The 229,099-nt window shown below is 62.5% G+C and carries 209 protein-coding genes, 6 tRNA genes and 3 pseudogenes (2 of these 218 cut by a window edge); 124 read left to right on the forward strand and 94 right to left on the reverse strand.

The window, feature by feature from the left end:
* The 5 genes from pepN to B0G81_RS20990 all read left to right on the forward strand — a co-directional run.
* Nucleotides 1-514 carry the final stretch of an aminopeptidase N gene (gene pepN, locus B0G81_RS20970; RefSeq protein WP_134138208.1) on the forward strand. 2,183 nt of this gene lie to the left of the window's left edge, so the window shows 514 of its 2,697 coding nt (coding positions 2,184-2,697); its start codon lies beyond the left edge, outside the window; the stop codon is at nt 512-514.
* A gap of 203 nt (nt 515-717) precedes the next feature.
* Nucleotides 718-999, forward strand: coding sequence for a type II toxin-antitoxin system RelE/ParE family toxin (locus B0G81_RS20975; RefSeq protein WP_134138209.1), 282 nt, complete (start codon nt 718-720; stop codon nt 997-999).
* A 16-nt stretch (nt 1,000-1,015) separates the two neighbouring features.
* Complete coding sequence (locus B0G81_RS20980) at nt 1,016-1,471, forward strand: HigA family addiction module antitoxin (protein WP_134138210.1); 456 nt, start codon at nt 1,016-1,018, stop codon at nt 1,469-1,471.
* 121 nt (nt 1,472-1,592) lie between these two features.
* The gene (locus tag B0G81_RS20985; RefSeq protein WP_106283319.1) at nt 1,593-2,609 is read left to right on the forward strand and encodes a class 1 fructose-bisphosphatase; all 1,017 of its coding nucleotides are present in this window, start codon (nt 1,593-1,595) and stop codon (nt 2,607-2,609) included.
* A 55-nt stretch (nt 2,610-2,664) separates the two neighbouring features.
* A tRNA-Thr gene (locus B0G81_RS20990) sits at nt 2,665-2,740 on the forward strand.
* Nucleotides 2,741-2,848: 108 nt separating this feature from the next.
* On the opposite strand, the gene B0G81_RS20995 is transcribed toward B0G81_RS20990, so the two are convergent.
* Nucleotides 2,849-3,049: a hypothetical protein gene (locus B0G81_RS20995; protein WP_134138211.1), complete on the reverse strand. Its 201-nt coding sequence runs from the start codon at nt 3,047-3,049 to the stop codon at nt 2,849-2,851.
* 238 nt (nt 3,050-3,287) lie between these two features.
* Here B0G81_RS20995 and B0G81_RS21000 point away from each other — a divergent pair, with 238 nt between their 5' ends.
* Nucleotides 3,288-5,975: an excinuclease ABC subunit UvrA gene (locus B0G81_RS21000; protein ID WP_134143182.1), complete on the forward strand. Its 2,688-nt coding sequence runs from the start codon at nt 3,288-3,290 to the stop codon at nt 5,973-5,975.
* Between the two features lie 18 nt (nt 5,976-5,993).
* On the opposite strand, the gene B0G81_RS21005 is transcribed toward B0G81_RS21000, so the two are convergent.
* Nucleotides 5,994-6,905 carry a LysR family transcriptional regulator gene (locus tag B0G81_RS21005; RefSeq protein WP_208328547.1) on the reverse strand — a complete coding sequence of 304 codons (912 nt, stop codon included), beginning with the start codon at nt 6,903-6,905 and terminating at the stop codon, nt 5,994-5,996.
* A 128-nt stretch (nt 6,906-7,033) separates the two neighbouring features.
* Here B0G81_RS21005 and B0G81_RS21010 point away from each other — a divergent pair, with 128 nt between their 5' ends.
* The 3 genes from B0G81_RS21010 to B0G81_RS21015 all read left to right on the forward strand — a co-directional run bounded on the left by B0G81_RS21010 (nt 7,034) and on the right by B0G81_RS21015 (nt 9,681).
* On the forward strand, nt 7,034-8,149 hold the full coding sequence (locus B0G81_RS21010; RefSeq protein ID WP_134138213.1) for an aldo/keto reductase: 1,116 nt from the start codon (nt 7,034-7,036) through the stop codon (nt 8,147-8,149).
* 516 nt (nt 8,150-8,665) lie between these two features.
* Nucleotides 8,666-8,815: a hypothetical protein gene (locus tag B0G81_RS43765; RefSeq protein ID WP_007180815.1), complete on the forward strand. Its 150-nt coding sequence runs from the start codon at nt 8,666-8,668 to the stop codon at nt 8,813-8,815.
* A 269-nt stretch (nt 8,816-9,084) separates the two neighbouring features.
* Nucleotides 9,085-9,681, forward strand: coding sequence for a chorismate mutase (locus B0G81_RS21015; protein ID WP_116118073.1), 597 nt, complete (start codon nt 9,085-9,087; stop codon nt 9,679-9,681).
* 129 nt (nt 9,682-9,810) lie between these two features.
* On the opposite strand, the gene B0G81_RS21020 is transcribed toward B0G81_RS21015, so the two are convergent.
* Nucleotides 9,811-10,962, reverse strand: a complete 1,152-nt coding sequence (locus B0G81_RS21020; protein ID WP_134138214.1) for an exonuclease domain-containing protein — start codon at nt 10,960-10,962, stop codon at nt 9,811-9,813.
* 593 nt (nt 10,963-11,555) lie between these two features.
* Here B0G81_RS21020 and B0G81_RS21025 point away from each other — a divergent pair.
* On the forward strand, nt 11,556-11,804 hold the full coding sequence (locus tag B0G81_RS21025; RefSeq protein ID WP_116118074.1) for a hypothetical protein: 249 nt from the start codon (nt 11,556-11,558) through the stop codon (nt 11,802-11,804).
* Between the two features lie 528 nt (nt 11,805-12,332).
* Nucleotides 12,333-13,478 carry a porin gene (locus B0G81_RS21030; RefSeq protein WP_134138215.1) on the forward strand — a complete coding sequence of 382 codons (1,146 nt, stop codon included), beginning with the start codon at nt 12,333-12,335 and terminating at the stop codon, nt 13,476-13,478.
* A gap of 114 nt (nt 13,479-13,592) precedes the next feature.
* Here the strand turns inward: B0G81_RS21030 and greB are convergent, their stop codons facing one another.
* Nucleotides 13,593-14,162 carry a transcription elongation factor GreB gene (gene greB, locus B0G81_RS21035; RefSeq protein ID WP_106283328.1) on the reverse strand — a complete coding sequence of 190 codons (570 nt, stop codon included), beginning with the start codon at nt 14,160-14,162 and terminating at the stop codon, nt 13,593-13,595.
* A gap of 120 nt (nt 14,163-14,282) precedes the next feature.
* Between greB and B0G81_RS21040 the strand changes: the two genes are divergently transcribed.
* Both B0G81_RS21040 and B0G81_RS21045 read left to right on the forward strand, forming a co-directional pair.
* A tRNA-Arg gene (locus B0G81_RS21040) sits at nt 14,283-14,359 on the forward strand.
* Between the two features lie 79 nt (nt 14,360-14,438).
* Nucleotides 14,439-14,515, forward strand: a tRNA-Arg gene (locus tag B0G81_RS21045).
* 112 nt (nt 14,516-14,627) lie between these two features.
* Here B0G81_RS21045 and B0G81_RS21050 read toward each other — a convergent pair.
* From B0G81_RS21050 to B0G81_RS21070, 5 genes are all read right to left on the reverse strand, one after another.
* The gene (locus B0G81_RS21050; RefSeq protein ID WP_134138216.1) at nt 14,628-15,116 is read right to left on the reverse strand and encodes a phage protein NinX family protein; all 489 of its coding nucleotides are present in this window, start codon (nt 15,114-15,116) and stop codon (nt 14,628-14,630) included.
* A 107-nt stretch (nt 15,117-15,223) separates the two neighbouring features.
* Nucleotides 15,224-17,581 carry a bifunctional (p)ppGpp synthetase/guanosine-3',5'-bis(diphosphate) 3'-pyrophosphohydrolase gene (locus B0G81_RS21055; RefSeq protein ID WP_116139488.1) on the reverse strand — a complete coding sequence of 786 codons (2,358 nt, stop codon included), beginning with the start codon at nt 17,579-17,581 and terminating at the stop codon, nt 15,224-15,226.
* 142 nt (nt 17,582-17,723) lie between these two features.
* Nucleotides 17,724-17,927: a DNA-directed RNA polymerase subunit omega gene (gene rpoZ, locus B0G81_RS21060; protein WP_006025620.1), complete on the reverse strand. Its 204-nt coding sequence runs from the start codon at nt 17,925-17,927 to the stop codon at nt 17,724-17,726.
* Between the two features lie 60 nt (nt 17,928-17,987).
* Nucleotides 17,988-18,668: a guanylate kinase gene (gene gmk, locus B0G81_RS21065; RefSeq protein WP_106313868.1), complete on the reverse strand. Its 681-nt coding sequence runs from the start codon at nt 18,666-18,668 to the stop codon at nt 17,988-17,990.
* An 18-nt stretch (nt 18,669-18,686) separates the two neighbouring features.
* Nucleotides 18,687-19,610: a YicC/YloC family endoribonuclease gene (locus B0G81_RS21070; protein WP_106283332.1), complete on the reverse strand. Its 924-nt coding sequence runs from the start codon at nt 19,608-19,610 to the stop codon at nt 18,687-18,689.
* A gap of 210 nt (nt 19,611-19,820) precedes the next feature.
* On the opposite strand from B0G81_RS21070, the gene rph reads away from it, so the two are divergent.
* The 22 genes from rph (at nt 19,821) to B0G81_RS21180 (ending at nt 37,467) form a co-directional block, all read left to right on the forward strand.
* Nucleotides 19,821-20,561: a ribonuclease PH gene (gene rph / locus B0G81_RS21075; RefSeq protein ID WP_134138217.1), complete on the forward strand. Its 741-nt coding sequence runs from the start codon at nt 19,821-19,823 to the stop codon at nt 20,559-20,561.
* The gene (rdgB, locus tag B0G81_RS21080; RefSeq protein WP_134138218.1) at nt 20,554-21,201 is read left to right on the forward strand and encodes an RdgB/HAM1 family non-canonical purine NTP pyrophosphatase; all 648 of its coding nucleotides are present in this window, start codon (nt 20,554-20,556) and stop codon (nt 21,199-21,201) included. Before rph ends, rdgB begins: the two co-directional genes overlap by 8 nt.
* Entirely contained in the window at nt 21,198-22,427 is a 1,230-nt protein-coding gene (hemW, locus tag B0G81_RS21085) for a radical SAM family heme chaperone HemW (protein ID WP_134138219.1), read from the forward strand. Before rdgB ends, hemW begins: the two co-directional genes overlap by 4 nt.
* Nucleotides 22,428-22,482: 55 nt before the next feature.
* Nucleotides 22,483-22,572, forward strand: a tRNA-Ser gene (locus tag B0G81_RS21090).
* Between the two features lie 208 nt (nt 22,573-22,780).
* Nucleotides 22,781-24,025 carry a site-specific integrase gene (locus B0G81_RS21095; RefSeq protein ID WP_134138220.1) on the forward strand — a complete coding sequence of 415 codons (1,245 nt, stop codon included), beginning with the start codon at nt 22,781-22,783 and terminating at the stop codon, nt 24,023-24,025.
* Nucleotides 24,026-24,028: 3 nt separating this feature from the next.
* Nucleotides 24,029-24,661: a hypothetical protein gene (locus B0G81_RS21100; protein ID WP_134138221.1), complete on the forward strand. Its 633-nt coding sequence runs from the start codon at nt 24,029-24,031 to the stop codon at nt 24,659-24,661.
* Between the two features lie 92 nt (nt 24,662-24,753).
* Nucleotides 24,754-24,966: a transcriptional regulator gene (locus B0G81_RS21105; protein ID WP_134138222.1), complete on the forward strand. Its 213-nt coding sequence runs from the start codon at nt 24,754-24,756 to the stop codon at nt 24,964-24,966.
* Nucleotides 24,967-25,269 (forward strand): transcriptional coactivator p15/PC4 family protein, encoded by a 303-nt coding sequence (locus tag B0G81_RS21110; protein WP_134138223.1) that lies wholly within the window; start codon nt 24,967-24,969, stop codon nt 25,267-25,269.
* A 165-nt stretch (nt 25,270-25,434) separates the two neighbouring features.
* Complete coding sequence (locus tag B0G81_RS21115; RefSeq protein ID WP_134138224.1) at nt 25,435-25,722, forward strand: XRE family transcriptional regulator; 288 nt, start codon at nt 25,435-25,437, stop codon at nt 25,720-25,722.
* A 119-nt stretch (nt 25,723-25,841) separates the two neighbouring features.
* Nucleotides 25,842-26,048 (forward strand): hypothetical protein, encoded by a 207-nt coding sequence (locus B0G81_RS21120; RefSeq protein WP_134138225.1) that lies wholly within the window; start codon nt 25,842-25,844, stop codon nt 26,046-26,048.
* Nucleotides 26,045-26,377 (forward strand): hypothetical protein, encoded by a 333-nt coding sequence (locus B0G81_RS21125; RefSeq protein WP_134138226.1) that lies wholly within the window; start codon nt 26,045-26,047, stop codon nt 26,375-26,377. The genes B0G81_RS21120 and B0G81_RS21125 overlap by 4 nt, the downstream gene beginning before the upstream one ends.
* Nucleotides 26,374-29,160 (forward strand): DUF927 domain-containing protein, encoded by a 2,787-nt coding sequence (locus tag B0G81_RS21130; RefSeq protein ID WP_134138227.1) that lies wholly within the window; start codon nt 26,374-26,376, stop codon nt 29,158-29,160. The genes B0G81_RS21125 and B0G81_RS21130 overlap by 4 nt, the downstream gene beginning before the upstream one ends.
* Nucleotides 29,161-29,485: 325 nt before the next feature.
* On the forward strand, nt 29,486-29,956 hold the full coding sequence (locus B0G81_RS21135) for a hypothetical protein (protein ID WP_134138228.1): 471 nt from the start codon (nt 29,486-29,488) through the stop codon (nt 29,954-29,956).
* An 80-nt stretch (nt 29,957-30,036) separates the two neighbouring features.
* Entirely contained in the window at nt 30,037-30,831 is a 795-nt protein-coding gene (locus tag B0G81_RS21140; protein ID WP_134138229.1) for a hypothetical protein, read from the forward strand.
* A 30-nt stretch (nt 30,832-30,861) separates the two neighbouring features.
* Complete coding sequence (locus tag B0G81_RS21145) at nt 30,862-31,143, forward strand: hypothetical protein (RefSeq protein WP_134138230.1); 282 nt, start codon at nt 30,862-30,864, stop codon at nt 31,141-31,143.
* 11 nt (nt 31,144-31,154) lie between these two features.
* A complete protein-coding gene (locus B0G81_RS21150) occupies nt 31,155-31,949 on the forward strand; it encodes a S49 family peptidase (protein ID WP_134138231.1) in 795 nt (264 codons plus the stop codon).
* Nucleotides 31,950-32,028: 79 nt separating this feature from the next.
* The gene (locus tag B0G81_RS21155) at nt 32,029-32,343 is read left to right on the forward strand and encodes a hypothetical protein (protein WP_134138232.1); all 315 of its coding nucleotides are present in this window, start codon (nt 32,029-32,031) and stop codon (nt 32,341-32,343) included.
* Between the two features lie 105 nt (nt 32,344-32,448).
* The gene (locus tag B0G81_RS21160) at nt 32,449-32,862 is read left to right on the forward strand and encodes a hypothetical protein (protein WP_134138233.1); all 414 of its coding nucleotides are present in this window, start codon (nt 32,449-32,451) and stop codon (nt 32,860-32,862) included.
* Nucleotides 32,853-33,179 (forward strand): hypothetical protein, encoded by a 327-nt coding sequence (locus B0G81_RS21165; RefSeq protein WP_134138234.1) that lies wholly within the window; start codon nt 32,853-32,855, stop codon nt 33,177-33,179. Before B0G81_RS21160 ends, B0G81_RS21165 begins: the two co-directional genes overlap by 10 nt.
* A 55-nt stretch (nt 33,180-33,234) precedes the next feature.
* Nucleotides 33,235-34,071 carry a hypothetical protein gene (locus tag B0G81_RS21170; RefSeq protein ID WP_134138235.1) on the forward strand — a complete coding sequence of 279 codons (837 nt, stop codon included), beginning with the start codon at nt 33,235-33,237 and terminating at the stop codon, nt 34,069-34,071.
* Nucleotides 34,072-34,232: 161 nt separating this feature from the next.
* Nucleotides 34,233-34,667, forward strand: coding sequence for an HK97-gp10 family putative phage morphogenesis protein (locus B0G81_RS21175; protein ID WP_134138236.1), 435 nt, complete (start codon nt 34,233-34,235; stop codon nt 34,665-34,667).
* Complete coding sequence (locus tag B0G81_RS21180; protein WP_134138237.1) at nt 34,660-37,467, forward strand: phage tail tape measure protein; 2,808 nt, start codon at nt 34,660-34,662, stop codon at nt 37,465-37,467. Before B0G81_RS21175 ends, B0G81_RS21180 begins: the two co-directional genes overlap by 8 nt.
* A 6-nt stretch (nt 37,468-37,473) precedes the next feature.
* Here B0G81_RS21180 and B0G81_RS21185 read toward each other — a convergent pair whose 3' ends face one another.
* Both B0G81_RS21185 and B0G81_RS45605 read right to left on the reverse strand, forming a co-directional pair.
* A complete protein-coding gene (locus B0G81_RS21185; protein ID WP_134138238.1) occupies nt 37,474-37,887 on the reverse strand; it encodes a hypothetical protein in 414 nt (137 codons plus the stop codon).
* Nucleotides 37,888-38,220: 333 nt separating this feature from the next.
* Nucleotides 38,221-38,877 carry a DUF4224 domain-containing protein gene (locus B0G81_RS45605; protein WP_347877466.1) on the reverse strand — a complete coding sequence of 219 codons (657 nt, stop codon included), beginning with the start codon at nt 38,875-38,877 and terminating at the stop codon, nt 38,221-38,223.
* 120 nt (nt 38,878-38,997) lie between these two features.
* On the opposite strand from B0G81_RS45605, the gene B0G81_RS45415 reads away from it, so the two are divergent.
* Nucleotides 38,998-39,120, forward strand: coding sequence for a hypothetical protein (locus B0G81_RS45415; RefSeq protein WP_279590489.1), 123 nt, complete (start codon nt 38,998-39,000; stop codon nt 39,118-39,120).
* Nucleotides 39,121-39,204: 84 nt separating this feature from the next.
* Here the strand turns inward: B0G81_RS45415 and B0G81_RS21195 are convergent, their stop codons facing one another.
* The 3 genes from B0G81_RS21195 to B0G81_RS21205 form a co-directional block, all read right to left on the reverse strand.
* Nucleotides 39,205-39,609 carry a RidA family protein gene (locus tag B0G81_RS21195; RefSeq protein ID WP_134138240.1) on the reverse strand — a complete coding sequence of 135 codons (405 nt, stop codon included), beginning with the start codon at nt 39,607-39,609 and terminating at the stop codon, nt 39,205-39,207.
* A 180-nt stretch (nt 39,610-39,789) separates the two neighbouring features.
* Entirely contained in the window at nt 39,790-40,020 is a 231-nt protein-coding gene (locus B0G81_RS21200) for a hypothetical protein (protein WP_106283456.1), read from the reverse strand.
* Between the two features lie 119 nt (nt 40,021-40,139).
* Entirely contained in the window at nt 40,140-41,360 is a 1,221-nt protein-coding gene (locus tag B0G81_RS21205; protein ID WP_134138241.1) for a Bcr/CflA family multidrug efflux MFS transporter, read from the reverse strand.
* 258 nt (nt 41,361-41,618) lie between these two features.
* Here B0G81_RS21205 and B0G81_RS21210 point away from each other — a divergent pair, with 258 nt between their 5' ends.
* The 8 genes from B0G81_RS21210 to B0G81_RS21245 all read left to right on the forward strand — a co-directional run bounded on the left by B0G81_RS21210 (nt 41,619) and on the right by B0G81_RS21245 (nt 49,067).
* Complete coding sequence (locus tag B0G81_RS21210) at nt 41,619-42,107, forward strand: hypothetical protein (protein WP_134138242.1); 489 nt, start codon at nt 41,619-41,621, stop codon at nt 42,105-42,107.
* A gap of 135 nt (nt 42,108-42,242) precedes the next feature.
* On the forward strand, nt 42,243-43,526 hold the full coding sequence (hemL, locus tag B0G81_RS21215; protein WP_134138243.1) for a glutamate-1-semialdehyde 2,1-aminomutase: 1,284 nt from the start codon (nt 42,243-42,245) through the stop codon (nt 43,524-43,526).
* 71 nt (nt 43,527-43,597) lie between these two features.
* Complete coding sequence (gene ribD, locus B0G81_RS21220) at nt 43,598-44,767, forward strand: bifunctional diaminohydroxyphosphoribosylaminopyrimidine deaminase/5-amino-6-(5-phosphoribosylamino)uracil reductase RibD (protein WP_134138244.1); 1,170 nt, start codon at nt 43,598-43,600, stop codon at nt 44,765-44,767.
* A gap of 15 nt (nt 44,768-44,782) precedes the next feature.
* Nucleotides 44,783-45,397: a riboflavin synthase gene (locus tag B0G81_RS21225; RefSeq protein WP_106283367.1), complete on the forward strand. Its 615-nt coding sequence runs from the start codon at nt 44,783-44,785 to the stop codon at nt 45,395-45,397.
* Between the two features lie 199 nt (nt 45,398-45,596).
* Nucleotides 45,597-46,733: a bifunctional 3,4-dihydroxy-2-butanone-4-phosphate synthase/GTP cyclohydrolase II gene (gene ribBA / locus B0G81_RS21230; RefSeq protein ID WP_106283368.1), complete on the forward strand. Its 1,137-nt coding sequence runs from the start codon at nt 45,597-45,599 to the stop codon at nt 46,731-46,733.
* A 49-nt stretch (nt 46,734-46,782) separates the two neighbouring features.
* Nucleotides 46,783-47,289, forward strand: a complete 507-nt coding sequence (ribH, locus tag B0G81_RS21235; RefSeq protein ID WP_006050161.1) for a 6,7-dimethyl-8-ribityllumazine synthase — start codon at nt 46,783-46,785, stop codon at nt 47,287-47,289.
* On the forward strand, nt 47,286-47,720 hold the full coding sequence (gene nusB, locus B0G81_RS21240) for a transcription antitermination factor NusB (RefSeq protein WP_106283369.1): 435 nt from the start codon (nt 47,286-47,288) through the stop codon (nt 47,718-47,720). The genes ribH and nusB overlap by 4 nt, the downstream gene beginning before the upstream one ends.
* 150 nt (nt 47,721-47,870) lie before the next feature.
* Nucleotides 47,871-49,067, forward strand: a complete 1,197-nt coding sequence (locus tag B0G81_RS21245; RefSeq protein ID WP_134138245.1) for a pyridoxal phosphate-dependent aminotransferase — start codon at nt 47,871-47,873, stop codon at nt 49,065-49,067.
* A 107-nt stretch (nt 49,068-49,174) separates the two neighbouring features.
* Here B0G81_RS21245 and B0G81_RS21250 read toward each other — a convergent pair whose 3' ends face one another.
* The gene (locus B0G81_RS21250) at nt 49,175-50,359 is read right to left on the reverse strand and encodes a transglycosylase SLT domain-containing protein (RefSeq protein WP_134138246.1); all 1,185 of its coding nucleotides are present in this window, start codon (nt 50,357-50,359) and stop codon (nt 49,175-49,177) included.
* Between the two features lie 606 nt (nt 50,360-50,965).
* Between B0G81_RS21250 and B0G81_RS21255 the strand changes: the two genes are divergently transcribed.
* Nucleotides 50,966-52,534, forward strand: a complete 1,569-nt coding sequence (locus B0G81_RS21255) for a UbiD family decarboxylase (RefSeq protein WP_134138247.1) — start codon at nt 50,966-50,968, stop codon at nt 52,532-52,534.
* Between the two features lie 52 nt (nt 52,535-52,586).
* A complete protein-coding gene (locus tag B0G81_RS21260; protein WP_106283373.1) occupies nt 52,587-53,264 on the forward strand; it encodes a LysE family transporter in 678 nt (225 codons plus the stop codon).
* 78 nt (nt 53,265-53,342) lie between these two features.
* Here B0G81_RS21260 and B0G81_RS21265 read toward each other — a convergent pair whose 3' ends face one another.
* The 3 genes from B0G81_RS21265 to B0G81_RS43770 all read right to left on the reverse strand — a co-directional run bounded on the left by B0G81_RS21265 (nt 53,343) and on the right by B0G81_RS43770 (nt 55,392).
* Complete coding sequence (locus tag B0G81_RS21265; RefSeq protein WP_134138248.1) at nt 53,343-54,308, reverse strand: threo-3-hydroxy-L-aspartate ammonia-lyase; 966 nt, start codon at nt 54,306-54,308, stop codon at nt 53,343-53,345.
* Between the two features lie 254 nt (nt 54,309-54,562).
* Complete coding sequence (locus tag B0G81_RS21270) at nt 54,563-54,856, reverse strand: hypothetical protein (protein ID WP_134138249.1); 294 nt, start codon at nt 54,854-54,856, stop codon at nt 54,563-54,565.
* Nucleotides 54,857-55,230: 374 nt separating this feature from the next.
* Complete coding sequence (locus B0G81_RS43770) at nt 55,231-55,392, reverse strand: hypothetical protein (protein WP_007180743.1); 162 nt, start codon at nt 55,390-55,392, stop codon at nt 55,231-55,233.
* 235 nt (nt 55,393-55,627) lie between these two features.
* Here B0G81_RS43770 and B0G81_RS21275 point away from each other — a divergent pair, with 235 nt between their 5' ends.
* From B0G81_RS21275 to B0G81_RS21285, 3 genes are all read left to right on the forward strand, one after another.
* Nucleotides 55,628-56,566 carry a DUF2520 domain-containing protein gene (locus tag B0G81_RS21275; protein WP_134138250.1) on the forward strand — a complete coding sequence of 313 codons (939 nt, stop codon included), beginning with the start codon at nt 55,628-55,630 and terminating at the stop codon, nt 56,564-56,566.
* A gap of 77 nt (nt 56,567-56,643) precedes the next feature.
* Entirely contained in the window at nt 56,644-56,964 is a 321-nt protein-coding gene (locus B0G81_RS21280; RefSeq protein ID WP_134138251.1) for an EthD family reductase, read from the forward strand.
* Nucleotides 56,965-57,194: 230 nt separating this feature from the next.
* The gene (locus tag B0G81_RS21285) at nt 57,195-57,758 is read left to right on the forward strand and encodes a YggT family protein (RefSeq protein WP_106313896.1); all 564 of its coding nucleotides are present in this window, start codon (nt 57,195-57,197) and stop codon (nt 57,756-57,758) included.
* Between the two features lie 95 nt (nt 57,759-57,853).
* On the opposite strand, the gene B0G81_RS21290 is transcribed toward B0G81_RS21285, so the two are convergent.
* Nucleotides 57,854-58,747, reverse strand: coding sequence for a hypothetical protein (locus tag B0G81_RS21290; protein ID WP_134138252.1), 894 nt, complete (start codon nt 58,745-58,747; stop codon nt 57,854-57,856).
* Between the two features lie 665 nt (nt 58,748-59,412).
* Here B0G81_RS21290 and B0G81_RS21295 point away from each other — a divergent pair.
* A tRNA-Gly gene (locus B0G81_RS21295) sits at nt 59,413-59,486 on the forward strand.
* A 652-nt stretch (nt 59,487-60,138) separates the two neighbouring features.
* Nucleotides 60,139-60,921 carry a tRNA (guanosine(46)-N7)-methyltransferase TrmB gene (gene trmB, locus B0G81_RS21300; RefSeq protein WP_134138253.1) on the forward strand — a complete coding sequence of 261 codons (783 nt, stop codon included), beginning with the start codon at nt 60,139-60,141 and terminating at the stop codon, nt 60,919-60,921.
* An 81-nt stretch (nt 60,922-61,002) separates the two neighbouring features.
* On the opposite strand, the gene B0G81_RS21305 is transcribed toward trmB, so the two are convergent.
* The 3 genes from B0G81_RS21305 to B0G81_RS21315 form a co-directional block, all read right to left on the reverse strand.
* Nucleotides 61,003-61,839 carry an undecaprenyl-diphosphate phosphatase gene (locus B0G81_RS21305; protein WP_134138254.1) on the reverse strand — a complete coding sequence of 279 codons (837 nt, stop codon included), beginning with the start codon at nt 61,837-61,839 and terminating at the stop codon, nt 61,003-61,005.
* An 81-nt stretch (nt 61,840-61,920) separates the two neighbouring features.
* On the reverse strand, nt 61,921-62,514 hold the full coding sequence (locus B0G81_RS21310) for a DUF1439 domain-containing protein (RefSeq protein WP_134138255.1): 594 nt from the start codon (nt 62,512-62,514) through the stop codon (nt 61,921-61,923).
* A 106-nt stretch (nt 62,515-62,620) separates the two neighbouring features.
* Nucleotides 62,621-62,956, reverse strand: a complete 336-nt coding sequence (locus B0G81_RS21315; protein WP_134138256.1) for a YkgJ family cysteine cluster protein — start codon at nt 62,954-62,956, stop codon at nt 62,621-62,623.
* A gap of 224 nt (nt 62,957-63,180) precedes the next feature.
* Between B0G81_RS21315 and hemN the strand changes: the two genes are divergently transcribed.
* A complete protein-coding gene (hemN, locus tag B0G81_RS21320; RefSeq protein ID WP_134138257.1) occupies nt 63,181-64,566 on the forward strand; it encodes an oxygen-independent coproporphyrinogen III oxidase in 1,386 nt (461 codons plus the stop codon).
* Nucleotides 64,567-64,672: 106 nt separating this feature from the next.
* Nucleotides 64,673-64,757, forward strand: a tRNA-Leu gene (locus B0G81_RS21325).
* A gap of 150 nt (nt 64,758-64,907) precedes the next feature.
* Here the strand turns inward: B0G81_RS21325 and B0G81_RS21330 are convergent.
* Nucleotides 64,908-66,293, reverse strand: coding sequence for an amino acid permease (locus B0G81_RS21330; RefSeq protein WP_106283389.1), 1,386 nt, complete (start codon nt 66,291-66,293; stop codon nt 64,908-64,910).
* A 214-nt stretch (nt 66,294-66,507) separates the two neighbouring features.
* Between B0G81_RS21330 and B0G81_RS21335 the strand changes: the two genes are divergently transcribed.
* Nucleotides 66,508-67,476, forward strand: a complete 969-nt coding sequence (locus B0G81_RS21335; protein WP_134138258.1) for an alpha/beta hydrolase — start codon at nt 66,508-66,510, stop codon at nt 67,474-67,476.
* Between the two features lie 63 nt (nt 67,477-67,539).
* Here the strand turns inward: B0G81_RS21335 and poxB are convergent, their stop codons facing one another.
* The 10 genes from poxB to B0G81_RS21385 all read right to left on the reverse strand — a co-directional run bounded on the left by poxB (nt 67,540) and on the right by B0G81_RS21385 (nt 80,277).
* Entirely contained in the window at nt 67,540-69,264 is a 1,725-nt protein-coding gene (gene poxB / locus B0G81_RS21340) for a ubiquinone-dependent pyruvate dehydrogenase (protein WP_106283391.1), read from the reverse strand.
* Nucleotides 69,265-69,400: 136 nt separating this feature from the next.
* Nucleotides 69,401-70,234 carry a M55 family metallopeptidase gene (locus B0G81_RS21345; protein WP_134138259.1) on the reverse strand — a complete coding sequence of 278 codons (834 nt, stop codon included), beginning with the start codon at nt 70,232-70,234 and terminating at the stop codon, nt 69,401-69,403.
* Complete coding sequence (locus B0G81_RS21350; protein ID WP_134138260.1) at nt 70,234-71,298, reverse strand: P1 family peptidase; 1,065 nt, start codon at nt 71,296-71,298, stop codon at nt 70,234-70,236. Before B0G81_RS21350 ends, B0G81_RS21345 begins: the two co-directional genes overlap by 1 nt.
* Entirely contained in the window at nt 71,295-72,200 is a 906-nt protein-coding gene (gene gsiD / locus B0G81_RS21355) for a glutathione ABC transporter permease GsiD (RefSeq protein WP_134138261.1), read from the reverse strand. Before gsiD ends, B0G81_RS21350 begins: the two co-directional genes overlap by 4 nt.
* Nucleotides 72,201-72,207: 7 nt before the next feature.
* Nucleotides 72,208-73,128: a glutathione ABC transporter permease GsiC gene (gsiC, locus tag B0G81_RS21360; protein WP_012434094.1), complete on the reverse strand. Its 921-nt coding sequence runs from the start codon at nt 73,126-73,128 to the stop codon at nt 72,208-72,210.
* A gap of 124 nt (nt 73,129-73,252) precedes the next feature.
* Nucleotides 73,253-74,815, reverse strand: a complete 1,563-nt coding sequence (gene gsiB, locus B0G81_RS21365; protein WP_134138262.1) for a glutathione ABC transporter substrate-binding protein GsiB — start codon at nt 74,813-74,815, stop codon at nt 73,253-73,255.
* A gap of 82 nt (nt 74,816-74,897) precedes the next feature.
* Entirely contained in the window at nt 74,898-76,820 is a 1,923-nt protein-coding gene (locus B0G81_RS21370) for a dipeptide ABC transporter ATP-binding protein (protein WP_134138263.1), read from the reverse strand.
* 61 nt (nt 76,821-76,881) lie between these two features.
* Nucleotides 76,882-77,874 carry an isoaspartyl peptidase/L-asparaginase gene (locus tag B0G81_RS21375; RefSeq protein ID WP_134138264.1) on the reverse strand — a complete coding sequence of 331 codons (993 nt, stop codon included), beginning with the start codon at nt 77,872-77,874 and terminating at the stop codon, nt 76,882-76,884.
* Nucleotides 77,871-78,854, reverse strand: coding sequence for a MurR/RpiR family transcriptional regulator (locus B0G81_RS21380; RefSeq protein ID WP_134138265.1), 984 nt, complete (start codon nt 78,852-78,854; stop codon nt 77,871-77,873). Before B0G81_RS21380 ends, B0G81_RS21375 begins: the two co-directional genes overlap by 4 nt.
* A 169-nt stretch (nt 78,855-79,023) precedes the next feature.
* Nucleotides 79,024-80,277 (reverse strand): MFS transporter, encoded by a 1,254-nt coding sequence (locus B0G81_RS21385; protein ID WP_134138266.1) that lies wholly within the window; start codon nt 80,275-80,277, stop codon nt 79,024-79,026.
* A 95-nt stretch (nt 80,278-80,372) separates the two neighbouring features.
* Here B0G81_RS21385 and B0G81_RS21390 point away from each other — a divergent pair, with 95 nt between their 5' ends.
* Entirely contained in the window at nt 80,373-81,083 is a 711-nt protein-coding gene (locus B0G81_RS21390) for a 16S rRNA pseudouridine(516) synthase (RefSeq protein WP_116119632.1), read from the forward strand.
* Between the two features lie 167 nt (nt 81,084-81,250).
* Nucleotides 81,251-81,439, forward strand: coding sequence for a hypothetical protein (locus B0G81_RS21395; protein ID WP_106283401.1), 189 nt, complete (start codon nt 81,251-81,253; stop codon nt 81,437-81,439).
* Nucleotides 81,440-81,583: 144 nt separating this feature from the next.
* On the opposite strand, the gene B0G81_RS21400 is transcribed toward B0G81_RS21395, so the two are convergent.
* On the reverse strand, nt 81,584-82,609 hold the full coding sequence (locus B0G81_RS21400; protein ID WP_134138267.1) for an NAD-dependent epimerase/dehydratase family protein: 1,026 nt from the start codon (nt 82,607-82,609) through the stop codon (nt 81,584-81,586).
* A 109-nt stretch (nt 82,610-82,718) separates the two neighbouring features.
* Here B0G81_RS21400 and B0G81_RS21405 point away from each other — a divergent pair, with 109 nt between their 5' ends.
* The 3 genes from B0G81_RS21405 to B0G81_RS21415 all read left to right on the forward strand — a co-directional run bounded on the left by B0G81_RS21405 (nt 82,719) and on the right by B0G81_RS21415 (nt 85,784).
* The gene (locus tag B0G81_RS21405) at nt 82,719-83,750 is read left to right on the forward strand and encodes a CDP-6-deoxy-delta-3,4-glucoseen reductase (RefSeq protein WP_106283403.1); all 1,032 of its coding nucleotides are present in this window, start codon (nt 82,719-82,721) and stop codon (nt 83,748-83,750) included.
* 360 nt (nt 83,751-84,110) lie between these two features.
* On the forward strand, nt 84,111-85,295 hold the full coding sequence (locus B0G81_RS21410) for an acetylornithine transaminase (protein ID WP_134138268.1): 1,185 nt from the start codon (nt 84,111-84,113) through the stop codon (nt 85,293-85,295).
* An 18-nt stretch (nt 85,296-85,313) separates the two neighbouring features.
* Complete coding sequence (locus tag B0G81_RS21415; protein WP_134138269.1) at nt 85,314-85,784, forward strand: GNAT family acetyltransferase; 471 nt, start codon at nt 85,314-85,316, stop codon at nt 85,782-85,784.
* A gap of 95 nt (nt 85,785-85,879) precedes the next feature.
* Here the strand turns inward: B0G81_RS21415 and B0G81_RS21420 are convergent, their stop codons facing one another.
* From B0G81_RS21420 to B0G81_RS21450, 7 genes are all read right to left on the reverse strand, one after another.
* Entirely contained in the window at nt 85,880-86,596 is a 717-nt protein-coding gene (locus B0G81_RS21420; protein WP_012434106.1) for an ABC transporter ATP-binding protein, read from the reverse strand.
* Entirely contained in the window at nt 86,596-87,369 is a 774-nt protein-coding gene (locus B0G81_RS21425) for an ABC transporter ATP-binding protein (protein ID WP_095418433.1), read from the reverse strand. The genes B0G81_RS21420 and B0G81_RS21425 overlap by 1 nt, the downstream gene beginning before the upstream one ends.
* Before the next feature lie 19 nt (nt 87,370-87,388).
* Nucleotides 87,389-88,558: an ABC transporter ATP-binding protein gene (locus B0G81_RS21430; protein ID WP_106283407.1), complete on the reverse strand. Its 1,170-nt coding sequence runs from the start codon at nt 88,556-88,558 to the stop codon at nt 87,389-87,391.
* Between the two features lie 18 nt (nt 88,559-88,576).
* Nucleotides 88,577-89,527: a branched-chain amino acid ABC transporter permease gene (locus B0G81_RS21435; RefSeq protein WP_012434109.1), complete on the reverse strand. Its 951-nt coding sequence runs from the start codon at nt 89,525-89,527 to the stop codon at nt 88,577-88,579.
* Nucleotides 89,528-89,757: 230 nt separating this feature from the next.
* Nucleotides 89,758-90,957 carry a branched-chain amino acid ABC transporter substrate-binding protein gene (locus B0G81_RS21440; RefSeq protein WP_134138270.1) on the reverse strand — a complete coding sequence of 400 codons (1,200 nt, stop codon included), beginning with the start codon at nt 90,955-90,957 and terminating at the stop codon, nt 89,758-89,760.
* Nucleotides 90,958-91,496: 539 nt separating this feature from the next.
* Entirely contained in the window at nt 91,497-92,456 is a 960-nt protein-coding gene (gene ispH / locus B0G81_RS21445; RefSeq protein ID WP_134138271.1) for a 4-hydroxy-3-methylbut-2-enyl diphosphate reductase, read from the reverse strand.
* 2 nt (nt 92,457-92,458) lie between these two features.
* On the reverse strand, nt 92,459-92,914 hold the full coding sequence (locus B0G81_RS21450; protein WP_106283410.1) for a peptidylprolyl isomerase: 456 nt from the start codon (nt 92,912-92,914) through the stop codon (nt 92,459-92,461).
* Nucleotides 92,915-93,079: 165 nt separating this feature from the next.
* On the opposite strand from B0G81_RS21450, the gene radC reads away from it, so the two are divergent.
* The 4 genes from radC to nadB all read left to right on the forward strand — a co-directional run bounded on the left by radC (nt 93,080) and on the right by nadB (nt 96,357).
* Nucleotides 93,080-93,859 (forward strand): DNA repair protein RadC, encoded by a 780-nt coding sequence (radC, locus tag B0G81_RS21455; protein ID WP_134138272.1) that lies wholly within the window; start codon nt 93,080-93,082, stop codon nt 93,857-93,859.
* Between the two features lie 242 nt (nt 93,860-94,101).
* A complete protein-coding gene (gene rpmB / locus B0G81_RS21460; RefSeq protein WP_012434114.1) occupies nt 94,102-94,335 on the forward strand; it encodes a 50S ribosomal protein L28 in 234 nt (77 codons plus the stop codon).
* A gap of 10 nt (nt 94,336-94,345) precedes the next feature.
* Nucleotides 94,346-94,513: a 50S ribosomal protein L33 gene (gene rpmG / locus B0G81_RS21465; RefSeq protein WP_007180630.1), complete on the forward strand. Its 168-nt coding sequence runs from the start codon at nt 94,346-94,348 to the stop codon at nt 94,511-94,513.
* Between the two features lie 245 nt (nt 94,514-94,758).
* Entirely contained in the window at nt 94,759-96,357 is a 1,599-nt protein-coding gene (nadB, locus tag B0G81_RS21470) for an L-aspartate oxidase (RefSeq protein WP_134138273.1), read from the forward strand.
* Nucleotides 96,358-96,448: 91 nt separating this feature from the next.
* Here nadB and nadC read toward each other — a convergent pair whose 3' ends face one another.
* The 6 genes from nadC to purN all read right to left on the reverse strand — a co-directional run bounded on the left by nadC (nt 96,449) and on the right by purN (nt 103,357).
* Entirely contained in the window at nt 96,449-97,348 is a 900-nt protein-coding gene (gene nadC / locus B0G81_RS21475; protein WP_134138274.1) for a carboxylating nicotinate-nucleotide diphosphorylase, read from the reverse strand.
* Nucleotides 97,348-98,487 carry a quinolinate synthase NadA gene (gene nadA, locus B0G81_RS21480; RefSeq protein ID WP_134138275.1) on the reverse strand — a complete coding sequence of 380 codons (1,140 nt, stop codon included), beginning with the start codon at nt 98,485-98,487 and terminating at the stop codon, nt 97,348-97,350. Before nadA ends, nadC begins: the two co-directional genes overlap by 1 nt.
* A gap of 130 nt (nt 98,488-98,617) precedes the next feature.
* Nucleotides 98,618-99,814, reverse strand: a complete 1,197-nt coding sequence (locus B0G81_RS21485; protein WP_106314174.1) for a fatty acid desaturase — start codon at nt 99,812-99,814, stop codon at nt 98,618-98,620.
* A 202-nt stretch (nt 99,815-100,016) separates the two neighbouring features.
* On the reverse strand, nt 100,017-101,372 hold the full coding sequence (locus tag B0G81_RS21490; protein ID WP_134138276.1) for a mechanosensitive ion channel domain-containing protein: 1,356 nt from the start codon (nt 101,370-101,372) through the stop codon (nt 100,017-100,019).
* A gap of 75 nt (nt 101,373-101,447) precedes the next feature.
* Complete coding sequence (locus tag B0G81_RS21495) at nt 101,448-102,707, reverse strand: RsmB/NOP family class I SAM-dependent RNA methyltransferase (protein ID WP_134138277.1); 1,260 nt, start codon at nt 102,705-102,707, stop codon at nt 101,448-101,450.
* Complete coding sequence (purN, locus tag B0G81_RS21500) at nt 102,704-103,357, reverse strand: phosphoribosylglycinamide formyltransferase (protein ID WP_106283417.1); 654 nt, start codon at nt 103,355-103,357, stop codon at nt 102,704-102,706. Before purN ends, B0G81_RS21495 begins: the two co-directional genes overlap by 4 nt.
* Before the next feature lie 117 nt (nt 103,358-103,474).
* Between purN and B0G81_RS21510 the strand changes: the two genes are divergently transcribed.
* The 7 genes from B0G81_RS21510 to B0G81_RS21540 all read left to right on the forward strand — a co-directional run bounded on the left by B0G81_RS21510 (nt 103,475) and on the right by B0G81_RS21540 (nt 113,794).
* On the forward strand, nt 103,475-104,470 hold the full coding sequence (locus B0G81_RS21510; RefSeq protein ID WP_106283418.1) for a bifunctional riboflavin kinase/FAD synthetase: 996 nt from the start codon (nt 103,475-103,477) through the stop codon (nt 104,468-104,470).
* 171 nt (nt 104,471-104,641) lie between these two features.
* Complete coding sequence (ileS, locus tag B0G81_RS21515) at nt 104,642-107,479, forward strand: isoleucine--tRNA ligase (protein WP_134138278.1); 2,838 nt, start codon at nt 104,642-104,644, stop codon at nt 107,477-107,479.
* An 11-nt stretch (nt 107,480-107,490) separates the two neighbouring features.
* The gene (gene lspA / locus B0G81_RS21520; RefSeq protein ID WP_106283460.1) at nt 107,491-107,997 is read left to right on the forward strand and encodes a signal peptidase II; all 507 of its coding nucleotides are present in this window, start codon (nt 107,491-107,493) and stop codon (nt 107,995-107,997) included.
* A 113-nt stretch (nt 107,998-108,110) separates the two neighbouring features.
* A complete protein-coding gene (coaBC, locus tag B0G81_RS21525; RefSeq protein WP_134138279.1) occupies nt 108,111-109,325 on the forward strand; it encodes a bifunctional phosphopantothenoylcysteine decarboxylase/phosphopantothenate--cysteine ligase CoaBC in 1,215 nt (404 codons plus the stop codon).
* Between the two features lie 75 nt (nt 109,326-109,400).
* Complete coding sequence (locus B0G81_RS21530; protein ID WP_134138280.1) at nt 109,401-110,420, forward strand: LLM class flavin-dependent oxidoreductase; 1,020 nt, start codon at nt 109,401-109,403, stop codon at nt 110,418-110,420.
* Between the two features lie 13 nt (nt 110,421-110,433).
* Nucleotides 110,434-110,880 (forward strand): dUTP diphosphatase, encoded by a 447-nt coding sequence (gene dut / locus B0G81_RS21535; protein WP_106283422.1) that lies wholly within the window; start codon nt 110,434-110,436, stop codon nt 110,878-110,880.
* 403 nt (nt 110,881-111,283) lie between these two features.
* Nucleotides 111,284-113,794 (forward strand): hypothetical protein, encoded by a 2,511-nt coding sequence (locus B0G81_RS21540; RefSeq protein ID WP_134138281.1) that lies wholly within the window; start codon nt 111,284-111,286, stop codon nt 113,792-113,794.
* 66 nt (nt 113,795-113,860) lie between these two features.
* On the opposite strand, the gene clpA is transcribed toward B0G81_RS21540, so the two are convergent.
* A complete protein-coding gene (gene clpA, locus B0G81_RS21545; protein WP_074765373.1) occupies nt 113,861-116,158 on the reverse strand; it encodes an ATP-dependent Clp protease ATP-binding subunit ClpA in 2,298 nt (765 codons plus the stop codon).
* Nucleotides 116,155-116,469, reverse strand: coding sequence for an ATP-dependent Clp protease adapter ClpS (gene clpS / locus B0G81_RS21550; protein WP_012434130.1), 315 nt, complete (start codon nt 116,467-116,469; stop codon nt 116,155-116,157). The genes clpA and clpS overlap by 4 nt, the downstream gene beginning before the upstream one ends.
* Before the next feature lie 551 nt (nt 116,470-117,020).
* On the opposite strand from clpS, the gene B0G81_RS21555 reads away from it, so the two are divergent.
* Complete coding sequence (locus B0G81_RS21555; RefSeq protein ID WP_007180614.1) at nt 117,021-117,227, forward strand: cold-shock protein; 207 nt, start codon at nt 117,021-117,023, stop codon at nt 117,225-117,227.
* Nucleotides 117,228-117,428: 201 nt separating this feature from the next.
* Here B0G81_RS21555 and B0G81_RS21560 read toward each other — a convergent pair whose 3' ends face one another.
* Both B0G81_RS21560 and icd read right to left on the reverse strand, forming a co-directional pair.
* Complete coding sequence (locus B0G81_RS21560; RefSeq protein ID WP_116118145.1) at nt 117,429-118,244, reverse strand: hypothetical protein; 816 nt, start codon at nt 118,242-118,244, stop codon at nt 117,429-117,431.
* 304 nt (nt 118,245-118,548) lie between these two features.
* Nucleotides 118,549-119,805, reverse strand: a complete 1,257-nt coding sequence (icd, locus tag B0G81_RS21565; protein WP_106314184.1) for an NADP-dependent isocitrate dehydrogenase — start codon at nt 119,803-119,805, stop codon at nt 118,549-118,551.
* 322 nt (nt 119,806-120,127) lie between these two features.
* Here icd and B0G81_RS21570 point away from each other — a divergent pair, with 322 nt between their 5' ends.
* The 11 genes from B0G81_RS21570 (at nt 120,128) to B0G81_RS21620 (ending at nt 132,902) form a co-directional block, all read left to right on the forward strand.
* A complete protein-coding gene (locus tag B0G81_RS21570; RefSeq protein ID WP_134138282.1) occupies nt 120,128-120,697 on the forward strand; it encodes a pseudouridine synthase in 570 nt (189 codons plus the stop codon).
* A gap of 433 nt (nt 120,698-121,130) precedes the next feature.
* On the forward strand, nt 121,131-121,325 hold the full coding sequence (locus tag B0G81_RS21575) for a hypothetical protein (protein WP_041758551.1): 195 nt from the start codon (nt 121,131-121,133) through the stop codon (nt 121,323-121,325).
* Nucleotides 121,326-121,471: 146 nt separating this feature from the next.
* Nucleotides 121,472-121,978 (forward strand): DUF192 domain-containing protein, encoded by a 507-nt coding sequence (locus B0G81_RS21580; RefSeq protein ID WP_134138283.1) that lies wholly within the window; start codon nt 121,472-121,474, stop codon nt 121,976-121,978.
* Between the two features lie 327 nt (nt 121,979-122,305).
* Nucleotides 122,306-124,411 carry an elongation factor G gene (gene fusA, locus B0G81_RS21585; RefSeq protein WP_134138284.1) on the forward strand — a complete coding sequence of 702 codons (2,106 nt, stop codon included), beginning with the start codon at nt 122,306-122,308 and terminating at the stop codon, nt 124,409-124,411.
* A gap of 186 nt (nt 124,412-124,597) precedes the next feature.
* Nucleotides 124,598-125,113: a cupin domain-containing protein gene (locus tag B0G81_RS21590; RefSeq protein WP_134138285.1), complete on the forward strand. Its 516-nt coding sequence runs from the start codon at nt 124,598-124,600 to the stop codon at nt 125,111-125,113.
* A gap of 18 nt (nt 125,114-125,131) precedes the next feature.
* Nucleotides 125,132-126,151 (forward strand): HoxN/HupN/NixA family nickel/cobalt transporter, encoded by a 1,020-nt coding sequence (locus tag B0G81_RS21595; protein ID WP_134143183.1) that lies wholly within the window; start codon nt 125,132-125,134, stop codon nt 126,149-126,151.
* A gap of 313 nt (nt 126,152-126,464) precedes the next feature.
* Nucleotides 126,465-128,129: an ABC transporter substrate-binding protein gene (locus B0G81_RS21600; RefSeq protein WP_134138286.1), complete on the forward strand. Its 1,665-nt coding sequence runs from the start codon at nt 126,465-126,467 to the stop codon at nt 128,127-128,129.
* 44 nt (nt 128,130-128,173) lie between these two features.
* Nucleotides 128,174-129,184, forward strand: a complete 1,011-nt coding sequence (locus tag B0G81_RS21605) for an ABC transporter permease (RefSeq protein WP_121307273.1) — start codon at nt 128,174-128,176, stop codon at nt 129,182-129,184.
* Complete coding sequence (locus B0G81_RS21610) at nt 129,181-130,047, forward strand: ABC transporter permease (protein ID WP_134138287.1); 867 nt, start codon at nt 129,181-129,183, stop codon at nt 130,045-130,047. The genes B0G81_RS21605 and B0G81_RS21610 overlap by 4 nt, the downstream gene beginning before the upstream one ends.
* The gene (locus B0G81_RS21615) at nt 130,044-132,227 is read left to right on the forward strand and encodes an ABC transporter ATP-binding protein (protein WP_134138288.1); all 2,184 of its coding nucleotides are present in this window, start codon (nt 130,044-130,046) and stop codon (nt 132,225-132,227) included. Before B0G81_RS21610 ends, B0G81_RS21615 begins: the two co-directional genes overlap by 4 nt.
* Before the next feature lie 177 nt (nt 132,228-132,404).
* Nucleotides 132,405-132,902, forward strand: a complete 498-nt coding sequence (locus B0G81_RS21620) for a Rap1a/Tai family immunity protein (RefSeq protein WP_134138289.1) — start codon at nt 132,405-132,407, stop codon at nt 132,900-132,902.
* Between the two features lie 15 nt (nt 132,903-132,917).
* On the opposite strand, the gene B0G81_RS21625 is transcribed toward B0G81_RS21620, so the two are convergent.
* Entirely contained in the window at nt 132,918-133,763 is an 846-nt protein-coding gene (locus tag B0G81_RS21625; protein WP_134138290.1) for an aldo/keto reductase, read from the reverse strand.
* A gap of 191 nt (nt 133,764-133,954) precedes the next feature.
* Here B0G81_RS21625 and B0G81_RS21630 point away from each other — a divergent pair, with 191 nt between their 5' ends.
* Nucleotides 133,955-134,701, forward strand: a complete 747-nt coding sequence (locus B0G81_RS21630; protein ID WP_116118157.1) for a GntR family transcriptional regulator — start codon at nt 133,955-133,957, stop codon at nt 134,699-134,701.
* Nucleotides 134,702-134,783: 82 nt separating this feature from the next.
* Here B0G81_RS21630 and B0G81_RS21635 read toward each other — a convergent pair whose 3' ends face one another.
* The gene (locus tag B0G81_RS21635) at nt 134,784-136,175 is read right to left on the reverse strand and encodes a CoA transferase (RefSeq protein WP_134138291.1); all 1,392 of its coding nucleotides are present in this window, start codon (nt 136,173-136,175) and stop codon (nt 134,784-134,786) included.
* Between the two features lie 135 nt (nt 136,176-136,310).
* On the opposite strand from B0G81_RS21635, the gene B0G81_RS21640 reads away from it, so the two are divergent.
* On the forward strand, nt 136,311-137,552 hold the full coding sequence (locus tag B0G81_RS21640; protein WP_208328548.1) for a citrate/2-methylcitrate synthase: 1,242 nt from the start codon (nt 136,311-136,313) through the stop codon (nt 137,550-137,552).
* Nucleotides 137,553-137,589: 37 nt separating this feature from the next.
* On the opposite strand, the gene B0G81_RS21645 is transcribed toward B0G81_RS21640, so the two are convergent.
* Nucleotides 137,590-137,895 (reverse strand): DUF2917 domain-containing protein, encoded by a 306-nt coding sequence (locus B0G81_RS21645; protein ID WP_116118160.1) that lies wholly within the window; start codon nt 137,893-137,895, stop codon nt 137,590-137,592.
* 196 nt (nt 137,896-138,091) lie between these two features.
* Here B0G81_RS21645 and B0G81_RS21650 point away from each other — a divergent pair, with 196 nt between their 5' ends.
* From B0G81_RS21650 to B0G81_RS21660, 3 genes are all read left to right on the forward strand, one after another.
* A complete protein-coding gene (locus B0G81_RS21650; RefSeq protein WP_134138293.1) occupies nt 138,092-139,510 on the forward strand; it encodes a PLP-dependent aminotransferase family protein in 1,419 nt (472 codons plus the stop codon).
* Between the two features lie 80 nt (nt 139,511-139,590).
* Nucleotides 139,591-141,048, forward strand: a complete 1,458-nt coding sequence (gene mdtD / locus B0G81_RS21655) for a multidrug transporter subunit MdtD (protein ID WP_134138294.1) — start codon at nt 139,591-139,593, stop codon at nt 141,046-141,048.
* Nucleotides 141,049-141,300: 252 nt separating this feature from the next.
* Nucleotides 141,301-142,575, forward strand: a complete 1,275-nt coding sequence (locus tag B0G81_RS21660) for an EAL domain-containing protein (protein WP_116119633.1) — start codon at nt 141,301-141,303, stop codon at nt 142,573-142,575.
* Here the strand turns inward: B0G81_RS21660 and B0G81_RS21665 are convergent.
* Entirely contained in the window at nt 142,531-143,517 is a 987-nt protein-coding gene (locus B0G81_RS21665; protein WP_134138295.1) for a sigma-70 family RNA polymerase sigma factor, read from the reverse strand. The two genes, B0G81_RS21660 and B0G81_RS21665, sit on opposite strands and share 45 nt — an antisense overlap.
* Before the next feature lie 297 nt (nt 143,518-143,814).
* Between B0G81_RS21665 and clpP the strand changes: the two genes are divergently transcribed.
* Nucleotides 143,815-144,462 carry an ATP-dependent Clp endopeptidase proteolytic subunit ClpP gene (gene clpP / locus B0G81_RS21670; protein WP_116118163.1) on the forward strand — a complete coding sequence of 216 codons (648 nt, stop codon included), beginning with the start codon at nt 143,815-143,817 and terminating at the stop codon, nt 144,460-144,462.
* A 245-nt stretch (nt 144,463-144,707) separates the two neighbouring features.
* Complete coding sequence (locus tag B0G81_RS21675) at nt 144,708-146,165, forward strand: NYN domain-containing protein (protein WP_134138296.1); 1,458 nt, start codon at nt 144,708-144,710, stop codon at nt 146,163-146,165.
* 94 nt (nt 146,166-146,259) lie between these two features.
* Here the strand turns inward: B0G81_RS21675 and B0G81_RS21680 are convergent, their stop codons facing one another.
* The 4 genes from B0G81_RS21680 to xseA form a co-directional block, all read right to left on the reverse strand.
* Nucleotides 146,260-148,062, reverse strand: a complete 1,803-nt coding sequence (locus B0G81_RS21680; RefSeq protein ID WP_134138297.1) for a pyrrolo-quinoline quinone — start codon at nt 148,060-148,062, stop codon at nt 146,260-146,262.
* Between the two features lie 259 nt (nt 148,063-148,321).
* Nucleotides 148,322-148,897 carry a YMGG-like glycine zipper-containing protein gene (locus tag B0G81_RS21685; protein WP_106283445.1) on the reverse strand — a complete coding sequence of 192 codons (576 nt, stop codon included), beginning with the start codon at nt 148,895-148,897 and terminating at the stop codon, nt 148,322-148,324.
* A 379-nt stretch (nt 148,898-149,276) separates the two neighbouring features.
* Nucleotides 149,277-149,855, reverse strand: a complete 579-nt coding sequence (gene sodB / locus B0G81_RS21690; protein ID WP_106283446.1) for a superoxide dismutase [Fe] — start codon at nt 149,853-149,855, stop codon at nt 149,277-149,279.
* A 218-nt stretch (nt 149,856-150,073) separates the two neighbouring features.
* The gene (gene xseA, locus B0G81_RS21695) at nt 150,074-151,453 is read right to left on the reverse strand and encodes an exodeoxyribonuclease VII large subunit (protein ID WP_106283447.1); all 1,380 of its coding nucleotides are present in this window, start codon (nt 151,451-151,453) and stop codon (nt 150,074-150,076) included.
* Between the two features lie 567 nt (nt 151,454-152,020).
* Here xseA and lpxK point away from each other — a divergent pair.
* The 5 genes from lpxK to B0G81_RS21720 all read left to right on the forward strand — a co-directional run bounded on the left by lpxK (nt 152,021) and on the right by B0G81_RS21720 (nt 156,078).
* Nucleotides 152,021-153,037: a tetraacyldisaccharide 4'-kinase gene (lpxK, locus tag B0G81_RS21700; RefSeq protein ID WP_134138298.1), complete on the forward strand. Its 1,017-nt coding sequence runs from the start codon at nt 152,021-152,023 to the stop codon at nt 153,035-153,037.
* Entirely contained in the window at nt 153,018-153,221 is a 204-nt protein-coding gene (locus tag B0G81_RS21705; RefSeq protein WP_007180583.1) for a Trm112 family protein, read from the forward strand. Before lpxK ends, B0G81_RS21705 begins: the two co-directional genes overlap by 20 nt.
* A 149-nt stretch (nt 153,222-153,370) precedes the next feature.
* Complete coding sequence (gene kdsB / locus B0G81_RS21710; protein WP_134138299.1) at nt 153,371-154,171, forward strand: 3-deoxy-manno-octulosonate cytidylyltransferase; 801 nt, start codon at nt 153,371-153,373, stop codon at nt 154,169-154,171.
* Between the two features lie 208 nt (nt 154,172-154,379).
* On the forward strand, nt 154,380-155,045 hold the full coding sequence (adk, locus tag B0G81_RS21715; protein WP_134138300.1) for an adenylate kinase: 666 nt from the start codon (nt 154,380-154,382) through the stop codon (nt 155,043-155,045).
* 274 nt (nt 155,046-155,319) lie between these two features.
* Complete coding sequence (locus B0G81_RS21720) at nt 155,320-156,078, forward strand: 3-hydroxyacyl-CoA dehydrogenase (RefSeq protein WP_116118170.1); 759 nt, start codon at nt 155,320-155,322, stop codon at nt 156,076-156,078.
* A gap of 125 nt (nt 156,079-156,203) precedes the next feature.
* Here B0G81_RS21720 and B0G81_RS21725 read toward each other — a convergent pair whose 3' ends face one another.
* Both B0G81_RS21725 and murJ read right to left on the reverse strand, forming a co-directional pair.
* Entirely contained in the window at nt 156,204-157,046 is an 843-nt protein-coding gene (locus tag B0G81_RS21725) for a SirB1 family protein (protein WP_134138301.1), read from the reverse strand.
* A 5-nt stretch (nt 157,047-157,051) separates the two neighbouring features.
* Entirely contained in the window at nt 157,052-158,602 is a 1,551-nt protein-coding gene (gene murJ / locus B0G81_RS21730) for a murein biosynthesis integral membrane protein MurJ (protein WP_134138302.1), read from the reverse strand.
* 536 nt (nt 158,603-159,138) lie between these two features.
* Here murJ and rpsT point away from each other — a divergent pair.
* Nucleotides 159,139-159,417 carry a 30S ribosomal protein S20 gene (gene rpsT, locus B0G81_RS21735; RefSeq protein ID WP_012434165.1) on the forward strand — a complete coding sequence of 93 codons (279 nt, stop codon included), beginning with the start codon at nt 159,139-159,141 and terminating at the stop codon, nt 159,415-159,417.
* 198 nt (nt 159,418-159,615) lie between these two features.
* Here rpsT and B0G81_RS21740 read toward each other — a convergent pair whose 3' ends face one another.
* Nucleotides 159,616-159,960: a DUF3579 domain-containing protein gene (locus tag B0G81_RS21740; protein ID WP_106286295.1), complete on the reverse strand. Its 345-nt coding sequence runs from the start codon at nt 159,958-159,960 to the stop codon at nt 159,616-159,618.
* A gap of 472 nt (nt 159,961-160,432) precedes the next feature.
* On the opposite strand from B0G81_RS21740, the gene argF reads away from it, so the two are divergent.
* Both argF and B0G81_RS21750 read left to right on the forward strand, forming a co-directional pair.
* Nucleotides 160,433-161,362 (forward strand): ornithine carbamoyltransferase, encoded by a 930-nt coding sequence (gene argF / locus B0G81_RS21745; RefSeq protein ID WP_106286296.1) that lies wholly within the window; start codon nt 160,433-160,435, stop codon nt 161,360-161,362.
* Between the two features lie 251 nt (nt 161,363-161,613).
* Nucleotides 161,614-162,840, forward strand: a complete 1,227-nt coding sequence (locus B0G81_RS21750; protein WP_106286297.1) for an argininosuccinate synthase — start codon at nt 161,614-161,616, stop codon at nt 162,838-162,840.
* Between the two features lie 139 nt (nt 162,841-162,979).
* On the opposite strand, the gene murB is transcribed toward B0G81_RS21750, so the two are convergent.
* Nucleotides 162,980-164,020 (reverse strand): UDP-N-acetylmuramate dehydrogenase, encoded by a 1,041-nt coding sequence (murB, locus tag B0G81_RS21755; protein WP_134138303.1) that lies wholly within the window; start codon nt 164,018-164,020, stop codon nt 162,980-162,982.
* Nucleotides 164,021-164,217: 197 nt separating this feature from the next.
* Between murB and B0G81_RS21760 the strand changes: the two genes are divergently transcribed.
* On the forward strand, nt 164,218-164,703 hold the full coding sequence (locus B0G81_RS21760; protein WP_012434170.1) for a YajQ family cyclic di-GMP-binding protein: 486 nt from the start codon (nt 164,218-164,220) through the stop codon (nt 164,701-164,703).
* Nucleotides 164,704-164,982: 279 nt separating this feature from the next.
* On the opposite strand, the gene plsY is transcribed toward B0G81_RS21760, so the two are convergent.
* Both plsY and ybaK read right to left on the reverse strand, forming a co-directional pair.
* Nucleotides 164,983-165,627, reverse strand: coding sequence for a glycerol-3-phosphate 1-O-acyltransferase PlsY (plsY, locus tag B0G81_RS21765; RefSeq protein WP_106314214.1), 645 nt, complete (start codon nt 165,625-165,627; stop codon nt 164,983-164,985).
* Nucleotides 165,628-165,752: 125 nt separating this feature from the next.
* On the reverse strand, nt 165,753-166,244 hold the full coding sequence (gene ybaK, locus B0G81_RS21770) for a Cys-tRNA(Pro) deacylase (protein ID WP_134138304.1): 492 nt from the start codon (nt 166,242-166,244) through the stop codon (nt 165,753-165,755).
* 140 nt (nt 166,245-166,384) lie between these two features.
* Between ybaK and B0G81_RS21775 the strand changes: the two genes are divergently transcribed.
* Complete coding sequence (locus B0G81_RS21775) at nt 166,385-167,947, forward strand: AMP-binding protein (RefSeq protein WP_134138305.1); 1,563 nt, start codon at nt 166,385-166,387, stop codon at nt 167,945-167,947.
* 29 nt (nt 167,948-167,976) lie between these two features.
* Here B0G81_RS21775 and xerD read toward each other — a convergent pair whose 3' ends face one another.
* The 3 genes from xerD to queG form a co-directional block, all read right to left on the reverse strand.
* Nucleotides 167,977-168,912: a site-specific tyrosine recombinase XerD gene (gene xerD / locus B0G81_RS21780; RefSeq protein ID WP_134138306.1), complete on the reverse strand. Its 936-nt coding sequence runs from the start codon at nt 168,910-168,912 to the stop codon at nt 167,977-167,979.
* Entirely contained in the window at nt 168,909-169,379 is a 471-nt protein-coding gene (locus tag B0G81_RS21785; protein WP_106286302.1) for a methylated-DNA--[protein]-cysteine S-methyltransferase, read from the reverse strand. The genes xerD and B0G81_RS21785 overlap by 4 nt, the downstream gene beginning before the upstream one ends.
* 106 nt (nt 169,380-169,485) lie before the next feature.
* Nucleotides 169,486-170,724 (reverse strand): tRNA epoxyqueuosine(34) reductase QueG, encoded by a 1,239-nt coding sequence (gene queG, locus B0G81_RS21790; protein ID WP_134138307.1) that lies wholly within the window; start codon nt 170,722-170,724, stop codon nt 169,486-169,488.
* Nucleotides 170,725-170,741: 17 nt separating this feature from the next.
* Here queG and tsaE point away from each other — a divergent pair, with 17 nt between their 5' ends.
* Nucleotides 170,742-171,326, forward strand: coding sequence for a tRNA (adenosine(37)-N6)-threonylcarbamoyltransferase complex ATPase subunit type 1 TsaE (gene tsaE, locus B0G81_RS21795; RefSeq protein ID WP_134138308.1), 585 nt, complete (start codon nt 170,742-170,744; stop codon nt 171,324-171,326).
* Nucleotides 171,308-172,894: an N-acetylmuramoyl-L-alanine amidase gene (locus B0G81_RS21800; RefSeq protein ID WP_134138309.1), complete on the forward strand. Its 1,587-nt coding sequence runs from the start codon at nt 171,308-171,310 to the stop codon at nt 172,892-172,894. Before tsaE ends, B0G81_RS21800 begins: the two co-directional genes overlap by 19 nt.
* Nucleotides 172,895-172,976: 82 nt before the next feature.
* Here B0G81_RS21800 and B0G81_RS21805 read toward each other — a convergent pair whose 3' ends face one another.
* From B0G81_RS21805 to vapB, 3 genes are all read right to left on the reverse strand, one after another.
* Nucleotides 172,977-173,858, reverse strand: coding sequence for an EamA family transporter (locus B0G81_RS21805; RefSeq protein WP_134138310.1), 882 nt, complete (start codon nt 173,856-173,858; stop codon nt 172,977-172,979).
* Between the two features lie 73 nt (nt 173,859-173,931).
* Nucleotides 173,932-174,333, reverse strand: a complete 402-nt coding sequence (locus B0G81_RS21810; RefSeq protein WP_134138311.1) for a type II toxin-antitoxin system VapC family toxin — start codon at nt 174,331-174,333, stop codon at nt 173,932-173,934.
* On the reverse strand, nt 174,333-174,566 hold the full coding sequence (gene vapB, locus B0G81_RS21815) for a type II toxin-antitoxin system VapB family antitoxin (RefSeq protein WP_134138312.1): 234 nt from the start codon (nt 174,564-174,566) through the stop codon (nt 174,333-174,335). Before vapB ends, B0G81_RS21810 begins: the two co-directional genes overlap by 1 nt.
* 173 nt (nt 174,567-174,739) lie before the next feature.
* On the opposite strand from vapB, the gene B0G81_RS21820 reads away from it, so the two are divergent.
* A complete protein-coding gene (locus B0G81_RS21820; RefSeq protein ID WP_134138313.1) occupies nt 174,740-175,615 on the forward strand; it encodes a pirin family protein in 876 nt (291 codons plus the stop codon).
* A gap of 132 nt (nt 175,616-175,747) precedes the next feature.
* Nucleotides 175,748-176,596: a thioredoxin gene (gene trxA / locus B0G81_RS21825; protein ID WP_116139332.1), complete on the forward strand. Its 849-nt coding sequence runs from the start codon at nt 175,748-175,750 to the stop codon at nt 176,594-176,596.
* An 84-nt stretch (nt 176,597-176,680) separates the two neighbouring features.
* Here the strand turns inward: trxA and tcdA are convergent, their stop codons facing one another.
* Entirely contained in the window at nt 176,681-177,538 is an 858-nt protein-coding gene (gene tcdA / locus B0G81_RS21830; protein WP_106286311.1) for a tRNA cyclic N6-threonylcarbamoyladenosine(37) synthase TcdA, read from the reverse strand.
* Nucleotides 177,539-177,765: 227 nt separating this feature from the next.
* On the opposite strand from tcdA, the gene pdxH reads away from it, so the two are divergent.
* The 3 genes and pseudogenes from pdxH (at nt 177,766) to B0G81_RS21845 (ending at nt 181,239) form a co-directional block, all read left to right on the forward strand.
* On the forward strand, nt 177,766-178,407 hold the full coding sequence (gene pdxH, locus B0G81_RS21835; RefSeq protein ID WP_134138314.1) for a pyridoxamine 5'-phosphate oxidase: 642 nt from the start codon (nt 177,766-177,768) through the stop codon (nt 178,405-178,407).
* A gap of 141 nt (nt 178,408-178,548) precedes the next feature.
* On the forward strand, nt 178,549-179,763 hold the full coding sequence (locus tag B0G81_RS21840) for a cyclopropane-fatty-acyl-phospholipid synthase family protein (RefSeq protein ID WP_134138315.1): 1,215 nt from the start codon (nt 178,549-178,551) through the stop codon (nt 179,761-179,763).
* 72 nt (nt 179,764-179,835) lie between these two features.
* A pseudogene (locus B0G81_RS21845) lies at nt 179,836-181,239 on the forward strand (DUF72 domain-containing protein).
* 27 nt (nt 181,240-181,266) lie between these two features.
* Here the strand turns inward: B0G81_RS21845 and msrA are convergent.
* Complete coding sequence (gene msrA, locus B0G81_RS21850; protein ID WP_134138316.1) at nt 181,267-181,815, reverse strand: peptide-methionine (S)-S-oxide reductase MsrA; 549 nt, start codon at nt 181,813-181,815, stop codon at nt 181,267-181,269.
* Nucleotides 181,816-182,071: 256 nt separating this feature from the next.
* Here msrA and B0G81_RS21855 point away from each other — a divergent pair, with 256 nt between their 5' ends.
* Nucleotides 182,072-182,581, forward strand: coding sequence for a flavin reductase family protein (locus B0G81_RS21855; protein ID WP_121307249.1), 510 nt, complete (start codon nt 182,072-182,074; stop codon nt 182,579-182,581).
* A gap of 131 nt (nt 182,582-182,712) precedes the next feature.
* Here the strand turns inward: B0G81_RS21855 and B0G81_RS21860 are convergent, their stop codons facing one another.
* Nucleotides 182,713-183,228 (reverse strand): Lrp/AsnC family transcriptional regulator, encoded by a 516-nt coding sequence (locus tag B0G81_RS21860; protein ID WP_012434188.1) that lies wholly within the window; start codon nt 183,226-183,228, stop codon nt 182,713-182,715.
* A gap of 130 nt (nt 183,229-183,358) precedes the next feature.
* Between B0G81_RS21860 and kynB the strand changes: the two genes are divergently transcribed.
* Genes kynB through kynA form a run of 3 tightly spaced genes read left to right on the forward strand, consistent with a single transcriptional unit; the run spans nt 183,359 to nt 186,248 of the window.
* On the forward strand, nt 183,359-184,021 hold the full coding sequence (gene kynB, locus B0G81_RS21865; RefSeq protein WP_134138317.1) for an arylformamidase: 663 nt from the start codon (nt 183,359-183,361) through the stop codon (nt 184,019-184,021).
* 33 nt (nt 184,022-184,054) lie between these two features.
* Nucleotides 184,055-185,305, forward strand: a complete 1,251-nt coding sequence (gene kynU, locus B0G81_RS21870; protein ID WP_134138318.1) for a kynureninase — start codon at nt 184,055-184,057, stop codon at nt 185,303-185,305.
* Between the two features lie 10 nt (nt 185,306-185,315).
* Entirely contained in the window at nt 185,316-186,248 is a 933-nt protein-coding gene (kynA, locus tag B0G81_RS21875; RefSeq protein WP_134138319.1) for a tryptophan 2,3-dioxygenase, read from the forward strand.
* A gap of 691 nt (nt 186,249-186,939) precedes the next feature.
* On the opposite strand, the pseudogene B0G81_RS45610 reads toward kynA, so the two are convergent.
* Nucleotides 186,940-187,030: pseudogene (locus B0G81_RS45610) on the reverse strand (peptide transporter); the annotation flags it as partial.
* Nucleotides 187,031-187,300: 270 nt separating this feature from the next.
* Between B0G81_RS45610 and tssG the strand changes: the two are divergent.
* The 6 genes and pseudogenes from tssG to B0G81_RS21905 form a co-directional block, all read left to right on the forward strand.
* Nucleotides 187,301-188,326, forward strand: a pseudogene (gene tssG / locus B0G81_RS44170) (type VI secretion system baseplate subunit TssG); the annotation flags it as partial.
* 63 nt (nt 188,327-188,389) lie between these two features.
* On the forward strand, nt 188,390-190,258 hold the full coding sequence (gene tssF / locus B0G81_RS21885) for a type VI secretion system baseplate subunit TssF (RefSeq protein WP_243856786.1): 1,869 nt from the start codon (nt 188,390-188,392) through the stop codon (nt 190,256-190,258).
* A 177-nt stretch (nt 190,259-190,435) separates the two neighbouring features.
* Nucleotides 190,436-192,592, forward strand: a complete 2,157-nt coding sequence (tssI, locus tag B0G81_RS21890) for a type VI secretion system tip protein TssI/VgrG (RefSeq protein WP_134138320.1) — start codon at nt 190,436-190,438, stop codon at nt 192,590-192,592.
* 42 nt (nt 192,593-192,634) lie between these two features.
* Nucleotides 192,635-194,986 carry a peptidoglycan DD-metalloendopeptidase family protein gene (locus B0G81_RS21895; protein WP_134138321.1) on the forward strand — a complete coding sequence of 784 codons (2,352 nt, stop codon included), beginning with the start codon at nt 192,635-192,637 and terminating at the stop codon, nt 194,984-194,986.
* 773 nt (nt 194,987-195,759) lie between these two features.
* Nucleotides 195,760-196,749, forward strand: coding sequence for a hypothetical protein (locus B0G81_RS21900; RefSeq protein WP_134138322.1), 990 nt, complete (start codon nt 195,760-195,762; stop codon nt 196,747-196,749).
* A 29-nt stretch (nt 196,750-196,778) separates the two neighbouring features.
* Nucleotides 196,779-197,033, forward strand: coding sequence for a PAAR domain-containing protein (locus B0G81_RS21905; protein ID WP_134138323.1), 255 nt, complete (start codon nt 196,779-196,781; stop codon nt 197,031-197,033).
* Between the two features lie 158 nt (nt 197,034-197,191).
* Here the strand turns inward: B0G81_RS21905 and B0G81_RS21910 are convergent, their stop codons facing one another.
* From B0G81_RS21910 to B0G81_RS21940, 7 genes are all read right to left on the reverse strand, one after another.
* Nucleotides 197,192-197,929, reverse strand: a complete 738-nt coding sequence (locus B0G81_RS21910) for an SDR family oxidoreductase (RefSeq protein WP_134138324.1) — start codon at nt 197,927-197,929, stop codon at nt 197,192-197,194.
* Entirely contained in the window at nt 197,926-199,470 is a 1,545-nt protein-coding gene (locus tag B0G81_RS21915; protein ID WP_134138325.1) for an FGGY-family carbohydrate kinase, read from the reverse strand. The genes B0G81_RS21910 and B0G81_RS21915 overlap by 4 nt, the downstream gene beginning before the upstream one ends.
* A gap of 46 nt (nt 199,471-199,516) precedes the next feature.
* Entirely contained in the window at nt 199,517-200,614 is a 1,098-nt protein-coding gene (locus B0G81_RS21920; RefSeq protein ID WP_106284122.1) for an alcohol dehydrogenase catalytic domain-containing protein, read from the reverse strand.
* Nucleotides 200,615-200,651: 37 nt separating this feature from the next.
* Complete coding sequence (locus B0G81_RS21925; protein WP_116139307.1) at nt 200,652-201,659, reverse strand: ABC transporter permease; 1,008 nt, start codon at nt 201,657-201,659, stop codon at nt 200,652-200,654.
* On the reverse strand, nt 201,646-203,166 hold the full coding sequence (locus B0G81_RS21930) for a sugar ABC transporter ATP-binding protein (RefSeq protein WP_134138326.1): 1,521 nt from the start codon (nt 203,164-203,166) through the stop codon (nt 201,646-201,648). The genes B0G81_RS21925 and B0G81_RS21930 overlap by 14 nt, the downstream gene beginning before the upstream one ends.
* A 61-nt stretch (nt 203,167-203,227) precedes the next feature.
* Entirely contained in the window at nt 203,228-204,181 is a 954-nt protein-coding gene (locus B0G81_RS21935; protein ID WP_116118198.1) for an ABC transporter substrate-binding protein, read from the reverse strand.
* A 113-nt stretch (nt 204,182-204,294) separates the two neighbouring features.
* Nucleotides 204,295-205,275, reverse strand: coding sequence for an AraC family transcriptional regulator (locus B0G81_RS21940; RefSeq protein ID WP_134138327.1), 981 nt, complete (start codon nt 205,273-205,275; stop codon nt 204,295-204,297).
* 384 nt (nt 205,276-205,659) lie between these two features.
* On the opposite strand from B0G81_RS21940, the gene dalD reads away from it, so the two are divergent.
* The 3 genes from dalD (at nt 205,660) to B0G81_RS21955 (ending at nt 209,748) form a co-directional block, all read left to right on the forward strand.
* The gene (dalD, locus tag B0G81_RS21945; protein WP_116118200.1) at nt 205,660-207,072 is read left to right on the forward strand and encodes a D-arabinitol 4-dehydrogenase; all 1,413 of its coding nucleotides are present in this window, start codon (nt 205,660-205,662) and stop codon (nt 207,070-207,072) included.
* A gap of 156 nt (nt 207,073-207,228) precedes the next feature.
* Nucleotides 207,229-208,710 (forward strand): xylulokinase, encoded by a 1,482-nt coding sequence (gene xylB, locus B0G81_RS21950; RefSeq protein WP_134138328.1) that lies wholly within the window; start codon nt 207,229-207,231, stop codon nt 208,708-208,710.
* Nucleotides 208,711-208,800: 90 nt separating this feature from the next.
* Nucleotides 208,801-209,748, forward strand: coding sequence for a sugar-binding transcriptional regulator (locus tag B0G81_RS21955; RefSeq protein ID WP_134138329.1), 948 nt, complete (start codon nt 208,801-208,803; stop codon nt 209,746-209,748).
* Nucleotides 209,749-209,773: 25 nt separating this feature from the next.
* Here the strand turns inward: B0G81_RS21955 and B0G81_RS21960 are convergent, their stop codons facing one another.
* From B0G81_RS21960 to B0G81_RS21990, 7 genes are all read right to left on the reverse strand, one after another.
* Complete coding sequence (locus B0G81_RS21960; protein WP_106284114.1) at nt 209,774-210,070, reverse strand: DUF1330 domain-containing protein; 297 nt, start codon at nt 210,068-210,070, stop codon at nt 209,774-209,776.
* 57 nt (nt 210,071-210,127) lie between these two features.
* On the reverse strand, nt 210,128-211,237 hold the full coding sequence (gene ugpC, locus B0G81_RS21965) for a sn-glycerol-3-phosphate ABC transporter ATP-binding protein UgpC (RefSeq protein ID WP_116118202.1): 1,110 nt from the start codon (nt 211,235-211,237) through the stop codon (nt 210,128-210,130).
* Nucleotides 211,238-211,343: 106 nt separating this feature from the next.
* Nucleotides 211,344-212,057, reverse strand: coding sequence for an HAD family phosphatase (locus tag B0G81_RS21970; protein ID WP_116118203.1), 714 nt, complete (start codon nt 212,055-212,057; stop codon nt 211,344-211,346).
* Complete coding sequence (locus B0G81_RS21975; protein ID WP_085966707.1) at nt 212,054-212,887, reverse strand: carbohydrate ABC transporter permease; 834 nt, start codon at nt 212,885-212,887, stop codon at nt 212,054-212,056. The genes B0G81_RS21970 and B0G81_RS21975 overlap by 4 nt, the downstream gene beginning before the upstream one ends.
* A gap of 41 nt (nt 212,888-212,928) precedes the next feature.
* The gene (locus B0G81_RS21980; RefSeq protein ID WP_106284110.1) at nt 212,929-213,864 is read right to left on the reverse strand and encodes a sugar ABC transporter permease; all 936 of its coding nucleotides are present in this window, start codon (nt 213,862-213,864) and stop codon (nt 212,929-212,931) included.
* Nucleotides 213,865-214,014: 150 nt separating this feature from the next.
* Nucleotides 214,015-215,337: a sugar ABC transporter substrate-binding protein gene (locus tag B0G81_RS21985; protein ID WP_106284109.1), complete on the reverse strand. Its 1,323-nt coding sequence runs from the start codon at nt 215,335-215,337 to the stop codon at nt 214,015-214,017.
* A gap of 72 nt (nt 215,338-215,409) precedes the next feature.
* Nucleotides 215,410-216,192, reverse strand: a complete 783-nt coding sequence (locus tag B0G81_RS21990) for an L-iditol 2-dehydrogenase (protein ID WP_134138330.1) — start codon at nt 216,190-216,192, stop codon at nt 215,410-215,412.
* A gap of 331 nt (nt 216,193-216,523) precedes the next feature.
* Here B0G81_RS21990 and B0G81_RS21995 point away from each other — a divergent pair, with 331 nt between their 5' ends.
* The 4 genes from B0G81_RS21995 to B0G81_RS22010 all read left to right on the forward strand — a co-directional run bounded on the left by B0G81_RS21995 (nt 216,524) and on the right by B0G81_RS22010 (nt 219,761).
* Entirely contained in the window at nt 216,524-217,018 is a 495-nt protein-coding gene (locus B0G81_RS21995; protein ID WP_134138331.1) for a Fur family transcriptional regulator, read from the forward strand.
* A 61-nt stretch (nt 217,019-217,079) separates the two neighbouring features.
* On the forward strand, nt 217,080-218,048 hold the full coding sequence (locus B0G81_RS22000) for a metal ABC transporter solute-binding protein (protein ID WP_134138332.1): 969 nt from the start codon (nt 217,080-217,082) through the stop codon (nt 218,046-218,048).
* The gene (locus B0G81_RS22005) at nt 218,045-218,986 is read left to right on the forward strand and encodes an ABC transporter ATP-binding protein (protein WP_134138333.1); all 942 of its coding nucleotides are present in this window, start codon (nt 218,045-218,047) and stop codon (nt 218,984-218,986) included. The genes B0G81_RS22000 and B0G81_RS22005 overlap by 4 nt, the downstream gene beginning before the upstream one ends.
* Complete coding sequence (locus B0G81_RS22010; RefSeq protein ID WP_134138334.1) at nt 218,979-219,761, forward strand: metal ABC transporter permease; 783 nt, start codon at nt 218,979-218,981, stop codon at nt 219,759-219,761. Before B0G81_RS22005 ends, B0G81_RS22010 begins: the two co-directional genes overlap by 8 nt.
* A 58-nt stretch (nt 219,762-219,819) precedes the next feature.
* Here the strand turns inward: B0G81_RS22010 and fghA are convergent, their stop codons facing one another.
* The 3 genes from fghA to B0G81_RS22025 form a co-directional block, all read right to left on the reverse strand.
* Complete coding sequence (fghA, locus tag B0G81_RS22015; RefSeq protein ID WP_134138335.1) at nt 219,820-220,671, reverse strand: S-formylglutathione hydrolase; 852 nt, start codon at nt 220,669-220,671, stop codon at nt 219,820-219,822.
* A 15-nt stretch (nt 220,672-220,686) separates the two neighbouring features.
* On the reverse strand, nt 220,687-221,793 hold the full coding sequence (locus B0G81_RS22020) for an S-(hydroxymethyl)glutathione dehydrogenase/class III alcohol dehydrogenase (protein ID WP_020069206.1): 1,107 nt from the start codon (nt 221,791-221,793) through the stop codon (nt 220,687-220,689).
* Nucleotides 221,794-222,017: 224 nt separating this feature from the next.
* Nucleotides 222,018-223,508: an FGGY family carbohydrate kinase gene (locus B0G81_RS22025; protein WP_134138336.1), complete on the reverse strand. Its 1,491-nt coding sequence runs from the start codon at nt 223,506-223,508 to the stop codon at nt 222,018-222,020.
* A 426-nt stretch (nt 223,509-223,934) separates the two neighbouring features.
* On the opposite strand from B0G81_RS22025, the gene B0G81_RS22035 reads away from it, so the two are divergent.
* Nucleotides 223,935-225,344, forward strand: a complete 1,410-nt coding sequence (locus tag B0G81_RS22035) for a nucleobase:cation symporter-2 family protein (RefSeq protein WP_106284101.1) — start codon at nt 223,935-223,937, stop codon at nt 225,342-225,344.
* Nucleotides 225,345-225,506: 162 nt separating this feature from the next.
* On the opposite strand, the gene B0G81_RS22040 is transcribed toward B0G81_RS22035, so the two are convergent.
* Both B0G81_RS22040 and B0G81_RS22045 read right to left on the reverse strand, forming a co-directional pair.
* On the reverse strand, nt 225,507-227,084 hold the full coding sequence (locus tag B0G81_RS22040; RefSeq protein ID WP_134138337.1) for an efflux transporter outer membrane subunit: 1,578 nt from the start codon (nt 227,082-227,084) through the stop codon (nt 225,507-225,509).
* 1 nt (nt 227,085) lies between these two features.
* Nucleotides 227,086-229,099 carry the 3' portion of an efflux RND transporter permease subunit gene (locus B0G81_RS22045; RefSeq protein ID WP_134138338.1) on the reverse strand. Its footprint extends 1,205 nt past the window's final position, so the window shows 2,014 of its 3,219 coding nt (coding positions 1,206-3,219); the start codon falls outside the window, past its right edge; its stop codon occupies nt 227,086-227,088.

Consider the following 229,099-nt stretch of genomic DNA (forward strand, 5'->3'; position numbering starts at 1 on the left):
GAACAACATGACCGACCGCTCGGCGGCGCTCTCCGCGTTGCTCAATGCGTCGGCGGCGAATGGCGGCAGCGCCGAGGCGCAGCAGGCGCTGGACGACTTCTACCGGCGCTTCGAAAAGGAGCCGCTCGTCATCGACAAATGGTTCGCCTTGCAAGCCACGCAGCGCGGCAGCGCGCAACGTCCGGTGATCGGGATCGTGCGTAAGCTGATGACTCATCCGGCCTTCAATCTGAAAAACCCGAACCGCGCGCGCTCGCTGATTTTCAGCTTCTGCGCGGCGAATCCCGCCCAGTTCCATGCCGAAGACGGCTCGGGCTATGCGTTCTGGGCCGATCAGGTAATCGCACTCGACGCCATCAATCCGCAGGTGGCCGCCCGCCTCGCCCGCTCGCTGGAATTGTGGCGCCGCTTCACGCCAACGCTGCGCGACGGCATGCGCGCGGCGCTGGAGAAAGTGGCGGCTCAGGTGAAATCGCGCGACGTGCGCGAGATCGTGGAGAAAGCGTTGGCATAACGCTCGCCTGAGCGCTGTGGTCGCATCGAAAAGCCGGCACGCGTTGCCGGCTTTTTTTCGTCCTGCATTTTTTGGAAGCACGCCGCCGCCGCGCGCGGCGATAACGTTAGCCATCAGGACGACTGTTCGACTTGTGCCGACGGGGTGAAAGTAAACGTATTCATTTAACGGTTTACGTTTAACGCATTGCGTTATATCATCCCATGATCACGACATTCGGCGACAAAGCTACGGCGGGAATCTTTCAGGGCAAGTTCGTGTACTCATTGCCGCTTCACATGCAGGCGCTCGCGCGTCGCAAGCTGTTCATGATCGATGCCGCGGAATCCGTCCGCGACCTGCATGCGCCGCCGGGCAACCGGCTGGAAGCATTGCAGGGCCAGCGCAGCGGGCAATGGAGTATCCGGATCAATGCGCAATGGCGCATCTGCTTTCATTTCGTCGAAGGGGAGGCGCTGAATGTCGAAATTGTCGACTATCACTGATTATTGGGAGACCGGCATGGTCATCAAACGCTCCGATCTGGGCAGCATCGATTTCTCGGACATCGGCACCGGCGACAGCATCCCGGAAAGCCATCCGGGCGAAATTCTGCGCGGCGAGTTCCTCGAACCGCTCGGCATGTCGGTCAACGCGCTCGCGCTTGCGCTGCGGGTACCGGCGCCGCGCATCAACGACGTAGTGCGTGGCAAGCGCGCCATCTCGGCCGACACGGCGCTGCGGCTCGAGCGCTACTTCGGCGCGAGCGCGCAGTTCTGGCTCAATCTGCAAATCGCCTACGACCTGCGCGTCGCCACCGCGGCGGCCGGCGAGCAGATCGAGCGGGAAATCGAACCCATGCCGAAGGCCCAACGCCCGAAAATGCCGAAGATATCGGCCGGACACGCCCGCGCCGCCGCGCTCGCAGCCGGTGTGAGCGGCAAGGTCACAGCCGGCAAGGCGCGCCGCAAAGCCTGAATTTCGCCACGCACCGGCATGTCCGGCGCGATCGCTGTGCAAGGTTCCCGCGCAAAAGCGCGGAAGCGACACAACGAACGGTTAAAATCGGAATATTCCTCAAGCCTTCCCGGAGTACAGCATGGCTTTGCAACGTCGTACCACTCTCACGAAGTACCTGATCGAGCAGCAGCGCGAAACCAACAATCTGCCGGCCGATCTGCGCCTTTTGATCGAAGTCGTCGCGCGGGCGTGCAAGGCAATCAGCTACCACGTCAGCAAGGGCGCGCTGGGCGATGCGCTCGGCACAGCGGGCAGCGAGAACGTTCAAGGCGAAGTGCAGAAAAAGCTCGACATCCTGTCGAACGAAATCCTGCTCGAAGCGAACGAATGGGGCGGCAATCTCGCCGGCATGGCTTCCGAGGAAATGGAACAGTTCTTCCCGATCCCGGCGAACTATCCGAAGGGCGAATACCTGCTCGTGTTCGATCCGCTGGACGGCTCGTCGAACATCGACGTCAATGTGTCGATCGGCACGATCTTCTCCGTGTTGCGCTGCCCGGACGGTCAACAACCCACGGAACAGTCGTTCCTTCAACCGGGCACGCAGCAGGTCGCCGCAGGCTATGCGGTCTACGGTCCGCAAACCGTATTGGTGTTGACCACCGGCAATGGCGTGAACTGCTTCACGCTCGACCGCGAACTCGGCTCGTGGGTGCTCACGCAAAGCGATATGCGCATTCCGGTCGAAACGCGTGAATATGCGATCAACGCTTCGAACGAGCGCCACTGGTATCCGCCGGTCGAGCAGTACATCGGCGAATTGAAGGCTGGCAAGGACGGTTCGCGCCAAAGCGACTTCAACATGCGCTGGATCGCCTCCATGGTGGCGGACGTGCACCGTATCCTGAATCGCGGCGGCATTTTCATGTATCCGGCCGACAAGCGCACGCCAGACAAGCCGGGCAAGCTGCGCCTGATGTACGAGGCGAATCCCATGGCCTTCATCGTCGAGCAGGCGGGCGGCGCCGCGACCAACGGCGAGAAGCGCATTCTGGACATTCAGCCGAAAAGCCTCCATGAACGCGTCGCAGTGTTCCTCGGCTCGAAGAACGAGGTGGACCGGGTTACACGCTACCATCTCGAAACAAAAAAGTGAGTTCAGGGGCTTGCCAAGCTGATTAAGAAGTCCCTATAATCTCGTTTCTCCTGATGCCGGAATAGCTCAGACGGTAGAGCAGCGCATTCGTAATGCGAAGGTCGGGGGTTCGATTCCTCTTTCCGGCACCATCAAGATGCAAGCAAAAAGCCCAGTCCTCGCGACTGGGCTTTTTGCTTTTCTGAGCATGCTTTGGCCGCGTCCGCGCAAAAGCCGCCTCATGCAAACCGCGCTACGGCTCATTCACGAAAACCTGGCCGATCGAATTGCGCTGTCACGCCGAGGTTGCGTGCCACCACGGAATTTTCCGCGCGGGCCGGCTCTGGCTGCTGAGTGCCATAGGCGGCGACCGCTTCCTGCGGTGCCGACGAGAACCACAAAATCCGGCCGTCACACTCGATTCCGACCTGACGACCTTTCCAGTACACGGCGTTTTCCATGGCGAACTCTCTGAGGGGCGAAGACTGCCATCTTCCGCGCCCGCCGTGGCGCGTCCGTTACCCACCGCACTCTGGGCGCGGATAATCGCTATCAACGATAGGCGACGATTTCGGGGTTGACGGAGTGCGCGTGCTCCGCCTTCACTGGCATCATCGCCGTTTCATCGTCGGGCATGCTCCGTGCAACTTCACCAATATTCGCCTGAAGCGTCGGGCGATGCTCACACCTACCATCGATATGGACACTAGCCGCAACAAAGCCCGCTCGACGTCGCCGCCGCCCGACGCACCCGCCTTCACCGGCTTCGTGCGTGTGCGCGGCGCTCGCGAACACAATCTGAAAAACATCGACGTGCAGATTCCGCGTGATGCGCTGGTCGTCTTTACCGGCGTATCCGGCTCGGGCAAATCGTCGCTGGCATTCGGCACGTTGTACGCCGAAGCGCAGCGGCGCTATTTCGAATCGGTCGCACCATATGCGCGGCGCCTGATCGAACAGGTCGGCGTGCCCGAAGTGGACGCCATCGAGGGCCTGCCGCCCGCGGTCGCGTTGCAGCAACAGCGCGGCACGCCGAGCGCGCGCTCGTCGGTCGGCAGCGTGACCACGCTGTCGAGTCTCGTGCGGATGCTCTATTCACGCACTGGCGACTATCCACCGAAGCAACCCATGCTGTTCGCCGAGGATTTCTCGCCGAACACGGTGCAAGGTGCCTGTCCGACTTGCCATGGACTCGGCCGCGTGTACGAGGTCACGGAAAAATCGATGGTGCCGGACGAATCGCTGACCATTCGCGAGCGCGCAATCGCTGCATGGCCGCCCGCCTGGCACGGACAAAATCTGCGCGACATTCTGGTGACGCTCGGCTACGACGTCGATAAACCGTGGCGCGATTTACCGAAGAAAGACCGCGACTGGATTCTCTTCACCGACGAACAGCCGACCGTGCCCGTCTACGCCGGCCTCACGCCGAAGGAAACCCGCGCCGCGCTCAAGCGCCAGGACGAGCCGAGCTATCAAGGCACCTTCACAGGTGCGCGCCGCTACGTGCTGCATACGTTCGCCAACACCCAAAGCGAGTTGATGAAAAAACGCGTGTCGCGGTTCATGATCGGCAGCGTCTGTCCGACCTGTCATGGCAAGCGGCTCAAGAAGGAAGCGCTGTCGGTGAAGTTCGCCGGGCTCGATATCGGCGAGTTCGCCCAGTTGCCGCTAGCCAGACTCGCCGAGATGCTCGAACCGATCGCGCGCGGCGAGTGGCCCGAGCCGGATATCGCACATGCGGGCAAAGACGCGGCCAAAGGCAGCGTGCTCAGCAAGAATGCTATGCGCGATGCCGTCGACAAACGGGTCGCCTCCGGCGGTTCCGCGCATAAAGCCGCGCCTGACGTACGGCGCACGCCCAACCTGTCCGCGGAAAAACGCGTTGCCGCGCAACGCATCGCAGCCGAGTTGCTCGAGCGCATAACGACACTGGTCGATCTAGGTCTGGGCTATCTCGCGCTAGAGCGCAGCACGCCCACGCTGTCATCCGGTGAATTGCAGCGCTTGCGACTCGCCACGCAGTTGTCGTCGCAGCTGTTCGGCGTCGTATATGTGCTCGACGAACCATCAGCCGGACTGCATCCCGCGGATGGCGAAGCACTCTTCAGCGCGCTGCAGAGCCTGAAGGCCGCGGGCAATTCGCTGTTCGTCGTCGAACACGATTTGCAGATGATGCGGCGCGCCGACTGGCTCGTCGATGTCGGTCCCGCAGCCGGGGAAGCAGGCGGCCATGTGGTTTATAGCGGGCCGCCCGCCGGCCTCGCGAAGGTCGAAGCGTCGCATACGCGCCGGCATCTATTCGCGCCGCCTGCGCCGGTCGCACGCGCGACGCGCAAACCGGCCGGCTGGTTGAGGCTCGCCGGCATCACGCGCAACAATCTGCACGGGCTGGACGCCGCGTTTCCACTCGGCTGCCTGACCGCCGTCACGGGCGTGTCGGGTTCGGGCAAATCGAGCCTCGTGAGCCAGGCGCTGCCGGAACTGGTCGCCAGCCACCTCGGACGCGTCTTCGAAAATCCCGACGACGACGAGCAGGATCCGTTGCTTGCCGCCGCGAGCGCGCCGACCGGCGGCCGCATCGTCGAAGGCATGGACGCGCTGCGGCGGCTCGTGCGCGTCGATCAGAAACCGATCGGCCGCACGCCGCGCTCCAACCTGGCCACCTACACGGGCCTCTTCGACCACGTGCGCAAGCTGTTCGCCGACACGCCGCTCGCCCGCAAGCGCCGCTACAGCGCGGGCCGCTTCTCGTTCAACGTGGCGCAAGGCCGTTGCCCGACGTGCGAAGGCGAAGGCTTCGTCAGCGTCGAACTGCTATTTCTGCCGAGCGTCTATGCGCCCTGCTCGACCTGTCACGGCACGCGCTACAACACGCAGACGCTGGAAGTCACATGGCGCGATAAGAACATCGCCGAGGTGCTCGGCCTGACCGTCGACGCCGCATGCGATTTCTTCGCCGACGATGCCAGCGTGATGCGCGCGCTGAAAGTGCTGCGCGACATCGGCCTCGGCTACCTGCGGCTCGGTCAGCCGGCCACCGAATTGTCCGGCGGTGAAGCTCAGCGCATCAAGCTCGCCACGGAACTGCAACGCGCACAACGGGGCGACACGCTGTATATCCTCGACGAACCGACCACCGGCCTGCATCCCGCCGACGTCGACCGGCTGATGGTGCAACTTCAGGGACTCGTGGATGCCGGCAATACTGTCGTCGTGGTCGAGCACGACATGCGGGTGGCCTCGCAAAGCGACTGGGTCGTCGACGTCGGCCCGGGCGCCGGCGACGCAGGCGGCAAGATCGTGGCGAGCGGCACGCCGTCTGAGATCGTGCGCGCGAAGGAAAGCCGCACCGCCGAGTATCTGCGCCAGCTCCTCGTAGTGTGAAAGAAGGAAGCGGGTGCGCTAGCGAACGCTGCGCTTTTCTTTCAGGAAGTCGATAAACGCGCGCAGTTTGAGCGGCATTTGCGCGCGGCTCGCCGTGTAGAGATAGAAACCGGGAAAGCTGGGACACCATGCGTCGAGTACGCGCGCGAGGCGGCCATCGTCCAGTTGCTCGCGTATGTAGTCCTCGATTACGTGCAGCAGACCCACGCCCTGCTCCGCGGCTTGCACCATCGTGCGCAGGTCGTTGGTGACGAGCGCGCCGCGCGTCTCGACCTCGAACACACGCGCCGGATCGTCGGGTGGCGCGAACTCCCATCGATAGATGCCGCCGCTCGACGTGAAGCGGTAGCGCAGGCAGTCATGCGCGGCGAGATCGGCTGGCGTCGCGGGCGGCGCATAGCGCTCGAAATAGGCCGGCGCGCCCGCCACTGCAATGCGCATCTCGCCGCCCAATGGCACCGCCACCATGTCCCGCGCAACCCGTTCGCCGAGCCGGATGCCGGCGTCGAAGCCTTCGCCTACGACGTCGGCCAGGCCGTCATCGAGCGTCAGGTCGAGGCGGATCTGCGGATAACGGCGCGTGAATTCCGCGAGATGCGGCTGCACCAGCAACTCGCTCGCGATCCGTGGCAAGTTGATACGCAAATTGCCGGCGGGCTGGTCGCGGGTTTCGTCGAGCGCCTCGAAGGCGGCTTCGAGTTCGCCCAGCGCCGGCCGCACGCGAGCGAGAAACTGCGCGCCGGCTTCGGTCAGCGCCACGCGCCGCGTGGTCCGGTTGAACAAACGCACATTCAACTGGGTCTCGAGCGAGCGGATGTTTTGCGACAGCGCCGAAGCCGTCACGCCGGTCTCGGCGGCCGCGTGCGTGAAGCTGCCGTGACGCGCCACGCTCACGAACCCCATCAATGCCGGCAGTTGCGCAGAATCCATCGCGGCCCCCATTATTAAGTCCGACTTCACAATCCTTGCAGACAACCGGCATTTTTCCACGAAAAGAATAGGCGCACGATAGGGCCGTCGATTCAATTTTTCGTAGCGCACCGCTCAAGGAGACTGACATGACGATGAACCGCTATACCCTGCTCGGCCGCTCAGGCTTGCGCGTCAGCCCGATCGCGCTCGGCACGATGACCTTCGGTACGGAATGGGGCTGGGGCGCCGAGGAAAAGTCCGCACAACGGCTGTTCGATCTGTACGGGGATGCCGGCGGCAATTTCGTCGATACCGCCGACCTCTATACGGAAGGCACCAGCGAAAAATGGCTGGGCAAGTTCGTCGCGGCGCGCGGCCTGCGCGAGCGGCTCGTGATCGCGACCAAATACGGCTACAACGCCGAGACCGGCAACCCGAACGCAGGCGGCAACCATCGCAAGAATTTAGTGCGCGCGCTCGACGGTTCGCTCAAGCGGCTCGGCACCGACTATATCGACCTGTACTACCTGCACACGTGGGACCGCGTCACGCCGGTGGAAGAAGTGATGCGCGCCATGGACGACGCCGTGCGCGCCGGCAAAATCCGTTATGTCGGTTTGTCGGATACTCCCGCCTGGTTCGCCGGGCGCGCGCAGACGCTCGCCGACTGGCGCGGCTTCGAGCCGGTCGCTGCCATGCAACTCGAGTACTCGCTGATCGAACGCAACGCGGAGAATGAGTTCGCCGATCTCGCCGCCAATCTCGGCATGGGACTCGTGCCGTGGAGCCCGCTCGGCATGGGCGTGCTGTCCGGCAAATACCGGCCTTCGCAAAGCGGCGCGGCAGGCGGCTTTTCCGGCGACGGACGTCTCGCGAGCATGGCCGGCGCGCCGCCGCCGGGATTCGACAAACTGACCGAGCGCAACTTCCGCATCGTGGCGGAACTGGAGTCGGTCGCCCATCTCGCCGGCCGGCCGATGGCGCAAGTTGCGCTGAACTGGCTGCATCAGAAGCGCGGCGTGTCGAGCATCATCGTCGGCGCGACGCGGCCGGAGCAGTTGCAGGAGTCGCTCGGCTCGCTCGACTTCACGCTGGCGCCGGAACTGATCGCGCGGCTCGACGCCGCGTCCGAACCGGCCCGTCCATTCCCCTACTACATGTTCGCGGACGGTCATCAGGCGCGGATTCACGGACAAGTCGAAGTGACTGACAAACCGGCCGGATATTCCGCGTCAGTGAAAATCCCTGCACCGACGGCGTAAAAAATATGCGTCTGACGAAAGCCCAGCGTTCGCTGCCGAACGTTGGAATTTCTTATTCAGGCGAAAGATCTTAAAAAGTGTTTTTAGTCGTCAACGAAACTTGAGAATCGTTCGTTTACAAAACATTAGAGGGCCGAATGGCGCCTGCTGAACGGAGTGGTAATTAACGAACGTTCGGCCTCTTAAGCAGAAAATGCTGCGGATGCGGCGGCGCACAAAAATCCGCGACGATTCGCTTGATATCAGCCAATACAAGTGTGGAGTGTGCGAAAACGCGGGGCTCGATGCTGAACGGCCTGCGGCATAAGGCCAGGAGGGAAACGGCTGGAATATTGGACTGGCTGGAAGGGTGACCGCGATATCGATTTATTAGCAGCCAACTGATAAATTCTATTCAAATATTCCGTCCCGTTGTTGACCTGTGCCGTTAAAGCAACAAAGAACATGTGACCGGCATCAGCCGCTGGTGCAAAACGGGGACCGAGGCCGATAATCGGTTTGTAAAGGAGAGAGATCATGGATGCCAAACCACCGAAAGTTCCGACCCCGGATAAAGTCTTTTGCCCGGATCCGGAACCGGCTGGCGTTGAGTTTTTGGGTGCTGAACTGCCGGAGCATGTTCGCGCGTTTTTCGACGAGCAACGCAAGTCGTGCGACTCGAAGTAGCTGTGCAGTGGCGCAATGCAGCATGGACGTGCGTGCGGCTGGGGCACAGCGGTTGCATGCACACGTCTAACCGATCGTTTTCTGCTCGATTCGTGACGCGGGGCCAGTCCGTCTGATTCAGGTGACGCCCGGCCGTGCGGCTTGGCGTCGGCATTTGAATGCCGCGACAAATATGCCGGGGTGTCTCGGTCGCGAGCAAGACGCGGGCTCGATGCATCGTCTATTCTTCTGATTTTTCCTCCGTGGCCGCTCGGCTACTGCCATCTTCCATGAATCGTTCTTATCGCTTCGGCGCGTCATGCGCGCTCGCGCTGCTGACCGCTCTCGCATTCGCGCCCGCTCCCGCCATCGCGGATGGGGACGACACCGCGCTCACCAGTCTGATCGCGCTTGCCTCGCAACGCCTCGCACTCGCGGAACCCGTAGCGCGCTGGAAATGGGCCAATCACCAGGACATCACCGACACGCCGCGCGAGAACGCTCTCCTTGCCGATGTCGAGAAGCGCGCTGCCGCGGCGAACGTCGACCCGGCGTTCGCCCGTGCTTTCTTTCAGGATCAGATAGACGCCAGCAAAGACGTCCAAAATGCGCTGTTCGCCACGTGGCGCGGCACTCAGGCGCCGCAAGGACCCGCGCCAGATCTGGCAACCAGTACGAGACCGCAGTTGGACCGGCTGACGCAATCGCTTGTCGCCGGCCTTGCGCGAGTTCAGCCGTTGCGGGCGGCACCGGATTGTCCGTCGCGCGTCGCGCAGTCGCTGGCCAACTGGAAGTCGCTGACGCGCTATGACTCGGCTCATTCGAGCGCGTTGACGCGCGCCCTCGGGCACGTGTGCGAAACCGGTGGCGTGGGCGCAACCGGTTAGGTCGGCTGAGATAAGCGCGCGGTTTGAGGCCGGCTAATGGCCGCGGAGACCGCGCGCGCTCAAATCCACCTTGAATAGCGCGCGATCGGTTGAAAACGAATTCGTTGAACGCCGAACTGGCGAACGTCTTCAGGCGAGACTCGCCACCGCCGCTCCACTCGACACGCTCAACGGCATCACACGCAAACCTCGGGCGAGATGGCTCTGCAAGATGCGATACGTCGACAGTTCGAACCGTCCCGCCGCACTCGACGCATGCAATTCCGCCGCCAGCGCGAGCGACGCCGCGTGGCCGACGTAACACCAACGGTCGACGACATGAAACGCGCGCGCTTGCGACGCCTCCTCGCGCTCTTCGAAGACGATCGGCCCGTCGAACGGCCAGGGCGCGTCAGCGGGATCGCTCTTCGCGATACGCGGCACACGGTTATGGCCGGGACGCAGCGTCGCGATCCACTGCGCCTCCGCGAGCATGGCGCCCAATTCCCCGCCGGTCGCGCGCCACTCGACGCGCCGCACCTGTTGCGCGAGCCGGATATCTTTCGACGAGCGCCGCTCGCCGGTCAAATGTGAGCGCACGCGCTGGCGCACGCGCACGCTTCGCCCGACATACAGCGGCACATCCTCTTCCCCATAGAACGCGTAGACGCCGCAACCGGCCGGCGCGGTATCGAGCAGATCTTCCGTGATGTCGCCTGCAAGCCGGTAGCGCCGCGTGGTGCGCTCGATCTGCGTACGCAATACGTCGAGCGGCACAAGGCCGTGCAGCCGTTGCCAGAACTGCCAGATCAGATCGGCGTCGGCGAGCGCGCGGTGGCGATCGGAAGGCACGAGTGCATGGCGCTCGACCAAGGCGTCGAGACCGTGACGCTTTTCCGCCGGGAACAGCGCTCGCGACAGGCGCACGGTGCACAGCACGTCCGGATCGAACGCCAGGCCCACCCGGCGAAACTCGCCGCGCAGAAATCCGCGATCGAAACTGGCGTTATGCGCGACGAACAGCTTGCCGTTCAGACGCTCGAAGAGTGCCGGCGCGATCGCATCGAAGGTCGGCGCGCCCCGCACCATCGCATTCGTGATGCCGGTGAGTTGCTGGATGAATGAGGGAATCGGCTGCTGAGGGTCGACCAGACTGCTCCAGCGCGACACGCCGGTAGGTCCGATTTCGACGACACCGACCTCGGTGATGCGATGCTCGGCGGTTGAGCCGCCGGTGGTTTCAAGGTCGACGAAGACGATCGGCCCATCCAGGGCCGGTTCCGGCAAAAACTGTTCAGACATGGAAAAGGAGACTTTGGACGCGTGGCTTTGCGGCAAGTATGCACCAGTTGGCGGTCGAGTACCCGGATAGCATCGCGTTACGTCAAGTGACTGCGGCGCAACGGTCCTGTTTCCGCGTAAGCGACAAGTCTCTCGCAGTACCTGAAATCACCATATTTCACGGCCGCCACAGCGGAATGACGGCGAAGCTGATATTTCGTTTCAGGGCAGTTCCCGATTTTGTTAAATCAATCTAGGGAGCCCCCGCATCGCGCCCGATCTGGCGAGTGAAATCAGCTTTGTCGTTATACGGAGGAACGAAGAAATGCCGTCAAGCGAATTCTCGATATGCGTTTATCACGCGGCTCGCTAAGCCCGCGTTTATTGGCTTATATAAATCCCAAGCGCATATATGTACTTCTGTCTAGATAATCAGACCAAGTCAATATTACTCAATCGATTGTGGGGACGCGTTATAACGGGAAAATTTTCGACAGCCTGCCGAAAAATGTAACGAAAGAGTCCCAGTAAGTGTTTGTCCGACTTGCTGCACCGCATGCATAGCCGGATGATCGGATTCAGTAGTTGTAGTAACGCGCATCAGGGAGATTGCCATGCTGTTCAACCAAATCCGCCGCCTCTTTACCTGGCTGACCCACTCACACGACAACACGGCCTCCGAACAATCTGCACCCGCCGCGGACACGCCGTCGATCTTCGAAATCGATCCCATGTGGCACGGCGATCATTGGCAAAACCTGCTGTCCTCCCCCATGGACGCACGCCACTACGTCATGGAAGACTGGAGCGTGTCGATCGCGGACGACTGGAACGAAGTGGACGGCGCGGCGCCCGCCCACTGACCACGTCGTCAATCGGCGCCACGCAGGCAAAAAAAAGCGCGACTGGAAAGTCGCGCCGACAAAGGTTTGGAGATCTTTTTCGTCAACGAAAAAGTCTGCTTCGGAAAGCAGAAACTTCAGTATAGCGGTTCAGTTCCATTTCGATTATTCACATAAATAACAATCATCTGTTGCGGCAATAACAACAATCTCCCTTTACGTTTTATTCCGTTGTTTTTTAGCATCGATTCTTGTCGCGAATCAGCAACGCAACGCCGTCCACGCCAGGCTCACGACTCTTGAAAATCGCTGGAGGCCTTTATTGATAAGGCTTCAGCGGCTTTCGCATATCGTTTCTTAACGCGTAATACTTTATTGCGTAAATCGGAACGTCCATTACGCGGAGTGTCTCTCTACACTCTGCGTAACCGGAAACCAGCGCGATTTTGCTCAACGCGCATCTCACTCGGATTACGCCTCTCGCAGCGCCCGCGTGAAGGTCTCCTTAAGCCTGGGTTCAACGCCCGCTCTCGCTCTCGGAGTTACAAGATGAAAAAGACACTCATGGTCGCCGCCCTCACGGGCGTTTGCGCAACCGCCGCGCATGCACAAAGCAGCGTCACGCTGTACGGTTTGATCGACGCCGGCATCACTTACACGAACAACCAGCACGGTCATAGCAACTGGCAGGAAACTAGCGGCTCGGTGAACGGCAGCCGTTGGGGCCTGCGTGGATCGGAAGATCTGGGCGGCGGTCTCAAGGCGATCTTCACGTTGGAAAACGGCTTCGGTATCAATGACGGCACACTTAAGCAAGGTGGGCGCGAATTCGGCCGTCAAGCATTCGTCGGTTTGACGAGCGACCAGTTCGGCGCCGTCACCCTCGGCCGTCAATACGACAGCATGGTCGACTATGTCGGTCCGCTGGCGCTGACCGGCACCCAATACGGCGGCACGCAGTTCGCGCATCCGTTCGACAACGACAACCTGAACAACTCGTTCCGCATCAACAACTCGGTCAAGTACCAGAGCGCCAATTACGGCGGCTTCAAGTTCGGCGCGTTGTATGGCTTCTCGAACCAGGCCGACGGCTTCGCGAACAACCGCGCTTATAGCGCGGGTGCGTCGTACAGCTGGGGCGGCCTGAACGTCGCCGCCGCGTACCTGCAACTGAACAGCAACGGCGCGACCGGTGCGGCTGCGGCGTTCAATTCGGGTGGCGCAGTTTCGAGCGACAACACGTTCTTCGCAGGCCGCCAGCAAACGTGGGGCGCGGGTGCCAACTACGCGTTCGGCCCGGCAACCGTCGGCCTCGTGTACTCGCAAACCAACCTGTCGAGCCTCGCCGGTATCGGCGCTAGCGCCTCGGGTCAAAGCGGAGGCATCGCCTTCGGCAACGATAGTGCGCATTTCCAGAACTTCGAAGCGAACGCTCGCTATGCGCTGACGCCGGCGGTCAGCATTGCCGGTTCGTACACTTACACCCGCGCAAGCCTCGCTGGGACGCGTCCGCACTGGAATCAATTCAACCTGCAAACCGCGTACGCACTGTCCAAGCGTACTGACGTGTATCTGCAAGGCGAGTATCAGCAAGTCAACGAAAACGCTATCGTGGATGCCGACATCAACGGCCTGGCCGCTTCGAGCAACAATAAGCAAATCGCTGTGACCGCAGGTCTGCGTCACCGCTTCTAAAACCGCGGGTAACAGCCGTGGTCTCGAAGGCGCCGTTCGCGGCGCCTTTTTTTATGCCTCGTCAGCGCCCGAGTTGAACGGTGGGACGAGACAGCACGGTCCGCCAGCGGTGATTCAACCGCCGGTATCTGGCGGCGGATATTTGACGTCGAGGATGTCGATCGGCTGCGGACCGGCCGGGGTGTACAAGGTGACGGTATCGCCGACTTTCGCCTTGAGCAGCGCGCGCGCGATCGGCGAGATCCAGCTCACGTAGCCGATATCCAGATCGACCTCATCAATGCCGACAATCGTCACGATATGCGCCTCGCCGTCCTCCGTCGCATACTCGACAGTCGCGCCGAAGAAAACCTGGTCGACGTTCTCCTGCTTGCTGCTGTCGACGACTTCAGCGAGATCCAGGCGTTTGGTCAGAAAACGGATGCGCCGGTCGATTTCGCGCAACCGGCGTTTGCCGTAGATGTAATCGCCATTCTCGGAGCGATCGCCGTTCGAGGCCGCCCACGACACCAGTTTGACCACTTCCGGCCGATCCTCGTCGATCAGATGCAGCAGTTCATCGCGCATGCGCCGGTAGCCGGCGGGCGTGATGTAGTTTTTCGTGCCGGCGGGAACGTCCGGCGGGGCGACGTCGAGGTCGTCGTCATTCTCTTCGCTCGACTCTTTGACAAAGGCCTTGTTCATGATGATCCGGTAACTGCAGCATGCGACTGCCTATCAAGGTTACACGATCGCGACCATGAGACAAATCGCAGTTACATGCTTCCCTTTTTCAAAACCTTTGCTATAATCTCGTTTCTGCGTGCGGCTGTAGCTCAGTTGGATAGAGTACTTGGCTACGAACCAAGGGGTCGTGGGTTCGAATCCTGCCAGCCGCACCACTTATTCGAGGGCCTTCCTCCGGGAAGGCCCTTACGTTTTACCCAAGTTTCAGCGCAGTAAGCATTACCCGTTTAGCGTGCGGCTGTAGCTCAGTTGGATAGAGTACTTGGCTACGAACCAAGGGGTCGTGGGTTCGAATCCTGCCAGCCGCACCACTTATAGAGGGCCTTCCGATCGGAAGGCCCTTTGTTTTTTTGCCCGTCGAGTTGAGTTTCATTGAGCCTTGCCCCCGCCGGAGGCCTTGGCGGCGGCAACAAAACACGCCCCTTATCTCGGCGGCGACTGAATATCCCCAATCTGCCCGTCCGGACTCGGTAAGTCCACGAACGAACTGCCTGCCGTCTGCTCGCCGATCGGTTGCGCGTGTTCACCGCTCACGACCTGCGCCTCGCGCAACACATCTCCGACCGTATCGCCAAAACGGCTTTCGACGAACGCCCTCAGCAAGGCAACCCGTAACGAGTCACCCCGCCCTTCGACGGTTCGGTGCCCGCCTTCGAATTCCGCGACGCAGTGCGCGGCGCCAAGCGCGGTCCGCTCGCGCACTTCCAGCCGCTGCGCGCGCTCCAGCACCGCCGCTGCCGCCTCCCACGAGGTGGACGGCGTAAAACGGCCGTCCCACGGACGACCGCGGTCATTGCCGCGAATCGAGACGGTTTCGCCGCTATCGGTAAAGTGGATTTCGCGCACGAAGTCGTGCAGGCTGCGGGCGACCCAATAATCGAGCGCCAGGCCGTTGAGGTCAGCTACGTTCACAAGCGTTCTCCCTGAGTTTCAGATGAGACTCGCGCGTAGCCGGTGCGTTCAGATTCGAATGAGGGAGATGGACTCGCCCGGGACCTGCTCCGCGCAACTGCCGGTGATCAGTAATCCGCTCGCTCGCGATCGATTCGCATCCCGCCGTCGTGACGGTGATGGCCCTCCTCGCTAGGCCGTTCACGTGCAATGCGCATGACGTCCGGATTCGTGCGCACCCGGCGCATGACGTTGGCCAGATGGACGCGGTCGCTGACCTGGATCACGAAGCGCAACACCGTGGATTCCTGCGACAGGTCTTCGTCCATTGCAATGTGAACGATGTTGGCATCCGCGGAGGTGATATCCGCCGCCACGCGGGCAAACACGCCCTTGGTATTCTTGACCAGCACCTTCACGGCGACGTCGAACAGACGCCCCGGCTGCGGTGCCCAAGCGACGTCGATCCAGCGGCCCGGATCGCGACGGTGGATGCGTTGCGCGACGCGGCAATCCGTGGTGTGGATCGCCATACCGAGACCGATGCCGATATAGCCCATGATGTCGTCGCCCGGAATCGGACGGCAGCACGCGGACAGTTGCACCGACATGCCCTCGGTCCCGGTGATAACCACCGGCGGCGCATGCGGCATATCGGAGTGGGAGCGTGAGCCGTCGTCGTCGGCGTCGCGGCCGCTCATCAGCACTTCGATACGCTTGGCCATGACCGCCGCGACACGCCGGCCAAGGCCGATGTCCGCGAAAATTTCCTGACGGTTCTTGTTGCCCGTCCACTGCACGAGCTTTTCCCACGCTTCCGGCGTCACGTCGGAGAGCGCCAGCCCGTAGCCCTTCAACGCCTGGTCGACCAGACGCTCGCCGAGTTGAACGGATTCGTTCAGACGCATCGTCTTCAGATAATGGCGGATCGCCGAGCGCGCCTTGCCGGTACGCACGAAACCGAGCCACGCCGGATTCGGTTTCGAATACGGCGCAGTGATGACTTCGACGATGTCGCCGCTCTTCAACTCGGTACGCAACGGCAGCAATTCGTTGTTGATCTTCACCGCGACGCACTGGTTGCCCAGGTCGCTGTGGATCGAATACGCGAAGTCGAGCGCCGTGGCGCCGCGCGGCAGCGCCATGATCTTCGACTTCGGCGTAAACACGTAGACCGCGTCCGGGAACAGGTCGATCTTGACGTGTTCGAGGAATTCGCTCGAATCGCCCGCTTCGCTCTGAATGTCGAGCAGCGATTTCAGCCACTGATGCGCCCGCTTCTGGACGTCGTTCAGGTCCGCGCCGCCGTTCTTGTACAGCCAGTGCGCGGCCACGCCCGCTTCGGCGATCTCGTGCATCTTGCGCGTGCGCACCTGAAACTCGATCGGCGCGCCGAACGGGCCGACCAGCGTGGTGTGCAGCGACTGATAGCCGTTCACCTTCGGGATCGCGATGTAATCCTTGAACTTGCCCGGCACGGGCTTGTACAGCGCATGCAGCGCACCGATGCAGGTGTAGCACTCCAGCGCGCTCTCCACGACCACACGGAAGCCGTACACGTCGAGCACCTGCGAGAACGACAACTGCTTGTCGCGCATCTTCTTGTAGATACTGAAGATGGTTTTCTCGCGGCCGGTGACTTCGGCGTCGAGCTTCGCGTCGGCAATGGCGCGCTGCACCGATTCGAGAATCTTGCCGACCACTTCGCGCCGGTTGCCGCGCGCCGCCTTGACGGCTTTTTCGAGCGTGGCGTAGCGGTGCGGATTGAAGTTCGCGAAGCTCAGGTCCTGCAACTCGCGATATGTATTGTTCAAGCCGAGCCGGTGAGCGATCGGCGCATAGATGTCCAGTGTTTCGCGCGCCACGCGGCGGCGCTTCTCGGGCGGCACCGCGCCCAGCGTGCGCATGTTGTGCAGCCGGTCGGCGAGCTTCACCAGAATCACACGGACGTCGCGCGCCATCGCGAGCAGCATCTTGCGGAAGTTTTCCGCTTGCGCTTCTTCGCGATTACGAAACTCCATCTTGTCCAACTTCGACAGGCCGTCGACCAGTTCCGCGACCTTCGGGCCGAAACGCTCGGCGAGTTCGGCCTTGGTCACGCCCTGGTCTTCCATCACGTCATGCAGCAGCGCCGCCATGAGCGCCTGGGCGTCGAGATTCCAGCCGGCGCAGATTTCCGCGACGGCAACCGGATGCGTGATGTACGGCTCGCCGCTCTGCCGATACTGGCCGAGGTGGGCTTCGTCGCTGAAATGGAAGGCCGACTTGATGTCCTTGATCTCTTCCGGCTGCAGATAGCCGGACAAGGCGGACGTCAGTTTGGCGATTGAGACGACGTCATGCCGGCGCGGTTGCTCCGGCGTGGCGGTCGGCCCGAACAGATGGCGAAACGACTGTTCGAGGACCGCGTCGATGTACTTCCGTGCAGACGAGGGCGAGTCAGCGTCGTGTTCCACTTCCGTGGCGGTGGGCGGGGTAGCACTCAATTTCGCCTCCGTATCGGTTGGGGTTGGACGCCGGTCTGCACGTTGATGCAATTACGTGTGGCAAATAGGTATAGCAGGTGTAGCAAGCGCGTGTGGCAAAAAAGCTTCGACAAACGCGCAATCGAAAACGGAACAGTGCGCCTTAAACAGGCACCTTCTTCAGCATTTCGACGCCGACCTGGCCGGCTGCGATTTCGCGCAGCGCGACGACCGTGGGCTTGTCGCGGCTCTCGATCTTCGGCGTGTGGCCTTGAGCGAGTTGTCGCGCGCGATAGGTTGCGGCAAGCGCGAGTTCGAAACGGTTCGGGATCTGTTTGAGACAGTCTTCGACGGTAATGCGGGCCATGTTGGGTTCCTTCTCAGTATGTTGCTTATTCTACCTTATGTGCTCGATACACCGCCGCGTTCACGCGTGTGGCAAGTGAATGCCGAGCTGCACGAAAAGCTGCGTGTGGCGTGCGTATTGCGAGGCGAAGCGCGAACGCGTCGCGGCCACCAGACATTGCAGTTCGCTGAGCGCGCGCTCGAACTTCTCGTTGATCACCACGTACTCCGCTTCCGCCGCATGCGCCATCTCGCTGCCGGCTGCCAGCAGACGACGCGTGATCACGTTCGGCTCGTCCTGACCGCGCTTTCTCAGCCGCTCTTCCAAGGCTTCGAGCGAAGGCGGCAAGATGAAGATTTCGACTGCGTTGTGAAACTGCTTTTTCACCTGCTGCGCGCCCTGCCAGTCGATTTCGAGCAGCACGTCATGGCCGTTCTTCATCTGATCCTCGATCCACACGCGCGAGGTGCCGTAGTAGTTGCCGTGCACTTCCGCGCTTTCCAGAAACTCACCGGCATCGTGACGCTTCATGAAATCGTCGACGGTAGTGAAGTGATAGTGCTCGCCGTCCTGCTCTTTCGGACGCGGCGGGCGCGTCGTGTACGAGATCGACAGACGGATCGCGTCGTCGCCGGCGAGCAAGGCGTTCACGAGCGTCGACTTGCCGGCGCCCGACGGCGCGACGACCATGAACAGGTTGCCGGGGTAAGCACCGGCGTACGGATTGCGCGGCGTTTCGCGTGTGTGATGGTGGTCGGTCATGGTGGTGGTGCTCCAGCCTTATTCCAGATTCTGTACTTGCTCGCGCATCTGTTCGATGAGCAGCTTCAGGGTCATCGACGAATCCGCCAGTTCCTTCGCGGCCGCCTTCGAACCGAGCGTGTTCGCTTCGCGATTGAGCTCCTGCATCATGAAGTCGAGGCGCTTGCCGACCTTGCCGCCCTTCTGGATCACGTGACGCGTTTCGTTCAGGTGAGCCGTGAGGCGCGACAGTTCTTCGGCGATGTCGATACGGATGCCGTACATCGTCACTTCCTGGCGAATCCGCTCGTTGATCTCTTCACGCGAGACGATCGTCGCGGCGGTATCCGGCGCGGCGATGCCGAGCGCTTCCTGCAAGCGTTCGACAATCTTCTGCTGATGCTTGGCGATCAACTCCGGCACGAGCGGCGTGATCTTCGTGACGATCGCTTCCATTTCGGTGACGTTGGCGAGCAGCATGGTCGCCAGTTGCGCGCCTTCGCGGGCGCGCACGTCGATCAGGTCGGTGATGGCCTGCTTGCCGCAGGCGAGCACGGCGTCGCGCAGCACTTCGGGCGCCACACCGCTTTCGGCCAGAATGCCGGGCCAGCGCAGAATCTCGCCGGTGCGCAGCCGCTCCGCTTCCGGAAACGTCGAGAGCACCGTGCGCTCCAGCACCGCGAGTTGCGTGAGCGCGTCGTGATTGATCGAACCCGCGTTGGCCGACTGTTCGCTGCGTTGCAGGTTGATACGGATATCGACCTTGCCGCGCGACAGCTTGTTCATCAGCATCTCGCGCAGCGTGGGTTCGCACACGCGCACGTCTTCCGGCATGCGGAAGTTCAGATCGAGAAAGCGCGAGTTAACGGTGCGCAGTTCGACCGATACGCTCACGCCGCCTGTGCCCGAGTCCGCGACGAGTTCGCGCGTGGCGCTCGCATAGCCAGTCATGCTGTAGATCATCGTATTTCTCGCGATTGTGGCCATGCGTTCAACGATGGCCGGAGAGTCGAATCGCCCGGCGTGTACGAGACGCGGGGCGGGGAAACGGCATTATCCCATTTTTGGCGATGGGTCCCCTTGGAGAGTCCCGGCACATGCGGGCGGCCGCCCTGCCCGATCGGCTGTAAAATCGCGCTTTCCCTCCCGCTTTTCTTCCTGACCGATCCCAACATGACCAACGACACCCAACGCCCCAGCGGCCGCCTGGCCAATCAGCTGCGCGACGTGCGCATCACGCGCCACTACACGAAGCACGCGGAAGGCTCGGTGCTGGTCGAATTCGGCGATACGAAAGTGATCTGCACGGCGAGCATTGCCGAGAGCGTGCCGTCGTTTCTGCGCGACCGCGGCCAGGGCTGGCTCACCGCCGAATACGGCATGTTGCCGCGCGCGACGCATACGCGCAGCGACCGCGAAGCCGCGCGCGGCAAACAGACCGGCCGCACCCAGGAAATCCAGCGGCTGATCGGCCGCGCGCTGCGCTCGGTGTTCGATCTGGAGAAGCTCGGCGCGCGCACGCTGCATATCGATTGCGACGTGATCCAGGCCGACGGCGGCACGCGCACGGCCAGCATTACCGGCGCGTTCGTGGCAGCGCACGACGCGGTGGCCAGGTTGCTGGCCACGGGCCGCATCGAAAGCTCGCCGATCACGGATTACGTCGCGGCAATTTCGGTGGGCGTGTACGACGGCCTGCCGGTGCTGGACCTCGACTACGACGAAGACTCGCAATGCGACACCGACATGAACGTCGTGATGACGGGCGCGGGCGGCTTCGTCGAAATTCAGGGCACCGCCGAAGGCGTGCCATTTTCGCGCGACGAAATGAATGCGCTGCTGGATCTGGCGAGCGACGGCATCAATACGCTGATCGCGAAGCAGAAGGCGGCGTTGGAGCAAAAGAGTGAGTGAGGTTTTTCAACGCAATGGCGCAGCCGGTTCCGGTGCGCCATTGAAAAAAGTCGTGTTGGCGTCGAACAACGCGGGCAAGCTGCGCGAGTTCGCGGCGTTGTTCGGTGCGGCCGGTATCGAACTGATTCCGCAAGGCGAGTTGAACGTGCCGGAAGCCGAAGAGCCGCATCCGACCTTCGTCGAAAACGCGCTAACGAAGGCGCGCCACGCGTCCAAGCTGACCGGCCTGCCCGCGCTCGCCGACGACTCGGGCCTGTGCGTGCGCGCGTTGCGCGGCGCACCGGGCGTCCATTCGGCGCGCTACGCGCAACTTGCCGGCGGCGAAAAGAGCGACGCGGCGAATAACGCACGCCTCGTCTCGGCGTTGCAAGGCGAAACAGACCGGCGCGCGTATTACTTCTGCGTGCTGGCCCTGGTGCGTCACGCGGACGATCCCGAGCCGCTGATCGCCGAAGGCCGCTGGCATGGCGAAATGCTGGACAAGCCGCGCGGCGCGAATGGATTCGGCTACGATCCGTACTTCTTTTTGCCGTCGCTGAACACGAGCGCCGCCGAACTCGAACCGGCGGTGAAGAACGCCAGCAGCCATCGCGCGATTGCGTTGCGCCAACTGCTCGCGCGTCTGACGGAGGAAGCGTGATTCCGATCAAACCGGCGCCCGCCGATATCGGCAACGGCGTCATCAAGGCCTTCACGTCGCCGGGCAGCATCCGGCTGACGTCGCTGCCGCCGCTGGCGTTGTACGTGCATTTCCCGTGGTGTGTGCGCAAGTGTCCGTATTGCGATTTCAACTCGCACGAATGGAAAGGCGACACGTTCCCGGAGAACGAATATCTCGACGCCTTGCGCGCCGATCTCGAGATGGCGCTGCCGCTGGTCTGGGGGCGGCAAGTGCATACGGTGTTTATCGGCGGCGGCACGCCCAGCCTGCTTTCGGCGGCCGGGCTCGATCGCATGCTGTCGGATGTGCGAGCGCTGCTGCCGCTCGACGCCGACGCGGAAATCACGCTCGAAGCGAATCCCGGCACCTTCGAAGCCGCCAAATTCGCGCAGTTTCGCGCGAGCGGCGTGAATCGGCTCTCGGTGGGCATTCAGAGTTTCAACGAAGCGCATCTGAAGGCGCTAGGCCGCATTCACGACTCGGCGCAGGCGCGCCATGCCGTCGAAGTCGCCGCGACCACCTTCGATAACTTCAATCTCGATCTGATGTTCGCGCTGCCGGGGCAGACGCTCGCCGAATGCCAGGCCGATGTCGAGACGGCGTTGTCGTTCGCGCCGCCGCATTTGTCGCTGTACCACCTGACGCTCGAACCGAACACGTTATTCGCGAAGTTCCCGCCCGCTCTGCCCGACGACGATGCATCGGCCGACATGCAGGACTGGATTCACGAGCGCACCTCCGCTGCGGGCTACGAGCGTTATGAGGTGTCGGCGTATGCGCAGCCGCATCGGCAGAGCAAGCACAATCTGAACTACTGGCGTTTCGGCGACTATCTCGGCATCGGGGCGGGCGCGCATACGAAGCTGTCGTTTCCGAATCGCGTGCTGCGGCAGGCGCGCTATAAGCATCCGACCACCTTCATCGAGCAGGCGAAGGCCGGCACGGCGGTGCAGGAAGAGCACGAGGTCGGGACGCGCGATCTGCCTTTCGAGTTCATGCTGAACGCGCTGCGGCTGGTGGAAGGGTTTCCGGTGCATCGGTTTATCGAGCGCACGGGTATGTCGATGACGTCGATCGAACCGGCCTTGCAGGAAGCCGAACGGCGCAAGCTGATTACGCGCGACCACGAAAAGATTGCGCCGACGCCGCTCGGCCAGGCGTTCCTGAATGATCTGCAGGAGCTGTTTCTGAAAGATCCGCAATGATTGCGGATCGACCGGGCGCCGCAGCGAGGTTTTTTCAGGTTACAATTTAGGGCTTGGAGGTGTGGCCGAGTGGTTTAAGGCACCGGTCTTGAAAACCGGCGAAGGAGCAATCTTTCCGTGAGTTCGAATCTCACCGCCTCCGCCAGATAATCTGTCCCCGTTTGTCCGAATCAGTCCGATTCAATCGCGCAAAGCCTTACCAGCTAAGGCTCTCAGCGCAAAACCCCAAAATGTAGTTGTCCGGTTTCGTTGCAATTAATCGCGTTCAGTCGTAAATTTGATGGTGGACTGGATGGTGGACTAGCGTTGGTGGACCAGATGGTGGGCTGCCGGCGCGTCGACAACGAGCAACGATGCCCAAGAAAGCCAAGGAACTCGGCCCGCTGGCCGTGAAGCGATTAACGACGCCGGGAAAGCATCCCGTGGGCGGCGTGGACGGCCTGTATCTCAAGGTCGCGAGCGAGAGCGCGCGGTCATGGGTCCTGCGCGTCGTCGTGGCCGGAAAGCGGCGCGAGATTGGCTTGGGCGCCTACGCTGAGTCTGGCATGGGCGTCGCGGCGGCGCGATCGAAGGCGCTGGCAGTGCGCGAAGACATCGCCCGCGGCGTTGATCCGGTCATGCAGAAGAAAGAGGCCGCGAGCCGTCTGCGCGCGAGCCAAGCGCTCGAAATGACGTTCGAGCAAGCGGCGAAGCGTTTCATCACGGCCAAAGAGCCGGAATGGCGCAACTCCAAGCATGGCGCCCAGTGGACGTACACACTCGAGGAGTATGCATACCCGCTCATCGGCAAGATGATGGTCCGGCACGTCACGAGAGCGCACGTGACGGAAATCCTTGAGCCAATCTGGACGACGAAGACGGAGACCGCCTCGCGCCTGCGCGGTCGCATCGAGGCGATTCTCGACTGGGCGCGCGTGAAAGGCTTCCGCGATGAAGGCGTGAACCCGGCCGCGTGGCGCGGCAATCTCGACAAGTTGCTGTCCGCTCCGAAGAAAACCAAGCGCGTGCGCAATCACCCCGCCCTGCCGATCGTCCAGATGGGCACGTTCATGGTGACGCTACGCGCGACCGAAGGGGTTAGCGCCCGCTGCCTTGAGTTCTCGATATTGACCGCTGCACGATCCGGTGAGGCGCGGTTTGCCGAGTGGCCGGAAATCGACCTGGAGAAAAAGGTCTGGTCCGTGCCCGCCGAGAAAATGAAGGCGAAGAAAGAGCACCGCGTCCCGCTCTCGCCGGCGGCCGTGCGCCTGCTGGAGTCGATCGAGCGGAAGAAAGACGTTGATCTCATATTCCCGAGCCCTCGATCGGGCCGCGCGCTGTCCGACATGTCACTGCTGGAGTTGATGCGCCGACAGAACCTGGAGGCGACGCCGCACGGTTTCCGTTCGACGTTCAGGGATTGGGCGGGCGAGTACACGAACTATCCGCGCGAGTTGGCCGAAGTGGCGCTAGCGCACATCAAAGGCGATGCGACCGAGGCCGCTTACTGGCGCGGCGACGTGCTGGAGAAGCGCCGGCGGATGATGGTCGACTGGGCCGCATTCATATCTAAGCCGCATGAAAGCGGCGACGTAATTCCGATCAACAAAAAGGCCTGATGCATGAGACCGGGACAAAAGCAAAAGCTGCTTCCATTAGCAATCCGCCTGTACGGCGTGCTTGACGCGGTCTACGACGATCCACCCAGTGGTTTCCCGCTGTTGAGCCCAAAGGAATTTAAGGCCAAATATGTGCTGCCGTGGCGCGACGTCAAATACACCTCTTCCGACGAAGCGCTCGCGCGTCTGGAGAGGATGCTGGCAGAAGCCGACGATGGACAATTACCGGAGGCGCAGCACGACGGCGTGATTGTCGAATCCATTTGCGCCGTTATCGGTATAGCTTTGCATTACCTTCGAAGGGGTGACCGAGAGGAAGCGTGGAGCATGTTCGCACTTGCCCAGCACGGTCTAGGCATGCGGGACAGTGCCGACGTAGCGTCGTCCGGAAGTGCGCTTTCTCTGTTCGGGAGCAAGGGAGGATTCGCTAAAGCAGCCAAAGATCCGAGACAGCGTGAGAAAGCGTTCGTGAAGGATTGCTGGAAGGCGTGGCAGGACGATCCAAGCCGCTATCCATCAAAGGCTGAGTTTGCGCGAGACATGCTCAAGAAATGCGAGCACTTGGTCAGCGCTCAAAAGATCGAGAAGTGGTGCAAGACTTGGGAAGACAACCCACATACCGTGCCGGCAGAGTAGGTACCGTACCGGCATAGGCGTTTCGCGCGCCAATAGCTGTGCATAAAGTTCGTATCGACCCGTCCAATTCCGGACGCTTCCGAGTCGATACGATGAAAAACGCGAATGCCCTCAAGAACTTCGACAGCCTACCGAACGCGGCGGGCGTAGACGTACGCACCGTGGCCGCCCTCTGCGGCTGCAGCACTTCGACGGTATGGGAACGCGCCAAGCGCGGCGACCTGCCTGAGCCCATCAAGATCGGCGGCTCGGCCCGCTGGAATGTCGGTCAGCTTCGCAAGCATCTGATGCCGGAGGCCGCATAAATGACGGACAAAAAAAAGGCCGACCCGAAGGCCAGCCGGAACGACACCAACAATTCTAGCAGCGACGGCGGGCACCTTATCCGTTTTTTAGATGCGGTGAAGAACGCCAGCGAGCGCGTGCGCATCGACGTGAAGACATATCGCGGCAACACGTACATCGACATCCGCGTGTGGTACGTGGACGCCGCCGGCGAGTATCACCCGTCTAGCAAGGGCGTCATGGTTAAGCCGACCCTCGCGCCCGAGCTGCTGCGCGGCATCGCCCTGGCGGCTCAATCCTTCGATCCGAAGGAGGCCGCTTGATGCTGCCGCCTATGTCTCACGCCTGCTCGAATTGTCGCTTGACGCATAGGACCGATGGGCCTATGATCGAAATTAGCGGTTGCGTAAGTGCGCGACCCATCACAGCCGAGAGGATTCTGATCATGAAGCACCCACTCCGTGCGGCGCAAGGCCGCCCTATTTCCAATGCGATATACACCCCCGACTCCCAACGATCTGGAGACCCTGAAGCAGGAATTGAAACTGAGCAGCGCTCAAATGGCCGACCTGTTCGGCGTACAAGGCGGCCGTCAGTGGCGCAAGTACACGGGCGGGGAGAATCCGCGCGAGATAAGCCCGCACCTACTGTTCTTCGCGATGGCGAGACTGGAACTCGACCCTTCGACGCTGGGACGCGTGCTCGATCGGATGCGCTCGGTCGGCGCGACAATAGAACTCGACCAACCGTCGGCGAGGCAGGAAGCGGGCAATTAGAGTCAACCCGGTATTTTGGTTTCACCGAGGGCAATCTCGCCGTGCTCTTCTGTGAGCATTGCGGATCTGATTCCCTGTACTGGGTCTTTTCGCCTGAGGGCATGTGCTACGCGTGGGACATGACGTTCCCCCAAGCGTTCGAACTCTACCAGCAGCGCCGCAGCAGCGAGCGCGAGCGCGGATGGCTCATTGTTGGTGTCGACGTGATCGGCGCGAATGGAGGCGCCGATTGCGCGTATCGCAATCTGATGCGCATGGCTTTGAAGAGCGACGACGCTTCTCTGCGTCTGAGTAGCGCTCAGTACTCCTCACAGGGAGGCGCATGAAGCATCCGAGCGATTTTGGCGTGCCGGTGGGTGACGGCGAGTACGCAAGCCCCGCGAAGTTCCTGCTGATGTCCGGCTTTCTGGTCTACGAGGCAAAGAAAGCCGAAAGCGATGTCCGCCAGGCCGCGCGAAACATCCTCGACGAGGTTTTCCAGTCAGCAAAGGCTGGCGGTTTCATGAAAGGAGATCTGCTCGAAACGCTGATGTCGAGGCGTGAGAAGTCGCCGCGCATCTGGGCGCTTGCCGTTGAGGCAACGGAAGCCATCGGCAATACCGATGCCTTCATTTCCGTCTTGCGTCGCGCTGGCATTCGCACGGAGGGTCAATGAGCGCAGTTTTCGACGACCACCAGCGCTTCAGGGAAGCCCTTTCATTTATCCCGCCAACGATCGAGCGCGAAAAATGGTTTCGCGTGGGAGCGGCGATCAAGCACGAGCTGGGAGACGATGGATTCGAGCTGTTCGACACATGGAGCCGCGGCGATCCGGCGTATATCGAGACGGATGCTCGAGACACCTGGCGATCGATCAAGGCCGGCCGTGGCATTACTGGAGCCACTTTGTTTGCGATGGCCAAGGAATACGGTTTCGATCCTCGCTCACAGACAGCGACGGTCATCGACCCCGCCGAGGTAGAGCGACGTCGCGCTGAACGCGATGCGCGAGCCAAAAGCGAGGAAGAGAAGCGCGTGAAAGAGCGCAAGCGTGCAGCAACGCTCGCGGCCGTCATTGTCGAGAAAGCAAAGCCGGCACGTGATGACCATCCCTACCTGAAGCGCAAAGGGTTGACATCGATCGACATGCTGCACGAGCTCGACGCGCTCAGATTGCGCGCCTCGATCGATACCTTGCGCGAGCTCGATGCCGGCCGACTGAGCGCGCTGATTGGCTACAAGCCGCAGTCCAGCGGAGAGGAGCTCAAGGGGCGAATCCTGATTGTGCCGGTAAATATCGGATCGGCTCTCACGACCGTGGAAATGATCGACGAGAGTGGCCGCAAGTCGGCGCTTGCGGGCGGCGAGAAGGCGGGCGGCAGCTGGGCGGCGTCCGCTCCGGAGACGGCATGCAAATGCCTCCTGGTCGGCGAAGGTATGGCGACGATGCTGTCCGGTCACGTATGTACCGGAAATGCATCGGTTGCGGCACTGTCGGCGGGCAATCTGATGAAAGTGGCGCTGGCGATGCGTGCGGCGCATCCGGACGCCCAGATCACCATCCTGGGCGATCTCGGCAACGGTCAGCAGAAAGCGCTCGATGCCGCCAAAGCCGTCGGCGGCAAGCTCGCTCTGCCCGACTTCGGCGCTGATCGACAGGATCATCAAACGGACTTCAACGACATGCATCTGAAATACGGCGTAGATGCCGTGCGGCAGCGCATCGCCGCGGCGGCCGCGCCGACGGATGACGGCCAGGCTCAGAAAGCAGATCCGCACGTCGCCGACTATTACGCGCCGTCCGGATTCAAGGTGACCGAGCGTGGAGTGTTCTACGAGGAGGACGACGGTACACCGCACTGGATCAGCTCGCCGCTCCATGTGCGCGCGCTTGTTCGCGATCGCGCGTCAGAGAACTGGGGCCGGCTGCTGGAATGGAACGACGCCGACGGTCATCCTCACGTGTGGGCGATGCCGATGGAAATGCTCCGCTCCGACGGCGCGGACATGCGCGGCGAACTCGCGCGCCTCGGGCTCGACATCGCGCCGGGCAATAAAGCCCGGATCAAACTGAGCGAGTACGTGACGACGGCGAAGCCGATAGCGCGGGGGCGATGCGTTACCCGTACCGGGTGGCACGCCGGCGCATTCGTGTTTCCAGACCGGACGATCGGCGAGTCGAAAGAACGCGTCATCTTCCAGGCGGAGGCCGTGATGCGCGCCTACTCTCAGGCAGGCACGCTCGACGACTGGAAACAGAATGTCGCGCGCCTGTGCTCCGGTAACTCAAGGCTGTTGCTGGCCGTGTCGACGGCGTTCGCCGGCATGATGCTTAGTCATTCGGGTCAGGAATCCGGCGGCTTGAACTTCGTCGGCAATTCGTCCACCGGCAAGACAACTGCGCTTCGCGCAGCCTGCAGCGTCTTCGGACCGCCCGAATACATGCAGCGGTGGCGAGCCACATCGAACGGCCTCGAAGGGCTCGCGGCACTGCACAACGATACCCTGCTGGTGCTCGACGAGCTCGCGCAGGTCGATCCGCGTGAGGCTGGCGAGATTGCCTACATGCTCGCAAATGGCAGCGGCAAAGCACGTGCTGGCCGCACCGGCGCGGCGCGCGCTCGGCAGACGTGGCGCCTGCTGTTCCTGTCTGCCGGCGAGATCGGCCTTGCACAGCATATGCAGGCCGGCGGAAAGACTGCGAAAGCCGGCCAGGAGGTCCGACTGGTGGAGATCCCCGCTGATGCCGGCGCGGGTCTCGGGCTTTTCGAAGCGCTTCACGGCATGAATGGTGGCGCTGAGCTCTCGTCGACCATCAACGATGCATGCACGCGCAGTTACGGCACGCCCGCGATCGAGTTTCTGACCGCGATGACCGCGGAGCCCGACATCATCGAGCAATGGCTCAAGACGCAGACCGCCGACTTTCTCGCGGCGAATCTGCCGGCTGATGCGACTGGTCAAGCGCACCGTGTCTGCCAACGCCTTGCCCTGATCGGGCTTGCTGGCGAGTATGCGACCAATTGCGGAATCACCGGCTGGACCGAGGGAGAGGCATTGCAGGCGGCGGCCAAATGCTTTTCGGTGTGGCTGGAAAACCGAGGCGGCGGGGGCAATCAGGAGCGCGGGAACGTGCTGGCAGGCGTGAAAGCATTCTTCGAGTCGCATGAGGAATCCCGCTTCACCGATCTTGCGGCCGTGACGGATCGACCAACAATCAATCGGGCCGGTTACAAGCGCTCCACCGATGGGGCCGTGGAGTATCTCGTATTTCCCGAGGTGTTCAAGCGCGAGGTATGCGCCGGACACGACCCTAAAGCGGCAGCGAAAATGCTGATCGAATCCGGATGGTTGAAGCCAGCATCCAATGGCTGGGCCCAGCGAGCAGAGCGCCTGCCAGGCAAAGGACCGACGAAGGTGTACGTCTTTACCTCGTCCATCTGGGAGGCAGTGCAATGATCTATTCCGTAACACTCCAAAAAACACGGTTACAGCGGTTACGCGGTTACGGACAACGACAGCTCCATGCTGCACAAGGGTTTCAGCGTAACCACAAATCCGTAACCGTGGCTCAGCGTAACCGCAGCATGACAGGTGGCGACCATCTGCGTAACCGCGCTCGCGGTTACACCGCTTGCCGGTTACAGAAGCGCGGTTACGGCCAAACCCTTACCACACAAGGGTTTAGCGGTGGCGTAACCGCAGTAACCGCAGTAACCGCGAAAAAACGCAATGCTGGCGATGCGCGATCAAGGCAGGATGCACGGGCATGGAAATTCGACCGATGAGCGATGCCAACCTATTCGGTAGAGTCGAGGAGCTACGCGAAGCGATGTTGCGCCTTGAGCGCGGATGTGATGCGACTGCAATGGATTTGAGAAGCCGGATCGCTGCGCAGGAGCGGGCCGTTCCCGAACTTGGCAAGTTCGCCGCCGGCATCCAGTCTCGGCATTACGTGTCCGCCCGTGAGCTGGTCGTCGCGGTGGTGGCGCGCTCGATGACCGCCGACCGCCTTGAGGTGCTGCTGTTGCGACTCGAATGCTCGTACGTCAAAGCGAAGGTGCGGGCGAACCGGTCGAGATCCAATGTCCGGTTTGCGCCATTCTGGGCAGAGTTCGACGCGATCGTCCGGCGGCATGTTTGCAGCACTGCTGATGAGGCGCACAAGCGCGCGGCAACCGGGACACCGCAGCCGCATCCAAAGTTGAGCGTTGCGCAAAAACGGTATCGACGACTGATGAACGGCACCTGTTAGACGGTCCATACAGGGACATTGATGAGGGCGGCAGTCATAGCATGTGACTGCCGCCCTTACTCTTTTCTGGAGTGCAATCAATGCGTCTCAACCTGTTCAACCAAGCCAAATTCACCGCGGAGGACGAGAAGAAAGTCCGCGACCTCCTCAGCTCTCCCGAACTGGAGAAGATCCTCGATCGCGTCGAGCAGTCGCATATCGAGGAGCGCGTATCGCTGCGCAAACAGCTTGACAGCATCGATAAGCGGCACGACCCGGCAATCAATGACGCGGCGGCGGCGCGCCTCGACGCCGGCAGAAAGCTTGACGCAGCCCGTGCCCAATTTGAGGCCGCCAAAGAGGCCGAAAAGAACGCCACGCAGGCCGTCGATGTTCTCGAACGCGGAAAGCAGGCCGAGGACTACAACTTGCGCAAGCAGCTCATCGAAACGCGCGATACCCGCCTCGACGATTTCCGCCTCCATGTTGACAACGCATGGCAGCAGGCGCGCCATATGGGCTCAATAACCGCCGTAAAACACAAGAGCTGGACCGGACACGAGAGCATCGAGTACGTGAGCAACACCGACAAGGTGAATGCTTGCATGGCTTTGCTGACGGACGCTCGCGCCGACATCGAGGCAATGACCCTGTTGCCGCTGACCCGCGCTGAAGTCAGCGAGCGCCTGACCGCCTGGACGCACAAGCTGGAACCGTCGCTCGACGCTTTCGGCATTGCATGCCCGCGCCTCGACGAAAAGGGCGAAGTGACCACGCACCGGCCACCGCGCAAGCTTCATGAAGTTTTGCAGGATAACGGCGTCGCCGAAAAGGCCGACATTCCGCCCGAGCATCCGAAGCTCGAGCGAGCCCGCTCGAAGATCATCAACGTTTAACCCTTTTCCACAATCTGAAGGAGCGACAACATGGCAGCAACAACGCCCATCACATGGAACGACCCTGCATCGGCATACGCGAATCTCGCAGGCCTGGTGGCAGGCGCCGATGCCGCCGGCGCTGGCGGCATTGTGGTGCTCGTCCAGGTGGACATGAACAATCCCCATGCGCGCGGCACCGGCTCGAAGTATCGGCAGGCAAAGTATGCAATCTTGGCCGATGGAGATCCGGCCGGCCGCAATGTCTGGATTGACGCTGCGAGTGGCAACAATCTCCACAACGCCGTAACCGGCTGGATCTTGCCGGAATAAGGAGGCATTCGATGACCGACGAGGTGTTGGCAATCATGCCTGAGCACATCGGCTCGTACGCTGGCCTGATCGATCCACCCGAACTGCTGGCGCTCGCGCCGTCGGCGCGTCGGGGTGGTGGAGATGCCTTGGCCGCATCTGCCGGCGGCGTCGCCGTCATGGGGTTGGTCGGCATCATCCGTCAGCATCCGGCGACGGGCCTTTTCGGTGGGGGCGCCGGTCTCACGCAATTCCAGCAGGCATTCAAAGCCGCGCTCGCGGACGATTCATGCGCGTCGATCCTAATCGATGTCGATTCGCCGGGTGGCAGCGTCTACGGCGTCGAGGAGCTGGCAAACGAGATCTACGCCGCGCGCGGCAAGAAGCGCATTGCCGCCGTGGCGAATTCGCTGGCAGCGAGCGCGGCTTACTGGATTGCCAGTGCGGCCGGCGAGTTGTACGTGACGCCCGGGGGCGAGGTCGGATCAATCGGCGTCTACGCGGCGCACATGGACCGGTCGAAGCAACTACGCAAGGCAGGCATCGACACAAAGCTCGTGTCCGCCGGCAAGTTCAAGGTTGAGGGCAATCCTTACCAGCCGCTCGACGAAGAGGCGCGAGCATTCATGCAGTCCCGCGTTGACGACTACTACTCGAAGTTCACTCGCACCGTGGCTCGAAACCGTGGCGTCAGCGGTCTGAGCGTGCGCAGCGGCATGGGTCAAGGCCGCGTGCTGGGCGCTGAGGCAGCGAAGACGGCCGGCATGGTCGATGGAATCGCAACGTTCGATGACGTGGTGCGGCGGCTTCTGTCTTCGCGCCGATAGTGCAGGAAGGAACCTTGTTTTACGGCGCGAGCTGAAGATTCAGCGATCGGCCTCATCAATCTTTAACCAGGAGAAATTCATGCCGCTCAAGAAAGACTATCAAACGCCCGCTTCAGGTGGGATGGCGAGCTATCACGTCGCCAAGCAGGTGACGCTAGATAAAGACGGCAACAACACGTCGATTTCCCTCGCTTCATATGTGAGCGCCGAAATGCAGGCCGCAGGCAAAACGCCCTTGTACACGCAGCAGATTGTTGTCGACGGCCTGCCAGCGGACGGAGAGAACGCTTTCGCGTACGCGGAGGCGCAGTTGGCCGCGCCGGCACCGACCGACGGTAGCATCCCCACCTACACGAATCGTTACCTATTCACCGCCGCGGAGATTGTCAGCTAGGCAACAATTCACTGCATTCAGTTCGCGCCGCGCGGGCCTCGTCAGATAGAACTGGCGGCGCCGGCGGCCACGCGTTCCTCAACGTAACCGATAGGAGGCACCAAGATGCTGACCAAAGAAAACATCCTTGCGGCGCGGAACCGCAAGACCGAATACGTTGCAATCGCCGGCCTTGGCGACATGCTTGGCTTGCGCGCAATGTCCGGTGCGGAGCGCGACAGCTATCTCGATCTGGTGCGCGCCGCGCCGGCGGCTGATAGCTACGCCGACGCGGCTCTCATCGCCCGCACGGCGGTAGACCTTTCCGGCAGCCTCATTTTTTCGGACGCCGACATCGCGCCGCTGCTCGAGCTCGACGCAACCTTGCTGGCCGATCTCGCCAGCGAAGCCGCGCGTGTCAATCGAATTGACAGGGATTCGAGCAGCAACGGCGTGCCCACATTGAGCGGCGCGGCGACTCTCGTCCCTGACAGCGCTGGAACGCTCGGCACGCGGTCGGAGGTAGGTAAATGCCAATAGGCTTCCAGTGCTTCGATGCCAACGGGAACATCATTCTCGATGCAACGTACCGCGTGATGCGGATTGTCGACTCCGTGTATCTGGACGGGTCAGTTCCTAACGGCAGCCTGCCGCCCAATGACATCCTGAAGCAAGGCGGCTGGGTGTCTTTTCAGCCGGATAACACTTGCGGCGACGGCTATCTATCCGGGGGCGTCATTACCCCGAGATTCTCCATTGACCAGAACACCGGCATCTTGAGTTGGTCGTATGCCGCGAAAAATAGCGCGCAATACGACATCTACCAAAAGGGCATGCTCTTCTACGGGGCGAGCTGATGCCGTGTAAACTTTTGAAAGCCAATCAGGCAAGAAAACAAATTCGAGGGTAAAAATGAAAAAAACGGCGGCGATAATCCTCTTCACGGCGGCGTTGTTATCGGCCTGCGGCGGCGGTGGCGGCGACAGCGGCCAGCCGACGAGCAAGGCACTCACAATCTCAATGTATGGGAAACCGCTCGTGTCGGCATCGTCCGGCGCGACTGCCCATGCACAATTGGCCGCAGTGGCGCGTGCCGCATCCACGCCGGCCGCCGGCGCATCGGATGCGCAAGCCACGGTGCAAACGCTTCAGGACGCACTCGCTGCGCGCGGCGTGACCGCCAACGTGACCGCACAAGTGATGGACGGCACGACGCTGCACCAGATCGTGATGGGACAAAACAACGGCTTGCCTCCGACGCCGGACCAGTTCAAAACTGATCCGAGCGAGTGGATGGTCGTCAATTTTCAGCTCGACGACATGGTTACGCCGGCAAGCGACCCGGCGCAACAAGCAGCTCTTAAGCAGTTCATCCAAGACTTGACGGTGTTCGCGCAGCGCGCGGCTGTCTCTGGCAAGGCGGTATTCGCCGTGAATCCAATCCCCACCTGCGACACACAATACTCGGCGGCAATGGGTCTTAGTAGCGCAATGACCGAAGCGTCAAACAACGGCGCACCACTGCGTTTTATTGGCGAGTATGGGGTGGCATTTTTGTTCGGCGGCCCCAAAGTTGTGGCCATCGCCAGTTCGCCCGGAATCGAGCATTTTGGTGCGGATTGCCGCACACCCGATGCTTACATCCAGAACATACAAATCCAGTCAATTGCCGACTCGATCGCCGCAGGTTACAAAGAGGCGGCGGCAACTTCCAGTGCTGCAAGCGGCGCATCGTCGACCGGGATGTAACAACGGTCAACAAACCATCAAAGCCAGCCTTCGAGCTGGCTTTTTCATTTGCTTCGGCGCATACGTTCAACTATTTGTGACCACAAGCACATAAGCATATAAAATGTCAATAGTAGTGCGAATCATATTCTGGTGATGGTGAACGCATATGGAGATGGCTGATGGCCGTGAAGCTAACGATTGAAAACGCGGCCGCGCTGACCTCGGCCATCGACGCCCTTGAGCAGGTGGCAAGTGAATCGGTTCTGCGTCAGGCGACGGTCGCCGGCGCGCGCGTCATCCTGGCGGAGGCAAAGTTGCGTGCGCCTGTAGGCGATGCGACATATGAGCATAAGGGTGGCACCTACGCGCCTGGTACGCTTCGCGATTCGCTCCTGATCGCTTACGACAAAGAGCAATCTGTCGCCGGATTGCGCGCCACCTATCTTGTGACATGGAGCAAAGACGCCTTCTATGGGCGCTTCTTGGAATTCGGTACATCGAAGATGGCGGCGCAACCGTTCCTTCGACCAGCATACGACGCGACGAAGCAGGCGGCGGCCGCCGCATTCAGCACTGTCATTGACCAAAAAGTAAAGGAGTTGACGCATGTCTAACGAAACAGTAGTGCGCCTTACCGGCGACTCATCTGGCTTCACCGCCTCAATGGATCGCGCTCGCAAAAGCGCGGAAAGTTTCACGGCGAGCATAGAGACGCAGCGGCAGCGCGTTACGAATTCCGTAACCGCTACCGAAAATTCCCGCAAGGCGCTCCAAGACCAAGGTCAGGCGGCGGTGGATGCGTTCAACAAGTCCGCCGCGTCTGCTGAGCGCTGGCTGACGACGCTGCAGAAGCAGGCCGACCAGGCTGGCAAGACGCAGGCCGAAATGATGCGTCTGCGCGCTGCAGAGCTGGGTGTGGCCGGAGATGCCGAGCAGTACATCGCGAAGATCGAGGCGGCGAGCGCTGCGACGGCCGGCGCTGGCCATAGCGCATCTGGAGCACGCCGCGAAATGATCGTGCTGGCGCACGAAATGTCTCAGGGGAACTGGTCACGCTTCGGCGGCTCCATGATGGTGATGGGCGAGCGGCTCGACGCCATCAAATACCTCACGAACCCGGTCGCGCTGGGTTTTGTCGCAATCGCAGCAGCTGGCACCTTGATGTACAAGGCGATCGAGGAAGCGAACAGCCGCACTGAAGCGTTTCACAACGCGATGAACACGACGATGGGTTACGCCGCCCAAACGCGCGAATCCATCCAAGCGCTTGCCGAGACGCTCTCGGGCCGGTTCGGCGTCGGCGTTGGCACTGCCACCGACGACATGAACCTGATGGTCGCAAGCGGAAAAATCTCGGCGGACGTTTTCCCGCAGGTCGCGACAGTCGCCGAGGCCATGGCCAAGACGACCGGCGATTCATTCGACAAGGTGCTGGAGGGTGTCGTCAAACAGCAGGAGGACGTGCAGAAAGCGGCGGAGGCATACCAGGCTGCGCACCATACGATGACCGACGCGCAGATGTCGCTCATCGACTCGCTGAACAAAACCGGCCAGAAGCACGAGGCGTTCACCATCCTGATTAATCAGGAAATGGCGGACATCGCCAACAACACGAAGATCCATGCATCGGCAATGGTCGGTTTCTGGGACAACGTTACTGCGGCGTGGCAGCGCTACACGCGGTCGCTGTCCGGAAACTCGACGGACCTTGACAAGCTGAACGACCTCAAGGCGAAGCAGGCAGCGCAGCAGAGCGGCAAGACCGCGAATTACGATTACACCGACTATGCGCCGCTGATCGCCGCCCAGCAAAAGATCGTCGACGCAAACAACGCCGACCAGACGGCCGCGGACAAAAACAACCGGATGAAGGTGCTGCTCGCGGAGTCTCAAAAGGAAGTTGCCGCACAGATCGAGCGGACGCTGAGCCCACAGCAGAAGCTTACGGAAGCGCTCAAGCGCGATAACGACATCATCGATAACCGGATCAAGCTGCTGAAGGATTCTGGAGCGTACACGCCCGGCGCCGGTGCGCAGCTCGAGGCGCAACGTCGGCAGATGATCGCTTTCGATACGCAGGCAATCACGCCAGCGCGGAAGGCGCGGACGACCGACAACGGAATCAATGCCAGCATCGCCGATCTGACCGCACAGCAGAAGATGATCGAAGATGCGACCCGCGCGTCGATCGAGCACATCAAGGCGCTGCGCATGGATGGCGTTATCAACGAGCAGGATGCATTGGCTCAAAGCTACGTGGCCGAGCAGTCCGCATTGCAGAAGCGCATCGACATCGACAAGCAGCAGGAGGAACTGGCGAAGGGCAAGAAAAACACCGAGGCATACCGGAAGTACGCCGACGACATCGCCCGCCTGCAACAGCAGATGACGGCCAACTACCAGAAGTTCACGGACGACATCCAGGCAGCATCGGAGCGGGAAAACCGGGCTGTGAAGGCATACACGGACGGACTGACCGAGCAACTCAGCACGCAGCAGGCGGCGGCGAGCATGAAACTCGCTGGCATGTCGATGGGCGGCGTCGCCAATGCCGACTATGCGACGCAGATCAAGCTGATGGAAGACTTCGATAAAAAGAAGGCGGCTCTCGACAAATCGCTGACCGAAAAACGGATTGACCCCAGCCAATACGCGCGTGAGCTCGCGGCTACGCAGACCTACTATAGTGACTCCGTCGACATCGCTCGTAAGTCGTCGGCCGACATCCTTGCCGCTAATCAGGACTGGACGACCGGTGCATCGCGGGCGATCCAGAACTACGCCGACAGCGCGAACAACGTTGCATCGCAGGTTGATTCGATGTTCACCGGCATGGCAAAAAGCATGGAGGATTCGCTGGCCACGTTCGCGACGACTGGCAAGCTGAACTTCCGGAGCCTAGTCGACAGCATGATTCAGGACATGGTGCGAATGCAGGCGCGGGCCGAACTCTCGGGCCTGTTCAACATGGCGGCCAGCTGGATCAGCGGTGGCAGCTTCGCCAACAGCTTCGGCACGGGAGTGAGTACATCAATCGCGTCTGGCGCGGCATCCGGCGTATCGGGTTCTGGATACTCCTCGACGCTGATGGGGCTGACCAGCCTGCTTCCGGCGCGCGCCACGGGCGGCCCGGTCGATGCCGGCACGACGTATCTCGTTGGCGAGAAAGGGCCGGAACTGTTCAATCCCGGAACCTCGGGGACCATCATCCCGAATCACGCCATCTCTTCGTCGAGCGGTGGCGGCGACCTCAATGTGACCGTGCCCGTCACGATCGAGGGAAGCGGTTCAGCGACGGACCAGAAAAACGCCGGTGATCTTGGCATGAAGATCAAGCAGGCCGTTCAGGCCGTACTGCAAAGCGAGCGCAAGCAGGGCGGCGTGCTCTGGAAAGCGCAAAACGGGATCGCGTAACGCCGGTCAGTGCCTGGTTGAACTGGTAGGCGCGGCGGCCAGTGCGCGGCGCAGGACTTTATCCAGCCCTGCCCGCACCGTGCCGCCGACCTTGTCGACGGAATCCTTCATGACCTGTTCGCCGCGCGGGAGCGTGTTCATCAGCGTGGTGAATTGTTCGCAAGTGAGTTCGTCGCTAGTCGGCAGAAGTTCGAACCCGCCGTAAGGGCCGTCTTTACCCATGACAAGGTAGGCCCATTCGCCCTGTTCCGTATTACCCAAGTAACCGGCATACAAGGTCCGCTCAGGATGCGCCTCAAAGAAACGCTCGGCATCCGCCGTCACGCGGGCAATCATTTGTGCGTTGCGCGGGGTATCGTTATCTGACATCTTGACCTCCTGAAAACCTGCATCGTACACACGCCCAAACGTCAGCGCCATGCGTGACACGCGGTCTAGCGAGGCGCGCGGGCGATCGGGTGCAGACGTCCTGTAGCAGGCAACACTGCAACGGGTTCGATGTGCACTGGCCGCAGCGCGGCAGCCCGCCACAGGCGCCCTTGGGGCGCCGCAACAGCGTCGGGGGGGTGGGGGTATCAAATCTCTAGCGTTTCGCATGACGGGAAACCGACCGTTCTCTCACGCAGAGAAAAAATCGTCCGTGGAGCTTTTTGTTAAAGCGCTTTAACAACCTTGAACACGCCGCAAAGCCTTTTCAGGCAAGGCAAAGGCCGGATTTTGGGCTGTGAGCGGCTTGTTAATGTTGTTAATGGTCTACGCCGCATCCCAATTGATCAACGAGTCAACTTCACTTGCAGAGTTAGGCGCGGACTTAACGCCGAACAACTCCTCAACATGGCGCCTCAGGACAAGCACCCGACCGTCCGGCCGAATCTTGTGTTCGACGCCAATCGCGCGGAGCACTTCCGCCTGGCTGCGGCCGCGCTGCTTGCCGGTGAGATCAACAAGTTCATCGCGGGTTAGGAACATTGCGTCGGTCGCTATCGTTACCATTCTTGATCTGCTTGTGGGCTTGCATGGTCGGAGCGAAATGGGACGCGACACTCCGACCGGATATGTTAGACCAAACACCTGATTGGCCTGCAGCAATGCGTATGAAAGCATTGTAATTTGCGGCTGATCCCGCGAGCGCGTGTGTCCTGAGCCGCGGCCATGGCCGTGGCTTCTTTTTGCTGGCGCTGTATGGTGGTCTGGATGGTGGACTGAAAGTAACGGCTGCCCTGCAACCCTCATCAAGCTTAGATACTCGGCGGACACCGCCTCCGCCAGATCAGATCGGCGCCGAGTCCTCGGCGCCTTGCAGAAAAGACGGTCCGAGCGCCGCAATCGTTGAGCATTGCATGACCTTTCTCTTGAGCCCGCCGCGAGCGGGCTTTCGCACATTTGGCTTCTGAAACAGAGATGCGACATGGAAGGTATTGTTCGGCACCGACGGCACCGGGCGCGACTCAGGCGTAAGCGCCACAACAGGTGGTTTTCCCGCGGTAAATCAGATACGCAACTCAGGCGACCGATGCGCTAATCGCGAAAATGGCACGAAGCGCCACCGCCGAACTCGGCACGACCGCATTGACGCACATGAGCGGTAATGTCGGCGTGAATATCGCGGCCGGCGCGAGCAATGCCCAGCTCAATGGGCTCGCGATTTATTGAGCTACGGCATGCACGCGGTTCGTTGAAATCACCCCACTGCTGAGCACGTGCCAACGCTCGACACAACAGGTCAGTAACTAAAAGCTAAACCAGCGCGGTCGCCTCGACCTCGATCTTGAAACCGTAGTGCAACTGCGGAACAGGCACGACGGCGCGCGCAGGCCGTGCTTCACCGGCCCACCGAGCGTAGATCTGATTGAAGCTCATCCAGTGTTCGACATCGACAATGTAGACGCGCACCTGCACCAGTTGCGCGACGCTGCTGCCGGCGCTTTCGAGCGCGGCTTGCACATTGACCAACACCTGTTCGGCCTGAACCTCGAACGAGGCCTCGGCTAGCTTGTCGCCTTGCGCCGTGATCGGCAATTGCCCCGAGACGAACACGAAACCATTTGCGACCGCGACATGACTGTAATGACCGCCCGGCTGCGAAAGCGTGGCGGGATTGTCCGTATGCGGCAGATGCGGGTCGTGCTGGCTACCAGCCATGAATATCACTCCAGACTTGACGACGGCACATGACACCGCGTGTGCTTCATCCGCACGACAGCATCCCGTTTTTGCAAAAGCGATGAGCGATCACACGAGCAATCATGCAACGCGCTAGCGCTGTCCGCCCCCAGGCACAGCGTCTCGCATCAACACGCTTCTGCAAACGTGCCGCGCTCATCACACGCCAAGCATTTCCAGCTTCTCGCGCGCATCCGCGCAACGGCGGTTCAGATCGCGATGCATCAACTGACTGTCGAGCAACGCTGATACATCAGACAAACCGAAATCAAAGCGCAGTACATATTCGATGTCGGTGTAGTCGTGATAGGCGCCGCTGTCCGCCAGCTTCTGCGCTTCAGCGAAAGCAGCTTGTTGCCGTTCGCCGTTCATCAAATCTCTGATCGCCATGAATGCCGCTCCGAGGAACAGTGGACCCATCATAGCAACGGAAATTCAAACGCACGGTCGCGCGCACGCAACACCTGGTGTTTTCCGTAGACGCGACGCGGCTTGCGCTTCATTGGTCCTCAGACGGCAGCGACCGGCACCTTGGTCGCGTGCCACCTGACAACCAGAATCCGGCCGAGATAACACAGCAAGCCCGCCACGCCCACCGTCACGCCCATGCCCTTGGGCGAACCGTCCTGCCAGAGTCCGACCGCAAGGCTCGACAGCGCGCCGAGCGCCAGCTGCACGGCGCCGAACACGGCGGCCGCGGCGCCGGCATTCAGCGGATAGCGATGCATCAGATCGGTCGTGCAATTGGCGGACAGAAGACCGACCACACCGACCACGAAGAACAGGCCGAACACGATCGACCACAAACCGCCCCAACCGGTCAGCGACACGAGACAGACAAACAGCGATGCGATGCAGCTCACGGTCGCGGCGAAAGAAATGATCGGCAGCGAACCGAGCCGGCCGACCAGCCGCGTGTTCATGAAGTTGCCGAACATGATGCCGACGATATTGAGCGCGAACAGAAAGCCGTAATGCTGCGCCGACACATGGAAATATTCGATGTAGACGAACGGCGTCGCGGTGATGTACGCGAACATCGACGCGAACGCCATGCCGCCGCACAGCATGTGCCCCCACGCAACCGGATCGCGCAGCAACTTGCCGTACGCGCCGAACGACTTCAGCAACGCGGAGTGCGCACGCTTCTCACGCGGCCACGTTTCCGGCACCTTGAGAAACGCGGTGATCGCGCACACCGTGCCGAACAACGTCAGCACGATAAACACCACGCGCCAGCCGCCGAGCAGCAGCAACTGCCCGCCGATGAGCGGCGCGAGCAATGGTCCGATCGACGTGACGATGGCGAGCATCGACAGCACGCGAGCGGCATCGGTCGGGCCGTGGGCGTCGCGTGCGATGGCGCGCGCCAGCACCGAGGCCGCGCCCGCGCCCAGCGCCTGGACGAAACGGAACGTCACCAGCGAGCCGATCGAAAACGACATCGCACAGGCGACGCTAGCCAGCGCATACATGACAATGCCGCCGAGCAACACGGGCCGGCGGCCATAGGTATCCGACAGCGGACCATAGAGCAGCATGCCGATCGAAAAGCCGCACATGAAGCTGGTGAGCGTCGTCTGCGCGGCGCCAGTGCTGATGGCGAACGCCTGCGCGATGGTCGGCAAGCTCGGCAGGTACATGTCGATGGAAATCGGCCCGCATGCGGCAAGCGCACCGAGCAACAGAATCAGCCGGCCATCGGGCCGGCTTCTGGTGACGTGAGACATGGGAATCCAGATGAAGCACCGCGCCGTCATCGGCAGCGGAACAGGTGAAACGGGGAAAACAGCAACTTGACAGCATCAATTGTACGCGACGGTTAACACGACAGCGGGGCCTCGGACCTGGTCGCGAAGACGCCTGTGCGGCATCGACGATTCGCGGCAGCCACGTTGTCGATCGGTTAAGCTGCCGCCTGAACGCTGCGGGCGACGCGCGAACCTACGCGCCGCGCCCTTCCCGACTATTCTGTACACGACCATGCGATGACCGCATTCCTGCTGATCTGGAGCCCGAGGAAATGGCCGTGGCCCGAGCTGCCCGACGTGGCCAAACGCGTGACCACGGGCGTCGCGGTGGCCGACGCATGGGGCTGCGGATTTGCGCGCGGCATCCTGCCGGGAGACCGCGTGTTCCTGCATCGCGTGGCACAGGAACCGAAGGGTATCTTCGGCTCTGGTTATGTCACGCGCGCGCCGTACGAGGTCCCCGATCCGGCGACGAAGCGCGGCTACCGTTTGTGCATCGACTTCGTGTACGACTGGCTCGTCGATGCACACCAAGACGTGGTGATTCCGCGTGAGATGTTGCGCACGCATCCTTTCTCCGTGCAGACGTGGGACGCGCAGAGTTCGGGCACCGTGATCAAGCCAATGGCCGAAGGCGCGTTGGAAAAGCGCTGGGCGGAACTGACCGGCAAGCGCAAGCCGCCAAAGTTCGATACCCCGACTAAGCCCACGCACAAAAGTGAGTGAGCAGCCCGCTGCGTAGGCGCATCCGGAAAACCTGTTCACGCTGACTCCGGTACAATTTCCCCACCCATCCCAGCGCCACGCGACTCGCCCACAGGCGACCCGCGCCGCTGCGCAACCCCAATTCCAGTCATCGCCATGTCCAGAAACGAAACCCTTTTTGAACGCGCGCAACGCACCATTCCCGGCGGCGTGAACTCGCCAGTGCGAGCCTTCCGCTCGGTCGGCGGCACGCCGCGCTTCATCGAACGCGCACAGGGCCCCTACTTCTGGGATGCGGACGGTCAGCGTTATATCGACTACATCGGCTCATGGGGCCCGATGATCCTCGGCCACGTCCATCCGGAAGTGATCGAGGCCGTGCAGCGCGTGCTGGGCAACGGCTTCTCGTTCGGCGCGCCGACTGAATCGGAAGTGGAAATCGCCGAAGAAATCTGCAAGCTGGTGCCCTCCATCGAACAGGTCCGCATGGTGTCGAGCGGCACCGAGGCGACCATGAGCGCGCTGCGTCTCGCGCGCGGCTTTACGAACCGCAGCCGTATCGTGAAGTTCGAAGGCTGCTATCACGGCCACGCGGACAGCCTGCTGGTCAAAGCCGGCTCGGGCCTGCTGACCTTCGGCAATCCGACTTCGGCGGGCGTGCCGGCGGATATCGCCAAGCACACCACCGTGCTCGAGTACAACAACGTGGCTGAACTCGAAGAAGCGTTCAAGGCGTTCGGCAACGAGATCGCCTCGGTCATCGTCGAGCCGGTGGCCGGCAACATGAACCTGGTGCGCGCCACGCCCGAATTCCTGCAAGCCTTGCGGCGCCTGTGCACCGAGTACGGCTCGGTGCTGATTTTCGACGAAGTGATGTGCGGCTTTCGCGTCGCCCTGGGTGGCGCGCAAGAGGTCTACGGCATCACGCCGGATCTCACGTGTCTCGGCAAGGTGATCGGCGGCGGCATGCCGGCAGCGGCGTTCGGCGGCCGGCGCGACATCATGGCTCACCTTGCGCCGCTCGGCGGCGTCTATCAGGCGGGCACGCTGTCGGGTAACCCGATCGCGGTCGCGGCCGGCCTGAAAACGCTACAACTGATCCAGGCACCGGGCTTCTACGACACGCTGGCCGCGCGCACGATGCGCCTCGCGCAGGGTCTTGCCAACGTGGCGCGCGAAGCCAAGGTGCCGTTCGCGGCCGATTCTCTCGGCGGCATGTTCGGCCTCTACTTCACGGACTCGATCCCGACCAGCTTCGCCGAAGTCACGCAGAGCGACGTGCCGCGTTTCAACGCGTTCTTCCACAAGATGCTCGACGCAGGTGTGTATTTCGCGCCATCGGCGTATGAAGCAGGCTTTGTGTCGATCGTTCACGACGACGCGATTGTCGACGCCACGATCGACGCCGCGCGTGGCGCATTCGCCTCGCTCGCGGCCTGAAGCGGGCAAGACAACACACTGCTAAAACCACAACCCATTACAGCCTAGCCACCGTACCCGACTGGACCCCGATGTTTTCGCAAACCGATTTCGTCCATATGGAACGCGCGCTCGCGTTGGCCAAGCGCGGCATGTACAGCACCGACCCGAATCCGCGCGTCGGCTGCGTGCTCGTCAAGAATGGCGAGGTGATCGGCGAAGGCTTCACGCAACCGGCCGGTCAGGATCATGCCGAGATCCGCGCGCTGAAAGACGCGCGCTCGCGCGGTCACGACTTGCGCGGCGCCACGGCCTACGTGACGCTGGAGCCATGCAGCCACTTCGGCCGTACGCCGCCGTGCGCGAACGCATTGATCGAAGCTCAGGTCGCGCGCGTAGTCGCGGCGATGGAAGATCCCAATCCGCAGGTATCCGGACGCGGTCTCGCCATGTTGCGCGACGCCGGTATCGAAGTGCGCTGCGGGCTGCTCGCCCACGAAGCGCACGAACTCAATATCGGCTTTGTCTCGCGCATGACGCGCGGCCGCCCGTGGGTCCGCATGAAAGTGGCGGCCTCGCTGGACGGCCGCACCGGCTTGCCTTCCGGCGTCAGCCAATGGATCACCGGTGAAGCGGCACGCGCCGACGGCCACGCCTGGCGCGCTCGCGCGTCGGCGATTTTGACGGGCATCGGCACGGTCAGGGAAGACAATCCGCGCATGACGGTGCGCGCCGTCGACACGCCGCGCCAGCCGCAACGCGTACTGATCGACAGCCAGCTCGACGTGCCGCCGGAGGCGCTAATTCTGGCCGGCGCACCCACGCTGATCTTCTGCGGCAATCTGGATGGGCGACATACCGATCGCGCCAACGCATTGCGCGATCGCGGCGCCGAGATCGTCCAGCTGGCGAACCCGGCGGGCAAGGTCGATCTGCCCGCGGTGCTGAAAGTGCTGGGCGAGCGCAACGTCAACGAATTGCATGTCGAGGCGGGCTACAAGCTGAACGGCTCGCTGCTGCGCGAAGGCTGCGTCGACGAATTGCTCGTGTATCTCGCGCCGAGCCTGCTCGGCATGGATTCGATGTGCATGTTCAATCTGAGCGCGCCCGACACGCTCGAGGGCCGCGTCAAACTGAACTTCCACGCGGTCGACCGGATCGGCGAAGATGTGCGGATTCTCGCCCGCTTCATGCCTCAACCCGCCCCCGAGGCCACGCCCGGACCCGGCAGCGATCCCGCGTCCCCACCCGTTTCGAAATGATCGAGGATTAGTACGATGTTCACAGGAATCGTCGCGGCCGTGGGCCGCATTGAATCAGTCAAGCCGCTCGGCACGGACGGCGACGCGGGCGTGCGCCTGAACGTCGAGGCCGGCGGTCTCGATCTCGGCGACGTGCAGCTCGGCGACAGCATCACCATTCAGGGCGCCTGCATGACCGTGGTCGCGAAAACCGCCCACTCGTTCGAAGTCGACGTCTCGCGCGAAAGCCTGAACTGCACGGCGGGCCTCGGTGAGACCGGCGAAGTCAATCTCGAGAAAGCGCTGCGCGCGCACGACCGGCTTGGCGGCCATATCGTTTCCGGCCATGTGGACGGCCTCGGCACGGTGACGCACTTCGCGCCGGTCGGCGAATCGCACGAACTGCGCGTGCTGGCGCCGCGCGAGATTGGCCGCTACCTGGCGTACAAGGGCTCTATCACTGTCAACGGCGTGAGCTTGACCGTCAACTCGGTTAAAGATCGCGACGATGGCTGCGAATTCTCGATCAACCTGATTCCGCACACGGTCGAAGTGACGGCGCTCAAGCGTCTGCGTGAAGGCACGCAGGTGAATCTCGAGATCGATCTGATCGCGCGCTACGTCGAGCGCATGCTGAACGCGCCTAAATAACAGGCCGCAAGCCGGTCACGCATGGGCCGGCGGCGGCGCCCCGCCGCATTCCGCCGGTTCATGCATCCATCGTTTCAACGAGCTTAGCAACGGCGGACGGCTCATCGCCAGTCGGCCAAATGGCCTATGCCGTTCGGCGGAGGCGACTTGGGCTCGCGCGTGGCGTAAAATACGCGCTTTCTTCGAAACTCTCGCCAACATGACGCTCGCCTCCACTCCAGAGATCATCGCCGAACTGAAAGCAGGCCGGATGGTGATCCTCGTCGACGAAGAAGACCGCGAAAACGAGGGCGACCTCGTGATCGCCGCCGAATTCGTCACGCCGGAAGCGATCAACTTCATGGCACGCTACGGTCGCGGCCTGATCTGCCTGACGCTCACGCAGGAACGCTGCAAGCTGCTGAACCTGCCGCTCATGACCTACCGCAACGGCACGCAGTACGGCACCGCGTTCACGGTCAGCATCGAAGCGGCCGAGGGCGTTACCACCGGCATCTCGGCGGCGGACCGTGCCCGCACCATTGCCGCCGCGGTCGCGCCGGAAGCCAAGGCCGAGCACATCGTGCAGCCGGGCCACGTGTTCCCGATCATGGCTCAGCCTGGCGGCGTGCTGGTGCGCGCCGGACACACCGAGGCGGGCTGCGACTTCACCCAGCTGGCCGGGCTCACGCCGGCCGCGGTAATCTGCGAAGTCATCAAGGACGACGGCACGATGGCGCGCTTGCCGGACCTGATGGAATTCGCCAAAGAGCACGATCTGAAAATCGGCACGATCGCGGATCTGATCCACTATCGCAGCCGCACCGAGTCGATCGTCGAGCGGATTTGCGAACGCACCATGCAGACCGCGCACGGCGCGTTTCGCGCGGTCATGTATCTCGACCAGCCGAGCGGCCAGCCGCATATTGCGCTGGTGCGCGGCACGCCGTGCACGGATCAGGACACGCTGGTGCGCGTGCATGAGCCGCTGTCGGTGCTGGACCTGCTCGAAGTCGGCGAATCCACCCATTCATGGACGCTGGACGCGGCCATGAAAGAAATCGCCGCACGCGATTGCGGCGTGATCGTGCTGCTGAACTGCGGCGACTCGAAGGACCATCTGATCGACGTTTTCAAGGCGTTCGACTCGAAGGAAAGAGCCGACGCACTGAAACGCCGCCCCGTCGACTTCAAGACGTACGGCATCGGCGCGCAGATTCTGCGTGAGCTCGGTGTCGGCAAGATGCAGGTGCTGTCGAACCCGCGCAAGCTGGGCAGCATGTCGGGCTACGGTCTCGAAGTCACGGGCTTCGTGCCGATGCCGGGCGGCAAGGCACAAGCTCCGCAACAAGGCTGATCCGATCATTCACGCGCTTCGCGCCCACTCAAAACACTACGGAATTCACATGGAAATCGGACAATACCAACCGAATCTCGACGGCGACGGACTGCGTATCGGCATCGTGCAGGCGCGCTTTAACGAGCCTGTTTGCAATGGCCTCGCAGACTCCTGCATCGAAGAACTCGAACGCCTCGGCGTGACTGGCGAAGACGTGCTGCTCGTCACCGTGCCGGGCGCACTGGAAATCCCGCTGGCGTTGCAAAAGCTCGCCGAAAGCGCGCAATTCGACGCACTGATCGCGCTCGGCGCGGTGATTCGCGGCGAAACGTACCACTTCGAACTGGTATCGAACGAAAGCGGCGCGGGCATCACGCGTATCGGCCTCGACTTCGGCATTCCGGTCGCGAACGCGGTACTGACCACCGAAAACGACGAACAAGCCGTTGCGCGCATGACCGAGAAGGGTCGTGACGCGGCGCGCGTGGCCGTCGAAATGGCGAACCTTGCCGTCGCGCTCGAACAACTCGGCGGCGACGACGAGGAAGAAGACGAAGAAGAGGAAGAGGCATGAAGAGCGCACGCCGACGCTCCCGCGAACTGGCCACGCAGGGGCTTTACCAGTGGCTGCTGTCGGGTTCGCCCGGCGGTGAAATCGACGCGCAGCTGCGCGGCGCGCAAGGCTTCGACAAGGCCGACCACGAACATCTGGACGCCATTCTGCACGGCGTGATCCGCGATTCGGAAACACTGTCCGCGGCAATCGCTCCGTGTCTCGACCGTCCGATCGAGCAGCTCTCGCCGGTCGAACGCGCCGTGCTGCTGGTGGCCGCGTTTGAACTGAAGAACCACATCGATATTCCTTATCGCGTGGTCATCAACGAAGCGGTCGAACTCGCCAAAACGTTCGGCGGCGCGGACGGCTACAAGTACGTGAACGGCGTGCTGGACAAGCTGTCGGCGCAACTGCGCGTGGATGAGACGCAGGCGGCTCGCAAGCGTTGAGCGCACGGCGCATGGCCGGCGGCATGGTCGTTGGCGTGCGCTACGCTGAACGATCTGGCGTAACCGAACCGTTCATAAGGACGCCGTTTCGCGCACAAGCACTCGCGCCGAACGTCGTCCCGCTTTTGCTTCTGAACTGGATTTGATCGTATGAACTCCGTGACCGAACCCTTGGTGCGGCTTGCTGCACGTGTGGACGCCATCCAGCCTTTCTATGTGATGGAACTGGCCAAGGAGGCCGCGCTTCTCGAGCGCGACGGCCGCGACATCATTCATATGGGAATCGGCGAACCCGATTTCACCGCGCCCGAGCCGGTTATCGAGGCGGCCGCGAGCGCACTGCGCCGTGGCGTCACGCAATACACCAGCGCGCTTGGCCTGCACGCGCTGCGTGAAGCGATCTCAGCGCATTACGCCGACTTCTACGGCGTTAGCGTGGATCCGGCGCGGATCGTCGTTACCGCCGGCGCATCGGCCGCATTGCTGCTGGCGTGCGCGGCGCTGGTCGACCGCGACGACGAAGTGCTCATGCCCGACCCGTGCTATCCGTGCAACCGCCATTTCGTGATCGCCGCCGAAGGCAAACCGGTGATGGTGCCTAGCGGCCCGGCCGAACGTTTCCAACTCACCGCCGCCGACGTCGAGCGTCTCTGGAACGAGCACACCCGTGGCGTGCTGCTGGCGTCGCCGTCGAACCCGACCGGCACGTCGATCGAACCGGCTGAACTGGAGCGCATCGTCAAGGCGGTGCGCGCGCGTGGCGGCTTTACTATCGTCGACGAGATCTATCAGGGGCTGAGCTACGACGCGAAGCCCGTGTCGGCGCTCTCGTTCGGCGACGACGTGATCACCGTCAACAGCTTCTCGAAGTACTTCAACATGACGGGTTGGCGTCTGGGCTGGCTGGTGGTGCCGCCCGGCATGGTCGGCGCGTTTGAAAAACTCGCACAAAACTTGTTCATCTGCGCTTCCGCGCTCGCCCAGCACGCGGCGCTCGCCTGCTTCGAGCCTGAAACGATCGCGATTTACGAAGCGCGGCGCCAGGAATTCAAGCGTCGCCGCGACTTCATCGCGCCGGCGTTGGAATCGCTCGGCTTTTCCGTGCCGGTAATGCCCGACGGCGCTTTCTATGTATATGCCGATTGCCGCACGGTCGCGCACGCCGCGGCCGGCGACAGCGCGGCACTCACCAAGGCCATGCTGCACGATGCGGGCGTGGTGCTGGTGCCCGGCATGGATTTCGGTACGCACGCGCCGAAGGAGTACATCCGGCTGTCGTACGCCACTGCCTATCCGAAACTGGAAGAGGCCGTCGACCGACTGGCGAAATTCTTCGGCAAGGGTTGAGCAGAGCGACTCGCTTTCAATCGCCAGACGAAAAAAAGGACACGCCAGATGAGTGTCCTTTTTTGCTGCCACTCCCGCGCGGAGTCGCCCGTTCTAAGCTGCCAACCTCAAGCGCCCAATTCCGATGCCGATGCCACGTGCTTCGTCGCGTTGGCGCTCGCATCGTCCTGCTCGGAGGAAGCCGGCGCCTTCACCGGTGTCGCCGCGCTCAACGGATGACTGCCCTCGAGCGTCACCTGCACGCGCTTGCCATTGCTGGCCGACGCGGCCGTAGCCGTGTTGGTCGACGCCGTCAAAACCGGCGCCTGCGGTGCGTTGATCGGCACCTTGCGGCCACGCGCCACGTCCCGCAGACGGGCACGCTCGGCCATGACCTTGGCACCGTAGCCGCCGTCGTCCGGCGAGGTCGAGCCGACGTACAGACGCAAGCCGCCCGGAAGCGAACCGCCGCGTGCGATGCAATCCTTCAGCACCAGCGCGCCCACCTTGATGTTCGCGACCGGTTCGAGCGCCGCGCTCTGGCCGCCGAAATACTGGAATTTATCCGAGTGCACCTTGGACATCACCTGCATCAGGCCTTGTGCGCCGACGCCGCTCTCGGCGTACGGGTTGAAGCCCGACTCGATTGCCATCACTGAAAGCAGCAGCAGCGGATCGAGACCGACTTCGCGGCCGGTGTCGAACGCCGCCTTCACGAGCTCGCTGACGGGCTCCTGAGCAACGCGATAGCGCCGTGCGAGAAAGGACGCAACCAGGTCCTGCTCGCGGGTCGAGATCAGGACGCGGTCGTCGCGCGCGTCGGCGGATACGCGTTGCGACGGGATCAGGCTTGCCAGCGCGGTAACACTTTGCATGGTGCGCGGATCGAGGCCGTTCAGCGCCGCGACACCCATGCCGGTTGACCCGGCCGCGTCGAATGCGTTGTCAAAGCTGCTGTTGCTCGCGGTGACAGTGTTGCCGTTGTTCGTGCCGCTCACGGCATCGGGGCCGTTCGAGCTGGCGGTCAGCGAGTCGTCGGAGGACGCGCGCGCGGGCGGTCCGAAAGCCGGCAGCGGGTTGCCCTGCAGCAGGCGGGCGGGACCGGCTTGCACAGCGGCGGAGATGACCGGCATCGCCTTGGCGGCTAGCGTGCCGCGCAGGGCCGGCATCAGCCACAGTGCGACTGTCAGCACCACCGCGATACCGCCGACGATGCTGAACAGGTGATGACTCATTCGCGTCCCGCAGCGCACCACACCGCGCACAACTTGCGCGATACGCTCATCGGGACGCCACGATAACCAGGCGTTCATTCAGATCTCCCATGTTGCATGATCCGCGAACCCCGCCATATGAATAGGCGGTGAAGCACGTTCGCAGAATCAAGACATCGCGCGCTCTGTCTGGTTAGGGCAGCAGCGACGTCGGGAAAACGGTAAATACCGTTTGTGGGGAGCCATCCTGGAAAAGGACCGCGGCATGTCAAAAAAGCATGCGGGCGGTGGCTCCCACGCGAAAAACCAGCGTCAGTTAACGCTGGCGAGGACATCAATAAGACCGTCTAATACCGTGCAGGAATCGGTAAGCGGTGACGCGTTGCGTCTGATGGGACCGGGGGCAGTGGTAAAAAGGTTCACGCCCTGCAACCAATGTGGACGGATTTTATGCAGGGTTTTATAGATCGTCAACACTATAGATAGGCAAATGTATAACTAATTGTAATAACGAACCCTGTTCAGACAGCCCAAAACCGCGCGGCGCGCGCCTTTTGACCTGTTTCGGCTCCTCCGTCCCGCCTACGTCATTTGGCCGAGCTACGTGCGCTCGCCAACACAGGTAAAATCGACAATCGTTCTGGCGCCGTTAAACCGTGCTGCGCCTCCCTTCTTCGCCGCTTGCGCGGCACTGAACCGCACCAGATGAAATACAAAGACCTGCGCGATTTCGTCGGCCGTCTCGAGACCATCGGCGAACTGCGCCGCATCTCACAAAGCGTCTCGCCTGTCCTGGAAATGACCGAGTTGTGCGACCGCGTGCTGCGCGCCGGCGGCCCGGCTTTGCTGTTCGAGAGCAAGACACAGCATGCGTTCCCGGTGCTCGGCAACCTGTTCGGCACGCCTCGGCGGGTCGCGCTCGGCATGGGAGTGGACGCGCAAGCCGGCGAAGGCGACGGCGCCGCGCTCGAATCGCTGCGGGACGTGGGCCGGCTGCTCTCCGCATTGAAGGAACCCGAGCCGCCGAAGGGGCTCAAGGACGCCGGCAAGCTGTTCTCGCTCGCAAAGGCAGTGTGGGACATGGCGCCCAAGACGGTGGGCGCGCCGCCCTGCCAGGAAATTGTCTGGGAAGGCAACGACGTGGACCTCGCGAAGCTGCCGATTCAAACGTGCTGGCCCGGCGACGCCGGCCCGCTGATTACATGGGGCCTGACCGTCACAAAAGGCCCAAATAAGAGCCGACAAAATTTAGGTATATATCGCCAGCAATTGATCGGACGTAACAAACTGATCATGCGATGGCTCGCGCATCGCGGCGGCGCGCTCGATTTCCGCGAGTTCGCCCTGCAGAACCCGGGCAAGCCGTATCCGGTGGCAGTCGTGCTGGGCGCCGATCCAGCCACGATCCTCGGCGCGGTCACGCCGGTGCCCGACACGCTGTCTGAATACCAATTCGCCGGCCTGTTGCGCGGCGGCCGCACGGAACTGGCGAAGTGCATCACGCCGGGCGTCGACGGCTTGCAGGTGCCAGCGCGCGCCGAGATCGTGCTCGAAGGCTTCATCTATCCGCAGGAAGGCGCGCCTTCGCCCGCTCCCGCAGGCGCGCCGCCGCGTCCGGTCAAGGGCGCGTCGGCGGGCTATGAACATGCGCTGGAAGGCCCGTACGGCGACCACACCGGCTACTACAACGAGCAGGAGTGGTTCCCTGTCTTCACGGTCGAGCGCATCACCATGCGGCGCGATGCGATCTATCACTCCACGTACACCGGCAAACCACCCGACGAACCCGCCGTGCTCGGCGTCGCGCTCAACGAGGTGTTCGTGCCGCTGCTGCAAAAGCAGTTCAGCGAGATCACCGACTTCTATTTGCCGCCCGAAGGCTGCAGCTACCGCATGGCCATCGTGCAGATGAAGAAGAGCTACCCCGGCCACGCCAAACGCGTGATGTTCGGCGTGTGGAGCTTCCTGCGGCAGTTCATGTATACGAAGTTCATCGTCGTGGTCGACGAGGACGTGAATATCCGCGACTGGAAGGAAGTGATCTGGGCGATCACCACGCGCATCGATCCGGCGCGCGATACGGTGCTGGTGGATCGCACGCCGATCGACTATCTGGATTTCGCCTCGCCGGTGGCCGGACTCGGATCGAAGATGGGCCTCGACGCGACCAACAAGTGGCCCGGGGAAACCGATCGGGAATGGGGCCGCCCCATCGTGATGGACGACGCGATCAAACAGCGCATCGACTCCTTGTGGAACGAGTTGGGCCTCTGAGGCAAGCCGTACGACAAGACTGAATAACAAAGCTAACGGAGCCGTTGCGCAGATGCATGCTTTTTCAATGATGTCGGATGGGTTTTTTCTGTCGCTGTCGCTGTGTCTGGATATCGGTCTCGTGAACGTCGCCATGATTTCCCTGACGCTCTCGCATGGCTTCAAACCGGGCTTCTGGCTCGGCCTCGGTTCGTGCATCGGCGATCTGATTTATGCGGCGCTCGCGCTCGCGGGCATGGCCGCCTTGCTGCAGTTCCAATCCGTGCGCTGGGTGGTGTGGATCGGCGGCGCGGCGATCCTGCTCTTCCTGACCTGGAAGATGGCGCGTGAAGCAATGTTCCCGGCGACGGCGCCGGCGGTGGCCGGCGAGGCGGACGCGAATGCGCCGCATCTGTCCGCGTGGCGCGGTTTCTTGCGCGGCGTCCTGCTGGCGGTGTCGTCGCCGTCGGCGATTTTGTGGTTCGCCGCGGTCGGCGGCGCGCTGATCGCGAAAGCCGGCGCCACGAGCGTGACGACCGCGCCGGTCTTTCTCGGCGGATTCTTTCTTGGCGGTCTGTGCTGGACGATCTTTATCTGCGGACTCGGCAGCCACGGGCGCAAACGCGCCGGCACCGGCTTGCTGCGCGCCTGTCACGTGCTGTCTGCGCTGCTGTTTGCCTACTTCTCGTACAGCGTGATCGTCAACGGGTATCGTGATCTGATCGTGCAAACCGCGCACGTGGCGAGCTGATATGAAAACGGCCCGCGTTGGCGAGCCGTTTTCGATCGAGCAGCGGGCGAGTGCAACAGCGCCTGCCCGCGCAATCTATCAGGCAAGATACTGCGCAAGCTTTTCCAGGTCGACGTTGCCACCGCTCACCACCACGCCGACACGCTTTCCCTTCACCGGCACGATGCCGTTGAGCACCGCGGCCGCGGCGAGACAGCCTGTCGGCTCGACCACGATCTTCATGCGCTGCGCGAAAAAGCGCATCGTCTCGATCAACTGCGCGTCGCTGACCGTTTCGATCCGCGCGACCAGTCTCCGGATGATGGCAAACGTGTAGTTGCCCAGATGCGTGGAAGCAGCGCCGTCGGCGATCGTGCGCGGCGTGTCGATATGCACGATCTCGCCGCGTGCCAGCGATTGCTGGCCGTCATTGCCAGCTTCCGGTTCAATGCCGATCACCGTGCACGCCGGGCTCAGTGCCGCCGCGGACAACGCGCTGCCGCTGATCAATCCGCCGCCGCCGAGGCACACGAACAGCATGTCGAGCGGCCCGGTTTCCTCGATCAACTCCTTCACCGCCGTGCCTTGCCCGGCGATCACATGCGGATGGTCGTAAGGCGGAATCAGCGTCATGCCGCGCTCTTCGGCGAGCCGCCGGCCGATTTCTTCGCGATTTTCCGTGTAGCGATCGTAGGTGATTACTTCGCCGCCGTAGCCCTTGGTTGCCGCGACTTTGGCCGCGGGTGCGTCCTGCGGCATGACGATCGTGGCGTGGATGCCGGCAAGGCGTGCCGACAAGGCAATCGCCTGGGCATGGTTGCCCGACGAATAGGTCAGCACACCGGCTTTGCGCTGCTCCGCGTCGAAATGCGAGATCGCGTTGTAGGCGCCGCGAAATTTGAAGGCGCCCATGCGCTGAAAATTCTCGCACTTGAAGAACACCGACGCCCCAGCGCGCTCATTGAAAGTGCTAGAGGTCAGAACGGGAGTACGGTGGGCGACGCCCTCAAGACGCGCTGCGGCGTCGAGTACGTCGTCGAAAGTGGGAGCGGGAAGCGCTTGCATCGGCGAAACTCTCCAGAGCGGTGGCGAAACAACCATTCTCCCAGCTTCGACCGAGCTTTGGAACGTCAGGCGTGAAGTGAGCGCGTGAACTTCTCTGGCAACTCTTTGCACCGACCGGCCGACGCGAATTCAAACCGTCATTCGGACAATAGGCCCGCCATTGACTGCATGAAAAGCCGCCAACAAAAATACAAACGGCGTAACCCGGCGATCAAGCCGGCGTTACGCCGTCAATCAAAATCGACCCACTATATTTAGCGGCGATAGTAGCCGTGACCGTAGTAACCGCGGTAATAGCCGTGATGATAGTAAGGACGCCCGTAGCCGCCGTAATACCCGCCTACCACGACTGGCGGCGGTGCATAAACGACCGGCGGCGCATAAACCGGCTGCGGTGCGTAGTAAACCGGCGGCGGCGCGGCATAAACCGGGTAAGCCGGCGCAATCGGAATTCCGATACCGATACCAACGGAAACGTGTGCCTGAGCGGCACCGGCAAGCCCCAATCCGAGTGCTGCGGCAACGACAAACGGAACGATCTTTTTCACTTTTATTCTCCTAGCGCGGCCCACCAGGGTCGCCGACTTCGCATGCCCTGCATGCTATGAAATCAATGTATCGAAAAAGACCGCACCCATCTGTTCGCATTTGTTGCAAATTGCAATCGGCGACAAAAGCGCGCAATTCCAGCGGACGCCGCAAGCGCTCAATCACCTTCGTAATGCGCTGAAAACTCAGGGATTGCCCGTGTTTGGAGACGCCGCAATCAGTCGCAATGGCCGCCTTACGGCCTGCGGCATTTGCTTCACAGTAATCTTTGATTACAAATTAGCTTCGATCCTGACGGCGTCCAATTGCACCCCAGAATGAAAAATGCCCGACTGATGAGGCCGGGCATTCCTTACCTGCAAGGGTCGCTAAGTCAACCGACCTTCACATACGCGAATTCGCGAGACACGCTGGGCGGGACATAGGCGCCGCTGATCCGCACGCGCGGCGTCAGGCGCTTTTTCTGATCCCACCAGCGACGGCGCTGCGCGTGCGTCAGGAACCGCAAGTGCTTTCGGTAAGAAAAAATATTCATCGTGAACCTCCCGAATCTGACTGCGAGACGAAATACCCAGAACAGCAACTGCCAAACCGGCTCTGAAGAATTATGAGCAGTTTTTAAACCCGCGGGCGACAGCAGCCGGATGGTCAGCCGGGGGCGTCATATCGCAGGCGCACTGATCGAGCGAAAGCCAGTGCCCAGCCGCGCCGCGAGCGTGGCGGATGCGCGATACTTCTGCTTTCCCAACGTTCGTCTGGAGCAGGCACCCATGTCCCAGTCCTCTCTGCCGCGCCTCGGCTTTATCGGTGCGGGCCGGCTCGCACGCTGTCTCGCGCTGAGCTTTTCACGCTCCGGTTATCCGGTCACCGCGGTAGCCAGTCGCTCGGCAACTTCCGCCGGCCGGCTTGCCAGTCAAATCGAGCATTGCGCGGCATTCGAGAACCCACAACAGGTTGTCGACGCCGCCGATATCGTCTTTTTAGCTGTTCCCGATGACAGCATCGGTACGTCAGCGCACACACTCCGGTTCACTCCCGACACCGCCGCCAGCGCGCACGGCAAGGCGCTCGTGCACTGCAGCGGGGCTTCGCCGGTCGAATTGCTCGCCCCGGCACGCGACCAGGGCGCCTCGATCGGCGGTTTTCACCCACTGTACCTCTTTAGCGGCGAACCCGCCGATCTGGAGCGCATCGCCGGTTGTTCGGTGACGATCGAAGCCGACGGTGCACTGAGAGACACGCTGACAGCGCTAGCCGTCGCGCTGCGCTGCCATCCGCTGTCGATTCCGGCGGGCGGTCGTATGCTCTATCACGCCGCCGCGCACTACGCCGCCAGCTTCGCGCTGTGCAGCCTCGCGGAATGCGTCGCGCTGTGGCGCACGCTCGGCTTTGCCGAAGACGATGCGCTGCGGGCGCTGCTGCCGATGCTTTCCGGCACCATTGAAACCGCCCGCGACAGGGGTTTGCCCAACGCCCTCGCGGGCCCGGTATCGCGCGGCGACACCGGCGTGGTTCAGAAACAACTGGCGCTGCTGGAAGGCCTCGGCGGCGACCACGCCGCGCTGTACGGGCTAATGTCGCGGCGCGCGGTCGGCCTGGCCGAACGCCGCGCCACGCCGCCCGCCGCGATCGACGCCATCGCCGAGGTGGTGGAAGAATCGCTCAACCGGTCGCTGAATCAGGCTGCAGCAGGTGCAAGCGTCAAGTAAGCCGTGATAATGTGACGTCCGGCGCCGCGCGCAATCCGCCAGCGCCGCGCATCGGGACCAACAGACGAGAACGCACAATGATCAAGGTCAGCATCCTCTATCCGTATCGGGAAAACGGCCACTTCGACGTGGACTATTACTGCGTCACGCATATGCCGCTCGCGGCGAAGCTGTTCGGGCCGTCGCTGAAGGGCTGGTCGGTCGACGTCGGCATCAACGCAGGGCCGCCGGGAACGCCGCCACCGTACGTCGCAGCGGGCCACTTCCTGTTCGACAGCGCGGACGACTTCTACAAAGTATTCAAACCGGCTTCCGAGCAATTGATGGCCGACATTCCCAACTACACGGACGGCGGCAACGGCTCGATTCTGATCAGCGAGATCAAGATTTCCGTGTGATGCCCCGCGGAACGCGGACGAATCGCGGCCTTTAATATAGTGAGCCGTTGATCGTGACCCGCGAACCGTGACATTGCAGCACCACGCGGCCGCTTCAAACGGCGCGTAACGCGCCCCGAGTGCGGGAAAGGCGCGGGAAATTCAAATGAACCCGCCGGCGCGCCGTTTGGAGAGCGCCGGCACCCTGCGGCCGCTCGGCGGCCGTAATATTCGAAGGATAAGGACACGAGATGTTTGGCGATATCGCCCGTTTTCTGCTCAATACCGTCTTCACGCTGTTCGGCGCGGCGCTGTTGCTGCGCGCATGGCTGCAAGTCGTGCGCATGCCACCCTACAACCCCGTCACGAATGCCGTACTGCAAGTCACCAACTGGATCGTGCTGCCCTTGAGGCATATTTTGCCGAGCACGCGCAAGATCGATTGGGCGAGCCTTGTCGCGGCCCTCCTCGCTGCCATCGTGTATGTCGTGCTGATGGTGGTGTTGACGGGCGCCGATCCGCTCACGCTGTTGCCGACGCTGTTGATCGTCGCGGTGCTGACTCTGATCAAGTGGGCGCTGAATCTGATCATCTGGCTGACGATTCTGATGGCGCTGCTGTCATGGCTCAATCCGCGTTCGCCGGCCATGCCGATTCTGTACCAGCTCACGGCGCCGTTTCTGAATCCGCTGCGCCGCGTGGTGCCGCAACTCGGGGGCATCGACCTTTCGCCGATCCTGCTGTTCGTGATCGTGCAGGTGCTGCTGATGGTGGTCACCCGCGCCGCCGTTCAACTGACTTATTTCGTGATCTGAACGCGCAGGTAGCGAATATTCAGAAGCCGCCGCCCATCAGAAAGGCGGCGGCTTTGTTTCATGCGTCGCTTATTGCTTCAGCTGATTGCTTCCGCTTATTGCTTCGTCAACTGACCGTAGGCAATCGTGTTGTTGGCCGCTGTCCTGATCATGAAGAGAATCGTGCGGACGTACAGGGTGCTGCCCGTGATCGGCAGGAACGTAATCGCGGCATTGCCCGAATACGTCGCGCCCGATTTCAACGTGCAGGACGCGGTCGTGCCGGTCACGCTCAACGTGTAGAGATTCTTGCTGGACGACGGCGTGGCGAGCAGCAACGTTCCGGAGACCGGGCAGCCGCTCAATGTGCCGCTGAGCGTGCCGTCGTTTGCAATAGTCAGTGACGAACCGGTTTGCGCCCACGTGCCCGCGACGCTCGACTGGGTAACCGCGAGCGCATTCGCCGCGTCGTAGTTCCAGGACAGGTCCACCGTGGTGCCGTTCTCGACGTAGCTGCCCGTGAACGTCTGTTTATTCACGAAGGTGCCCGAGCCGGAGGTCGTCGGATAATAGAAGCCGCCGATGAATGCCACACCCGAGGTGAGCGTCCAGTTCGGCGCGCTGGGCGCGATGACGCCGAAGAATTCCGACATGCCGAAGCCGCCTACCGTATTCAGGTAAGAGATGTTGCCTTGCGGATCGACGAAGGCCGTGGTCTTGTCGATGCCGGACTGGCTTGTCCACACCCCTTCTACGCCGTTGCCCGTGGCCGCGGCCGAACCGCTCTGCGGACTGGTCAGACTCGGCAGCTGCTCGCCGCTCAGGGCGGGCGAAGAAGCCGGAACCGGCGCGCTTGCGGGAACGGGAGCACTTGCCACGGCCGGCGCCGAAGCGCTGCCGGTCGCAGGCGCTGCCGCCGAATTGCCCCCGTCGCCGCCACCGCCACACGCGGCCAGCGCGAGCGAAGCGAGCAGGGATAACGTCAATTTAGCTTTAATTTTCATATCCATTTTGTATTTGGGTGAGTGCACAGCCAATCAGATCGGCTATGGCACACCGTTGGTCATTTTGATCTCGATGATTGCCGCCAGCGCCGATTCGTTGAAATATTCCAGAAAGTCACTTGACAGAATCAAATCGAATGAATTCTTGTAACATTTGGAAATGGCGCTAAAGAAGTAAACGGCGGGATTCCGGTAAGCTTTAATATTTATTCGAATGTCTTGAGCGACCACTCAGTCGGCAGCGATGAAAAGTCATGCATAACGAATCAAGAAATCGAAGCATGCGGTGCGTAACTATTTGATTGGCCTTGTATTTATATGGGCTTCTAGCTGCATTCGATTTCCGCGATCTGGTTGGCAGTCGGAGCGTTAATCGGCTAGTTCCGCGTTGTGCGCGGTGGCGGACGGCAGCGCCTCGGTGTACTTAGTTGCGGCGCCTGACGAAGACGATGCCGAGTTAGTCGCGTTAGGTAGAACTCGCGAGGGAGATAGCGGAGCGAATGCGCAGGAGCACGCGACGAATCGCTGAGTACGGCTCGGCGGATACGACGAGCCGGTGCAAAGTGGCGCGGAACATCACACGCGCTCCCCGCAGTCAGCACACCACCTGACGCGCCGCAAACGTCCACGTTTGCCAAGTCGCGTGAAACCCGCGTAGAATGGCGTGCTCTGCGGGCGTCGTATAATGGTAATACCCTAGCTTCCCAAGCTAGAGCCGTGGGTTCGATTCCCATCGCCCGCTCCAGATTCTTTCTAGTCGGCTCGTGGGCAATCGGGCAGATTCGCGAAAGGATCTGACTCGACCTCTCTTCTCGCCTTTACCCGAAAAAAGCCTTTCCTGATCGTCGAATCCGGCAATCCATCCGCCTACGCAGATCGGCCAAGAAGATTCTCGAGTAGCGACGTCGCCCCAAAAGGCATCTCATCACGAAGCGCGAATCACCGGAAGTGGGAAGGCAGTAAGACTATGGGCATCGATGCGCATACTTGCTGATGATCATTTACTCCGTCAGATAATCGCCCGAAGAAATAGCTTACAAAAAGATTAAATCACCTGTGCAGATGCCCGCGTTATTGGAATGTAATATTCCCCCTCACATCCCTACTCCCGCCATCTCCGGTCAGTCTGGACGCGCCCTTTTGGGTTGTGCTACCTTACGCGCACTTGCAACGCCCGCTCCACTTTCCTGCTGACACCTTCAGCAGAATCCAGCACGAGCCGCCTCCATGAAGGCGGCTTTTTTGTCATAGCGGCGGCCTGGCGCAGCGACCCGTCAACCTCGCGCTCACTCGCCGTGCCGGTCGGACTCGCGCCTCATACCGCGCAAGCTCGGACAGGCACCGTGCAGCACGCCGGGCGAGCCGCGAAGCCCTTTACCCTTGTAGCAGCATCGACAATGATCCACGATCCAAACGACGCCGGCCCGCCGGACGACTTCCCGACGCCCTCCAGCGAAACCGGACACCAACCGAACGCCGACGACAACGCCCCGCAAGAAGCCCTGCATCGGCGCCGCATCCGCAGCTTCGTCACGCGCGCCGGCCGCGTCTCGACCGGCCAGCGCCGCGCCATGGACGAACTCGGGCCGCGCTTCGTGGTGCCCTTTGCGCCGCAGCAGCCTGACTGGAACGCCGTATTCGGCCGCGAGGCGCCACGCGTGCTGGAAATCGGCTTCGGCATGGGGGCGACCACCGCCGAAATCGCCTCACACCGTCCCGGCGACGATTTTCTCGGCGTCGAAGTACACGAGCCGGGCGTCGGCGCGCTGCTGAAACTGATGGGTGAACAGAACCTGTCCAACATCCGCATCGTTCAGCACGACGCGGTCGAGGTACTCGAACAGATGATCGCGCCGGCCAGCCTCGACGGCGTGCACATCTTCTTTCCGGACCCGTGGCACAAGGCGCGCCACCACAAGCGCCGGCTGATCCAGCCGAAGTTTGTCGCGCTGCTGGCATCGCGCCTGAAGCCCGGCGCGTATCTGCATTGCGCGACGGACTGGCAGAACTACGCCGAACAAATGCTCGAAGTACTGAGCGCCGATCCGGCGCTGGAAAATACCGCCGACAGCTATGCGCCGCGTCCGGAGTACCGTCCGGTGACGAAGTTCGAGCGCCGCGGCTTGCGGCTCGGACATGGCGTGTGGGATCTCGTCTTCCGCAAACGCGGCGTTGCATAAACGCGCAGCACGATTCGGCACGCAACGAAAAAGGTCCGCAAACGCGGACCTTTTCTCATGGCTCAAGCAAACGGCAAGCGCTCAATCCGTCCAGCTCAACGCGCCGCTATAGCCGACCAGCAGGATCAGCAGTCCGAAGCCGATGCGATACCACGCAAACGCGGTGAAATCGTGCGCGGCGATGTAGCGCAGCAGCCAGCGCACGCAGGCAAAAGCGCTGACGAACGCCGCCACGAACCCGACCGCGAAGGTGCCGAGCGCATCGACCGAAAGCAGGTGCCAGTCTTTGTACAGCTCGTAAGCGGTCGCGCCGAAAATGATCGGAATCGCAAGGAAGAACGAAAACTCCGTGGCAACGCGCCGGTCGAGGCCGAACAGCATCCCGCCGATGATCGTCGAACCCGAGCGCGACATGCCCGGAATCAGCGCGAAACATTGTGCGAGGCCGACTTTCAGCGCGTCCAGCGCGCTCAGGTCGTCCACGTTTTGCACGCGCGCTTCCCTCTCGCCTTGCGCGCGCTGACGCGCCTCCGCCCACAGGATCACGACGCCGCCTGCCACCAGTGCGAACGCGACCGGCACCGGCGAGAACAACGCTGCCTTGATGGATTTCTCGAACAGCAAGCCGAGCACGATCGCCGGAATCGTGGCGATGATCACATTCAGCGTGAAGCGCCGCGCATCCGGCCGGCTCGGCAAACCGGACACCACACTGCCGATGCGGCGGCGGAATTCCCAGCACACGGCGATAATCGCGCCGAGCTGGATCACGACGTCGAAGGTTTTCGCATGCTCATCGGTAAAGTTCAGCAGGCTGCCCGCGACGATCAAATGCCCGGTGCTCGACACGGGCAAAAACTCCGTCAATCCCTCGACGACGCCCAGAATCAGCGCCTTGCAAGCCAATAGCCAGTCCATCCGTGCCCCTAATCGCTGTAGTCAGTCGGAACGAACAGGGCCGGCACGGAAAGCGCGCGGCCCTGCCGGCCGCGCGCCGCGTCATTTTTCGACGATCTGCACGCGTATGCCGTTTGTAAGGATGGTGATTGTACCGGGTTCGTAATTCACTCCGGCAAATTGCAGTTGTTCGGGCTTGAAGGTGTAGATCGGATAGTTGGTCAGCAACTGCGTGGCGAGCACCGCCGCGGCCGCATTGATCTGCTGGGTATAGGCCTGCGCCTGCCCGCTCACGCTGACGTTATCGACGTTCGGCGACTTGAGCACGACCGATTTGCTGGCGGCGTCGTAGGCCAGTTCGCTCGACAGCGTGAACACGCCGTCGACCGGCTGCGGCATGAAGGGACTCACGAGACGCGCATCGAGCTTCACTGAGACGCGGTTCGCGTCGGGCAACAGACCGACCACCGGGTGGGTCAGCGCGACATCGAACACTTGCGAAACCGTGCGCTGATAGGGGAATTTGCGCTGCACCGCGTCCTGCACCTGCTGCTGCGAGAACGTGTAATGCGACGGAATGAACGGAAAAGTCGAGGTTGCGCAGGCCGAAAGCGAAACGGTGATGCTGAGCGCGCTGCAGCCTGTCAGCGCGGCAAGCAGGAAGCGGCGCCGGGCCGGCGCGGCGGGTCGAGTCATGCGAAATCTCCTGTGGAAACCTGTTCTGGCATGCGATTGCGGTGTTCGTTTTCGGCTGGTGGTTTGCCGTTTGCAGTTTGCTGTTCGCGGCGATCGCTTGCGCGCATTAGCGCTGAGCCACCGGCTGCGCGTTCGGTTGAGTTTGCATCTCCAGTTGCGCGAGCCACGCGAGCGCCTCGCCGCGATTCGTGCCGCACATTTCCATCTGCGGCTGCAGACCTGAACAGCACGCCGGCCGTTCAGGCTGACCGAAGATCGCGCAGCGCAGATCGTCGCCGAGTTGCGCGCAGCGTACGCCCGCCGGCTTGCCATTCGGCATACCCGGAATCGGACTCGAAATCGACGGCGCTATACAGCACGCGCCGCAATCAGGGCGGCACGCGTGACCGGCCACGCGGAACGGAGACTCGCGCTTCACGGCGCTGTTCGACACATCACTCACGACATTTTTCCTGAACCCAAAAACGGGCTATGCACTATCAGACCCGCATTGTGCCACCGCATTCCGTGCGACCTTTTTACGCAATCGGGCGAATGGTCACTCGCGTAAACTCGAAAGATCCTAAAGGCCATGCGCAAGAGGCGTCTGCGCGGATCGATCTGGTCGCGCGAATCGCGGCGGTCCGCCTCTTACTCGATGGCCGCCAGCCAGCCCTCGAGTCCCTCATGTCCATCGCCAGTACGCTGTTTCGCCCTGACCTGCTCGCCAAATACAGCGCGAACGGCCCACGGTATACGTCCTATCCGACTGCCCTGCAGTTCCGCGACGACTTCGATCGCACTGACTATCTACGCGCCGCCGCCGACCCCGGCGCGTCGTCCACGGATCTCTCGCTGTACTTCCACATTCCGTTTTGCGACACCGTGTGTTTCTACTGCGGCTGCAACAAGGTCGCCACCAAAAATCGCGCCCACGCGCGTCCGTACCTCGATCAGTTGAAACGCGAAATGGCGTTGCAGGCCGCCTGTTTCGACACGCGGCGTCCGGTATCGCAATTGCATTGGGGCGGCGGCACGCCGACCTTCCTGTCGCACGAGGAAACGGCCGAACTGATGGCCGCCACGCGCGAGCACTTCACACTGCTGCCCGACGCCGAAACCGAGTATTCGATCGAAGTCGATCCGCGCGAAGCATCGCCCGATACGATCGCGCATCTGCGCAAACTCGGTTTCAACCGGCTGAGCCTCGGCGTGCAAGACTTCGATCCGGTCGTGCAGCAGGCGATCAACCGCATTCAGCCGCTCGAGATGACCGCCTCGGTGATGCAGGCCGCGCGCGCCACCGGCTTTCACTCGATCGGCGTCGATCTGATTTACGGACTGCCGCATCAGACGGTCGAGAGCTTCGGCCGCACGCTCGACACGATGCTCGCGCTTGCGCCCGATCGTCTCTCCGTCTTCGCTTATGCGCACATGCCGCAGCTCTTCAAGATGCAACGCCAGATGGACCCCGCCACGCTGCCTTCATCCGACGTGAGACTCGCGATCCTGCAGCATGTGGTCGAACGTCTGACAGGTGCGGGCTATGTGTACATCGGCATGGATCACTTCGCGCTGCCCACCGACGAACTCGCGCGCGCGCAAGCGCAGCGCACGTTGCATCGCAATTTTCAGGGCTACAGCACGCGGGCGGAATGCGATCTGATCGGCTTCGGCGCATCGTCGATCGGCAAGGTCGGCGACGTGTACGCGCAGAACGTCAAGGATCTGCCGGGCTATGCCGCGGCGATCGATGCGGGCACGCTCGCTATCGCACGCGGCGTGCGCCTCACCGCCGACGACCGTCTGCGCCGCGACGTGATCACGCAGCTGATGTGCAACCTGGAATTGCGCTTCGACGAATTCGAAGCGGCCTATGGCATCCGCTTCGCCGGGACATTCGAGCCGGAGTTAAAGCGCTTGCGCGGCTTCGAGCAGGACGGTCTGGTGTCGCTCGAAGCAGGCAAGCTCGAAGTGCGGATGGCCGGCCGCATGCTCGTGCGCAACATCGCGATGGTGTTCGACCGCTATCTCGGCCAGCAGACACTCGAGCGATTTTCCCGCACGGTTTGAAGGCCTTGCAGCGGAAGAAAGCAACTGGCTTGCCCGGCGCCGAATTTTCGGCCATAATCTGCGTCTTCGCCGCGCGCCAGCTTCTGACGCGTGCGCTGCAAGACCTGCCCAGGTGGTGAAATTGGTAGACGCAGGGGACTCAAAATCCCCCGCCGCAAGGCGTGCCGGTTCGATTCCGGCCCTGGGCACCAAAGAATTCGAAAGACCGCTGTTTCAGTATTTCCTCGAACCCCGCCAGCACATGCTGCTCGCGGGGTTTGTCGTTTCTGGCCGGTCTGAAAACCTCAAGGAATTCAAACGGCGTGAGCGCGAACGTCGCCCCTCACGCCATTCGAGACACCTTACCGCCCCACTACCCGCGCCCCACCCTGCACAGCCGCGCGCCGGCGCTTGAACACATATCCGGCCCACATCACCACCAGCCACGCCGGCACCAGCCACACGGACACCGACAAGCCCGGCGTCATCGCCAGAATCACGAGGATCAGCGCCATGAACGCGAGGCAGATCCAGTTGCTGACCGGGAACCAGAACGACTTGAACACGAGTGTCTCGCCGGCAGCAACCATTGCCTTGCGCGACTTGAGATGCGTCAGGCTGATCAGCGCCCAGTTCAGCACGAGCGCGGCGACCACCAGCGCCATCAGCAGGCCGAGCGCTTCGGCGGGAATCAGATAGTTGACGATCACGCACGTGAACGTGGCGAGCGCCGACAACCCGATCGCCATATACGGCACGCCGCGCCGGTCGACCTTCATCAGCGCGCGCGGCGCATTGCCCTGCTCCGCGAGGCCGTACAGCATGCGGCTATTCGCATACACGCCGCTGTTGTACACCGACAGCGCGGCAGTCAACACCACCACGTTGAGGACGTTCGCGGTCAGCGTCGAACCGATCTGCGAGAAGATCATCACGAACGGACTGCCGCCCGCCGCTACTTCATTCCACGGATACAACGACAGCAATATCGCCAGCGAGCAGATGTAGAAAATCAGGATCCGATAGATCACCTGATTCACGGCCTTCGGAATGCTCTTCTGCGGCTGGTCGGCTTCCGCCGCCGTAATGCCGATCAGCTCCAGCCCGCCGAATGAAAACATGATGACCGCGAGCATCATGAACAGGCCATGAAAGCCGTGCGGGAAAAAGCCGCCGTGAGCCCAAAGGTTGGTGATCGAGGCTTGCGGACCACCATGGCCGCTGATCAGCAGATAGCCGCCGAACACGATCATGCCGATCACCGCCACGACCTTGATGATCGCGAACCAGAACTCGGTTTCACCGTAGGCTTTGACGTTGGCGAGATTGATCGCGTTGATCAAAGCGAAACACACCAGCGCCGACACCCACGTCGGCACGCCCGGCCACCAGTAGTGAACGTAAGTGCCGACGGCGGTCAGCTCGGCCATGCTGACGAGCACATAAAGCACCCAGTAGTTCCAGCCGGACAGAAAGCCGGGAAAGTCGCCCCAATACTTGTACGCGAAGTGGCTGAACGAACCCGCCACCGGCTCCTGCGCCACCATTTCGCCCAATTGCCGCATGATCATGAAGGCGATGATGCCGCCGATCGCGTAGCCGAGAATCATCGACGGTCCGGCTGCCTGCAATACGCTGGCGGAGCCGAGAAACAGGCCGGTGCCGATCGCACCGCCCAGCGCGATGAGCTGGATGTGGCGATTCTTGAGCCCGCGCTTCAGGCCGTCTTGCTGCTGTGCACTATTCAACGTTGCGCCCCAGTGTATGGATATCGATCGCCCGGACGGACTTATGGCCCGGCCTGGCAGAACCTGAAATTTTACCGTGGCCGATATTAGCTAAATACTGGGAGCGACCCGGGTTTGGTTCTGCGCCGCACTTAACGGCGAGGATAGTGATTGTCACTGGCGCAGGGCTTCTGTATGTTGCCCTAGTCGAGCTGTCAGCCTCTGGAGATTCAACATGTTGCCCAAACATTTGCTTTGCGCCGCTGCTTTGTGTCTCTGCTTCACAGGGGTCGCCGCGCTCGCCCAGACCACCGTGCCCAACGCGGCGCCGGCACCCGCCGCGCCCACCATGGCACCGGGCATGGCGCCTGCGGCCGAGCCGGTCGACGAACCGCCCACGGAGGCAAGCGCGCCCGAAGCGCCGGCGCCCATAGCGCCTGACATGGCACCCGCCGCACCATCCTCCAAAGTTGGCGCCACACCGCCTCCCGCCGCGCCCATGACCGGCCCGGTCCGCAACGTCGTGCTGGTACATGGCGCGTTCGTCGACGGCTCGAGCTGGAACGGCGTGGTCGCGAAATTGCAGCAGAAGGGCTATCACGTGAGTTCGGTGCAAAATCCGCTCACCTCCCTCGCCGACGATGTCGCCGCGACGCGTCGCGTCCTCGCGCGTCAGAATGGCCCGACCATTCTGGTGGGACATTCGTGGGGCGGCGTCGTAATCACCGAAGCAGGTGCGAACGCGCCGAACGTCGCGGGTCTCGTCTATGTCGCGGCCATTGCGCCGGATCTGCACGAGTCGGCCATGGATCTGTTGAAGCGCGCCGCACCGGCGCCGGCGGGCGAGGGCATCATGAAGGATTCGAGCGGCTTCCTCTGGCTCGATCGCACGAAATATCACGCCGACTTCGCCGCGGACGTTCCCGAGAATCTGACGCGCGTGCTGGCCACCGCACAGGTGCCGATCGCCGCGAGCGCCTTCAATGAGACAGTCAGCCAGGTCGCCTGGAAGGAAAAACCGTCGTGGTACGTGCTCACGACGCGGGACCGGGCCGTGTCGCCGGAAGTGGAAAAATTCATGGCCGACCGGATGGGCGCCAAGATCGTGCCGATGGCGTCGAGCCACCTGGCACCGGTGTCGCACGCGGGCGCGATCGCCGACGTGATCGATCGCGCGGCGCGTGAATTGAGCCGGCAGCAGTAGTCCGGTTCAGGCGTATGCGCGAAGGCGATCGCGCATACGCCAGTCAAAACAACCCACTCCAACTCAGCGCAGATTCGTCGTCGCCAGCTCGACGACCTCATCCCCGCGACCGTTCAGCACCGCCTTCAGCATATACAGGCTGAAGCCCTTGGCCTGCGCCCACTGGATCTTCGGCGGCATGGCGAGTTCGTGCTTCGCCGTCACCACGTCGATCACCGCCGGACCCGGATGCGCGAACGCCTCGCGCAATGCCGGTTCGATGTTCTCCGACAGTTCGATTCGGACACCGTATATTCCCGCGCCGCGCGCAATCGCCGCGAAGTCGGTGGTGGCCAGATCGGTGCCGGCCTCCAGATAACCGCCTGCTTTCATCTCCATCGCGACGAAGCCGAGCACGCTGTTGTTGAACACCACGACCTTGATCGGCAAATCCAGCTGACGTGCAGTGAGCAGATCGCCGAGCAGCATCGACAGGCCGCCGTCGCCCGACAGCGAGATCACCTGGCGGCCCGGGTTCGCGGCCTGCGCGCCCAGGGCTTGCGGCATCGCGTTCGCCATCGAGCCGTGATTGAACGAACCGTGCAGCGAGCGCTTGCCGTTCATGGTCAGATAGCGCGCGGCCCAGAGCGTCGGCGTGCCGACGTCGGCGGAGAACACCGCGTCCTCGTTGGCGACCTTGTCGACGATGCTGGTGAGATATTGCGGATGAATCGCGCGCCCCGGGGCGGATGGCCGCGCGAGGTCGTCGAGATCCTTGCGCGTGTCCGCATAGTGCTTGCGCGCGTTCTCCAGGAAACGCCGGTCGCTCTTGTGCTTGAGCCGCGGCATCAGCGCCTGCAAGGTCGCCTTCACGTCGCCGACCAGACCGAGCTTCAACGGCGCTCGCTTGCCGAGCGCGGAACCGCGCCGGTCGATCTGCACCACGTTGCCATGCGACGGGTAGAAGTTGCGATACGGGAAATCGGTGCCGAGCATCACGAGCGTGTCGCACGACATCATCGCGTGGTAGCCGGAGCTGAAGCCGATCAGCCCGGTCATGCCGACATCGAAGGGGTTGTCCCACTCCACGTATTGCTTGCCGCGCAGCGCATGCACGGTCGGTGCGCCGAGCTGGTCGGCGAAGGCGACCACTTCGTCGTGCGCGCCGGCGCAGCCGCTGCCGCACAGCAGCGTCACGCCGCCCGCCTGGTTGAGCAGATCGGCAAGCCGGTCGAGATCCGCGTCGGACGGCACCACGGTGGAACGCTCCAGCGTGCCGGCCCATGCCGGCGTTTCCTCGGGTGCGTCGCCCAGCGCGACATCGCCCGGCAGCACGATCACGGCAACGCCGCGCTCCTCGATCGCGGTGCGCATGGCGCGCGCCAGCACGCGCGGGAACTGCGACGGGTTCGTCACCAGTTCGACGTAGTGGCTGCACTCCTTGAACAGCTCTTGCGGATGGGTTTCCTGAAAGTAGCCGAGGCCGATTTCCGACGATGGAATATGCGCGGCAATCGCGAGCACAGGCTGATGATTGCGATGACAGTCGTACAGGCCGTTGATGAGGTGCAGATTGCCCGGACCGCAACTGCCCGCGCAGACCGCGAGCTTGCCGGTCGCGGCGGCATCGGCGCCGGCGGCGAAGGCGGCCACTTCTTCATGGCGCGTGTGCATCCAGCGAATCGAACCAAGGCGTTGCAAGCTATCCGACAGGCCGTTCAGGCTGTCGCCCGTCACGCCCCAGATTCGCTCGACGTCCGCCGCCGCCAGTGTTTTGGCCAGATAATCCGCGATAGTCTGCTTACCCATGCTGTACTCCGCTCAGTGAGAAAGATGCTGCCTCCGGAATGCACGAGAGTAACGCTTCCTCACGAAACGTGCCGCCACCGTGCCGCTGTAAGCGCGGTGAAATGATCGCGTTTGAGAACGGCCCGTTACCGCGCGCTCAGCGCAACATGAACGACATCGCCGACAGGCAATTCAGCATACGCACCACATGTTCCGCCGAAGCCGCGCTGAAGCGCAGCGTGACCGCATCCACGCGCATAACCGTCGGCCATTGGCAGAACAGATCGGCGAGCGCGCTGGTTTGCACGCGCAGTTCGCATGCCACAGGCTTCGCTTCGCTGCGGGTGGATTCGCGCCCATGCCCCTTCGCGAGATGCTGCTGAACCACTTCGCGCGCGGCGGTTTCGATTGCGGCACGAGCGCTCGCCGGCGATTGCGTCACGCCGCTCGCATGTCCCGTCGCGCTCTTGGTGACGACAAAACGCGCGCCTGGAAAACGCGGCGCGGTTTCTTCGGCGAAGACGTCATCGCCGGATAAAAGCGCGACCTGTGCGCCATATTCTTCCGCCAGCGCGCCATACACGCCCGCTTCGCCGACCTCGACGCCGTTCAGCGAAACGCGTGCGAAAGCAAAACTGTTGATGGTGTGCGCGAGGATGCCGCGCGTTTGCGACATGGCGTGATAGCCGATCATGAAGACGAGCGCCGCGCCGTATTCGAGCCCGGCCATCATGCCCAACGTGCGCGGTTTGCCGAGCACCACCTGGGCGCGCGCGTCGAGCAGGTCGGGCAGCAGATTGCGAAAGCCGCCGTGCGAATCGTTGACCCACACTTGCGTCGCGCCACCGGCGAAGGCGCCTTCGATGGCGGCGTTGGCTTCAAGCGTCATCCAGCGGCGCGCGGCTTCGTATTCGCCGTTGCCCGCGCGCGTCTGTTCAGGATGAAACACGCCGGCAATGCCTTCGATGTCGGTGGAAATGAGGACTTTCATCAGCGGGTGCGTTCGAATAGTTGGGCAAGATCGGGCACTGAGTCACGCAGCGATAGACGCTGGTGAGCGTCGCGCCCGGTTACGGATACGGCACTCCACAAGGCGTCGAGAATCGCCTGCTCGACGCTGTCAGCGCACGCGCGAAAGAGCGGGTCGAGACGTTCGTCGGCGAGGAGCGGTGGGAGCGTGATGAAGTCGGCGCCGTGCGGCACGGTATAGGCCGTTGAAAACGCCAGCGCGATATCGCCGCTGCCGTGGCCGTAGACCGAACCGGTGCGTGCGAGCCCCGCCGCTGCGCGCAATGAAAGACGCTTGAGCTGGCGCGCGTCGAGCGGCGCGTCGGTGGCGACGATCATGATGATCGAGCCTTGTTCGGGCTTCGTTGACTCCTTGTTCGCACGCTCGGCGAGCACACGGCCGAGCGGCGTGCCGTCGATGGTCAACATGGGCAGCCGGCCGAAGTTCGCCAGCACCAGAGCGCCGACGGTATAGCTGCGCCCCGCTGCGTTCACCACGCGTGACGCGTTGCCAATGCCGCCCTTCAGATCGAAGCACGACATGCCCCGGCCGGCACCGACCGATCCGCTCGCTACACCCGCACTGGCCGCAGCATAAGCATCATCGAAATGCTGCTCGGTGACGGCCAACGCCTGGATATCGTTCAGATACCCGTCATTGCATTCGAACACCAGGGGATTGACCGTCGACCACTCGCGCCCAATCTGCGGATTCGCGCGAATGGCCGCACGAATCTGCGCCTGCGCGACAGCGGCGACGCCGAACGTGTTGGTCAACGCAATCGGCGTTTCCAGCGTGCCGAGTTCTTCGACCTGCACGAGCCCGATGCTTTTGCCGAACCCGTTGATCACCGACGCCGCCGCCGGCACCTTGTCGAGAAACGGATCGCCGTCATGCGGACGAATTACGGTCACGCCGGTTTGCACGGCACCTTGGTCGAGCGTGCAATGTCCGACAGTCACGCCCTGCACATCGGCAATCGTGCCGAGCGGACCGCTTGGCAATCCGCCGATATGCGGCGCACCACGAAGCGCAGTCGAATTCATGGCCGGTCGAGCTTCGGATCGAGCGCATCGCGCAAACCGTCGCCGAGCAGATTGAACGCCAGCACGGTCAGGAAAATCGCGAGACTGGGGAACAGCGCGATATGCGGCGCCGTAACCATGTCGGCGCGCGCTTCATTGAGCATCGCGCCCCACTCCGGCGTCGGCGGTTGCGCGCCGAGGCCGAGGAACGACAGACTCGCCGCGGTGATGATCGAGGTGCCGATACGCATCGTGAAGTACACGACCACCGAGGAAATCGTCCCTGGCAGAATGTGCCGCACGATGATCGTCCAATCCGACGCGCCGATGCTGCGCGCCGCTTCGATATACGTGAGCTGTTTGAGCATCAGCGTATTGCCGCGCACGAGCCGCGCGAACGCCGGAATGCTGAAGATTGCGACCGCGCAGATCACGTTGATCATGCCGTTGCCGAGAATCGCCACCACGCCGATCGCCAGCAGAATGCCGGGAAAGGCGAACAGCACGTCGGCCACGCGCATGGTGATGCGATCCCACCAGCCTTCGTAGTAGCCGGCGAGCAAGCCGAAGAACGTGCCGATCACCGCGCCGATCGCAACGGACAGAAAGCCCGCTTCGAGCGAGATGCGTGAGCCCGCGAGAATACGGCTGAAAATATCGCGCCCCAGCGAATCCACGCCGAACCAGTGCGCCGCGGAGGGCCCCGCGTTCAACGCGTCGTAGTCGAAAAAATTCTCCGGATCGTACGGCACGATATGCGGCGCGACGATCGCGACCGCAATCAATAGCAGCACGAAGATGCCGGCGCCGAGCGCCACGTGCTGCTTACGGAATTTGCGCCAGAACTCGCTCCATGGCGTGCGGATGGCGGCTTGTGCTTTCGCGGTGCTGGCCGCAGTCGGCTCGGTGGCGGTCGTGCTCATGCGGGCCTCACTTGAAACGGATGGTCGGATTGATCACGGCGTACAGCACGTCCACGACCAGATTGATGATGATGAATTCCAGCGAGAACAACAGCACTTCGGCCTGAATCACCGGATAGTCGCGCATCGACACCGCGTCCACCAGCAGGCGCCCGAGGCCCGGCCAGTTGAACACCACTTCGACCACGATCGAGCCGCCCAGCAGGAAGCCGAATTGCAAACCCATCATCGTGATGACGGGAATCATCGCGTTACGCAGGCAGTGTTTGACGATCACGAGACGCTCGGGCACGCCCTTGGCGCGCGCGGTGCGTACGAAGTCTTCGTTCATCACTTCGACGAACGACGCGCGCGTGAAGCGCGCCATCACTGCCGCGACGGCCGCGCCGAGCGTGAGCGACGGCAGCACGTAGCTCTGCCACGAACCATCACCGACAATCGGCAGCCAGCCGAGCTTCACCGAAAAGATCTCCATCAGCAGCATGCCGAGCGCGAATGCGGGAAACGATATACCCGACACCGCGAGCGTCATGCCGAGCCGGTCCGGCCAGCGGTTGCGCCACACCGCCGAAACGATGCCGATGCCCATGCCCAGCACGACCGCCCACACCATGCTGGCGAGCGTGAGCAGCAGCGTCGGCATGAAACGCTCGCCGATTTCCTGGCTGACCGGGCGCTTGCTGCGCGTCGAAATGCCGAAGTCGCCGTGCGCGATCTTCACGAAGAAGCTGGCAAACTGCTGCGGCATCGGCTTGTTCAGGCCGAGGTCGGCGCGCACCAGCGCGACCGTCGCCTCGTCCGCGTCGGGACCGGCGGCAAGCCGCGCCGGATCGCCCGGCAGCATATGCACGAACAGGAACACCAGCACGGCGACGATGAAAAGCGTCGGCAGCAGGCCAAAGAGACGTTTGACGAGGAAATTCAGCATGACATCCAATCCGGCAATGATGCGGGCAACGAAAGATCTTGTGCGGCGCGTAGTGAAGCAAAGCAGCCAGCGTGCAGCGCGGGCGCGCTGATGAAACGACACGCCCGCGCTCACGGTCAACTCATCACTTGATCGCGATCTCGTCGAAATTGAACGAGCCGTCCGGCGCGACATAAGCACCCGACAGACGCTTGCTGCGCGCATACACCACCTTCTCCTTGACGAGGAAGATCCACGGCGCGTCGGCCCAGATGCGTTTTTGCGCGTCGGTATAGAGTTCGGCTTTCTTCGCGCGGTCGGTGGTTTCGAGCGCCTGCTTCAGATCGCTGTCGACGGTGTCGTTCTTGTAGTACGCCGTGTTGACCATCTTCGGCGGAAACGAGACCGACGCCAGCAGCGGCGTGATCGCCCAATCCGCTTCACCCGTCGACGACGACCAGCCCGCGTAGTACATGCGCACCGGCGCCGTCGCGGCGTCCTGCGCGCTTTCCACCTTGGCGACGCGTTGGCCTGCTTCGAGCGCTTCGACCTGCGCCTTGATGCCCACTTGCGCGAGTTGCTGCTGCACGAACTGGATCACCTTCTGCGCGGTCGAGTAGTTATACGCGGACCACAGTGTGGTTTCGAAACCGTTCGGATAGCCCGCTTCCTTCAGCAACGCGCGCGCCTTGGCCGGATCGTACGGCCACGGGCCCTGCTTCACCGCGTAGTCGACGCCTTGCGGCACCACGCCGTCGGCCGGCGTCGCGTAACCGGCGAACACGACCTTGGTGAGCGCGTCCTTGTTGACCGCATAGTTCAGCGCTTCACGCACCTTCGGATTATCGAACGGCTTCTGGTTCACGTTCAGGCTGATATAGCGCTGGATGATCGACGGCGACGCGATCAGATCGACCTTCGGGCTCGACTGCAATTGCGCGGCCTGTTCGAACGGCACCTGGAAGGCGAAATCCGCTTCGCCGGTGCGCATCAACGCGGCGCGCGTGTTGTTGTCGACCACCGGCTTCCAGTCGATCGCGTCGACCTTGGGGTAGCCCTTCTTCCAGTAGCCGGCAAACTTCTTCACCGTCAGATCGCCCGCCGGATCCCACTTCACCAGTTCGAACGGACCCGTGCCGACCGGATGAAATGCGATGTCCTTGCCGTACTTCTTCAGCGCGTCCGGCGAAATCATCACCGCCGAAGGATGCGCCAGCACGTTGATGAACGCCGAGAACGGCGCCTTCAGCGTGATCTTCACCGTGTACGGATCGACCACTTCGGTCTTCTCGATGCGGTTGAACATGTTGTAGCGCTTGAGCTTGTTCGCCGGATCCGTCACACGGTCGAAGTTCGCTTTCACCGCGGCAGCGTTGAAGTCGGTGCCGTCCTGGAACTTCACGCCGTGGCGCAGCTTGAACGTGTAGACCTTCGCGTCCGGACTGGCTTCGTAGCTGTCGGCCAGCACGTTGACCAGCTTCATGTCCTTGTCGAAGCCGAACAGCCCCTGATAAAACGACTTGGCGACAGCTTGCGAGAGCGTGTCGTTGGCATCGTACGGATCGAGCGTCGTGAAGGTCGAGGCGACGGCCATTACTGCCGTCGTGTCGGCGTGCGCCGCATTGCCCGCGAGCATCGCGAACACCACTGCGCCGCCGCTAATCAGCGCGCGCAAACGAAACGGAGAAGACGGGACCAGCAGGTTCATGAGGTTGGCTCCAGGCTGCGAAATGAAACAGGTTGTGATGCTGCGAGAACAAGCGTGTGGCTAGAGGTTCTAGTACGGGGTTTTAGTACGCGCCGCCGACGTGATGCTGGGCGACGAAATGATCCGGTCCGACCGCGACGAGCGGCGCTACGATCGGTTCATCGTTGAGCGCGCGAATCGGGCTCGGAATCTCATCGGCGGCGAGCATGCGTTTGGCGTGACGGCGCGCCGGATCGGCGACCGGCACCGCGCCCATCAGCTTGCGCGTGTACGGATGCTGCGGCGCTTCGAACACCGCGCGCCGCGGGCCGATCTCGACGATCTGGCCGAGATACATCACCGCGACGCGATGACTGACGCGCTCGACCACGGCCATGTCGTGTGAAATGAACAGATACGCGACGCCGAGTTCACGCTGTAAATCGAGCATCAGGTTGACGATCTGCGCTTGCACGGAGACATCGAGTGCGGACACGGATTCGTCGGCGATCACGACTTTGGGGTTCAACGCCAACGCGCGCGCAATCGCTATGCGTTGCCGCTGACCACCGGAGAATTCGTGCGGATAGCGCCGCGCGGCTTCGGGCGGCAAGCCCACTTTGTCGAGCAGCCACGCCACGCGCGCCTGTGCTTCGGCGCCTTGCGCCACGCCGTGCACGAGCAGCGGCTCCATGATCGAGAAGCCGACCGTCAAACGCGGGTTCAGCGACGCGAACGGGTCCTGGAAAATAAACTGGATATCGCGGCGCAGCGCCTGCAACGCGGGGCCCGTCAGCGAACTGATTTCGCGGCCGTTGAATTCGATCGACCCGCTTTGACTTTCGACGAGGCGCAGCAGCGAGCGGCCGGTTGTCGATTTGCCGCAACCCGATTCACCGACCAGCGCGAGCGTTTCGCCGGGCCGCAAATCGAAGCTGACTTTTTCCACCGCATGCACGCGACCCGTCACGCGGCCGAACACTCCGCTCTTGACCGGAAAGCGCGTGACCAGATCGCGGACTCGCAGAATCGGCGGCGTGGTTTCCTGCACCAGCGGCTGCGTTTCTTCGGCGACTGCAGCTGCGGGACGCACGGCTTGATCCGTGCCGCTCAGGCTCGCCTGCTCGACGGTCAGGATCGGAAACTTGGCCGGCTGATTCGTGCCTTGCATCGCGCCGAGACGCGGCACCGCGGCGAGCAACGCCTTCGTATAAGGATGCGACGGCGCGGCGAACAACGCGTCGGACGCGCCCTCTTCCACCTTCTCGCCGCGATACATCACCAGCACGCGATCGGCCACTTCGGCGACCACGCCCATGTCGTGCGTGATGAAGATCACGCCCATGTTCATCTCGTCCTGCAAGCCGCGGATCAATTGCAGGATCTGCGCCTGGATCGTCACGTCGAGCGCGGTGGTCGGTTCGTCGGCGATCAGCAGCGCCGGCTTGCACGACAGCGCCATCGCGATCATCACGCGTTGGCGCATGCCGCCCGACAGTTGATGCGGAAAGCGCGCCGCCACGCGCCGCGCTTCCGGAATGCGCACGAGTTCGAGCAGGCGCAGCGTTTCAGCGTGCGCGGCGGAGCGACTCTTGCCCTGATGCAACGCGATCGCCTCGCTGATCTGATCGCCCACCGTGAAGACCGGATTGAGCGAGGTCATCGGCTCCTGGAAAATCATCGCGATGTCGGCGCCGCGAATCGAACGCATCGTGCCGGACGACGCTTTCGCGAGGTCGAGCACGCTGCCGTCGCGGCGCCGAAAAGCGATGCTGCCGCCGGCAAGGCGCCCACCGCCATGCTCGATCAGCCGCATCAACGCGAGCGAGGTTACTGATTTGCCCGAACCCGATTCGCCGACGATCGCCAGCGTCTCGCCGCGCTCGACCGTCAGCGACAAATTGCGCACCGCGTTGAAGGTGGTGTCGCCGCTACGGAAGGCGACCGATAGATCGTCGACCGCCAGCACGCGTTGCGGCGGCAAGGTTTCGATAAGCGGACGGGCGGTGTGCGATGAAGTCGGCACGGTAGATCCTTTGAGTTCGAACGCGGCTAACGGGGGTGCATGCTGTGAGCGGGCAGACTGACTAGCGGTAAATCGCCGTCACCGGCGCTTCGCCGAGCCGCGCGAAACCGCGATACATGCCTTCAGTGTTGAACGGCAGCGTGACGTTGCCGCGCGCATCGACGGCGATCAGGCCGCCGCGTCCGTCGATCTTCGGCAGACGGTTCATCACCACGTCGTCGGCCGCTTCCTGCAACGACACGTTGCGGTAGGCCATTTGCGCGGCGACGTCGTAGGCCGCGACCATGCGCATGAACATTTCGCCGGAGCCGGTGGTCGAGACCGCGCAGGTGGCGTCGTCCGCGTAGCAGCCCGCGCCGATCAGCGGCGTGTCGCCGACCCGGCCGACCTGCTTGTTGGTGACGCCGCCCGTCGACGTCGCCGCCGCCACATGACCGTGCTGATCGAGCGCAACCGCGCCGACCGTGCCGAACTTGCGGTTCGGATCGATCGGTTCGTGCGGCGTGGGATTGTCGTCATTCGGAGACGAAGTGGCGGCCAGTGTCGCGCCATCGTGATCTAGCATGGCGCGTTGCTGACCGCGTGCGATCAGCCATTGACGATGACGCGCCTCAGTATGGAAATACGCCGGCTCGACGAATTCGAGTCCTTGCGCGGCGGCGAACGCTTCCGCGCCTTCGCCGGTAAACAGCACGTGCTCGCTGTGTTCGAGCACGCGGCGCGCCGCCAGAATCGGATTGCGCACGCGCTTTACGCAGCAGATCGCGCCGGCTTCGAGCGTGCTGCCGTCCATGATCGCCGCGTCGAGTTCATGCGTGCCGGCCGCCGTATAAACCGCGCCGTGGCCCGCGTTGAAAAGCGGGCAATCTTCGAGCAGACGCACGGCCTCGCTGACGGCATCGAGCGCGCTGCCGCCGTCGGCGAGCACGCGCTGGCCGGCGCTCAGCACCGCGTGCAAGGCGGCGTGATATTCGGCTTCGGCGCTGGCTGACATCGACGTGCGCAGGATCGTCCCTGCTCCGCCATGAATGGCAATGACTGCGTTGGAGTTCATCGTTTGGCTTTGGTAGTGCGAGGAGTACGGGGAGTGCGGGTGGCTCGGACCGCGCCTCGCGCGGGTCGCGCGTTCGTGCCGGTAGCCTCGGTTTGCGGATCGACGAGCCACGGCAACAGGAATTCGCTGACCTCTGCGGCCGCCTTCACCGAGCGCTTGGCGCGATACGCCACCGCGTCGCACAGCGCTTCGATCACGGCGAGCACGGCCGAATCGGCATTCGCCGCGAGCCGCCGATCCGCGCAGACATAGAGCGAGATGTCGGCGAATTGCGCGAGCGGCGAACGCGGACTGTCGGTGAGCGCGAGCACGCGAGCGCCACGGCCCGCCGCGCGATGCGCAAGCTCGATCGTGTCTTCGACGTAACGCGGGAAAGCGATGCCGATGACGAGATCGCCCTCGTTCGAAGCAAACAGACGCCGCGCGGCGTGCGACGGTCCGCCCATCAGCGCGAGTGACTGGACGTTGTCGTGATACGGCATCAAGCCGTGTTCCATCAGACCCGCGAGAAACGCACTGGCGCCGAAGCCGAGCACGAAAACGCGGCGCGCGGCGATGATCGCTTCGACGGCAGCTTCGGCGGCCGCGCCGTCGATTGCCGTGCGGGTGGCTTGCAGATTTGTGACGGCCTGTTCGAGCGAGGCGTCGACCACATCGTCGCCGGCTGCGAGCGACTCCTGCGCACTGCGCAAGCGCTCGACCGGTGCGAGCGTCGCCTCGAAGCCGCGCACCAGCGCCTCACGGAATTGCGGATAGCCGTCGAAACCGAGCGCGCGGGCGAAGCGATTCGCCGTCGCCACCGAGGCGCCGACCACGCTGGCCAGTTCGTCGATGCGCATGGTCGCCGCGCGAAACAGATTGGCCAGCACGTAGTCGCCCATGCGCCGATGGATCGGCGTGAGGGTCGGCATGGCCGCGGCGATGCGCGCGGCGATGGCCTGCTCGGCGGAATCGGATGCAACGAATGGTTGACGGATCATGCGAACGAGGCGGCCTGGCGCTTGGCGTAATGAAAATGAATGAAAGTATATTTACATGGAAATCTCGCAGAAAAAAATTCATTTTCATTTTTGAGGGTTTTCACCGACGCGCTGCGAACAAAAGACGCATTTCAAGCGCGCACCGACGCGGCCGCGTGAAAATCCATTTTCAGCACGCCGCTGCGCTTTGCTCCGGAATGCGAGCCAGCCGCGCCGCCGGCGACATGACGATGATCAACGCCTGCACGAGGAAGGCCACCGCCGCCGCGACGAGACACGCGTCCATACCCCAGCGCGCGCTGATCGCGGCACCGAGCAATGCGCCGAGCGGCCGCGCGCCGTAGGTGGCGGTGCTGTTGAGCGCGGAGACGCGGCCCATCATCCGTTCGGGTGTGATCGCCTGGCGCAGCGTGGTCGAGCCGACCACCCACAGAATCGGTCCGGCGCCGAGCAGGAAGAAGCTCAGCAATGCCAACCAGAACGACGGCGCAACGAGCGTTGTCACCATCACGAGCGACGCGAGCAATCCGCACGACGGCCCGATGATCAGCACGCGGCCGAATGCGAGACGTCGCGCGATGGCGGGCGCGGCCAGCGCGCCGCACACCATGCCGACACCGTAGGCGCCGAGCGTCACGCCGACCGCCGACGCGCTCAGGCCCAGCCGATGCACCGCATACGGCACATACACCGCTTGCAGCACGAAGAAGCCTAGGTTGAAGAACACCGCGGTCGCGAGCATGGGACGCAGCAACGCATCGCGCAGCACGAAACGCGTACCGTCGCGCAGTTCCAGCATGAAGTGACGTGGCGGCAGTGCACGGCGCGGCGGTTCGCGCAAGCCCGCCAGCAACGCGACAGCCAGCGCCGAGAGCGCGGCCGCGCAGCCATACGCCCAACCCGCGCCGATCCAGCCGACCAGCAGGCCGCCGAGCGCCGGCCCCGCGGAATAGGCCACGCTGCGCGCCAGTTCCAGCCGGCCGTTCGCGCTGGCATATGCTTCGCGCGGCACGAGTGCTGGCACCAGCGAAGGCGCCGCGACGTTGTAGGCCACCGTGCCGGTCGCGGCGATGAAGCCGAGCGCGGCGAGAAGCGGCAAGCTCAACGCATGGCTCATGACGAGCAGCAGCACGCACAGCATGGCGATCACGCGCACGCTTTCAGCGAGCGTCATCAACGTACGGCGCGAGCGGCGGTCAGCCCAGACGCCGAGCGGGATCGACAGCAACAGGAACGGCAGCGTCTGCGCGGTTTGCAGCAGACCCGTGTCGCGCGCGTCGGCACCGAGTGCGAAGACCGCGACAAGTGGCGCGGCGGCGAGGCTGATCTGTTCGGCGGATTGTGCGACCAGGTTCGACCACGCGAGCCGTTGAAAAGCGGCCGGCAGTGGGTGTATGGATGAAGCGGCGGATGTGGCGTGCATCGATGAACTCCGGCGACGGGACATTGGAGCGTTCATCGTCGTCCGACTCGCGGCACCGGGCGCTCCGCTTCTTGCGGTGTTATTCTTCGCTCGCCATGAATCTCGAAAGCATTCTCTTCACTCAGGGTTTCGGCTCGCGCCGCCAATGCCGCGCGCTGATCGCCGACGCGCGCGTGAGCATCGGCGGCGCTGTTTGCACCGACGCCGACGCCGACTTCCCCATCGGCGACACTACCTTCTCCTTCAGCGTGGACGGCGTCGTCTGGCCGTATCGCGAGCACGCCTATCTGCTGCTGAACAAGCCGGCGGGCTATGAGTGTTCGCGTGATCCGCAGCATCATCTGAGCGTGTTCAGCCTGTTGCCGCCGCAGTTCGCCGAGCGCGGCGTGCAATGCGTGGGCCGGCTCGATCAGGACACCACCGGCCTGCTGCTCCTCTCCGACGACGGCAAGTTCGTGCACCTCTTCACGTCGCCGAAACGCAAAGTGCCGAAGGTGTATGTCGCGACCACGCGTCATCCGATCGACGACGCGCAATTGAGCGCGTTACGCGACGGCGTGCTGCTGCACGGCGAGCCCAAACCAATCGCCGCAGTCGACGCAGCGGCGCGCGGCGCTCACACGCTCGCGCTCACCGTAATGGAAGGCAAGTATCACCAGGTCAAGCGGATGATCGCCGCCGCCGGCAACCGATGCGAAGCGCTGCATCGCGAGCGGATCGGCGGACTTGCCTTGCCCGCAACGCTTGCGCCGGGCGCGTGGCAATGGCTCGACGAAACCGACCTCGGATCTTTACGGAGCGGGTAAACCGGTAGCGCCCCTTTAAACTCTTGATGCCGCAGGAAAACGCGTGAGCGGCTGCCCACATAACGCGCGCAGCGCCTGTGTGTGCGCTGCGTCGCAGCATGATCTTCCTTACACCTCGCTCTATACTCGTTTAAACAAAGACTACAAAGAGTTCAAGGAGGGGCGCCATGGTCATCCACGATGGTTTGCAGATTTCGTCCGTGATGATTGCTTTCGTGTGCGTCGGACTGGTCCTGATCGGCGGATTGCTGGTCATGATGCGGCTGCGGCATAAATATCATCCGAACCTGATCGGCGCATTGATCGGCGCGATGCTGTGTTTCCTGTTGCTGGAAGCATTGCCCGCGCTGACGTAGGTCGCGCGAGGCCGCGCCGCGCTGATACGGCGAAGCGCGGCGCGGGCGGGATTTTCCGGGCGATGCCTGGAGAGGTGGCTTTTTGCCACGCTTTTTCGTGGCTTTCTGGGGTTCGTGGGGCGGCTTGCAACAACGCGGTTCACGCTACCCTTTCACGCCTTCACGCAGAAAATCTTCCACGCTCGGATACCGCAGACGCACGCGCAATTCCTCTTTGAGACGCCGGTTTATCAACCGCCTCGATTCACGCATGAACGACAGCAAGGTCGGCTCGACCTGCGACTCCGCTTCGGCTCGCGTGATGCGCGGCGCGCGCGCGAGGCCGAACGCGTCGGCGACCTCGTCGAAGTACTCGCCCATTTTCAGCGACGTGTCGTCGGATGCGTGCACCACGCGCCCCGGCCGCCCGTGGGTGAGGAGGCGCACGAGGATCGCGGCCAGATCGTCGGCGTGAATATGATTGGTGTAGACGTCGTCGGCATCGATCAGGGCCGGCGTGCGCTTTTCGAGCCGCGCGAACGGCAGGCGGTTGCCCGCATAAATGCCCGGAATCCGCGCGATGCTCGCCGCGACGCTGCCGCGCGCGTTCGCGCGCCGCAATTGCCGCTCGGCCGAGACGCGCCGCCTGGCGCGCGGGTTGGCGGCCTTCGTCGCGTGGGTTTCGTCGATCCACGCGCCGCCGCAGTCGCCATAGACGCCCGTCGTGCTCGCGTACACAAGGCGCACGGGTGCACGCGAACCGGCGGTCCGGCGCACCCCGTCGGGTACAATATTGGCTGTTCCAGATTCCGCCCACGAGGCACGAAGTTGGCGCAACCGCCCTACCGGCGAGACTTTAGGCGCCACGGCGGCCCGCGCTGAAGCGCGGCGCGTGCTTAAAGTAGCGAGCAACGCACGGGTACGGCGGTCGTCGTCGCCAGTTTTCTGCGGCGGGGCGAGATGCAGCACCGTCGGTGCGAGGCCCGCCACCCGTTTCAAGCTGCCGCGTACGTCGAGATCGCCGACCAGCGGCGTGACGCCCGCGGCGCGCAATTCGGCGCACCGCCCGGCGTGGCTGGTCAGCGCGAAGACATGCGCGCGTGGCCGTAGCAAGGGCACGCAGCGCATGCCGACATCGCCGCAACCTACGATTAACACGCGCGGCCGGCGGAAGTTTCGTGTCGCTTTCATGGTGGACGCATTGTAGCCGTCAAGCGCGGCACGTACCGCGCGCTTGACACGCCGGGTCCGATCACGCGGGTCCGATAACGATTACCGACTTTTCGATTTCGAACACTTTATGGCATTTAACGTCACGCTCCGGCAAAGCGGCCGGCAGTTTCAGGTAGAACAGGACGAACCGGTGCTCAGCGCCGCCTTGCGTCAGGGCATCGGCCTGCCATACGGCTGCAAGAACGGCGCTTGCGGTTCGTGCAAGGGCACCGTGATCAGTGGAGAAATCGAGCAGCGTCCGCATTCGTCGTCGGCTTTGTCGAACGACGAAAAGACGCGCGGCATGGCGCTCTTTTGCTGCGCGACCGCTTGCACCGATCTCGAGGTGGACATCCGCGAAGTGGCGGGCGTCGGCGACGTGCAGGTCAAGAAGCTGCCCTGCCGCGTGAACGCGATCGAGCGCAAGGCCGACGACGTCGTCGTGCTGAAGCTGCAACTGCCCGCCAATGAGCGTCTGCAGTATCTCGCCGGTCAGTACCTCGAATTCATTCTGAAAGACGGCAAGCGCCGCAGCTATTCGATGGCGAATGCGCCCCACGCGGAAGGCCCGATCGAATTGCACATTCGTCACATGCCCGGCGGCGCTTTCACCGATCACGTGTTCAACACCATGAAGGAGCGCGACATCCTGCGCTTCGAAGCGCCGCTCGGCACGTTCTTCCTGCGCGAAGATTCGGACAAGCCGATCGTGCTGCTTGCGTCGGGCACGGGCTTCGCGCCGCTAAAGGCGATCGTCGAGCACGCGGTGTTCAAGAACCTGAACCGGCCGATGACGCTCTACTGGGGCGCACGTCGCAAGAAGGATCTGTATCTGCTCGAACTGGCCGAACAATGGGCGCGCGAGATTCCGAACTTCAAGTTCGTGCCGGTGCTCTCGGAACCGGACGCGAGCGATGCATGGACGGGCCGCGTCGGTTTCGTGCATCGCGCGGTGATCGAAGATCTGCCGGATCTGTCGGCATATCAGGTGTATGCGTGCGGCGCGCCGGTGATGGTCGAGTCGGCGCAGCGCGATTTCACGCAGCATCACGCTCTGCCGGAAGACGAGTTTTACGCGGATTCGTTCACGAGCGCAGCGGATCTGGCGAACGCGGTTTGATGTGAGCGGCGGCGTGATCGAGCAATCGGTCAGGCCGCGCCTGAACAACGTGTCGGCATGATGGCTGACGCACAAAAATCCGTTTCGACGCCGTCCGACGCAAATTCACGGTTTACACCAGCGCTTTCCTTGTCGTATTCTTTCGCGCATGAACCGCATCCCATCCGAACTTCGACGTCGCCGCTCGCCGCTCCCCTAGGGACGCCGCTGGCTTCGTCACGGATTCGCGCTGCACCAGGGCGCGAGCTGTTCGAATCATGAAAGCCACGGCATGCCGTGGCTTTTCTGTTTTTCGGCCGCTGGTTCGTAGTTGGCCAATCTTCATCTACCTTTGACCCCTGCTGTCTGGAGCCTGCCGTCATGAATTTCAATGAATATCCGATCGAGTCGCTGATGTACATCACGAACCGGCCCGAAATCGTTTTCACGCACGGCAAAGGCTCGTGGCTCTACGACAACAACGGCAAGCGATATCTGGACTTCATCCAGGGTTGGGCGGTCAACAGCCTCGGCCATTGCAATGACGGCATGATCGAAGCGCTGAACAAGCAGGCGCAATTGCTGATCAACCCATCGCCGGCTTTCTACAACCAGCCGATGGCGCAACTCGCCGGCCTGCTCACGCAACATAGCTGCTTCGACAAAGTGTTCTTCGCGAACAGCGGCGCCGAAGCCAACGAAGGCGCGATCAAGCTCGCCCGCAAGTGGGGCAAGAAATTCAAGGACGGCGCGTTCGAGATCATCACGTTCGATCACAGCTTCCACGGCCGCACGCTCGCCACCATGTCGGCGAGCGGCAAGCCGGGCTGGGACACGATCTACGCTCCGCAAGTGCCGGGCTTTCCGAAGGCGGACCTGAACGACATCGCGTCGGTGGAAAAACTGATCAACGCGAAAACCGTCGCCGTGATGCTCGAACCGATTCAGGGCGAAGGCGGCGTGATTCCCGCCACCCGCGAGTTCATGCAGCAACTGCGCGAGTTGACGAAGAAACACAACCTGTTGCTGATCGTCGATGAAGTCCAAAGCGGCTGCGGCCGTGCCGGCACGCTGTTCGCGTACGAACTGTCGGGCATCGAGCCGGACATCATGACGCTCGGCAAGGGCATCGGCGGCGGCGTGCCGCTCGCGGCACTGCTCTCGAAGGCGGAGGTCGCCATATTCGAAGCGGGCGACCAGGGCGGCACCTACAACGGCAATCCGCTGATGACCGCAGTCGGCTACTCGGTGATTTCGCAACTCACGGCGCCGGGCTTCCTCGAAGGCGTGCGGGCGCGCGGCGAGTATCTGTGCGCGAAGCTGCTGGAGCTGTCGGAAGAGCGAGGCTTCAAGGGCGAACGTGGTGAAGGGCTGCTGCGCGCGCTGCTGCTCGGCAAGGACATCGGCAACCAGATCGTCGAAAAGGCGCGCGACATGCAGCCCGACGGCCTGTTGCTGAACGCGGCGCGTCCGACCCTGCTGCGCTTCATGCCGGCGCTGAACGTGACGAATGAAGAAATCGACCAGATGATGGCGATGTTGCGTTCGATTCTCGACACGCTGTAACCGAACAGGACCGCGCCTATGACGACGAGCGCAACGCTATCGATCCGCCGCTTCGAAGCGAGCGACACCGATGCCGTGGTCGCACTGTGGCAGCAAGCCTTCCCCGAGTACCGGGACGCCACGAGGCCGCAGCGCAATCCGCATCTGTCGATCGCCAACAAGCTGGCGACGCAGCCGGAACTGTTCTTTGTCGCGGTGCTCGGCGAGCGCATCGTCGGCACGGTGATGGGCGGCTATGACGGCCACCGCGGCTGGCTGTATTCGCTCGCGGTGGATGAGTCGCTGCGTCGTCACGGGATCGGCACGCGGCTCGTCACCCATGTCGAAAACGCGTTGACGGAGCGAGGCTGTCCGAAGCTGAATCTGCAGGTGTTGTCCGCGAAAGCCGACGTCCGCGCGTTTTATGAGGCGCTCGGTTATCGCGCCGATGCAGTGATCAGCCTCGGCAAGCGTCTGGGTGAATTTGCGGACGCGGTGCCTGCCGCCTGATTCGAGCCACGCCAAATAGACAAAGGCCGCATGCGCTTTCGCGCATGCGGCCTTTTTCGTAGGCAGAGCAAACTAAACGGGCTTATTCACCCAACTCATTCACCCAAATACGCCGCCCGCACCTTCGGATCATCCAGCATCTGCTTCGCGTCACCCGACATCGTGACCAGACCCGAGTCCATCACGTAGCCGCGATTCGCCGCCTGCAGCGCGAGACGCGCGTTCTGTTCGACCAGCAGCACTGTCATGCCTTCAGCCGAGATCGCCCGCACCACTTCGAAGATCTTCTCGACCATGATCGGCGACAGACCCATCGACGGCTCGTCCAGCAGCAACAGCTTCGGACGCGAGATGATCGCGCGCGCCATCGCCAGCATTTGCTGTTCGCCGCCCGAAAGCGTGCCGGCGTACTGCGCCGCACGTTCTTTCAGACGCGGGAAGAAGCCGAACATGCGATCCACGTCCGCCTTGATGCCGTCCGTATCCGTACGCAGATAAGCGCCCATCTGCATGTTCTCGACGATCGACATGCGCGCGAAGATGCCGCGCCCTTCCGGCACCATCGCGAGACCCTTCTTGAGCAGCAGATGCGGCGGCACGCCCTTGATCGACTCGCCCATGTACTCGATGTCGCCGATCGTGTACGGCTTGAGACCGGTGATCGCCTTCATCGTTGTGGTCTTGCCCGCGCCGTTCGCGCCGATCAGCGTGACCAGCTCGCCCTGCGCGACCTCGAGGTCGATCCCCTTGACTGCCTGGATGCCGCCGTAATTGACCTGCAGGCCCTTGATTTTCAACATTGCTGTAGCCATTAGTGGACCCCCGCACCCAGATAAGCTTCGATCACCTTCGGATCCTTCTGCACGTCCTGCGGCAGACCTTGCGCAATCACCTTGCCGTAGTCGAGCACCGTCATCTGGTTGCACAGACCCATCACGAGCTTCACATCGTGCTCGATCAGCAGAATCGTCTTGCCGTCCGCGCGGATCTTGTCGAGCAGCTTGGTCAGCTCGACCTTTTCCGTCGCGTTCATGCCGGCGGCCGGTTCGTCCAGCGCGAGCAGCTTCGGATCGGTTGCCAGCGCGCGCGCGATTTCCAGTCGACGCTGATGGCCGTACGACAGGTTGCGCGACGTGTAGTCCGCGTACTGCGCAATGCCCACGTACTCCAGCAATTCGATCGCGCGTTCCTTGATCTCGCGCTCCTCCTTGCGCTCGGCCGGCGTCTGGAACACCGCGCCCAGCAGGCCGTGCTTGGTGCGCACGTGGCGCCCGACCATCACGTTTTCCAGCGCGGTCATGCCGCCGAACAGACGGATGTTCTGGAACGTGCGCGCGATGCCGGCTTTCGCCACCTGATACACCGCGGTCGGCGTGTAGTTCTCGCCGTCGAGCTTGAACTCGCCCGAATCCGGCGTGTACAGGCCCGTGATCACGTTGAAGAAGGTCGTCTTGCCGGCGCCGTTCGGGCCGATCAGACCGTAAATCTGGCCGGACTTGATTTCAAGCCCGACGTCGGACAGCGCCTGCAAACCGCCGAAGCGTTTGTTGACCCCTTTCACCGACAGTCGAATGTTATCGCTCATGTTTTTTCTCCGGCGGTGCTTAGGCGCGCACCGGCTTCTTGCCGCTGCGCTTCGACAGTTTCGCGATCTTGTCTTCATGCTTGGGCGACGGCCACAAGCCTTCCGAGCGGTACAGCATGATCAGCACCATCGCGAGTGCGTAGACCAGCTGACGGATCACTTCCGTATCGACGATTTCATGGCCGAACACCATGTTCTGCAGCGGGCCCATCGTCGAGCGCAGGAATTCCGGCAGCACCGCGAGCAGAACCGCGCCGAGAATCACGCCCGGAATGTGGCCCATGCCGCCCAGCACCACGCACGCCAGCACCACGATCGACTCCGGCAGCGTGAACGATTCCGGCGACACGAAGCCCTGGAACGAGCCGAACATCGCGCCCGACAGGCCGCCGAACGACGCGCCCATCGCAAAGGCCAGCAGCTTCACGTTGCGGGTGTTGATGCCCATCGCCTTGGCGGCGATTTCGTCTTCGCGGATCGCGGCCCACGCGCGGCCGATACGCGAGTGCTGCAGGCGCGTACACACCCAGATCACCAGCAACGCGGCGAGCACGAACAGGTAGTAGTACGAGTACACCGACGGGAACTGGAAGCCGAACAGCGAGTGCGTTTGCGCGAGGCTGAAGTCGCCGACGTGCACCGGGTCGATCCCCGTGATCCCCTTCGGGCCGTTGGTAATGTTCACCGGACGGTCGAGGTTGTTCAGGAAGATCCGCACGATTTCCCCGAAGCCCAACGTCACGATGGCGAGGTAGTCGCCGCGCAGACGCAGCGTCGGTGCGCCGAGAATCACGCCGAAGAACGCGGCGACGGCCATCGCGCACGGCACGATGATCAGGAACGGCACGTGCAGGCCATTTGGCGCGAGATGCGCGATCCACTCGAACTGCGAGGACAGATGCGGCGAACTCAGCAGCGCGGACGTGTAAGCGCCGACCGCGTAGAACGCGATGTAGCCCAAGTCCAGCAGGCCGGCGAAACCGACCACCACATTGAGGCCGAGCGCGAGCATCACGTACAGCATCGCGAAGTCGAGCACGCGGACCCAGTAGTTGCCGCCCGCGGTGCCGATGATCATCGGTGCCGCGATCACGAAGATCGCGGTGATGATGCCGACGGTTAGCGTCTTCGTCAGGTTCTTTTCAGGGATGAGCGTCGTGGACGGCTCGATCGGTTGAATTGAGGTCATGTCTGTTTTCTCCCGGGATCAGGCGCGATCCGCAACACGTTCGCCAAGCAGGCCCGACGGACGGAACACCAGCACGATGATCAGCACGATGAAAGCGAACACGTCCTGATAGTTACTGCCGAACACACCGCCAGTGAGGTTGCCGATATAGCCGGCGCCCAACTGTTCGATCAGCCCAAGAATCACGCCGCCCACCATCGCGCCGCCGAGATTGCCGATACCGCCGAGCACCGCTGCGGTAAAGGCCTTCAGGCCGGGGATGAAGCCCATGTAGAAGTGTGCGTTGCCGTATTCCGACGCGATCATCACGCCGGCCAATGCGGCGAGCGCCGAGCCGATCATAAAGGTGGCCGAGATCACGAAGTTCGGGTTCACGCCCATCAGCGAGGCATTGCCCGGGTTTTCAGCGATAGCTCGCATCGCGCGGCCGAGCTTGGTCTTGTGGACCAGCAGCAGCAGGCCGCCCATCACGAGGAACGCCACCACGATGATCACGATTTCAGTCATCGAGATCACGGCGCCAGGCGTCGTGTCGGTGGCCTTGATCACGTTCAGCGGGTCGGTGGGCAACAGCTGCGGGAACGGCAGCGGGTTGCGCGACCAGATCATCATCGCGAGGGTTTGCAGCAGGATCGACACGCCGATCGCGGTGATCAGCGGGGCGAGACGCGGCGCTTTGCGCAACGGCCGGTAGGCCACGCGCTCGATCGTGTAGCCGACCGCCGCGCACACAATGGCCGCGATGATCAGCGCGATGATGAGCGTCGGCACATTGCCGAGGCCGGGGAAGTGGTTCTGAAGCACGCCTATGGCTGAAAGCGCAACCATCGCGCCCACCATCAACACATCGCCGTGAGCGAAGTTGATGATGCCCAGGATGCCGTAAACCATCGTATAGCCCAGTGCGATGATGGCGTAAACGCTGCCAAGCACCAGCCCGTTGAGGACCTGCTGGATGAAAATATCCATTTAATGCTCCTTAGCCCGTGCGACTGGATTCGCGTTCTTCATCAGCCGGTGGGCGGTGATGCGGTACGCCAATCTCAACGGCACTGCGGGTACTGATGTAAAAGACCGGTAAGGGTTATCCGCTGCCGGTTCACCTTGGCGACTGGATGACAGTCGCGGGCTTGCCTTCGGCGGATGCAAAAACGGCACCGTTGGGTGGTTTCGGTGCCGTCAGGCTGAACGTCCCGTCATCACATCTTCACGACGTCGAGAACCGCTTTTTTGCCGTCCTTGAAGTCGTAAAGCGTAATGGCGCCCTCTTTCAAATCACCCTTGTCGTCGAACGCGATGTGACCGATTACCCCGTTGTAATCAGTCGACGGCATCGCAGCCAGCACCTTGGGCGCCTCGATCGAATTAGCGCGCTTCATTGCATCGACAATCACGTACACAGCGTCATACGTGAACGGCGCGTAAATCTGCACCGGTGTGTGGAAGCGGTCCACGTACTTCTTTTCGAAGTCCGCTCCCTTGTCCATTTTCGAAAGCGCAAGTCCCGCCTCCGAACAGACCAGGTTTTGCACGGCGGTTCCCGCCAGCTCACCCACCTTGTCGGTACACACACCGTCGCCGCCAAGGATTTTTGCCCTGATACCGAGCGCCGCCGCCTGTTTGGTAAACGGCCCGCCCGTTGCGTCCATGCCGCCGAACATGATCACGTCCGGCTGAACACGCTTGATCTTTTTAAGGACGGCCTGAAACTCCGTAGCCCTGTCATTCGTGGTTTCGCGCGCAACGATCTTTGCCCCGCTCGCCTGCACTGTCTTCGCGAACTCGTCGGCCAAACCCTTGCCGTAGACGCTCGAGTCGTCGACGATCGCAATGCGTTTCGCGTTGAGCACTTTCGTTGCGTAATTGGCAAGCGCCGGCCCCTGCTGGGCATCGGTCGCCACCACGCGATAAGTCGTCTTGAAACCTTGTTGCGTGTACCCCGGGTTCGTCGACGACGGCGAGATTTCCAGGATCCCGGCATCGCTATATATCTTGGACGCCGGGAACGAGACGCCAGAATTCAAGTGGCCGACCACGGCGACGACATGATCGTCGACGAATCTTTCAGCGACCGCCGTGCCCGTTTTCGGGTCCCCGGCGTCATCTTGCGCGTCGAGCTCCAGCTGGATCTTGCGGCCGTCGATAGTCAAACCCTGGGTGTTGATTTCATCGACCGCCAAACGCGCGCCGTTTTCATTGTCTTTGCCAAGATGAGCAATGGGCCCGGTCAACGGGGCCGCATGACCGATCTTCACGACAGTCGCTTCGCTCGCCGGCGCCGCCGCGACCGTAGCCGCCGACGCACCCGCTCCCGCCTCGCCATCCTGTTTCTTGCCGCACGCGGTCAACATCGCAACCGCGGCCGCGATGGACACGGCGTAAGCAAATCTGACTCGCATTAAGTAGGTCTCCCGCACCTTCCAGAAACTATCGTTCAGGGCCCTAAGGCCTTGAGAACGCGCGCATTGTAACTCCAATTTTGCGACGGGCAATATTGTTGAACCGGCAGGGTTTTCCTGCATTGCAACCTTATTTTGAGAGCGAAATCCCCTAAAAGGCGCAACCCGGTTGCGATAGTTTTCCGTGCATCAGTTGCACCAGCGTCGCACCCAATGGCATCAAGTGTTGCGGCGAATTCCGCCGAGCCCCGGTTACAGCACGCTTCGCCTTAGGTATTACGTTTTAGTGAGTATGGCGACACACGCACTATCTTAGTGCGTCAAAAAACCGCCGACTGCTTTAAGTCATATAAAACGGGGCCGCATCACATATAAATCTATAAAAAACCGGATCACTTTTCAAAAAAATTTGTGCGTGCAGACGCCAAAACCAGCACTTTCTTGTGATCTGGCACTTTATTCTGGATAAGCTTGATGACGGCTGGAGATAAAAAAAGCGCGCCCTCGGGCGCGCTTTTCTTTCAGCAGTTGGCAGATTGTCAGGCCGGCAAACCCAACCCGCGCGGCAACGGAAACGCGATGTTTTCCTCGATGCCGTCCAGCGCGCGCACGTTGCGCACGCCGAGTTCACGCAACCGGGCGATCACCGCCTGCGCCAGCACTTCCGGCGCCGAAGCCCCGGCCGTCACGCCGATGCGGCGCTTGCCTTCGACCCAGACCGGATCGATCTGATCGGGCGAGTCCACCATATAGGCACGCACGCCAAGCTTTTCGGCCAGTTCGCGCAGCCGGTTGGAATTCGAACTATTTGGACTGCCGACCACGATCACGACGTCGCACTGCGGCGCCATGAACTTCACCGCATCCTGACGGTTTTGTGTGGCGTAGCAGATGTCCTGCTTCTTCGGCTCGCGGATGGCCGGGTATTTGGCCTTCAACGCGCCGATGATCTCGGCGGCGTCGTCGACCGAGAGCGTGGTTTGCGTAACGAAGGCAATCCGCTCGGGATCGGCCAGTTGCAAGGCCTGCACGTCTTCGATGTCTTCCACCAGATGCATGCCCTCGCCCGCCTGCCCCATCGTGCCTTCGACTTCAGGATGGCCCTTGTGGCCGATCATTACGATGTCGAAGCCGTCCTGACGCATCTTCGCGACTTCGATATGCACCTTGGTCACGAGCGGACACGTCGCGTCGTACACGCGCAACCCGCGCGACTCGGCTTCCGAACGCACGGCCTTCGACACGCCGTGCGCGCTGAAAATGACGGTATTGCCGGCCGGCACTTCCTCCAGCCGCTCGATGAAGATCGCGCCTTTTTTGCGCAGATCCTCGACGACGTAGGCGTTATGGACGATTTCGTGACGAACGTAGATCGGCGAGCCGTGCAACTTGATGGCTCGCTCGACGATCTCGATAGCCCGGTCGACGCCGGCGCAGAACCCGCGCGGCTGCGCCAGCAGGATCTCGGTTTCAGCAAGAGTCGTATCCGTGGTGCTCATGTTTACAGAATCCCGATGATTTTCACTTCAAACGCCAGCGCCTGGCCGGCAAGCGGGTGGTTGAAATCGAACAGAGCCGAGGTTTCACCGACTTCTTTCAGGACGCCGGCGTAGCGGCCGCCGCCCGGTGCGTTGAATTCGACCAGGTCGCCCGGCGAAAAATCCTCCCCGATCATGCTGTTTTCCCGCAGCGTGGCCAGCGACACGCGCTGGATCAATTCCGGATTGCGGGGACCGAACGCCTGCCCCGGCGTTAGCTGAAAGGTCGAATGGTGGCCCACCTTCAAACCAAGCAGAATATCTTCCAGCGGCGGCGCCAGTTGGCCCGCGCCCAGCAGCAGCGTGGCCGGTTTGTCGTTAAATGTATTGATGACTTCGGCGCCATCGGCAAGGGAAAGCCGGTAGTGAAGCGTCACATGTGAACCGGGTTTCACTTCGGAAATGTCGATGATGCTCATGCAATGCTCGCTCAGTCGAAGCGCGCTGCACGCGTGCGCCGCTGGCGCAGTCGACGCGTGTGGCAAACCGTCGGGTGCCGTGCGCAAAGCGTCTATTGTAAGCCACATGGCGAGCGGCGGCTTGCGTCGTGGCGCCCAGAACCCGAAGCGGAGGACACTCTATATATGGCAGATGACGCCACCCTGTTTGACGAGGCAGCCCTCGAGGCGCCCGCCACCGAGTCGCAGCCGCCCAAGGGAACGGCTTGCGGCGCACCATCGCCCTCGCCGCTTCTGCGGGGCAAATGGCTTAAAGACGATATGCCGCGCGAGCGGTTGCTGAAAAAAGGTCCCGGCGCGTTGTCGGATACCGAAATGATCGTGCTGATACTCGGCTCCGGCCTGCCCGGTCACGACGTCTTCAGCGTCGCGCGTGAGTTGCTGGACCGTTTTGGCTCGCTGCGCGCCATGCTCGACGCGACCTACACGGATTTCGACGGCCTGCGCGGCATCGGCCCGGCGAAAAAAGCGCAATTGCTCGCCATCATGGAAATGGCGCGCCGTTCGTTAGTGGACAAGCTGCGCTCGCGCTCGCTGTTGAATTCACCCGAAGCCGTGGAAAATTACCTGCGTCTGCGCATCGGCGGGCGTCCGCTGGAGGTTTTCGTCTCGCTCTTCCTTGACGCGCGGCATCGGCTGATACACTGCGAGGAAAGCGCGCACGGCACGCTCACGCGCATGGCCGTGTATCCACGGGAGATCGTGCGGCGCGCGCTGAGCCTGAACGCGGCCAGCCTGATCGTCGCGCACAATCACCCATCCGGCGCCGTCCAGCCGAGCGCAAGCGACCACCGTCTGACGCATACGTTACGCGACGCCCTGACACTGATCGACGTGCAACTGATCGATCATCTGGTTGTCGGCGTCGACAGCGTTTACTCGTTTGCCCGCGCCGGCTGGCCGTGAGAAGGCGCGAATCAGGGTCGCGCAGATGCCACGGCGGGTCCGGCATCGCAAATAAGGTTTGATTTTGCGGCTTTTTTTCCGCTATAATTCCGGTTTGCCTATTTCCAACCCCCTGTTCCGAAGCCACCAAGGCGTTCCGGAAAGGAAACGTGCCTAGAGTTGTGTCAACAAGCTCAGCGCGAGTCTTTTCGGGAAACTTTCACGGCGTTCGAACTCAGAATTAGCGTATTAGGAGTGCTCTCATGGCACGCGTATGCCAAGTAACTGGGAAAGCGCCGATGAGCGGCAACAACGTTTCCCACGCGAACAACAAAACCAAGCGCCGGTTCCTGCCGAACCTGCAAAGCCGCCGTATCTGGGTGGAAAGCGAAAACCGTTTCGTGCGTCTGCGCATTTCGAACGCTGGTCTGCGCTTGATTGACAAGAACGGTATCGACTCCGTGCTCGCAGATCTGCGCGCACGCGGCGAAGCCTAAGGAGTAAATCATGGCAAAAGGCGCACGCGACAAGATCAAGTTGGAATCGACCGCAGGCACGGGTCACTTCTACACGACGACGAAGAACAAACGCAACATGCCGGAAAAGATGCTGATCAAGAAGTTTGATCCGGTCGTCCGTAAGCACGTTGAGTACAAGGAAACCAAGATCAAATAAATCTTGGCTCCTGCCTGACGAAGGCAAAGACATGCAAAAAGCCTCGCATTCGTGCGGGGCTTTTTTGTTTTCGGCGAGCACTTGTTTTTGCATGTGTGCGGCTGTCGATGCATATTCGCTCAACAAATAGTCTTATGCCATTCGGCCAGCTTTCCCTCATCCATTGTGGCGCGTATCCTTTCTCGTTTTAGCGGCGAGCGAATGGCACGCCGTCACCGCAAAACGAAAAGACGGAGATGTAGGCAATGGAATTCGATGTGGCGATTGTCGGTAGCGGTCTGGCTGGTTTGAGCGTCGCGCTCAATCTGGCGGAAACACGTCGTGTAGCGGTGGTCGCCAAGCGATCGATGACTGAAGGCGCAAGCGACTGGGCGCAAGGCGGCATCGCCGCAGTTCTGGATTCGGCGGATAGCATCGAAAATCACGTACGCGACACGCTGATCGCCGGCGGCGGTCTTTGCGACGAAGCAGCCACGCGTTTCATTGTCGAACATGGTCGCGCGGCGATCGAATGGTTGATCGCGCAAGGCGTGCCGTTCACCAAAGACGACGCCGCCGAGCTCGGCTTCCACCTCACGCGCGAAGGCGGCCATAGCCATCGCCGGATCATTCATGCGGCAGATGCAACCGGCCATGCCGTGGTGGCCACGCTCAGCGAGCGCGTGCGCCGCCACCCGAACATCACGCTGCTCGAAGATCACTACGCCATCGACCTGATCACGTCCGACCGCCTCGGCTTGCCGGGTCGGCGTTGTCACGGCCTGTACGCGCTGGATCTGCAAAGCGGGCGCACAGTCACGATCGAAGCACCGCATACCGTGCTTGCCACCGGCGGCGCGGGCAAGGTCTATCTCTACACCACGAATCCCGACACTGCGACGGGCGACGGCATCGCGATGGCGTGGCGGGCTGGTTGCCGCGTGTCGAACATGGAATTCATCCAGTTCCATCCGACCTGCCTGTTCCATCCGTATGCAAAATCATTCCTGATTTCAGAAGCGGTGCGCGGCGAAGGCGGCATTCTCAAATTGCCGGACGGCACGCGCTTCATGCCGAATCACGACGAACGCGCTGAACTCGCGCCGCGCGATATCGTCGCGCGGGCGATCGACTTCGAAATCAAGAAGCGCGGCATCGACTGTGTGTATCTCGACATTAGCCATCAGTCGCCCGAATTCTTGCGCGAACACTTCCCGACGATTCTGGCGCGCTGCCAGGAATTCGGCATCGATATCACCAAAGAAGGCATTCCGGTCGTGCCGGCCGCACACTACACGTGTGGCGGCGTCGTCACCGATCTGGCCGGCCGCACGGATCTCGCGGGCCTCTACGCGGTCGGCGAGACGTCATGCACGGGCCTTCATGGCGCGAACCGGTTGGCCAGCAATTCGTTGCTGGAGTGCCTCGTGATCGGCCTCTCCGCGGCGCAGGCTATCGAAGAAGAAGGGTTTAGTGCCGCCGTCCACGCCCCGCTGCCGGACTGGGACGAAAGCCGCGTGTCCGATCCCGACGAAGAAGTCGTGGTCGCGCACAACTGGGACGAACTGCGCCGCCTGATGTGGAATTACGTCGGTATCGTACGGACCGACAAGCGGCTCGCGCGAGCGAAGCACCGGATCGCCCTGCTGCGCGACGAGATCCACGAGTATTACGCGAACTTCAAGGTGAGCCGCGACCTGCTCGAATTGCGCAATCTGGTCGACGTGGCTTCCCTGATCGTCGAAGGCGCGCGTTCGCGGCGCGAGAGTCGCGGCCTGCACTTCAGCCGTGACTGGCCGGCGACCTTGCCCAAGGCGCTGCCGACCGTGCTTTCGCCTGAGCATGTGCGCAATCGCAACGTGTGATCGAGACAAGCTGAAACGAAAAGGCCATCGCCGAAATGATCCGGCGATGGCCTTTTGTCCGATTGGACATGAATGGTTGCGAGCCTGGGCGTCAGACGATTCGCATCGAGTAATCCGTTGCGCGGACGTCTTTGGTCAGCGCACCGATCGACACGCGATCGACGCCGGTTTCCGCAATCGTGCGCACCGTGTCGAAGTTCACGCCGCCCGATACCTCCAGCACTGCTCGCCCCGCCGTGATGTCCACGGCATCTCGCATGGCATCGAATGAGAAATTGTCCAGCAGAATGGATTGCGCGCGATGAGCCAGCGCCGTTTCCAATTGCTCGAGCGTCTCGACTTCGATCTGGATCGACACGCCAGCATTCAGCGCCAGCGCCGCGTCCATTGCCGCGCCCACACCGCCGGCCGCGGCAATGTGGTTTTCCTTGATGAGAATACCGTCGTACAGCGCGAGCCGTTGGTTCGCTCCACCGCCCACGCGCACCGCGTACTTCTGCGCGAGCCGCAAGCCCGGCAAGGTCTTGCGCGTGTCGAGAATGCGCGTTCGCGTATGCGCGACGGCATCGACATAGCGGCGCGTCGCGCTCGCCACGCCCGACAGTAATTGCAGGAAGTTCAGCGCGTTGCGTTCCGCGGTCAACAACGCGCGAACGGGGCCGCGCATTTCACAGACCGTTGAATTGGCCGACATCAGTTCGCCTTCGCGATAACGCCACTGGACTTCGATACGCGGATCGACCTGGCGCATCACCGCTTCAAACCACGGCACCCCGCACAGCACCGCATCTTCGCGCACGATGATGCGTGCATCGCGCACGTCGTCCGCGGGAACGAGGCGGCCCGTCTGGTCACCCGCGCCGATATCTTCGGCCAGTGCATCGGTCACGTTGCGCGCCAGCGCGGCGTCAAACGCCGCGCCGTATTGCGCGTAAATTTCAGCGAACAGCGGCGACACCGCTTCGAGCTTGTTGCCTTCTACCGCGCCCATTAAGCCGCCCCCACATTCGAATACAGTTGCGTGTCGCGCGCGAGATCGCCGCTTGCCCGCACGCGCTTCTTATGGCGCGCCGCGAAGTCCAGCATCCGGTCGATCGGCAAACGCGCCCGCTCGCCGATCGCACGATCGACGAAAATTTCGTTGTGGCCGCGCTCGAGCACCTCGGCCAGATTCGCGAGGCCGTTCATTGCCATCCACGGGCAATGCGCGCAGCTCTTGCAGGTCGCGCTGTTGCCGGCCGTCGGCGCGGCAATCAAGGTCTTGCCGGGCGCGGCGAGCTGCATCTTGTGCAGAATGCCGAGATCGGTCGCCACGATGAAGTGCGTCGCGTCGAGTTTTTGCGCCGCGTCGATCAACTGGGTGGTCGATCCCACCACGTCCGCTTGCGCGACCACATTAGCCGGCGACTCCGGGTGCACCAACACTTTGGCGCCCGGATATTCGGCGCGTAGCAGGTCGAGTTCGATACCTTTGAACTCGTCGTGCACCAGACACGAACCTTGCCACAGCAGCATGTCCGCACCGGTCTTGTTCTGGATATAGCTGCCCAGGTGCCGATCCGGCGCCCAGATGATCTTTTCGCCGCGCGCGTGCAGATCAGCAACGATTTCCAGACCGATCGACGACGTCACCATCCAATCCGCACGCGCCTTCACCGCCGCACTCGTGTTCGCGTACACGACCACCGTGCGGTCCGGGTGCGCGTCGCAGAAAGCGGAGAATTCGTCGGCCGGGCAGCCGAGATCGAGCGAACAGGTCGCATCGAGATCCGGCATCAGAATGCGCTTGTCGGGACTGAGGATTTTTGCCGTCTCGCCCATGAAGCGCACGCCCGCGACGACTAGCGTCTGCGCAGCATGATCGCGCCCGAAGCGCGCCATTTCCAGCGAGTCGGCCACGCAGCCGCCGGTCTCGTCGGCCAGTTCCTGCAATTCCGCATCGACATAATAGTGCGCGACAAGCACCGCTTTCTCGCGCTCGAGCAATGCGCGGATACGTGCCTTCAGCGCTACCTTCTCTTCCGCCGACGGCATGTCCGGCACCTTCGCCCACGCCTGCCCGATTCCGCAGGTCGTGCCCTGCGCCTGCGGCCGGTCGTATTCGACGGTCCTGATCGCCTGCTGATCCATGATCTCCTCTGCCTTCGCTCTGCCGCCGCGGACTGTCAATCGCGTGTCGTTGCAGTTTCCGCGGCCCAAAAAGCAAAACCCCGCCAACGCGGGGTTTTGTGACGTACAGAGATTTTAATGGATTTCGCTATCAGGCATAACGACGCAGTCGCATCGCAAACTCTTGCAGCGCTTTAATACCGCTCTGCTCAGCGCGGTGACACCAGTCCTGCAACTGGATCAGCAACTGATCGCGCGATGCATTCGAGCGCTCCCACATGGCGGCGAGCTCATTGCGCATGTCGATGTAGGTCTTGAGCTTCTGGCTGTTCGCGAAGATTTGCGGCAGCTGGCGTTTCTGCGGCTCGTCCAGACCTGCTTCTTCTTTGTGGAACCAGCTACGCGCACCACGCATGACCTGATACTTCTCGCGCGCGCCGACTTCCTTCAAATGCGCCAGTTCCTGACGATAGGCGCGCTTGAGCGCCTTGCCGTAACGCGCCATCACTTCGTAGCGGTTGGCCAGCACGGCTTGCAGCGTGTCCTGATCGAGCACCAGCTTGCCGGTGGTCAGACGCGGCGTGGGCGCGACCTTCTTCACCTTGGCCAGACGGAATGCCGACATGATGCGGATATACATCCAGCCAATGTCGAACTCGTACCATTTGTTCGACAGCTTGGCCGAAGTCGCATACGTGTGGTGATTGTTATGCAACTCTTCACCGCCGATGATGATGCCCCACGGGAAGATGTTGGTGCTCGCATCCGACGAGTTGAAGTTGCGATAGCCCCAGAAGTGCGCGAGACCGTTCACTACGCCGGCGGCCCAGAACGGGATCCACACCATTTGCACGGCCCAGATGGTCAGACCGACGACGCCGAACAGCGCGACGTTTAGCACCATCATCAGGCTCACGCCGAGGATCGGGTACTTGGTGTACACGTTGCGTTCCATCCAGTCGTTCGGCGTGCCGTGACTGAACTTGCGCATGGTTTCTTCGTTTTTCGCTTCGACGCGATACAGTTCCGCGCCTTCGAGCAGCACCTTCCAGATACCGCGCGTTTGCGGGCTGTGCGGATCTTCTTCGGTCTCGCACTTGGCGTGGTGCTTACGGTGAATCGCGGCCCATTGGCCGGTCAACATGCCCGTGGTCATCCACAGCCAGAAACGGAAAAAATGACTGACGATCGGATGCAGCTCCAGCGCGCGGTGCGCCTGGCAGCGATGCAGATAGACCGTCACGCCGATGATCGTGATGTGCGTCGCGATCGCCGTGTACAGCACAAGTTGCCACCACGAGAAGTGCAACAGACCGTGGGCAAGGAAGTCGAGCAAAGAATTCAACAAGGCAATTTACCTGTGGAACGAGAGACACGAGACACACGCAAAATGCGCGCGTCAAGAAAGTGAAAGCATACAGCGGGATTGGACGGTATTCTACTTGAAGCGTTCCAAGTGTTTGTAACAAATAGGGATTTTTTGTGCGGGATCAACAGATGGAACGCGCAAAAGGTCTCCGATAGACCCGTCGGCGCGCGTAGAGTGCCCGTCAGCGGGTGCTGTCGGACGGATTGACTGCCGCGGCGGTCATTGTTACCGACTGCGGCATAACGTCGCTGACATTGCCGACGATTCGAACTTCGCGTTGCGCGAACGGAATGGCGATGTCGTGTTCGGAGAACAGACGCCAGATATTGCGGTTGACCGCCGAGCGCACGCCCGAAGTGCCGGTCGCCGCATCCTCGATCCAGAAGCCCAGTTCGAGGTTGATACCATCCGAGCCGAAACCCGCCAGATACGCCGTCGGCGCCGGCTCCTGCAGCACCCGCGGCACGCCCTGCGCGGCTTGGGCAAGCAGGGTCATGGCCTGGTCGACGTCGCACGTGTAGGCCACCTGCACGGCCGCCTTCGCGTGGCCGCGCGTCAGGTAAGACGACTGGTTCTGCACCACGTCCGTAATCAGCTTTTCGTTCGGAATCAGCGTTTCGATGCCGTCCAGCCCGCGCACCACCGTGTAGCGCGTGCGGATCTGCGTCACCATGCCTTGCAGACCGCTTACGTTGATCGTGTCGCCGATACGCAGCGAGCGGTCGATCAGGATGATGAAGCCCGACACATAGTTGCTCGCGATCTTCTGCAGGCCGAAGCCGAGCCCGACACCCAACGCGCCGCCGAACACGCCCAGCACGGTGATGTCGATCCCGACCAGCGACAGGCTGATCAGCACCGCCGCCAGCACGAACGCCGCCCGGCCGACCCGCGCCACCACGACCTTCAGGTTGGCGTCGAGCGTCTTCGAGCGCATCAGGCGGTCTTCGAACGTGGCGCCGAGCCACATCGCGACGATCATCGTCACGCACACCCACAGCAGACCCGAGATGAGCGAGAGCAGCGTCAGATGCGCGTTGGCGACGCTGAAATGCACGCCGGCCGCCCACGCGACAACGTCGTCCTGAATGCCCATGACTGTGAGCACCATGCCGACCCAGACTACCGCCGAGACGATTTTCTCGACGAGGAAAAGCAGCGGATGCGTCTCGCCGTCGTGACTGAAAACCCGTCGCGCGAAGAAAAATACGATGTAAATCAAGCCGATGCCAAACAGCGGCACCAAAGCCAGATCGAGCAGCGCGGTGTGCATGAACTGGCCGGTGATCGACCGTGCAAGCCACACGAGGACCGCGCCGATCAGCGGAAAGAACGCGCGATTCAGGCTTTCCGCGCCGAAGCGCAGTGTCTGGTAACGCGTCTGGCGGCGTAGATCCAACGCGCGGCGCAACACGCTCGCGAGCAGCCAGGCGCCCGCGAGGGTCGCGGCCAGCACGCCGACCTGCCACAGCATCACGGGCTGACCGAAGTCGCGCCCGAGGTCGCTGAACATATGAGGGAAGAGACGGTTTTGCATGATGTCGCCGCAATCGCCGACGCACGGACAGGTTGATGAATCGAACCCGGATGCGCCGGCAAAAGCCTGTTGCGCTTAGCTCTGGCGTTCCAGCACGGCGGCGAAGAAGCCGTCGGTCGCGTGGCGGTGCGGCCACAGCGACAGGTAATCGCCCATTTCCAGATCGATACGCTGCTCGGCCAGGACGTCGCGCGCAGGCACCAGAGCGAAATCCGGATGGTCGGCGAGGAATTGCTGCACCACGGCTTCGTTTTCCGCTTCCAGGATCGAGCAGGTGGCATAGACGAGCCGCCCGCCCTTTTTCACCAGCCGCGCCGCACTGGCCAGAATCGATGCCTGCTTCGGCGCCAGTTCGGCCACCGATTCCGGCGACTGGCGCCACTTCAGATCCGGATTACGGCGCAGCGTGCCCAAGCCGCTGCACGGCGCGTCGACCAGCACGCGGTCGATCTTGCCGGCGAGCCGCTTGATCTTGGCGTCGTGTTCGCTGTCGATCAGCACCGGGTTCACGTTCGACAGACCACTGCGCGCAAGCCGCGGCTTGAGCTTGGCGAGACGCCGCTCGGAGATATCGAAGGCGTACAGCCGTCCGGTGGAGCGCATTGCCGCGCCCAGCGCCAGCGTCTTGCCGCCTGCGCCGGCGCAGAAGTCGACGATCATCTCGCCGCGTTTGGGCGCGACCAGCGAGCACAGCAACTGGCTGCCTTCATCCTGCACTTCGACCCAGCCGTGCTGGAACGCGTCGAGTTTGGTGAGCGGCGGCTTGCCGACCACGCGCACGCCGAACGGTGCGAACGGTGTCGCGCCGCCCTCGATGCCGGCCTTCGACAGCGCGTTCAACACGTCGTCGCGGCTGGCCTTGATCGGGTTTGCGCGCAGATCCAGCGGCGCCGGGTAGTTCAGCGCCGCGGCGAGTTGCGCCAGTTCGGCGGGTTCGAAACGCTTGGCCAGCGCCTGATAAATCCAGTCAGGCAGATTCAGGCGAATCCGCAGCGGCAGGCTTTCCGGGTCGATCTTCGACACATGTTCGAGCCAGCTCAACTCCTGTTCCGACACGAACGGCTTGAGCGCATTGCGCCCCGCCGTCTGCATCAGGCCGAGCAATGCCATGCGGCGCGCCGGGCTGCCCGCGCCGCCTTCGGCCAGATGGGCGAACTCCATCCGGCGGCGCAGCACCGCGAAAACGGCCTCGGCGATCACGCCGCGCTCGCCGTGCCCGAGCTTCGGATGAGCGCGGAAGAAACGGCTGGTGGTGGCATCGGCCGGGCCGGTCAGTTTTAGGACTTCAGCCAACAAAGTCTCAGTTTGTCCAATCAAAAAACCATGCAATCTCATGCGCCCTCTCCGGCGGTGTGACCGGCAAAGAGCCATTGCGGCTCCGGCGGCGTAAGCGTGACGCGCAGGCCGTCCAGAGCAAGGCGCCCTTCGACGAACCAGCGCACCGCGCGTGGATAAATGATGTGTTCGGTTGCCAGCACGCGTTCGGCGAGCATGGCGGGGGTGTCGCCCGTCTCGACGGGCACCGCCGCCTGCGCGACGATCGGCCCGTGATCCAGTTGCGACGTCACAAAATGCACGGACGCGCCGTGCAGCCGCACGCCCGCGTCGAGCGCCTGCTGATGGGTTTTCAGGCCCGGAAAGCTCGGCAGCAGCGACGGATGCACGTTCAGCATGCGCCCGGCGTAATGATCGACGAAACCGGCCGTCAGCACCCGCATGAATCCAGCAAGCACGACCAGGTCGGGCGCAAAACTATCGATTTGTTCGGCCAGCGCGGTGTCGAAGCTGTCGCGGTCGGGAAACTGGCGGTGGTCGACCACCGCCGTGGCAATGCCGTGCGATGCCGCGAACGCAAGGCCCGCGGCATCAGGACGGTTGGCAATCACGGCGGCGACTTGCGCCGGCCAGGCCTCGTTCGAGCAGGCTCGAACGATGGCTTCCATGTTGCTTCCCCGTCCGGAAATCAGGATGACGAGTTTTTTCATCCGCGGATTTTATCATTCGGGGACACCGAAACCGCGACGCGCCGCCGTCCACTGCGCTGAACGTTTATAATCGTTTGTTTTGCGGCACCCCGCCCGCTCCATCTCAAACCCGCTATCGTGAGAGTCTTCCGCGGTCTTCCCAATGCTGAAAGCCGTGCGCCCTGCGCACTGACCATCGGCAACTTCGACGGTGTCCACCGCGGCCATCAGGCTTTGCTCGCCCACGTGCGAGCGGCTGCCGATGCACGCGGCCTGCCTGTCTGCGTGATGACCTTCGAGCCGCACCCGCGCGAGTTCTTCAACCCGGCGGGCGCGCCGCCGCGCATCGCCATGCTGCGCGACAAGCTCGAGGCGCTGCGCACCAACGGCGTCGATCGGGTGGTCGTCGAGCACTTCAATCACACGTTCGCGAGCCAGTCGCCGGACACGTTCGTCGAACGGATCATCGTCAACGGACTGCACGCGCGCTGGGTGATGATCGGCGACGACTTCCGCTACGGCGCGAAGCGCGCGGGCGACTTCGGGTCGCTCAAGGCGGCGGGTCAACAGTACGGTTTCGAAGTCGAGCAGATGGCCACGGTCGCCGATCCGTCGGGCGCGCGCATTTCCAGCTCTGGCGTGCGCGCCGCGCTGGTGGCGGGCGACCTCGACTCGGCGCGTGCCGCGCTGGGCCGCGATTATCTGATCAGCGGCCATGTCGTGCACGGCATGAAGCTCGGCCGCGATCTCGGCTTCCCCACGCTCAATGTGCCGATCGCCCACAAGCGCCCGGCGCTCGCGGGCATTTTCGTGGTGCGCGTGCACGGCGTGGCGGACGAGCCGCTGCCGGGCGTCGCGAGCCTCGGCCTGCGTCCCACGGTAGACGATTCCGGCCGCGTGCTGCTCGAAGTTCACCTGCTCGACTGGCACGGCGACGCATATGGCAAACTCGTGCGCGTCGAATTCCTGAAGAAGCTGCGCGACGAGGAAAAGTACATCGACCTCGAAACGCTAACCGCCGCCATCAAGCGCGACGTCGTCAACGCGCGCGCGTGGTTCGCGGCTGTCGGCGCCGGCACGCCGGGCAGCCGTTCCACCGGCTTCGCCACCTCGGCCACCGACCGAATTAGATAACCGCCGTGGTCCATGCGGGCGCTCAAGCGCCGCGTGCGTGGACCCTCGCCGCGCGCATCGAAGGGCGTCCGTGGATCACGCGACATGCCTGCCGGGCGCGCCCAACGCCCTCGCGCATCGTGCGCATTCCGCGCGCTACCGCGCATAGAAAGAATTCACCGCGACCTCATCATGAGCAATAAGAAAGCCGATTCGAAACCGCAGTCACGCTACCCGGTCAACCTGCTCGACACGCCGTTCCCGATGCGCGGCGACCTGCCCAAGCGCGAGCCGCAATGGGTCAAGGAATGGCAGGAGCGCAAGGTCTACGAAACGATCCGCGCCGCCTCCAAGGGGCGCAAGAAGTTCATCCTGCACGACGGCCCGCCGTATGCGAACGGCGACATCCACCTCGGCCACGCGGTGAACAAGATCCTGAAGGACATGATCGTCAAGGCGCGCAATCTGGCGGGCTTCGACGCGGTCTACGTGCCGGGCTGGGATTGCCACGGCATGCCGATCGAAATCCAGATCGAAAAGCAGTTCGGCAAGTCGCTGCCGGCCGCCGAAGTGATGCAGAAGGCGCGCGCCTACGCGACCGAGCAGATCGAGAAGCAGAAGGTCGGCTTCCGCCGCCTCGGCGTGCTCGGCGACTGGGACAATCCGTACAAGACCATGAACTTCACGAACGAAGCCGGCGAAATCCGCGCGCTCGCGAAGATCATGAAGAAAGGCTATGTGTTCCGCGGCCTGAAGCCGGTGAACTGGTGTTTCGACTGCGGCTCGGCACTCGCCGAAGCGGAAGTCGAATACAAGGACAAGACCGATCCGACCATCGACGTGCTGTTCAGCTTCGCCGAGCCGGAAAAGACGGCGCAAGCGTTCGGTTTGAATGCGCTGCCGCGCAACGAAGGCGGCATCGTGATCTGGACCACCACGCCGTGGACCATCCCCGCCAACCAGGCGCTGAACCTGCACCCGGAAATCGTCTACGCGCTGGTCGACACGCCCCGCGGCCTGCTGATCCTCGCTGAAGAGCGCGTTGAAGCGTGCCTGAAGCTGTACGGGCTCGAAGGCACGATCGTCGCCACCACGCCGGGTGCGAAGCTCGTCAATCTGCGCTTCCATCACCCGCTCGCGTCCGCGCATCCGGGCTACAAGCGCACGGCGCCGGTTTATCTCGGCGACTACGTGACGACCGAAACGGGTACGGGTATCGTGCACTCGTCGCCGGCGTACGGCGTGGAAGACTTCGTGTCGTGCAAGGCGCACGGCATGGCGGATTCCGACATCATCAATCCGGTGATGGGCGACGGCCGCTATATCGAATCGCTCGCGCTGTTCGGCGGCCTGTCGATCTGGGCGGCCAACCCGCAGATCGTCGAAGCGCTGCAAGGCGCCGGCACGCTGATGCGCACCGAGAAGTACACGCACAGCTACATGCACTGCTGGCGCCACAAGACGCCGATCATCTACCGCGCGACCTCGCAATGGTTCGCCGGCATGGACGTGAAGCCGACCGATACCGACAAGACGTTGCGCGAAACCGCCCTGGACGGCATCGAGAACACCGCCTTCTATCCCGCGTGGGGCAAGCAGCGTCTGTTCAGCATGATCGCCAACCGCCCGGACTGGACGCTGTCGCGCCAACGCCAATGGGGCGTGCCGATGGCGTTCTTCGTGCACAAGGAAACCGGCGAACTGCACCCGCGTACGCTGGAGTTGCTTGAAGAAGTCGCGCAACGCGTGGAAAAGGCCGGCATCGAAGCATGGCAAACGCTCGACCCGCGCGAGTTGCTCGGCGACGACGCCAACATGTACGAAAAGAACCGCGACACGCTCGACGTGTGGTTCGACTCGGGCACCACGCATTGGCACGTGCTGCGCGGCTCGCACAAAGACGAACTGCAATTCCCGGCCGACCTGTATCTGGAAGGCTCGGATCAGCACCGCGGCTGGTTCCATTCGTCGCTGCTGACCGCTTCGATGCTCGACGGCCGTCCGCCGTACAACGCGCTGCTCACGCACGGCTTCACCGTGGACGGCGAAGGCCGCAAGATGAGCAAGTCGCTCGGCAACGGTGTCGATCCGCACGAAGTGGCGAACCGCCTCGGCGCGGAAATCATCCGCCTGTGGATCGCGTCGACCGATTACTCGGGCGAACTGGCGATCTCGGAAGAAATCCTGAAGCGCGTCACGGAAGGCTACCGCCGTATCCGCAACACGCTGCGCTTCCTGCTTGCGAATCTGTCGGACTTCGACTTCGAGAAAAACGGGCGTCCGGTCGAAGACTGGCTCGAGATCGACCGCTATGCGGTGGCGCTGTCGGCGAATCTGCAGAACGACATCCTCTCGCATTACGACAAGTATGAATTCCACCCGGTGGTCGCCAAGCTGCAGACGTTCTGCTCGGAAGACCTCGGCGGCTTCTATCTGGACGTATTGAAGGACCGCCTGTACACGACCGCCGCGGACTCCGTCGCGCGCCGCTCGGCGCAAACCGCGCTGTATCACATCGCGCACGGCTTGCTGCGTCTGATGGCGCCGTTCCTGTCGTTCACCGCCGAAGAAGCGTGGAAGATCTTCCAGCCGAATAGCGAAACGATCTTCACCGAGACGTATCACGCGTTCCCGGCCGTGCCGGAAGCCGGTGCTCTGCTCGACAAATGGACGCTCCTGCGCGCCGCACGCAGCGACGTGACCAAGGCGCTTGAGGAAGCGCGCGTGGCGAACCTGATCGGCTCGTCGTTGCAGGCGGAAGTTGAAATCCGCGCGAGCGGCGCACGCTACGAAGCGCTCACGAGCCTCGGCGACGACCTGAAGTTCGTGCTGATCACGTCCGCGGCAAGCGTGGTGAAGGTCGATAGCGAAGCGGAAGAAGGCGTCGAAGTCATCGCCTCGAAGTATCTGAAGTGCGAACGCTGCTGGCACTACCGCGCGGACGTCGGCGCGAACGCCGAACACCCCACGCTGTGCGGCCGCTGCTTCAGCAATCTGTTCGGCAACGGTGAAATCAGGAGCGCGGCATAATGGCCAGAACCATGTCGAAAACCGCGTCGAAAACATCTGCTGCAAACGGTTCGCTGGCGCCCTGGCTGGGCGTCGCGCTGATCGTCATCCTGTTCGATCAGCTGACGAAAATCGCCGTGCAGAAAGTGTTCGCCTACGGTGTCGCGCACGAGGTCACGTCGTTCTTTAATCTGATCCTCGTGTACAACCGCGGCGCGGCATTCAGCTTCCTCGCCATGGCGGGCGGCTGGCAACGCTGGGCGTTCACCGCGCTCGGCGTGGTGGCCGCGCTGGTGATCTGCTATCTGCTCAAGCGCCACGGCGGGCAGAAAATGTTCTGCACGGCGCTCGCGCTGATTCTCGGCGGCGCGCTCGGCAATGTGATCGACCGGCTCGCGTATGGCCACGTGATCGACTTCCTCGATTTCCACGTGCGCACGTGGCACTGGCCGGCGTTCAATCTCGCCGACAGCGCGATTACGGTCGGGGCGGTGCTGCTCGTGCTCGACGAACTGCGGCGCGTGCGCGGCTCGCGCTAAACGCACAAGCTGACTGCGCGTACTGACGTTTGCACGCAAGTACGCTTTGAAAGACGCGGCGGCGGGGACGCAACGCCTCGCTGTCCGCCACCACGCTTTGTCGGAGGCTTTCGTTGGCAACCGCAGAACTCGCAGGAAAACACCTCGTCCTCGGCATGACGGGCGGCATTGCCTGCTACAAGATAGCCGAACTCACGCGTCTGTTGACCAAGGCCGGCGCGACCGTGCAGGTCGTCATGACCGAAGCGGCCACGCAGTTCATCACCCCCGTCACCATGCAGGCGCTCTCGGGCCGTCCGGTCTACACGAGCCAGTGGGACGCACGCGTGCCGAACAACATGGCGCACATCGATCTGTCGCGTGAAGCAGATGCGATCGTGATCGCGCCCGCCTCGACCGACTTCCTCGCCAAACTCGCGCACGGCATGGCCGACGATTTGCTGTCCACCTTGTGTGTCGCCCGCGATTGTCCGCTGCTGGTGGTGCCGGCCATGAACCGGCAGATGTGGCAGAACCCGGCCACGCAGCGCAACGTCGCCCAATTGCGGGCGGACGGCATCGAAGTGCTCGGACCCGATTCCGGCCCGCAGGCTTGCGGCGAAGTGGGCGACGGCCGCATGCTCGAGGCCGCGGCCACTTACGAAGCGATCGCCTCGTTCTTCGCGCCGAAAATCCTCGCCGGCAAGCGCGTGCTACTGACCGCCGGGCCGACGTTCGAACCGCTCGACCCGGTACGCGGCATCACCAACCGCTCCAGCGGCAAGATGGGCTTCGCGCTGGCACGCGCCGCGCAACAGGCCGGCGCCGAGGTGCATCTGATCGCCGGCCCCGTCGCGCTCGAAACGCCGTGGGGCGTGTTCCGCCAGGACGTGCAAACCGCGCAGCAAATGCATGACGCGGTGATGCGCTCGGTCGCGGATGCGGACATTTTCATCGGCGTGGCCGCGGTAGCCGACTGGCGCGTCGATCACGCCAGCGAGCACAAGATCAAGAAGACTGCGGATCGTGCGCTGCCCACGTTTTCCTTCGTTGAAAATCCGGACATTCTGGCCTCGGTGGCGAAGCTGCCGCATCCACCGTTCGCGGTCGGTTTCGCCGCAGAGAGCGGCGATCTGGAAGTGCACGGCGAAGAAAAGCGCCTGCGTAAAAACGTGCCGCTTCTGATCGGCAATCTCGGCCCGCTGACTTTCGGCCTCGACGACAACGAGGTGATCCTGTTCGAAGCAGGCGGCGCGACGAAGCTGCCACGCGCCGACAAACGGACGCTCGCGCGCGCGCTGATCGCGGAGATCGCGAAGCGTCTGCCCGACACAAGTCTGATTCGCTGAGCGATTCCGGCGGCCGCTTGAACGCGATCGCCGCGAGTCGCGTTGGCGAATGGAATCATCTGGAGCGGCACCGACATGACGCGACTCTCCGTACTCGATCAAACGCCCGTGATTTCCGGGCACTCGGTGGCGGATGCGATCGCCGCCACGGTCGAACTCGCGCAACTCGCCGACGATCTCGGCTACACGCGCTACTGGTGTGCCGAGCATCACGGCCTGCGCGGCGTATCGAACCCCTGCCCCGAGGTCATGCTGGCGCGCCTCGGCAGCGTGACTCAACACATCCGACTCGGCTCCGGCGGCGTGATGCTGCCGTACTACAGCCCGTTCAAGGTCGCCGAGCAATTCATGATGCTCGAAGCGCTGTTCCCCAATCGCATCGATCTGGGCGTGGGACGCGCGCCGGGCGGCGACATGCGCACCGCGCAAGCGGTCGCTGCCGGCGACTACAATCGCGGCGATATTTTTCCGCAGCAGGTGGCCGATCTGCTCGGTCTGATGCACGGCACCTTGCCCGCCGATCACATTGCGAGCGGCGTGCTGCTGCAGCCGCAAGTCGATACGCGTCCGCAAGTGTGGATGCTCGGGTCGAGCGAATTCGGCGGCTTGCTGGCGGCGCAACTCGGCATTCCCTTCGCGTTCGCGCACTTCATCAACCCGCATTTCGGCCATCAGGTTGCGCATGCGTATCGCGAACGCTTCAGGGCCGGCCAAGGCATACAGCAACCGTATCTGGCAGCCGCGGTGTTCGTGATTTGCGCTGACAGCGAACAGGAAGCAGCCGATCTGGAAAAAGCCGTCGATCTGCGCCGCGTGCAAATGGCCTACGGCCTGAACGAACCGATCCCGACGATCGAACGGGGCGTCGCGCAGGAATACGGCGAGCGCGAGCGTCTGGTGATTGATCGTGAGAAGCCGCGCAGTATCATCGGCACGCCGGAAACGGTCACCGAGCGCTTGCACTCGTTGCAGGAACAGTTCGACGCCGACGAACTGATCGTGCTCACCGTGGCGGGCAGCTACCGCGCCCGTCTTCGCTCCTATGAACTTCTCGCCGAAGCGTTCCAGCTCGAACGCCCGGCCTCCACTACTTAACCTTCGAACCTGCATGAAACTCGACCTGAAGATCCTCGACGCGCGCATGCGCGATCAGCTCCCCGCTTACGCCACCACCGGCAGCGCGGGCCTCGACCTGCGCGCGTGCCTCGACGAACCGCTGACACTGAAACCTGGCGAGACAGCTTTGGTGCCGACGGGCCTGGCGATTCACGTCGGCGATTCGGGCTATGCCGCGTTGATTCTGCCGCGTTCGGGCCTGGGGCATAAGCACGGGATCGTACTGGGCAATCTGGTCGGCCTGATCGATTCGGATTACCAGGGTCAACTGATGATTTCGACGTGGAACCGTGGCGAGACCACGTTCGTGTTGAATCCGATGGAACGTCTTGCGCAACTGGTGATCGTGCCGGTCGTGCAAGCGGAGTTCAATATCGTCGACGATTTTGAAACCAGTGAACGCGGCGCCGGCGGCTTCGGCAGCACAGGCAAGCACTAAGCCCGTCACGTTTTGCCTGAGGCCGTGCTGGATGAGCGTCTACCAGCACGGCTTCCTTCCACACTTCCCATATCCCTCGCGCCTTTGGCGAGCGGCAGATTAAATTCGGACTTGTCCCATTTGGACAGGGTCACGCGCCACCTATAAATCAGTCACAAGACTAACGACTTAATCTGCTTAACTAATCAATCTGCATCCGGCGGCCGTCTTACCGTCGGCTTTCCCACCTTATCCACGCAAACCCCAGGAGGTTAAAGACCGAAATCACATTCTTATATCAAAATTTTTATTTAGGCATACATATTAAATTGAGCGCATCACTGATAAGCCACTGTCCGGATAGCACTTTTTTTAGCCCATGCGGGCGCTCGGTGTTCGCCGGCCTACGTTGAACGGAGCTTGTATGAAGATCGAATATGATGCAATCGTTGGGTCGGGCGCGAACGAATGGTATGGCACGATCGTCGTTTCCAACCTGCGTTATGAAGACGGCAGCGCGGTCACCGTCAATCAGTTCCTCGAGTTCAACTTTCGCTCGCCGGCCAATCTGGACGCCACGGCAATCCAGCCGTCGTTTAGCACATGGGTGACCGGCGACATCACGGCAGACACCACGCAAATTGGCGACGGCACCTTCGACGTAACGGCCACGATCCAATACACAACCAGCTATACGATGCAGCGGGCCGACCAGATTACGATCGGCGTGGACGGTGACCTCTTGACCGACTCGCAGACCTGGCTCGATTCATTCGTGTTCGCCGCCGACCAGGCGCCGGCCATCACCGGAACGGTGTCCGCAACTTGCGCGCCCGCGCCGGATCCGGCGCTCGCCGGCATTGCGCCCGCCCTCACACTCACGCGAGGCAGCGCAGTCGTCACGATGCCGCTTGATTATGGCGCCACGGCCAGCATCACCGTCGATCAAGGGACCTACGCGGTGATGGGCGACAGCGTCAGCACAAGCGATCAGACGGTCATTGCGCCGCTTGTAATCGACCGCGACACGATCGACGTCGTGGCTGGCGCAACAACCACGCTCGGGGTCACGTTCGCTCCCGTCGAATACTATTGCGCGCTTGATATTTCGGTTGGATCGCTATCAGGGTTATCGACCGAAACACTCAATGTCACATTGACCGACAGCGCGACAGGCGAAACGCTGGCCGTGTTCACCACCACGACCAACCATGTCACTTCGCTGCGCAAGCTACCGCCATCGGGCACAGCGCGGGTGTCGATTGAGAACATCGCGCTCGACAATGTCAACTATTCGTTCAATGTACCGCTTGTCACGCTGACGAATGCACTGCAAACCGTAGTCATCGACAATTCCATGGTGCAGACAGAAAACGTCGACACCACGGGATATACCCGAGTGGCGATCAATGTCACCGTCGACCGTCCAGTCGACCGCCAGCTCCCGTTGCGTCTGATTGGCGGCAGCATGAACTATCTGCAGAACGTCACGGCAACATCGCAACAGACTGCTTTCTCGGCCCTCGTTCAACCAGGCGACTACGCCGTAGTGACCGACGATTTCCTCTCCGCCGGCGTCGTCTACGCAGTCGAGACGCCGTCAAGCTTGAGCGTGCCAGGCAGCGGCAGCGCCGCACTCGGCGTGACGATCGAGGCATCGGCGAATCTCAGTGTGCGCGGCTTCCCGGCCTACCTGTGCTTCGGCGGCTGTGCGGACCTAACGCCGTCCAATCAGGCGGACTTCGCCGCGGCACGCGCGACCTCGGTCTTCGACTACGCCGGCACCGACGGCGCCGGCGATTCGTCCGTCTACCTGACCGACGATCCGCAAACCCGAGCGACCCTCACGCTCGCGCGCAACGTCGAACTCCAACTGGGAAATACTCAGCCGGTCTTGCCCGTCATGGTGTCGTACACCTGCAATCTGTCGCTCGGCGACACGCCCACCATCCTCGCCAACGCCGACGCTCACGCGCACAGTTTTTCCAACTACATTCTGGCGCTCAACATCGCGACGGAGGCCATCGACAGCGACCACCCGGTGCCTGCGGGCTTTATCGTGAACCCTGACTTTCTCGGTGCTTGCCAGCAAGCCAACTTCGGGGCGACCTACCCGATGCCGGTGCGCGAGCCGTTACAGCAAGCCCTCGACCATTGGTCGATCAAGGCGGCCATTCCCGACGACATCGCCGAGAACATAGCCGGCTACGTGCTCGCGGTGAACTGGCTGACGCGCACGGTCGCGCCCAGCGTGACGTTCGGCTGGCAGATCAACCTCTGGGGTGTCGGCTACTCGGAATGGATCTACGACGACGGCATCGATCCGGCTCAGATGGCGCAACAAACCGCGGACTATGTGACGAGCCTCGGCGTCTACGATGCGCCCTACGAGCCCGACTTCCTGGCGATCGACCGGTACGAAGCCGACGACTTCACGCAGCGCGCCTATGTGAACGGCTACTGCTACGGCCCTCGCGAATGGGACCGCTACTTCGATTTCTGCAAGGCAGTCAGCCGCGCGCTTAAATTGCCGGTGATGCCCTGGCAGATGCCCGCGAGCCGCATTCCGAACACGACCGATCCGGTCGCGACGGATTTCGACTCCCAACACTGGGGAACGGGCGGCAGTTGCCTGCTGGGCGATCCTGCAATCGGCTCCAACTACGAGAACGTGCATCCCACCATTCTTGCATTGCAATTTCCGGAGGCGTTCCAGCAATACATGGGGGCCACCGCCGAGGACATGTTCATCCGCTCCGAACCCTTCGACATTTCGAACCCTCTGTACGGCGACTTCCCGTTGCGAGGTATCTTCAGCGTACTGCTCGGGGGTGGCGCAACGACCGGCATCGTTTCCGCAATCGGTAATCCGGAACCGTGGGCAAGACAGAAACTGAATGCCTACATGAACCAGCCGATCACGTTCGATCAATAACCTCAGTTCAAAAAAAACGGCGTGGACCTGGTCCACGCCGTTTTTTATCAGTACTACCGCGTAAGTTTACTCGACTTCCACTGCTTCCGGATTCGGATTGCGCGGCGCCGGATGTTCGTCGAAGGTCAATTGCACCTTGTCTTCGGCATCCACGTCGACCGTCACGCGGCCGCCGTTCATCAGCTTGCCGAACAGCAACTCGTCGGCCAGTGCACGACGGATCGTGTCCTGAATCAGACGCTGCATCGGCCGCGCGCCCATCAGCGGATCGAAGCCGTGCTTGGCGAGATGCTTGCGCAGCGCGTCGGTGAAGAGCGCATCGACCTTTTTCTCGTGCAACTGATCTTCCAACTGCATCAGGAACTTGTCGACCACGCGCATGATGATTTCTTCATCGAGCGAACGGAAGCTGATCGTTGCGTCCAGACGGTTGCGGAACTCAGGCGTGAACATGCGCTTGATGTCGACCATTTCGTCGCCGGTTTCCCGACGATTCGTGAAGCCGATCACCGACTTGCCCATTGCCTCGGCACCCGCATTCGTCGTCATGATGATGATGACGTTGCGGAAATCCGCCTTGCGGCCGTTGTTGTCCGTCAGCGTGCCGTGGTCCATGACCTGCAGCAGCACGTTGTAGATGTCCGGATGCGCCTTCTCGATTTCGTCGAGCAGCAGCACGCAATGCGGCTTCTTCGTGACAGCTTCCGTGAGCAGACCACCCTGGTCGAAACCGACGTAGCCCGGCGGCGCGCCGATCAACCGGCTGACCGCATGACGTTCCATGTATTCCGACATGTCGAAGCGGATCAGTTCGATACCCAGCGTGAACGCCAGTTGCTTCGCCACTTCGGTCTTGCCGACGCCCGTGGGGCCGGAGAACAGGAACGCGCCGATCGGCTTGTCCAGCTTGCCGAGGCCCGCGCGCGCCATCTTGATCGCGGCCGACAGCGCGTCGATGGCCGGGTCCTGCCCGAACACCACGCTCTTCAGATCGCGATCCAGCGTTTGCAGCTTGCTGCGATCGTCTTGCGACACGCTTTGCGGCGGGACGCGGGCGATCTTCGAGATGATTTCCTCGATCTCGTTCTTGCCGATGGTCTTCTTCTGCTTCGACTTCGGCAGGATGCGTTGCGCCGCGCCCGCTTCGTCGATCACGTCGATCGCCTTGTCCGGCAGATGACGATCCGTGATGAAGCGTGCCGACAACTCAGCCGCCGCCGACAGCGCGCCCGACGAATACTTCACGCCGTGATGCTCTTCGAACCGCGACTTCAGGCCGCGCAGGATCGCCACCGTCTGCTCGACGGTCGGCTCGGTCACGTCGACCTTCTGGAAACGGCGCGACAAGGCCGCGTCTTTTTCGAAGATGCCGCGATACTCAGTGAACGTGGTCGCGCCGATGCACTTCAACGTACCCGACGACAACGCCGGCTTGAGCAGGTTCGACGCGTCCAGCGTGCCGCCCGACGCAGCGCCTGCGCCGATCAGCGTATGAATTTCGTCGATGAACAGGATCGCGTGCGGACGTTCCTTCAATTCCTTGAGGACCGTCTTCAGACGCTGTTCGAAGTCGCCGCGATACTTGGTGCCGGCTAGCAGCGCGCCCATGTCGAGCGAATACACCTGGGCATCCGCGAGAATGTCCGGCACTTCACCGCGCGTAATGCGCCACGCGAGACCTTCGGCGATCGCCGTCTTGCCGACGCCGGCCTCACCGACCAGCAGCGGATTGTTCTTGCGGCGGCGGCACAGTACCTGGACCACGCGCTCGACTTCCGACTCGCGTCCGATCAGCGGATCGATGCGGCCGTCTTTCGCCATCTGGTTCAGGTTCTGCGTGAACTGCGCAAGCGGGGTTTCCTTCTGCGCGGCGGCTTCGTCGGACTCGGCATTCGCGTCGCTCGCTTTCGCGGCGTCCGTGCTGCTCGTCTTGGCGATGCCGTGCGAGATGAAATTCACCACGTCCAGACGCGTCACGCCCTGCTGTTGCAGGTAGTACACCGCGTGCGAATCCTTCTCGCCGAAGATCGCCACCAGCACGTTCGCGCCGGTCACTTCCTTCTTGCCATTCGAGGTGGACTGCACATGCATGATCGCGCGCTGGATCACACGCTGGAAACCCAGCGTGGGCTGCGTGTCGACGTCGTCCGTGCCGGGCACGGTCGGCGTGTTGTCATGAATGAAGTTGCGCAGGTTCTGGCGCAGATCCTCGATATTGGCCGCGCATGCACGCAACACCTCCGCCGCGGTTGGATTGTCCAACAGGGCAAGCAAAAGGTGTTCGACCGTTATGAACTCGTGCCGCGCCTGGCGTGCTTCCATGAACGCCATGTGCAGGCTGACTTCCAGTTCCTGGGCAATCATGCTTCCTCCATCACACACTGCAGCGGATGCCCGGCCTGCCGTGCGTGGGTAACGACTTGCTCGACTTTGGTCGACGCGATGTCCCGCGTATAGACCCCACAAACTCCCCTGCCCTCGCGATGCACCTTCAACATTACCTGTGTTGCGGTTTCACGATCTTTATTGAAATATTCCTGCACGACCATCACGACAAATTCCATTGGCGTGAAGTCGTCATTCAGCAGCACCACCTTGTACATGGATGGCGGCTTGAGCTTTTTCTCCTGCCGCTCCAGTACGGTGCCGTCCTGCTTGTCCGGGATAATCGCCATACACCCATTCTAAACAACTAGGACAGGCCCGCAATCCTGTCAAAACCCGGCCGACCGGCCGGTGAGCCCGTTCGCTATCGCCTGACGGGAGAGACCCCGCCAATGCGTGCGTTAAATCGACGAGCCGATTGCGGAGCCGGCCCCTATCCTGTGATGCCTTGCGGTCGTGTTGCACCGCAGTCGGATCGAGTATCGCACAACCTGCCTTAACTGGCTGACGGCTCGCCCGGCCTCAACTTGAGCGGTACGCGCCGCAGAACAGCATGTGAGTCGATTATGCGACTTTTCAAGACGCCCCGCTTGCGCAACCGCACATAACGAAAGCGGGAAAAACCCTGGAAATGGCCTGTTTGCAACGCCGCGACTCCGTCTCAAAATTTTCTTGACACCCGAATAAAGAGCCTCAACAATCAAGCTGGCACTTTTTTCACTGCGCCATAATTTCGAAAAAATGCCGATGGTGAGCTTGTGAGGAGGGAGCGGCTGCATCACGCGGTCGTCGAGCTTTTCGAGGGCTCGTGGTAGTGACATGAGTTACAGGGGAAGTTGGAATGGCAACTGGTACGGTCAAATGGTTCAATGACGCAAAAGGTTTCGGATTCATCACGCCTGACGAAGGTGGTGAGGATCTGTTTGCACACTTCTCGGCCATCCAGATGAATGGGTTCAAGACCCTGAAGGAAGGCCAAAAGGTGACCTTCGAGGTCGTGCAAGGCCCGAAAGGCAAACAGGCATCGAACATCCAGGCACCCGCCTGATACTGGTCGATACCCGTCCTTTGAAACCCGGCTTCGTGCCGGGTTTCTTTTTTTGGCGTCAGTATCTAGTCGTGCTGACTGAACGCGCGTCCCATATATCGGGTAGCGATTCGATTCAATACACGCTTCCGCGCTTGCGATAACGGCCGTTCGACGTTTTTTGCGCCGGGCTTCCTGGGCAAGCAGCGTTGACGCGACGCCCTATGCGGCGATACGGCGCATCATCGCGCGCTGCGCTTCCAGGCTGCGGGCCACATCGCCTTCGTACACCGCAATCCCCTGGTGTGTCAGGTTCGAACGGGCATCGATCGCCGGCGTGATGCCGATACTCGCCACCAGTCGGCAGAACCAATAGTCTTCGGAAAGGTACGCCCGCGTCTCGGGATCGATACCGGTGTCGAAAAACGCATAGAAAAAGTCCGCCACCTTGCCTGCGTCGAATTCCGGGCGGCCGACAAAGCGCGAGCGGCAATGCAGTTCGGGATACGCCTCGATCAGCGCAAGAAACACTTCGCGTCGGATCAGCATGAAACCGGTCGGCGCATCGAGCGCGTCGAGGAAGCCGTCCGCGTCCGGTTCGAGCGTGTCGGAACGCGCCACGGCCGGATACGACGCGTGCATCGTCCGGAAGTCCGCGCGCGTCGAACCGGCCGGCAGCGGCTGCGCGAGACCCGCGGCGGGCCAACCGTCGTTCTTCATCGGATAGACGCCGGCCACGACCGGCCGGTTCGCCCGCAGAAGGCGGACGACATCGTCGCCCTTGAAACCGATATCACTGTCGATCCACATGAGATGCGTGAAGCGATCGTCGGCGAGAAACTCCGCGACCATGGTGTTGCGGGCGCGTGTGATGAGACTGTCGAAACTGTTGAAGTTCACGCGCACGCCAAAGCCGTATTGCTGCGCCAGATCGTGCAGATCCAGAAGTCCGAGCGCGTAGCCGGTGGTGACGACCGCGCCATAGCTCGGCGTGGCGACGTAGACATTCGCGACGATGGGTGTGAGGTTCGTATTCATCGTTATTGTGTTTGCATGCAGTGACGCGGCCGAGGCTCGGACAAAGTTGCGCGACCCTCGCGCCGGGCGAGCGGGCGCTCGCTGCGGCGTAACTTAACCGACGCCACACGGCCGGCATCTCAATAACGGTCGCAATGCCGATCACGCGCGTGACGGCCGCGCCGGCGAAGCTATAGCGCGTTTTTTCGTGGCATCGCGATGCGTTCGAACTCGCGACATCCCACGGGCAAAAAACAAACAACCCCGGCCGCCTCACGGCGCCGGGGTTGCGAAGACGAACTAACTTAGTTCAGCGCGAACCGCCTCACAAATTCTCGATCAGCACCTGGCCGAAGCCCGAACACGATACCTGCGTCGCGCCTTCCATCAAGCGGGCGAAGTCGTACGTAACGCGTTTTTGCAAAATCGATTTTTCCATCGATTTGATGATCAGGTCCGCCGCCTCGGTCCAGCCGAGATGGCGCAGCATCATTTCCGCCGAGAGAATTTCCGAACCGGGGTTCACGTAGTCCTTGCCGGCGTACTTCGGTGCCGTGCCGTGCGTGGCTTCGAACATCGCGACCGAATCCGACATGTTCGCGCCCGGCGCGATACCGATACCGCCGACCTGCGCGGCCAATGCATCCGATACATAGTCGCCATTCAGGTTGAGCGTGGCGATCACGTCGTACTCCGCCGGACGCAGCAGGATCTGCTGCAGGAACGCGTCGGCGATCACGTCTTTCAGGACGATGTCGCCACCGGTCTTCGGATTCTTGATCTTCATCCACGGGCCGCCGTCGATCAGTTCCGCTGCGAACTCTTTTTGCGCCAGCGCGTAACCGTAGTCGCGGAACGCGCCTTCGGTGAACTTCATGATGTTACCCTTGTGCACCAGCGTGACCGAGCGACGTTCGTTGTCGATCGCGTACTGGATCGCCTTGCGCACCAGACGCTCCGTGCCTTCACGCGACACCGGCTTGATGCCGATCCCCGACGTATCCGGGAAGCGGATCTTCTTCACGCCCATCTCTTCGCGCAGGAACTTGATGACCTTCTTCGCCTGCTCCGATTCGGCCGGCCATTCGATACCGGCGTAGATGTCTTCCGAGTTTTCGCGGAAGATCACCATGTTGGTCTTTTCGGGCTCACGCACCGGCGAAGGCACGCCCTTGAAATACTGCACCGGACGCAGACACACGTACAGGTCCAGCTCCTGGCGCAGCGCGACGTTCAGCGAACGGATGCCGCCGCCGACCGGCGTGGTGAGCGGGCCCTTGATCGACACAACGTATTCCTTGAGCACCTGCAGCGTCTCTTCCGGCAGCCACACGTCCGGGCCATACACCTTGGTCGATTTCTCGCCGGCGTAGATTTCCATCCAGTGGATTTTCTTCTTGCCCGCGTACGCTTTTTCAACCGCGGCGTCCACGACCTTGATCATGACCGGCGTGATGTCGAGGCCGGTGCCGTCGCCTTCGATATACGGAATGATCGGCTGATCCGACACGTTGAGCGAAAAATCGGCATTGACGGTGATCTTGTCACCACCGGTCGGAACCTTGATGTGCTGATACGGCATGATCGGACTCCAGTGAAGGCTGTGCTGAAAGCTGGTGGGGAGACTGCGAAATGGGGCGCTCCTCGCTACGCGCAATGCCGGACGACTGCAAGCGGCCTGGCCGCTATTCTAGCCCACGCGGCGGTCGCTCCGAGGCGGCAACGGCTCGGGGTTTTCCAACATGGACGAATGCGAAACGGCAAGGCGCGAGTCTTATGTCTTATATAAGATGCCGAGTATTCAGTCGTGCATGATGCTTTATTATCCCGCCATTTACGGTCGGCCCGGCGCCTCCTGGCGCTGTGGCGGCGCAAGCCTCTCTACGCCATTCTTATTTTTTCCTATGCACCTTCTCGCTCTGAACAAACCGTTCGGCACCATCTGTCAGTTCTCGCCGCACGAGACGCGCGCTTCGCTGGCCGACTGGGTCAGAGTGCCCGACGTGTATCCCGCGGGCCGGCTCGATTCCGACAGCGAAGGCCTGCTGCTTCTCACCGACGACGGCGCATTGCAAGCGCGCATTGCCGAGCCGCGTCACAAGCTTGTCAAACGTTACTGGGCGCAAGTGGAAGGCGCTGTCGACGCGGCCGCGCTGAAAAAGCTCGCACGCGGTGTCGATCTCGGCGACTACGTGACGCGCCCCTGCCGCGCCGACTATGTCGAGCCGACCGACGCGCTCTGGACACGCACACCGGCGATCCGTTTTCGCGCCGCGATACCGACCACCTGGATCGAACTATCGATCACCGAAGGTAAGAACCGCCAGGTGCGTCGTATGACAGCCGCCGTGGGGTTCCCGACGCTTCGCTTGGTACGCGTCGGCATCGGCGCGCTCGACATTTTTTCGCTGGGGCTGCAACCGGGCGAGAGCGTCGAATTGCCACCGAAGGCACCGTGGGAAGGCATCGCCTGATCCTCCGCACGCGAGCGCCGACTGATGATCGAATCCGCAACACGCCTGCATTCCACGGTGCGAAAAATAAGCTAACTCGTTGTATCGGCGAACAAAAGAGCGCGTGAAACAATGGCATGCGCGGGTACGCCGCAGGCTGTCATTTGCACTAACGCAAGCGCATATAACTTTTCCATAAAATTCACGTCAACCGGTGCGCGAGCTCAGGCGTTATTCGACGCAGATGCCGCCTAAAGCTATCCGGCATTCAGCCTTAAGGGCCTTTGTGCAAGCCGCTTTTGCGGTAGGTGCGGGCAGTCTGAGCGCTAAAGCAGACGTGTCGAAAAATTTGTCGATGCGGATGTCAACCGAAAGGTGGATGGCACGTTTACCGACATGACTCTACATATAACCGGGTCATTTGGTTAATTAACTAAAGCTGAGGATTCACAAAATGAACAAACTGATCGCCGCTCTGGTCGCTGGTCTCTTCGCAACGGCAGCATTCGCACAAGCTTCGGCACCGGCAGCAGCTTCGGCAGCTCCGATGGCAGCAGCTTCGTCGGCAAAGAAGACCACGAAGCACGCTCACAAGAAGTCGCACAAGAAGGCAGCAGCAGCAGCTGCAGCTTCGGGCGCTTCGGAGTAAGTTTGTTGTAAAAACGCAGTCAAGAACTAGCTTCATTGCCGTTCTTACGGCGTTGAAAGGCAGATCACCGCAAGGCGATCTGCCTTTTTGTTTTTGACGCGCTCGCGTAACATTCGCGGGTTAATTTTCCAGCAAGGAGTCATGCCGTGCGATTTCCCATGCGCTCGTTGATTGCGCGTTTCGCTGTTGCCGTTGCGCTGCCGTTCGCCGCGTTGTCGTTCGTTGCTTCCACTGCCGCTCCTGCGCATGCGCAGCAGATGCCGGCCGGCGCCAAACAGCCCAGCGAATTTCCCCGTGCGAAACTGACGGCGGGTATGTTCGTGATCGACGCCGCCGTCGCCGCGAACGACGCGGACCGCGAGCAAGGCCTCATGTATCGCACGAGCCTCGCGCCGAATGAAGGCATGCTGTTCGTCTTCGGCGAAAACGCCGTGCATTGCTTCTGGATGAAGAACACGCTGATCCCGCTGTCGATCGCGTTCATCCGCGCCGACGGCACGGTCACCGACATCGACGAAATGCAGGCCGAGACCACCAATAATCACTGCCCGAAGAACAACGGCGTGTATGCGTTGGAGATGAGCAAAGGCTGGTTCACGTCGAAAGGCATCAAACCGGGAATGAAAATTCAGGGCTTGCCCGCAGCGCAATAACACCCGCGCCGGCCGCGCCAAAGCGCCGCGCTTCGGCCCACCGCTTTCCAGGAGCCGGTGCCTCGTTTCGAGGCGCCGGCTTTTTTCTTTTCCGCGCCGCGGCATCGGCAGGCGCGACATCCGCTCGCCTTGCGGCGCGACCAGGCGCGCGGCGCCGCCAGCCGAAGTCTTGCCGGCACGCCTTCGCGTCCGGCTGGCAAGTTTCCTGCAAAAGACGGGCCGACGCGCTATCCTAGTAGTCTTAGTAAAGCAGCACCCAAGGCTCCCCGGGCGGCACAGACTGCCGCCCGGCAAGCGTTTCAGGCGCGCCATTCCAAGGAGGTTCACGTGCCCCGCAAGACTCCCATCGAGCGCTACCGGAATATCGGCATCAGCGCTCACATCGATGCCGGCAAAACCACCACCACTGAACGCATCCTGTTCTACACCGGCGTGACCCACAAGATCGGCGAGGTTCACGACGGTGCGGCAACGATGGACTGGATGGAACAGGAGCAGGAGCGCGGCATCACCATCACGTCGGCGGCCACCACCGCCTTCTGGAAGGGCATGGCCGGCAACTATCCGGAACACCGGATCAACATCATCGACACCCCCGGACACGTCGACTTCACGATCGAAGTGGAGCGCTCCATGCGCGTGCTCGACGGCGCGTGCATGGTGTACGACTCGGTCGGCGGCGTGCAGCCGCAGTCGGAAACCGTGTGGCGCCAGGCGAACAAGTACAAGGTGCCGCGCATTGCGTTCGTCAACAAGATGGACCGCGTGGGCGCGGACTTCTTCCGCGTGCAGCGGCAGATCGGCGATCGCCTGAAGGGCGTCGCGGTGCCGATCCAGATTCCGATCGGCGCGGAAGAGCACTTCCAGGGCGTGGTCGATCTCGTCAAGATGAAGGCAATCTTCTGGGACGAAGAAAACCAGGGCATCAAGTTCGAGTACCGCGATATTCCGGCGGAGCTCGCGGCGACCGCGAAGGAATGGCACGACAAGATGGTCGAGGCCGCGGCGGAAGCGAATGAGGAACTGCTCGACAAATACCTCGGTGGCGAGACCCTGACCGAAGAGGAAATCAAGTACGGCATTCGCGCGCGCTGCATCGCCAACGAAATCGTGCCGATGCTGTGCGGCAGCGCGTTCAAGAACAAGGGCGTGCAGGCCATGCTCGACGCGGTGATCGACTATCTGCCCTCGCCGGTCGACGTGCCCGCCATTACCGGTCACGACGAATACGACAAGGAAATCGAGCGTCATCCGAGCGACACCGATCCCTTCTCGGCGCTTGCCTTCAAGATCATGACCGACCCGTTCGTGGGCCAGTTGATCTTCTTCCGCGTCTATTCCGGCGTGGTGAATTCGGGCGACACGGTCTACAACGCCGTCAAGGAAAAGAAGGAACGCCTTGGCCGGATCTTGCAGATGCACGCAAACGAGCGCAAGGAAATCAAGGAAGTCTACGCGGGCGACATCGCCGCGGCCGTCGGCCTGAAAGAAGCGACCACGGGCGACACGTTGTGCGATCCGAACAACGTGATCATCCTCGAACGCATGATCTTTCCTGAGCCGGTGATCTCGCAGGCTGTCGAGCCGAAAACCAAGGTCGACCAGGAAAAGATGGGCATTGCGCTGAATCGTCTTGCCCAGGAAGATCCGTCGTTCCGCGTGCAGACGGATGAAGAATCCGGCCAGACCATCATCTCGGGCATGGGCGAGTTGCACCTGGAAATTCTGGTCGACCGCATGAAGCGCGAATTCGGCGTCGAAGCGACCGTCGGCAAGCCGCAGGTCGCGTATCGCGAGACGGTGCGCAACAAGGTCGAAGATGTCGAAGGCAAGTTCGTCAAGCAGTCGGGCGGCCGCGGTCAGTACGGTCACGCGGTGATCACGCTGGAGCCGGCGCCGCAAGGCAAAGGCTACGAATTCGTCGACGCGATCAAGGGCGGCGTGATTCCGCGCGAATACATTCCGGCGGTCGACAAGGGCATCGTGGAAACGCTGAAGGCCGGCGTGCTGGCCGGCTATCCGGTGGTCGACGTGAAGGTGACGCTAACCTTCGGTTCCTACCACGACGTCGACTCGAACGAAAACGCGTTCCGCATGGCCGGCTCGATGGCCTTCAAGGAAGCGATGCGCAAAGCCAAGCCGGTGCTGCTCGAACCGATGATGGCCGTCGAAGTGGAAACGCCGGAAGACTTCATGGGCAACGTAATGGGCGACCTGTCGAGCCGTCGCGGACTCGTGCAAGGCATGGAAGACATTGCCGGTGGCGGCGGCAAGCTGGTGCGCGCCGAAGTGCCGCTCGCGGAGATGTTCGGCTACTCCACGTCGCTTCGTTCCGCGACTCAGGGCCGCGCGACCTATACGATGGAGTTCAAGCATTACGCGGAAACGCCGAACAACGTCGCTGAAGCCGTGATCAACGCGAAGCATAAGTAAGCGCGAGCCACCATCAAGCCGAAGGCAGCACACGCCAGCGGCTCGAAGCCCGTCCCCTGCGGACGGGCTTTTTTTCGTCCGCTGCGCCGCACACAGGGCTTCTTCACACGCACGTTTTTGAACATGCAAAAATGCCAGACGGCGCCGTGCCGAACGCCGGGACTCTTGCCCTCGAGGAGACACATCATGAGCCAGGATCACGAACACCCGCATTACAAGGACGCGCCACCCGCTGGACCGGTCGATTGGCGTGAGCACGGCGTGAAGGTCATCAAAGGCGATCAGTTGGATACCAACACCGCGCAGACGCCGGGCATGAATCGCGCCGCCGCGATCAACGCGGCGCGCGTCGGCGCGCAGAAGATCTGGGCCGGCACCGTGACGATCCATCCGAATGCGAAGACCGGCGCGCATCATCACGGCGCGCTCGAAAGCGTGATCTACGTGGTGCGCGGCCAGGCGCGCATGCGCTGGGGCGAGCATCTGGAGTTCACCGCTGAAGCCGGCCCCGGCGATTTCATCTTCGTGCCGCCGTACGTGCCGCACCAGGAGATCAACGCGAGCACGGACGAGCCGCTCGAATGCGTGCTGGTGCGCAGCGACAACGAAGCAGTGGTGGTCAATCTGAACATCGACGCGGTGGAACAGCCCGAAACGGTGTTCTGGGTCGATCCGATTCACAAGCATCCGCACGATCACTAACTCTTGCCCACGCGACTCATGACGCCGACCGCTTCCCTGCGCCCACGCCTCTTCACGCTGTACGCCGTGCTGATCGCCGCCAATCTCGGCGCGTGGGCGTGGGCGTTGATCGCGTTTCGCCATTACCCGCTGCTGCTCGGCACCGCGCTGCTCGCGTATGGCTTCGGCTTGCGTCATGCGGTCGACGCCGATCACATCGCGGCAATCGACGCCGTCACGCGCAAGCTCATGCAAACCGGCAAGCGTCCGCTCGGCGTCGGGCTGTCGTTTTCGCTGGGGCATTCGACGATCGTGGTTCTCGCGACGATCGGCATCGCGTGGACCGCGCATTCGCTGCACGGCCGTTTCGAGACGTTCAAGGCCGTCGGCGGAACGATCGGCACGCTCGTGTCCGCGAGCTTTCTGCTGGTGCTGGCCGCCGTCAACCTCGTGATTCTGCGCGACGTGTGGCGCCGCTACCGGCAAGTCCAACGCAACGGCGAATTGCCCGCTCAAACGCCGGACTCGATCGCGCCCGCTGGTCTGCTGTCGCGCGCGCTGCGGCCGCTCTTCAGGCTCGTGACGAAAAGCTGGCACATGTACCCCGTCGGCGTGCTGTTCGGCCTCGGCTTCGACACCGCGACCGAGATCGGTCTGCTGGCGATTGCCGCGTCCGAAGCCGGCAAAGGTTTGCCGCTCTATTCGATTCTCGTGTTCCCCGCGCTCTTCACCGCCGGCATGACGCTGGTGGATTCGACCGACAACGTGCTGATGGTCCACGCCTACGGCTGGGCCATGGACGACCCGAAGCGCAAGCTCTACTACAACGCGAGCATCACGTTCGTTTCGGCGGTGGTGGCGATCGTGATCGGCGGCGTCGAGGCGCTGGGTCTGCTGTCGGATAAGCTCGGCTTGAACGGCGGCGTATGGGAAGCGGTGGCCAGCGTGAACGAGCGCTTCGGCGCGTTGGGCTATGGCATCGTCGCGATGTTCATGGCGTGCTGGATCGGCTCGGTGCTGTTCCACCGCTGGCGGCGCCCGGACGCGGTCGCGCGGTAAATCCAGCAGCTGTCGCGCGCGGCGGTCGGTAAGGTTTCCATTCGCGGCGTTGGCCGTTGCGCTGCCGCAGCGGCGGGCGTTTCGGACATGCCTCGCGCCACGACCGCGCCGAACGTTGTGATGACGATACACAGCCGCCCTTTTATCCGCCAAACGCGAACCCGGCGGCGGCGCAGGCGCTCCGAATCCATGAGCAATCGCTTACACTGAACCCGCTTCGCCCTCGCTTTCGTCATTGCAATACCGTCGCCTGTCGCGCTCATCCCGCGCGGCCCTTCAGAACCGGCAACAGAACGGACTGGACACTCCATCGATGAAGACTCCCGCGGACCGATTTCTCGCACTCGACGCAGCCCGCCTCACCGCCGACGCCTACGGCAACCACGCCATCGACGAATTCCTCGCCGGCCGCATCACGCGCCGCGATCTGCTGCGCTATGCCAGCGTGATTGGTTTGTCGCTGGTGGGCGGCGGCGTGCTGAATGCGCCGCAAGCTCGCGCGCAAGGCAGCGCCGGCGCAACGAATCAGACGATCCGCGTGGCTCACCTGACGCCTGCGGGCGCGGTCGATCCGCTCACCGTGACGGACGCCGCCAGTCTCGCGCTGCTGAACCAGACCGGCGAATTCCTGATCGACGACGACGGCGAAAAGCTCGTGCTGAAGCCGGCGCTCGCCTTGTCGTGGAAACCGAACGACAAGGGCGACGTGTGGACCTTCAAGCTGCGGCCGAACGTCAAGTTCCACGACGGCCAGACGTTCAGCGCCAAAGACGTGGTCGCCACCTTCGACCGCCTCGCCGATCCGGCAAGCGGCTCGGCGGCGCTGTCCGTGCTCAAGGGTGTGCTGTCCAAAGGCGGCGCGAAAGTGGTCGACGACCACACGGTCGCGTTTCACCTGGACGCGCCGAACGGTAACTTCCCCTATTACGTTTCTTCGGACAATTACAACGCCGTGATCCTGCCCGCGAACTACGCGGGCGGCTATGAAAAGAGCTTCATCGGCACAGGTCCGTTCAAGCTCGAAAAGTATCAGGCGAAAGTGGGCGCGTCGTTCGTGCGCAATCCCGACTACTGGGGCGACAAAGCGTTACCGCAACGCGTACAGTTCTCCTTCTACGCCGACGAACAGGCGCAATTGCTCGCGCTGCAAGGCCATCAGGCCGATGTGATGGGCACCTTCACCGTGCAGGGCGGCGCCGGCATTCTGAACAATCCGGATTACAAGGCCGTCGGCGTGAAGTCGAGCGCGCATCGGCAGATTCATATGCGCAACGACAGTCCGTTGTTCAAGGACAAGCGCGTGCGCCAGGCGCTGGCATTGTCGCTCGATCGCGATGTGCTGGTGCGTGGCCTCTTCAAAGGGCGCGCGCAACTCGGCAACGACAGTCCGTTCGCGCCCGTGTTTCCGTCCTCGGATGCGGGCGTCCCGCAGCGCAAGATCGACGTCGCGAAGGCGAAGCAGTTGCTCGCGCAAGCGGGCGTGCCGAACGGCTTTGACGTGACGCTGACCACCGAGAAATACATGGAGATTCCCGATCTCGCGGTGGTCGTGCAGAACGCGGCGAAGGCGATCGGCGTGCGCATCAATCTGAAGGTCGAGAGCCAGTCGCTGTATTACGGCGCGGGCACGCCCGGCAAATCGGATTGGCTGGACTCGCCGCTCGGCATTACCGACTACGGTCATCGCGGCGTGCCGAACGTGTTCCTGAATGCACCGCTCACCAGCACCGGCACGTGGAACGCCGCGCACTTCAAGAATCCGCAATACGATCAACTGGTCGCGCAATTCGTCGCCGCCATCGATCTCGGCTCGCAGAAGAAAATCTCCGGGCAGATCCAGACGCTGTTGCTCGATGAAACGCCCATCATCATTCCGTTCTTCTACGATCAATTGATCGCCATGCGCAAGGGTGTGAACGGCGTGCGCTTCACCGCGCTCGCGCAACTCTATTTCGACCGCGCGGTGTTGAGCGCGTGATGTCGAATGCCTGAGCGCCGGCGCGTTTGCGACAGGAGAGCACGATGTCGACCACGGTGACCCCTTCCGCTTCCTCCGCGCCGAGCGGCAATGCGGGACGCGTCCTGCGTTTTCTGGCGACGCGTGTCGGCCTGTCGCTGATTACGCTATGGCTGCTGTCGGTGATCGTGTTCGCAGGCGGGCAACTTCTGCCCGGCGACATCGGCCGCGCGGTGCTCGGCCCGCTCGCCGATGCGCGCGCGGTCGCCGCGCTCAATCATCAGCTCGGCGCCGACCGTCCGCTGCTGACGCAATACATCGACTGGATTTCGCATTTCGTGCGCGGCGATATGGGGCTGTCCTACGCGTATCGTGAGCCGGTGCGGCCGTTTATCGCCGAGGCGCTCGCGCATTCCGCCAAGCTCGGCTTGCTGGCGTTCATCGTGGTCGTGCCGCTCGGCATTGCGGGCGGCGTGTGGTCGGCCATGCACGCGGGGCGCTGGCTCGATCGCACGATCAGCATTGCTGGACTATCGGCGACGGTGGTGCCCGAATTCGTTTCGTCGATCGTGCTGATTCTCGTGTTCGGCGTATGGCTGCGCTGGCTGCCGATCGAGGCGTCGTATCCGCCCGAAGCGAGCGCGCTCGAACAGTTGCGTCACCTGGTGCTGCCGGTGCTGCCGCTCGTGCTGGTGTTCTTCGGCTATATCGCGAGAATGGCGCGCGCCGGCACCGTCGAGGCGCTCGATGCGGACTACACACGTACCGCGATTCTCAAAGGCCTGCCGCGTCATATCGTGATCTGGCGGCATGTGTTGCGCAACGCGTTGCTGCCCACCATCACGGTCGCTGCCACACAGCTCGGTTATATGATCGGCGGCCTCGTGGTGGTCGAGACGCTGTTCCACTATCAAGGTATCGGCTCGCTGATCTACAACGCCGCCAAGGCCAAGGACTTTCCGATGCTCGAAGCGGGCGTGCTGACCATCGGCGTGGTCTACACCGTCGCCAATCTCGTCGCCGACGCGTTGCATGTGCTGCTGAATCCGCGGCTGCGGGTGAGGAGCGCCGAATGAGCACCATCGTTCCGCCGACACCACGTGTTGCCGCCGAGCCGCGCTTCGACCATGTGCGCCTGCTGCTGCGCTCACCCACCTTCGTGGTGGGCGTGGTGATCGTCACATGGTGGATCGTCTGCGCGATTGCCGGGCAATGGATCGTGCGCATCGACCCGTACGCATCCGATCCGCTCAATTCGCTAACGCCGCCCGACGGCACGCATTGGTTCGGCACCGATCAGCTCGGGCGCGACGTGCTCTCGCGCGTGATCGTCGGCGCGCGCGACATTCTCACCATCGCACCGCTTGCCACCTTGCTCGGCACGATAGCGGGCACCACGCTGGGCTTGATCGTCGGCTACTTCGAAGGCTGGGTGGACAACGTGGTCGGACGGGCGATCGACGCCGTGCTCGCGCTGCCGCTCGTGATCGTCGCGCTACTCGCCCTCGCCGCAGTCGGTGCGTCGAACTTCACCGTCATTCTGGTGATCGGCATCACGTTCACGCCGATCACCGCGCGCACCGTGCGCGCCGCCGTGTTCGCCGAACGCCATCTCGACTACGTCGCCGCGGCGCAATTGCGTGGCGAACGCGCTCCCTACATCATGTTCGCCGAGATCCTGCCGAACGTGCTGCCGCCCATCATCGTCGAAGCAACGGTGCGGCTCGGCTACGCGATCTTCGCGGTCGCCACGCTATCGTTTCTCGGCTTCGGCATTCAGCCGCCGTCGGCCGATTGGGGCCTCGCGCTGTCCGAGTCGTACACGCTGATGGCGGGCGGCGCATGGTGGACCGTGGTGTTCGCGGCCGGCGCGATTGCGAGTCTCGTGGTCGGCGTGAATCTGATCGCCGACAGCGTGCAAGGCGTGCTCGACCGATGAACGGCCCGCCGCCCTCCTCGTTCCCCGCCTTCGACGTCTCGAAGAGCGACCGCACGGATGCGCTGACCGTCGTCGGGCTGACGGTCACGTACCGGATACGCGGACGCGATCGCGAAGTGCTGCAGGACATTTCATTTCGCGTGCGGCGCGGCGAAGCGTACGGTCTGGTCGGCGAGTCCGGCTGCGGCAAGTCGACCGTCGCGATGGCGGCGCTGCGCTATCTGCCGCGCAACGGCAAGGTGAAGGCCGGCAAGATCGTCATTGCCGGTGAGGACGTGCAGAAGCTCAACGCCGACGCGTTGCGCAACATGCGCGCGAATGCGATCTCGATGGTCTATCAGGATCCGGGGCACGCGCTGAATCCGTCGCTGACGATCGCGCGGCAAGTCTCCGAAGCGTTCGAAGCCGCCGGCATCGCGCGCGACGAAGCCTTGCGGCGCACGCACGAGATGCTGCAGCGCGTACGCATCGCGGCGCCCGAGCGGGTGATGGAGAGTTACCCGCATCAATTGTCGGGCGGCATGCAACAGCGCGTGGTGATCGCCATGGCGCTCGCCTCGAACCCCGCGTTGCTGATTCTCGATGAGCCGACCACCGGGCTCGATGCGACCGTCGAAGCGGAAGTGCTCGACCTCGTCGCGCAGTTGCGCAAAGAACTCGGCACGGCGGTGCTCTTCATCAGTCACAATCTCGCGGTGATCGGGCGCATGTGCGAACGCGTCGGCGTGCTTTACGCGGGCAAACTGGTCGAAGAAGGTGCGACGCAAGATGTCTTCACGCGGCCGCGTCATCCCTATACGGTCGGACTGTTGCGCTGTTTGCCCACGGCCGGGCGCAGCAAGGACAGCGAGCGGCTCGACACGATCGCGGGCAGTCTGCCCTTGCCCGGTTCGGTCACGCAGGGCTGCATCTACGCGGACCGCTGCCGTCTCGCCGACGACCGCTGCCGCCGTGAAGCACCGCCGCCGTATCGCGTGAGTGCCGCGCGCGGCGATCAGATGTCGCGCTGCCATTACCACGAACGCGCGATCGAATTGCCGCGTGCGAGTGCGGAAGCTGTGCCCGAGCGCAATGGTGCGTCGCTCGACGGCAAGTCCCCTGCTCCCGTATTGCGTGCGGAAAAACTCTCGAAGACATTTCACGTATCCGGCGCTCCCCTGCGTGCGGTCGACGACGTCTCAATCGATCTCGCCAGCGGCGAAACGCTTGGCCTCGTCGGCGAATCGGGCAGCGGCAAGACGACGCTCGCCAAGCTGATGCTCGGCCTGCTTACGCCGGATGCGGGCGGCGTGCTCGAACTCGACGGCGCACCGCTCGCCGCGCGCGTTACGCGGCGCAACGCCGAGCAGGTCAAGTCGCTGCAGATCGTCTTTCAGAATCCGGACTCCGCGCTCAATCGCGCGCATTCGGTGAAACGGCTGATCGGCCGCGCGCTCTCGCGGCTCACCGCATTGCGCGGGCCGGCCATCGACGAACGGCTTGCCACGTTGACGGCCGCCGTGCGCTTGCCGGAGCGCTATCTCGGCTCACGCACGCGCCAATTGTCCGGCGGGCTCAAGCAGCGTGTGGCGATTGCCCGCGCGTTTGCCGGCGAACCGCGCGTGGTGGTCTGCGACGAACCGACTTCCGCGCTCGACGTCTCCGTGCAGGCCGCGATCCTGAACCTGCTCGCCGATCTGCAACGCGAGCGCGGCGTGAGCTACGTTTTCATCTCGCACGATCTTCACGTCGTGCGCTATCTGTCGGATCGCATCGCGGTGCTGTATCTGGGCAGGCTGCTGGAAATCGGACCGGCAGCGGCCGTGTTCGAAGGACCACATCATCCTTATACGGAAGCGTTGCTGTCCTCAGTGCCGACGCTCGATGGCCAAGGCGGCGCGACCCGCATCCGCCTGTCCGGCGATTTGCCGAGCGCGGCATCGCCGCCGTCCGGCTGCGTGTTTCATACACGCTGCCCGCGCAAGCTCGGCGCAATTTGCGAGCAGCAGGACCCGCCGTTCGTCGATGCCGGCGAAAGCAAGGCGGCGGCGCCGTCCGCGCATCGAATCCGCTGCCACATCCCCGTCGACGAATTGCGCGCGCTGCAAACTGCGTCGCGCGACGATGCGGGAAAAGTCGCGGGCAAGGTGCCGGGCGACGGCTCGGAAAACGCGCCTGAAAACGCCGGGCGTGACGAGTAGCACGGGCTGACGCGAATCCGGACCGCGCGTCAGGACCGCACACTTGACCGTGAACGCGGACGTGCGCGCAGGCGGCAAAAACTCGAACAATCAGCCGCCCGTGCATGCTCGCCTGGAACCAAACCGACGCGATCGCCTCATATCAGATTCAACGTTCGATATGAGGGCACCACAAACATGCAACGAAACGTCCCCCGCTCCGCGGCGCGCGTGGCCACCGGTCTGGTGATGACTGCGGCGCTCGGCCTCGCATCGCTCGCTCATGCGCAAACGTCGGCGCAAACACCCGCGCAAATGCAAACGGCACAAGCGGCACAGCCGCTCTCGCCGACGCTCTCGCAAGCCGCCCCGCCGGTCGACCCCACCTTCTCCGCGTATTCGCTCGCGCAAACCTGCAAGCAGAAAACCGACAACGTCGCGCAAGGTCAATGCGTCGGTGCGATTCGCGGCATCATCCACGGCTATCAGTATGGCGTGCTGTTCCTCGGTCAGCGCAGCGCGTTGCCCGCCAATGAAACGCAGCGCGTGTCGCTGTGCCTGCGCAACGTGCAGGTGTCGTCGATCGTCGACGAATTCGTCGCGGACGCCGGCCAGGTCAACGAGGATTCGCTCAGGCACACGCCCGCGGAAGTCGCGGTGCTCGGCTCCGTCCACATGCACCACAGCTGCAACTGACAAGGCGCGCCGTGCTTACAGCATTTCGAGCGGCCGCTTGCCGCGCGGCGGTTTGAAGTGAGCGTCGATAGCGGCCAGTTCATCGGCGCCCAGTTGCAGTTGCGACGCGCGATAGTTGTCGCGCACGTGCTCGACGCGCGCCGCCTTCGGAATCGCAATCACACCGGGCTGGCGCAGCACCCACGCAAGCGCGACCTGAACCACCGAGACGCCGCGCGCGTCGGCGATATCGTCGAGCGGCGAGCGTTTCGGCAAGCGCGCGTGATCGACCGGACTGTACGCCATGCCCGGCATCTTGCGCGCGGCGAGCCATGGCAGCAGATCGAACTCCGGCCCGCGGCGCGCCACGTTGTAGAGAATCTGATTGGTCGCGCAGGCATCGCCGCCCGGCGTGGCGACGAGTTCTTCCATGTCCTCGGTGTCGAAGTTGCTGACGCCCCAATGGCGGATCTTGCCCGCGCGGCGCAACGCCTCGAAACCCTCGACCGTTTCCGCGAGCGGCACCGAGCCGCGCCAGTGCAGCAGATACAGATCGAGCTGATCGGTCTTTAGACGCTTGAGGCTCTGTTCGCAGGCCGCGATCACGCCGCGCCGGCTGGCGTTGTGCGGATACACCTTGCTGACCAGAAACACCTTGTCGCGCAATCCGGCCAACGCTTCACCGAGCAGCGATTCAGTCGCACCGTCGCCGTACATTTCCGCCGTATCGATCAACGTCATGCCGAGTTCGATGCCGCAACGCAGCGCGTCGATCTCAGCGGCACGCCGCGCCGGCATCTCTCCCATCCCCCAAGTGCCTTGCCCGAGTTTCGGAACGCGCTCGCCGTCGGGCAGGCTTACGCTTGCGATGTCGCTCGTCATGCTGACTCCTCGAAGTGGCTCAGTGGTCGGCAATATCGCTGCGCATGCGAATGCGCGGCGCGTGCCGCGAAAAATCATAGCGACGAGTTTAGCGGTTTAACGAGCATTCAATCGGACACCAGGCAAAAGCCCGCTATAACACAGCGCGCCGATGTCATAGAATTGCCGCTTGCCCTTCTTGCGTGAGCTCCATGACCTCTGCCTCGGAAGACCGCTGGCGCGACCTGCGCCCGGACCCGGAAAACGACACGCCGCTATATCTGCAACTGGCTCGCAAGCTCGGCGCCGCCATCCACGAGAACCGCTGGAACGCGGGCGAGGCGCTGCCCTCGGAGCGTGTGCTTTCCGAGGCGCTCGGCGTATCGCGGATCACCTCCCGCAAGGCGATCGCCTTGCTGGTCGAGCAGGGTTTGATTCGACGCACTCAGGGCGCGGGCAGTTTCATCACACCACGCTACGAAGATCCGTTGTCGCGTCTGTCGAGCTTTAGCGAAATGTTGCGCCGACGCGGTTTCACACCGAGTTCGAAGTGGTTGTCGCGCGAAATTTTGCCGGCCAATCGCGACGAGGTGATTCAGCTCGGCTTATCGCCGGCGGCGGCGGTGACGCGGTTGCGGCGCTTGCGGATGGCCGACGGCATCGTGATGGCCGTCGAAAATTCCACCTTCCCCGCCGCGGTGATTCCCGATCCCCAGGCGATTGGCGATTCGCTGTACTCGTATCTGGAGAACCGTGGACTGACGATTGTCCGCGCGTTGCAGCATTTTCGTGCGGTGAACGCGAGCGAGGAAATCGCGCAGCAAATGAGCATCGCGCCGAACGAGGCGCTGTTGTTGATCACACGCGTGGGTTACACCGCCGATCAGCGCGCGATCGAGTTGACCGATACGTACTGCCGTAACGATTACTACGACTTCGTGGCGGAGTTGAGGAAATAGATGGCCTTTTGCACTGTGCGCGAAGCGTGCGTTGGTCGTGTGTCGGCACACGCCTCGCCGCAGGCCAGCTGACCTGAAGTGCTCATGTCCACTTCGCCTCATGGGCGCCTATTCGGGCCGGCGGCAGCGCGAAGTAAGTAGGCGTCTCGTCCAAAGCCTCAGCCGGCTGCACGGCTAGCACGCGCCCGAACTCCGACTCCACTGTCGCAAGGCAATCGCGCACATCGTCGAGCGTGACGTCGGGCGCTTGCCAGCCATCGGCAATCTGCCCGAACGATTGCAGCCACCGGCCCGTTTGCGCGAGCGAGACGCGCACATGCCAGCTTCCACCTTCGGTAGCCCGCCGCGCCAATGCGACCATCGCGCCAAATGCCGCGAGATAACCGGTCGCATGATCCAGCGCTTGACACGGCAAATGCTTCGGCTCGTTCCACCCCGCCGCCTGCCGCTCGGTGAAGGCAATCCCGCTCGCCGACTGCACGAGACTATCGAACCCGCGCCGTTGCGCCCACGGCCCTTCGTGCCCATAGGCCGACACCGACACATAGACAATTCCCGGCCGCACCCGCGCCAGTTCCTCAGGACCGAAACCGCGCGCGGCCAGCGCTCCCGGGCGATACGCCTGAAGAAATACATCGGCGTCGGCGACCAGGCCGCGCAACACTTCACGCCCCGCCGCGTCGCGCAGATCGGCGAGCGCCGACCGCTTGCCACGTCCGTTGTCGATCACCAGCGGCGCGATGTTCGGCAGATGCGGCCCGTTGATCATCAATACGTCGGCGCCATGCTGCGCGAGCGCCCGCCCGGCCACCGGCCCGGCAATGATGCGCGACAGATCCAGCACGCGTACTCCCGCCAGCGGCCGCTCCGCGCCGCGCTCGCGCGGCGGCTCGGCCGGCGCGTCGCCGATGCGCTCGATTTCGAAGAGCGGCAAGCTCGCGATCGCTTTCGCCTGATCGAGCGCGGCCCACTCGTCGGGCGTGCGAATCAACGCCGCGCAGAGGCCGGCGTCGGCGAGCGTCTGGTCGAGCGTCGCGCCGTCCCAGTTGCGAATCGCGGCAGCCACGGCAGCAGGATCGTTCTCGCAACCGAGTATCTGCAATACGCCCCGCAGGTGATGCGCAAAATTCGTGTGGAGTTGAATCCAGCGCCCGTCGCGTGTCTCGTAGAAACCCATCACCGGATCGCGCAAGGCCGGCGGCGGCCCGTCGTCGACACGCAGATAGCGCTCGCTGCGAAACGACGCCAGCGCGCGCCGCATTTCCACCGTCACGTGCTGCCTGTGCCCCGTGCGCAGGCGCTGATAGTCGGCTGCCGCAAGACCGGTCGCGGCGATGCTCGCCGAGGCCAGGCTGCCGACCCGGTAGACCGACGGCAAGCCCGGATCAGCGCCGGTCAGCGTCACGGAACGCAGCGCGGTTGGGTCGCATCCGGCGAGGGTCCAGATGTGTTTGAGAGCGAGTTCAGGTGTCATGTCGTCCCTGGCGAAGCAGGAGGAAGTGAACCGAGTCTAGAATTTCGCCCCGCCGCAATCAATCTTGATTATGATAATCAATATATATTGATTTCTTCGGTTTCCGCCCTTTTCCATGCCGACTCATGCCGACCCGTGCCGACCTCCAACGCCATGACCGCTGCTGAAGCCGCCGCTGCGCTCGGCATCAGCTTGCCCACCCTGTACGCTTATGTGAGCCGGGGCATGCTGAGCTCGTCGCCGGATGCGCAGGGCAAGCATCGTCTCTACGACGCCGGTGAAGTGCGGCGCCTCGCGCGCCGCAAGGAAGACGGCAAGCGCGCGGGCAAGGTCGCGCAGAAGGTGCTGGACTGGGGCGTGCCTGTGCTCGAATCGTCCATCACGCTGGTCGCCGAGGGGCGCCTGCTGTATCGCGGGCACGATGCGATGGAACTGGCGCAAAGCGCATCGCTCGAGGATGTCGCGGCGCTGCTGTGGGAATGCAGCACACGGCGCATTACCGATGCGCCGGCCGTGCCGTTCGCCAACGCTCAATGGGCCGCGTGGCTCAAGCTGTGGGGCGACAGTACGCCGCTCGATCGCGCGCTCGTGCTGCTGCCGGCCGCGGCGGCGCAAATGCCGCGCGTGTGGGCACTCGGCCGCGATGCGCAACTCGATACAGCCTGCGCCGTCATGCGGCTGCTGGCTGCCGCGATGATCTCGGCGGCGCCGTCGAACGAGCCGCTGCATCGGCAACTGGCTTTAGCGTGGCATGTGCGTAACCGCCAGCAGGCCGGCTTGCTGCGCGCGGCGCTGGTGGCCTGCGCGGACCATGAGTTGAATGCGTCCACCTTCACGGTGCGCTGCATCACGTCGACGGGCACGCATCTGTTCGGCGCGGTGGCAGGAGGTCTCGCGGCCTTGTCGGGTCCGCGCCATGGCGGCGAAACGGTGCGCATCGCCGCGCTGCTCGAAGAAGCCTCGCGCGCGCCCGATCTCGACCGCTATCTGGCGAACCGCCTCGCGCGCGTCGAACATGGCGCGCACGGGCCGGTGCTGTCGGGTTTCGGTCATCCGCTGTATCCGGACGGCGACCCGCGGGCGCGGCTATTGTTCGCCATGCTCGCCGACTGCGCGCCGGCGCGTTCACCGTTGCCTGAAGTGCTTCGATTGGCGCGCACGGTGCGCGATACGACCGGCGCGGAGCCGACCGTCGACTTCGCGCTTGCCGCCATCGAGCGAGTGCTGGGGTTGCCGGCGGGCGCCGCGTTTACGCTGTTCGCGGTTGGCCGGGTGGTCGGCTGGATTGCGCACGCCATGGAACAGACGCGCGACGGCCGCCTGATCCGGCCGCGCGCGCGTTACATCGGGGAATATGAGGCTGCCGGGCCGAACTGAGACGCTACGGACCCGGCTGGACAAGCCTGGCGATTCGTCAGGCCGCGCCGAGCCAGCGCGGCAGCCAGTTCAACATTGGCGAGCCTGAGATCGGCTTCGTTGCGGTGCGCTCGGAGCCGCTCGCCAGCGCAAAGCGCGCGCCGGCCTGACCCGCGCTGATCCACGCCACCGCGCGGCGCGGCAATTCGATCGACTGGCCGGTCGCGAGCCAGTGATCCTCACTGTCGCCCTCGATGGTCAGCCAGATCTCGCCCGAGATGACCTTGAAGATCGACGGACGCGCGACACGCCAGGCCGTCGCGGGCTCGTCATGTTCCAATTCGAAAATCCGGACTTCACGCATCGCTCTCTCCTTCAAAGAACTTTTCTCTTGTACCGATTATTGACGTGCGATGATCGGATACCCATGCACAGTTCCGAACACTTCTATCGGAACTGTTCAGTTGAAAAACCGGACAGTTGGCGCGCGCAGCGGGTTTGGTGGCGCAGAGTTCAGCCGCATCAGTCATCAGTCGGCGGTTCGGCGAAGGAAGAATCTCATGAAGCTTGAAATCCAACTCGATCGGGATAATGGCGTACCGCTGACCGAACAGATCGTCACCGGCGTCACGGCGTGGATCCGCTCGCGCGTCGCCCACCCTGGCTCGAAGCTGCCGTCGATTCGCCAGTTTTCCGCCGACTACGGCGTGAGCCGGTTTCCGGTGATCGAGGCCTACGACCGGCTGGTGTCGCTCGGCTACGTCGACTCGCGCCACGGCTCCGGTTTCTATGTCGCCGATCGCCAGCCGCCGAGCACGCAGTGCCAGGGCTCCTCGGATCCCCGCCGCGCCGAGGACGAGTCGGACCATCTGTTGCAGCAGTTCAACCATCCGGGCGAAACGCTCAAGCTCGGCAGCGGCTTTGTCCCTGAAGCGTGGCGCGACGCGGACAGCATCGCGCAGGCAATCCGCCACGTCTCGCGGACCGATCTCGCGAGCATGGTCGATTACGCCACCCCGCTCGGCAACCTGACGTTGCGCGAGCATCTGCAAAGCCGCATCGGCCAGTTGGGGATTCAGGCTGACACGTCGCAGATTCTCATCACCAACGGCGCAAGCCAGGCGCTCGATCTGCTGATGCGCTACATGCTGAAAGCAGGCGACACGATCTTTGTCGAAGACCCCGGCTACTACAACCTGCACGGTCTGCTGAAGCTGCACGGCGTCAAACTGGTCGGCATTCCGCGCACACGCAATGGTCCCGATCTGGACGTGATGCAGGAGCAGTTGAAGTCGCATCGGCCCAAGCTGCTGTTCGTCAACACCGTGTTCCACAATCCGACGGGCACCAACGTGGCGCCGCCGGTGGCCTTCCGGCTGCTGCAGCTGGCGCGCGAGCACGGCTTCTCGATCATCGAAGACGACATCTACGCCGATTTTCAGACCGACATCACCGATCGCCTCGCCACGCTCGACCAGCTCGAACACGTGATCTATGTGGGCGGACTGTCCAAGACGCTGTCGTCGTCGCTGCGGATTGGCTGTGTGGTCGCGAGCCACGCGATCATCAAGGATCTGGTCGACATCAAGATGCTGACGAGCATCGGCGGCTCGCGTTTTGCCGAAGCGGTCGCCGTGGCGATGCTGGAGCGCGGCGCGTATCGCAAGTATCTGGAGCGCCTGCGCCGGCGTATGCGCGACGCGCTCGGCTCGACCATTCAGACGCTCGAAGACGCGGGCTGGGAAATTTTCGACAAGCCCGCGGGCGGGAAATTCGTGTGGGCTCGCGTGCCGCATGTCGGCAATGCGGAACGGCTGGTGGAATGCGGCGTGCCGCTGGGGGTGACCGTCGTGCCCGGCAATCACTTCCGGCCGAATATGGAAATGAGTCCGTGGACCAGGATTCACATCGCATTCGGTAACGATCCGCGTGCGCAGGCATTCTTTCGCGCGGCGGCGGCATTGCCGGCGTCGGACTGAGCGCTGAATGAGCGCCGGCCCGCGCTTTTCCCTAGAATAGCGAGTCCCACAGCCCGTCCCTGCGCGCCCAGCCGCCCTCCATGTTCACGCCGACTCCGCCCGCCGCCGCATCCAGTACGTCCAGTACACCTTCGCCCCGCTCGCTCACCGTGATGCTGTGGGTCGTCGCCACCGGCTTCTTCATGCAGACGCTCGACTCGACCATCGTCAACACCGCGCTCCCCGCGATGGCGACGAGCCTCGGCGAGTTACCGTTGCGCATGCAATCAGTGGTGATCGCCTATTCGCTGACGATGGCCGTCATGATCCCGGTGTCCGGCTGGCTCGCCGACAAGCTCGGCACGCGCCGCGTCTTCTTCAGCGCGATCCTCGTGTTCGCGATCGCCTCGTTGCTGTGCGCGAACGCGCGCACGCTGGATCAACTGGTGGCCTTCCGCATCATGCAGGGCGTGGGCGGGGCCATGCTGCTGCCGGTCGGACGGCTCGCCGTGCTGCGCACCTTTCCGGCCGAACGCTATTTGCCGGCGCTCTCGTTCGTGGCGATTCCGGGTCTCATCGGGCCGCTGATCGGCCCCACGCTCGGCGGCTGGCTCGTGAAGATCGCCTCATGGCACTGGATCTTTCTGATCAACGTGCCGGTCGGGATCGTCGGTTGCATTGCCACGTTCATCTTCATGCCGGATAGCCGCAACGAACACGTCGGCAAGTTCGACATGAAAGGCTATCTGCTGCTGGTCGTCGGCATGGTGGCGATCTCGTTCGCGCTCGACGGCCGTACCGAGTTCGGCATTCAACACGCCACGGTGCTGGTGCTGCTGATCCTGAGCCTCGCCTGCTTCGTCGCATACGGCTTGCACGCCGTGCGCGAGCCCTCGCCGATTTTCTCGCTCGACCTCTTCAAGATCCATACCTTCAGCGTCGGCCTGCTCGGCAATCTGTTCGCGCGGATCGGCAGCGGCGCGATGCCCTATCTGATTCCTCTGCTATTGCAGGTGAGTCTTGGCTATAGCGCCTTCGAAGCCGGCATGCTGATGCTGCCGGTAGCGGCGGCGGGCATGGCGTCCAAACGCCTCGTGACGAGCCTGATCATCAAGCACAGCTATCGACGCGTACTGATCGTCAACACGGTGCTGGTCGGCCTGACCATGGCGAGCTTCGCGCTCACCACCGCAAACCAGCCGCTGTGGCTGCGCCTCGTGCAGCTGGCGTTCTTCGGCGCCGTCAACTCGATCCAGTTCACCGCGATGAACACGCTGACGCTCAAGGACCTGGGCACCGGTGGCGCGAGCAGCGGCAACAGCCTGTTTTCGCTGGTCCAGATGCTGTCGATGAGTCTCGGCGTGACCGTGGCCGGCGCCCTGCTCGCCACCTTCACCGGCCTGCTGCCGCGCGTGACGGCCGCCAACTCGCTGCCCGCGTTTCACGCGACGTTCCTGTGTGTCGGGATCATCACGGCAGGCTCGTCGTGGATCTTCGCGCAACTGTCGCCGGACATCCGCACGCCCGCGAAAAAGACCGACCCGTCAGAACGAACCTGATGCGCGGCCACCTTGGCCGCCGGCCCGCCGCCGACCCGCAACGGGGCGCGGGCCGCACCAGCAAAGTGCGAATCGCCGTCGCCGCGCCCGTGCTGGCGCACAATCGTCTTATCTGTGGGGGACAATCCGGCATGCGTGCTGTGTTTCCGCACGCGCATAGTTCTTGCTCTTCTATCCTGTAAACTCACATTTTGCGCGTGCGAACCAGTGCCGAGCATGCAGGCGCGCAGCCAACTCCACACGACTGACATGATGAGCATGATCGACCTCGATCCTCCCGGCTTCCAGCCTCCCCGCCCGATGGCCGGCGACGAAGGCTCCCGGCGCACCGTTCTGTATGGCGGCTACACCGTGTTCAGCGTGTTCCAGCCGGTTTTCTCCGTGTCGCACCGGCGTGCGATCGGCTATCACGCTTCGCTGCGCGCTCACGACGAACACGCGCTGCAAGTGCCGTCCCACGAGGTTTTCACGCAAGCCGCGCGACGCGGCGATCTGCTCGAACTCGGGCGGCTCGCCGAATCGCTGCACCTGGGCAACTTCAACGCGTTCGACAGTCACGACGAATGGCTCTTCCTGAGCCTGCACCCTGCAGCGCTGATGGACACCAGTTACGGCGACGCGCTGCTCGCGGGCCTCAAGGCGCTCGGCCTGCCGCCGCAGCGCGTAGTGCTTGAAGTGTCCGAACAGGCAGGCGGTGAAACGACGCGCTTTGCCGAGATCGTCGATGCGCTGCGTAAATCCGGCTTCCTGATCGCGCTCGACGGCTTCGGCGCGAAACATTCGAACATTGACCGCGTGTGGAATCTGCGGCCGGATATCGTCACGCTCGACCGCTGCATTCTCGCGCAAGCGAGCGAACATTCGCACATTGAACGCGTGCTGCCGGGCCTCGTCTCGCTGCTGCACGAATCCGGCCAACTGGTGCTGATGGGCGGCCTGAGCACCGAACGCGATGCGCTGATCGCCCTGGAATGCAACGTGGACTTCGTGCAAGGCGCGTTCTTCGCGGGCCCGAGCGTCGAACCGGTCAAGCCGCAAGCGGCGGCCGGCTTGATGGACTCGCTTTCCGCGGCGCTGCGCGCGCGGGTCACCGCGCGTGAACACGCACAATCGGCGCGGCTCGCACCGTATGTCACGGCGCTCGAAACCGCGGCCGCGCAACTGGTGGCCGGCGAGTCGGTAGCACAAGCCACTGCGCCGCTTCTAATGCTCGGCGAGACGGCACGTTGCTTCGTGCTCGACGGGTCGGGCCGGCAGATCGGCGACAACGTGCTCCCGCCGGGGCGCGCCTCGCAACGCGCCAAGCGTTTCCGCCCGCTACTGCATTCGGAAGGCGCTAGTTGGGAACGCCGGCCATACTTTATCCAGGCGATGCGTACGCCCGGCCAGGTGCATCTCACGCCGCCTTATCTGTCCATTAACGAAGCGCATCTGTGCGTGACCGCCTCGATCGCCGCGCACACACCGACGGGCACACAGGTGCTATGCGTGGACATCAACTGGGAAGTCGCGGCCCACCGCAACTGAGCTCATAGCGCGCTGCTGGATCCGCGCAAGCAGTTGCCTGACCGCCGCGCGGCCCAGCATACTGTTGGTGGCCTGCAGACGCGCCGCGCTGGTCACCACGCGCATGGAGACGATCTTCGTTGAGCCATCTCCCAGGCTGTTCGCGGACACGTCGAGCACCCCGACGACGTCGCCCTCGAAGAGCAAGGCGATACACAGTGTGCCCGCCACCGACACTGTCTCCGCGTTGCTCGCGTGCTCGACGAGCGACGTTACCGTGTCCATCCACCCTGCCGCCGCCGGTTCGCACGTGCTCAGCGCTGCGCACACCGGCGCGTCGCTGACCACTTGAGGCGCGTCACTGAAGAGCTGCAATAGACCGGCCCGGTCCTGTGCCTCCAGCGCCGTGCGCAAGCGCTCCACGATCCGTGCATGCGCTGCGGGATCCGGTGGCTCGATCGGCGCGCCCGCGCGCTGCACGCGCGCCTTGGCCCGATGGACGATCTGGCGGCACGTCGCCGGCGTTCGTTCGAGTATCGCGGCGATTTCCGCGTAGTCACAATCAAAGGCTTCGTGCAGCACGAACGCGGCCCGTTCGTCGGGTTTCAGGCGCTCGAGCAGCAACATCACACCATAGGACATCTCGGCCGCGCGCAAGGCCAGTTCTTCCGCCGATGGCGCCACCTCGTCGAGCCACAACTCCGGCAACCAGCCGTCGGCTTGCGACGCGCGTTCGCGCTGCACGCGTCGCAGCCTGTCGATCGCCACACGCGTGGTGATCGTGGTGAGCCAGGCGGCGGGTACTTGCACCTCGTGCGTGTCCGCGAGGTGCCATTTCAACGCCACGTCCTGCACCACGTCTTCCGCTTCGGCGCGGCTGCCGAGCATGCGGTACGCCAGCGCAAGCAGGCGAGCGCGCGCGGCCTCGAAGCTGGATGCCTTGTCGATTCCTTGTTCCGTCATATGCAGACCTCCAGATCGTGCGTGGTGAAAAGCGCGGCGCCCTGCCTGCGAAGTGAACCGGGCGCGCGCCGACATCCTGACTCATTTTGTCTTGACGTCTGGGCATCCAACGATGTGACAGCCTCACAAAAAAATATTTCTGTCACGTCGCGCTGCGTCGCGTCGTCATAGGGACAACAACCTGCGCAATGAATGCGCAGGTTCCGGATCGGCGGAGGCACACCTGGAGGCTTCGTGCCATGAAGCCATGCGCTGCGCACATCCCGCGGTCACCCACGCCGCATACACGAGGTCAATATGCATTCCAGCTATCCAACCATTACCGGCCTCGGCCTCGTGCCCACGGTGATCGAGCAGTCCGGCCGCGGCGAGCGCGCCTACGACATCTATTCGCGTTTGCTGCGTGAACGCATCGTGTTTCTGGTCGGGCCCGTGAACGAACAATCGGCCAGTCTGATTGTGGCGCAGCTGCTGTTTCTGGAGTCCGAGAACCCTGACAAGGATATTTCTTTTTACATTAATTCGCCGGGCGGTTCGGTGTACGACGGCCTCGCGATCTACGACACCATGCAGTTCATCAAACCGGAGGTATCGACCTTGTGCACCGGCTTTGCCGCAAGCATGGGCACCTTTCTGCTGACTGCCGGTCAGCGCGGCAAGCGGTATGCGCTGCCCAACGCGCGCATCATGATTCACCAGCCGTCGGGCGGCAGCCAGGGCACGGCGGCAGACGTCGAAATTCAGGCGAAGGAAGTGCTCTATTTGCGCGAACGGCTGAATGCCATGATGGCGGAGCGCACCGGGCGCAGCATCGAGGAAATCGCCCGCGACACCGACCGCGACAACTTCATGTCAGCACAGTCCGCAAAGACGTACGGTCTCGTCGACGAGGTGCTGGAAACACGCGCTGCGCTGAATGTCGCGTCGTATCACGGGGATAGGTGACGAAGCGGCCTGCACGGTCGATTCGCTGCTATCCAACGCCGTTGAACTGTGACCGGGGAACCGTTCCGACACAACGTCGACTGGCCTGCAAAAACCTTGGAGAACGTCACAAGAACCGCGCGTCGTCGCGGGTTCATGCCGTGCGCGTCGGTGCGCCCGCAAGACAAAAGCCTGATCACCTCCGCTGGAATCGCTATCATGGTCGCGATTCGTCGAATTCGACGATCGCTTCAAGGGAGAAAACCATGGCGTCATCCAACGAAACCGTCAGCATGGCGCTATTCTGCGACTTCGAAAACGTCGCGCTCGGCGTGCGCGACGCGAAGTACGACAAGTTCGATATCAAGCTGGTGCTCGAACGTCTGCTGCTCAAGGGCAGCATTGTCGTGAAGAAAGCGTATTGCGACTGGGATCGCTACAAGAGTTTCAAAGGTGCGATGCACGAGGCCAATTTCGAATTGATCGAGATTCCCCACGTGCGCCAATCGGGCAAGAATTCCGCCGACATCCGGCTCGTGGTCGACGCGCTCGACCTCTGCTACACGAAATCGCACGTCAATACGTTCGTGATCATCAGCGGCGATTCGGATTTTTCGCCGCTGGTGTCGAAGCTGCGTGAGAACGCGAAGCAGGTGATCGGCGTCGGCGTGCAGCAATCCACGTCCGATCTACTGGTCGCGAACTGCGACGAGTTCTTCTTCTACGACGACCTCGTGCGCGAGAGTCAGCGCACGGTCGCCAAGCGCGAGTCGTCGCGCCCGCAACAAGCCGCCCAGCCGGCGGCCAAACGCGCGCCCGACGAGGAGAAGACCCGCAACAAGGAAGACCTCGAAAAACGCCGCACCAAGGCGGTCGAGATCGCGGTGCAAACGTTCGACGCACTTGCCTCCGAACGCGGCGACAGCGGCAAGATCTGGGCGTCGGTGCTGAAGAACGCGATCAAGCGCCGCAAGCCGGATTTCAACGAGACGTACTACGGCTTTCGCGCTTTCGGCAATTTGCTTGAAGAAGCGCATGCGCGTGGGCTGCTCGAGTTCGGCCGTGACGAAAAGTCGGGTGCCTATGTGTATCGGAGCACGGCTGCGAATGTGGCCAGCGACAACATGGGCGAACCTGCTGAAATCGTGGAGTCGGCGGAACAGTTGTATGAGGCGCAGGTCGCCGAAACGGTGATCGCCGAGTCCGGCGGCAAACACGAGTCCCGCCGCCGCGGGCGAGGTAATCGCAAAGCAGGACGCGGCCAACATGAGGCTGTTCAAGAAGAGCGCCCGGCCGTCGAACAGGGCGGCGGCAGTCGGCCCCGACCGGACGATGTGCTCGCGCAAACGCCGGCAAATGCCGAGTTCATTTTTGAGCCGCCGGAAACGCCTTGGGCAGAGCCGGAAGCGCCGTGGGCGGCGCGGGAAACCGTGACGGCCGAAGAACCGGACGGCTCCGGCAGCCAGGCGGACGAGCGTGATACAAGCGCCAAGCAGCCCAAGCGCCGCAATGAACGCGCGCCGCGCAAGACCGCTGCGAAGAAAGCGAAGAAGACCGCGCCGCGAAGCATCGACGACATTCCGGAAATCGCCGCGCCTGCTGAAGCGCCGGCGGCGACTGCCACAGCGGAAGAAGCGCCCGCGCCGGCAAAAAAGGCCGCGCGCAAGACCGCGGCGCGCAGTCGTCGTCCGCGTAAGACGGCCGCGACGAGCGACGCGGAGTGAGGTTGATTCATTCGGCGTGACGTGTAGCGGCGCCGAGGCGGGTGCCGCTACCCAGGCTCAGCGGCAGACAGCAAGCCTCCGCGCTCCTTTCCGCTCACAACAATCCGAACACTGCCACGCCGTTCGTCGCGCCGACATATACCTTGCCGCGAGCGATCATCGGCGTGATGAATTTGTTGCCCGCGCCCCATTGATCGCGCGTGCCGGCCTGGTTGCTGTTGTACAACTCGACAGCAAGATTGCCCGCGTTATAGGCATGCAAAGCGCCGGTCGTGCCGTTTTCCGCGGCCCAGACTATCCCATTGCTCGCGCCGTTCGCCGATACGGCTGGCGTCGCCCCCGGATACGGGAACGTGGTCGGGCTCCTCGATGCAGCTGTCGTCGCGAGAAACGCTCCCGAGACCGGCAATGCTTTCAGGTTGTCGTTCAGGCCGCCGTAATAGACCACGCCATTGTAGTAAGCGGGCGATCCCCAGATGCCACCGGCCAGCGTACCGATCAGCTCCTGCCAGATATTGTTCGACGTCGGGTTGAATTTGCCCATTGAATCGCGATCGACGACGTAGATGTGGTTGTCCTTGCCGGCCGCCACCGCCAGATGCTTGACGACGCCGCTTGCCGTGGTCTGATCCGGCAGGACCATCGCGCCACCCGAGCCGAAATCGTTGTCGGTGGCCGCTTGCGTGACGACATCCGACATCGCGAAATAGTCGGTGACCTGCAGAGTGCCCAACGAGAGCTTCATCATCGAGTCGCCGAAGTCGCCGTCGACCGGAAAACCCGCCGCGTTCAGCGTGGTGCCGAACGTGCCGTTGCCGTCTACGACATAGAGCGACGTGCCGTCCGACGCCATGCCCGAGCCGGCCATCCAGATCGAGCCCTGACTGCCGTTCGGCGTGATGTTGAGCACGCTGGTCTGTTTCAGCGTGCCGGCGCTATACGCCATCATCCAGCCGGTGTACGCCCCCCCCATGCAGTGCGCGGTCCACCCCATGTAGATGTTGCCGCCGACCAGCGTGAGTGCCGCGCGCTCCGTATGCAGCGACGGGTTGAAGGTAATCACGCCGTTGACGCTGCCCGCGCCGTTGCCCGGATAAGTCGCTGCGATTTCCGTCGGGCCGCCGAGCACTTCGGCGCCGGTGGCCAGATCGAGCGCGTGCAGCCTGTGATGGTAGCCGCCGCCGCTGTCCTTCGTCATGGCCACGGCATACAGCACGCCATTCGTGCCGCGACTGCGGTCGATGACCGGCGTCGACGTAATGCCGATCTCGGGGGTGATGTCTGGGCATCCGTGATCGTCGCTGGGCGTTTCGCCGCTGCCGATCAACGAGACCTTCCACAGTTGCGCGAAAGAGGTGGCGTCGTACGCGTAGACGCTATCGTGTTCGGTGACCACGTACACCACGTCGTGCGCCGCGCCGCCGATCGACAGACTGGTGACGAAGAGCGGCTGCCCGTCGACCTTGCCGTCCGCGGCAAGAAACGCGACTTTGCCGAAGCTCGCCGAATTGACGTTCGCCGGTGTGAGCGTGGTCTCGGCGAGCATCTGACCAGTGCGGCCGATATCGTTGTGATGCATGAGGACGTCGGTGGCGTAGGCCGTCACCGCTGACGGCGTGCTGCCGGTGCCGTTTGTTCCAGTGCCGGTGCCGTTGGTCGAGCCGGTGCCCGAACCTGTACCGCTGCTCCCTGTGCTACCCGAACCTGAATCCGAGCCGCCCGATGTGCCGCTTCCGCTTCCGCTCGCCGACCCGGAGCCCACCCCGGACGTGCCGCCAGAACCACCGCCGCCACACGACGCGAAACAGGAGGCGACGGCGATCAGCGCCACTATCGTGCCCCGACGGGTCCACGCGCCCAGCCCGGAGGCCTCAACGCCAGCTTGCGAGATTCGCATGATCGCCTCGTCTCCTGAACGGCGCGACGGTCGGCTGCGCACAACGACGGGTGCGCGCCGTGACTCAGTCGCGAGCCGCAAGAGAAGAGTCCGCCACGCGCGGCTCCCGCTCGCTGAATACCTTCATCGCACTTACGGCTGATTAACCGTACGCCGTTTGCAAAGGCGTTTATCGCCATCGTGTCGCCTCTCTCCGCCATCCGAGGCAATAGATAACGGCGACGCGATTCAGCGGATGAGTGTGCCCGGCGGAATTCGATCAGTAGTACGGATAGGGGGAATACATTACCGGCGGCGGCCCGTAGTAACGCGGCGGCGGCGCAACATATACCGGTTGCGGCGCGTACACAGGCTGCGGCACGTAGACCGGCACTTGCGGTTGCGAAATCGTATTGCCCTTGGACGTCATGCACTGCGCGTATGCCGCGTCGTACTGCGCCTGAAGGCTACCGCCGGCATACTGCGCGCCGTTCGCGCCGGCAGCGCCGCCGACCAGCAAGCCGCTGCCCGCGCCAATCGCCGCACCCGCGCCGGCATTGCCCGCTGCCGCGCCGATGAGCGCACCGACAGCGGCACCGCCGAGCGTGCCAATAGCCGCGCTATTGACGCTGTTCGTGGTCGCGGCCTGCGAGGCGCCGGTCGCGTTGGTCGAGCGATACGCGTAGTCGCGACAGGTGTAGTCGTCCTGCTGGAACTGATCGAGCGGCTCGCCGCTGCGCGGCAGCGCGACGATGGAAGGACCACTCGGCGGCGCCACCGCGCAACCGCCAAGGAGCGCGAGCGCGACCGCTGCCACAGGCAGTGCGACGCGTATCGATTTAGGACTTGAGATCATGGTGGCGCACGTTTCTTCATAGGGAAACCATACGTTAGGCCAATTTACGCGTGCTTTGTTTACGAGATAGTTACCGTATTTTTTCCGCCGCCATCCAGACGCGGCGTCGGCAGGCTGAATGCCAATTGGAAGGTCTGGCGCCGTTACGAACTGTGACAAGATTCAGGCGGCGTGTCGTGTGAAAAGCAATCCTATGCATCTCTGGCGGAGGCCGAGACAGGACGCTTCGACGCACCTGTGCGCGCCAGTAAGCCAAGCCAGAAAAAAGAAAGCCCTCGCATGCGAGGGCTTTCTTCCTGCAACTTCCTGGGAGCCTGACGCTCAACGCCGTGACCGGATCATCCCGCCAGCAGCGCTGCCTTCAAACTCACCGGCAAACTCACGCGAAGTTCTTCGACGCGAATGCCCAGTTGACGATGTTCCAATACGCTTCGACGAACTTCGGACGCGCATTGCGATAGTCGATGTAGTAGGCGTGTTCCCACACGTCGATCGTCAGCAGTGCCTTCGCGTCCGTGGTCAGCGGCGTTGCGGCGTTGCTCGTCGAGACCAGGTCGAGCGAGCCGTCGGCCTTCTTCACGAGCCATGCCCAGCCCGAGCCGAACGTGCCGACTGCGGTCTTGGCGAACTCTTCCTTGAACTTGTCGAACGAACCCCACTTGGCGTTGATCGCGTCAGCGAGGGCGCCGGTCGGCGCACCGCCACCTTGCGGCGACAGGCTGTTCCAGAAGAAGGTGTGATTCCACACTTGAGCTGCGTTGTTGAACACGCCGCCCGATGCCTTCTTGACGATTTCTTCGAGCGACAGGTTCTCGAACTCCGTGCCCTTGATCAGATTGTTCAGGTTGGTGACATAGGTCTGGTGATGCTTGCCGTAGTGATATTCGAGCGTCTCTTCCGACATGTGCGGAACGAGTGCGTTTTTCGCGAACGGCAGCGGCGGGAGCGTATGTTCCATGATCTTTCCTTCTGTCTGTATCTGTTGTGGGGGAGTCTGCGGATAACGCTTTTGAGCACTCGATTGTAGGCGAGTTGGAATAACCCCGCAAACCAACGGACTTTATGCCCGGCATCGGCGAACATGCCGCATTCACAGCGCAATTAGTGCTGGCGCACACCGTGTGCCCAAGGCTCGCGACGGTCAAAAGTACGGCTGCGGATGCTGTCGGCGAAGTGTCAGAAACCGTCGGTCAGGCGTGGTTGCACATCGGCCAGCGCGATGTCCGCGGCGCCTTCCGCGAGATGCACCGTGAGGCGCCGCCCCGGCTTCAGCGACGACGGCGCGCGCACTGCTCGCCCGCTCTGCGCATCGAGCACGGCAGCGTATCCACGCTCAAGCGTACGCTGCGGACTCAGCACTTCGAGACGCGCGGCGAGCGTGTCGATGCGCGCGGTCTGACGTTCATGCTGGCGTAACAAAGCCGCGTCCAGACGTTGCGAAAGATTGCCGAGTTTTGCCTGATGCCCGGCGAGATCGGGACGCCAGCGCTGCCAGCGCATCTGCAGCAGCGAAAACCGCGCTCGTGCGTCACGCACCGGACGCGCGCCCGCCGACGCGAGCCGCACGCTCAATTGCTGCAAATGCGTGCGTTGCCGCGCGAGCCGCTCGGCGGGCGACACCAGCCGGCGCGCGAGCCAGTCGAGTTGCTGGGCGCGCCGCTCCATCATGCGGCCGAAACCGCGCGCGAGCGTCGCGTGACGATGATCGAGTTCGCGCAAGAGCAGCACGCGCTGCGGACTGACGAGTTCGGCGGCGCCGGTCGGCGTCGGTGCGCGTACGTCCGCGGCGAAGTCGGCGATGGTGAAATCGGTTTCGTGGCCCACGCCGCTCACCACGGGAATCGCGCTTTCCGCGATCGCGCGCGCCAGCACTTCCTCGTTGAACGCCCACAGGTCTTCGATCGAGCCGCCGCCACGGCACACGATTAGCACGTCGACCTCGCGCCGTGCGTTGGCGGCGTCGACCATTGCCGCCAGCTTGCTACTCACGCCGACGCCCTGCACCGGTGCCGGATAGACGATCACCGGAATATGCGGCGCGCGCCGCGACAGCGTGGTCAGGACGTCGCGCAACGCCGCGGCCTGCAACGACGTGACGATCCCAATCGAACGCGGATGCGACGGCAACGCGCGTTTGCGTTCAGCGGCAAAGAGACCTTCGGCTTCGAGCTGCGCTTTCAGCCGGAGGAACGCTTCGTAGAGACGCCCCTGGCCGGTGCGCCGCACCGCTTCCACGTTCAACTGCAGTTCGCCGCGCGGCTCGTACATCGTCACCAGCGCGCGCACTTCGATGCGGTCGCCCTCACGCGGCGTGAATTCGGCGTATTGCGCCCGCCCTCGAAACATCACGCAGCGCATCTGCGCCTGCGCGTCCTTGATCGAGAAATACCAATGGCCGCTCGCGGCGCGCGTGAAGTTCGACACTTCGCCGGCAACCCAGACGAGAGGAAACGAACGTTCCAGCATCGTGCCGATCGCGCGATTAAGTGCAGAAACGGGAACGACGACTTCACCGCCGGGCGTCGCCGACGAGGAAAAAGGGCTTTCGGGATTCATGCGAGGAATAAGTGTGGCTGGCCGGACAGACGATAGACCGACCGGCCATCCGCGTCCAGCGCGGCGCTCGAATTGTTAAAAGTGTCCACATGGCGGGACTGGCCAGACAGATCCCGCCAGATCGCCCGCCCGGCCGCATGAATTGTAGGCATGTCGTTGATTTATATGGCGTTTACATCTCATTAAAGAGAATGACTACCGATACCGGGCGCATGGAACGGCCCTTTGCGCCCGTGGGACGGCAGGTTCTCCACAAAGTTATCCACAGGCTGCGGGCCGCGCTGGAAGCGTTACCTCGTCGCGCGGCGCGCGGCGCGCGACTTGCCGGGCGGGACGCCGGCGCGCTAGAGTGGCGGGCTCGACGGCATGCCGAACGCGCCGGGGCGTCCAGCATTGCGGCACACTGCGCACGCCGGCCGCCATACCACGCAGATTCATTTTTCACCTCACTTTCATAGTCCGGAGAACCGCGTTGATGCTTGCCCCGCGTATTGCGCCTAGCTCCTTCACGCCGCCGTCCGGCCGCCTTTGCCTAAGCGGCGCGCCGGTTGTTTGCGCGACGTGCCCATGAGCGGCGTCAACGACCGTCTCGAGGCACGCCTTGCGCGCGAATGGCAGCAGCGCGGGCCGCTTGCCTGGGCGCTGTCGCCGTTCGCCTGTGTGTTCGGCGCAATTGCCGCCGCGCGCCGCGCCGCCTTTTCGTTCGGCTGGTTGAAATCGGTGCGCATCGGGGTGCCCGTGGTGGTGGTCGGTAATGTGACTGTCGGCGGCACCGGCAAGACGCCGACCGTGATCGCGCTGGTCGAAGCGTTACGCGCCGCGGGCTTCAAACCCGGCGTCGTATCGCGCGGCTACGGCGCGCGCGTGAAATCGGCGACGAGGGTCACGCCGACCTCGGCGGCAAGCGTCGGCGGCGACGAACCGCTTCTGATTGCGCGCCGCACCGGCGCGCCGGTGTGGGTCTGTCCGGATCGCGTGGCGGCTGCGCAGGCGCTGTGCGCCGCGCACCGCGAAGTCGACGTGATCGTGAGCGACGACGGCTTGCAGCACTACCGGCTCGAACGCGACGCCGAACTGGTCGTGTTCGATCACCGGCTCGGCGGCAACGGTTTCCTGCTGCCGGCCGGACCGCTGCGCGAGCCGCTGTCGCGACGCCGCGACGCCACGCTCATCAACGATCCGTACGCGCGCACGCTGCCCGCGTGGCCGAATACCTTCGCGCTGCAACTCGCGCCCGCCGACGCATGGCATCTGGACAATCCCGCGTTGCGCCGTCCGCTCGCGCAATTCAGCGGCGATCGCGTGCTGGCCGCGGCCGGCATCGGCGCGCCGGAGCGTTTTTTCGCGACGTTGCGCGCCGCCGGCCTCACGCCCGCCACGCGCGCCTTGCCGGATCATTACGCGTTCGAGCGCAATCCTTTTACCGACGTGGACGCCGACGCCATCCTGATAACGGAAAAGGATGCGGTAAAATTGGGGTCCTGGCACGACGCGCGCATCTGGGTTGTCCCGGTCGAAGCCGCGCTCGATCATCGCCTCATTGCACTAGTTGTGGAGAAAGTTCGTGGACGCTCGCCTGCTTGAAATTCTCGTTTGCCCGATCTGCAAGGGCCCGCTCAGCTACGATCGCGCCGCGCAGGAGCTGATCTGCAACGCGGACAAGCTGGCCTATCCGATTCGCGACGGCATTCCCGTCATGCTGGTCGACGAAGCGCGGCAGACGGTGGAAGGCACACCAGTGGATCTGAATCCGGGCTCCGTGGCCTGAGCCTCGCCGCCCTCGCACGCGGCGGCAGTGTTTAAGGCGTGCCCCGTGTCGCGATCTGCTTTCATCGTTTTGCCTGTCCACAGCCGCGCTGCATGCGTGGTCGCTTTCTTCCGGCTTTATCACCGCCCGTCTTTGCGCTTGCCTCGCTGATGACCCACGCCAACACCGCCACTCCCCCGTTCATCGCCGTCGTGCCGGCTCGACTTGCCTCGACGCGTTTGCCCAACAAGCCGCTCGCTGACATCGGCGGCAAGCCGATGGTGGTGCGGGTCGCCGAACGCGCGCGCGAATCGGGCGCGCAGCAGGTGCTGATCGCCTCGGACGCGCAAGCGGTGCTCGACGCCGCCCGCGAGCACGGCTTCGAAGCGGTATTGACGCGCGCGGACCATCCGTCCGGCACGGACCGTCTCGCGGAAGTCGCGGCGCAATTCGGCTGGAGCGACGACACGATCGTGGTCAACGTGCAGGGCGACGAACCGCTGATCGATCCGGCGCTCGTGTGCGGCGTTGCGTCGCACCTTGCAGCGAACCACGACTGCGCGATCGCCACCGCCGCGCACCCGATCACCGACCCCGCGGAAATTTTCAATCCGAACGTCGTCAAGGTCGTGCTCGACGCGCGCGGCGTCGCGCTGTATTTCTCACGCGCGCCGATTCCCTGGGCACGCGACGCCTACCAGCCGCACTGGCCGAATGTCGCGTCAATGCCCGCGCCGCCCGCGCCCGCGGTGGTTCATCGGCATATCGGGCTGTACGCCTATCGCGCGCAATTCCTGCGTACGTACCCCAGCCTCGCGATTTCGCCGATCGAACAGGTCGAAGCGCTCGAACAACTGCGCGCGATGTGGCATGGTGAACGGATCGCGGTGCTCGTTACGCACGACGTGCCGCTGCCCGGTGTCGACACACCCGCCGATCTCGCGCGCGTGCAGGCCTTATTCGGGTCTTGAGCGTAAAAACCCATGGCATAATCGGACGGTTGTGCGCGCCTCCCGCTACACGCGAGAGTCAGGGTTTGCCCGGTCGCGCCGTTACCGTCTTGCAGCGCCGTCGTCGACGTGCAGCGCGAGACCAAACGGCAGCCGATGCGGGTCTTTCGACTTTTCGTGGGATGTCCGCAGCGCCACCCAAGAATTCACATAGATCTGGAGATATCACATGCGTTTGATCCTTTTGGGTGCACCCGGCGCGGGCAAGGGCACTCAGGCAAACTTCATCAAGGAAAAATTCGGCATTCCGCAGATTTCCACCGGCGACATGCTGCGCGCGGCCGTCAAGGCCGGCACGCCGCTCGGCCTCGAAGCGAAGCGCTTCATGGATGCCGGCGAACTGGTCACGGACGAACTGATCATCAATCTGGTGAAAGAGCGTCTGCAGCAGCCGGACTGTGCGAACGGCTATCTGTTCGACGGTTTTCCGCGCACCATTCCGCAAGCTGAAGCCATGAAGCAGGCCGGCGTTCCGATCGACTACGTGCTGGAGATCGACGTGCCGTTCGACGAGATCATCGTGCGCATGAGCGGCCGCCGCTCGCACGCGGCGTCCGGCCGTACGTATCACGTCAAGTTCAATCCGCCGAAGGTGGAAGGCGTGGACGACGTGACCGGCGAACCGCTGATCCAGCGCGACGACGACAAGGAAGAAACCGTCAAGAAGCGTCTGGAAGTGTACGAGGCGCAAACCAAGCCGCTGATCGAGTACTACAACAGCTGGGCGAAGAACGGCGATTCGTCGACTCCGTTGGCCGCGCCGCAGTATCGGCGCATTTCGGGCCTGGGCAGCGTCGACGAAATTCGTGACCGTGCGTTCGAGGCGTTGAAGTAAGCTCGTTTCCGCTGTGTTCGCTTCAGGAAAGACCCGCCCTTGCCGGCGGGTTTTTTTATGCAACGAAGGGTTCGAGTGCAGCGAACGATTTCTCCGCGCACAGGCCTGATATTAATTAGCCATCCGTAGCGTTTCGCTCCGCTCGCATGCCGCCGACGGCACTTGAATCAGCCGCCTGCCCGCTTCGCTTTCCGCATTGCAGCATAGCCGTTACAATCGTTTATCGAAAAGATATTCGATCTCGACATTACTGAACCGTAGCAAAGGAGAAGACATGGAGATTCGCGACAACGTTTTCCTGATCACCGGCGGTGCATCGGGACTGGGCGCAGCCACGGCGCGCCTGTTCGTCGAAAACGGCGGCAAGGTGGTGCTCGCCGACCTGAATGTGGATGCGGGCGAGGCGCTCGCCAAGGAACTCGGCGGTGTGTTCGTCAAATGCGACGTGAGCCGCGAAGACGACGCCACCCAGGCCGTCGAAGCCGCCACCAGGCTCGGCACGCTGCGCGGCCTCGTCAATTGCGCGGGCGTCGCGCCGGCCGTCAAAACGGTCGGAAAGGACGGGCCGCATCCACTCGACGCGTTTGCGCGCACCATCTCGATCAATCTGATCGGCACCTTCAACATGGTCCGGCTCGCCGCCGCGGCCATGTCGAAGAACGAGCCGAACGCGAATGGCGAGCGCGGCGTGATCATCAACACGGCGTCGGTGGCCGCGTTTGACGGCCAGATCGGCCAGGCGGCTTATGCCGCATCCAAGGCCGGTGTGGCCGGCATGACGCTGCCTATCGCACGCGACCTGTCGCGCAACGCGATCCGCGTGATGACGATCGCACCGGGCATTTTCGAAACGCCCATGCTGCTCGGCATGCCGCAGGAAGTGCAGGACGCGCTCGGCGCGATGGTGCCGTTCCCGCCGCGCCTCGGCAAACCGGCCGAGTACGCGATGCTGGCCAAGCAGATCTTCGACAATCCGATGCTCAACGGCGAAGTGATTCGACTGGACGGCGCGATCCGGATGCAGCCGAAATAAGCTGGCATGCAGCGCGCGGCTTCACAAAACAAACCGCGCTAAAGAAAAACGCCTGCACATGAATGATCCTGTGCAGGCGTTTTGTTTTGAGCGGTGGCAGCAATCTCCGTTGCCTGGGCGCGCTTTTACTCGCCGTCGTCGTGCTGAGCACGCTGACGCAGTTCGTGCAATTGCGATTCCACTACGGTTGCGTCCTCGGCATCCGGCCGGTCGCCGAGATAGCGCTCGAGGTCTTCGACCGCGGGGCGCAGATAATCGAGCCGCGCATAAGCGAAGCCGCGATCACGCACTTCCTCGATACTTTCCGGCAACAGGATCACGAGACGCTGCTGCACCGCCAGCAGACGCTGCCAGCGTTCCGTCTGAAAATACGTGGACTTCAGATTGCGCAGCATACGCGCAATGATCTCGCGACGCGTGGCCGGTTGGAGCAGCATGCGCAGCGCCCTGCTCACCGATTCGCCTGCTGAGGCCACATACGGCTCCAGCATTTCCACCATTTCCGACTCGGACAGCGAGTGGCCGCTGGTCGGATCGAGCATCACGTCGCCATCGGGCGTGGTTACGCGCAACAGGAAGTGGCCGGGAAACGACACGCCGCGCACCGGCACGCCGATCTGTTCGGCCATTTCCAGATACAGCACCGCCAGCGAAATCGGAATACCGCGGCGACGTTTGAGCACCGCGTTCAGATGGCTGTTGTCGGGGTCGTAATAGTCGTTGAGATTGCTGGCGAAACCCAGTTCGCGAAAGAAGAACCGGTTCAGAATGCCGACCTTCTGCTTGATGTTTGCGTCGTCCGGCATGCGTCGCTGCAAGCGCACCACGAACTCGTCGATCTCGGCGAGCGTGCCTTGCAGATCGAGATCGGGATAGGCGTCCTGCGCGAGCGAGAGCGCCGCCTCGGTCAGCGGAAGACTGTCGTCTTCGGCGACGAGCGTGCTGAAATAGTCGAGAACTCGCGTCATCGTGATCACTTCACTCGCCTTTTGAAATACGCGTACTTGAAGCCCATCAGCCAAAGCATACCGAAATATAGCGCGGCGAACAGCACGAGGCACGCTGCGAGCAGCACCATGCGGTCGACCGGGCGGCTGTGCATGCCGATCCAGTCGAAGCTGATGGCCAGCCAATGCATCGTGCCGGCCAGCACCAGACAGGCGCCGAACAACTGCACGAAAAATTTGAGCCAGCCGCTCGACGGCGTATAGATGCCGCGCTTGCGCAGCCCGAGAAACAGCAGCAACGCATTACCGCAAGCGCCGAGCCCGACGCTCAGCGTGAGCCCCGCATGCGCGAAGATCGGCACGAACAGATAGTTGCTTAACTGCGTGAGAATCAGCACGCCGACGCCGATCTTCACCGGCGTTTTGATGTCCTGCTTCGCGTAGAAACCCGGCGCGAGGATCTTGATGAGAATCAGGCCGATCAGGCCGACGCCATACGCCGACAATGCGCGGGCAACCATCACCACCGAATTGCCGTCGAACTTGCCGTAGTGAAACAGCGTGGCGGTCAGCGGCTGCGCGAAGAAAAACAGCGCGACGGCGCTCGGCGCGGCCAGCAGGAAGGTGACGCGCAAGCCCCAGTCGAGCAGCGACGAATACTCGTGCGGGTCGGCGTCGACGTGCGCTTTCGACAGGCTCGGCAGCAGGATCGTGCCGAGCGCGACGCCCAGCAGCGCGGTCGGAAACTCCATCAGCCGGTCGGCGTAGTTGATCCACGACACGGCGCCCGGCCCGATGCGCGAGGCGATATTCGTGTTGATGATCAGGCTGATCTGCGCGACCGAGACGGCGAACATCGCGGGCACCATCTTCGACAGCACGCGCTTGACGCCGCGATGCGCGAGCGCCTTCAGCGGATTCAATCCGATGCGCGGAATCATGTCGATCTTCTTCAGACCCGGCAGTTGCACGAGGAATTGCAACGCGCCGCCGGCGATCACCGCCCACGCGAGCGCATAGACCGGCGTTTGAAGACGCGGCGCGACGAACACGGCGGCGACGATGAACGCGACGTTCAGCAGAACCGGCGCGAACGCGGGCAGCGAAAAGTTCTTGTACGTATTCAGCACGCCCGACGCCAGCGACGTCAGCGAAATGAAAATGATGTACGGGAACATGATGCGCGTCATGGTGACCGCGAGGGCGTACGCCTGACCCTCGTGCGCGAGGCCCGAGGCGACGATGAACACCACGCCCGACGCGCCGACGACGCCGATCAGCGAGAGGACCGCGAGCGCCCAGGCGAGCACCGTCGAGGTCGCGTCGACCAGTGCTTTGGTGGCGTCGTGACCTTGCTGGTTCTTGAACTCGGCGAGGATCGGCACGAAGGCCTGCGAGAAAGCGCCTTCGGCGGAGATACGGCGCAGCAGGTTCGGAATGCGGAAGGCGACGTAGAACGCGTCAGTGTATTGACTGGCACCGAACGCGCGTGCGATCAGCGTTTCGCGGGCCAGTCCGGTCACGCGCGACAGCAGCGTGAAGCCGCTGACCGTCAGCAGGGCTCGGAATAGATTCATGGGGCGCTTATTATACGGGTGCCGCGAGTGCGGACGACGAGCCGGAACGCGATTCGGACCGATTTGCTGCGCAGACGTTCGATCGGAAAAGCGAATCGCGGCGTCTTTTTGAGCGCGGCCGCGCCGTTCTGCGCCCACTGGACACGCCCGTCTGCACTTTCCGCCCGGACTGCGGCACGCTTGCTCCATATGGCTGCCGAGCGGGCGCCGGACTTTGCGCAGTCGGGCGGCAAAGCTTTGTGACGCTTTCCCGTTGCCACGTGCCTGATTTTGTTGCTATAATCGCCGGTTTCGAAGCTCGCTCAACTTTTCGGACGGGGTTCAGATCGGTCGTACGCTAGCCACAGCTAACCGCGCGCCATCTGCCAACAACCCTTGATTAGCCCGAAAACATAGGCTTGCCTTCGCGTAGTCCGATCGATTTTTTTCGACACTTTTGCGCTCTTGGGCAATCGCTTCCAAGAGTTCGATCTAAAAGCAGCGCCTCACCACTTGAAGGTCAGGTACTGGAAACAGGAACAGGATAAGGAACCGTCATGGCTAACTCCGCACAAGCACGCAAGCGCGCCCGCCAGGCCGCCAAGGCAAACTCGCATAACTCGGCACTGCGCTCGAAGTTCCGTACGGCTATCAAGGCTGTCCGCAAGGCGATCGACGCCGGCGACAAGGCCAAGGCCGCTGAAATCTTCCAGGCATCGTCGAAGACCATCGACATCATCGCCGACAAGAACATCGTTCACAAGAACAAGGCAGCTCGCCATAAGAGCCGCCTCGCTGCAGCCATCAAGGGTCTGCAAGCGTCCGCAGCACAGTAATCCCGGTCAGCCCGCTTCGGTGGGCTACCTCCTGTTTCCGCTGCACAGAAAGGCCCGCCTCGGCGGGCTTTTTTGCTTCGGACCGACAGATCGCACTGCACCGCGTAGTCCGTCGCGCACGTGACGGCGGACTGAGCGTAAAGAAACCCGCTACCGGCGGGTTTTTGCTTTTGCTGCTGCCGAGCCGGCAGGCTCACGCTAGATCACGTGCCGTTTCTCTTGCGGCGTGGCGTGCTCAAGTTGCAACTCGCACGCCTCGGTCACGACAAGGTCGTTGTCTTTAGCGAAGTTGAGGACGAAGTCGAAAGCCATGGGCTCGATGTCGCGCAAACGCGAATCGAGAATCACGCACTTGAGGTCGCCGATCATGGTCGGCCGCACGTACCGCGAGTACTGCATATAAGCGTTCGGCCCTTTCCTTGCGCCGGGGCCGAAGCAGGCCATGACGCCTGCGAGACGCTCCGACCAGTCGCTCGGCCGAAACTTTTTTCCCTTCGACGTGATGCCCTGAATGAAATATTCGGTTGGAGCTGCTTCGGCCATGTAGGAATACCTGTGTAACTGCCCAGCGGGATGACGGCAAAACGGACGGCGGAACGGCGCTGAATTGCCTGCTGATTGCTGAAACCCGCCTGAGACCTGCCTGGAACTCGCTGACCATGCCGCGATGGCGAACTACGCCGCCAGAAATCGCGAAGAGCCGGCTAAGCCGCCTTGGCGCTCATCGTAACGGCGCACCGCGAGCAGGTCATTCCGAACCGCGCGAGCCGAGGTCGGCCAAGCGAAATACCGGCCTGCTGGGCTTTGGGATAACCCGCGGATTATAACGCAGAGGACCCTTTTCCGCAGCGCACACAAGACATGTCTAACGGTTTCACAAGGCTTTCAGACAGCTTGCCCAGCCTTTTGGCCGACTCGTCAAATCGGGCGAAATCCTTTATGCTGCATTGAGTTACCACAAACGACGGCGGCGCCGTCCGGCAATCCTGCCGGGTGAGACCGCCGTATTTGTTTCATGACCGCCAAGAAAATTCGCCACTACCTGCAGTTCAAGGATTTCTCGCTGGAAGACTACGAGTACGTGCTGGAACGCGCGCGCATTCTGAAACGCAAATTCAAGAACTACGAGACTTACCATCCGCTGCACGATCGCACGCTGGCGATGATCTTCGAAAAAAATTCGACGCGCACGCGCCTGTCGTTCGAAGCCGGCATCTTCCAGTTGGGCGGCCACGCCGTTTTCATGAGCACGCGTGACACGCAGCTCGGCCGTGGCGAACCGATCGAAGACGCCGCGCAAGTGATCTCGCGCATGGTCGACATCATCATGATCCGCACGTTCGGCCAGGACATTCTCCAGCGCTTTTCCGAGAATTCGCGCGTGCCGGTGATCAACGGGCTCACCAACGAATATCACCCGTGCCAGGTGCTGGCGGACATCTTCACGTACTTCGAGCATCGCGGTCCGATTCGCGGCAAGACGGTCGCGTGGGTGGGTGACGCCAACAACATGCTGTACACGTGGATCGAAGCCGCACAGATTCTCGGCTTCAAATTGCGCCTGTCCACGCCGCCGGGCTACAAGCTGGACCGCGCCATGGTCGCTGCTGAAAGCGCACCGTTCTACGAAGAATTCGACGATCCGAACGAGGCCTGCACCGGCGCCGACCTCGTAACCACGGACGTCTGGACCAGCATGGGCTTCGAGGCCGAAAACGAAGCGCGCAAGAAAGCCTTCGCCGACTGGTGCGTCGACGCCGACATGATGGCACGCGCCAACGCCGACGCGCTCTTCATGCACTGCCTGCCCGCCCACCGCGGCGAGGAAGTCAGCGCGGAAGTGATCGACGGCCCGCAAAGCGTCGTGTGGGACGAGGCGGAAAATCGTCTGCATGTGCAAAAGGCCTTGATGGAATACCTGCTGCTCGGCAAGCTGAATCACTGAGCGAGCCGCTCGGTCGGCAGGTTGAGCGGCATCTGCGTGAAGCGCGACGGGGCCTTGAATACGAGGCAAGGCATCCACGTTTAGCGCCACGCATCGAGCCGGCGTCCGCGGCCGTAAACGGACCCGGCTTCGACACCGCACCGCCCCAAAAACGCGGGCGGCCTGCGGTTTAGTGTCAAAATAGTGGTTTTCCGCGCTCCGGAACCGCCGGCGCGCCTTGTTTTCCCGCTTTCTCCAGCTACGAGTTCACCATGAGCGATATCAAGAAAGTCGTGCTCGCCTATTCGGGCGGCCTCGACACCTCCGTCATCCTGAAGTGGTTGCAGGACAATTACGACGCCGAAGTCGTCACGTTCACGGCCGACATCGGCCAGGGCGAAGAGCTGGAACCGGCGCGCAAGAAAGCCCTGCAACTCGGCATCAAGCAGGACAACATCTTTATCGAAGACCTGCGCGAAGAATTCGTGCGCGACTACGTGTTCCCGATGTTCCGCGCCAACACGATCTATGAAGGCGAGTACCTGCTGGGCACGTCGATCGCGCGTCCGCTGATCGCCAAGCGTCAGATCGAAATCGCCCGCGCCACCGGCGCGCAAGCGGTGTCGCACGGCGCGACCGGCAAGGGCAACGACCAGGTTCGCTTCGAACTCGGTTACTACGCGCTGGAACCGGGCATCAAGGTGATCGCACCGTGGCGTGAATGGGACCTGCTGTCGCGCGAAAAGCTGCTCGCGTACGCGGAAAAGGCGGGCATTCCGATCGAAATGAAGCACAAGCAAGGCGGCGCCCCGTATTCGATGGACGCGAACCTGCTGCACATCTCGTTCGAAGGCCGTCACCTGGAAGACCCGAAGGCGGAAGCCGAAGCCGATATGTGGCGTTGGACCGTGTCGCCGGAACAGGCGCCGGACCAGGCTGAATATCTCGACATCGAATACGAGCACGGCGATCCGGTCGCGATCAACGGCAAGCGTCTGTCGGCTGCGGAAATGCTGACCGAGCTGAACCGTCTGGGCGGCAAGCACGGCATTGGCCGTCTGGATCTGGTGGAAAACCGTTACGTCGGCATGAAGTCGCGTGGCTGCTATGAAACGCCGGGCGGCACGATCATGCTGAAGGCGCACCGCGGCATCGAGTCGATCACGCTCGACCGTGAAGTGGCTCACCTGAAAGACGATCTGATGGCGCGTTACGCGTCGCTGATTTATAACGGCTACTGGTGGAGCCCGGAGCGCCGCGCGATCCAGGTGTTGATCGACCATACGCAAGAGAAGGTGAACGGCTGGGTGCGCGTTAAGCTGTATAAGGGCAGCGTCTCGGTGGTCGCACGCGATTCGAAGGAAACGCTGTTCGACAAGACGATTGCCACGTTCGACGACGACGGCGGCGCTTACAACCAGGCTGACGCCGGCGGCTTTATCAAGCTGAACGCGCTGCGCATGCGGATTGCGGAGAATGCGCGCCGTCAGCGTGACTGACAGCCGGCGTTTCGGCGCAAGATAACTTCGCGGCAACGAAGTCAAGCGCCGCGAGGCGCGGCCGAAGCCAAAACGTAGACGCAAAAAAAGGCGCCGGAAGAAAATTCCCGGCGCCTTTTTTATATTCATCAACGAATCGTCACAAACAAACCGGCTCCGCTTCCAACTCCACCCCGAATCGCTCCCGCACATCGCGCTGAATCGCCTTCGCAAGCGCCAGCACCTCCGCCCCGCTCGCGCCGCCGCGATTCACCAGCACTAGCGCCTGCCGCTCATGCACGGCCGCCGCGCCCATCGCGCGGCCTTTCCAGCCGCATCGATCGATCAGCCAGCCCGCGGCGAGTTTCACCCGTCCATCCGGCTGAAGGTACGACACGACGTCCGGCTCCCTGGCCTTCAGCGCCTCGAACGGCGCCGCCTCGATCACCGGATTTTTGAAGAAACTACCGGCGTTGCCGAGCTCCAGCGGATCGGGCAGCTTGGCTCGCCGCACCGCCACTACCGCATCGAAGATCACCTGCGCGCTCGGCGGCGTATCCGCCTGGCCGCTCGCAGCCAATTCGCGGGCGAGATCGGCGTAGCCGGCACGCGGCTGCCAGACCTTCGGCAAACGGAATGTCACCGACGTGATCACGAAACGGTCCCGCCCTTCCCGTTTGAAAAAACTGTCGCGATAGCCGAAGCGGCAAGCCTGCGCATCCATTTCGATGACGTCACCGGTAGCCAGTTCCACGGCGCGCAGCGACGCGAAGCGCTCGACCATCTCCAACCCATACGCGCCGATATTCTGAATCGGCGCCGCGCCTACGGTCCCCGGAATCAACGCGAGGTTCTCGAGACCCGGCAAACCTTGCGCCAAAGTCCAGCCGACGAACTCATGCCACGGCTCGCCGCCGGCCGCTTCGACGTACCATGCGTCATCGTCCTCGCGCACGACGCGGCGGCCTCGCAGCGCGATCAGCAGCACCAGGCCGCCAAAATCGCCGGTCAGCACGACATTGCTGCCGCCGCCCAGCACGAGACGCGGCAGGCCGGCTGCGCGCGGATCGCGCATCGCGGCCATTAGTTGCTCTTCACGCTCGATGCGGCAGGCAAACTGCGCGCGCACATCGAAGCCGAAGGTGTTGTGCGCCTTCAGCGGATAGCCGGCCATGAACGCGGCGGAGTGGGTTTGGGACATCGGAATCGGAACAGTGAAACGACCAATCAAGCAGCCGATGAAACCGGCTTCGGGCCCCGGCCGCGCGACAATGCGCGGCGGCCTTGGGCAAAAGGGAGTGGCGTCGGTAAAATGACGTCCGGTCCGTGATTATAGCGAGTGCCCCGTGAGCAGCCGTCCGGTTGCGTCACGCACCGCAGCACTATTGGGAGAAAAAAATGCCATCGTTTGACGTCGTCTGCGAAGCGAACATGATCGAAGTCAAGAACGCGATCGAGCAGTCCAACAAGGAAATTTCCACGCGCTTCGACTTCAAAGGGTCGGACGCGCGCGTCGAACACAAGGAAAACGAAATCACGGCCTACGCGGACGACGATTTCAAACTCGGTCAGGTCAAAGACGTGCTGTTGTCGAAAATGGCCAAGCGCAACGTGGACGTGCGCTTCCTCGACCATGGCAAGATCGAGAAGATCGGCGGCGACAAGGTCAAGCAGGTCATCAAGATCAAGAAAGGCGTGTCGGGCGATCTATCGAAGAAAATCGTGCGCCTCGTGAAGGACAGCAAGATCAAGGTCCAGGCGAGCATTCAGGGCGACGCGGTGCGCATCACCGGCGGCAAGCGCGACGATCTGCAAAGCGTGATCGCCATGCTGCGCAAGGACGTGACCGATACGCCGCTCGACTTCAACAACTTCCGCGATTGATCTGCCGGCGCGCGTGCGGGCGCCGAACGCACGCACGGCACCGCGCATGACAGGTGCGCTGGGCGCTCAGCACCAGGCGTTGAGCGCTGGGTAGCCCGTATTGGGCACGGCGTACCAGGCGCAAAACTGCCGGCGCGTAAGCGGGCGCCTGTCTCTAGCCTGCGCTGCCGTGCTCCACGCGGCATTCGCGCGGAGCCGTGCAGATGGTGCGCAGAGCACCAAAGCCCTAAGCACTAAAGCCCTAAGGCTTTAAAAGCACGAGCGCAAAAGCAGCGCACGTCAAACGTCGCTCCCCCCCGCCGGCTTCGCCGCCGCATCCGCCTTCTTCTTGTCCCCGATCCGGCTCTCCTGCCCGCGCATCAGCTTGGCGATATTGCCGCGATGCCGCCACACCAGCAGCGAACTCATCACGACGATCGCCAGCGCGATCACATGCGGTCCGAACAGAAAACCGTCGAAGATCGGCGCGAACACCGCCGCGGCCAACGCCGCCAGCGACGAATAGCGCGTGAAGAACGCCACGATCAGCCACGTCAGCAAAGTCGCGACGCCGAGAATCGGATTGATCGCGAGCAGCACGCCGGCCGCGGTCGCCACGCCCTTGCCGCCCTTGAAGCGGAAGAAAACCGGATACAGGTGACCAAGAAACACGGCCACTGACGCAATCGCCACCGAAGTCTCGTCGAGCCCGTAACGCGCGCCGTAGTGCACCACGAACCACACCGGCAGCCAGCCCTTGAATGCGTCGCCGATCAGCGTGAGAATTGCGGCCTTCTTGCTGCCGCTGCGCAGCACATTGGTGGCGCCAGGATTGCCCGAACCATACGAGCGCGGGTCGTCGAGGCCCATCGCGGCGCTCACGATCACGGCAAACGACACCGAACCGATCAGGTAGGCAACGACAGCAACGATCAGGTTTTGCATCTGGGACTCTTATAAGGATCGGCGGTCTGAAACTCGACACCCCAACCGCAACAGGGCGCGCAACTTGGAACAAGGCGGCGCACATTCTACCGAACCCGCGCGCGCGCAAAACATTCAGGCAAACGTCAATCGACGTTCGCGCACTGCACCGCCTTCGCCGCCAGCAACTCCGTCAGCACCTTCGGCTCGATGCTGATCAGAAAACCGCGCCGACCGCCGTTCAACCAGATTTTGTCCATGTCGAGAATGCTCGACTCGACGTACACCGGCATCTGCTTCTTCGTGCCGAAGGGCGAGGTGCCGCCGATCAGGTAGCCGGAATGCCGGTTCGCCACCTCGGGCTTGCACGGCTCGACGCGCTTCGCGCCGATCTGCCGCGCGAGGTTCTTGGTACTGACGGTGCGGTCGCCGTGCATCAGCACGATCAGCGGCTTGGCGTGCTCGTCTTCCATCACCAGCGTCTTCACGACGTGATGCTCGTCCACACCGAGCTGGCGCGCCGACTCCGCGGTGCCGCCGTGCTCGACGTAATCATAAGGATGTTCGCCGAAAGCGACGCCATGGCGGCGCAGAAACTGCGTGGCCGGCGTTTCGGAGACGTGTCTGGATTTGCTCATCGGCGCATTGTAATGGCGACTTTGCACAACGGCTATTTGCCGAACGGCTAATTGTGCGGGCCCAGCGGCTGTGGCACGATCGTTCGAGAATCTTTTGACGCACTGTACGTCGACCACCGAATCGTCTTTAGGAGACAGTGTTGAGCTTCGGTTCGCCCGCCCGTTCCACGATCGACATTTCCGCGCTGCTGGCAGCCCTGCCCGCACGCATCGCCGAGATTCCGGCGCTGGCCGCCGCGCGCGATCCGCAGCACGTCGCCCTGATAGAGGATGCACGCCGCCTCACCAGCGCGCAACTGCTGCAGGCCGTCGACGCCGTCACCGCGCTGCTGCGCGAAGCGGGCGTGCGCGGCGGCGATCGCGTGATGATCGTCGCGGAGAACAGCATCGTGCAGATCGTCCTGCTGTTCGCGACTGCCCGGCTCGACGCATGGGCGCTGGTATCGAACGCGCGCCTGTCCGCCGCCGAACTCGACTCGATCCGTGCGCACGCGCAGCCGCGCGTCGTCGCCTACGCCACGGAAAGCTCGGCGGACGCCAAGCTGCACGCCGAGCGCCATCAAGCCATCCAAACACCCCCTATCGCGCCGGACATCGGCGCGTGGTCATACACGGTGGATAGCGCGGCGATAGCCGAACCGGTCGAAGCCGCAAGCGAGCGCCAATGCGCCGCGTTGATCTACACCACGGGTACCACCGGCGCGCCGAAGGGCGTGATGCTGTCCCATCGCAATCTGCTGTTCATCGCAGCGATTTCGAGCCGCCTGCGCAAAGTTGGCCCCGACGATGTCGTCTATGCCGTGCTGCCTATCTCGCACGTGTACGGTTTCGCGTCCGTCTGTCTAGGCAGCCTGCACGCGGGCGCGGCCTTGCGGCTCGTGCCGCGCTTCGCGCCAGAAGCCGTCCGCCGCGCCCTTGCCGAAGAACGCGTGTCGATTTTCCAGGGCGTGCCGGCCATGCACGCCAAACTGCTCGAACACCTGCAGACACACGGCCACTCGTGGTCCGCACCGCAATTGCGCTTCGCCTATTCGGGCGGCTCGCCGCTCGATGCCGCCTTGAAAGCGCAGGTGGAAAGCGTCTACGGTCTGCCGCTGCACAACGGTTACGGCATGACCGAGAGCAGCCCGACCGTGTCACACACCATGCTCGACGCACCGCGCAGCGATTGTTCCGTCGGCGAGGTCATTCCGGGCGTCGAGGTGCGCTTCGCCGGACTCGACGGAATCGACGCAGCGAAGGGCGAGATCGGCGAACTATGGGTGCGCGGCCCCAACGTGATGCTCGGCTACTACCGCAGCCCGGAGCAGACAGCCGCGGTCGTCACCGAAGACGGCTGGCTCAAAACCGGCGACCTCGCGCGGCAGGACGCGGACGGCGCCTTGCATATCGTCGGGCGCAGCAAGGAGCTGATCATACGCTCGGGTTTCAACGTGTATCCGGCCGAGGTCGAACACGTGCTGAACGCGCATCCGCAAGTCGTGCAGTCGGCGGTGATCGGACGCGCGGTGGAAGGTAACGAGGAAGTGGTCGCGTTCGCCGAGTTGCTTGCGGGCGCAGCGGTGACGCCCGCCGAACTGATCGATTGGTGCGGCGAGCGTCTCGCGCCGTACAAGCGTCCGGCCGAAGTCAAAGTGCTCGCCGCGTTGCCGGCGGCATCGACGGGCAAGATTCTCAAGCACCGGCTGCGCGAGTTTCTCTGAACGAAGCGCAAGCGCGCCGCGAATGCGTATCAGCCTCGCGGATGATGCTGCGCGTGCAGCGACTTCAACCGCTCCCGCGCGACATGCGTGTAGATCTGCGTGGTCGAAATATCCGTGTGGCCGAGCAGCAGTTGCACGACACGCAAGTCGGCGCCGTGATTGAGCAGATGCGTGGCGAACGCATGCCGCAAGGTATGCGGCGAGAGCGGCGCATGCACACCGGCCGCGCTCGCGTGACGCTTGATGATGTTCCAGAACTGCTGGCGCGTCATGCCTTCGGCGCGGCTCGTCACGAACAGCGCGTCGGTCGCGCGAGCGCCGAGCAACGCGGGCCGCGCCTCGCGCAGATAGCGTTCGATCCAGCTATGCGCTTCCTCGCCGAACGGAATCAGGCGCTCCTTCGAGCCCTTGCCCATGACGCGCACCACGCCTTCGTTCAGGCCCGCTTCCACCGTCTTCAACGTGACGAGTTCGGTCACGCGCAAGCCGCTCGCGTACATCAACTCCAGCATCGTGCGATCGCGCAGGCCCAACGACGTATCGATGTCGGGCGCACCGAGCAGTGCTTCGACTTGCGCCTCGCTGAGCGTCGACGGAAAACGCGGCGGCTGTTTCGCCGAGCGGATGCGCACCGTCGGATCGACCTTCGTGCGATGCTCGCGAACAGCCCAACCGTAGTAGCGGCGAAACACCGACAGGCGCCGGTTCGCCGAAGTCGATTTGTCTTTCTGCCGCGCCGCGCTATACGCGTTCAGATCGGCTTCGCTCGCGGTATCGAGCGACGTGTTGCGGCTCTGCGCCAGCCATTCGCAAAAGAGCCGCAGATCGCGGCGGTACGCATCGAGCGTGTTGCGCGACAGTCCGTGTTCGAGCCACAGCGCGTCGCAGAATGCATCGATCGACGCCGAGCTGGCGACGAACAGAGGTGACGCGGTGACGGCGTCGTCGATCAACGTATCGCTCATGCGTAGGGAATGCCTTCATGCGCCAGCAGCCAGCGCTTGATGTTGCGGAAGAAACCCTCTTCGGCGTGATTCGCGAAACCGCCGATGCCGCTCGAACTCACCACCCGATGACACGGAATCACGATCGGAAAGTAATTGGCGCCGCACGCCTGACCGACCGCGCGCGGCGCGCTGCCGAGTTGCCGCGCCAGTTGACCGTAAGTCAGCACGACGCCCGGCGGAATGTCGCTGATGGCCTGCCACACGCGCTTCTGAAACGCGGTGCCGACCGAGGCCAGCGGCAACTCGAACTTCGCCGACGCGCGCTCGAAATATCGCTCGATCTGCTCGGCCGCCTGCTTGGCCAAAGGCGTGTCGGGCGCGACGTTTTGCATCGAATCCGGCAGATAGACGATCTCGCGCACGGCCTCGCCTTCGAGGCGAATGCCGATCTTGCCGAACGGCGCGTCGATCACTGCGTTGAACATGATTGCCTGCTCCTCAATAGCGCCGGCGTTCGGGGTTGCAAGATAGCGTACCGGCATAGAGTGCAGACACGCTAAGCACACGAAGCACCGCCCGTTTGCCGCTACTTTACGCCGCTTCCAACGCCCATTCCACATGCTCGCGCACGACGGCGGAAGCGTCATCCACACGCATTCTCAGCGCCTGCACGATCGCCTCGCGCGCCGGCCCGCTCAAACTGTCCGACGACGCACGCAGCGCGTTACCCATGCCCACCGCGAGATTGCGCAACCAGCTCTCGTAACCGATGCGGCGAATCGCGCTGCCCTGCATGCGCGTATCGAACTCGTCCGCGCTCCACGCGAACAATTCGACCAGCGACGCGCGATCGAGCCCATGCCGCACGTCGAAGTCCGCGACCGGCGCGGCCTGCGCAAATTTGTTCCATGGACACACGAGTTGGCAATCGTCGCAGCCATACACACGATTGCCGATCAGCGGCCGCATTTCCAGGGGAATACTGCCCTTCAGTTCGATCGTGAGATAGGAGATGCAGAGGCGTGCATCGACCTTGTAAGGCGCGACAATCGCCCCGGTCGGACACGCGCCGATACAGCGCGTGCAGCTTCCGCAGTGCGAGCCCGGGGTTTCGGGTGCGAGTTCAGGCACAGTCTCGGCATCGGTCGGCAACGGCACATCGACATAAATCTCGCCGAGGAAAAACAGCGAACCCGCGTCACGTTGCAGCAGCAGCGTATGCTTGCCGCGCCAGCCGATGCCGGCTTTCTGCGCCAGTTCTACTTCGAGCACCGGCGCCGAATCGGTAAATACGCGGTAGCCGAATGCGCCGATCTCAGCTTCGATTTTCTCGGCCAGATGTTGCAAACGGTTACGCATTACCTTGTGATAATCGCGGCCGCGCGCATAGATAGATACGACCGCCGCCGACGGGTCCGCGAGCCGCGCATGCTCGGCTGCGCGCCAGTCCCGCGTGAATGGGCCGTCCTGCAAAGCGCTTTCGTGCGCCTTTCCGCTCAATGTCTGCGCGGGCAAATAAGCGATGCGCGCCGTAATCACACGTCGCGTGCCGGCCACAAGCTCGGCCGGCCGCGCGCGTTTCATGCCGTGTTTCGCCATATAATCCATCTCGCCGTGGCAACCCGCTTCCAGCCAGGCTGCAAGCGGCGCTTCGGCAGCGGAGAGATCGGTGTCGCTAATGCCGACCGCTCCGAAACCCAGTTCACGGCCCCAGGTTTTGATGTTCAGCGCGAGCGCCTTCAGCGCCGCTTCATCGAAACAACGCTCGGCACGCGCATCGTCGTCAGACGCAGGCGTGCGGGAAACAGGGGACTCCGGACTTCGGTTCATCACGCCATTTTACGAGAATGCCTGCCAATCCCGATCTCGCGATCCAACCGCCCGCCAGCGTCCTGCTCGAACGCACCTTTGCGCTCGCGGACGAAGCCGCCACCATGGCCTTCGGCGAGCGCTTCGCGCAGGCGATCGAAAGCGTGCGCGAAGCCGCGCAACGCAGGCCGGGCGCGGACGGCGACAAGGCGTTCTACGGACTGCAAGTCCAGCTCGTCGGCGACCTCGGCGCCGGCAAAACCACCCTCGTGCGCGCAACCTTGCGCGGCCTCGGCCACAGCGGCCGCGTGCGCAGTCCCACTTACACACTCGTCGAACCCTACGTGCTCGAGCGGCCCGCTGGGGAACTCACGCTCTATCACTTCGATCTGTATAGATTCACCGATCCGGCCGAATGGGCCGACGCGGGCTTTCGCGAGTACTTCGACAGCGGCGCGATCTGCCTCGTCGAATGGCCGCAGCGCGCCGGCCGTCTTCTGGGCGTGCCGGATCTTGTCTTCTCGCTCGACCTCGACAATGAGAACGAGAACGAAAGCGACGGCCGTGTGCTCGTCGCACGGGCATACAGCGAATCAGGAAAGGCATGTCTCGAAAGATGTTGATCAAACCGTTCCGCTCGATCGAATCGGCGGCTACCGCAACGCATAACTGGCGGCGCCGGCAGATTCTCCGCGCGGGCGCGTCCACGCTCGTGCTCGGTCTCGTCGCGCCGCGTCTTGCGTGGGCGAGTTCGGTGCTCGGTGTGCGGGTCTGGCCGGCGCGCGACTACACGCGCGTGACGATCGAATCCGATCAGCCGCTGCAGAACGCCCAGCAGTTGCTGCAGGGACCGGACCGGCTGGTGGTCGACCTGAGCGGCCTCGATCTGGATCAGTCGTTGAAAGACCTCGTCTCGAAGATCACGCCGAACGATCCGCAGATCTCGTCGGTGCGAGTCGGGCAATATCAGCCGCACGTGGTGCGCATGGTGTTCGACCTGAAGGGCTCGGTGAAGCCGCAGGTGTTCACGCTGCCGCCGGTCGGCGCGTACAAGTACCGGCTGGTGTTCGACCTGTATCCGGCGGTCGCGCCCGATCCGTTGATGGATCTGCTCGCGCAGACGGAACGCAAGCAGCAGACCTTCAACGAAGAGAACGGCGCGCCGCCGCCCGCCACGCTGAGCGGTCCGGGCACCACGCCGCCCACCGCCGACAACAGCGAGGCCTTCTTCGAGCGCTACGCGCAAAACGGCGGCAGCGGTAGCGGCTCCGCTCCGGGCGTGCCGCGTCCGCCGGTGCATGTCGCGCCGACACCTGTGCCGCCGATGCTCGGCAAGCCGGCCACGCCTGCTGCGCCGGTGGCGCCGCCCACGGCCATCGCTCGCAACAAAGGCAACAGCGCCAGCACGCTGGGCGCGGACGACGCCGGCAGCGACGATACCTACGCCTTCACCAATCCCAAGTCCGGCAAGAGCAACACGGTGCGTCTGTTGACCGTCGCGATCGATCCGGGCCACGGCGGCGAAGATCCTGGCGCGATCGGCGGCTCGGGCACGTATGAGAAGCACGTCGCGCTCGACATCGCGAAGAAGCTGCGCGCGAAGATCGACGCGCAACCGAACATGCGCGCCATGATGACACGCGACGCCGACTTCTTCGTGCCGCTGAACGTGCGCGTGCAGAAAGCGCGGCGCGTCGGCGCGGACCTGTTCGTGTCGATCCACGCGGATGCGTTCACCACGCCCGACGCGAAGGGTTCGTCGGTGTTCGCGCTGTCCGAGCATGGCGCCTCGAGCGCCGCCGCGCGCTGGATGGCGAACAAGGAGAACTCGTCGGATCAGATTGGCGGCATCAACATCAAGTCCGCCGACGCGACCGTGAACCGCGCGCTGTTCGATATGTCCACCACCGCGCAGATTCGCGACTCGATGCGTTACGGCAACTTCGTGCTGAAGGAGATCGGCGGCATCAACAAGCTGCACAAGGGCTCGGTCGAACAGGCAGGCTTCGCGGTGCTGAAGGCGCCGGATATTCCATCGATCCTCGTGGAAACCGCCTTCATCAGCAACCCGGACGAAGAGCGCCGCCTGAATGACGACGCGTATCGCGAGAAGATGGCCGACGCGATCATGACCGGCATCAAGCGTTATTTTGCGGCGAATCCACCGCTCGCGAAGAACCGCATGACGTGAAGCTCGCGTGTGCAATGTGATGATGCGATGGAAAACGGCCGCACGATGCGGCCGTTTTTTCGTCCTGGTTCAGGCCGGCCGCTCAGCGCGTGAGCGAAAACCGCTGCACGGCCCAGCCGCCGAACACGTTCACGGCCAATCCCGCCATCACCAGCAAAGCGCCCGCGATCTGCGCCGCGGACAGATGCTCGTCGAGAAACAGCGACGCCGACGCGAGACCGACAATCGGCACCAGCAGCGAAAACGGCGCGACCTGGCTCGCCGGATAGCGCGACAGCAGACGGCTCCACAAGCCATAGCCGATCAGCGTGGCGATAAACGCGAGATACACGATCGCGAAGACCGATGTCGCGCTGATGCCGGACAGCGCCGCGACGATCCGCTGCGGCCCCTCCAGCGCGTACGACAGCGCGAAAAACGGCAGCGGCGGAATGAGGCTGCCCCACACCACGAGTCCGACCAGGTCCACCTGGCCGACCTTCTTCGTGACGATGTTGCCGAGCGCCCACGAACATGCGGCGCACAAGGTCAGGACAAAGCCGGCCAGCGTCATGGCGCTACCGCCTTGCACGCCGATCACGGCGAGACCGCCGGCGGCAATCAGCAAACCCACCACATTCGGCAAACGGAACCGCTCGTGCAGGAACAGCGCGGCGAAAATCAGCGTGAAAAACGCCTGCGCCTGCAACACCAGCGAGGCCAGTCCGGCCGGCATGCCGACGTACATGGCCGAGAACAGGAACGCGAACTGGCCGAACGAAATCGTCGCGCCGTACGCAATCAGCCAGCGCCACGGCAGGTTGGGCCGTTTGATGAAAAACACCGCCGGCACGGCGGCGAGCGCGAAGCGCAGCGCGCCGAGCAGCATGGGCGGCACGCCATGCAGACCTACCTTGATTACGACGAAATTGACGCCCCACGCGATGACCACGACCATCGCAAGCAGCAAATCCCTCGGCGACATGCCGGACTCCAGTTGATTGTTCGATCTGGGAGTTTAGCGGAGGCGCGCGCTTGCAGAGTGCTTTAAAACGTAGTCAGCCGTTCAGCCAGTTTTCTATCCGCAGTCCTGGATAAGCCACAAAGTCGCGTTCATTGTTGGTGACGAGCACCACGTCGAGAGAGACCGCGTGCGCGGCGATCAGCTTGTCGAGTTGGTCTTTCTTGCGCTCGCGCGTCGCTTCACGGATCGGGCCGTACGCACTTGCCGCCGCGCTGTCGAACGGCATGACCTGAATATCCTCAGCAAGCGCCGCCAGGTTACGACGCTCCCGCGCGCGATTCACCGACACGCTTACGCCGTATTCAAGTTCGGCGAAGGTGATGGCGGACATCACGACATCCCCGACAAAGCATTGCGCGAAGCGCGCAGCCACCTGCTCCGGCTGGTTCTTCATCAGATAAATACACATGTTGGTGTCGAGCATATAGCGCGGCATTACAGATCCTCGCGCTCGGCCTGCTCGTGGTCGCCGCGGCCGTCCGCCATGAAATCGGGCCCGAATCTGGCGAATTTCTTGAGCACGCCGGCAAGCGGCCGGCGCGTCGGACGAATCCGCAATTCGTCGCCCACGCGCTCGATTTCGACTTCGACGTCTGCACTGTCGAATGCCAATTCGGCGGGAATGCGCACCGCTTGCGAATTGCCATTACGGAAAACCTTGGTCAACATGCTCAGCTCCCAGCACGGATGTACATTGGATGTACGTGCTTCCACTATAGCGATCCCCGCCAATATTGTAAATACACGTGTGTACAAAGGCAGTCAGAATGCGGTCGCCGCGTCAACCGCAGTAGAATCGTCTATTAAACACTCCCCGCCCACCCTTCCCACCGAGCCTGCCCATGTCCTCCTCGATCAAAGCAGTCCTCAAGCCGCATCTGCGCGACGTCGGCAGTCTGACCGTGCGGCGCGTGCTGCCGGCCATGGCGGCGCGCCTGATCGGCCCGTTCATCTTCTTCGATCACATGGGCCCGGCCACCCTGGAACCGGGCATGGGCCTCGACGTGCGGCCGCATCCGCATATCGGCCTCGCCACCGTGACCTATCTGTTCGAAGGCGCGATCATGCACCGCGACAGCCTCGGCTCGGCGCAAAAAATCGTCCCCGGCGACGTCAATTGGATGACGGCCGGGCGCGGCATCGTCCATTCCGAGCGCACACCGGACGAGGACCGCGCGAGCGGCCAGACCATGCACGGCATCCAGACGTGGGTCGCGCTGCCGCTCGACGACGAAGAGATCGCGCCGTCGTTCGCGCATCACGCCGCCGACACGCTGCCGGTGGTCGAGCGCAACGGCGTCACGCTGCGAGTGATCGCCGGCACGGCATTCGGCGCAACCTCGCCGGTCGAGACGTTTTCCGGCACGCTGTATGTGGCCGGCGAATTCGCACCGGGCGGCGCCTTCGCGCTCGAACCGGAACACGAGGAACGCGGCGTCTATCTCGTCGACGGCGATCTGGAAATCGACGGCACGTCGCTCGAAGTCGGCCAGATGGCGGTGCTAGCGCTCGACGAAACGGTGACACTGGCGAGCACCCACGGCGCGCGCGTCATGCTGCTCGGCGGTGAAAAGCTCGACGGCGAGCGCTTTATCGAGTGGAATTTCGTCGCCAGTTCGCGTGAGAAAATCGAAGCCGCGAAGCGGGCGTGGACCAGTCAGGAAATGGGCAAGGTGCCGGGCGAAACCGAATGGATTCCTCTGCCCGAGCGCAAGTGAGGCACGCAAAAAAAGCCACGCAGGTGAGCAAGGCAAGCAAGCACCGCAATAAGCGCAAGCGGTTCGGGCAGCATTGAATCCCCGGTGTTCGGCCCCAAATAGTCAACAGACCGTTTTATCGACGAGGACGCAATGGACACCACTCTGGCCACTTTCGAACAGGACGTCATTACGGCGTCGACACTGGCCCCCGTGCTGGTCGATTTCTGGGCGCCCTGGTGCGGCCCGTGCAAGACTCTCGGCCCGATGCTCGAAAAGCTCGAAGCCGAAGCCGCCGGCAAATGGAAGCTCGTGAAGGTGAACGTAGACGAGAACCAGGAACTGGCCGCGCACTTCCAGGTGCGCAGCATTCCGCACGTCATGGCTTTTGCCGATGGGCGACCGGTCGATCAGTTCGTCGGCGTACTGCCGGAAGGGCAGTTGCGCGAGTTTATCGAGCGGCTCGTGCCGCAAGGCGCGGACGCCGCGCGTCTCGAAGCGCAAACCGCGCTGGCCGAAGGCCGCCGCGAAGATGCGTACGACGCGCTGCAGGCCGCCCTCGCCTACGATCCGGGTTTCGACGAAGCGCGCATGGACCGCATCGAAATGCTGCTCGAAGACAACCGTCTCGACGAAGCGCGCAACGAAGTCGATCTGCTGTCGCCGAAAACGACGCAAGGTATCGACGCGCGTTTCAACGCGATCAAGACGCGTCTCGACGCCGTGGACGCCGCCGCGGATCTGCCGCCCACCGATGCGCTGGAAGCAAAGGTCGCGGCCGACCCGGCCGATCTCGAAGCGCGTTTCGATCTGGCCAGCGCGTTTATCGCCCGCCGCAAATACGCGGAAGCGCTCGAACAATTGCTGGCGATCGTGCAACGCGACCGCACGTTCCGCGACGATATCGGCCGCAAGACGATGCTGTCGGTGTTCGACCTGGCGGCGCATCAGCCGGAGCTGGTATCGCAATGGCGGCGCAAGCTCAGCGCTTCGCTGTTCTGATCTGATTGGCTTACTCGATATTCAGGCGCGGCGCCGCCAGCCGCGCCTGAATGCGCCGTGGCACTCGTCGCGGCGTGAATCACCTCAAGCCGTAGCCTGCTTCGCCAACGCCCGCAGCACATGCGCGGCGGCCGCAAATCCGAAGCTCGCCGTCACGCACACGCTCGAACCGAATCCCGCGCAGTTCAAACCGACCGGCCCCGTATGGCCCGGCGACGTGGTGACGTGCTCGGCCTCCTCGTCGATATCGCAGACGGCGGCTTCCGGATAGATCAACGGTTCGTCGGAATACACCGCGCTTACCTTGAACTTCGCTTTCGGCCCACGCGGGAAACCGTGCTGTTTGCGCAGTTGTCCGCGCACTTTCGACAGCAACGGATCCTGTATCGTCAGCGCGAGATCGTCGATGCGAATGCGTGTCGGGTCGAGTTGGCCACCCGCGCCGCCGACCGTGATCAACGGTTGCTTCTTCTCCACGCACCATGCGATCAACGCGGTCTTGGTACGCACGCTGTCGATCGCATCGATCACGTAGTCGAAGCCGCCACCGAGCGTCGCGTCGAAGTTGTCCGGCTCGACGAAGTCCTCGATCAGGCGCACGTCGCAAAACGGATTGATCGCCGCGATGCGTTCGGCCATGGCCTCGACCTTCGGTTTTCCGTAGTTGCCGTCGAGCGCGTGGATCTGCCGGTTAGTGTTGCTCTCGGCAACGTTGTCGAGATCAATCAGCGTCAGCGTGCCGACCGCGCTGCGCGCCAGCGCTTCGGCCACCCACGACCCCACTCCGCCAATGCCGATCACCGCGACGTGCGCGCCTTCGAACGCGGCGAGCGCCGGCGCGCCGTACAAACGCGCGATGCCGCCGAAGCGCCGCTCACGGTCAGCGGTTTCTTTCCCGTCGAGGCTGGTAGTAAGATCGGTTTGCGCGGTGGTGCTGGACATGATGGCAGGGCTCGGTGGTCAGGCAAAAACACGAAGTGGCAACGCAAAGGCGTACGCAACCCCGTATTTTGCCTGAAGGTGTCGAAGTGCATCGCCGCGAAAAGAGCGGCACCGGGAGCCACATACGCCGGCACGCATGCGCGCGCCGCGCGGGACCTTGATGTGGTTGCGGGCAAAAAATTAGCGGCTTAGCTATACTGATTGAACTGTAGCGTTCGCATAAGAACATGACCTCACTCGCCGAACTTCGAAAAAACTATTCGCTGGGTTCTTTGGACGTTGCCGATGTAGACCGTAACCCGTTTCGTCAATTCGATACGTGGTTTCAACAAGCGGTCGACGCCAAACTGCCCGAACCGAATACCATGACGCTGGCCACGGTCGACTCACGCGGCCGGCCGTCGGCGCGCATCGTGCTGATCAAGGGCGTCGACGAGCGGGGTTTCGTGTTCTTCACCAATTACGAAAGCCGTAAAGGCCGCGAACTGGCGGCCAATCCTTACGCCAGCCTGCTGTTTTACTGGATCGAACTCGAACGCCAGGTGCGTGTGGAAGGTCGCATCGTCAAAACCAGCGCGGAAGAAAGCGACGCGTATTTCGCGTCGCGCCCGCTCGGTTCACGCATCGGTGCATGGGCATCGAATCAGAGTCAGCCAATTGAAAGCCGCTCGCAGCTCGAAACTCGCGAACGCGAAATCAGTTTGCAATATGGCGACCAACCACCGCGCCCACCGCATTGGGGCGGTTATCGTTTGGTGCCCGAAGCAATCGAATTCTGGCAGGGCCGGCCGTCGCGTCTTCACGACCGCTTGCTCTATACGCGTTCAGGCGAACACAGCGACTGGCAAATCTCCCGCCTATCGCCTTGAATCGAAATACAACGCCGCCACCACGTTGCCAACGCAGCAGCGCGCGGCGGCCGGATGGCAACTCGCGGCATGGGAGTCGCGCTGCACGGGGCTGCGATCCACACAGGCTTTGCTCTAATTCAACGGACACGGAGAGATCACATGTTCTGGGAGAAGAAGCTGGCGCAGTGGGTGGAAGAGGTAAAAACGAGAGCTAACGTTCCCGCACGCCTCGTGCTGTGGGACGGCCAGCAACACGACTTCGGGCAGTTCGCCGCGCCTCAGGTCACGCTACACGTCAAAAGCGCCACGGCGCTGCCCTATCTGCTCGAACCGAGCCTCGACAATCTCGGCGAGGCGTATGTGAAGGGCAAGATCGACATCGAAGGCAAGCTGTCGGACATCATCAATATCGGCTACCAGCTGGCGCGCAATACCGTGACCAGCGCGGGCAAGCTGGCGCGCGTGCGACGCTACTTCAATCATTCGAAGGCGTCGGACAAGAAGGCGATCCAGTATCACTACGACGTCTCGAACGAGTTCTACAAGCTGTGGCTCGACGAGAACATGGTGTACTCGTGCGCGTACTTCGAGAACGGCGACGAAGACCTCGCCACCGCGCAGATCAAGAAGATCGACCACATCCTCACCAAGATCCAGTTGCAACCGGGGCAGCGTCTGCTCGATATCGGCTGCGGCTGGGGCGCGCTCGTTCTGCGTGCGGCGCAGAAGTTCGGCGCGCAGTGTGTGGGCGTGACGCTTTCGCAGAACCAGTTCGATCTCGCCACGGCGCGCGTGAAAGCGGCGGGCCTGGAAGGCCAGATCGAGATTCGTCTGCAGGATTACCGCGACGTCGAAGGTCAATTCGATCGGATCACGAGCGTCGGCATGTTCGAGCACGTGGGCCGCAAGAATCTGCCGGGCTACTTCGAGAAGATTCGCGACCTGCTGACCGACGACGGCATCGCCATGAATCACGGCATTACGTCGAGCGATTCGGAAAGTGGCGAGACCGCGCTCGGTGGCGGTGAATTCATCGACCGTTATGTGTTTCCGGACGGCGAACTGCCGCACATCAGTCTCGCGCTCGAATCGATGCAGCGCGGCGGGCTCGAAGCGGTTGACGTCGAAAGCCTGCGCCGTCACTATGCGCACACGCTGGACATCTGGGCGGAAAATTTCGAAGCGCATGCGGAGCAAGCCCGCAAGCTCGTCGACGACGAGAAATTCCGCATCTGGCGCGTGTACCTCGCCGGTTGCGCCTACGCGTTTGAAAACGACGACGTCTCGATTTACCAGGTGGTGTGCCGCAAAGCCGGCCGCAGCGCGAAAACCCTGCCGTGGTCGCGCCGCTATATGTACGACAAACCGCTGTGATAGGGTTGCGCCGCGGCGCCGTGCATGAGCGGGCGACGTGGCGCAAACCTTTGAACAGCAGGTCGAACACCGATGGACCCACGCGGCACAAGCGAAGTTGAACAGCCGGTCGACGGCGAAAACGGCGCCGACGGCGAAGCCGTACAGTTCGACCTGTTCGGGATGCCGGTGGGCGCGGCAGCGGCGAAGGGCGATGGCGAGGTGAAGGTATCGCGTGGGACGGCCGGCTCAGATGCGGACGTTCTGCAAAAGGTAGAACGGCCAACTCCGCCCGCTGACACCGCAGCGCAGCCCGAGCGCCGGCGTCAACCGCGCGCGACGAAGGCCGCAAGCCTCGGCTCCTTGTGGCAGGAAGACGAAGCGGCAGCGCCTGATGCCGCCATCGCCGCGCCGGAGGCCAACACCGCCCCCATAGATGCCAGCGCGCCCAAAAAACGCCGCACTCGCGAAATCATTGCCGCCCCGCCCTCGCCCGAACTCCTCGCGCTTGCAGCGCGACTACCGCCGCAAGTCCATCTCGGCACTTCGACGTGGTCGTTTCCGGGCTGGAACGGCATCGTCTACGGCGACGAATACAGCAACAGCAAACTCTCGCGCGAAGGTCTCACGGCTTACGGCGCGCATCCGCTGCTGAAGACGGTCAGCATCGACCGGTCGTTTTATTAGGCGCTCACGGTCACCGAGTATTTGCGCTACGCGCAGCAAGTGCCCGAGCACTTCCGCTTCATCGTCAAAGCGCCGATGACGATCACCGATGCCACAGTGCGCGCCGAACGCGGCGAGCCGGTCTCGATGAATCCGTGCTTTCTGAACGCGCAAATGGCGATCGACGATTTCGTCACGCCTTGTCTCGAAGGGCTCGGCGCCAAGGCCGGCGCGCTGGTGTTCCAGCTTTCGCCGCTGCCGGATCAGATGCTCGCGCAGCCGGCGATGTTCATCGAACGGCTGGCCGAATTTTTGAACGCGCTGCCGAAGCTGCCGGACAGCGCCTGCTACGCGATCGAAATCCGTGATGGGAGTCTGCTCACACCGCGCTTCATCCGTACGCTCAAAGCGGCGGGCGTGCGCTATTGCGTCGGAATTCACGCGCGCATGCCCGACCCGCTGCGTCAGGCCGCGGCGCTTGCGTTACTGGATGGTGAACCGGCCGGGCCGCTGATCGTGCGCTGGAGCCTGCACGGCGGCTTCAAATACGAACAGGCGAAGGCCAAGTACGAGCCGTTCAACCAGTTGGTCGATGAGGATCCGGCGACCCGCGCGTCACTCGCCGAACTGGCCGCGCGCTACGCACTGGCAGGCCAGCCGGTGGTGATCGCGATCAACAATAAGGCGGAAGGCTCGGCGCCGCTCAGTTGCGTGGAGTTGGCGCGAGCGGTCATCGAAGCGTATGCACGGCTCGCTCATGAGTATGAGCAAGACGACCGCGAGCCGTCGCCGCCTCAAGAGAACGAGCAGCCGCCCGACTCCGACGCCTGAGTCACGCGCAAGCAGCCGCTCATGCCGTTAGCTCGCCCTGATCCGGTGAGCAAACTTCTGACGAAACTTCGCCACCTTCGGCGCCACCACGAACGAGCAGTACCCCTGATCCGGGTGCTGCGCAAAATAGTTCTGGTGATAGGCTTCGGCAGGCCAATAATTACCGTCGAGCGGTAGCACTTGCGTGACGATCTGGCCGTCGTAAAGGCGCTGTACGCCGATCTCGCGAATGGCCTGCAACGCCGTTTCCCGCTGCGCGTCGGAATGCGTGAAGACCACCGAGCGATATTGCGTGCCCACGTCATTGCCCTGCCGGTTCAACTGCGTCGGATCGTGAATCGCAAAGAAGATATCGAGAATCTCGCGATAGCTGATCTTCGCCGGATCGAAGTCGACTTTGACGACTTCAGCGTGGCCGGTTTCGCCGTCGCACACCTGCTCATAAGTTGGGCGTTGCGTCTTGCCACCCGCGTAGCCCGACTCCACCGCATTCACGCCGTCGACGCCAAGGTACACCGCTTCGAGGCACCAGAAACACCCGCCACCCAAGGTGGCGACTTCGCCTGTCTGACTCATGCTGCTTGCTCCTTGAAACACATAGTCGGCCGCTGCCGTTCCACTGTTCGACGCAACGCTCATGCCACTATCCGAGCCTTCCAGCTTAGCGGCTTTTTCATTCACCGGCGGGGTCGCGGCCGATCCCCCACGATTGCAGTTAAAATTGGGATAAATCGACGATTTTCACTATGACTTTCGAATCATTTGTTTCCAGCCGCACGCGAGATGGGTTCGGCCCGGCGCTCCCCCAGTCTGCGCCAGGGACCGGCGCCCGATGAAGCGCGCCAGCCCGCCCAACTTCGACCAGAACGCCTTCAAACAGGCGCTCAGCCAATTTGCCACCGGCGTCACCGTTATTACAACGCGAGCTGCGTCCGGCCAGTTGATCGGCATCACGGCCAGCTCATTTAATTCGGTTTCGCTCAACCCGCCACTGGTGTTGTGGAGTCTGGCCACGCGCTCGGCGTCGATGCCGGTGTTCCGCGCCAACAGCCACTACGTGGTCAATGTGCTGGCTTCGTCGCAGCTCGATCTGTGCAAGCGTTTCGCGACCGTGAAGGGCGATCGCTTCGAAGGCGTGTCGCACGCGGAAGGCGACACCGGCATGCCGGTGCTCGACGGCGCGCTCGCCTGGTTCGAATGCCACAACCGCAGCCGCTACGAAGAAGGCGACCACGTGATTTTTGTCGGCGAAGTGGAGCGCTGCGGCGTGCACGAGAATGCCGCGAAGATGTCCCCGCTGGTGTTTCAGAACGGCTTATTTCACGGACTCGCCCCGCTTTGAACGCTAAACCGGGTCGCGAGGCGGCGCGAACGGTTCGGGCGGTCTGGCAATGACAGGCGACGCGAGGCGCTCGACGCAAGAATAAAAAAAATCGCTGCGCCCCACGACGGCGCGGCCGCCCGGCCACTCGCTCAGCGATCGTTATGCGCGGCGCTATGTCCGCCGGTTTTCTTCACCAGCGAAACCGGCACGCCGGAATCTTCCTTGAGCGTCTGCAGCACGATATTCGAACGAATATCCATCACACCCGGCGCCTTGTAGAGACGCTGCAGCACGAAGTCCGAATAATGTTTGAGGTTGTGCGCGAGGACTCGCAGCAGATAGTGGGTCTCGCCGGTCACGACGAACGCGCCGACCACTTCCGGCCAGTCGCGCACCGCTTCCGCAAAGCGTTCGTGCCAGTTCTCCTGGTCGTTGCGCATGGACACCTGCACGAACGCTTCCAGTTCGAAACCCAGCACTTCTCGATTCAGACACGCGCGGTAATGTTCGATGACACCCTGCTCTTCGAGCAGGCGCAGGCGTCGTAGACAGGCTGATGGCGAGAGCGAAATGCGCTCCGCGAGGTCGAGATTGCTGATCCGTCCTTCTTGCTGAAGCACCGTCAAGATACGGCAATCGGTGGCGTCGAGCGAGATCGCGTTCATATTCGGTCTCCCTTTCCCGTTTGAATCAAATTATGTTCCAAGACACGGCGCAGAAGGAGATTTTTTCGCAATCACATTTCGCGGCAGGCCACCTATCATTCCCGGATAGACACAAACCGCCGATGCGACTATGCCAACACTTTGGGACATCACCCCCGCCGTCGATACCGCCACGCCCGTCTGGCCCGGCGACACGCCGGTGGGCATCGAGCGCGTGTGGCGCATGGAGGCGGGCTCGCCCGTCAACGTCGCGCGGCTGACGCTGTCGCCGCACACCGGCGCGCACACCGACGCGCCGCTGCACTATGACGCCGAAGGCGCCGCAATTGGCCAAGTCCCCCTCGACGCCTACCTCGGCCGATGCCGCGTGATTCATTGCATTGGCGCATCGCCTGTTGTGACGCCACAACACCTGGCCGGCGCGCTCGACGACTTGCCGTCGCGAGTCTTACTGCGCACTTACAGGATCGCGCCCACCAGCGCGTGGGACAGCGCGTTCTGCGCGGTCGCACCGGACACCATCGATCTGCTGGCGGCGCGCGGTGTGAAGCTGATCGGCATCGACACGCCATCGCTCGATCCGCAGGAATCGAAGACGATGGATGCTCACCACAGGATCCGCGCGCATCGCATGGCAATTCTCGAAGGCATCGTGCTCGACGACGTCCCGCCCGGCGACTACGAATTGATTGCGCTGCCGCTCAAGCTGACGACGCTCGATGCGAGTCCGGTGCGCGCGGTTCTGCGCGCGCTGCCCGAATCGGCGCCCGAGCCTCGGCCCGCCTCCCATTGAACGAACATCCCTGATCTGACTGACGGAATCACCATGAACCACCGTGACGAAGCACTGGCGCTCGACAGCGCCGACCCCTTGGCGACGTTGCGCGACCAGTTCGCGCTTTCGCCGACCACCATCTATCTGGACGGCAATTCGCTGGGCGTGCCGCCCGCGGCCGCCGCGCAGCGCGCGCAGACCGTGATCGGCGCCGAATGGGGCGAAGGCCTGATTCGTAGCTGGAACTCCGCCGGCTGGTTCGAGTTGCCGCGCCGCCTCGGCAACAAGCTTGCCCCGTTGATCGGCGCGGCCGAAAACGAAGTGGTCGTCACCGATACGATTTCGATCAATCTGTTCAAGCTGCTGTCGGCGGCCGTGCGCGTAGCGAATGCGCGCGATCCCAAGCGTCGAGTGATCGTTTCCGAGCGCTCGAATTTCCCGACGGATCTGTATATCGCGCAAGGTTTGATCGAGCAGCTCGATCGCGGTTATGAACTGCGCCTCGTCGACGATCCTTCCGAACTGCCTGCCGCGATCGGCGACGACACCGCCATCGCGATGATCACGCACGTGAACTACCGCACCGGTTACATGCATGACATGGCCGCGCTCACCAGGCTGATTCACGATAAAGGCGCGCTCGCACTGTGGGACCTGGCGCATTCGGCGGGCGCGGTGCCGGTCGACCTGAACGGCGTCGGCGCGGACTATGCAGTGGGCTGCACGTATAAGTATCTGAACGGTGGGCCGGGTTCGCCCGCGTTCGTGTGGGTGCCCAAGCGTCATCAAAATGAATTTGCGCAGCCGCTGTCAGGATGGTGGGGACATCGCGCGCCGTTCAAGATGGACCCGGCGTATCAACCGGATGACGGCATCGGCCGCTTTTTGTGCGGCACGCAGCCGATGGTGTCGATGTCGCTCGTCGAATGCGGGCTCGATGTGTTTTTGCAAACCGACATGCAGGCGGTGCGCAAGAAGTCGCTGGCGTTGACCGATCTGTTCATCGAACTGGTCGAGGCGCGTTGCAGCGAATTTCCGTTGAAGCTCGTCACGCCGCGTGAGCATGCGCAGCGCGGCTCGCATGCGAGCTTCGAGCATCCGCAGGGTTATGAGGTGATGCAGGCGCTGATCGCGCGTGGGGTGATTGGTGATTATCGTGAGCCGCATGTGCTGCGGTTTGGTTTTACGCCGCTGTACACGCGTTTTGTCGATGTGTGGGACGCGGTGGAAACGTTGCGCGAGGTGCTCGTGAAGGAAACCTGGCGGGCACCTGAATTCGCCGCACGCGGCGCAGTGACCTGAGGAGCGCGCAATGACCGATCATATGCAAACACCGGGGCTGCCGGAAGAGAAACCGGCGCAGGGATGTCCGTTCGGGCATGGGGCAGTTGCTTCTAACGTGGCTTCCCCGGCCGCCGATTCGGGCGATGGCTGGCATGATGCGCAGCTCGACTTTTCGGACTCGATGAGTTACGGCGATTATCTGTCGTTGGGGACGGTGCTGGATGCACAGCATCCGCTATCGCCGGATCACAATGAGATGCTGTTCATCATTCAGCACCAGACGAGCGAGTTGTGGATGAAGCTCGCTTTGTATGAGTTACGGGCGGCGCTGCAGGCCGTGCGTCGGGATGAGTTGCCGCCGGCCTTCAAGATGCTCGCGCGCGTGTCGCGGATCATGGAGCAACTCGTGCAGGCCTGGAGTGTTCTCGCGACTATGACGCCGTCTGAGTACACGGCTATGCGGCCTTATTTGGGGAGTTCTTCCGGGTTTCAGTCTTATCAGTATCGGCAGATTGAGTTTTTGCTCGGGAATAAGAATGAGCAGATGCTGAAGCCGCATGCGCATCGGGCTGATGTTTTGGCCGAGGTAAAGGGTTCGTTGGAAGCGCCTTCTTTTTATGATGAGGTTGTTCGGTTGCTCGCTCGGCGCGGGTTTCCTATCTCAGCCTCCAGGCTGGAGCGGGATTGGACTCAGCCTACTGTGCATGATGCTTCTGTTGAAGCGGCATGGTTGGAGGTTTATCGGAATCCTTCTCAACATTGGGAGCTGTATGAGATGGCCGAGGAACTTGTTGATCTTGAAGATGCCTTTCGGCAGTGGCGGTTTAGGCATGTGACTACTGTTGAACGGATTATTGGGTTTAAGCAAGGGACTGGGGGGACTAGTGGGGCTACTTACCTTCGGAAGATGTTGGATGTGGTTTTGTTTCCGGAGCTTTGGCATGTGAGGACTGTGTTGTAGTGGTTTTTTTCGCGTGGCGCCTGGGTTTGTCTGTGATCCTAAGTTGTTGGCCTTTCCTTGGTTTGTTCGTGGTCTATTAGCGTTGCCCCTGTGCGGGGCGGCACCTACTTCTCTTTGCCGCCGCAAAGAGAAGTAGGCAAGAGAAAGCGGCTCACACCGCTAATTCTTAAGCGGGCTCCTCGCACAGTTGCGGTAGTGGTGCATCTGGAATCTGTGTTCTCGCACATTCCGCGTCTGTGACAAAGCGCTCATTCTTCCCGCCTCGCGCTCCGCGCTCGCCGGAACGGTCGGATCAAAACCCTCGGGCTTTTCTCTGTGCGGTGGGGCCGTCGGCTTCGCCTCGGCGATACCACATAACGGCGCTCGTTTCGAACGTGTGCTGGGCCCTGGATTGATCTCGTGGGCGATTCAGGAACACCCCGGAAATCGCACCATGACCAGATCGGTTCACGCATCATCCAGTAAACCGCGCCGCGCCCGTACGCAGATCACGGTTGAAAAGATGGCAGAAGCCGCCGCATTGAGCAAAACGCACTCGAAACAATTCGGCTATCTGGCCGCACTCGCGAGAACGGCGCAAACGTACCTTGCGACCGGGGAGAAGCGGCAGGCGGACTTCACTAACGGCAGAAGTTTGCGGGGTGCGCGGATCGCGCACAGAGCGTCGCCGGTCAAGCACTCACATTGACATTCAGAACTGTGCCGTCAACTGGAATCCGACCGTCACGCGCGCGGTCGGAAAGCCTGACGGCTCATATCGGCGTGTCAGCGAACAGGTCATAGGAGAGGCCGGCCAACTTCGCCAGCACCCCGCCGCTTTTTCGAACTGCGCCGCCATCCTGAAATCATTCGGACGTTTCCTGGCAACTTTTATGAGTCAGATCGGGATGGAAAGAGTATTCGTCTGAGAGCGTCCCATAGACATCGGAATCGAACGCCCTGAATAATCAGGGCATGAACCCACACCTGCTCTCCCCTCACGATCAGAGGCCCGCCTGCCTGCGTGCGCGCGCCTCCGGAATCATGCACCGGTGTGCAGGGGACGCGACCTGATGGAGCGCGCCCGCTTCGATCTGCCCATGCCCGGCGTGGCGCTTTCACCGGAAAGCGTTGAACGTCTGATGGCCGAACCCTGACGCTACGGGTTTATTTCCCTGCTGCGCCGTATCGGCGCCGATCCCCACATTGACCCGGTCGGCACCGCGCGGCGTCCGCAGGCGGAGCCGTTCCGTCTCGGCCAGGCACCGAGCCTCGCATTCGCGCCGCGCGAGATCGCCGACGTGCGTGAGGTCAACGGGCGTCTGAAGATACGGCTTCTCAGTCTGGGCATGCTCGGGCCGAACGGGCCGCTGCCGATTCACATGACCGAGATTGCACGCGAGCGTGAGCAGAACCGGCGGGATGCGACGCTCGTCAACTTCCTCGACATCTTTCACCACCGCTACCTGACTCTGCTGTACCGGGCGTGGGCCTCCGCCCAGGCGGCGGCAGGCCTCGACCGGAAGGATGACGAAACATTCTCCTTTTTTGTCGCGAGCCTAGCCGGCCACGATCCCGACGAAATCGCCGGCCGGCCGTTTCCTGCCCACGCGCGCCTCGCCGCCTCTGCGCATCTGGTGCGCGAGGCGCGTAATCCCGACGGCCTGCGCGCGACGCTTGAGCAGTACTTCGGCGTACCCGTCGCAATCGAGGAATACGTCTTTCACTGGCTGGAAATGGCGCCGGCCAGCCACAGTTATCTCGGCAAGCCCGTGGAGTCTTCGACGCTTGCGATGGGCGCGATGCTCGGCGAGCAGGTGCCGGACCGCCAGCACCGGTTCCGCATTGTCCTGGGGCCGCTCGACTTGCAGGTGTATCTGCGTTTCACGGCGCAGGGCGTGGACCTGCCGAAGCTGGTCGAATGCGTGAGGGAATTTGTCGGGCGCGGCTGCCGGTGGGAACTGGAACTGCGCATCAAGCCACAGGGCGCACCGCCTGCGGTGCTGGGTGGAACGGAACAACTCGGCTGGTCCAGCTGGCTTGGACAGGCGCCCACGGATGCGCCGATTACCGGCATGCGCTTCGAACCTGAACAGTACGTGGAGCAGTTGGCGAGGCGATCCGTACCGTACCGTCAACGCCCGGAAACCGGCGCGGGTGATCTGCTGACGTACTACAACGAGGAGTTGCTGTACCTGCGCGAACTTGCCGCCGAATTCGCACAGGCGCATGTAAAAATCGCCAGGCGTCTGGGCATGCAGGCGGGTGAAATCGGCGATATGTATGTCGAGCGGCTCGTCCAGGCATTCGCATTCATGTCCGCCCGCATGCGCATGAAACTGGACGCCGCATTCCCCGACTTCACGCGCCCCCTGCTGCAATGCCTCTATCCGAATTACCTCGCGCCGACGCCATCGATGGCAGTGGCACGGCTGTATCCAGACGATGCGGAAGGCGATCTCGCCGAGGGCGTCCGCATTGCACGCGGCGCCACCTTCATCAGTCGCGTGTCCGACGGTGAAACCACGGCGTGCGAGTTTCGTAGCAGTCAGGAGGTAACGCTGTATCCGCTCGAAATCGTAAGCGCACGGCTGACCGGCATTCCTCCTGATATCCCCGCGCCCGACCGGTATGCGCGTGGACATACCAACGTGCGCGGCGCTCTGCGTCTGAGACTGCGTACCACCAGCGAAGCCTGCATCGCCGACTTGCAGGGACTGGACCGGTTACCCGTGTACCTGGCCGGGGAAGAACGGCTGGCGTCGCGCCTGTTCGAACTGCTGCACGTTGCGGCCGTCGCGTCGATTACCGGCGAGCCGGAAAACCTCGGCACACCCGGCAGTCCGTTTCACGCGGTAAGCCGCGATGCGGTGGTGCATGAAGGGCTTGATCCGGGACAGAGCCTCCTGCCGCTCGCAGGGTCGAAATTTCATGGACACAATCTGCTGCACGAATTTTCCGTATGTCCGTCGCGTTTTTACTTCTTCACGCTGACGGGTCTCGCACCTGGCCTGCGCCAGGTGCGTGGGCGCGAGGCGGAGGTCGTCGTGCTGCTGGACCGACACACCGACCCGCTGGCGTACCAGGTCGATGCCTCGCAGTTCGCGCTTTTCTGCACGCCGGTCATCAACCTTTTTCCTCGCACATCCGATCCCGTCGAGTTGCCGAAATCCGGCACCGAATTCCAGTTGGTGCCGAACGCACTCCAGCCGCTCGACTACGAAGTGTTCTCCGTGCAGGCCCTACATGGTCAGGTCAGCGAGACATCGGCACCGCTCCAATTCCGGCCGCTGCACGAGCCACTGACGAACGATGAAGGCAACCACGGGCGCTATTTCACCTCGCCTCGCGAACGCCGCTCTGCGCCGGAACTGTCACGCCGCCGCTATGGCACACGCACGCCCTACGTCGGCACGCAAACCTCGGTCTCACTCGTCGATCACGACGGGCAACCTTACGGCGAGCGCATGAACTACCTCACGCTCAGCGCGTTGCTGACCAATCGTGAACTTCCGAACCTGATCGTGCCAGACGGGCGCGACGATCTGACGCTCGAAGAGTCTGCCCCGGTTCTGTGCGTGGGCCTGATTCGCTCACCTAGTGTGCCACGCGCACCGTATGCGGAGCGGGAAACCGCCTGGCGGCTGATCCGCCAGTTGAACTTTAGTTACCTCGCTCTGGAAGACCCGTCGGCCGCGGGCCTGCGCAATCTGCTAGGGCTGTTCCTCGCGCCAGGTGACGAGGTCTACCGGCAGATGATCGACAGTCTGGTCGATGTCAGCATGCGCACGGTCACGCGCATGCTCCCGGGCGATGGACAAATAATGTTTGGTTGCGGCGCCGAGTGCGTGCTCACGGTCGACGAAGCGGGCTTCCATGGCGTGAGCCCCTACCTGTTCGGCCTGATTCTCGAGCGCTTTCTCGCGCGAGGTGCATCGGCCCATTCGTTCATCGAGACCGAACTGCGCTCGACGCAGCGCGGCCCTGTGGCGACCTGGCCGGTGCGTATGGGCACGCGGGGCGTTGCATGAGTAGAACCGCAGGGAAAAGGCATGGCAGGCAGCCGGGGCGATCGACACGGCGCGCGGCGTTCATGGGAAACGATTGATGCAGACACGCATGACAGAACGCAGGGCGTCGCACGCCCGGCACAACGGGATTCGTCTCATGAGTGGCGACCGGTCCAGTTCACACGGAGGATCGAGCCTATGTCGAACTTCATGACTCCACGTACCTTCACCGTTAGCGGCGCCGCGCTGCCAAAGCTGGACGACGGCGAACCTGCCCTCCTGATACGCTCGATCAGGGGCGAGGAAGCGCTTTCGAAGATCTACGAATATGAATTGGGACTGGTCACGCCGCTCAGTCCGCTGCTGCCCGACAGCGCCGCGGCCAATCTGGACCTGAAGGCGATGGTCGGCAAGGAGCTGACCGTGACCGTCCAGCTCGACGGGATGGGCACCTTCCATTCGGGCGTCGCGGGTGCCGCAGGCGCCGCGAATATCGGCAAGGGTGAACGGGAAATCAGCGGCATCGTCACGGCGGCAAGCCTGGTTGCGCCGCTAAACCGGCAGTACCACTACCGGCTGATTCTCAAGCCGTGGATCGTGCTCGCCGGACAGCGCACGGACTACCGAATCTTTCAAAACCGCTCGGTGGTCGAGATTATCGACGAGGTACTCAAAGGCAACTACATGTACTCGTACGTCAAGCGCCTGGGCGGCACGTATCCGAGGCTGGTCTATCAGGTGCAGTACGGTGAGTCGGACTTTTCGTTCATTCAGAGGCTCATGGAAGAACACGGAATTTACTGGTTCTTCGAGCACTCGAACGGCGTGCACCGGATGGTGCTTGTCGATAATCTCGGCGCGCACAGGCGCGTGGTCAGCGAGGCGTATCACACGTTGCAGTACCTCCCGCCTGACAGGAAGATCGACGCCGAATATGTCAGCCACTTCGACACGACCGAGAGCATCCAGTCGGGAATCTGGACGACGGATGATTTCGACTTCACGAAGCCGAGCGCAAACCTGGCGGTACAGAATGCGTTGCCGCAGGGCACGCGGCATAACGATCTGACAGTCTACGAATGGCCGGGCGACTATACCGACCCGCAGCAGGGCGAGCAGTTCGCGCGTGTACGCATGCAGGAAATCCGCGCTCGGGGAGAACGCGCCGTAGGCCGAGGCAACCTGCGCGATGTCGTGTGCGGCACGACATTCACGCTGGCGAGCTATCCGCAGGAAGCGGCGAACCGCGAGTACCTGGTGATCCGCGTCAGGCTAGATGCCGAGGAGATCGGCGAAGTAACCGGCGAAGGCCAGTATCAGGTCAATACGACTTTCGAAGTGCAGCCGGCGACCACGATGTTCCGGCCACCGCGCACGGTGAGCAAACCGCGCACAACGGGTCCGCAGACGGCGATCGTCACTGGGTACACGGGAAGTGAAATCTGGACCGACCAGTACGGACGTGTGAAGCTGAAGTTTCATTGGGATAGGTCACCCGTGAATGACCAGAATTCGTCGTGCTGGGTGCGCGTGTCTTATCCGTGGGCGGGCAGTAACTTCGGCGGCATCAACATTCCGCGGGTTGGAACTGAAGTTATTGTCGACTTCGAAAACGGTGACCCGGACAGGCCCATCGTGACCGGGCGGGTGTACAACGCGATGAGCATGCCGCCGTGGAAGCTACCGGATAACGCGACGCAGAGCGGGACGCTATCGCGCTCTACGAAGGAGGGCGGCTATGGCACCGCTAACGCGATTCGCTTCGAGGACAAGAAGGGCCGCGAAGAAGTATGGATTCATGCCGAGAAAAACCTCCGTACCGAAGTAGAAAACGACGAGGTGCATGCGGTCGAGCACGACCAGACCGTTACGGTGGGCCATGATCGCGCGCGCCACGTTGGCAACGACGAGCAGGTCGATATTGCACATGACAGCCAGCGCCGTGTCGGGCTGGACGATACCGTGTCGGTCGGACGGAACCAGACGGTCACGATCGGCAAGGACCGTGTGGAGAACGTGGGCAACAGCCGGCGGGACCGGATTGCGGCCGACTACCAGATCGAAACCGGCGGGAACGCGGAGCATGTCGTGCAGGGTCGTCATCAGCTTCGGGCGGGGCAGGCCATCGCGCGCCGGACACAGATATATGAGCTTCAGGCGAGCGACAGACTGGTCATCAAGGCACCCGGTGGCAGCTTCACCATTGATAGTAGCGGCGTCACGATCGAGGGCATCGCGATAAAGCTCAAAGGCGCCTTAACTCAGGAGGATGGCTCGGGGGGAGTGCCTGGAATGCATGGCATTCCACTGCCGGGCCAGTTGCTCGATCCGGGCCATGTGCCGTTGTCGGACTAAACCCATTCCCAAAACAGACGAACAAAAAAAATAGGAAACCTGATGCTGATCAGCCAACCCTTCCTCAGCGCAGCCGCGCATGAGGACGACTCAACGCAACCCGTCACGACCCTGGGCGAGCGCAGTGGCAAGGGCGCGTTTCCCGTCAGCCGCGAATTTGGCTGGCATGGAGGCATCCATCTCGAAGCGCAGGGCAATGCGGACAGCTCGGAGCCAGTGTGCGCGATTGCCGACGGCGAGGTCGTGTTCGCGCGTGGCAGTGATGACATTCCGCAGCATCATGACGATCCAGCGGTCATCGCGGCGCATCCGTTGCTGTACTACAAGGGCTGGACGAGTAACGGTGTAGTGATCCTGAAGCACGCGACGGAGATTGGCGAAGGGGTGAACGTCGAGTTCTACTCGATCTACCAGCACATGCACACGACCCAGGTGGCGCGCGGCAGCAGGGTATACCGCAAGGACGCGATCGGTTTGCCTGGCGCGATCTACGGCCAGCCGAACCGTATCCACTTCGAGATCGTCGCCGACGCCACCAGCGTCGCGGCACTGATGGGGCGTAACCACGGGCCGCTGGCAGCGGAACAGGGGCGAACCAATAGTCTGTGGGGCGACATTCACGTCGTGTTGCCAGCTGGTACGCAACTCTATGCCAGCGATCCATCGGTTGGCTCGGCAGCCCATCCCGCGTGGCAGGTGCCGGTGCAGGCGACGACAACGGAGCCGGCGATCGTAAGTATCACAGAGTCCACTGGCTTGATCACCCTGACCACACGCAGCATCCGGGGCGCGGTGCTTGGCTCGGCGACGCCGGAAGATGCCTACGGCCTGTATGAGCGTGCCACCCGGCGCTATCCTGGATGCCCCAGCGCAGGCTATGAAATGCTGCGCTTTTGCCGGGTGATCGGCCCAGATGCACCGGCAGCGACAGATCTCTATCAGGGACGCCTGCCGCACATCCGGCAGATACATTCACCGGTCGATCACACGGCTGTGTATGCGAATCTGAACGGTCCCGGCGTCAGAGTCTACAGCGATGCGGATTTCCCCGATTGGCTGGGGTGGACGTTTGTCGACGACGATACAGACGGCAACAGCCGGTGCGATTCCGATGTGCTGATTGCCATGCTTGACCCGGGCGCACCGCCGGCTGTGAGTCCGCCAGCGGCCACAAGCGGCGCAGCCGCGCCGACGCCAGCCGAACAGCAGGCGCAGAGAAAGCGCGAACGCATTGCGCGAGCTTACGCGCGCAGCCTTGACGGTCCGATGCGGGAACGGCTCAGCTATTGCGTTGTAAAGATGCCGACAGAGTGGTCGCGCGACGACTTCGATACGCGCTGGGGTTGGCTCAAGGGCACTGATCCGAATGATCTGCCGGCTTCCGCGCTGATGACCGGCTGTCTGAATCCAGACGCCTATACGAAGCTCAAACAGCACCACGCAGCGCTGGCCTTCTGGGAGGATGCTCAGGCACAGGGACTGACGCTGGGCAAGGTTCACTACCACTTTCATCCGGGGCGGTTTATTCAGATGTTCAAGAAGTGCGCATGGCGGAGCCTTCGAGAGCTGACACAGACATTGCCCAAACGGTCCAGTCCCAATGCAGGCGGAGAAATTCGATGGCAGACGGCGCAAAACCGATGGCATTCAGGCAACAATGACCACGGTTTCATGCCTCCGGATATGCATACGGCGATAAATCGCATGTGGAGGAAGTATGGCTTTTCGACTCCTCAAAGACAGGCCCATTTCTTAGCGCATATATTCAAAGAAACCGGAGCGCTAAGAGCAACGGTTGAGCTTGGCGACAGCCGGTATTTCCGCACGATGTACGAGGCGTTAACTCCGCAGGAGGCTGGGGACGACTTCGATCACGAACATGATTGGCTACAAGCGATGGGGTTTCTGCACGGTCGAAATCGACCCGACTATATAGCGCAACGACCGGATGAAGTTCAACAGAAGGCGGTGTCGATGGGAAATACGCAAACGGGCGATGGGGCAAGGTTTCGCGGCCGGGGGCTAATTCATCTTACCGGACGTGGCAGTTACGCTGCGTACAGCCGCTTTCGCGGACGCGACTTCACGACCGATCCCAATCCTGAACTGCTTTCTTCCGATGCAACCGCCGTCGCCGATTCAGCCGGGTACTTCTGGATTAGTAAGGTAATGCAGTCACCCAACACCGGGGCCCTGCGAAGCGGGATGAATATCGATCGCCGTGCGGACGTAGGGGTAGCTGATGCAAATGTCGCCGCAATCACGACACCAGTTAATGGGGGCAGCACCGGACTTCCCCAGCGTAGAGAGTTTTTTCATTACGTGAATTTCATTCTTGGCGATGCACCGAATATGCCGACCGATCCTTCGCTGATAAGGCAGAGGGAAGAGTAATGCCGTTTCAGACCGAACTTAATGTCGCCTCGTAACTGAACGAGCCGCTATATATCATCTTTCAAGGAAATAAAAATGCGAGGCCGGAGCATACTGATCGCAACGATTTTTTTCTCTACTTGGATATCCAGTTTTGCAGCGTCAAATGCCGACCATCAACTGTTGATTTCTGGAAAACCATCCGAATCATGTGGAATTTCGATAGAACTTCCCTCCGCGCTGTCTCCCGATGGCAAAGGAAAACTTCTCGATTGCCTTGGATCATATAAATCCGACAACGGGACCGTTTTGTCACTCGCGCCACAAGGGTTCGGAATTCATGATCCCAGTTGGGTTGAAAGAATTCCATCGTTAAATATTCGACGTGTTGGCATTGATCAAATGCTGAGGAAAAAAGATAGCTTCATTGTGGCTGACAAGAATGGCAATGTACATACTAGAAAAATAGTCCCATCCGCGTGCGCTGTCGCAACAAGCGCAACCTCTATCAAACTTAATGGTCGGAATTGGAGGGGGTGGTTGGTAGAGGACATCTACAAAAACTCCAACAGAAAAATCACGGCACCTGAATATTGTCAGCGATATTCTTCCGTTAATCGGTGCATTCGCATTGTGATAGGAAATTCGAAGTCAAGCGCGACGATGCAACAGTATTGCGTCACACGAAATGCAGAGGATTTTGATCTCGACAGTGGGTTAAGCTACAATATTCTGTTGGAAATGATAAAAACCATCCAATTCAACGAAGATTAGCTCGCGAACAGACAATATATATGAAGTTTCTAGTGTCGCGTTATTTTTCAAGATCATCGCCATTATTTTCGCTTGACAATAGAATCCCTTTGGTGATCCTCTCTATTAAAATTTCGGTGGCTATTATTTTCATCGGCTGGCTGCCTGGCGTTAGAGCGGCAGGCGATTTGGATATTCCATCTCTAAGTCAGTTCTCTCCGGCGTATGTATCTACGCAGATTCTACTTTCGCCGTGTTACGACGTTTCCGTCGAAAGCGACATTGAGGTTCAGCGCATGGTGCGGGAAGCCCGCGAACGATATCCGAAGGGAACCTGCACAGACGTTCGGATTCCCCCTTTGATTTTCAAGGCGAGTTTCTTGCAGTACGCGTCAATTGCTGCTTCAGACGATCCAGAATCGTTATTTCGAGCGGTCCAGACACAGAATGCTAAACTGGCATCTTGCAAAAACAGGACTTGCTTGAAGACAACTCTACAAAAGATAATAGTAAAACTCGAACCAGTATATCGAAATTCCAAGCCTTCGCTGGAAAATACAGGAGGTGACACATGCAAAATAAAGAAAGCGATTGATATCAATACGGCCGCTGGTCTGATTCGGAACTCGCGTGCAATTATAAAAAACATCAAGGATCAATGCGGCGCAAGCGGCATATCGGTAAGCATATGTGCTAACAGGCACGAAAACTTACTTTTTGCGGATTGCAATATTGATATGGAGTCCACTCAGGTAAATTCCCCGTCCTGGATATTCAGATTGTCGTCAAAATCGACCGCCACCCAGCTTTTACACGTTGACGACGGTCCCTTCGATCAAAAACGACATTGGTGTAACGGACTTCCTGATCTCAAAACCGAAGCCCGAGGAGACATGGGGAGCAGCAATATCGCCATCTACCGTTTCGATGGGAAACGGTATCGCACTCATTTCTCATATATTTCAGAAAATATTGGAGACAAATGGCGAATTGCGAGATACCCGGTTTTTCAGAAAATTATTTGCCGTTGATCCATTGCAGGTATCTCATATAGGTTTTTATGCGCCCCATCGCTCTCGTAGGTCATCTTCATTCCTGCCCTATGCACGGGTTCGGCACTGTCATCAGCGGTGCAAGTGGCCTGACGGTCAACGGCCGTGCTGTCGCCCGGATAGGCGATCAAACAAGCTGCGGCGCGGTCATCGTTACTGGCTCGGCCTCCACGTTCGGCGGCGCGGGTGTCGCCCGCAAGGGCGATATGACTAGCCACGGCGGCACACTGATCGAAGGCGACGATAGCTGGATGCTCGATTGAGTCGTTGACCCTGAATCAGGCCGACCGTGATTGGCCGGCTAACCGAGTATCGAGCGGAATGCACCAACAGGATGAATCCAATGCCCCCCGCTTGCGCACGGCCGGCCCACAAATTCCCCCCAAGTGCTCCCCAACAAATACCGCACGATCAAAAGAACTCACCTAGCGGTATACCCCCCATCAACAGCCAAACAAACCCCGCTAATCATAGAAGCAGCACCACTCAACAAGAACAAAATAGTCGCAGCAACCTCAGCAGACTCAGCAAACCGCTGCAACGGAATAGCCTTAAGCGCCGGATCCCGCTTAACCGGATCACTCCAAGCCAGCACCGCCATAGGCGTCAACGTAACCGTAGGATTCACACTATTAACCCGAATCCCGAACGGCCCCAACTCAACACACAAAGCCCTGGTAACAGCATCAAGCGCAGCCTTGGAGGCCGAATAACTCAAATGATCATCCAACGCCACCAGCGCAGCCTGACTGGAAACATTAACGATACTGCCACCGCGCTGAGCATCGATCATCCCTCGTGCCACATGCTTGGCCACCAGCACCGCGCCCCGCGCATTCACCGCCATCACACGATCGAAACTCTCACCCGTCGTATCGACAGCACGCTCGAGCAACGCAATCCCGGCACAATTCACGAGCCCATCGAACGTATCGAGCGAACCAAACGCATCATCGATAGCCGCCTCATCGCTCACATCGAGCGTCAACGGCTCGCAACCCGTTTCCTCCGCCAACCGCGCAAGCTCCTTCACATTGCGCGCGGCAGCCACCACATTCGCGCCCGACGCGCACAACGCCTCAACCGTCGCACGCCCGATCCCGCTCGAAGCCCCGGTAACCAGTACCGACTTGCCAGAGAAATCAAAAGTAGCATTCATGATGTCTGCAACCGATGCATGATCGGCTTCAACGCCGGATACAAATCCGTATAAACGCCGAAGCGTTGCTCGTATAACGCCATTCGTTGTGCGTTCGGCTCCGCGCGTTCAACCAGCGTGACCCATCCGCGCCGCGCCTCTTCACGCGACACCAGCCCGACACCGACGCCCGCCAGCAACGCCGCCCCCATCGCCGCCTCCACGTCCTGCTCGATGGTATAGACCGGATACCCGGTAACGTCCGCGATAATCTGCATCCACAAATCCGAATGCGCGGCGCCGCCCACCACGATCAGTTTGTCATCCAGTGACTGCGCGCCTTTGCGCCCCGCCTCGATGTTGTGCTTCAGCGCAAACGTGACGCCTTCCAGCACGGCGCGGTACAAATGAACCCGCGTATGAAACAGGCTCAGTCCGATAAACGCTCCGCTCGCCTTGGCATCCCACACCGGGCTGCGCTCGCCCATCAGATACGGCAGGAACATCACGCCATCCGAACCAGCTGGCACTTTCTCTGCCGACTCTTCCAGCAAGCGATGCGGATCGCCATGCGGCGTCGCACGCGCGGCCTCGATCTCCGCGTGACAGAACTGCTCGCGATACCAGCTCACCGACGCGCCCGCGGTAATCGCCCCGCCGAACACATAAATATCGCGTTGCCCGTCGAACACATGCGGCATGCTGATCAACCCATGCCGCGCGTCGACGCTCTGGTTGATGTAGCCCCAGCACATGCTGGTGCCGATCATCGCGACATGCTGGCCGGCGCGCGTGACGCCGGCCGCGAATGTCGCCATCGCCGCGTCCACGCCGCCCGCGACGATCGCCGTGCCCGCTTCGAGGCCTAACTGCTCGACCCACTGCGACAGCAAGCCGCCCACCACCTCCGACGATTCGACCAGCCGCTCCGGCATCATCGTCGCGGGAATGCCGAGCATGTCGAGCGCTTCGTCGGACCAGTCGCGTTTGCCAATGTCGTAGATGCCGCCGATATTGCCCGCCGAACTATGATCGACCGCCACCTCGCCAGTCAGCATGTAGATCACGTACGCATTCGGCGGCAGGAAGTAGCGCGTATGCGACCACACGTCCGGCTCGTGATCGCGCAGCCACAGCATCTTCGTGTAGCCGTAGTAACTATCCACGCCGTTGCCCGTGATCGTGTAGAGCCGTTCGAGGTCGACGTTATTGCGCACCCATTCGACCTGCTCGGTGGCGCGCCGATCCATCCAGATCAGACAAGGATAAAGCGGCCGCATCTCGCTATCCACCGGAATGCCGGAGCCGCCATACAGGCTGCTCACGCACACGGCTTTGATCGACTTCGCCGCGACGCCCGCCTGCTTCGCTTTAGCCACGCACGCGGCGATGCACTCCACCACCGCCTTCAACCAGACCGCAGGCCATTGTTCCGCCCACAGCGGCTTGGGCGTATCCGGCTGATAGCTCGACGCATGCTGCGCGACGATCGCGCCGTGCTGATCGACCAGCAGCGCCTTGGTGCTCTGCGTGCCGATATCGACGCCGATGACGTAGTCCATACAGTCTCCGTTTATATGCCGCTCGTACTCCGACCGGGTTCGACGCTCAGGCGCGCGGCTTCAGCAACACCTTGATCGAATCGAGCGAGTTGGCGATCTTGATCGCCTCGTCCCATTCTTCCAGCGAAAAGCCGTGCGTGACAATGCCTTTCGATGTAACCAGCCCGCGCGCCAGCAGATCGATCGCGATCGGATAACAGTACGGGCCGAGGTGCGCGCCGCGCACGTCGAGTTCTTTCCGATCGCCGATCACGGACCAGTCCAGCGTCGTATCCGCGCCGAACACCGAAAACTCGACGAACCGCCCAAGCTTGCGAATCAGGTCCATGCCCTGATTCACGCCGATCGGCGCGCCGGTGGTTTCAATATACACATCGCAGCCGTAACCGTCCGTGAGCGAGTGGATAATCGCCAGCGCATCGTCCTGTTTCGGGTTGATCGTCACGTCGGCGCCGTATTCGCGGGCGAGTGCGAGGCGCTCTTCGACCAGATCGATCACCACCAGTTTCTTCGGTGTTTTCAGATGCGCCACTTGCGTCATCATCAGACCAAGCGGGCCGGCCCCGGCGATCACCACCACGTCGTCGAGTTGCACTTCTCCGCGGTTGACCGTGTGGATCGCGCAGGCGAGCGGTTCGATGATCGCGGCGTCTTCCAGCGAAATGCCGTCGGGAATCTTGTGAACAATCGCCGTCGGCGGAATACGCATGTATTCGGCCATGCCGCCATCGGCGACTTCCCGCTGGAAGCCGAAGATGTTGTGCACCTCGCACATCCAGTACTGACCTGATTTGCAATAGCGGCATTTGCCGCACGGCACGATCTGCTCGGCGATCACGCGGTCGCCCATTTTCACGCCGAAGTGATCGGCCGCGCCCTCACCGATTTCTTCCACGAAACCGAAGAACTCATGGCCCGGAATCACCGGCGCCTTGACCCAGGGACTTGGGCCGCCCCAAAACATCTTCGCGCCGGAATGACATTTGCAGTCGCTCGCGCAAATACCACACGCGGCAATGCGGATCACCAGTTCGTGCGCGCCCGCGCGAGGCTTCGACACCTGTTCGACGCGATAGTCTTTCGGTGCATGACAGACGATAGCTGTCATGTTCTGCTGGTCGTGGTCTGTGGATTGAGTCGTCATCGCATGGTCCTGCTTAAAAGTGGAAGTCGTTGAAGAGTTACTTTCTGCGGTCGCGGCTGATGTAAATCGCGAGCAAAATGATTCCGCCCTTGATCACGTTCTGCACATAAGGATTCACGCCGACCATGTTCAGGCCGTTATTCAGCACGCCGAGCAGCAACGCGCCGATCAGCGTGCCGATAATGGAGCCTCGCCCGCCGGAGATCGACGTGCCGCCCATCACCACGGCGGCAATGGCGTCGAGTTCGAAGCCGACGCCGGCGTTCGGCTGGCCGCTCATCAAACGCGCGGTCAGAACAATGGCGGCGAAGGCGGACGTCAAACCCGCAATCGTGTAGACGATCAGCTTCACGCGCGCCACACGCACGCCGGACAGACGCGTCGCCTGTTCGTTACCGCCGATCGCATAGACATAGCGGCCGAACGGCATGCGCTCCAGCAGTACCCACGCGATCACGTAGATCACAGCCATGATCACAACCGGCGCCTGCACGCCGAGAATCTTGCCGCTGCCGAAGAAACTGACCCAATCGGGCAAGCCGTCGATCGGATAGCCGCCCGTGTAGATCAACGCGAGGCCACGCGCAATGCCCATCGTCGCGAGCGTGACGATGATCGGCGGCATGCCGGCGAACGCTACGAAGAAACCGTTCGCCGCGCCAAAGCCCAATCCCACCGCGACACCGATCGCAAGCGCGGCCACTGCGTTCATACCGGCCACCATCAGCCCGGCGGCGAGCGTGCCCGCCAGCGCCATGACCGAACCCACTGAGAGATCGATGCCGCCGGTCAGGATCACGCACGTCATCCCCACGGCGATGATCGCGTTGATCGATACCTGGCGCAGCACGTTCTCGATGTTCGCTCCGGAGAGGAAGCTGTCGCTCGCGAACACCATCACGATGCACACCACGAGCAAGCCGATGAACGGATAGAACAGCGTCGAGCGTTTCAGGGCGGCCCACGTGAAACGCACCGGCGCTCCCGGCGTATCGCTGCTGACAGTGGATGTCTTGGGTGAAGAAGAAGGATTAGGCGTGTTCATGTGTTGCTCCACGAGAGCCGGCAGTTGCATAGGTCATCACGGCGTTCGAGTCGATCGCGTCGCCTTCGAGCATCGCTTCGATGCGGCCCTGCCGGAACACGGCGACGCGGTCGCACATGCCGACGATCTCCGGCAGTTCGGACGAGATCATGATGATCGAGTAGCCCCGCGCGGTGAGTTCGCGCATCAGCAGATAGATTTCGGCTTTGGCGCCGACGTCGATGCCGCGCGTCGGTTCGTCGAAGATCAGGATGTTGGTGTGATGATTCAGCCAGCGCGCGATTACCACTTTCTGCTGATTGCCCCCGGAGAGCGTCGCGACCTCGGTATGCATGCTCGGTGCTTTGACGCCCACGCGCTTCATGATGTCGGCGGTCGCGCGCGCTTCGCTGCGCTGGTCGATGAAGAAGCGCATCGAGCGATACTTGCCGAGGTTGTTGATCGAGATGTTCTGCTTGATCGAGAAGTCGGTGATCAGGCCTTCGGTCTTGCGGCTCTCCGGCAGAATGCCGACGCCGGCGCGCAACGCATCGGCGGGATCGGACAGCTTTGCCGCCGTACCGTTGATGCGAATCTCCTTCACGTAAGCCGGGTCCGCGCCGATCGCGGCGAGCGCGGTTTCCGTGCGCCCCGAGCCGACCAGTCCCGCGAAGCCGAGAATCTCGCCTTCACGCAGCGTAAAGCTCAAAACCGGGCTGTCCTTGAGCAACTGCAGTTTGTCGACTTCGAGCACGAGCTTCGCATCGGCACGCAGCGGCGGCTTCGGCGGAAAGCTGTTTTCGATGCGGCGCCCCACCATCATTTCCACGAGATGTCCCACGTCGGATTGCGCGACCTCCGTCATGCCGACGTACTGGCCATCGCGCAGCACGGTAATGCGGTCGCACACTTCGAAAATCTCTTCGAGGTGATGCGAGATGAAAATCATCGCGACGCCCTGCTGTTTCAGCTCCCGCATGATGGCGAACAGATGCTCGGCTTCGGCGGGCGTGAGCGTGGCGGTGGGCTCGTCCAGAATCAGAATGCGCGCCTCCAGCGAAAGCGCCTTGCCAATCTCGACGAACTGCTGTTGCGCCACCGAGAGTTCGCGAATCGGCACCGACAGATCGATCGTCACGCCGAGCCGCTGGAAAATCGCCGCCGCCCCGCGCCGCATCTTGCCGCGTTCGAGCAAGCCCAAACCGCTCTTCAGTTCGCGGCCGAGAAACATGTTCTCCACGGCGTTCAGATACGGAATCAGGCTGAACTCCTGAAACACGATACCGACGCCGGCAGCCACCGCATCGTGATAGTTGGCGAAATGACGCGCCTCGCCTTCGATCGTGATCGTGCCTTCATCGGGCTGATAAATGCCGCACAGGATTTTCATCAGCGTCGATTTACCCGCGCCGTTTTCGCCGAGCAAAGCGTGAATCTCGCCGCGCGCGATTTCCAGGTGAATGCCTTGCAACGCCTTCACGCCGGGAAAACTTTTGGTGATGTTGTCGAGCTTGAGTATCGTGTCCATCGGGTCCTCCTCTGCTGTCCGTTGCCGCGCTTGCCGCTCGGCGCGGCAACGGACATTCGGCTTACCAGCTGAAGCCCTTGGCATTGCTCTTGTCGATCATCTTTACGTCGACCGGAATGGTCTTCGGCACATTGGCGCCCCACTTCTTCGCGAGCGCGATGCCGAGTGCAATGCGCACCTGGTCAGCCGGGAATTGCGCGGACGTTTCGACGAACTTCGAGTTCGGTTTCTGGATCGCGGCGATCGCTTCCGGCGCGCCGTCGACGCTGGTCAGCTTGATGTCCTTGCCCGACGATTCGATCGCCGAGAGCGCGCCCATCGAGCCGCCGTCGTTCACGCTGAACACGCCCTTCAGGTTCGGATGTGCCTGAATCATGTTCTCGGTGACGGACAGCGCGGTGGCGCGTTCCTGCTTGCCGTTCTGCGTATCCACGAGCTTCACGCCCGGCGCTTTCGCGAGCGCCGCCTTGCAGCCGCGCACGCGTTCGAGAATCGGCACGACTGGAATGCCGTCGAGAATCGCCACTTCGCCGCTGCCGCCAATCGACTTCGCCAGATACTCGCAAGCCATTTCGCCGGCGTCGTAGTTCTTTGAGCCGACGAACGAATCGACCGGGCCGTTGGCGTTCGCATCCACGGCGACCACCACCACGCCCGCCTTCTTTGCCGAAGTCACCGCCGACTGGATGCCGGTCGAGTCAGTCGGATTCACGAGCAGGATGTCGATCTTCTTCTGCAACATGTCTTCCACGTCGCTGACCTGCTTGCTGACATCGTGGTGTGCGTCCGTGACGACCACCGTCGCGCCGATCGAAGCCGCCGCATCGTTCAGCGCTTTTTGCATCGTCACGAAGTACGGATTGTTCAGCTCCTGAAACGTCATGCCGATTTTCAGCGGCGCGGCCTGCGCGGCCGGCGCGGCGATCAACGACAGGCCGAAGGCGAGCGTCGCCAGTGCCGCCGTGCTGCGTGCGAAAGTCTTCAACGAAGTCGGTTTCGAAAGGGATTGCGTCATGGTTGTCTCCATTATTAAAAGTGAGCACGTCCCTCACGCTGCCGTGAGGCAGCGCGATACGTGTTGAAACGCAGGTGAAGTAAAACGCTTTGGCGGGAAGCCTGGGCCTGGGACTACGTCGGTGGATAAGCGGCGGCGGCCCTGCGCGGCGAACCTGGCGCGAGCACGATGGCGGGCGCGTCGTCGATGCCTACACCGCGTGCCGCGGCTTCTTCGGAGGCGTCGCGGCTCGCGTCGTTCAGTTGCTGATAGTGGCGGAATTTTGAAGGCGCCATGCCCTTCACCGCGAGAAACTGCCGGTTGAAATTCGACAGATTGTTAAAGCCCGCCTTGAAACAGATATCGGTGACGCTCAGATCGTCGTCGGTAAGCAGTTGGCACGCGAGGTTGATGCGCATGCGGTTTACGTACTGCACGAACGGCAAGCCCGTATGGCGGCGGAAATATCGCGAGAACGCGCTGACGCTCTGGCCCGCAAGCTGCGCCAGGTCCGACTCGCGCAATTCGTTTGCGAGGTTTTTGCCGATATACGAGAGCACGTGATTGATGCGCGTCGACGCGAAACTGGTCGGGTCGGCCTGATAAGCGGGGCTCGCAAGCTTCTCGCGGTCCTCGGCGTTCATCAAAATTTCGAGCATCGACATGAACAGAACCAGACGGCGCAGTCCGCGCGCCGCCAGCAATTCGAGGAATAACGGCTGGATCGCCGCGCTCGTTTGCGCGCCGAACGAGATGCCGCGGCGCGAATCGGCAAGCAGCGCTTCGACCTGCCGCCACTCCGGAAAACTGTCGATGCAGCTCGATACGAACTCCTGCCCGAACTGCACGACCAGATTGCGCTGTGCAATCGTCTCGCCTTCCGGCACGTCGCTTACCCAGTTATGCGGCAGGTTCGGCCCCATCAACACGAGGTTGCCAGGCGTGTAGCTGCTGATGTGGTCGCCGACGAACATCTTGCCGGTCGTCGCCACGATCAGATGAATTTCGTATTCCGGATGAAAGTGCCAGCGCACCGTACGGTACGGATAGCCGTGCGACCATACTTTGAACGATTCGTCACGACGTACGGCCACGAGTTCGAGATCGGGTTGCACTGTCTGTCTCCATGAAGCGGCCACTTGAGGCGCCGCTGGTCTTTCGTCTTGTATAGCAAAAGTAGTCTTCTCGCGCGTGATCCACCACTAAAAATGAGACCGCGGACCAATACTTTTTTGCATTCGGGTTAGTCCTGGCCCGCTCAATGTCAAATTTGATGCAATGCAATACGCGCCGCAACTCGCCGCCACCACGCCGCGGCGCATCGCAAGTCACGCCGAAAAGCCCTGCGGCGCGGCGCTGCGCCACAAAAAACCGCATCCGGTCGCCTTGACTTTCGTTTCGCCGGGTACGATCATTCGCTCACATACAGAGCAAATGCTCCACCTAGAGAAGAAACGCACGCTACGAGCGGTGCGAGCAAGGACATTCAGGAGACGCACATGAACAGCGGGCAAGACAGCGGCGCGGCCGCACACGTGATCCTCCACATCGGGGCGGGATCGTTTCATCGCGCGCATCAGGCGTGGTATCTCCATCGGTTGAACGAGGCCAAGGTGCCTGGCGAGCCGCACTGGTCGCTCACGGTCGGCAATATCCGCAGCGATATGAACGCGGTGCTCGAAGCGCTCGCCGCGCAAAACGGCGTCTATACGCTCGAGACCGTCACGCCCCAAGGCGAGCGCGCGTACGAGACGATTCGCTCGATCGAGCGCGTCGTACCGTGGACCGAAAGCCTCGACGCGCTGATCGAAGCAGGCGCCGATCCGGCCTGCAAGATCATTGCGTTCACGGTCACCGAAGGCGGCTATTACCTCGACGAGCAGGACGAGCTCGACACCGCCAACCCCGATCTCGCGGCCGACCTCAAAGGCGGCCACACCACCATCTACGGCGCGCTGGCCGCGATTCTCGACGCGCGCATGAAAGGCGGCGCGGGCCCCGTCACGCTGCAGACGTGCGACAACCTGCGCAGCAACGGCGAGCGCTTCCATGCCGGCATGAGCGAGTTTCTCGAACGGCGCGGCGCGATCGAACTGGCGCAATGGTTCGACGACAACACCGCCAGTCCAAGCTCGATGGTCGACCGCATCACGCCGCGCCCCACGCCGGACGTGCGTGAACGCGTCAAGGCGGCGACCGGTGTCGACGACGCCGCTCCGGTGATGGGCGAAGCCTTCATCCAATGGGTGATCGAAGACAACTTCATCGCGGGACGGCCGGCATGGGAAAAGGTCGGCGCGGAACTGGTCGACTCGGTGATGCCGTATGAAGAGGCGAAGATCCGCATTCTCAACGCGACGCATAGCTGCATCGCGTGGGCGGGTACGCTGGTCGGGCTGAACTACATTCACGAAGGCACGCTCGACGCGGACATCAACAAATTCGCCTACGAATACGTGACCGAAGACGTGATTCCGTGCCTCACACCGAGTCCGCTCGATCTCGAACGCTATCGCGATGTCGTGCTCGAACGCTTCAGCAATCCGTATATCCAGGACACGAACCAGCGCGTCGCGGCAGACGGCTTTTCAAAGCTGCCGGGCTTCATCGCGCCGACGTTGTCGGAGTGCTTCGAGCGCGGCGTCACGCCCGCGGCGACGGCCATGCTGCCGGCGCTGTTCTTCCGTTTTCTCGATCGCTGGAACGCGGGCGAGTTGCCCTACGCGTACCAGGACGGCGTGATGGATGAGCGCGTCGCGCGGGCCTTCTTCGAGGCGCCCGATCCATTGAAAGCGTTCGCCGCCGACCGGCTGCTGTGGGGCGGCATGGCGCAAACGCCGGAGCTGGAATCGGCGCTGGAAGGCGCCCTGGCGCGCGTCGACGTATGGCTCGCCAAACGCGGCGCGGTTTGAACGCCTGACTTGATGATTCAGAAGCGCCGCGCACCGCGCGGCATCGAAGCGCGCGGGTGCCACGCCAAGCCAGGCTTAGCCAGGCTTAATGCGCATGGCACCGCGCGCCATGTGCGGCTAAAGTAGAGCATCTCCAACGACGAAGGTTCCGCGCCCATGTATCTCGGCATCGACCTCGGCACGTCCGAAGTGAAAGTCCTGCTGCTCGCCTCCGACGGACGCGTGATCGGCACCGCAGGCTCACCGTTTACCGTTTCGCGTCCGCATCAGCGCTGGGCCGAGCAGAATCCCGAAGATTGGTGGGCCGGCACGCGCACCGCGCTTGCAGCATTGCGCGCGAAGTATCCCGACGAGTTCGCGCAGATTCGCGGCATCGGCCTGTCGGGCCAGATGCACGGCGCCGTGCTGCTGGATGCGCAGGACCGCGTGCTGCGTCCCGCGATCCTGTGGAACGACATGCGCAGCGACAAGGAGTGCGCGGAGCTGACCGAGCGCGCGCCGGAGTTGCACAGCGTGGCCGGCAATCTCGCCATGCCCGGTTTCACCGCGCCGAAGCTGCTGTGGGTCGCGCGTCACGAGCCCGAGATTTTTGCGCAGACCGCCTGCGTGTTACTGCCGAAGGATTACTTGCGCCTGCAACTGACCGGCGGCAAGGTGTCCGATCCGTCCGATGCGGCCGGCACGCTGTGGCTCGATGTCGCCAAACGCGACTGGTCAGACTCGCTGCTCGCGGCCTGCAACATGACGCGCGCGCAAATGCCGAGCCTCGCCGAAGGCAGCGAGCCGTCCGGCACGCTGCTGCCCTCGGTCGCGCGTGAATTCGGCCTGAGCGACGGCGTGATCGTCGCGGCCGGCGGCGGCGACAACGCCACCAGCGCGATCGGCATCGGCGCGACGCAACCCGGCGACGGCTTCGTCTCGCTCGGCACGTCGGGCGTGCTGTGCGTGGTCGGCGACAGCTTCCGGCCGAATCCGGCTTCCGCCGTGCACGCGTTCTGTCACGCGATTCCGGATCGCTGGCATCAGATGAGCGTGGTGCTCTCCGCCGCGAGTTGCCTGCGCTGGGTCTGCAAGCTCACCTCCACCGACGAGCCGACTCTACTCGCCGAAATCGAGGCGCTGCCCGCAGACGCGTTGAACACCGCACCGCTCTTCCTGCCCTATCTGTCAGGCGAACGTACGCCGCACAACGACCCGTACGCGCAAGGCGTGTTTTTCGGCATGACGCATGCAACGGATCGCGCATTGCTCGGCTACGCGGTGCTCGAAGGCGTCACGCTCGCGCTCACCGACGGCCTCGACGCGCTGCGCGCGGCCGGCACCGAAGCGAAGGCGCTGTCCCTGCTCGGCGGCGGCGCCCGCAGCGACTACTGGGCCCAGTTGCTCGCCGACGCACTCGACACCGCCACGCGCAAGCACGGCGGCGGCGAAACCGGCGCGGCGCTCGGCGCGGCACGCCTCGGCTGGCTGGCCGCCGGTGGCGATCCGGCCACCGTGCTGACCAAGCCGCCTATCGCCAGGGAGTTCACGCCGAACCCGCGCCGCCATGCCGAACTGCGCACGCGGCTCGAAGCCTATCGCGCGCTTTACCGCCACGTACGGCCGCTGTTCGACCCCGCGCGGCAACCGCTTGCCTGACCGGCTATCCGCAGCCGGTTTCCGCGCCAGGGTTGGTTGAAGCGCGCAGACCGGCTGCTATCATCGGCGCACTTCAAGCGAACCGTCACCGTGCCCAAGTCCACAGAAAAATTAGATCTCGCTACCCGCGCTGCGTGGCTCTACTACGTTGCCGGCAATACCCAGAATGAAATCGCTGAGAAGCTGCAGGTGTCGCGCCCGGTCGCGCAACGGCTCGTTGCTTTCGCGGTGGAAAAAAATCTGATTCGTGTGCGCGTCGATCACAAGCTGGCTGACTGCCTCGCACTCGCCGATCAACTGTCGAAACGCTACGGTCTGAGCATGTGCGAAGTGGTGCCGATCGACAGCGATACGTCCGAGGAAGTCGACCGCAAACTGGCAGTCGCCGGCGCGCAGGTGATGGAGCGCTATCTCGGCGAGGAAAAACCGATGGTAGTCGCCGTAAGCAGCGGCCGCACGCTGAAGGCCGCCGTCGATCAGATCGCGCAACTGGACCGTCCGCAGCACCGGCTGGTGTCGATGGTCGGGGCGATCGCCCAGGACGGCTCCTCGAACCGCTATGACGTCGCGCTGCACATTTCGGAGAAGACGGGCGGCAAGCATTTTCTGCTGCCCGCCCCGCTGCTCGCCGATAGTGAAGCGGAGCGCGCGCAGTGGTGCAATCACCGTTTGTATCGGATCGTCGAGTCGTTGTCGGCGCAGGCCGATGTGGCGTTTGTCGGCATCGGCAATATTGGGCCGAAATGTCCGCTGCACGAAGACGGCTTCATTACGTCGGCCGAAGTGAAGGAGTTGATGCAGAACGGCGCGGTGGCGGAGATGCTCGGACTGCCTATCGACGCTGCGGGCGCGCACGTCGAATCGCCGACCGGCCGGCGCGTGACAAGCATCGCGCTCGACTCGCCGCCGCAGCGCCCGACCATCGGCTTCGCTGGCGGTCAGCGCAAGCGTGAAGCGTTAATCGCAGTGCTCAAAGGCGGCTGGCTATCGGGCCTCGTGACCGACGAATCATGCGCGAGAGCCGCGCTCGAGGCGTAAGCGGACGGCCTGCGGCAATGCCGCGCTACATCGCCGTCAGCCCTTCGGTGATGATGATCCGGTATTCCCCGCCCTGCAGACGCGTCTCGCTGACGGCCTGATACTCCGGGCTGCGATACCAGGCAATCGCTTCGTCGTAGCTGGCGAATTCGAGGATCAGAATTTCGTCGATCGGCGGACCTTCCACCACTTCCTTGCGGCCGTGGCTCGCCAGCATCATCACCGGATGTTGCTCGAAGGTTGCAGGCGCAACCTGTTTGTATTCATCCAGCTTCGCGGGGTCGAGCGTTTTCTCGCGCGTAATGACAACGTAGGCGGCCATGAACGTTTCCGGAGCGTGATTGAACGGAAAGCGGCGCGCCCGCCGCTTTCCCAATCGTTACGCGGCCAGCACTTCGACGATCTTACGCTGGAATGCTTTCCCCGCGCTGTCGAACAGGTGGCAGTGTTCCGGCGTGGCACCGAGTTTTTGCGTCTCACCCTTGGTATGACGTTCGAGCGGCGGAATGCGCGCGATCAGTCCGTCCGGCGCGACGCTCGATTCCGCGTACAGATACGCGGCGTCACCGAGCGATTCGATCGCCATGGTTCGGGCCGAGATGCCGTCTTCGGCCATGCCCACGTGCAGGTGCTCGGGGCGAATGCCGACGGTCACCTTGTCGCCCTGCTTCACCGCGGCCGGTTCCACTGCGACGCGCTGGGTCTCGCCGGTCTCGTAGCGCACCGTGACGCCGTCGTGCGTAACCGATTGCACCACGCCTTCCATGAAATTCATCTTCGGCGAACCGATGAATCCCGCGACGAAACGGTTGGCCGGCGCGTGATACAGCATGGTCGGGCTGCCGACCTGCTCCAGATTGCCCGCCGACAGCACCACGATCTTGTCCGCCAGCGTCATGGCCTCGACCTGATCGTGCGTCACGTAGATCATCGTGGTCTTCAGTTCGTCATGCAGACGCGCGAATTCGAGGCGCATTTTTACGCGCAAGGCGGCGTCGAGATTCGACAGCGGTTCGTCGAACAGGAACACCTTCGGCTTGCGCGTAATCGCGCGGCCGATCGCCACGCGCTGACGCTGGCCGCCGGACAACTGCTTCGGCTTGCGATCGAGCAGATGGTCAATGTGCAGGATCTTCGCTGCGTTGCGCACTGCCGCGTCGATTTCCGGCTTCTTGGTGCCGGCGAGTTTCAGGCCGAACGCCATGTTGTCGTATAGCGTCATGTGCGGATACAGCGCGTACGACTGGAACACCATCGCGATGCCGCGCTTGGCGGGCGCCACGTCGTTCACACGCATGCCGTCGATGGTCAGATCGCCGCCGCTGATATCTTCGAGGCCGGCGATCATCCGCATCAGCGTCGATTTACCGCAACCGCTCGGGCCCACGAACACGACGAACTCGCCGTCCGCGATATCGAGGTTGATGTCGCGCATCACTTCGTTTTCGTCGTACGCCTTCCTGATGTTGCGCAGAGTTACGCTTGCCATGATGTGTCTCCGTGTAATGCTGTGTGTTGCTTGTCCGATGTTTCGGTTGCCTGAGTTGTTTGCGACGCTCAGGCGGCTGCATTTGATTCGCTTTCGATGCCGCTGCTTATGGCGCGGCCGCCGTTGCACTCAGCGTCCATTGCGCGACCAGTTCCGGCAACTGCTGCATGTCGTCGAAGACGTGACGCGCGCCGGCCGCATGCAGCTTGTCGATCTGCGCATCGCTCGCATGACCGCCGCCGATGAAGCCGAGCACTGTCATGCCCGCCGCCGTGGCCGCGGTCACGCCGGTGACGCTGTCCTCCACCACGAGGCACGCCGAAGGCGCGAGTCCGAGGCCCTTGGCCGCCGCCAGATAAACGTCGGGCGCGGGCTTCGGATTCGGCACCGCGTCGGCGCAGAACAGGCGGTCGCCGAAAAATCTCACGAGACCTGTGCGCGTCAGCACCGTTTCCACATACGGGCGAAAGCTGTTGCTCGCGCAGCCTTTGGTGAGCGGCACCTGAGCCAGCGCGGCTTCGATGCCTTCGACCGTCGGCGCCTGCATCGCCGCCGCTTCCACTGCCTGGCGGATCGAATCGATATCCTCGACACTGAGGCTCTTGCCGAGCTGCGCCGCGGTGCCTTGCAGCACTTTCTCGATGCGCAGCCCAAGCAGCGGCATCACGACCGGTTCGACGTCGGTGTCGGGCCAGCGGGCTTCGAGTTCGTGCACCAGCATGCGCGCCGCCACGGCTTCACTGTCGATCAGCACGCCGTCGCAATCGCAGATCAGCGCGAAATTGCCGGCGAGCGTGCTTCCACTCGTGCCTGCCGTCATTTGACCGCCCCGAAGGTAAGGCCGCGCACCAGTTGCTTCTGCGACAGCCAGCCGACGATCAGGATCGGCGCGACCGCCAGCAGCGAAGCGGCGGACAGCTTGGCCCAGAAGAGGCCTTCAGGACTCGAATACGAAGCAATGAACACGGTCAACGGCGCGGCATTCGAACTCGACAGGTTGATGCTCCAGAACGCCTCGTTCCACGACAGGATCACGAGCAGCAGCGCCGTCGAGGCGAGACCCGGCAGCGACATCGGCATCAGCAGATAGACGATTTCCTGCCACGTCGCGGCGCCGTCGATCCGTCCGGCTTCGAGAATGTCGCGCGGAATTTCAGCGAAGTACGTGAAGGACATCCACACTGCGATCGGCAAATTGATCAGCGTGTAGACGATCACGAGACCCGACACCGAATCCAGCAGCCCGCTGTTTTTCCACAGCAGATAGATCGGCACCAGCACGCCGACCGACGGCATCATCTTGGTCGACAGCATCCACAGCAGCACCTTCTGCGTGCGGCGGGTCGGGAAGAACGCCATCGCATACGCGGCCGGCACGGCGAGAATCAGGCACAGAATCGTCACGCCTGCGGAGATCAGTATCGAATTCCACGCGAACGAAAAGTAATTGCTGCGCGCGAACACCTCGCGGAAGCTGTCGAGCGTCGGAATGAAAAACAGCGACGACGCATAGGCTTGCTGCTCCGTCTTGAACGCGGTGATCGTCATCCAGAAGATCGGAAAGAACAGCAGCAGGGCGACGAGCCAGGCGATCACGCCAGGAATGCCGCGGCGGATCGCGGCGAACGGCGACTTCGCCGGCACCGTCATGGCAGTCGTCGGGTTCGACACCGGGGTAGAGGCAACTTGGCTCATTTTTCGTACTCCCCTTTCAGGTTCTTCGCGAGCATCCGCACGAGGAAGAACGACACGATATTGGCCAGCACGACAGCGAGAATGCCGCCCGCCGACGCGAGACCCACGTCGAACTGTTGCAGGCCCAGCGAATAGATCAGGTACGACAGGTTGGTGGTCGCGGTGCCCGGACCGCCGCCCGTGGTCGTATAGATTTCGGCGAAAATCGACAGCAGGAAAATCGTCTCCATCATCACCACCACCGCGATCGCCCGTTTCAGGTGAGGCAGCGTGATATAGAAGAACATCGAGAACGGCCCCGCGCCGTCGATGCGCGCCGCCTCCTTCTGCTCCTGATCGAGCGACTGGATCGCCGTGAACAGAATCAGGAAAGCAAACGGCAACCACTGCCACGCGACAATCATGATCACGGCTGTCAGCGGATATTCCGCGAACCAGTCGATCGGCGTCATGCCCATGGCGCGCATGCCCTGCGCGATCAGGCCATACACCGGATGCAGAATCATGTTCTTCCAGATCAGCGCGCTCACGGTCGGCATCACGAAGAATGGCGCAATGGCGAGCAACCGCGCGACGCCCTGGCCGTAGAACTTGCGGTCAAACAGGATCGCCATCAGCACGCCGCCCACCACCGTGATCACGAGGACCGAGATGATCAGTTCGAGCGTGTGGCCGATCGAAGGGCCGAACGACGGATCGCTGGCAAGGTATTTATAGTTGTCGAAACCCGCGAAGCCTTTCAGATCCGGATTCAACAGGTTGTAGCGCGAGAACGAAAACCAGATCGTCATCGCGAGCGGAATCGCCATCCACAGCACGAGCACCGCGACCGAAGGCGTGACTAGCCAGCGGGCGGAATTGGCTTTGCGGATTTCGCGTTCTTTTTCTGTCTGGGGATGGGCATGCATGATAGGTAGGCGCAGAGGACGCATGATTGACCACCTGTGGTAATGCGCGGACCGCCGCCCGAAGCCGCGACGACACCCTGCGATGTCGCGGCGCACGTGTGGCGGCAAGGCCCGCTGTGCCGCGTAAGCCGGCTGACTGGCGTCAGCCGGCGCGTGCCACGTAACGACCGTGGCTTACTTCTGGTAGCCGGCCTGCTTCACCGCGCGATCCGCGGTGGCGTTGCCGGCCGCCAGCGCCTGATCGATCGTCATCTGACCGGCAATCGCGCCGGAGATGCTCTGACCGACCACGGTGCCGAACGACTGGAACTCAGGAATCCCGACGAACTGCACACCGGTGTACGGCACCGGCTTGAGCGTCGGGTGCTCCGGATCCGCCGTTTCGATTGCCTTCAGCACGAAGTCGCCGAACGGTGCTGCCTGCTTGTACTCAGGGCGCGCGTAGGTGGATTTACGTGTTCCCGGCGGCACCGAAGCCCAGCCTTCGTCCTTCGCGACCAGTTCGATGTATTGCTTCGACGTGGCCCACGTGATGAACTTCTTGGCCGAGTCAGCCTGCTTCGACGACTTCGGAATCGCCAGCGCCCAGGCCCACAGCCAATGCGAACCCTTCGGCGTGACCGCGACCGGCGCCGCGGCGAAACCGACCTTGTCGGCGATCTGCGATTGCTGCTTGTTGTAAAGCATGCCGGCTGCCACCGTGGCGTCGATCCACATGCCGCACTTGCCAGAGGACATCAGCGTGAGGTTCTCGTTGAAGCCATTCGAACTCGCTCCCGGAGGGCCGTCCTTCTTCAGCAGATCGACGTAGAAGGTCATCGCCTTCTTCCATTCCGGCGAGGTGAGCTGCGCGTTCCACTTCTCGTCGAACCAGCGGCCTCCGAAGGTGTTCACCACCGTCGTGCCGTAGGCCATGTTCTCGCCCCAGCCCGCCTTGCCGCGCAGGCAGATGCCGTAAACGCCGTTGGCTTTGTCGGTGAGCTTGTCGGCGAACTGCTTGATCTGGTCGTAAGTCGGCTGGTCGGGCATCTTCAGGCCGGCCTTCTCGAACAGGTCCTTGCGGTAATACGTCATCGAGCTTTCGACGTAGAACGGCAGCGCGTACAACTGGCCGCCGCTCGAGAGGCCATCGCGGGCCGTCTTCACGACGTCGTTCAGATCGTAATCAGCGGGCAGATTCGTGAGCGGCGTGAGCCAGCCGCGCTTGCCCCATTGCGGCGTTTCGTATGCGCCGATCGTCATCACGTCGAACTGGCCGCTGCCGGTCGTGATGTCGGTGGTAGCGCGCTGACGCAGCACGTTTTCTTCGAGAATCACCCAGTTCAGCTTGATGTCCGGATTCGCCTTTTCGAATTCGGGCGAGAGCTTCTTCAGCTCGATCATGTCCGGATTGTTCAGCGTGGCGATCGTTACCGTCGCCGCCGACGCGCTCAATGCAAAGCATGCGACTGCGCCGGCACTGACCGCCTTTAGCGTGGATTTGAGGGCTGGCTTCATGTGTTGTCTCCTTTCTCGTACGTTATGTAGTGCAGCGTTTGTTCTACGAAATTGACGATGAACGGCGCGGACTCAGCTCATCCAGTTGCCGCCGTCGACGTTCAGGGTTTGCGCGGTGATGTAGTCGGCGTCCGCCGACGCGAGGAACAGGGCGGCGCCGGTCAGATCGTCCGGCACGCCCATGCGGCCGAGCGGCACCGCTTCGCCGACAAGCCGTTTCTTCTCGCCGAGCGGGCGGTTTTCATAGCGGGCGAAGAGCGCATCGACTTCGTTCCACATCGGCGTATCGACGACACCCGGCGCGATGCCGTTCACATTGATCTTGTGCGGCGCAAGCGCCAATGCCGCGGATTGCGTGTAGCTGAGCACCGCCGCCTTGGTCGCGCAATAGTGCGACACGAGCGCCTCGCCGCGCCGTCCGGCTTGCGACGACATATTGATGATCTTGCCGCCGCGGCCCTGCTCGACCATCTTTTGCGCCACGGCCTGCATGAGGAAGAACATGCCCTTCACGTTGACCGCGAAGAGACGGTCGAATACGTCCCAGGATTCGTCGAGGATCGGGCGCATGTCGAAGAGCGCCGCGTTGTTGAAGAGAATGTCGATTTGCCCGAAGCGCTCCAGCGCGCTCGCCACGATGCGCTGGATATCGTCGCGGCGTGTGACGTCGGCGCGCACCGTCAGCACGCGATCGCCATGGGTCGCACGCAGCGAGTCGCCGAAACTGTCGGCCGGCTTCACGTCGACCAGCACGCAGCGCGCGCCTTCGTCCAGATATCGCCGCGCCACGGCTTCACCGATTCCGCTTGCCGCGCCCGTCAGAATGGCCACCTTGTCCTGCAATCGTGCCGCCACTGCTCGTCTCCGGTTCGTTTCGCTTCTTGAGGCGCGGTGAGCGAACGCTCATCACGCGAACAATTGCTCTGTTAGTGATCGAATGATCGGATACGCACCGGGCCATGTCAAGGCGCCCGAGCAGATTTCGATGGTGCAGCGCGGCAGGACGCCGGCACCCCTTTCCTGCTCCGATCAACACTAGTACGAGAACTCGCAGTCAGCCAATCTGCTTTCCATGCGGCCATGCTGACAACATTTCGAGATACGTTATATCATTGCGACCTCGCTTCGCTTTGAAGCTATTTAGTTGCGATTTCGCCCGATTGCCATTTCGTAGGAGCCTCCGCCGATGGCCACGTCGACTGCAGAACACCATGCCGTGCGCCTCGCGCATGCCGAAGCGCATGCCGCCTTGCACGGGCTCGCGCTGACGCCGCTGCGTCGTCAGGTGTATGCGGCGATCGTCGCGAGCGAGCGGCCGATCGGCGCTTATGAACTGCTCGATGCGCTCGAACCGGAACGCGGCCGTGTGCCGCCCACGACCGTGTATCGCGCGCTGGACTTTTTGCTCGCGCATGGCTTCGTGCATCGGATCGAATCGAAGAACGCGTTCGTGGCCTGCTGCGAAGTCGGCGTGCCGCATCGCAGCCAGTTTCTGATGTGCGACGGCTGCGGCGCCACCGTCGAAATTCCCGGCGACGACCTCGCTGAACAGTTGTCGCATAGCGCGCCGGCCCATGGCTTCGAAGTGCATCGGCAGGTGGTCGAACTGAGCGGTCTATGCGCGCTATGTGCTCGCGCGGCGCGGCCTGGCGGTGCTTCGTCCGACACAAAGCCGGCCTAGAGCCGGCGCGCTTTTCCTAATGTCAGTGATCCATTCAACCCTCACGCAGCAGGACACAACAATGAAGAAATTCGGCCCGATGTTGAACGGCGCGCAGCGTGCGCTGAAACTGTCGAAGTACGTCGCGGTAAGCGCCGCCGTGGTCGCGTTCGGCCACGCCGCGATGGCCGCGGACGCCAAAATCCCGGTGGTCGCGGCGGAGAATTTTTACGGCGACGTGGTGCAGCAACTCGGCGGCGATCGCGTCGACGTGACGAGCATCCTCAGCAATCCGGAGCAGGACCCGCATCTGTTCGAAGCGAGCCCGAAGACGGCGCGCGCGCTGCAGCATGCGAGCCTTGTGGTCTACAACGGCGCCGACTACGATCCGTGGATGGCAAAATTGCTGGCGGCGTCGAAGGGCGCGAAGCGCGTGACGATCGTCGCGGCCGATCTCGTCGGCAAGAAAGGCGGCGACAATCCGCACCTCTGGTACGACCCGGCGACCATGCCGAAAGTGGCGCGCGCGGTAAGCGAGGCGCTGGTCGCGGCTGACCCGGCGCACAAGTCGGCGTACGATGCGAACCTCGCGAAGTTTCTCGATTCGCTGAAACCAGTCGACGCCAAAGTCGCCGAACTGCATGGCCGCTACGCCGGGGTGCCGGTCACGGCGACCGAACCGGTGTTCGGCTACATGTCCGACGCCGTGGGCCTGACCATGCGCAACCTGCGCTTCCAGCTCGCCACGATGAACGACACCGAAGCCAGCGCGGCCGATATCGCCGCGTTCGAACGCGACCTGCGCGAGAAGCGCGTCCGTGTTCTGATCTATAACAGCCAGGCAACCGAGGCCCTGACCAAACGCATGTTGAAGCTCGCGCAGCAATCGAAGGTGCCGACCATGAGCGTCACCGAGACCGAACCGGCCGGCAAGACCTATCAGACGTGGATGCTGACGCAGCTCGACGCGCTGGGCACGGCGCTGGCCTCGGGCGATGCGAACGGCGCAAATGCGGCTGCGGCTTCAGGCGCGAAAGGAAAAACCCAATGACCCAGACTGGCCGCGGCGCGCCAGCGCGCGTGCCCAGCAGCGCGCCCGTGCTCGAACTCGAACGCGTGACGCTCGAACTCGGCGACCGCACGATTCTGCGCGACACCGGCTTCGTGGTGAACCAGGGCGAATTCATCGGCGTGCTCGGACCCAACGGCGCGGGTAAGACCACGCTGATGCGCGCGGTCCTCGGCCTCGTGCCTGCCGCTCAAGGCGCGATCCGCGTGCTGGGACAACCGGTCGAACGCGGCAATTCGTCGATCGGCTATATGCCGCAGACGCGCAGCGCGCTCGCCGGACGCCGCGTGCGCGGCCGCGATTTCGTCGCGATGGCCGCCGACGGCCATCGCTGGGGCTTGCCGCATGCGGACGCGGCCACTCGCGCCGATGTCGAACGTGTGCTGGATCTGGTGGGCGGCCGCAAGCTGGCCGAGCGGCCGTTGTCGGAACTGTCGGGCGGCGAGCGTCAGCGGCTGTTGCTCGCGCAGTGCCTGCTCGGCAACCCGAAACTGTTGCTGCTTGACGAGCCGTTGATCAGCCTCGACCCGCATCATCAAAAGAGCGTGGTCGAACTGGTGCGGCGCGTGCAACAGGAACTCGGCATCGCCGTGCTGTTTTCGGCGCATGAACTGAACCCGCTGCTTCACGCGCTCGATCGCGTGCTGTATCTCGGCAGCGGCGTGGCGGCGCTCGGCACCGTCGACGAAGTGATCACGCGGCCGGTCCTGTCGCGCCTCTACGGCTCGCCGATCGACGTGATGCGCGTGAATGGCCGCATCTTCGTGATGTCCGGCGACGTCGAAGTGGAAAAGCACGATCACGAGCACGAACACGACGAGAACGGCGGCCACGGCCACTCGCATTCCCATTCGCATGGCCACGCGCACGGCCACTCACATCAGCACGACTCACGCGACGGACACAAGCACGATGTTTGAATACGATTTCATGGTGAACGCATTCGCGGCGTCGGGGATCGTCGCGGTGCTGGCCGGCGTGGTGGGCTATTTTCTGGTGATGCGCGGACAGACCTTCGCGGGCCACGCGCTCTCGCACGTCGGCTTCACCGGCGCGACCGGCGCGGTGCTGATCGGCGTCTCGCCGATCTGGGGGATGATCGGCTTCACGCTGGCGGCGGGCGTCGGCATGGGCGCGCTCGGCGAACGCCTCGCCGGGCGCGATGTGGCCATCGGCGTGATCCTCTCGCTGTCGCTCGGTTTCGGCTTGCTGTTTCTGCACTTCTTCACCGCGTACGCGACTCAGGTCACGGCGCTGCTGTTCGGCAATGTGCTCGGCGTGAATGCATCGACGCTCGGCGTGCTGGCGGGCCTAGGTGTCGTGAGTTTGCTGGCGCTCGCGGCGATCATGCGGCCGCTGCTGTTCGCTTCGTTGCAGCCGGAACTGGCCGAAGCCAAGGGCGTGTCGTTGCGCCTCGTGTCCGTGCTATTTCTCGCGATCGCGGCGCTCGCCGTGGCGGCGTGCACGCAGATTGTCGGCGTGCTGCTGGTGTTCACGCTGATGGTCGGCCCGGCCGCCGCCGCGCAAAACATGACGACGCGGCTTTCAGCGGGCCTCGTGCTCGCCGCGGTGTTCGCGCTGCTGCAGGCGTGGCTCGGTCTGACACTCGCGTTCTATACCGATTGGCCGACGAGCTTCTGGATCACCGTGCTGTCGGCGATGGTGTACGGCGGGAGTTTGTTGAGACGGCATTGAGTCTTCAGGGACGATGGCGGCGTCGCATCTGCCTACCGCCATCGTTGTCCTGCGAAACTCAGCCGAGCAGCACCTTCGCGTGATGCGTGAGGTGATCCTCGATGAACGTCGAGATGAAGTAATAGCCGTGGTCGTAACCCGCATGATGGCGCAACGTCAACGGTTGACCCGCGGCCTTGCAAGCGGCTTCGAACACATCCGGATTCAGTTGCTCCGCGAGGAACTGATCCGCGAGCCCCTGATCGACCAGAATCCCTTCCGAGAACTTGCGCGACGTCCGCGCGACCAGTTCGCTCGCGTCGTACTGCTTCCACGCTTCGCGGTCGTCGCCCAGATAGCCGCTAAACGCTTTCTCGCCCCACGGGCAACGCGTCGGCGCGGCGATCGGCGCGAACGCCGACACCGACCGATAAATCTCCGGATTGCGCAACGCGAGCATCAACGCGCCGTGACCGCCCATCGAATGCCCGAAAATGCCCAGCCGCGCGCCGTCCACCGGCAAATTCGCGAGCACCGTTTCGCGCAGCTCGTCCCGCACGTACGAGTACATCCGGTAGTGCTGCGCCCACGGCTGCTGCGTGGCGTCAACGTAAAAGCCCGCGCCCACGCCGAAGTCCCACGCCGCGCTTTCGCCCGGCACGCCCGCGCCGCGCGGACTGGTATCCGGCGCGATCAGCGCAATGCCGTGCTGCGCGGCGAAACGTTGCGCGCCGGCTTTGACCGGAAACGTTTCTTCGGTGCACGTGAGACCCGCGAGATAGAACAGCGCGGGCACGTTCGCACTGCCCTGCAAAGCTTGCGGCGGCAGATAGACGGAGAAGCGCATCGGCAGACCGATGGTCTGCGAGTCGTGCCGATAGATGCGCTGCTCGCCGCCATGACAGACATGCGACGACAAGAGTTCAAGCATGGCGAGGCTTCCGGATTAGTAGAGCACGACCGAGCGGATCGACTCGCCCTTCTTCATCAGATCGAAGCCCTCGTTGATGCGCTCGAGCGGCAGACGGTGCGTGATCAGATCGTCGATATTGATCTTGCCTTCCATGTACCAGTCGACGATCTTCGGCACGTCGGTGCGGCCGCGCGCACCGCCGAACGCCGAGCCCTTCCACTCGCGGCCCGTCACCAACTGGAAGGGACGCGTGCTGATTTCCTCGCCCGCCGCCGCCACGCCGATGATGAACGACTGTCCCCAGCCCTTATGCGTGCATTCGAGCGCCTGACGCATCACCTTCGTGTTGCCGATGCATTCGAACGAGTAGTCCGCGCCGCCGTCGGTGAGTTGCACGATGTGATCGACCACGTTCTCAACCTCATTCGGGTTGATGAAGTGCGTCATGCCGAATTTCTTCGCCAGTTCGACACGGCCCGGGTTGATGTCCACACCGATGATCTTGTCCGCGCCGACCATCTTCGCGCCCTGGATCACGTTCAGCCCGATGCCACCGAGACCGAACACGACCACATTCGCGCCCGCCTCGACCTTCGCCGAATAAACGACCGCACCGACGCCCGTCGTCACACCGCAACCGATATAGCAGATCTTGTCGAACGGCGCGTCTTCACGCACTTTCGCCACCGCGATTTCCGGCACGACGATGTAGTTCGAAAACGTGGACGTGCCCATGTAGTGAAACAGCGGCTTGCCGTCGAGCGAGAAGCGCGAGGTCGCATCGGGCATCAAACCTTTGCCTTGCGTCGAACGGATCGCCTGACAAAGATTGGTCTTGCGCGATAGACAGAATTTGCACTGGCGGCATTCCGGCGTATAGAGCGGAATGACGTGATCGCCCTTCTTCAGCGTGCCGACGCCAGGACCGGTATCGACAATGACGCCCGCGCCCTCGTGCCCGAGAATCGCGGGGAAGATGCCTTCCGGGTCCGCGCCGGAGAGCGTGTAGTAATCGGTATGGCAAATGCCCGTGGCCTTCACTTCGATCAGGACTTCACCGGCGCGCGGCCCTTCCAGATCGACTTCCTCGATCGTCAACGGCGCCCCGGCCTTCCATGCGATTGCTGCTTTGGTCTTCATCGTGAATGCTCCTGTGTGTCTGTCAAGTCAAGGCGCGTCGCGGCGGACTGCGTTGCGGCGCGCATGTGTTGCGATCCGGTGCTGCGGCTGATTCGTGCGCCTCATGCGGGCACGTCGTCATTGGCATTCGGCGCACTGCGTCGACTCATACATTAGCGCGCGAAAAAACGACATGGTATTGCAAAGCGCGTCACGGCATTGTCTGAACCTGACATGACATTCGCTCATTGCGACGGCATGTTCGCGAACCATGTTTCGACTCGTCCGTAGAGATCGAGAAAGCGCTCATAGCGTTCGGCAAGCGCCGCGTCGCCTTGCGGACCCGCAACGCGCGTCGCGCCCGGCGCGAGCGCGGCCAGATCGCGCGCGTGCCAATGCCCGCTCGCGAGGCCGCCGAGAATCGCCGCGCCACGCGGTGCCGCATTCGGACAATCGACCGCGTGCAGTTCGACATTCAGCGCATCGGCGAGCAACTGGCGCCAGCGGGTGTCGACGGAACCGCCGCCCGCCAGTTTCAACGCCGTCACCGTCGCGCCGCTCGCGCGAATCGCGTCGAGTCCGGCACGCAGCGAGAACGCGACGCCTTCGAACGCGGCGCGCATCATCGTGCCGCGCGTGTGATCGAGCGCGAGGCCGAGCCAGCCGCCGCGCGCCATCGGATTGAGCCAGGGCGTGCGTTCGCCTGTGAGGTACGGCAGGAACGTGAGGCCGGATGCTGCCGCCGTGTTTGCATTGAATGCGTCGGTCGCGTTGGATGCACCGATTGCGTTGGTCGCGCTAGTCGCGTCACCGAACGCGTCCCGATACGCATCGGCCCATTCATACGACAGCCATCCGCGCGCGCGTTCGAGCGCGATGCCGACGTTCTGCATCGCCGCCATCCGATACCAGTGATCGCTCGCCGCGCGATAACGATGCAAGCCCTTGACCGCCGCGGGCGCGTGCTCGGCCAGCACTACGATCTGTCCGCCAGTGCCGGTGGTCAGCAATGCGTCGCCGTCGTGCGCGAGCCCGCTGCCGAGCGCGGCGCAAGGCGTATCGGCCGCGCCGGTCGCGAGCACGATGCCGGCGCGCAACCCCAACGCCCGCGCCGCGCGCTCCGACAACACACCACCAGGCGCGTAGGACGGCGCCAGCGGCGCGAACCACTCGCGCGGAATCTCGAGCCGGTCGAGCAGCGCCGCGTCCCACACGCCGGCGGGATCGGCGAGCGCGGTCGCGCAGGCGTCGGAGGGATCGGTCGCCACCGCGCCGCCCAGTGCGACGCGCAGCCAATCTTTCGGTTGCAGCGCCCAGCGCGTGCGGCTCGCGGACTGCGGCTCGTGCAACACGATCCAGCGCAGCAGCGGACCGGCCATGCCCGGCGCAACCGGATTCGGCTGCGGCTCGGGCCACGCGTCGAGCAAGGCCAGCGCGCGCGTGTCGGGCCACAGCATGGCGGGCCGCACGGCCTCGCCCGCTGCGTCGATCAACACGACGCCGTGCATCTGTCCGGAAAAACCGATGGCTCGCACATCGCGGCGCAATCCGTCGGGCAAACGCGCGGCGGCTTCGCATAGCGCGCGCCACCATGTTTGCACCGATGTCTCCGCCCACCCCGCCTGCGGCGTTTCGATGGGGTAAGCGACGCTCGCCACCGCCTGCTCGTGACCGTTTTCGTCGACGATTGCTACTTTGAGGGAACCGGTGCCGAGGTCGATGCCGAGAAAACTCATGGGCGATAGAGCGTCAAATTGAGGAGCGAAATGAGTACGCGAAAGCTGCCCGGAAAGCGCATTTTCCAGCTTCGGCGCAGCGCTTGAAAAGCATGCCCAAACGCACGCCGAAAATCGCGAATCGCGGGTTAACCCACCCGCACCGCGAGCCACATCAAAACAGGACTATGCGGTGAGCGAGATACACCTCATTGATTCTCACACATATCGCGTCAATCCGGACTCGCGCGACGCACAGCCTCGCATCGCCACTGCAAGGGGCTGACCGCCGATAGACCAGGTCCGCGCATTTCTTTTGGCTTTCAAACGGCCCCTACCCATATCGTCACCGGGAATGCCGGAATAGGCCCCACTGGTCTTGTTGTGCTTTTTAGTCCCCGATACCTTGGAGTCATCCCAAAAACTCAGATGGTGGAGACAGACAATATGCAATCGAACACGGTTCACCCGTGCGACGAACGACTGCCTGCAGGCCAGTTGCTCACGCTCGGCATCCAGCACGTTCTGGTGATGTATGCCGGTGCGGTCGCAGTACCGCTGATCATCGGCGCTGCGCTCAAGTTGCCGAAAGACCAGATCGCGTTCCTGATCAGCGCCGATCTGTTTTCCTGCGGCATCGCCACGCTGATCCAGACGCTCGGTCTGTGGATTTTCGGCATCCGTCTGCCGGTCATCATGGGCTGCACGTTCGCGGCCGTCGGTCCGATGGTCGCGATCGGCACCAATCCCTCGCTCGGCATTCTCGACATCTTCGGCTCGACGATTGCGGCCGGTGTGGTCGGGATCCTGCTCGCGCCAGCGGTCGGCAAATTGCTGCGCTTCTTCCCGCCGGTTGTGATCGGCGTGGTGATCTCGGTGATCGGTTTGTCGCTGATGGAAGTCGGCATCAACTGGGCGGCCGGCGGTGTGGGCAATCCAGATTACGGCAATCCGATCTATCTCGGCCTCTCGCTGACCGTGCTGATGCTGATTCTGCTGATCAACAAATTCGCCAAGGGTTTCCTTGCCAATATCTCGGTGCTGCTCGGCATTGTCGCCGGCTTCGTGATCGCCCTGGCCATCGGCCGCGTCAACATGGAAGGTGTCACGCATGCGCCGTGGGTCGGCTTCGTCATGCCGTTCCACTTCGGCCTGCCGCACTTCGATCCGCTGTCGATCGCGACGATGGTTACCGTGATGTTCGTCACCTTCATCGAATCGACCGGCATGTTCCTCGCGGTCGGCGACATGGTGGATCGCCCGGTCGATCAGAAGACACTGGTGCGCGGCTTGCGCGTCGACGGCCTGGGCACGTTGATCGGCGGTATCTTCAACTCGTTCCCGCATACCTCGTTCTCGCAGAACGTCGGCCTGATCGGCGTGACCGGCGTGAAGAGCCGCTTTGTCTGCGCGATGGGCGGCGTGATCCTGGTGCTGCTGGGCCTGTTCCCGAAGATGGCGCAAGTGGTCGCATCGGTGCCAGCTTTCGTGCTCGGCGGCGCGGGCATTGTGATGTTCGGCATGGTCGCGGCGAACGGCATCAAGGTGCTGTCGAAGGTCGACTTCGTGAAGAATCACCACAACCTGTTCATCGTCGCGGTCAGTATCGGCCTGGGTCTCGTGCCGGTGGTGTCGCCGCACTTCTTCTCGAAGCTGCCCCCGGCGCTCTCGCCGCTGCTGCATAGCGGAATTCTGCTGGCTTCGGTGTCGGCGGTCGTGCTGAATCTGATCTTCAACGGCGTAAAGAGCGAGAAAAAGGCGCAGTGCGAAATTCGCAGCGCCGGGCATGATTTCGACGGACGCGGCGGCAACGAACCGCGCGGCGACGACATGCTGCGCGCAGCTGACGTGCACTGAACGGCACGCAACACTTGAGCGCTTGTGCGAACGAGAGATCGCGCAAGCGCTGCGGATAAAAAAACGCCACGGCATGCCGTGGCGTTTTTTTCATGGCGGGCTGCGCGAGGCGGTTTCTGCTGAAACTGAAACCGCTCTACGCGCCTGGGGCAACGAGCAATCCTAACCCGCCGTAGCCCCCGAAGCCGCCACCGGCGCGCTCGCCGCACCGTAGTCGACCGGTGCATCGGCCGGACGCGGCTGCTCGCCGTTGTGTTCGATCCAGCCGCCGCCGAGCACCTGATACAACGTCACGAGGTTCTGCAGACGTTGCATGCGGGCGGTGACCAGCAACTGCTGCGACGAATACAGATCGGTCTGCGCGGTCAGCACCGTCAGATAGCTGTCGACACCATTCGTATAACGCAGGTTCGACAGATCCAGCCGGCGCTGTTCGGCGAAGGTATTGCGCTCCAATGCCTGGATCTGCTGATCGTACGTGCCACGCGCCGCCAGGGCGTCGGCCACATCGCGGAAGGCCGACTGGATCGCTTTTTCATACGTGGCGATCTGGACTTTCTTCTGGATGTTGGCGAGATCGAGGTTGGCGAGATTCTGTCCGCCCTCGAAGATCGGCAACGTGATCGACGGCGCGAAGCTCCACGCCGCCGAACCCGGCTTGAACAGACCGCCGAGCGACGGGCTGAGCGTACCGAAGCTGCCGGTCAGCGAGACCTTCGGGAAGAACGCCGCGCGCGCCGCGCCGATGTTCGCATTGGCGGCCAGCAGGTTTTCTTCGGCCTCCATGATGTCCGGACGACGCGTCAGCAGATCGGACGGCAGACCCGCCGGAATATCCGTGAGGAGATTCTGGTTGTCCAGCGTCATGCCCGGCGGCAGATCGTCCGGCAACGGCTCGCCGATCAACAGCACGAGCGCGTTATCCGCTTGCGCCCGCAGACGCAGCTGCTGCTGCAGGTTGGCCTGAGCCTGCTCGACCACGGTTTGCGATTGACGCAGATCCAGCTCCGAACCGGTGCCATTGTCGAACTGCAACTTGGCGATCCGATACGATTCCTGCGAGGTCTTCAGCGTGTTCTGCGTGACTTTCAACAGGTCGTCGAGCTCGAGCACGGTCATGTACTGGGTCGCCACCTGCGAGACCAGCGAGATTTCCGCCGCCTTGCGCGCCTGAGCCGTGGCCAGGTATTGCGCCAACGCCTGGTCCTTCAGGCTCTGAATCCGCCCAAAGAAGTCGATTTCCCACGACGCGTTCAAGCCGACCGAATACGTGTTGGTAATCGTCTGCCCCGCGACCGACAGATCTTTCGGCGTGCGTTGCTTGCTTTGCGAAGCCGCGGCGTCGAGCGTGGGGAACAGCCCGGCGCGAACGATCCGGTACTGCGCCGCCGAGGCCTGCATGTTAAGCACCGACACGCGCAGGTCGCGGTTGTTCTTCAGCGCGATTTCGATCAACCGCTGCATGCGCGGATCGACGAAGAAATCACGCCAGCCGATATCCGCCGCGGCCACGCCGTTGGCGCTGCGCGCAGCATTTGTCGCGCCGGGCGGTTGCTTGCCCGCCTGGGTCGCGTCAGTCTGGCTCGCGCCCGGCTGGGTCGCGCCCGGTTGCGTGTCGTACACGCCGCCGGTCGGGAAGGCGCTCGTCGTGGGCGGGGCCGGACGCTCGTACTTCGGCGCCATCGTGCACCCTGCGGCGAACAGCGCGACCGCCACTGCAATCAGAGAGTGTTTTTGCATCTCAATGTCCGTCCTTGCCCGAGCCTTGATCCGTCGCCCCGGGCGAAGCGCCGCCCTGGCCGTCATGCGGATGGTGCTGGTTGTAGTGTGCGAGCGCCTCGTCCGGGTCTTCCTTCTCGCCACCGAATTTCGCGCGGATCACGACGAAGAACATCGGGATCATGAAAATCGCGAGGAAGGTCGCCGTCAACATCCCGCCGATCACGCCGGTACCGATCGCGTGCTGGCTCGCCGAACCCGCGCCGTTACTGATCGCGAGCGGCATCACGCCGAGAATGAACGCGAGCGAGGTCATCAGAATCGGACGCAACCGCAGACGCGCTGCTTCCAGCGCGGCCTCGATCGGCCCCATGCCCTCACCCTGCTGCAGCTCGCGGGCGAATTCCACGATCAGAATCGCGTTCTTCGCCGACAGACCCACCGTGGTCAACAGACCCACCTGGAAGAACACGTCGTTCTCGAGTCCACGCAGCGTAGCGGCCAGCAGTGCGCCGATCACGCCGAGCGGCACCACCATGATCACCGAGAACGGAATCGACCAGCTTTCATACAGTGCCGCGAGACACAGGAACACGACGAGGATCGAGATGCCGTACAGAATCGGCGCCTGCGAACCGGACTGGCGTTCCTGCAACGACAGACCCGTCCACTCGTAGCCCACGCCGGCCGGCAGCTTCGCCACGAGCGCTTCCATGGCTGTCATGGCCTGACCGGTCGACTTGCCCGGTGCCGCCGCGCCCTGGATTTCCACCGCGGAAATGCCGTTGTAGCGCTCCAGCTTTGGCGAACCGTAGGTCCACGTGCCGCTCGCGAACGACGAGAACGGCACCATGCCACCCGCGGTGTTACGCACGTACCAGGCGTTCAGGTCTTCCGGCGTCATGCGGAACGGCGCATCGCCTTGCAGATACACCTTCTTGATCCGGCCGTCCGTATCGAGGAAGTTGTTCACGTACTGCGACGCCCACGCGATCGAGAACGTCTGGTCGATCGCGGACAGCGACACACCAAGCGCCGAAGCCTTCTCGTGGTCGATATCCACCTTGAACTGCGGCGTGTCGTTCAGGCCGTTCGGACGCACCTGAGCCAGCGTCGGATCTTTCGCCGCCATGCCCAGCAACATGTTGCGTGCTTCCATCAGCTTTGCGTGACCGACGCCGGCGCGATCCTGCAATTCGAAGTCGAAGCCCGCGGCCGTGCCGAGTTCAGGAATCGACGGCGGATTCACCGGATACACCAGCGCGTTCTTGTAGCTGCCGAAGTGCATGAAGAGACGGCCCACCAGCGCCTGCACCTTCTGATCGCTGTGCTGACGTTGCGAGTAATCCTTCATCCGCACGAACACGAGACCCGCATTCTGGCCGCGACCGGCGAAGCTGAAGCCGTTCACGGTAAAGGTCGATTCGACGATGCTCTTCTCGGTGTTGAGCAGATAGTCGGACACGTCCTTCAACGCGCGCGCCGTGGTTTCCTGCGTCGAGCCCGACGGCGTTTGCACCAGCACGAACATCGTGCCCTGGTCTTCGTCAGGCAGGAACGACTTGGGCAGCTTCACGAACAGCAGGCCGACCGCGAAGATCACCACCATATAGATGATCAGCCAACGGCCCGAGCGCTTGATCACGTGGTGCACGCCCGAGTGATACTTGTCGCGGCTCCTGTTGAAGGTGCGGTTGAACCAGCCGAAGAAACCGGTGGTTTTTTCCTGGTGCCCCGGTTCAACCGGCTTGAGAATCGTCGCGCACAATGCCGGCGTCAGAATCAACGCGACCAGCACGGACAGCACCATGGCCGCCACGATCGTCAGCGAGAACTGCCGGTAAATTGCGCCGACCGAACCGCCCGAGAACGCCACCGGCACGAACACCGCCGAGAGCACGAGCGCCACGCCGACCAGCGCGCCGGTAATCTGATCCATCGCCTTGCGGGTGGCGTCACGAGGCGATAAACCCTCCTCCTGCATCACCCGCTCGACGTTTTCCACCACCACGATCGCATCGTCCACCAGCAAGCCG

Source organism: Paraburkholderia sp. BL6665CI2N2, from assembly GCF_004366535.1.
Classification (GTDB): Bacteria; Pseudomonadota; Gammaproteobacteria; order Burkholderiales; family Burkholderiaceae; genus Paraburkholderia.

Excerpts from the sequence above, each read along its gene's own strand:
- B0G81_RS22025 (WP_134138336.1), bottom strand. The coding sequence starts at position 223,508 with ATGAGTTTTCTCGGCATCGACCTCGGCACCGGTTCCCTCAAAGTAGCA.
- B0G81_RS21175 (WP_134138236.1), top strand. The coding sequence starts at position 34,233 with ATGGCCGTGAAGCTAACGATTGAAAACGCGGCCGCGCTGACCTCGGCC.
- B0G81_RS21170 (WP_134138235.1), top strand. The coding sequence starts at position 33,235 with ATGAAAAAAACGGCGGCGATAATCCTCTTCACGGCGGCGTTGTTATCG.
- B0G81_RS21960 (WP_106284114.1), bottom strand. The coding sequence starts at position 210,070 with ATGGCCGCCTACGTTGTCATTACGCGCGAGAAAACGCTCGACCCCGCG.
- fghA (WP_134138335.1), bottom strand. The coding sequence starts at position 220,671 with ATGCTTGAACTCTTGTCGTCGCATGTCTGTCATGGCGGCGAGCAGCGC.
- B0G81_RS21395 (WP_106283401.1), top strand. The coding sequence starts at position 81,251 with ATGGTCATCCACGATGGTTTGCAGATTTCGTCCGTGATGATTGCTTTC.
- nadC (WP_134138274.1), bottom strand. The coding sequence starts at position 97,348 with ATGGGCGCGGTAGAAGGCAACAAGCTCGAAGCGGTGTCGCCGCTGTTC.
- B0G81_RS21645 (WP_116118160.1), bottom strand. The coding sequence starts at position 137,895 with ATGCGTGAAGTCCGGATTTTCGAATTGGAACATGACGAGCCCGCGACG.
- B0G81_RS21490 (WP_134138276.1), bottom strand. The coding sequence starts at position 101,372 with ATGCAAAACCGTCTCTTCCCTCATATGTTCAGCGACCTCGGGCGCGAC.
- B0G81_RS21605 (WP_121307273.1), top strand. The coding sequence starts at position 128,174 with ATGTCGACCACGGTGACCCCTTCCGCTTCCTCCGCGCCGAGCGGCAAT.
- ugpC (WP_116118202.1), bottom strand. The coding sequence starts at position 211,237 with ATGGCAAGCGTAACTCTGCGCAACATCAGGAAGGCGTACGACGAAAAC.
- B0G81_RS21195 (WP_134138240.1), bottom strand. The coding sequence starts at position 39,609 with ATGGCTGGTAGCCAGCACGACCCGCATCTGCCGCATACGGACAATCCC.
- xseA (WP_106283447.1), bottom strand. The coding sequence starts at position 151,453 with ATGAATCCCGAAAGCCCTTTTTCCTCGTCGGCGACGCCCGGCGGTGAA.
- kdsB (WP_134138299.1), top strand. The coding sequence starts at position 153,371 with ATGACCCACGCCAACACCGCCACTCCCCCGTTCATCGCCGTCGTGCCG.
- B0G81_RS21860 (WP_012434188.1), bottom strand. The coding sequence starts at position 183,228 with ATGAACGCGATCTCGCTCGACGCCACCGATTGCCGTATCTTGACGGTG.
- nadA (WP_134138275.1), bottom strand. The coding sequence starts at position 98,487 with ATGGATCAGCAGGCGATCAGGACCGTCGAATACGACCGGCCGCAGGCG.
- B0G81_RS43770 (WP_007180743.1), bottom strand. The coding sequence starts at position 55,392 with ATGAATATTTTTTCTTACCGAAAGCACTTGCGGTTCCTGACGCACGCG.
- lpxK (WP_134138298.1), top strand. The coding sequence starts at position 152,021 with ATGAGCGGCGTCAACGACCGTCTCGAGGCACGCCTTGCGCGCGAATGG.
- B0G81_RS21895 (WP_134138321.1), top strand. The coding sequence starts at position 192,635 with ATGCTGATCAGCCAACCCTTCCTCAGCGCAGCCGCGCATGAGGACGAC.
- hemN (WP_134138257.1), top strand. The coding sequence starts at position 63,181 with ATGTCCATCGCCAGTACGCTGTTTCGCCCTGACCTGCTCGCCAAATAC.
- B0G81_RS21105 (WP_134138222.1), top strand. The coding sequence starts at position 24,754 with ATGAAAAACGCGAATGCCCTCAAGAACTTCGACAGCCTACCGAACGCG.
- B0G81_RS21740 (WP_106286295.1), bottom strand. The coding sequence starts at position 159,960 with ATGGCCGAAGCAGCTCCAACCGAATATTTCATTCAGGGCATCACGTCG.
- B0G81_RS21985 (WP_106284109.1), bottom strand. The coding sequence starts at position 215,337 with ATGAAGCCAGCCCTCAAATCCACGCTAAAGGCGGTCAGTGCCGGCGCA.
- dut (WP_106283422.1), top strand. The coding sequence starts at position 110,434 with ATGAAACTCGACCTGAAGATCCTCGACGCGCGCATGCGCGATCAGCTC.
- B0G81_RS21290 (WP_134138252.1), bottom strand. The coding sequence starts at position 58,747 with ATGGATATGAAAATTAAAGCTAAATTGACGTTATCCCTGCTCGCTTCG.
- B0G81_RS21805 (WP_134138310.1), bottom strand. The coding sequence starts at position 173,858 with ATGTCGCCGAGGGATTTGCTGCTTGCGATGGTCGTGGTCATCGCGTGG.
- B0G81_RS43765 (WP_007180815.1), top strand. The coding sequence starts at position 8,666 with ATGGATGCCAAACCACCGAAAGTTCCGACCCCGGATAAAGTCTTTTGC.
- B0G81_RS21070 (WP_106283332.1), bottom strand. The coding sequence starts at position 19,610 with ATGATCTACAGCATGACTGGCTATGCGAGCGCCACGCGCGAACTCGTC.
- gsiD (WP_134138261.1), bottom strand. The coding sequence starts at position 72,200 with ATGAGCACGACCGCCACCGAGCCGACTGCGGCCAGCACCGCGAAAGCA.
- B0G81_RS21430 (WP_106283407.1), bottom strand. The coding sequence starts at position 88,558 with ATGACCTCAATTCAACCGATCGAGCCGTCCACGACGCTCATCCCTGAA.
- ribBA (WP_106283368.1), top strand. The coding sequence starts at position 45,597 with ATGACGCTCGCCTCCACTCCAGAGATCATCGCCGAACTGAAAGCAGGC.
- B0G81_RS21140 (WP_134138229.1), top strand. The coding sequence starts at position 30,037 with ATGCGTCTCAACCTGTTCAACCAAGCCAAATTCACCGCGGAGGACGAG.
- B0G81_RS21180 (WP_134138237.1), top strand. The coding sequence starts at position 34,660 with ATGTCTAACGAAACAGTAGTGCGCCTTACCGGCGACTCATCTGGCTTC.
- B0G81_RS21440 (WP_134138270.1), bottom strand. The coding sequence starts at position 90,957 with ATGCGAGTCAGATTTGCTTACGCCGTGTCCATCGCGGCCGCGGTTGCG.
- sodB (WP_106283446.1), bottom strand. The coding sequence starts at position 149,855 with ATGGAACATACGCTCCCGCCGCTGCCGTTCGCGAAAAACGCACTCGTT.
- B0G81_RS21350 (WP_134138260.1), bottom strand. The coding sequence starts at position 71,298 with ATGAATTCGACTGCGCTTCGTGGTGCGCCGCATATCGGCGGATTGCCA.
- ybaK (WP_134138304.1), bottom strand. The coding sequence starts at position 166,244 with ATGAGCAAATCCAGACACGTCTCCGAAACGCCGGCCACGCAGTTTCTG.
- B0G81_RS21280 (WP_134138251.1), top strand. The coding sequence starts at position 56,644 with ATGATCAAGGTCAGCATCCTCTATCCGTATCGGGAAAACGGCCACTTC.
- B0G81_RS21115 (WP_134138224.1), top strand. The coding sequence starts at position 25,435 with ATGCGATATACACCCCCGACTCCCAACGATCTGGAGACCCTGAAGCAG.
- B0G81_RS22020 (WP_020069206.1), bottom strand. The coding sequence starts at position 221,793 with ATGAAGACCAAAGCAGCAATCGCATGGAAGGCCGGGGCGCCGTTGACG.
- B0G81_RS21925 (WP_116139307.1), bottom strand. The coding sequence starts at position 201,659 with ATGAACACGCCTAATCCTTCTTCTTCACCCAAGACATCCACTGTCAGC.
- B0G81_RS21615 (WP_134138288.1), top strand. The coding sequence starts at position 130,044 with ATGAACGGCCCGCCGCCCTCCTCGTTCCCCGCCTTCGACGTCTCGAAG.
- B0G81_RS21555 (WP_007180614.1), top strand. The coding sequence starts at position 117,021 with ATGGCAACTGGTACGGTCAAATGGTTCAATGACGCAAAAGGTTTCGGA.
- ispH (WP_134138271.1), bottom strand. The coding sequence starts at position 92,456 with ATGAGCACCACGGATACGACTCTTGCTGAAACCGAGATCCTGCTGGCG.
- kynU (WP_134138318.1), top strand. The coding sequence starts at position 184,055 with ATGAACCACCGTGACGAAGCACTGGCGCTCGACAGCGCCGACCCCTTG.
- B0G81_RS21200 (WP_106283456.1), bottom strand. The coding sequence starts at position 40,020 with ATGGCGATCAGAGATTTGATGAACGGCGAACGGCAACAAGCTGCTTTC.
- icd (WP_106314184.1), bottom strand. The coding sequence starts at position 119,805 with ATGCCGTATCAGCACATCAAGGTTCCGACCGGTGGTGACAAGATCACC.
- B0G81_RS21435 (WP_012434109.1), bottom strand. The coding sequence starts at position 89,527 with ATGGATATTTTCATCCAGCAGGTCCTCAACGGGCTGGTGCTTGGCAGC.
- B0G81_RS21335 (WP_134138258.1), top strand. The coding sequence starts at position 66,508 with ATGTTGCCCAAACATTTGCTTTGCGCCGCTGCTTTGTGTCTCTGCTTC.
- B0G81_RS21820 (WP_134138313.1), top strand. The coding sequence starts at position 174,740 with ATGTCCTCCTCGATCAAAGCAGTCCTCAAGCCGCATCTGCGCGACGTC.
- greB (WP_106283328.1), bottom strand. The coding sequence starts at position 14,162 with ATGAACAAGGCCTTTGTCAAAGAGTCGAGCGAAGAGAATGACGACGAC.
- B0G81_RS21650 (WP_134138293.1), top strand. The coding sequence starts at position 138,092 with ATGAAGCTTGAAATCCAACTCGATCGGGATAATGGCGTACCGCTGACC.
- clpS (WP_012434130.1), bottom strand. The coding sequence starts at position 116,469 with ATGGCGATTATCCCGGACAAGCAGGACGGCACCGTACTGGAGCGGCAG.
- B0G81_RS21625 (WP_134138290.1), bottom strand. The coding sequence starts at position 133,763 with ATGACGAGCGACATCGCAAGCGTAAGCCTGCCCGACGGCGAGCGCGTT.
- B0G81_RS21540 (WP_134138281.1), top strand. The coding sequence starts at position 111,284 with ATGAAGATCGAATATGATGCAATCGTTGGGTCGGGCGCGAACGAATGG.
- B0G81_RS20980 (WP_134138210.1), top strand. The coding sequence starts at position 1,016 with ATGGTCATCAAACGCTCCGATCTGGGCAGCATCGATTTCTCGGACATC.
- xerD (WP_134138306.1), bottom strand. The coding sequence starts at position 168,912 with ATGAGCGATACGTTGATCGACGACGCCGTCACCGCGTCACCTCTGTTC.
- B0G81_RS21245 (WP_134138245.1), top strand. The coding sequence starts at position 47,871 with ATGAACTCCGTGACCGAACCCTTGGTGCGGCTTGCTGCACGTGTGGAC.
- B0G81_RS21250 (WP_134138246.1), bottom strand. The coding sequence starts at position 50,359 with ATGAACGCCTGGTTATCGTGGCGTCCCGATGAGCGTATCGCGCAAGTT.
- clpA (WP_074765373.1), bottom strand. The coding sequence starts at position 116,158 with ATGATTGCCCAGGAACTGGAAGTCAGCCTGCACATGGCGTTCATGGAA.
- B0G81_RS21125 (WP_134138226.1), top strand. The coding sequence starts at position 26,045 with ATGAAGCATCCGAGCGATTTTGGCGTGCCGGTGGGTGACGGCGAGTAC.
- tcdA (WP_106286311.1), bottom strand. The coding sequence starts at position 177,538 with ATGTCCAGCACCACCGCGCAAACCGATCTTACTACCAGCCTCGACGGG.
- B0G81_RS21160 (WP_134138233.1), top strand. The coding sequence starts at position 32,449 with ATGCTGACCAAAGAAAACATCCTTGCGGCGCGGAACCGCAAGACCGAA.
- B0G81_RS21020 (WP_134138214.1), bottom strand. The coding sequence starts at position 10,962 with ATGTCTGAACAGTTTTTGCCGGAACCGGCCCTGGATGGGCCGATCGTC.
- B0G81_RS21970 (WP_116118203.1), bottom strand. The coding sequence starts at position 212,057 with ATGACGGCAGGCACGAGTGGAAGCACGCTCGCCGGCAATTTCGCGCTG.
- B0G81_RS21910 (WP_134138324.1), bottom strand. The coding sequence starts at position 197,929 with ATGAATGCTACTTTTGATTTCTCTGGCAAGTCGGTACTGGTTACCGGG.
- B0G81_RS21145 (WP_134138230.1), top strand. The coding sequence starts at position 30,862 with ATGGCAGCAACAACGCCCATCACATGGAACGACCCTGCATCGGCATAC.
- ribH (WP_006050161.1), top strand. The coding sequence starts at position 46,783 with ATGGAAATCGGACAATACCAACCGAATCTCGACGGCGACGGACTGCGT.
- rpmB (WP_012434114.1), top strand. The coding sequence starts at position 94,102 with ATGGCACGCGTATGCCAAGTAACTGGGAAAGCGCCGATGAGCGGCAAC.
- gmk (WP_106313868.1), bottom strand. The coding sequence starts at position 18,668 with ATGACCGACCACCATCACACACGCGAAACGCCGCGCAATCCGTACGCC.
- B0G81_RS21495 (WP_134138277.1), bottom strand. The coding sequence starts at position 102,707 with ATGAGATTGCATGGTTTTTTGATTGGACAAACTGAGACTTTGTTGGCT.
- B0G81_RS20995 (WP_134138211.1), bottom strand. The coding sequence starts at position 3,049 with ATGGAAAACGCCGTGTACTGGAAAGGTCGTCAGGTCGGAATCGAGTGT.
- B0G81_RS21810 (WP_134138311.1), bottom strand. The coding sequence starts at position 174,333 with ATGCCGCGCTATATGCTCGACACCAACATGTGTATTTATCTGATGAAG.
- tssI (WP_134138320.1), top strand. The coding sequence starts at position 190,436 with ATGTCGAACTTCATGACTCCACGTACCTTCACCGTTAGCGGCGCCGCG.
- B0G81_RS21100 (WP_134138221.1), top strand. The coding sequence starts at position 24,029 with ATGAGACCGGGACAAAAGCAAAAGCTGCTTCCATTAGCAATCCGCCTG.
- B0G81_RS21255 (WP_134138247.1), top strand. The coding sequence starts at position 50,966 with ATGAAATACAAAGACCTGCGCGATTTCGTCGGCCGTCTCGAGACCATC.
- kynB (WP_134138317.1), top strand. The coding sequence starts at position 183,359 with ATGCCAACACTTTGGGACATCACCCCCGCCGTCGATACCGCCACGCCC.
- B0G81_RS21620 (WP_134138289.1), top strand. The coding sequence starts at position 132,405 with ATGCAACGAAACGTCCCCCGCTCCGCGGCGCGCGTGGCCACCGGTCTG.
- B0G81_RS21265 (WP_134138248.1), bottom strand. The coding sequence starts at position 54,308 with ATGCAAGCGCTTCCCGCTCCCACTTTCGACGACGTACTCGACGCCGCA.
- B0G81_RS21725 (WP_134138301.1), bottom strand. The coding sequence starts at position 157,046 with ATGACGCGAGTTCTCGACTATTTCAGCACGCTCGTCGCCGAAGACGAC.
- B0G81_RS21665 (WP_134138295.1), bottom strand. The coding sequence starts at position 143,517 with ATGACGGAACAAGGAATCGACAAGGCATCCAGCTTCGAGGCCGCGCGC.
- B0G81_RS21530 (WP_134138280.1), top strand. The coding sequence starts at position 109,401 with ATGACGCGACTCTCCGTACTCGATCAAACGCCCGTGATTTCCGGGCAC.
- B0G81_RS20975 (WP_134138209.1), top strand. The coding sequence starts at position 718 with ATGATCACGACATTCGGCGACAAAGCTACGGCGGGAATCTTTCAGGGC.
- xylB (WP_134138328.1), top strand. The coding sequence starts at position 207,229 with ATGTATCTCGGCATCGACCTCGGCACGTCCGAAGTGAAAGTCCTGCTG.
- B0G81_RS45415 (WP_279590489.1), top strand. The coding sequence starts at position 38,998 with ATGGCACGAAGCGCCACCGCCGAACTCGGCACGACCGCATTGACGCAC.
- B0G81_RS21400 (WP_134138267.1), bottom strand. The coding sequence starts at position 82,609 with ATGAAAGCGACACGAAACTTCCGCCGGCCGCGCGTGTTAATCGTAGGT.
- B0G81_RS21210 (WP_134138242.1), top strand. The coding sequence starts at position 41,619 with ATGACCGCATTCCTGCTGATCTGGAGCCCGAGGAAATGGCCGTGGCCC.
- B0G81_RS21110 (WP_134138223.1), top strand. The coding sequence starts at position 24,967 with ATGACGGACAAAAAAAAGGCCGACCCGAAGGCCAGCCGGAACGACACC.
- B0G81_RS21205 (WP_134138241.1), bottom strand. The coding sequence starts at position 41,360 with ATGTCTCACGTCACCAGAAGCCGGCCCGATGGCCGGCTGATTCTGTTG.
- B0G81_RS21285 (WP_106313896.1), top strand. The coding sequence starts at position 57,195 with ATGTTTGGCGATATCGCCCGTTTTCTGCTCAATACCGTCTTCACGCTG.
- mdtD (WP_134138294.1), top strand. The coding sequence starts at position 139,591 with ATGTTCACGCCGACTCCGCCCGCCGCCGCATCCAGTACGTCCAGTACA.
- B0G81_RS21590 (WP_134138285.1), top strand. The coding sequence starts at position 124,598 with ATGAGCCAGGATCACGAACACCCGCATTACAAGGACGCGCCACCCGCT.
- kynA (WP_134138319.1), top strand. The coding sequence starts at position 185,316 with ATGACCGATCATATGCAAACACCGGGGCTGCCGGAAGAGAAACCGGCG.
- B0G81_RS21010 (WP_134138213.1), top strand. The coding sequence starts at position 7,034 with ATGACGATGAACCGCTATACCCTGCTCGGCCGCTCAGGCTTGCGCGTC.
- B0G81_RS21030 (WP_134138215.1), top strand. The coding sequence starts at position 12,333 with ATGAAAAAGACACTCATGGTCGCCGCCCTCACGGGCGTTTGCGCAACC.
- trxA (WP_116139332.1), top strand. The coding sequence starts at position 175,748 with ATGGACACCACTCTGGCCACTTTCGAACAGGACGTCATTACGGCGTCG.
- dalD (WP_116118200.1), top strand. The coding sequence starts at position 205,660 with ATGAACAGCGGGCAAGACAGCGGCGCGGCCGCACACGTGATCCTCCAC.
- B0G81_RS20985 (WP_106283319.1), top strand. The coding sequence starts at position 1,593 with ATGGCTTTGCAACGTCGTACCACTCTCACGAAGTACCTGATCGAGCAG.
- B0G81_RS21675 (WP_134138296.1), top strand. The coding sequence starts at position 144,708 with ATGGCGTCATCCAACGAAACCGTCAGCATGGCGCTATTCTGCGACTTC.
- B0G81_RS21915 (WP_134138325.1), bottom strand. The coding sequence starts at position 199,470 with ATGGACTACGTCATCGGCGTCGATATCGGCACGCAGAGCACCAAGGCG.
- B0G81_RS21840 (WP_134138315.1), top strand. The coding sequence starts at position 178,549 with ATGTTCTGGGAGAAGAAGCTGGCGCAGTGGGTGGAAGAGGTAAAAACG.
- ileS (WP_134138278.1), top strand. The coding sequence starts at position 104,642 with ATGAGCAATAAGAAAGCCGATTCGAAACCGCAGTCACGCTACCCGGTC.
- B0G81_RS21185 (WP_134138238.1), bottom strand. The coding sequence starts at position 37,887 with ATGGCGCTGACGTTTGGGCGTGTGTACGATGCAGGTTTTCAGGAGGTC.
- trmB (WP_134138253.1), top strand. The coding sequence starts at position 60,139 with ATGATCCACGATCCAAACGACGCCGGCCCGCCGGACGACTTCCCGACG.
- B0G81_RS22010 (WP_134138334.1), top strand. The coding sequence starts at position 218,979 with ATGTTTGAATACGATTTCATGGTGAACGCATTCGCGGCGTCGGGGATC.
- B0G81_RS21760 (WP_012434170.1), top strand. The coding sequence starts at position 164,218 with ATGCCATCGTTTGACGTCGTCTGCGAAGCGAACATGATCGAAGTCAAG.
- B0G81_RS21120 (WP_134138225.1), top strand. The coding sequence starts at position 25,842 with ATGACGTTCCCCCAAGCGTTCGAACTCTACCAGCAGCGCCGCAGCAGC.
- vapB (WP_134138312.1), bottom strand. The coding sequence starts at position 174,566 with ATGTTGACCAAGGTTTTCCGTAATGGCAATTCGCAAGCGGTGCGCATT.
- B0G81_RS22035 (WP_106284101.1), top strand. The coding sequence starts at position 223,935 with ATGCAATCGAACACGGTTCACCCGTGCGACGAACGACTGCCTGCAGGC.
- B0G81_RS21275 (WP_134138250.1), top strand. The coding sequence starts at position 55,628 with ATGTCCCAGTCCTCTCTGCCGCGCCTCGGCTTTATCGGTGCGGGCCGG.
- murB (WP_134138303.1), bottom strand. The coding sequence starts at position 164,020 with ATGTCCCAAACCCACTCCGCCGCGTTCATGGCCGGCTATCCGCTGAAG.
- msrA (WP_134138316.1), bottom strand. The coding sequence starts at position 181,815 with ATGAGTCAGACAGGCGAAGTCGCCACCTTGGGTGGCGGGTGTTTCTGG.
- B0G81_RS21920 (WP_106284122.1), bottom strand. The coding sequence starts at position 200,614 with ATGACGACTCAATCCACAGACCACGACCAGCAGAACATGACAGCTATC.
- rpsT (WP_012434165.1), top strand. The coding sequence starts at position 159,139 with ATGGCTAACTCCGCACAAGCACGCAAGCGCGCCCGCCAGGCCGCCAAG.
- B0G81_RS21995 (WP_134138331.1), top strand. The coding sequence starts at position 216,524 with ATGGCCACGTCGACTGCAGAACACCATGCCGTGCGCCTCGCGCATGCC.
- B0G81_RS21025 (WP_116118074.1), top strand. The coding sequence starts at position 11,556 with ATGCTGTTCAACCAAATCCGCCGCCTCTTTACCTGGCTGACCCACTCA.
- purN (WP_106283417.1), bottom strand. The coding sequence starts at position 103,357 with ATGAAAAAACTCGTCATCCTGATTTCCGGACGGGGAAGCAACATGGAA.
- B0G81_RS21685 (WP_106283445.1), bottom strand. The coding sequence starts at position 148,897 with ATGATCTCAAGTCCTAAATCGATACGCGTCGCACTGCCTGTGGCAGCG.
- B0G81_RS22040 (WP_134138337.1), bottom strand. The coding sequence starts at position 227,084 with ATGCAAAAACACTCTCTGATTGCAGTGGCGGTCGCGCTGTTCGCCGCA.
- B0G81_RS21095 (WP_134138220.1), top strand. The coding sequence starts at position 22,781 with ATGCCCAAGAAAGCCAAGGAACTCGGCCCGCTGGCCGTGAAGCGATTA.
- B0G81_RS21570 (WP_134138282.1), top strand. The coding sequence starts at position 120,128 with ATGCACCTTCTCGCTCTGAACAAACCGTTCGGCACCATCTGTCAGTTC.
- B0G81_RS21785 (WP_106286302.1), bottom strand. The coding sequence starts at position 169,379 with ATGTTCAACGCAGTGATCGACGCGCCGTTCGGCAAGATCGGCATTCGC.
- B0G81_RS21375 (WP_134138264.1), bottom strand. The coding sequence starts at position 77,874 with ATGAACTCCAACGCAGTCATTGCCATTCATGGCGGAGCAGGGACGATC.
- hemL (WP_134138243.1), top strand. The coding sequence starts at position 42,243 with ATGTCCAGAAACGAAACCCTTTTTGAACGCGCGCAACGCACCATTCCC.
- B0G81_RS21005 (WP_208328547.1), bottom strand. The coding sequence starts at position 6,905 with ATGGATTCTGCGCAACTGCCGGCATTGATGGGGTTCGTGAGCGTGGCG.
- B0G81_RS21595 (WP_134143183.1), top strand. The coding sequence starts at position 125,132 with ATGACGCCGACCGCTTCCCTGCGCCCACGCCTCTTCACGCTGTACGCC.
- B0G81_RS21015 (WP_116118073.1), top strand. The coding sequence starts at position 9,085 with ATGAATCGTTCTTATCGCTTCGGCGCGTCATGCGCGCTCGCGCTGCTG.
- B0G81_RS21980 (WP_106284110.1), bottom strand. The coding sequence starts at position 213,864 with ATGCGTCCTCTGCGCCTACCTATCATGCATGCCCATCCCCAGACAGAA.
- B0G81_RS21150 (WP_134138231.1), top strand. The coding sequence starts at position 31,155 with ATGACCGACGAGGTGTTGGCAATCATGCCTGAGCACATCGGCTCGTAC.
- B0G81_RS22005 (WP_134138333.1), top strand. The coding sequence starts at position 218,045 with ATGACCCAGACTGGCCGCGGCGCGCCAGCGCGCGTGCCCAGCAGCGCG.
- B0G81_RS21750 (WP_106286297.1), top strand. The coding sequence starts at position 161,614 with ATGAGCGATATCAAGAAAGTCGTGCTCGCCTATTCGGGCGGCCTCGAC.
- B0G81_RS21305 (WP_134138254.1), bottom strand. The coding sequence starts at position 61,839 with ATGGACTGGCTATTGGCTTGCAAGGCGCTGATTCTGGGCGTCGTCGAG.
- adk (WP_134138300.1), top strand. The coding sequence starts at position 154,380 with ATGCGTTTGATCCTTTTGGGTGCACCCGGCGCGGGCAAGGGCACTCAG.
- B0G81_RS21380 (WP_134138265.1), bottom strand. The coding sequence starts at position 78,854 with ATGATCCGTCAACCATTCGTTGCATCCGATTCCGCCGAGCAGGCCATC.
- rph (WP_134138217.1), top strand. The coding sequence starts at position 19,821 with ATGACCAACGACACCCAACGCCCCAGCGGCCGCCTGGCCAATCAGCTG.
- B0G81_RS21390 (WP_116119632.1), top strand. The coding sequence starts at position 80,373 with ATGAATCTCGAAAGCATTCTCTTCACTCAGGGTTTCGGCTCGCGCCGC.
- B0G81_RS22000 (WP_134138332.1), top strand. The coding sequence starts at position 217,080 with ATGAAGAAATTCGGCCCGATGTTGAACGGCGCGCAGCGTGCGCTGAAA.
- ribD (WP_134138244.1), top strand. The coding sequence starts at position 43,598 with ATGTTTTCGCAAACCGATTTCGTCCATATGGAACGCGCGCTCGCGTTG.
- B0G81_RS21000 (WP_134143182.1), top strand. The coding sequence starts at position 3,288 with ATGGACACTAGCCGCAACAAAGCCCGCTCGACGTCGCCGCCGCCCGAC.
- argF (WP_106286296.1), top strand. The coding sequence starts at position 160,433 with ATGACCGCCAAGAAAATTCGCCACTACCTGCAGTTCAAGGATTTCTCG.
- gsiB (WP_134138262.1), bottom strand. The coding sequence starts at position 74,815 with ATGAACCTGCTGGTCCCGTCTTCTCCGTTTCGTTTGCGCGCGCTGATT.
- clpP (WP_116118163.1), top strand. The coding sequence starts at position 143,815 with ATGCATTCCAGCTATCCAACCATTACCGGCCTCGGCCTCGTGCCCACG.
- lspA (WP_106283460.1), top strand. The coding sequence starts at position 107,491 with ATGTCGAAAACCGCGTCGAAAACATCTGCTGCAAACGGTTCGCTGGCG.
- nusB (WP_106283369.1), top strand. The coding sequence starts at position 47,286 with ATGAAGAGCGCACGCCGACGCTCCCGCGAACTGGCCACGCAGGGGCTT.
- gsiC (WP_012434094.1), bottom strand. The coding sequence starts at position 73,128 with ATGCTGAATTTCCTCGTCAAACGTCTCTTTGGCCTGCTGCCGACGCTT.
- poxB (WP_106283391.1), bottom strand. The coding sequence starts at position 69,264 with ATGGGTAAGCAGACTATCGCGGATTATCTGGCCAAAACACTGGCGGCG.
- B0G81_RS21660 (WP_116119633.1), top strand. The coding sequence starts at position 141,301 with ATGAGCATGATCGACCTCGATCCTCCCGGCTTCCAGCCTCCCCGCCCG.
- radC (WP_134138272.1), top strand. The coding sequence starts at position 93,080 with ATGGCAGATGACGCCACCCTGTTTGACGAGGCAGCCCTCGAGGCGCCC.
- B0G81_RS21425 (WP_095418433.1), bottom strand. The coding sequence starts at position 87,369 with ATGAGCGATAACATTCGACTGTCGGTGAAAGGGGTCAACAAACGCTTC.
- B0G81_RS21560 (WP_116118145.1), bottom strand. The coding sequence starts at position 118,244 with ATGAATACGAACCTCACACCCATCGTCGCGAATGTCTACGTCGCCACG.
- B0G81_RS21345 (WP_134138259.1), bottom strand. The coding sequence starts at position 70,234 with ATGAAAGTCCTCATTTCCACCGACATCGAAGGCATTGCCGGCGTGTTT.
- B0G81_RS21900 (WP_134138322.1), top strand. The coding sequence starts at position 195,760 with ATGAAGTTTCTAGTGTCGCGTTATTTTTCAAGATCATCGCCATTATTT.
- B0G81_RS21405 (WP_106283403.1), top strand. The coding sequence starts at position 82,719 with ATGGCATTTAACGTCACGCTCCGGCAAAGCGGCCGGCAGTTTCAGGTA.
- B0G81_RS21935 (WP_116118198.1), bottom strand. The coding sequence starts at position 204,181 with ATGACGCAATCCCTTTCGAAACCGACTTCGTTGAAGACTTTCGCACGC.
- B0G81_RS21905 (WP_134138323.1), top strand. The coding sequence starts at position 196,779 with ATGCGCCCCATCGCTCTCGTAGGTCATCTTCATTCCTGCCCTATGCAC.
- rpoZ (WP_006025620.1), bottom strand. The coding sequence starts at position 17,927 with ATGGCCCGCATTACCGTCGAAGACTGTCTCAAACAGATCCCGAACCGT.
- B0G81_RS21420 (WP_012434106.1), bottom strand. The coding sequence starts at position 86,596 with ATGGCTACAGCAATGTTGAAAATCAAGGGCCTGCAGGTCAATTACGGC.
- pdxH (WP_134138314.1), top strand. The coding sequence starts at position 177,766 with ATGACCTCACTCGCCGAACTTCGAAAAAACTATTCGCTGGGTTCTTTG.
- B0G81_RS21450 (WP_106283410.1), bottom strand. The coding sequence starts at position 92,914 with ATGAGCATCATCGACATTTCCGAAGTGAAACCCGGTTCACATGTGACG.
- B0G81_RS21410 (WP_134138268.1), top strand. The coding sequence starts at position 84,111 with ATGAATTTCAATGAATATCCGATCGAGTCGCTGATGTACATCACGAAC.
- B0G81_RS21630 (WP_116118157.1), top strand. The coding sequence starts at position 133,955 with ATGACCTCTGCCTCGGAAGACCGCTGGCGCGACCTGCGCCCGGACCCG.
- B0G81_RS21310 (WP_134138255.1), bottom strand. The coding sequence starts at position 62,514 with ATGACTCGACCCGCCGCGCCGGCCCGGCGCCGCTTCCTGCTTGCCGCG.
- B0G81_RS21135 (WP_134138228.1), top strand. The coding sequence starts at position 29,486 with ATGAGCGATGCCAACCTATTCGGTAGAGTCGAGGAGCTACGCGAAGCG.
- queG (WP_134138307.1), bottom strand. The coding sequence starts at position 170,724 with ATGAACCGAAGTCCGGAGTCCCCTGTTTCCCGCACGCCTGCGTCTGAC.
- B0G81_RS21680 (WP_134138297.1), bottom strand. The coding sequence starts at position 148,062 with ATGCGAATCTCGCAAGCTGGCGTTGAGGCCTCCGGGCTGGGCGCGTGG.
- B0G81_RS21225 (WP_106283367.1), top strand. The coding sequence starts at position 44,783 with ATGTTCACAGGAATCGTCGCGGCCGTGGGCCGCATTGAATCAGTCAAG.
- B0G81_RS21575 (WP_041758551.1), top strand. The coding sequence starts at position 121,131 with ATGAACAAACTGATCGCCGCTCTGGTCGCTGGTCTCTTCGCAACGGCA.
- B0G81_RS21600 (WP_134138286.1), top strand. The coding sequence starts at position 126,465 with ATGAAGACTCCCGCGGACCGATTTCTCGCACTCGACGCAGCCCGCCTC.
- B0G81_RS21930 (WP_134138326.1), bottom strand. The coding sequence starts at position 203,166 with ATGGACACGATACTCAAGCTCGACAACATCACCAAAAGTTTTCCCGGC.
- B0G81_RS21800 (WP_134138309.1), top strand. The coding sequence starts at position 171,308 with ATGTCTCGAAAGATGTTGATCAAACCGTTCCGCTCGATCGAATCGGCG.
- B0G81_RS21975 (WP_085966707.1), bottom strand. The coding sequence starts at position 212,887 with ATGACGGTGCCGGCGAAGTCGCCGTTCGCCGCGATCCGCCGCGGCATT.
- B0G81_RS21155 (WP_134138232.1), top strand. The coding sequence starts at position 32,029 with ATGCCGCTCAAGAAAGACTATCAAACGCCCGCTTCAGGTGGGATGGCG.
- B0G81_RS21855 (WP_121307249.1), top strand. The coding sequence starts at position 182,072 with ATGAAGCGCGCCAGCCCGCCCAACTTCGACCAGAACGCCTTCAAACAG.
- B0G81_RS45605 (WP_347877466.1), bottom strand. The coding sequence starts at position 38,877 with ATGTCGCATCTCTGTTTCAGAAGCCAAATGTGCGAAAGCCCGCTCGCG.
- nadB (WP_134138273.1), top strand. The coding sequence starts at position 94,759 with ATGGAATTCGATGTGGCGATTGTCGGTAGCGGTCTGGCTGGTTTGAGC.
- B0G81_RS21635 (WP_134138291.1), bottom strand. The coding sequence starts at position 136,175 with ATGACACCTGAACTCGCTCTCAAACACATCTGGACCCTCGCCGGATGC.
- murJ (WP_134138302.1), bottom strand. The coding sequence starts at position 158,602 with ATGAATCTATTCCGAGCCCTGCTGACGGTCAGCGGCTTCACGCTGCTG.
- B0G81_RS21610 (WP_134138287.1), top strand. The coding sequence starts at position 129,181 with ATGAGCACCATCGTTCCGCCGACACCACGTGTTGCCGCCGAGCCGCGC.
- tsaE (WP_134138308.1), top strand. The coding sequence starts at position 170,742 with ATGCCTGCCAATCCCGATCTCGCGATCCAACCGCCCGCCAGCGTCCTG.
- B0G81_RS21720 (WP_116118170.1), top strand. The coding sequence starts at position 155,320 with ATGGAGATTCGCGACAACGTTTTCCTGATCACCGGCGGTGCATCGGGA.
- B0G81_RS21415 (WP_134138269.1), top strand. The coding sequence starts at position 85,314 with ATGACGACGAGCGCAACGCTATCGATCCGCCGCTTCGAAGCGAGCGAC.
- B0G81_RS21385 (WP_134138266.1), bottom strand. The coding sequence starts at position 80,277 with ATGCACGCCACATCCGCCGCTTCATCCATACACCCACTGCCGGCCGCT.
- B0G81_RS21165 (WP_134138234.1), top strand. The coding sequence starts at position 32,853 with ATGCCAATAGGCTTCCAGTGCTTCGATGCCAACGGGAACATCATTCTC.
- B0G81_RS21130 (WP_134138227.1), top strand. The coding sequence starts at position 26,374 with ATGAGCGCAGTTTTCGACGACCACCAGCGCTTCAGGGAAGCCCTTTCA.
- B0G81_RS21260 (WP_106283373.1), top strand. The coding sequence starts at position 52,587 with ATGCATGCTTTTTCAATGATGTCGGATGGGTTTTTTCTGTCGCTGTCG.
- rpmG (WP_007180630.1), top strand. The coding sequence starts at position 94,346 with ATGGCAAAAGGCGCACGCGACAAGATCAAGTTGGAATCGACCGCAGGC.
- plsY (WP_106314214.1), bottom strand. The coding sequence starts at position 165,627 with ATGCAAAACCTGATCGTTGCTGTCGTTGCCTACCTGATCGGTTCGGTG.